The following is a 178,054-nucleotide window of genomic DNA, read 5'->3' on the forward strand; positions in this document are numbered from 1 at the left end:
GAACTGGGCCGTTGCCTATGCAGGCGATGGACGCACTGGAAACCGGGTGCTCGGCTTGATCGAGATTGCCGGCGCCGGCTTCGTGTTCCTGCTCGGCCTTACGTTGCTGATGGCTGCGCTCTCAGTCTGAGAGCTCATCCTCGATGTGCGCGCGAATGATCTCGTCAAAGCTCGTTTCGGCCTTGAAACCGAGTTCGCCCGCACGGCGCGCCTCGAACCGCGTAGGCCAATTCTTGACCAGCGCCCACACGGTTTCGTCTGGCTCCTCCCGGATCAGGTCGACCGCATCCTGACCGGCCACGCGACGCAGCGCCTCGATCTGCTCGCCGACGGAAACGCCGACGCCCGGCAAGGTGATATTGCGGCGCGGCCCGACCCGGTCGCCATCGAGACCAGCCGCATGAATGAGGAAACCCACTGCCGAACGCGGGCTTGCGTGGGTATGAACCACGTCGCGCGGCACGGGCAGAACCGTCGGCAATCCCACCAACGGCTCGCGGATGATGTTGGAGAAGAAGCCGGAAGCCGCCTTGTTCGGCTTACCCGGTCGCACGCAGATCGTCGGGAACCGGAGACCGATCCCGTCGAAAAAGCCACGCCGGCTGTAATCGTTGAGCAGCGCTTCAGACATCAGCTTCTGCGTGCCGTATGAAGTCAGCGGAACCGTGTGGAAATCGTCGGAAATCACCTCCGGATAGGGACCGCCATAGACGGCAATCGACGAGGTGAAGACGACGCGCGGCGCGTTGCCGGCCTGTCGGATCGCATCAAACAACGCGCGGGTGCCGTCGAGGTTGACACGGTAGCCGAGTTCGAGATTGGCCTCCGCCTCGCCCGAAACCACACCGGCCAGGTGGAACACCAGATCGGGCCTGGGCGCCACGAGCGCGGCCGCCGCACCTTCAGCGGCGAGATCCCCGACATGAACTGTGACATGCATCGCCGGCGAGGACGTCGCATCGAAAGGCGTCACGTCGTGCAGGTCGAGCGCGGCGATTGTCCAGCCGGCCACGGTGCGGTCTTCCATCAGACGCTTGGTCAGCTTGCGGCCGACCATCCCGGCCGCACCCGTCACCAGCACGCGCATGGCTACTCCTCCCCGTTGCCCTTCCGTCGGCTGCGCCCACGCAGCCAGAACACGCCGAAGAAGGCAAGCACGAATGCCACCGCGAGTATGCCGCCAACGAAGGGGGAGGCTTCACCGGCGGCCAGCATCAGCGTCGGCATGTAGAACGCGACGATGCCGAACCCGACCAGTATGACCGCGGCAGCGATCGCCGCATTACGCGTGTCCCGATCCATCAGTTTGTCAAACCGCCGTCGACCGGAATCGCGGTTCCGGTGGTGAACGCAGATTCATCGCCTGCGAGATAGACGGCGAGCGCGGCGATCTCCGATGCTTCGCCAACGCGGCCCATCGGCTGACGGGCCACGAACATCTCGAGCGCCTTGTCCTTGCCGCCCACCGACTGGCCGAGTTCCTCGACGCGCTCCTCCCAGGACGGAGACCGCACGGTGCCGGGGCAGATCGCGTTGCAGCGCACGCCCTTCGTGACGAAGTCCATCGCGACAGCCTTGGTGAGACCGATCACGGCCGCCTTGGAAGCCCCGTAGGCGTAGCGGTTAGGCACCGCCTTCAGCGAAGACGCGCAGGACGACAGGTTGATGATCGAACCCGACGCGCCGGTTTCCCTGGCCCGCTCCAGCATGCCGGGCAGGAACGCGCGGATCGTGCGGTGCATGGCCTTGACGTTGAGGTCGAAGGAAAAATCCCAATCCTTTTCCTCGCAATCGAGCACGGTCCCGTGATGCACGTAACCGGCGACGTTCACCAGAATGTCGATCGAACCAACCTTGGCGGCGTAGGCGTCGACGGCGCGGGTGGACAGCACGTTGAGCTTGCCCTTCTTCGCCCGCGCCAAGCCTTCGAGCTTCGCGCGGTCAACGTCGGTCGCATAAACGGTTGCGCCTTCCTTCACGAAGGCTTCGGCGATCGCGCGTCCGATTCCCTGCCCCGCTGCGGTCACCACCGCGATCTTGCCCTTGAGCCTTCCAGCCATTCCACTTCTCTCCCTAATGCAGATGGACGCCCGCCGGCCGGTCGGCGCAATGCCCGAATTCCGGCTCGACGGTCACATGATCGATTTGATGCACCTTCGCCATGCGCAGCTTGATGTCGCAGATCGCCGCATGCGCGTCGATCCCTTCGCGCAGACAGGCGTGAAGCGTGGCCATGTTGCGTGTCCCGTCCAGCGACCAGACATGCATGTGGTGAATGCCGAGCACACCTCTGACATTCGCTTCGATGTCGCGCGCGATTTCGTCGCGGTCGAGGCCGCTGGGCGTGCCCTCAAGCAGCATGTGGCCGGACTCCCGCACCAGCGACCAGGCGCTTCGAAACAGCAGCAATGCGACCAGCGCCGAAAGGATCGGATCGATGGGATACCAGCCTGTCAACAGGATGATGCCGGCAGCCGCGATTGCCGCGACGGAGCCAAGCAGATCGCCGAGCACGTGCAGGAGCGCCCCGCGCATGTTGAGGTTTTCCCTGTCACCGCCATGCAGAACGAAGAACGCCGCAACATTGACCAGCAGGCCGAGCACGCCGATCACCAGCATTGGCCCGCCCAGGATCGGCGAAGGCTCCGCCATGCGGTGCCAAGCCTCATAGACGATCCAGATACCGATAGCGAAGATCGTCAGCCCGTTTGTGTAGGCAACCAGCGTCTTCACTCGGTCGAAGCCGTAGGTCAGGCGCGCCGTGGCCGCCCTCCCCGCCAAGTGAAACGCATACCAGGCCAGCACCAGCGCAACCGTGTCGGAAAGCATGTGGCCGGCGTCGGCCAGAAGCGCCAGCGACCCGGTGACCAAGCCGCCGATCGCCTCGGCCACCATGAACCCACCCGTCAGACAGGCGGCGACCAGCACCCGCGTCTTGTCGCCCGCGCCGTGGGAATGGCCGTGGCCGGAATGATCGTGCGCGTGGCCATGGGCCATGCCGGCGCTCCTCAGGCTGTCACGGCAGCCCTGATCTCGCCGAGCCGCCTTTTCTGCTGCCCTTCACTATCGAAGTTTTCCGGATCAAGCCACTCCTCAAGGGCGCGGCCTATCGTCGGCCATTCCTTGTCGATCATCGCAAACCATGCGGTGTCGCGATTGCAGCCCTTGACGATGAGATGCTGGCGAAAAACGCCCTCGAAGGAAAACCCGAAACGCAGCGCGGCACTTCGCGACGGCTCGTTCTCGGCATTGCATTTCCACTCGAAGCGGCGATAGCCGAGATCGTCGAAGGCATGCCGTGCGAACAGGTAAAGAGCCTCCGTCGCCGCCGGCTTTCGGGCGACGAGCCCGTTCCAGAGAATGTTGCCGATCTCGATGACGCCGTTGGCCGTATCGATGCGCATAAAGCTCTGGCGACCGGCAACCCGCCCGCTGGCCTTGTCGATCACCGCGAAATAAAGCGGATCGTCGCTCACCGCGGCCTTGTCGAGCCATGGCTGGAAATCTGCCCGGTCCTGTGGCGCGTGGTCATAGAGCCAGCGGAAGCGCGAATCCTTATCCGGTGTCGAAGATGCTTCGAAAAGCGCGTCTCCGTGGCGTGCGGCATTTAGCGGTTCAAGGCGCACATAGCGCCCCTCCATCGGCTCGCGCTCAGGCCGCTGCCGCGGCGTCCATTGGCTCAGATCTTCCATGTGCCCACCAACATTGACAAACAGACGCCAAGCCTCACAAGAACATCGTGCCGGGACAAGAACCAGGGAGGAACGCCCGCATGCTCCAAACGATCGAGGCCTTCGACAGGATCGGCGAGGAGAATGCCTTTGCGGTGCTCGCGCGCGCGACCGCACTGGCACAATCGGGCAAGGACATCATCAATCTGGGCATCGGCCAGCCCGATTTCAGCACGCCGGCGCACATCGTCGACGCAGCCGTTAAGGCCCTGCGCGATGGCCACCATGGCTACACCCCGGCGACCGGTTTGCTGGCGACGCGCGAAGCAGTCGTGCGCCGCACGCTGACCACGACAGGCGTCGAGGTTTCGCCCGAGAATGTGATGATCATGCCAGGCGGCAAGCCGACCATGTTCGCCGCGATCCTGATGTTCGGCGCACCGGGCGTCGACATTCTCTACCCCGATCCGGGCTTTCCGATCTATCGATCGATGATCGAGTTCACCGGTGCGCGCCCGGTGCCTGTGCCGATCCGCGAGGAAAACGGTTTCGCCTTTTCGGCCGATGAGACCCTGTCCCTGATCACGCCGGCAACACGACTGCTGATCGTCAACTCCCCTGCCAATCCCACAGGCGGCGTGACGCCGAGGGCGGAAATCGAGAAGCTGGTGCGCGGCCTCGAGGCGCATCCCCACTTCGCAATCCTCTCCGACGAAATCTACGACGTGATGACCTATGACGGCGAGACGCATACCTCGCTGCTCCAGTTCCCGGAAATCCGCGATCGGCTGATCGTGCTCAACGGCTGGTCGAAGACCTGGGCGATGACCGGCTGGCGCATGGGCTGGTCGATCTGGCCGAACGTCCCGGAGAGCGGCCACCTCTACGACAAGGTGCGCAAGCTTGCGGTCAATTGCTGGTCCTGCGTCAACGCGCCCAGCCAGTTCGCCGGCATCGCCGCCATCGACGGCCCGCAGGAGGAGGTCGAGAAGATGCTCGCGGCCTTCGACCGGCGACGCAGGATCGTCGTGGAAGGCCTGAATGCGCTGCCGGGCTTTTCCTGTATCACCCCCAAGGGCGCGTTCTACGCGTTTCCCAACGTACGGGACACCGGCCGCCCGGCCAAGGCGTTCGCATCGGCCTTGCTGGAAGATGCCGGCGTCGCGCTGATCGGCGGCCCGGATTTCGGCGTCCTCGGAGAAGGCTATCTGCGCCTTTCATACGCCAATTCCGAAGAGAATATTCTGCGGGCCCTGGAAAGAATAGAAAACTTCCTTACCCGCTAGCCGATACAGCACCACCCGACAAAGCCTGGAGGAACCGCATGCTTTACGCGATACTCGCCTATCACGAGGAAGGCGTCGTCGCCGCGATGACGCCGGAAGACGGTGAGGCGTTGATGGGCAACCTGATGAAGGTCCATGACAAGATCAACGAGACCGGCAAGCTGGGACCGGCGGCGCGGCTTGACTTCACCGGCCAGGCGGTAACATTGCGCAGTCCCGAGGCGATGGTCATCGATGGTCCGTTCGCCGAGACGAAGGAGCAGTTGCTCGGCATTTACATGCTGGAGTGCGACTCGCTGGATGCCGCAATCGACGCAGCACGCGAGTTGCGTCGCGTGAACAAGTCCGCCGTCTACGAAATCCGCCCGATCACGCGCTACCTGCCCGGTGTCTCAGTGGCGGAGGTCTAGAGGTCATAGATCAGCCAGATTGCCACGCAGCTTGCGACGGCAACGGCGATGTTCATGGGAATGCCCACTTTCAGGAAGTCGGTGAAACGGTAGTTGCCGGCGCCGTATACCAGCGTGTTCGTCTGGTAGCCGATCGGCGTGGCGAAGCTGGCGCTAGCGCCGATCATCACGGCGATGAGAAATGGCCGTGGGTCGATCCCCATCTGCGTTGCGAGACCGATGGCGATCGGCGCCACGAGAACCGCGACCGCATTGTTGGTAACCAGCTCGGTCAAGGTTGATGAGATCGCGAAGATCGCGACCAGTGTGACCACCGGCGGCATCGTCGCCAGATACGGCGCTAGCGCGTTGACGATGAGCTGGACCCCGCCCGATCGTTCGAGCCCCGCTCCGATAATGAGCATCGAAAAGATCAGCACGAGGATGGAGCCGTCGATGGAACCCCACGCCTCGTCGCTGTCCAGGCAGCGCAGCAGCAGGATCGCCGCCACCGCGAGTAGCGCGAGAATTGCGATGTCCATGACGTTGAAGGCTGCAAGGCCGACGACCGCGGCCAGCGCGCCAAGTGCCACCGGAGCCTTGCTGCGCCGATAAGGCCGCGCGCTGGGTCGCGATACCGAGACGAGACTTGCATCCTCGGTCAATGCGTCGAAATTGTCCGGCGGGCCTTCGAGCAACAGCTTGTCGGCAGGCCTGAGCTTGACGCTTTCAAGGTCGGAGCCGGGGATGTGCCGGTGGCGATGCGCGCCCAGGATGCGCACGCCATAGCGGCGACCCAGCATCAGGTCGCCGATCCGCTCGCCGGTGGTTGCGCGATGCGGGGCAACGACAGCCTCCACCACCACTTTGTCGCCGGCACGCTCCTGGCTGCGGCGCAGGCCAACATGCAGTTCGCTCTTTTCGTTGAGCGTGAGAATCTCCGAAGCAGTGCCCAGGAGGATCAGCGAATCGCCCCGCTTCATCGTGCGCGCGCCGACATTGTCGCGGATGACCTCGCCGCCGCTGCGCAGGCCCAGGACCTTGAGCCCTGCACGATTGAAGTCGCTGATGGCGCCGATCTTCGCCTGGGTATAACGGCCCTCGGCGCGAACGGTCACCTCGGAGAGGAACTCCGTTTCTCCGGCCTGCGCCGTCTCGCCTGCACCGCGCCTGTCAGGCAGCAGGAAACGCCCGAGGAGCAGCATGACCAGTGTTCCAGTAAGCGCTGCAACGATGCCGATCGGGGTTATCTCGAAGATCGAGAACGCCGGCTCGCCGGCATTGCGCGCCACACCGTCGACGAGAATGTTGGTGGACGTGCCGATCAGCGTGCAGGTGCCGCCGAGGATCGCAGCGTAGGAAATTGGGATCAGCAGCCTCGTGGCTGCGATGTCCAGCGTGCGGGCGAGCCGAAAAACGATCGGGATCAGGATCAGCACGACCGGCGTATTGTTCATGAAGGCCGACGCGGCCACCGTGCCGATGAGAAGAGCCGCGACCACCAGGGCCGGATGGTTCGTGGCGCTGGTCGTCAGCCTGCTTGCGAGGTTTTCGAGCACGCCGGTGCGCACCAGCGCGCCCGACAACACGAACATCGCCGCAATGGTTATGGGCGCGGAATTCGAGAAGACGCGCATCGCATCTTCCGGGGTGGTCAAACCCAGCAGAAGGAACGCCGCAGCGCCTCCCGCGGCAGTAACCTCCGGCGGATAGCGTTCGATCACGAAGGCGGCCAGCAGAAGCACCAGCAGCACGAGCGCGATATAGGGTTGAGCCCCGCCAAGAAGCGCTTCCATGTCGAGGTCAGCCTCCGCAATCAATGGCCGTAGATTGTTCTAGCACGGCGGCAGCCACGACCGGCAAGCCCCGACGTCCTGGAGGAAATAGAAATCCCGTCAGCGACGTAAAGTCCAACAACGCCCTATCGAAGTGGCCCGGAAAGCGGGAGGGTTCTTCCTATCCGCGCCCGACAAAGGGCATTTTTGTCGCCATCACGTTCATGAACAGGATATTGGCGTCAAGCGGCAGGCTGGCCATGTGCACGACCGCATTGGCGACGTGCGCGACATCCATGACCGCTTCGGCCCTGACCGAGCCGTCCGCCTGGGGCACGCCCTGCGCCATCGGGGCTGCCATTTCGGTGAGCGCATTGCCGATGTCGACCTGGCCGCAGGCGATGTCGAACGGCCGGCCATCGAGCGCCAGCGTCTTGGTCAGGCCGGTGATGGCGTGTTTGGTGGCCGTATAGGGCACGGAACCCGGACGTGGGGCATAGGCCGAGATCGACCCGTTGTTGATGATGCGACCGCCCTGCGGGGTCTGCCGGCGCATCATGCCGAAGGCCGCCCGCGCACACAGAAACGAACCGGTCAGGTTCACGTCCACGACATCGTGCCAGGTTTCGACCGGAATTTCGTCGATCGGCATGGCCTTGGCACTCATGCCGGCATTGTTGAAGAGAAGGTCGAGCCGGCCGAACTCGTCACCAATGCGCTCGAACAGCCGCTCCACCTGCTCAGGCCGTGAAACGTCGCAAGCAACCGCCAGCGCGCGGCCGCCACCCAACCCATTGGCCGCCTCTGCCGCCTCTTCGAGCCGCCCCAGCGTTCGGCCCGTAAAAATCGTGTCCCAGCCGTTGCGAACCAGCGCGGTGGCAACGCTCTTTCCAACACCGGTGCCGGCACCGGTCACGAGAGCGAATTTTGTTGCGGCCATGAGAACCTCCTCCACGTTTCACCAACGTTGATTTGCAGATGGGAGGCGGGAAGGCAAGTCAGGCAGGTGCTGCCAAAGAAAGGGCGGTCGTAGGGACCGCCCTTAATCTGAATCGTGCTTGGGAGGAGGAAAGCCGATTCGACTTGTTTCAGATTGTACCTGATTCGTTAACGATCGGTTAATGCAGTTTGCCGGCTCATCCCGCAGCCGGCATAAACGGCATGCCCATCAGCGCCTGAACGAAGGTGAAAGCCACAAAGGCCACAAACAGTGCCGCGAAAATCCGCACCGGCCTGCGGTCGGCACCGCCGAAAACGGCAACCGAGACGAGCGCGAACGCCGGGATGAAATGCATCGCGTGGGTGGCGAAGAAATGGGCCACGCGCAGGTCGCCGCCATCACGCGCCCACCCCATGAGCATCAGGCCGCCAGTGTCGCCCGCCTGCCGACCGATGCCGTGTCCACCCAGCCCGCTCATGGTTCCGGCAGTTATCAGTGTCAGCGGCAACACCAGCGCAAGCCCCAGCACGACGCTCTCGCGGAAGGCGGGCGGCATGCGCAGCGCACCGTTGCGCCAAATCTGCCAGGCGAAGACGGCGGACGCGGATGTAATCAACGTCGCTGCGACACCCATCGCCGGATAGATTGCGGCGCCGATTGGCGTTGTGTTGAAGTGGGACGCGGTGCCCATCGCCGCCGCCGCTCCGATCCAGACGATCTCGGCAACCGAAGCCACAACGACTGCTCCGGTAAACCAGCGATACCAGCGCCGGGCGCGGATATCGGTCGGCAGCCAGCGCGCAAAGAACGCCAGCGTGAGAAAATAGACCGTCAGCGAGAACTCGAACTTCAACGGCTTCAGCCAAACGTTCACGCCGTTGAACGTGCGCCCGTCAATGGCATAGGCAAACAATGTCGGCGCCATCGCCGCCATCATCAGAAGCCCCAGGGCGCCGAAGACGGGCTCATGCCTGACAAGCGCATCGAGTGGCCGGCGCCGGTCGATTGTCACGAAGCGGGCTTCCTCGGCAATGGACATGGTCATCGTCATGTTTCCTCACAAAACTCAAGCGGGCTCGAACAGTCGCCGACCGGGGAGTACCGTCCTCAGCGAAATGAATGCGAGATAGCCGGCCGGACCGAACAGGAAGGTCAACGGAAGGCAGGGCAATGCAAGCCAGAATGAAATGCCCTCGGCGCGCGCCGTGCGCACAATCCATGCCCCCACGAACAGGTCGAAGGCGAGGTAGTGTAGCCAACCTGCCAGCAGCAATTCTCGCGTCTGAAACAGCAACGCGACATTATCCAGCGTGTCGAACCCGCCTTCGGCCCCGCTCCAGAAGGCCAGCATCAGCCCGACATAGGCGACCGACGGCAGAGCCGGCACGATTGTGCTCGCGAAACGGTCGGCAAAGCTCGGAAGCCACGGACTTGCGAACAGCGACAGCCATCCGGCGATGGCCACCGGCCCGCTGAGCTGAAATATCGTATCGGCATCCATACCCGTCTCTCCATTCTTGACGCCGTCAAGATTGACTTACGATCTTTACGGCGTCAAGATAAATTTTACATTGGAAAGATTGAATTTCGCACGGTGCTGGTGCATTGCGGACGTGGGAGCTGGTGAAGGACAGGCGGGACATGAAGACGAACGGCGAGCCCGAACGGCAGGGCTATCACCACGGCGATCTGCGGCGTGCACTGCTGGAGGCGGCAGAAATCGAACTTGCCGAAAAGGGACCGGAAGGCTTCACGCTGCGCGGCTGCGCAAAGCGAGCCGGCGTTTCGCACGCCGCCCCCGCCCATCACTTCGGTGACGTGGCCGGGCTGCTTTCAGCCCTTGCCGCCGAAGGTTTCGAACGTTTCCTGAAAACGACCTCCGCGCGCATGGATACGGCGGACCCGGGCGATGCCAGAGCAAGGCTGGTGGCGATGGGGCTGGGCTACATCGAATTCGCTCGCGCCAACCCTGCTCTCTTCACCCTGATGTTCTCATCACGGAAAGTCGACTTTCAGGAAGACAGGCTGCAACGGGCCGCGACCGCGTCGTTCGAGCAACTCGTTGCAGGCGTTGGCGCGGGCGCGGGCGTCGTTCCATTGACGACACGCGAAGGAAGGCGGCAACTCGCCGCCACCTGGGCGATCGTCCACGGCCTCTCGCACCTGCTGCTTTCGCAGCGTATGAAGTTCCTCCAAGATCAGAGCTCGGAGGAACTGGAGGAAGATCTCGCGGCGATCGTTTCGCGCGTGATGGACTGACGCCGCTTACCAGACCGACTGGTTGTCGGTCTTGACCTCGGAGACCGTCGCCTCGACGTGATCGATCAGCGCGTCGGGCAGCTTGAGCCTGCCCGCGAGCATGTCGAGATAGCCGCGCTCTGCCCGCGTTTGCGGTTCGATCGCGAGCCGCGAAGCCGTATAGAGCTCGACCTTCTGCGCGTCGGTCTTCGCAGCGTCGATGAGGGTGTCAAGGTCGACGGGCTTCGACAGCTCGGCAAGCAGGAATTCTTCCGCCTCTTCACCGATGCCCGACAGGCGCAACCGGTCCGCTATCCGGCCTCGTTCGGCCTCGTCGATATGCCCGTCGGCGCGGGCCGCAGCAATCATTGCACGCACGATGACCAGCGCAAACTCTGCCTCGCCCTGCGGTGCCTGCGCGGGATCGAAAGGCGTGTCGGCCGGCGGCGGCAGCAATTCCGGATCGGCTGATTTCTGCGCCTGGCCCGGCTGGTCGCCGTTGCGGTAGTTCTGGTAGGCCTTGTAAGCGAGGCCGGCGACGGCAGCCATGCCACCGATCTTGAGCGCCGAGCCGGTGACCTTGCGGCCGGTGCCAGTGCCGAGCAGGACCGCTGCCAGGGCGCCTGCAGCCAGCGGATTGTCCCGCGCCATCTGGGCGGCCTGACCAGCCTTGTCGCGAACGGTCGATTCGGTTCCGGGAACCTTCGAACCGAGCAGGTCATCCAGCAGCTTCCTGGGATCGAGCATCGGGGCACTCCTTGCAACTTCGTTTCGCTCTACGCCGCTGTCGCGACAACCTGCCAGAAGTAGGCAGCCGACAGCGACATTGCAATGACAGGAGCTACCGCGCCTTAGCGGCCGATATGAGGCTTCGCCCCTCGCCTGCTGGCAAGTTCCACCTGTCGATGGCGTTCGGCGTAGCGGGCACGATCGGCTTCGCTGCGGCTCTCGTGGCAGCGATGGCACGACACGCCTTCGACAAAGAAGGTCGATTGCTTATCCGCTGCGGTCAGAGGATGCCGGCATGCCCGGCAAAGTTCCGCCTCGCCTTCACGCAGACCGTGGGTCACGGACACGCGCTCGTCGAAGACAAAGCACTCGCCATCCCACAGGCTTTGCTCCTGCGGCATGTCCTCAAGGTATTTCAGGATCCCGCCCTTGAGATGGTAGACGTCTTCGATGCCGATCGAGCGCATATAGGCCGTCGCCTTTTCGCAGCGGATGCCGCCGGTACAGAACATCGCCACCTTGCGCCCGGCAAGGTCCTCGCGCCGCGCCGCGGCCCAGCCTGGAAACTCGCGGAAACTCGCCGTACCCGGATCGACGGCGCCACGAAAAGTACCGATGGCCGTCTCGTAGTCGTTGCGCGTGTCGATCACCACCGTTTCGGGATCGGCGATGAGCGCGTTCCAGTCCTGCGGCTCGATATAGGTGCCGGCATCCCGCGCGGGGTCCAGATCCTCGACCCCCATGGTGACGATCTCGCGCTTGAGCCGCACCTTCATGCGATGGAACGGCATATCGGACGCCGTGCTGTACTTCACCTCAAGCCCGGCCAGCGCCGGGATCGCTTCGAGATGGGCGACCAGTTCGGCAATCGCATCGTGGCTGCCGGCGACCGTGCCGTTGATGCCCTCATGGGCGAGCAGCAGCGTGCCCCTTATGCCGCGCGCGCAGCAGAATTCGGCGAGTGGCATGCGCAGCTCGCGCCACTGCGGCAGCGCTGCGAAGCGGTAGAGCGCGGCAACAAGAAAGACGGAACCTGTGGGGTCAGAACGATCCATGGCGCGCTCCTATCGCTCTGGTGTGCCGGTTTCAAGGCGTTTGTCCACCTCCCCCAAACCCGGTCGACAATGCGTCTCGGCCAAGGAGATGCGACATGCTGGGTGAAGCGGTGCTGACTGAAATCGAAAAGATCGCGGAGCGGCTGGGTATCGAGCCGGCGGCACTCGCTGCGGTCGCGCATATAGAAAGCGGCTTGAGAACCCACGCCATGGTCGGCGGCAGGGCGGAGCCGCTGATCCGTTTCGAGGGGCATTATTTCGACAGGCGCCTATCGGGCGCGAAGCGCGAGGAAGCGCGCCTTAGCGGCCTGGCCTCTCCCGATGCAGGCGCGATCGCCAACCCTGCATCCCAGTCGGCACGCTGGTCGCTACTAGCGCGCGCTGCCCGGATCGACCGGCGGGCAGCATACGAGTCCGTTTCCTGGGGCATCGGCCAGGTCATGGGCGCGCACTGGGCCTGGCTCGGCTACGCCAGCGTCGATGCGCTTGTCGATGAGGCACGGTCCGGCACCGCCGGTCAGCTCAATCTCATGGCGCGCTATATCGACAAGGCCGGTCTGGCCGAGGCGCTGCGCCGGCGCGACTGGGCTGGCTTTGCACGCGGATATAACGGCCCCGGCTTTCGCAAGAACGGCTACGACCGGAAGCTTGCCAAGGCTTACACCCGATACAGCCGGGGCAATGCCGGGCCGCCCTCCGCTCTCCTGCGGCGCGGCATGCGTGGTGACGGGGTACGAAACCTGCAAATCCGCCTGAATGGACACGGCTTTTCGCTGCGCATCGATGGCGTATTCGGCCCGCAAACCGAGGACGCCGTCCGCCGCTTTCAGGATCGGCGGGGACTGCTGGTCGACGGCATCGTAGGCCCGGCCACCATGGCGGCGCTGGAGAAGCGCGAAAGCGGCGGCTTCTCACTCTCCGGATGGTTCGAGAATCTCCTGAAGAGGCTCTTCGGCCGGGCAACCTTTTGACGGCGGCGCGCACGACTCGTATTGGCGTGGACAGTCCGGCGGCGCTCTGCTAGAGCCGGCACAGACCTAAATCGATTGAATTTCAGATGGAGCGGCCCATGCCATCCGGCACGCAGAAAACTGACGAGCTTCTCAAGATCATGCAGGGCCAGCCGGTGATACCGGTCCTCAAGATCGATCGTCTCGCGGACGCCGTCCCGCTGGCGCGCGCGCTGGCTCGCGGCGGCCTGCCGGCGGTGGAAATCACGCTGCGCACGCCGGTCGCGCTGGACGCGATCCGCGCGGTCGCGGCGGAGGTGCCCGAGGCGATAGTGGGCGCCGGCACGATCCTCAATCCCGACCAGTTCGAAGAAGCGGTTTCCGCCGGCGCGCGGTTCATCGTCAGCCCCGGAACGACAACGTCTCTCATCGACGCCGCCGCCTCGAGCCCCGTGCCGCTGCTGCCGGGCGCGATCACTCCCGGTGAGCTCATGGCCGCAGCCGAACGCGGCTACTCGCTGCTGAAATTCTTCCCCGCCGAACAGGCCGGTGGCGCCGAATTCCTGAAATCGCTCGCCTCACCTTTCGCCGGCATCCGCTTCTGCCCGACCGGGGGCATCGGCGCCGGCAACGCAGCAGATTATCTCTCGCTGCCTAATGTCATCTGCGTCGGCGGCTCGTGGGTGGCGCCGGACGGTCTCGTGGCCGGAGGCAAGTGGGATGAGATCGAGGCCCTGGCAAAGGCTGCAGCCAACCTCCAGCGCTGACAACAGGCCTCACATAACAAAGCGCGTGGCGATCTTTCGGATCGATCCACGCGCTTCGATTTTCGCTTCTCGCTCGCCTCAGTTCGTGGCGAACTTGGCAGCAGGCAGGAATGTTACGGCCTTGCCGGTGAAACGATTGACGTCATCACGCGGCGTGTCGCGCTGGAAGCCGGTCGTGTAGACCATCTGCGGCGCGCTCCAGACTGTATCGTAAGCCTTGTCGGGTCGCTTCGTGCCACCGGCGGTCGCCACGGTCACGTCACGGCGGAAAGCCCAGCGCGTCAACTCGTGCTCGACCGGTACGGCAACCGACTTGCGTCCGGGCCGCGCATCGTTGGCACGGGGCTTGCCAGACTTTTCGGTGGTACGCACGCCGGACTCCAGCGCCGAGGTGGCATCGGTTCCAGCCTCGCGGCCGATCACCGCAACGCGCGGCGATGCGGAAAGCGATGCAAGCCGTTCATCCTTGCGTGGCGTCGACGTGAGCGCGACCGGCAGCTCGGCAGGGCGCCCAGCCTCCTCGTTCACGCTCGGCAGCGACGCCAGCACGAAGACATCTCCGCGGTCCGCAGTCGGGCTGGTGAGGGCAGCGACTTGTTTTTCATCCAGCGAAGTGTCCGATTGCGTTGGACGCAAGTGTGGAACCGGAGGATTGATGACCACGTCGGCACGCGCTTCGGCTGCCGTCATCGCCAGCATTTCCGTGATCGCAGTCGTTCCGCCGCCCCGTGGCTGCGGCGCTGCGATAGCAGAAACAGGGAGATTCGGCGCGGGCACTTCGGCTGCAGCAAGCTGCACGGCGGGCTCAGGCGCGTAATCCGGCCGCCGCGTGGGCACTGGCATGTTGAGCGCTGCAACCTCGACCGCGGGGGCCTCGGCCAGCGCAGGCGCCGCGGGCTGCTCCGGCAGTCCGGGGATCAGTGGAGCGGCAGCCGGCGCGCCTACGTCCACGATCGGACGCGGGGCGGCTCCCGGTACAGGCACGCTGCGGGCCGGAAGCGCCGCAATGATCGTCTCCGGTGTTTCCGCAACCGGCGCGGGCTGTGCCGCAGGACGCGAAGGTGCGGCGGAAGCCACAGCCGCCGACGGCGTAGGTGCTGATTCCGCCTGGCCGCGATTGCCGTTGCCGAACAGCGCGCTCAGCAATCCGCCGCCGGAACCGCCGCCACGCTCGGAACCGGCATCGGCGCTGGCGATCTGGACAGTTGCGCCTGAAGCGCGGCGCGACTTGTAAGCGGCCATGGCCTGCTGATAGCCGGGCAGCGGCTTGCCATCGCTGGGCAGATGAATGGTCTTGCCATCGGGGAACAGCGCGACAAGCTCCTTACGGCTCATGCGCGGCCACGAACGGACATTGCCGACGTCCAGGTGAACGAAGGGCGACCCGGACTTGGGATAATAGCCCACACCGCCGCCCTCGGCCTTGAAAGCGGCTGCCCGCAGCTTGGAAAGCGAAACGCCCGGAATATAAAAGTCCATCGCCTTGCCCAGCATGTGCTGGCTTTTCTCGGCGACACCGGACGAGCGGCTGCGCAGCATCGAGTTGGTTGCCGGCGAGCGATATGCGGACACGACATGGATGTAGTCGCGCGCGCCGACCGAACGATAGACCGACCACACGAGATCGAGCAGCTTCGGATCCATCTTGGCCGGCTCATTGCGGCGCCAGTCGCGTAGGAAACGATTGATCTCGTTGAGACCGCGCTGGTCGTAGCGACCGTTGCGCATATACGTGATCTCTGCGCGTTCCTTGGTGTGGATGAAGTACAGCTTGAGGCTGCGCGTCTGCGCATTGGCCGGTGCTGCTGCGGAGAGGAAAACAATCGCTGCGAGCGCGAGGCAGCCCAGCCATCCAAGCCGGGACATACCCTCAAACCGCCGCACGATGTCAGTTCGGTTCAGAATGCTCAAAACGCGTCGCCTATCGGCTATTGATTGGTCCCCGAAACAAAAGCCGGGGCGATTCCGCCCAACTATCGCTTCTAATGGTTAATCCCCGCTTATTAAAGCAGGAATGCGCAAAGACCATGGCGACATCGTGGCGTTTCTCCACAATAGATCGCATGGTAAACCGATCAATAACAAGGGCTTCTTGCGTGTGGCTGTCAGGAGGCCATCCTGTCGGAGCGCCCCTCCTCAGGTTCGATGCCCATTTCCTTGAGCTTGCGATAGAGCGTCGACCTGCCGATGCCCAGTCGCCGCGCGACTTCGCTCATCTGGCCCTTGTAGTGCTCGATGGCCAATCGGATCATCTCATTCTCGACATCGGCCAGCGGCCGCACGTTACCCCGTTCGTCAAGCGCCCGCATCAGTCCGAAGCGTGGCTCCGAGGGCTTCGCAGATGGCATGGCCGAATCTGCTGACGCCACGCGCTGGGCCTCGCTCCTTTCACCGATCTCGGGAATACCCCCCGCCGCTGCGGTATCCAGCACGGACTCGTCTATGCCTTCAACCTGCGCCTTGATCTGCGGAAACTCGTCTGCCGTGAGCACATTGCCTTCGGCAAGCACGACGGCCCGGAAGATCGCATTCTCGAGCTGCCTGATGTTGCCCGGCCAGTCATAGGCCTTCAGCATGGCAAGCGCACCGGACGAGATTCCGTGGATCTTGTCGCGCGCTTCTGCCGGGCCGACGCGTGAAATGAAGTGCTGCACCAGCATCGGAATGTCCTCGCGCCGGTCGCGAAGCGGCGGCACGTGGATCGGAAAGACGTTGAGCCGGTAGAAAAGGTCCTCGCGGAACTCGCCGTCCTTCACTCGCTGCAGAAGGTCGCGGTGGGTCGCCGATATCAGCCTGATATCGACCTTAACCGTAGAGCGCGCGCCTACCGGATCGACCTCACCCTCCTGCACGGCGCGCAACAGCTTGACCTGCACGTCGAGCGGCAGATCGCCGATCTCGTCGAGGAACAGCGTGCCCCCATTGGCTTCCACGAACTTGCCGGTGTGCTTTTCCGTAGCGCCTGTGAAAGACCCCTTTTCGTGGCCGAACAGGATGCTTTCCACAAGATTGTCGGGGATGGCGCCGCAGTTGACCGTGACGAAAGGTTTGCCCTTGCGATCGGACGATCCCTGGATGGCACGGGCGACAAGTTCCTTGCCGACGCCGGACTCTCCCTCAATCAGGATCGGAATATTGGAGGATGCAGCCTTGCGCGCCAGACCGATGACCCGCTCCATGGTCGGGCTGCCAGTGACGAGGTCCTTGAAGGTCAGTGCCCCGGCCGCCCCCTTGCGCGCCCGCTTGGCCTCCCCTTCGAAGGCTTCCACCTTCACCGCATTGGCGAGCGCGACCTGCAGTCGCTCGGGCGACGCCGGCTTGACGACGAAATCGAACGCACCGGCCCGCATCGCCGACACCGCGGTGTCGATGCTGCCCTTTGCGGTCTGCACGATCACCGGGACATAGATTTCCCGCTCGCGCATCCGTTTCAGCACTTCAAGCCCGTCCACGCCAGGCATGACGAGGTCAAGGATCACGACGGCGATGTCGCGGCCGCGCGGGCCGTCCATCGCCGCAAGCGCGGCTTCGCCGCCGTCGGCAACAAGCGTTTCATAACCGAACTTGCTGACCGCGGCTTCGACAATGCGGCGTTGGACCGGATCGTCATCGACAATGAGTACTGGGCGTGCCATGGAACTTTCTTGAGATCTCGCTAGGCTGGACCGATGTGAGTTGGATCAACATGGCACAGCCGTCTAAACACGGCCTCAAGAAACCCGGTGAACGGTTGCTTGCCATTTTCTCTAAAAAACGAATGAAGCATGCGAGCGAGTTTTATGTCGTCTCTGGATAACCGCGCCAACGCCCCTGCCACCGGCTCCAAGGAAAGCGCTTCCGTGCGCGAAAGATTGCCGGAATGGAACCTGGCGGACCTCTATCCCGCCATGGATGCGCCCGAGTTCAAGCGCGATCTCACGCAGGTTGCGGCCGATGCCGATGCCTTCGAGAAGCGCTGGAAAGGCAAGCTCGCCGAGGAAGCCGGCAAGGGCGGCGGGCTCGGTGCTGCCGTGCGTGAATACGAGGCGCTTGAGGACCTGATGGGACGCATCGGCTCCTATGCAGGCCTGCTCTATGCCGGCGACACCTCGGATCCGGCGCGCGCCAAGCTTTACGGCGACGTGCAGGAGAAACTGACGGACGCCAGCGCGCACATGCTGTTCTTCACACTGGAGCTCAACCTTGTCGATGACGCGCTGATCGAGGCCGCGCTGGATGCCGACCCGGTGCTCGGCCACTACCGGCCCTGGGTGCTCGACCTGCGCAAGGACAAGCCTTTCCAGCTCGAAGACCGCATCGAGCAGCTATTCCATGAAAAGTCGATCACGGGCCGAGGCGCCTGGAACCGCCTGTTCGACGAGACGATGACCGCGCTGCGCTTCGACGTCGACGGCGAAAAGCTGGCGCTGGAACCGACGCTGAACAGGCTGCAGGATCCGGACGGCAAGGTGAGGCAGAAAGCCTCGGAAGCGCTCGCCTCGACCTTCCGCGAGAATCTGCGAACCTTCACGCTCATCACCAACACGCTTGCTAAGGACAAGGAAATTTCGGATCGCTGGCGCGGCTTCGAGGACATCGCGGATTCGCGCCACCTCGCCAATCGCGTCGAGCGCGACGTGGTCGACGCGCTGGCAGCCGCTGTGAGGGAAGCCTATCCGCGCCTGTCGCACCGCTATTACGCCATGAAGGCGAAGTGGCTCGGCATGGACCAGATGAACCACTGGGACCGCAACGCGCCGCTTCCCGAAACCCCGCAGGCGGAGATCGGCTGGGCGGAAGCGAAGAACACGGTCCTGTCAGCCTATGGCCACTTCGACCCGAGAATGGCCGAGATCGCCGGCCAGTTCTTCGACAAGAACTGGATCGACGCGCCGGTTCGCCCGGGCAAGTCGCCGGGCGCCTTCGCGCACCCGACGGTGCCTTCCGCGCACCCCTACGTGCTTCTCAACTACATGGGCAAGCCGCGCGACGTGATGACGCTGGCGCACGAGCTGGGCCACGGCGTTCACCAGGTGCTCGCCGCACGCCAGGGCGCGCTGATGGCCTCGACCCCGCTGACGCTCGCGGAGACGGCATCCGTCTTCGGCGAGATGCTGACCTTCCGCTCGCTGCTCGACCGCACCAGGGACCGGCGCGAGCGCAAGGCGATGCTCGCCCAGAAGGTCGAGGACATGATCAACACGGTCGTGCGCCAGATCGCCTTCTACGAGTTCGAGCGCAAGCTTCACACCGAGCGCCGCAATGGCGAGCTGACCTCGGACCAGATCGGCGAGCTGTGGCTGCAGGTTCAGACCGAGAGCCTCGGGCCGGCGATCCGGCTGCGAGAAGGATACGAAACCTTCTGGGCCTATATCCCGCACTTCATCCACTCGCCGTTCTATGTATACGCCTACGCTTTCGGCGACTGCCTCGTGAACTCGCTCTACGCCGTTTACCAGAACGCCGAGAGCGGCTTCCAGGAGAAGTATTTCGAGATGCTCAAGGCCGGCGGCACCAAGCACCATTCCGAGCTGCTGGCGCCCTTCGGCCTCGATGCGTCCGACCCGGCCTTCTGGGGCAAGGGGCTGTCGGTGATCGAGGCGCTGATCGACGAACTCGAGGCCATGGACGCCTGACGCGGCGAGCGGCAGGCGCGGCGCGCGACGATGCATCCGCGACGAGGACTGGCTTACTTCCGGAACGACCTGGAAGGCCACGAGACATTGTTTGCCGAGCCGCGCGATACGATCGTCGCGTGGGACCCCGGCGGATTCCTGTCGGCGCTCGATCTCGTCGAGCAAGCGCAGCGGGCGGGTCGGTGGCTCGCCGGATACATGTCTTACGAAGCAGGCTATCTGCTCGACCCGGCGCTGCGCGATTTCCTGCCGCCGGACCGCCAGTCGCCTCTCCTGTGCTTCGGCGTTTTTGACGGCCCCGCAGACCCGGCATCGCTCGAAAGCGGCACAGCCAGCGACGAGTCCCCGCCGTTCATCGCCGAACCGCGCGCCACATGGACGGCGGCGCAATACCATCGACGCTTCGGCAGGCTGCACCGGCACCTGCGCGAAGGCGATTGCTATCAGGCGAACCTCACCTTTCCCGTCGAGGCGCGCTGGGGCGGCGAGCCGTTCGCCCTCTTCCATTCGCTGATGGAACGGCAGCCGGTGCGCTACGGCGCTTTCATCGATCTCGACGGTCCCGTTGTGCTGTCACGCTCGCCCGAACTTTTCTTCGAGGTTTCCGACGATCGCTGGATCGACGCACTACCGATGAAGGGAACCGCGCCGCGCGGGCAAACACCCGAGGAAGACGACGCGCAGCGGACATTCCTGCGCAACGATCCGAAGAACCAGGCGGAAAACCGCATGATCGTCGACCTGCTGCGCAACGACATCTCGCGCATCAGCGAGGTGGGCACGCTGGACGTCCCCGAACTCTTCAGCGTCGAAACCTACCCGACCGTGCACCAGATGGTCAGCCGCGTTCGCGCGCGCCTGCTGGAAGGCACCGGCTTTCGCGACATGCTGGGCGCGCTGTTTCCCTGCGGTTCCATCACAGGAGCGCCCAAGATCAGCGCGATGAAGATCCTGCACGCGCTGGAAGACACGCCGCGCGACGTCTATTGCGGGGCAATCGGCTGGATCGCGCCGGCTGGCCGGATGCGCTTCAGCGTCGCCATCCGCACGATTTCGCTGTTTCCCGAAGGCCGCGCCGTGTTCAATGTCGGCGGCGGCGTCGTGTTCGATTCCACCGCCGAGGGAGAATATGCCGAATGTCTGCTGAAAGGCCGTTTCGCCACGGGGGAGAAACCGGCTTCCATCTGATCGAGACCATGCGCCGCGAAGTGGATGGCACGGTCCCGCGGCTGGACCTCCATCTTGCGCGGCTGAGCGCTTCCGCCTCAGCGGTGGGCTTTGCCTGCGACATCGGAAAAATTGCCGCGCAACTCGAAACCATCGAAGCCGCGGACCACCCGCTAAGGGTTCGCCTAGCACTGTGGAAGGACGGTTCCAGCGATGTCGAAATCACACCTTTCGTTGCAGTAGATACGGACACCGTGTGGACGCTCCGACTTGCAGCTGAACGGCTGAATTCAGCCGATCCTCTGCTGCGCCACAAGACATCGCGCCGCGCCGTCTATGACAGTGCACGGTCCGAGTTCTCACGCGCCGAGGCTGACGAGGTCCTGCTCCTGAATGAAAAGGGAGAGCTCTGCGAGGGCACCATCACCACTTTGTTTGCCAGAATCGATGACGGCCTGCTGGTCACGCCGCCGCTCGAATGCGGCCTGCTGGCCGGTGTCCTGCGCGCCGACCTGATCGCGCTGGGGCTGGCGCGGGAGCACGTGTTGACGCCAGAAGACGCTTTCTCCGCCCGGGAATTGTTCGTCGGCAATTCACTGAGGGGGCTTGTTCCGGCGCGTCTGGACGCGAAAATGCGGGCATGACTTTTGCCCACACTCCATATGATGGCTCCTCGCAACCCTTCACGATCGGCCTGAAGCCCCTCGATCCTGCCGCATGGCTCGAGGTCGACGAACTCTACGGGCCGTATCTGACGGAAAAGCAGCGCCTCTACGCCGAACGGCCGGGCGACGTATTCGCGGCTCAGGCTGATACGCGCGAGGCTCAGCAGGAGGTTGCCGAGCTAGTCGCGGCACACATGGACGCGCATTTTCCGCAGCTCGGGCTTCCTGCACTCGACCCCGCCGACCCGCCCCTTAAAGCCGCCTCGCTCATGGTGCAGGAAGATCTGGTGCTGATGCGCAAGGGCGAGGATGGCTGGCGGCTCGCAGCAGCATCGCTCTGTTTTCCATCGTCGTGGTCGCTTGCGGAGAAATTCGGACGGCCGCTGGCCGACATCCACGAACCGGTGCCAGGTTTCAGGCGCGACACCCGCAACGCGGAACTGATCGAACGCATGTTCGACAAGCTGCAAGGTCAGGTCGTGCTGCGCTGGAACTGGTCGCTGCAGAACAATCCGGCGCTCTACCACCCGCTATCGAATGCCGAGCGCGAAGTACGGGCAAGCGACAGCCCGACGCGTTTCAGCGAGCTGGACCCCGCCGCCAGCGCCTTCATACGTGTCGAGCGCCAGACGCTCCGCAAGCTACCCCGGTCCGGTGACATCCTGTTTACGATCCGCATCTTTCTCGACCCGATGAAGCGATTGAGCGAACATCCAGACAGAAAACGCCTCGCCGGCTCGTTTGCCGATCAACTGGTAGGTCTTGACCCGGAACAGCTTGAATACAAGGGGCTCAGCGCCGAGCGGGACCGGCTGGCAGCGGCGCTGCGGGCCATTGCGGAGCGCGAAGCGGGAACGCATGCAACGCAGCCGTGTTGATTGTGTCATGGTTCCGTGATTAAGGCCGAACCATCGCATTCAGTCTGGAGTTCCCCGCAATGGCAGATGCCACCCCGCCTATCTACGGTGAAATCACCGGCCCGATCGTCATCATCGGATTTGGTTCGATCGGTCAGGGCACGCTGCCGCTGATCGAACGGCACTTCCGCTACGATCCTTCGCGGCTGGTGGTCGTGGAGCCGCGGGAAAGTGCCGCCGACGCAAAGATCATGGCGCAGTACGGCGCAAGTCATGTCGCCGCACATGTCACGCAGGAAAACTACCGGGAATTGCTCACCCCACTGCTGACGGCCGGAGAAGGTCAGGGTTTCTGCGTGAACCTGTCGGTCGATACCGGGTCGCTCGACCTCGTGCGGCTCTGCCGGGAACTGGGTGTCCTCTATATCGACACGGTGGTGGAGCCGTGGCTCGGCTTCTACTTCGACCGTGACGCCGACAACGCCTCGCGCACCAACTATGCGTTGCGCGAAACGATGCGGGCGGAGAAGCGCGCTTCGCCCGGCGGCACCACGGCGATCTCATGCTGCGGCGCCAATCCCGGCATGGTCTCATGGTTCGTCAAGCAGGCACTGCTCAATCTCGCCAAGGACCTGGGTCTCGATTTCCAGGAGCCCGCCACCGGCGACCGGGAAGGCTGGGCGCAGCTTATGCACTCGGCTGGCGTCAAGGGCGTGCACATCGCCGAGCGTGATACCCAGCGCGCGAAGGACCCCAAGCCCTTGAACGCATTCTGGAACACCTGGTCGGTCGAGGGCTTCATCGCCGAAGGTCTGCAGCCGGCCGAACTGGGCTGGGGCACGCACGAGAAGTGGATGCCCGCGAACGCGAAGCAGCACGCGGACGGCAGCGCCGCTGCGATCTATCTGGAGCAGCCGGGCGCCAACACGCGCGTGCGCAGCTGGTGCCCCACACCCGGCCCGCAATACGGCTTCCTGGTCACCCACAACGAGGCGATTTCCATCGCCGACTATTTCACGGTGCGTGGTGAGGACGGCGTGCCCGTCTTCCGCCCCACCTGTCACTACGCCTACCACCCCTGCAACGACGCGGTTCTGTCGCTGCATGAGATGTTCGGCGCCGAGGGCAAGGCCCAACCGGTGCAGCATGTCCTCGACGAGTTCGAGCTGGTCGACGGCGTCGACGAGCTGGGCGTGCTGCTCTACGGCCATGACCGCAATGCCTACTGGTATGGCTCGCAGCTTTCGCTCGACGACGCGCGGCAACTGGCGCCCTACCAGAATGCGACCGGACTTCAGGTTTCCTCGGCGGTGCTCGCGGGCATGGTCTGGGCGCTGGAAAATCCGGAGGCGGGTATCGTCGAGACCGACGAGATAGACTATCGGCGCTGCCTTGAGGTTCAGATACCCTATCTCGGGCCCGTTAAAGGCTATTACACGGACTGGACGCCCCTCGACGGCCGGCCCGGTCTCTTCCCCGAAGACATCGATACGACCGACCCCTGGCAATTCCGCAACATTCTTGTTCGTTAAGCGTTGTGCGGACGGCGCGACAGCGCGCCAACCTTGCTTTCGCCCACAAAAACGGCGATGGAGAATCCAGTCGTACCGAAAAAAGGACAGTCGGCATGATGAATGCGGTCAAATTTCGCGCAGTCGCCGCGGTGGTAACTGTGATCGCTCTGGCAGGCTGCCAGAGCATGGGTGAGCCGCAAAGGCGCGACCGGCCCGTTGGCCCGTCTGCCATGCAGACCGGCTTCGAGGGCGAATGGGTCAGCACCGACGGCGTGGCAATGTCACGCTTCACTGCCGGCAGGTTCGAAACGCTTGCAACCGACACTGGCAACAAGCTTGCCGAAGGCAACTATTCGCAGATCGACGCATCGACCGTTTCGATCTCGGTGACGTCGCTCATCAGGCAGACGACGACCCAGGTCAATTGCGCAATGGTTAGCCAGACGCAGCTCAACTGCACCGGCTCGACCGGCCAGCAGTTCTCGCTTATACGCCGCGGCGCAGCCGCCTGAGGCACACGCCTCACCTAACAGCACGACTTTCCACGGGAAGGGCGGATGCATCGCATCCGCCCACCTTGCGCGTATGGCGATCCCCCTGCGATAAGGCATCTGAAAAGGATGCCGGAGGCTGAGGGAGGAACGATGGCCGCCTATTTCGACGCTCGCGAACAGCGAAGCCCGCAGGAACGCGAGAAGGAGCTTTTCGCGCGACTGCCGGAATTTATCGCTTCCTCGATACGCGATGTCCCGGGTCTCGCAAGGTGGCTCGAAGGGATCGATCCCGCGACGCTGACCTCCCGTTCCGCCCTCGCCTCTCTGCCTGTGCTGCGCAAGGCCGAGCTGATGGCGATGCAGGCGCAGAACCCTCCGTTCGGCGGCTTCGTCAATCCGGCTCATCTGCAAGGCAGCAGGGTCTTCATGTCGCCCGGTCCCATCTGGGAGCCGCAGGGCCTAGAGAAGGATTCCGGCCGCTCGGCGCGCGCCATGTTCGCCGTCGGCATCCGGCCGGGCGACATCATGCACAACGCCTTTTCCTATCACATGACCCCCGGCGGGTTCATAATAGATGAAGGTGCGCGGGCACTGGGCTGCACGGTCTTCGCGGCCGGAACCGGCAACACCGACATGCAGGTCGAGGCCGCTGCGGCGCTCAAGCCGGGCGTCTATGGCGGCACGCCGGATTTCCTCAAGGTGATGCTCGACCGCGCCGCTGAGACCGGCAAGGACATTTCGTCGTTCCGGCTCGGCCTCGTTTCGGGAGGCGCACTGTTTCCGTCCCTGCGCCAGGAATACCTTTCGCGCGGAATCCGCGTCTATCAATGCTACGCCACAGCCGAGTTCGGCGTGATCGCCTATGAGAGTGCCGCCGAGGACGGTTCGCCCAATCCAGGCATGATCGTCAACGAGGACCTGATCGTGGAGATCGTACGGCCAGGAACCGGCGACCCGGTGCCGGAGGGCGAAGTTGGCGAGCTGGTGGTGACCAGCCTCAACCCCGCCTATCCGCTGGTGCGGCTTGGCACAGGCGATCTCTCCGCTATCATGCCCGGCCAGTCGCCCTGCGGACGTACGGGACAGCGCCTCAAGGGCTGGATGGGCCGCGCGGACCAGCGCACCAAGGTGAAGGGCATGTTCGTGGACCCGAAGCAGATCGCCGAGGTGGTGGCCCGCCACCGCGAGGTCGCGCGGGCACGGCTGGTGGTGATACGCGACGGCGCGCGCGATGCGATGACGCTGCATGTCGAGGCCACGCCAGGCGCCTCGCCCGACGCATCCGCCATCGAGACGTCGCTGCGCGAGATCACCAAGCTCGGCGGCGCGGTGCATCTGGCAGAACCAGGTTCGCTTCCCAACGATGGCAAAGTGATAGCCGACGAGCGGGACTACGCGAACTGACGCCGGCAAGGTGCGTCAAGCGGGCATATTGCAATGCCCCGCGTAATGCCTAGCTTCCGGCCACCTGCAAGGAGTGACTGAAATGGGCGTCGGCGCAACTGCACCGGGTAACGCAAAGGCGACGGTATCGCTGCCGGAAGGACATCCGCCGGTGAGGACGGGACGCATCGGCGTCCTGCTGACCAATCTCGGCACACCGGACGGCACCGACTACTGGTCGATGTGGAGATACCTGCGCGAGTTCCTGTCCGATACACGCGTCATCGAACTGAATAAGGCGATCTGGTATCCGATCCTATACGGCGCGGTGCTCACCACGAGGCCGCAGAAGGCGGGCGCGAACTACGAGAAGATCTGGAACCGCGACAAGGACGAATCGCCCCTGCGCACCATCACCCGCGGTCAGGCGGAACGCCTTGCAGAAGCCTTCGCCGACGAGCCTCGCATAACCGTCGAATGGGGCATGCGCTACGGCAATCCGTCGATCGCGAGCGCGGTCGAGCGCCTGACCGCGCAAGGCTGCGACAGGATCGTGATGTTCCCGCTCTACCCGCAGTTTTCGGCGACGACGACGGCGACTGCCAATGACCAGCTCTACCGGGCGCTGATGAAGATCAGGCACATGCCGACCGTGCGCTCCGTGCCGCCCTATTACGACGATCCCGCCTATATCGAAGCGCTCGCGCAATCGATCGAGACGCACCTTGCCGGGCTCGATTTCGAACCCGAGGTCGTGCTTGCGTCGTACCACGGCATCCCGAAGGCCTATTTCGAGAAGGGCGATCCGTATCACTGCCACTGCCAGAAAACCACGCGCCTGCTGCGCGAGCGGCTGGGCTGGGACGACAAGCGGCTGCGGACGACCTTTCAGTCGCTGTTCGGCAAGGCCGAATGGCTGAAACCGTACACCGACAAGACGGTCGAGGCCCTTGCGAAAGAGGGCGTAAAGTCGATCGCCATCATCAATCCGGGCTTTTCGGCCGATTGTATCGAGACGCTGGAGGAGATCGACGGCGAGGTGCGCGAGGTCTTCATGCACGCCGGCGGCCAGAACTTCTCCCACATACCCTGCCTCAACGACAGCGACGCCGGCATGGCCATGCTGGAAACGCTCGTCAGGCGGGAGCTGGCGGGCTGGCTCTGACATTGTAACGGTGCGCAAACGGCCTTAAGTCTGTTTGGCGACATTCTGCGGCGCGTAGCGTCGGCGCGGGCAACACGATGGAGGGCTTGATGCCGTTTTCTGGGTTCGACATTCTCATTCCGGTTCTTGTCGTCCTCGTCCTGTTCCTCATCTTTGCGGGGATCAAGACGGTGCCGCAGGGTCACAACTACACGGTCGAACGCTTCGGCCGCTACACAAAGACCCTGTCCCCCGGCCTCAACATCATCGTGCCGTTCATCGATCGCGTCGGCGCGAAGATGAACATGATGGAACAGGTGCTCGATGTGCCGACACAGGAGGTCATCACCCGCGACAACGCGATCGTTGCGGTGGACGGCGTCGCCTTCTACCAGGTGCTGAGCGCCGCCCAGGCCGCCTACCAGGTTTCCGGTCTCGAAAACGCCATCCTCAACCTCACCATGACCAACATCCGATCCGTCATGGGCTCGATGGACCTCGACGAATTGCTGTCCAATCGCGACGCCATCAACGACAGGCTGCTGAAGATCGTCGACGAGGCGGCCCAGCCCTGGGGCATCAAGATGACCCGCGTGGAGATCAAGGACATCAACCCGCCCGCCAACCTGGTCGAATCGATGGCCCGCCAGATGATGGCGGAACGCAACAAGCGCGCCCAGATTCTCGAGGCAGAGGGCCTGAAGCAGGCGCAGGTGCTTGAGGCCGAAGGCCGCCGGGAAGCCGCCTTCCGCGACGCCGAGGCGCGCGAGCGCGCGGCTGAGGCAGAGGCCCGTGCGACGCAGGTCGTTTCCGAAGCCATCGCCAAGGGCGACGTGCAGGCGATCAACTACTTCGTGGCCCAGAAATATACCGAGGCAATGGCGAAGATTGGCTCTGCCACCAACAGCAAGGTGGTGCTGATGCCGCTTGAGGCGTCGTCGCTGATCGGCTCCCTGGGCGGCATCGGTGCGATCGCGAAGGAAGTATTCGGCGAAGACGGTCAGCCGGCCCGACCGCGCCACTCCACCGCCCGCACGCCGAGCGTCACGCCCGATCAGCCGGTCTGACGTCTGCGAAAGGTCCGCCTATGATCATGCAATGGTTGACCGACCTCGGCCCCTGGAACTGGATGGTGCTGGGCGCCGTGCTGCTGACACTCGAGATTGTTGCGCCCGGCGCCTATCTCCTGTGGCTGGGCATCGCCGCGATCCTGACCGGCACGCTTTCCCTGCAGCTATGGGACGCACCGATCTGGGTCTGGCAGGTGCAGGTGCTCGTGTTCCTCGGCCTGTCTATCGCTTCGGTGCTCGTCGGCCGGCGTTTTTTCTCGAACAGGAACCAGGACGACACCGATCAGCCGCTGCTCAACCAGCGTGAACGCCAGCTCGTCGGGCGTACCGCTACGCTTGAAGAAGCGATCACCAACGGATACGGCCGCGTGCGGCTGGGCGACACGCTGTGGCGGGTTGCCGGACCCGACCTGCCGGTTGGCACCCGCGTGCGGGTGGTCTCCGCCGAAAACGGCGAGTTAAGGGTAGAGGAAACCTAGGCCGCGCCGATCCGCAGCAGATCGTGCATGTGAACCAGCCCGACAGGTTTGCGATCCTCGACGACGATCACCGACGTGATCGAGGACGCGTTCACCAGTTGCAGCACCGCGCCCGCCAGAGCATCCGCCTCCACGCACCGGGGCTGGCGGGTCATGATGTCGTCCACCGTCATCGCCATCATGTTCGTGTCGATGTTGCGCCGCAGATCGCCGTCTGTGACGATCCCTTCGAGCGCACCGTCGGCGCCCACCACCGCTACGCAGCCAAAGCCCTTGCGCGAGATTTCAAGCACTGCATCACGCACGCTCGTTCCGGTCGCGACGACCGGCAGCTCCTCGCCGCGATGCATGATCTCGCCCACCTTGACCAGGCTGGCTCCCAGCTTGCCGCCGGGATGGAAGGTACGGAAATGATCGGGTGTAAACCCCCTCGCCTCCAGCAAGGCCACCGCAAGCGCATCGCCAATGACCAGTTGCATGACGGTCGAGGTCGTCGGTGCCAGACCGTGCGGGCATGCTTCGGCAACCTTCGGCAATGCGATCACCACGTTTGACTGTCGCGCCAGCGCCGAATCGGCTCCCGCCGTGATCGCGATCAGGGGGATTGCGAAGCGGCTCGCATAGGCCACGATGCCCTTGAGTTCCGATGTGTCGCCCGACCAGGACATCGCAATAATGGCGTCGTCTGGGGCGATCATGCCGAGATCACCATGATTGGCTTCGGCCGAGTGGACGAAGAAGGCCGGCGTGCCGGTCGAAGCAAGCGTTGCCGCAATCTTCGAGCCTATATGGCCGCTCTTGCCAACGCCGGTGACGATGACGCGACCGGTGATGCTGCCGATCAATTCGACCGCCGCGGCGAATGGCTCGCCGAGCCCGTTTTCCAGCGAGGCGACAAGCGCCTCCAGCCCGTTCATCTCGGTGCGCAGGGTGCGCAGGGCCGAGGCGATCGCCAACGCCCTGTCGACCGGTGCGGTAATGGCTTTTCTCTGCATGGCAAGCGCTTAGCGCTTCCGCCGCGCCGTGTCCATCGGCAGTGCCGTCGCGGACCCCGTTCCCCTCCGAAATCAATCATCCGTTAACCAACGCTGTTTACGGTTCGGTAAACCTCCGGCGCGCTCCGCGCCGCACCGATCGGGCGACGATGGCACCACTTCAGCCGCATCACAGAAGGACGCCGCGCAGCTTTGGCGCGCTCACGCTGGCAGCAGCCGGCGCGGTCCTTGTTTGCGGCGAGGCTTCGGCGCAGATGGAACCCGGCCTGCGCGGGCCGGTGCTCGAGCGCAGCATTACCGACGATCTGATCGACGGGCAGGCGCGCCGCGACGAGCAGTCCCTGCTCGGTTCTCGGACAGCGCTCGATACGGACATATTGGACGCCCGGCCCTATACGCCGAGCAGCGCCGGCGCGCTGGCAGACGAAGAAGACAGTGCATCAGCCACCACGCCAGCCCAGGTGCGACAAGGCCCCCTAACGGACAATGAACTCGCAGACCCGGCACCCTCCGTGGAACCGGTCGGCCGCGCTCAGACGGCAGCAACCCTCAATCAACAGAGGACCGCAGCCGTCGATGCCGACGAGGCCGATCTCGTCACCGGGACGGTGCGAACGCCGCGGGCCGGCGCGCTCGACGACGTCGACACGGGTCGAGCCGCCGCCGACAGCACCCGCACCGGCGCCATCGAAGGCCTCACGCGTACGCCTGACGAAAACCCCTACGCTCCGCTGGGTCTGCGGCTCGGCACCTTCATTGTCACGCCAACCCTGGAACAGGGCATCGGCTGGACGTCGAATGCCAATCTGAGCCCCGACGGAGAAGGCTCGACCTTTTCCGAGACGGCCCTGCGCCTCAACGCCATATCAGACTGGTCCCGCCACGGCGCGACGATCGACGCCGACGTCTCTTATCGCAAATCACTCTCCGGTCAGGAAATCTCGGAGGTCGAGGGCGGCATCGCCGGCCAGTTGCGATTGGACCTTGCTGACCGATGGAGTGCTTTTGTAGGCGGCGGCTACCGGGTGCGGCCGGAATCGGCTTCATCGCCGGAGACGATCGAGGACGCCGTCTCGCGACCGACACGGCACACCTTCACCGGTAATGCGGGCGTAGAACGGGATCTCGGCCCGCTTCGCCTGCGGCTGGCCGGTGACGTTGTCCGGGAAACCTACGGAGACGCCGAGCTATCGGGCGGCGGCGCACTGCCGCAGGACGACCGCGACACGACGCTGGCGCTGGTGCGGATGCGCGCCGGCTATGAACTATCGCCGGCGCTGCGGCCCTTCGTGGAAGCTGAGATCGGACGGCGCTCCTATGACGAGGAATTCGACCGCAATGGCTACCAGCGCTCGGCCGACCGCTACGGCGTACGCGCCGGCGTGGAAGTCGACATTCAGGAGAAGCTGCGCGGCGAGATTTCGGCCGGATGGGTGAGTGAGAACCCGGAGGACGAGCGCCTTCAGACGATGTCCGGTCTTTCGCTTGCCGCAAACCTTGCCTGGTCGCCGGTGCGCGGAACGACGGTGGCGCTCGACGCCTCGACCGAAGTCGAGGGTTCGACAATCGCCGGCAAGACCGGCTCGCTCTACCACTCGGCCAGCCTTTCGGTGAGCCGCGAATTGCGGCAGAACCTAACCGGCAGCGTTCTTGCCGGCATCGGCTGGCGCGACTATTTCGGCCATGACGAAAGCGATCTCGTGCTGCGCGGCGAAGCAAGCCTGACCTGGTGGCTGAACCGATATGCCGGCATCACCGGCCGTGCCAGCCACGAGGTCCAGCGTGGAACGCTACCCGACCGCGACTATGACGAGACGCGGGTCTATCTCGGCATGACGTTCCAGCGCTGAGTTTTTTCAGCCGCCCTGCTTGCTGCGCAGGCGCTCCACCACGTCGACCACCACGTCGCGCAAATTGCCCTGCTGAAACGCAAAGGCGATGTTTGCCTCCACGAAGCCTTCTGGCGAGCCGCAATCGTAGGTCTCGCCCTGATAGTGGTAGCCGAACAGCTTCTGCTGCTCGCCCAGTTTCTTCATGGCGTCGGTAAGCTGGATCTCGCCGCCGGCACCGCGCTCCTGGTGTTCAAGAATGTCGAAGATTTCCGGCTGCAGGATATAGCGGCCGTTAATGTAAAAGTTTGACGGCGCGGTGCCCTTAGCGGGCTTCTCGACCATTTCCGTGATCTCGAAACCGGTATGCGCTTCGGCACCTTTGCCGACGATGCCGTATTTATGCGCTTCTTCCGGGTCGCACTCCTGCACGGCGATGATGTTGTCCCCGGTGTGTCCGTAAAGCTCGACCATGCCTTTCAGGCAGCTCGTTTCCGATTGCATGATCATGTCTGGCAGCAAGAGCGCGAACGGCTCATTGCCGACGAGGTCACGAGCACACCAGACAGCGTGGCCGAGCCCCATCGGCACCTGCTGACGGGTGTAGCTGGTCTGCCCCGGCTTGGGCTGGAGGGCTCGCAGCTTTTCGAGCTGGTCCAGCTTCCCTCTCTGCTCGAGCGTGTCGTAGAGCTCGAACTGGATATCGAAGTGATCCTCGATCACGGTCTTGTTACGACCGGTGACGAAGATGAAATGCTCGATGCCCGCCTCGCGCGCCTCATCAACCACGTATTGGATAACCGGGCGGTCGACGACAGTCAGCATCTCCTTTGGCACCGCCTTGGTAGCGGGCAGGAAACGGGTCCCCAGTCCGGCTACGGGAAACACGGCTTTTCTTACTTCTCTCATCTGCGCTCTGTTCCGTTGTTGGGGCGGCGACACTTTCCGCCGCGACACTTTCATGCCGAGATTGAAGTTTATTGAATCGATTGTGCTGCGGGGAGTGTCACGCCTGTCGCTGTAGGCCTTCAAAAATGCCTATGGTAAACTTTTTCCTAACCCGAATGGTCGATGAATGGTTCCCTGAATGCAACATGCAATTGGAGACATGCAGATGGCCAAGACGACGGCAGGGCGTTTCTCGTCATTCCTCAGGGCTACTGGCGTAGCGATTGCGCTCGCGGCAGCCGCGCAGGCAACCCCGGCCTTTGCCGACGCCCAGTTCCAGCGCTGGGTCGGCCAGTTCCGTGCGACGGCAACCAGCAACGGCGTTTCCGGTGCGATCTTCGACCGGGCTTTCGCCGGCGTGACGTCACCCGACCCGGAGGTTCTGGAGCTCGCGCGCAACCAGCCCGAATTCAACGCGCCTGTCTGGCAGTATTTCGACAACCAGATCACCGACGAATCCGTCGGCAACGGCCGCCGGATGGCCCAGCAGCATCGCCGCACGCTCGATGCCGTGGAGCAGCGCTTCGGCGTTGACCGGAACATCGTGCTGGCAATATGGTCGATCGAGTCGCGCTACGGCGAGGCGCTGAACAACCCGCGCATTGTACGCAACATCGTGCGCTCGCTCTCGACACTTGCCTATGCGGACCGCAGGCGCCAGAAATTCGCGCGCTCGCAATTGATCGCAGCGTTGAAGATCCTCCAAAACGGCGACGTGGACGTCAGCCATCTCACCGGCTCCTGGGCCGGGGCAATGGGCCACACCCAGTTCATTCCGACCAGCTACCAGACATGGGCCGTGGATATGGACGGTAACGGCAAGCGCGACATCTGGGGCTCTGTTCCCGATGCGCTGGGCTCGGCCGCAAACCTGCTGCGCCAGAACGGCTGGCGCCCAGGCCATGCATGGGGTTACGAAGTTGTGCTGCCGCAGGGACGCAAATTCCCCGCGGGCAGGATGACGCTCGCCCAGTGGCAGGCGATCGGCGTCGTCCGCGCCAATGGCCAGGCCTATCCCCGCGCAAACGACCAGGCGGAGTTGAAGGTGCTTGAGGGGCGCGATGGCCCGGCCTTCCTCGTGCTTCACAACTTCAACATGCTGAAACGCTACAATAGCTCGGACCGCTATGCGCTCGCCGTCGGCCTGCTTGCCGACCAGATCGCAGGCCACGGCCAGCTTTCGCGCGACTGGAACCGGCCCTTCACTCGCCTCAGCTTCAACGAGACGCAGGAGCTGCAGAAGCGTCTTTCGGCACATGGCTATTATGATGGCGAGATCGATGGCAGGATCGGCCCCGCCTCGCGCGAAGCGATCAAGGCCTTGCAGGGCCGCATGGGCATGTCGCCCGACGGTCATCCGAGCAAGGAACTGCTGACGCGGCTGCGCGGTCAATAACCGGAGTATCGATGCGCATACCCCCTCTCACCCTTGGTCATGCGCTTCGCCTCCTGTGCGTTGCATTGACGCTGACGCTGCTGGCGCCCGTCGGCGGTGGTATTGTCTTAAGCGCTGCGCATGCGCAGGAGGCCGGCGAGCGGCAATCAGGGGGCGGGATATTGCGGTTCCTGTTCTCGCGCCGCGACCGGGAGCCTCAGCGTCGCGATCGGGTGATCGCACCGCCGCCGGAGACCCAGCGCCGGACGGCACCCGCGGTGCGGCGCAGCCAGCCGGTGGCGCCCGCAGCGCCCGTGGTTCCAGCGATTGAGAAGGCGGAAGATGCAAGCCGGGTTCTGGTTGTCGGCGACTTCCTGGCCGGCGGACTGGCCGACGGTCTCGACGCTGCCTACGAACAGAATGCCGATGTGGTGATCGTCAATCGCACCAACGGTTCCTCGGGTCTGGTCCGCGACGACTACTACGATTGGCCCGGCAATATCGGCACGTTGATCGACGAGGAAAAACCCGACACCGTCGTCGTCATGATCGGCTCCAATGACCGCCAGCAGATGCGCGTAGACGGAAACCGCGAGCCCCCGCGCTCGGACGCATGGCTCAAGGAATATGAGCGCCGCGTGACCGCGCTTATCAAGACGGTCAGGGACAGGGACCTGCCACTGATATGGGTGGGTAACCTGCCCTTCCGTCCAGGCGCGATGTCATCGGACATGCTGGCATTCAACGACATCTACCGGCGCCTCGTGACAGACGCGGGTGGCGAATATGTCGATGTCTGGGACGGTTTCGTCGACGAAAGCGGCGCGTTCGCAACCAACGGCCCCGACATGAACGGCCAGCCGGCCCAGCTTCGCTCCAGCGATGGGATCAACGTGACCCGCGACGGGCGCCGCAAGATCGCCTTCTATGCCGAAAAGCCGCTCAACCGCCTGTTCGAGACAGGCTCGGCAACACCGGGAACGCCCGGGCTCGATGGCGACGGCTTGCTCGGCGGGCCCACTCCCGACGGCTCCACACCGGCGGTCATCGACCGCACCGCGCCCATGGCGCTGGACGATCTGGGATCCGACAGCGGCGGACAATTGCTCGGCGCATCCTTCGCGCGCCCCAGCGGCGAAGCGCGAACGCCTGCTGAGCAGCTTTCCCGCGAGGGACTGGCTCCTGCCCCCACTCCGGGACGCGCAGACGATTTCGAGATAAGGCGACCAGGCCCCGCCTCAGCCGGGCCCGACCGTCAAAGCACCACGGCGATAACGCCGTAGTCGCTAGCGCGGCAGAACGGTCTCACCCATCAGGAACTTGTCGATGGCATGCGCGGCCTGGCGACCCTCGCGGATTGCCCAGACGACCAGGGACTGACCGCGACGCACGTCGCCGGCTGCAAACAGCCGGTCGACGCTGGTGCGATAATCACTATCGTTGGCGACCACATTGGTCGAGCGCCGCGCATCCACATTCAGCGTCATCTGGCCGTCCAGTTCCTTCGTCACACCGCCGGAGATGGGGCCGGCAAAGCCGATAGCGATGAAGGCGAGATCGGCGCGAATGACGAACTCGGTGCCGGCGACCGGCTTGCGCTTCTCGTCCACCTCGCAGCACTTGACGCCGGTCAGTACGCCGTCCTCGTCGCCGATGAACTCCAGCGTCGCGACCTGGAATTCGCGCTGGGCGCCCTCCGCCTGCGATGAGGAGGTCCGCATCTTGGTCGCCCAGTAGGGCCAGACGGTGAGCTTGTCTTCCTTCTCCGGCGGCTGTGGGCGAATGTCGAGCTGGGTGACGCGCACCGCGCCCTGGCGGAAGGCGGTGCCGACGCAGTCCGAGGCGGTATCGCCGCCGCCGACGACGACGACATGCTTGCCCCCGGCGACGATCGGCTCGGAGGCCCATGCGACCGACTGGATGTCCTCGCCACCCACGCGCCGGTTCTGCTGAACCAGATAGGGCATGGCGTCATGCACGCCGATGAACTCGGTACCGGGAATGCCCGCGGGGCGCGGAGTCTCGGAACCGCCGCAATAGAGCACCGCGTCGTGTTCGGCCAGCAGCTCGGACACCTTCTTGTCGGCGCCGACATTGACGCCGCAGTGGAAGGTGACGCCCTCGCCTTCCATCTGCTTCACACGCGCATCGACATAATGCTTCTCGATCTTGAAATCGGGGATGCCGTAGCGCATCAGCCCGCCCGGCTTCGACTCGCGCTCGAAGACATGGACCTCGTGACCGACGCGGCCAAGCTGCTGCGCGGCAGCCATGCCCGCCGGGCCTGAACCGATGATCGCGATCTTCTTGCCGGTCTGGCTTGCGGCCGGCATCGGGCGGATGTGGCCCTGCTCGTACGCCTTGTCGGCGATCGCCTGCTCCACGGTCTTGATCGCGACCGGTATGTCCTCGAGGTTGAGCGTACAGGCCTCCTCGCACGGTGCGGGGCAGATGCGGCCGGTCCATTCCGGGAAGTTGTTGGTCGAATGCAGGTTGCGGATCGCACCGTCCCAGTCGCCATTGTAGACGAGGTCGTTCCAGTCCGGGATCTGGTTGTGAACCGGGCAGCCGGTCGGCCCATGGCAGAACGGAATGCCGCAATCCATGCATCGGGCGGCCTGTTTCTCGACTTCCTGATCCGACATCGGCAGGGTGAATTCCCTGAAATGCCTGATACGGTCGGAAGCCGGCTGGTACTTGTGCACCTGCCGGTCGATCTCGAGAAATCCTGTTACCTTGCCCATTCTTACCTCCAGCCTCGGGAAGCGGCCAGTCGGGCCGCCTCCGGGCGCAGCAATGTCGTTCTTCCTGCCTATTCGGCCGCGATGCCCATGCGCATGCGCTCCATTTCGATCAGCGCACGACGGTACTCGACCGGCATCACTTTCCTGAATTTCGGACGATAATCCGCCCAGTTGTCCAGGATTTCGCGGGCGCGTGTCGAGCCGGTATAATGCATGTGGTTCGAGATGAGCTGCACCAGCCGCTCTTCGTCATGGCGCGTCATGTCGCCCGACACGTCGACACGGCCCTTGTGGTCGATGTCGCCACCATGGTGATGCAGCTTCTCAAGCATGTCGTCTTCCTCGGGCACGGGCTCGAGCTCGACCATCGCCATGTTGCAGCGCTCGGCGAAATCGCCGGCCTCGTCGAGCACATAGGCCACGCCGCCCGACATGCCGGCCGCGAAGTTGCGGCCCGTCTGGCCGATCACGACGACCACACCGCCGGTCATGTATTCGCAGCCATGGTCGCCCACGCCTTCCACGACCGCCACCGCGCCGGAATTGCGCACAGCGAAGCGCTCGCCCGCAACGCCGCGGAAGTAGCACTCGCCCTCGATGGCACCGTAAAGCACAGTGTTGCCGACGATGATCGAGTCTTCCGGCACGATCTTCGAATCGTCCGAAGGCCTTATGACGATGCGGCCGCCCGAAAGGCCCTTGCCGACATAGTCGTTGCCGTCGCCGATCAGATCGAACGAAACACCGCGCGAAAGGAAGGCGCCGAAGGACTGTCCGGCGGTCCCCGTCAGGGTCACGGCGATCGTGTCGTCCTTCAGTCCCTTGTGGCCGAAGCGCTTGGCGACCGCGCCCGACAGCATCGCACCCGCCGAGCGGTCGACATTGCGGATCGGCACTTCGATCTTCACCGGCTGCTTAGACTCGAGCGCAGGGGCTGCAAGCTCGATGAGCTTGCGGTCGAGCACGTCCTCGATCGGGTGCTCCTGTCGCGTCGTCCAGTAGGTCTCTTCCTTGGGCGCTTCGGGCTTGTGGAAGACGCGGCTGAAGTCGAGCCCCCTCGCCTTCCAGTGCTCGATCATCTCCTGCTTGGCGACGAGATCGGTATCGCCGATGATCTCGTCCAGCTTGCGAAAGCCCATGGCAGCCAGCAGTTCACGCACTTCTTCGGCAACGTAGAAGAAGTAGTTGATGACGTGCTCCGGCGCGCCCTTGAAGCGCTTGCGCAGCACCGGGTCCTGCGTGGCGACGCCCACCGGGCAGGTGTTGAGATGGCACTTGCGCATCATGATGCAGCCGGCGGCGATCAACGGCGCCGTTGAGAAGCCGAACTCGTCGGCGCCCAGCAGCGCGCCGACGATCACGTCGCGGCCGGTGCGCAGTCCGCCGTCGACCTGCAACGCGATGCGGCTGCGCAGGCCATTGAGCACCAGCGTCTGGTGGGTCTCGGCAAGCCCCATCTCCCATGGGCTTCCGGCATGCTTGAGCGAGGTCAGCGGCGAAGCGCCGGTGCCACCGTCATAGCCGGAGATGGTAATGTGGTCGGCCCGCGCCTTGGCAACGCCGGCAGCAACCGTACCGACGCCCACTTCGGACACAAGCTTCACCGACACGTCGGCCGTGGGGTTCACGTTCTTCAGGTCGAAGATGAGCTGTGCCAGATCCTCGATCGAATAAATGTCGTGGTGCGGCGGCGGCGAGATCAGGCCAACGCCAGGTGTCGAGTGCCGGGTCTTGGCGATGGTCGCGTCCACCTTATGGCCCGGCAACTGGCCGCCCTCACCGGGCTTTGCGCCCTGCGCGACCTTGATCTGGATCATGTCGGAATTGACGAGATATTCGGTCGTGACGCCGAACCGGCCGGACGCGACCTGCTTGATCGCCGAGCGCTCGGGGTTCATCGAACCGTCCGGCAGTGGCAGGTAGCGGTCGGGCTCCTCGCCACCCTCGCCGGTGTTCGACTTGCCGCCGATCCGGTTCATGGCGATGGCGAGCGTGGTATGCGCCTCACGGCTGATCGAGCCGAACGACATCGCGCCGGTCGAGAACCGCTTGACGATCTCGGCCGCAGGCTCGACCTCGTCGAGAGGCACCGGCGCGCGGCCAGTCTCCTCGGCCAGCTTGAGACGGAAGAGGCCGCGAATGCTTCTGGCCCGCGACGCATCGGAATCGATCTGTTGAGAGAACTCCTTGTAGGTCTCCCACGAACCTTTGCGCACGGCATGCTGCAGCGTGGCCACCGCGTCGGGAGACCACATATGCGCCTCGCCCCGCATGCGGAACATGTATTCGCCGCCCACATCGAGCGCGTTGCGCAGCACCGGGTCGTCGCCGAAAGCCAGCGCGTGCCGTTGCACGGTCTCCTCGGCAACCTCGGCCAGCCCGACGCCTTCGATCGTGGTCGCCGTTCCGGTAAAGAAGTGCTCGACGAACTCCGATGAGAGCCCGACCGCGTCGAAGATCTGCGCGCCGCAATAGGACTGATAGGTCGAGATGCCCATCTTGGACATGACCTTGAGGATGCCCTTGCCGATCGACTTGATGTAGCGCGAGACCACCTCATACTGGTCGACTTCCGGCGGGAAATCCCCGCGCGCATGCATGTCGAGCAGGGTGTCGAAGGCGAGATAGGGGTTGATCGCCTCCGCGCCATAGCCGGCGAGGCAGCAGAAATGATGCACTTCGCGCGGTTCGCCTGACTCGACCACGAGGCCGACCGAGGTGCGCAGCCCTTTGCGAATCAGATGGTGGTGGACCGCCGCAGTCGCCCACAACGCGGGGATCGCGATGCGGTCCGGCCCCACCTGGCGGTCGGACAGGATGATGATGTTGTAGCCGCCGGCAACCGCCGCCTCTGCGCGCTCGCAAAGCCGCTCCACGGCGCCCTGCATGCCCGCCGTTCCCTCCATCACCGAATAGGTGACGTCGAGCGTCTTGGTGTCGAACCGATCCTCGGTGTGGCCGATCGAACGAATCTTCTCCAGGTCGCCATTGGTCAGGATCGGCTGCCGAACCTCCAGCCGCTTGCGGCGCGAGGACCCGACGAGGTCGAAGATGTTGGGGCGCGGTCCGATGAAGGAGACGAGGCTCATCACCAGTTCCTCGCGGATCGGATCGATCGGCGGATTGGTGACCTGCGCGAAATTCTGCTTGAAATAGGTGTAGAGCAGCTTCGACTTGTCGGACATCGCCGAGATCGGCGTGTCGGTGCCCATCGAGCCCACAGCTTCCTGTCCGGTCGTCGCCATCGGCGACATCAGAAGCTTGGTGTCTTCCTGCGTGTAGCCGAAGGCCTGCTGACGGTCGAGCAGCGACACGTCCTTGCGCAGCGCGCGGGGCTCCACCGGCTTCAGATCTTCGAGGATGAGCTGGGTGTTGGCGAGCCACTGCCGATAAGGGTGCTTGGTCGCGATCTCCGACTTGATCTCCTCGTCGGAAACGATGCGCCCCTTTTCGAGGTCAATAAGCAGCATGCGGCCGGGCTGCAGCCGCCACTTCTTCACGACCTTCTCCTCGGCCACCGGCAATGCGCCGGCCTCTGAAGCCATGATGATGCGGTCGTCGTCGGTGACGACATAGCGCGCCGGACGAAGCCCATTGCGGTCGAGCGTCGCGCCGATCTGGCGCCCATCGGTGAAGGCTACGGCAGCCGGACCGTCCCACGGCTCCATCAGGGCAGCGTGGTACTCGTAGAAGGCCTTGCGCTCCTCATCCATGAGCTTGTTGCCGGCCCAGGCCTCCGGGATCAGCATCATCATGGCGTGGGCGAGCGAGTAGCCACCCTGCGTCAGGAATTCGAGCGCATTGTCGAAGCAGGCGGTATCCGACTGCCCCTCGTAGGAGATCGGCCACAGCTTGGCGATGTCGTTGCCGAACAGTTCGGAATCGACCGAGGCCTGCCGTGCCGCCATCCAGTTGACGTTGCCGCGCAGCGTGTTGATTTCGCCGTTGTGCGCGACCATGCGGTAGGGATGGGCAAGCTGCCACGACGGGAACGTGTTGGTCGAGAACCGCTGGTGAACAAGGACCAGCGCGGATTCGAAACGCGGATCGGCGAGATCCTTGTAGTAGGCCCCCACCTGATAGGCCAGGAACATGCCCTTGTAGACGATGGTCCGCGACGACAGCGACACGGTGTAGGGGCTGTTGTCGCGGCCGCCCGTCTCCGCATATATCCGCGCGGAAACCACCTTGCGCAGAATAAAGAGCCGGCGCTCGAACTCGTCCTGGCTTTCAATCGCCGGATTGCGGGCGATGAACACCTGACGATGGACAGGCTCGGAAGCCGCAATGTCGGGAGCCTTGGACAGAGACGAATTGTCGACCGGCACTTCCCGGAAGCCCAGCAGCGTCTGGCCTTCCTGGTGGACGACCTCGGCGATGATCTCCTCGGTGCGCGCAACGATAGCCGGATCACGCGGCATGAAGATGTGGCCGACGGCGTAGTGCCCCGACTCCGGCAGTTCAACGCCCTGAGCGGCCATTTCCTCGCGGAAGAACCGGTCGGGAATTTGCACCAGCAGCCCGGCGCCATCGCCCATCAGCGGGTCGGCGCCCACCGCGCCACGGTGGGTGAGATTTTCGAGCATGGCGAGACCGTCGCGCACGATGTCGTGCGACTTCTCGCCTTTCATGTGCGCGATGAAGCCCACACCACAGGCGTCGTGCTCGTTGCGCGGATCGTAAAGCCCGCGCGCAGCCGACAGGCCGAACGTGGAGGCGGTGGTTTTGGTGACGGCCGTTTTGCTCTGCGCGGCCGGCATAGGCACGGTCGTTTCAGATGGCGTCAGGTCCGTCATCGCCTCTTCCTCCAGAGTAGCCCTTTTGGGGCGGTCGGTTCGATCCGGCAGGCACAGCGTTTGCGCACTTCCGGCATTCTGTCGGCATATCTTGCGAAAGGCCGTCAGGGAGACTATGCCGCTTGCGGCTTTGCCTCCCTTGGCGAACGAAGCCGGAGCTGCTCGCGCGGGCTCCAACCCATCCGAAACCGCCCGCATCGAAAACCGGATTTGCGGTCATCATACCCCAAACCCGGCCATTCAAGCGCGCGTTAAATAAGACAGTAATACTGTCCTAAATTCCGTATGCCACAAAGCTTAAGCACAGACAAGACGGATGTGCAAAAAATTGCGGCTAAACGCGAAATTTTGTTGCGCGCAACGCGACGTTTCCGAACGTTCCGGTCGGTGGCCTGTGAAAAACCACCTTGGTCGCCGTCTATCGCGCCCACCGGCAGCGTAACCACACGGCTTGCGGAACCCGCACGATCTCGTCCACACTGCCAGCCTCACCCTTCACTGTCACCCCGGATCATCTCATGTTTTTTGCCTCCGATAACTGGGCCGGCGTCCATCCGCGAATTGCTGGAAACCTGACGCGGCATTCCGCCGGCTTCGCCTCGGCCTATGGATCGAGCGACCTCGATCGTCAGGTCGAGCAGACCTTCAGCGAAATCTTCGAACGCCAGGTGGCGGTGTTCTTCGTCGCGACCGGCACGGCTGCGAATTCGCTGTCGATGGCAGCCGTCGCAAGGCCCGGCGGCGTCGCATTCTGCCACCGCGAGGCGCATATGATCGCCGACGAGGGCGGCGCGCCGGAATACCTGACCGGCGGCGGTCGGCTGTGCCCGGTGGATGGGCCGCTGGGTCGGATGGATCCGGCAGCGCTGGAGCACGAGATCGGTCGCTATCCCCCGGAATTCGTTCATTCGGGACAGCCGGCTGCGATCTCGATCACGCAGACAACGGAAATTGGCACCGTCTACCAGCTTGCCGACATCGCGGCGGTTTCACAGGTCGCACGAAAGCACGGCCTGCCGCTGCACATGGACGGTGCACGCTTCGCCAACGGCCTGGTAGCGCTCGACACCTCGCCGGCGGAAATGACCTGGAAACAGGGCGTCGACATCGTCTCCTTCGGCGGCACCAAGAATGGCTGCTGGTGCGCGGAAGCGGTCGTCTTTATGGATCCGAAGAAGGCACAGGCATTTCCATTCATACGCAAACGTGCCGCCCAGCTCTTCTCCAAATCGCGTTTCATCGCCGCGCAGTTCGAAGCCTATTTCGAGGATGGCCTGTGGCTGGAAACCGCGCGCCACGCGAACGCGATGGCCGCACGGCTGGCCGATCATATCAGGGCTTCATCGAAGACGCGGCTCGGATGGGACCCTCAGGCCAACGAGGTGTTTCCAATCATGCCGCTTTCAGTGGTCGAAGTGTTGAAGACACAGGGCGCGGCCTTCTATCCATGGCATCCCCCGCATGGCTTTGCCGGCGAAATCGGTGAGGACGAGACGCTCTGCCGCTTTGTCACAAGCTTCGCAACCAGTGCGGACGAAGTGGACCGTCTGGGCGACCTGATCGCGTAGCGCGGCATCGGTCGCGGTTTTGAAGGTGAGGAGATGTCGATGGAATTGACCGGCAGATGCTATTGCGGCGCGATGCGCTACGAGGCGGAGGGCAAACCGAAGCTGAGAGCTCAGTGTCATTGCCGCGAATGCCAGTATTTTTCCGGCGGCGGACCCAATTTTTTCCTGCTCATTCCGCCGGAAAATTTTCGTTACACCGAAGGGACACCGCAAAGCTTCACGCGCAGCGACCTGGAAAATGCCGTTACGCGCGAGTTCTGCCCGCAATGCGGTACGCATCTGGCGACACGCAGGCAGGACATGCCCGAGGTGATCCTGAAGGCTGGCACACTCGACCGGCCCGAACTTTTCGGCCAACCGCAGATCGCGATCTTCACCGTGGACCGCCAGCCCTTCCATTTCATCGCGGAAGAAATGCCTGCCTACGAGCGCATGCCGCGACGCTGAGCCGAAAGACACGCAAAACAAAAGCGGCGCCCGAAGGCGCCGCCTCCATGTCCAATCTGGACGGACTTATTTCGAAGCCTGGGCCTCGATCTGCTTTGCCTTCGCCGGAGCGGCGGCAATCGCGATTCGGCGCGGCTTCATCTCCTCGGGGATGTTGCGCTTCAGCTCGATGTGCAGAAGGCCGTTCTTGAGCGCGGCGCCCTGGACCTCGACGTGGTCGGCAAGCTGGAAGCGGCGCTCGAAGGCGCGCGCGGCTATGCCGCGATGCAGGAACTCCGAGCTCTCGGTCTGCTCCTCGGTCTTCTCGCCCTTCACGGTCAGAACGTTGCGGTGGGCTTCGATCGAAATCTCGTCTTCCGAGAAGCCCGCGACGGCCATCGAGATGCGATAGGCGTCTTCGCCAGTTCGCTCGATGTTGTAGGGCGGGTAGGTCTGGCCGTTATCGGGTTGCGCAAGTGAATCGAGCATCGTGAAGAGGCGGTCGAAGCCGACGGTGGAACGATAGAGCGGCGAAAAATCAACATGACGCATGGGTCTGTTCTCCTTTGAGCAACATGTTTGCGTATGGTCATGCAGCGAAGATCCGTTTCGGCATCTCCCACGACCAGTGGCCCCTTTGATTGGCGGCCACGCTCAGGATTTGGGTTTGACGCAGTCCGGTTTCAAGTCCCCGACATGCCGCCTTTGATGAACGCCAGATGAACCGCTCCTTCGGATCGGGTTCAGGCGGCGGCTGCTAGATTTCACTCGAGACTACGGATTGGCGGATGAGAAATTCTCCGTCACCGATGCCGACCCGGGTGTATCGTCCCTTCCTCCCGGTTCGTCAGGAGGCCGGAAGCAGTCCATAATGGGCTCTTCCGGCCTTTCCACGTCCGGCGTCTGCGAACCGGCCGGAATCCCTTTGCATTTCACCGAGCCGCTTTCTATCACGGCAGCTATGAACCCGCCTGAGGACGACCAATCCATGCAGGAGCTTCTCCACGAGACGCCGGCCAACCCGGTGCCCGCCAACGCGCATGCCGGGTTCATCACCACGCGCGACGGCAAGCGCCTGCGTTATGCGCGTTTTGCGGCCGAGGGTCGCCCGCTCAAAGGCACGGTGGTCATTCAGACCGGGCGCAACGAGTGCATCGAGAAATATTTCGAGACGATCCGCGACCTGTCGAAACGAGGGCTTGGCGTCGCGATCTTCGACCTGCGTGGCCAGGGCGGCTCGGAGCGCCTGATCCGCAACCCGCAGCGCGGCTATGTCGACAGCTTCATGGATTATGTGGGCGACATCGGCATCTTCTTCGAGGAGATCGTTCTGCCCGATTGCCGCGGGCCCTACTTCATGCTGGCTCACTCCACCGGCGCGCTGGTGGCACTACTGGCTGCGCCCACCCTTGCCAACCGCGTTCAGCGCATGGTTCTGAGCGCACCGTTGCTGGCATTTGCCGGCCAGCCGCTTTCGATGCGCGGCACGCTGCGTCTTTCGTCGTTCCTCTACGGACTGGGCCTCGGCACGATGTATCTGGGGCACGGCAAGCGCGACGAGAACCCGCCTTTTGAAGGCAACGTGCTGACCAGCGATCCGGTGCGCCACGCACGCAACGTCGACATCTACCGGCACTATCCCAAACTGGGCATCGGCGGCCCGACCGTCGCCTGGATCCGCGCGGCGTGCCTGGCCAGCGAGCGCGTGCAGGACCCCGACTACATCGCCTCAATCAAGGTCCCGACCCTTATCGTTGCCGCCGGTGCGGATCAGGTGGTCGAGACGCTTGCCATCGAGCGGTTCACACAGCTTCTGCGCACCGGGTCGCTGGTAACGATCGACGGCGCGCGCCACGAACTGCTCCAGGAAGCGGATGTCTATCGCGAGCAGTTCTTTGCCGCCTTCGATGCGTTCATTCCCGGCAGCGAGCCGGCCTGATGGACGGCCTAGGCGTTGAGCATCTCGAGCGCGGCAGCGTGTAACTCTGGTGTTGCGGCAGCGACGATGTCGCCGGCCTTTTCGGCCGGACCGCCGTCCCAGCGGGTGATGACGCCGCCTGCCCGCTCGATGATCGGCACCAGAGCCACGATGTCGTAAGGCTGCAGCCCCGTTTCCACGACAAGATCGACATTGCCCGCCGCCAGCATCGCATAGGCATAGCAATCGGTGCCGTATCGCGCGAGCCGCACCGCACCTTCAAGCCGGTCGTACGACGCGCGCATTTCGCCGGCGAACAGCGCCGGCGTGGTGGTGCACATAGTGGCCTCGGCAATCACACGGGTGCCACGCGTCGCGAGCTGCCGCGCGCCCCCCGGCCCGTCATAATGCGACGCCTCGCCATCCGCCCAGAACAGTTCCCTGGTGAAGGGTTGGGACATCATGCCCGCCACCGCGTCACCACCATCGGTCAGGCCAACCAGCGTGCCCCACAGCGGCAGACCCGAGATGAATGCGCGCGTTCCGTCGATCGGATCGATCACCCAGACATGGCGGCTATCGGTGTTTTCCGCGCCGAACTCCTCGCCGAGGATGCCGTGATCCGGGAAGGTGCTGCGGATCAGCGAGCGTATCGCCTTTTCAGCTTCACGGTCGGCTTCCGTCACCGGATCGAAGCCGGAAGCGAGCTTGTTGGAAACGAGCCCGGCCTGGCGAAAACGCGGCAATGTCTGCGCTGCTGCGGCCGCTGCGATGCGCCGCATGAACTCCGCCTCTATCATAAAATCCGTCTCCTCTGGGGCCGCCGGCCGCGCCGTCGCCTAGTTTTTGCACAGCCCTTACCGGCCGCTTGACATTTGTGCAACGCAGCATAAACTCGATTTTGGACAGGGCGACCTGTCTATGCCCTCCTTGGGCGTTTCCTCCCTAGACTTCGACCGCGTCGTGCAAACGGTGCGGTCTTTTTTTAGGTTGGATCGTGTCGGCTATTCCGCCGCGAGCGGCAGGCTGCTGAAGCTATGGTCCGGCAGCGCCATAATGTCGGCGGCGAAACGGGTCAAGTCATTGGCCAGCGCCGCGAACCCTCTCGTCTTTTGCAGCGTCCGCTCATCCATATAGAGGCCGCGATTGACCTCGATCTGCAGCGCATGCAGACCGCGCGGCGGCCGGCCGTAATGCTCGGTAATGAAGCCGCCCGCATAAGGCTTGTTGTGGGCAACGCTGTAACCCATGCCGGCAAGGATGGCGATCGCAGCTTCCGACACGGCCGGCGCGCACGCGACGCCGAAGCGGTCTCCAACGATGAAATCCGGCTTCATGCCGGTATCGCCGAGGCGGATGCTTGCCGGCATCGAGTGGCAGTCGATCAGCACGGCGTAACCGAACTTCGCATGGGTGCGCGTCAGGAGCCGCTTCAGCTCCTCATGGTAGGGGCGGTAGACGGTTTCGATCCGCATGAGGGCTTCGGAAAGCGGCAGCTTTCCAGCGTAGATCTCCTGCCCCTCGCCTACCAGCCGCGGCACCGTGCCGAGCCCGCCGGCCACCCGCGCCGAGCGCGCATTGACATGCGCGGGCAGCGGGTCGGCGAACATGCGTGGATCCAGCTCCCATGGCTCGCGGTTGGCGTCGAGATAGGCACGGGGGAAATTGGCCGCCAGCATGGGCGCACCGAGCGTTACGGAACCTGCGAAAAGCTCGTCGACATAGCAGTCCTCCGAGCGCCGTATACCGACGGCATCGAGCTTGCTCATCGCAAGGAAGCGGGCCGGATACGTGCTGCCGCTATGCGGCGAATTGAACACGAAAGGCACACGCTGCTGCGCGGCGCGTCTGACCACGAAAGGCGGCGTTCCGGCGAAATCTCCTGCTGGCGTCATGGAACTCCCGAAAAGCTGCCTCAGGTCGACCCTTTGCTCAAAGGTGCCACTTGCCGCACGGCCTGTCCAGCCTGACCCAACGTCGCCAACGTCTTGAAAACGACCGATTTGCGGACATGCATGCACCCTCCCATTCACTTGATCTTTACTCCCGCGCGGGCATATACGCGAAATGGTTAATGCGTCCGCGAGCCGGCGGGCGTGCTGCGACTGATTCGGACGGGAACCCATGACAAGAATTCTCCTGGCGGAAGATGACGACGATATGCGCCGCTTTCTCGTGAAGGCTCTGGAACGGGCCGGCTACGACGTGAGCGATTTCGACAACGGCGCAAGTGCCTATGAGCGCCTGCGCGAGGAGCCGTTCTCGCTACTGCTGACCGACATCGTCATGCCGGAGATGGACGGCATCGAGCTCGCCCGGCGCGCCACGGAGATCGATCCCGACCTCAAGGTGATGTTCATCACCGGTTTCGCCGCCGTCGCACTCAACCCCGATTCCAAGGCGCCCCGCGACGCCAAGGTGCTGTCGAAACCGTTCCACCTGCGCGACCTCGTCAACGAGGTCGAAAAGATGCTCCAGGCCGCCTGAGACCCTGCCAGGCCCTTGTCGCAACCGGGTGCGGCGGGGTGGACAATATTGCGCATTCTCGAGGGCTGAAACTTCGTGTTTCGGCTATTGACGCAGGCTCCGGCCTGTGGTGTATGCGCGGCTCGGATGGGCGTGTAGCTCAGCGGGAGAGCACTACGTTGACATCGTAGGGGTCACAGGTTCAATCCCTGTCACGCCCACCATCCTCAAAGCCTTGATGTCCTGATTTGCGCAACCGTCAAGCCCGGTTCGCTGGCACGATCGAACAAGCCTTCTGTCCGCCCCAAGAAAAGAGAACTCTGCCTGCGGTTATCGGAGTGATTGTCAGCATACAACCGCTTCGCCGTTGACATTTTCCTATCAAATACGTTGATATCAACTCACAAAACTGGAGGCCGATCACGACGCGATCAGCGGAACAGCGCGGAAGGTGGAAATCTCCTCAAAACCGCCCGCGCGATTTGGGAGTAGGCCTTTAAGCGGATGCCTGATCGGGTGATCGCCTTCCACCTGCCCGTTGTACAGCCACAAAGTCCTCAAGCCGACCTAAGAAGGGAACCATCCATGAAGATCGTAACGAGCCTGAGCTTTCAGGGCCAGTGTCGCGAGGCGTTCGAGTTCTACGCCAAGGTACTGGGCGGAAAGATCACGGCGGCCATGCCCTATGGCGATGGGCCGCCTGACATGCCGATCAGCGATGAGAAGTACAGGACATGGCTGATGCACTGCTGGCTGGAGATCGGCGATCAGGCGCTGATGGGCGCTGACATGGACACCGACTGGGCACCCAACGTCGCCAAGCCGAAGAACGGCTTCGATGTCACGCTGCACACAGAGGACAGTGCCGAAGGCCAACGCTGGTTCGACCAGTTGTCGGAGGGCGGCAAGGCCATCATGCCGTTCGGCGAAACCTTCTGGTCTCCCGGTTTCGGTTCGCTGGTCGACAAGTTCGGCGTCCCCTGGATGGTCAACGTCATCCCTTCGCCAGGCTGGAAACCCCAGCAGGGCTGAACGAGAAGCGAAACGTTTCGGATGCTTGTAGCAGCCCCGCTCAGTCGTGTGAGCGGGGTTGTATAAACTATGACGCTGGCACCTGCGCGGCGTCCGCGGCCGACTTTAGAGTTTGCCTTCGATCGCGTCGTTCAGAAGCGACAGCGCACCGTCCCTGGTCAGCTCGATCGGATTGCCGCCTGCCGTAGGATCAACGATCGCCATGTCGGCTATCAGTTCCTTGCGCGCCTGATCCGGTGCAAAGCCGTCAATGAACGCCGGAAGCGTGTGCGGCACGCCCAGCTCTGCGCGCAGCTTCAGAACGGCATCGGCGAACCCGTTGAAACCGCCTGCAATGCCGCAATAGGCGGCCAGTCTTTCGATGCGAGGCTCGATGGCGGAACGGTTGAAGGCCAACACATAGGGCATGAAGACCGCGTTGGTCATGCCATGATGGGTGTCGTAAAGCGCGCCGACCGGGTGCGAGAGCGAGTGAATCGCGCCGAGCCCCTTCTGGAAGGCCGTGGCGCCCATGGCCGCGGCCGACATCATATGCGCCCGCGCTGTCAGGTCGGAGCCGTCGGCGAAGGCTTTGGGCAGGTTCTCGAAGACAAGACGCACGCCCTCGAGCGCGATGCCGTCGGCCATCGGATGATAGCCCGGCGCGCAATAGGCTTCCAGGCAGTGCGCGAGCGCGTCCATGCCGGTGCCGGCGGTGATGAAGGGCGGCATGCCCGCCGTCAGCTCCGGGTCGGCAATCACGATGGCCGGCATCATCTTGGGGTGGAAGATGACCTTCTTGGTGTGGCTCGCCTCGTGGGTCAGAACGCCCGCGCGTCCGACTTCGGAACCGGTGCCGGCGGTCGTGGGCACGGCCACTATGGGCGCGATCTTCGACGCATCGGCGCGGGTCCACCAGTCGCCGATGTCCTCGAAATCCCAGACCGGGCGGGACTGGTGCGCCTGGAAGGCGATCAGCTTGCCGAGGTCGAGCGCCGAGCCGCCGCCGAAAGCGATAACGCCGTCATGCCCGCCGACCTTGAAGACCTCGACGCCGGCATAAAGGTTCGATTCCACCGGGTTGGGCTTCACGTCGGAGAACACTCCGTGTGCTACGCCGGCGTCAGCAAACAGCTTCAGCGTTGAGGCAACCACCGGCAACTTCGCAAGTCCGGGATCCGTGACGAACAGCGGATTGGCGATGCCCGTTTCCCTGAGCACCTCCGGCAGCTCCGCAATACGGCCGACGCCGAAGCGCATCGTGGTGGGGTAGTTCCATTTGGAGACGAGATTGGTCATGGGTTTATCTTTCACAATGCAAATTCTTCATCCCGGCCGATCCAGGCAAGCGGGGGAGAGCCGGGACCCATCGAGCAGCGCGGACGATTTGCGGTTTCGCGCTGACGCGAGGACCGGGCCCCGCTCGACGATGCACCGACCAATAGGTCCCGGATAACCTCCGCTTCGCTCCGGTTTCCGGGATGACGCGGTGGGGATTCATGGCTGTCCTAAATCGCTTCCCGCAAATGATAGCTCTTCGGGCGCGTCAGATTCTCGTAACCTACAAGTCCCATGGCACCGCCCTTGCCGGTGTCCTTGACGCCGGTCCAGACGAGACCGGGATCGACGTAGTCGCAGCGGTTCATGAATACTGTGCCGGTCTCAATCCGGTCGCCCAGACGCGCGGCGTGGTCTGTGTCGGTGGTCCATAGCGATGCGGTGAGCCCGTAGGGACTGTCGTTCATCAGCGCGATGGCTTCCTCGTCGTCGCGCACCTTCATGATGCCGACGATCGGGCCGAAGCTTTCCTCGCGCATCACGCTCATCTGGTGGTTGACGCCGGTCAGCACTTCCGGCGCGATATAAGGCGAGCCTTCACGGTCGCCTTCGACCTTCATGCCGATATGCGCGACCGCCCCCTTGCGCAGCGCTTCCGCCTTCTGCTCGCGGATGAAGTCGGCAAAGCGTGCCTGCGCCATCGGGCCCATGGTCGTGGACTGATCGAGCGGGCTACCGACGACGTAATTCTTCGTCTCGGCGATGAAGCCCTCGACGAAATCGTCGTAGACCTTCTCGTGCACATAGACGCGCTCGATGCCGCAGCAGCACTGGCCCGAATTGTAGAAGGCGCCGTCGACGAGATTGGCGATGGCGTGATCGAGCTTCACGTCGGGCAGAACATAGGCCGGATCCTTGCCGCCCAGCTCCAGCCCCAGCGTCATGAAGGTGCCGGCCGCCGCCTTCTCGATCGCACGACCACCCGCCACCGAGCCGGTGAAGTTGCAATGATCGACCTTGCCGGAGCCGAGCAGCTTCTCGGTCTGGGAATGGCTCAAGACGATGTTCTGGAACAGGCCCTTGGGCAGGCCAGCCTTGTCGAAAGCCGCCTGGAAACGCTCGCCGACCAGCAGCGTCTGCGCTGCATGTTTGAGGATAACAGCATTGCCGGCCATCAGCGCCGGCACGATCGAGTTCACCGCGGTCAGATAGGGATAGTTCCACGGCGCGATCACGAAGACGACGCCCAGCGGCTCGCGCTTGAGATAGCGGCGAAAACCGGGACGCTCCTCGGGAATGAACGGGGCCAGCGCTTTCTCGGCAAGCGCCACCATGTAGCGGGTGCGCTCTTCCACGCCGCCCTTCTCACCGCCATACCGCACGGGCCGGCCCATCTGCCAGGCGAGTTCGGGCACGATGTCGTCGTTCATCACAACCAGCGCTTCGAGGAAGGCCAGGAGATGTTTAGCCTTCTCGTCGATGGGTGTGCCGGCCCATGCAAGTTGAGCCGATCTGGCGCGTTCGACCGCAGCGCCGATTTCGGCTTCGGCCGCCACTGGCCGCTCGGCATAGACCGAGCCATCGATGGGTGACTTGAGTTTTATGGTTTCCACTTGGAAATCTCCGGAGGCGTTTTAAGTCTGGTGCGCCCTAATATCTCTCGAAGCCGCGATGCAACTCCCAGTCGGTCACGCGGCGATCATACTCCATCTGCTCCCAGCGGGCGGTGTGGAGATAATGGTCGATCACCTCGTCGCCGAAGGCTTGCTTCAGCATCTTCGACTTCGCCATCGTGTCGATGGCCTCGCGTAGCGTCTTGGGTATCTCCGGCAGGCGGTTGGCCCGATATGCATCGCCGACGAACGGCTCCTGCAGTTCGAGCTTTTCGTCGATGCCAGCAATGCCGGCAGCGATCAGCGCCGCAAAGGCGAGATAGGGGTTGAGGTCGGCGCCGCCGATGCGGCACTCCATACGGATGCCCTTGGTGCCCATCCCGCACAGGCGGAAGCCGGCAGTGCGGTTGTCTTCGCTCCACATGATCTTGGTCGGTGCGAAGGTGCCCGCCTGGAAACGCTTGTAGGAGTTGATGTAAGGCGCGAGGAACCAGGTGAATTCCTTGGCATAGCGAAGCTGGCCTGCCGCCCATTGCTGGCCGAGCTCGCTCAGCGTCCACTTCGCCGACTTGTCGAAGAACAGCGGCGTCTTCCCATCGGCGCTCCACAGAGAGTTGTGGATGTGGCTCGAATTGCCGGCGAGCTCGTAGTTGTACTTGGCCATGAAGGTGATGGCCTTGCCTTCCGAATGGGCGATCTCCTTGGCGCCGTTCTTGAGAATGACATGGCGGTCGGCCATCTCCAGCACTTCCGCATAGCGGACGTTGATCTCCTCCTGCCCCGGCCCCCACTCGCCCTTGGAGTTCTCGATCGGGATGCCTGCCGCCTCCATCTCGTTACGCAGGCGGCGCATCACGCCTTCTTCCTTCGAGGTAAGCTGGATCAGATAGTCCTCGATATACGGAGATGCCGTATCGAGCCCGCTCCAGTGCTTCATCCGCGCGGTATCGTAGGTCTCGTCGAACAGGTAGAATTCCAGCTCCGAGGCGAAATAGGCGAGATAGCCCCGCTCCTTCAGCCGCGCCACCTGCCGCTTGAGGATACCGCGCGGTGAATGCGGAAGGTCCTCATGCGTGTGATGGTCCTGGAGGTCGCACAGCACCATTGCCGTCTTTTCAAGCCAGGGCAGCGTACGCAGCGTCGAAAGATCGGGCTTCATGACGAAGTCGCCATAGCCCTTCGTCCAACTCGCCGCCTTGTAGCCCGGCACCGGTTCCATATCGATGTCGTTTGCCAGCAGGTAGTTGCAACCATGCGTCTCGTCATAGGCGGATTCGACGAAATACTTCGCCAGGAAACGCTTGCCGATCAGCCTGCCCTGCATGTCGACTGCGCAGGCGAGCACCGTATCGACATCGCCGTCGGCGACGAGCTTCTTCAACTGATCGAATGAAATCGTGCCTGCCATCGTCCGCTCCGTCGCTGGGCGTCGTTACGCATGTAACGAATGATACGAGATTGATTGCATTGAGGTATCTTGGATGATTTCATACACTTCGTGACAGTTTGTCAAACCCGTTCCAGCGGCCGCCATATGAGCACAAGTATCGCCGAACTCATTGCCGACCGGATGGACCAGATGCCGGCCGGCGAACGGCGCGCAGCGCAGATTTTGATCGCAAATTACCCGCTGACCGGACTGCGCACGGTGGCCGAATTTTCGGCCCAGGCCGGCGTATCGTCACCGACAATCCTGCGCTTCGTTGCACGGCTCGGGTTTCAGAACTACGCGGACTTCCAGGCACGGCTGCAAGATGAACTGGCCGCGCAGCTTCAGTCTCCGCTCTCTCGGGCAACCGGCCCGGATTCCGATCGACACACCACGCCCTTTGTCGCGGCGGCGATCGAGAACCTGCGAGAAACCTTCCGCCATCTCTCCCAGCGCCAGATGGACGACATCGTCGGCGTCCTGTCCAACCGGCGCGGCAAGGTCTATCTCGTCGGTGGCCGGTTCACCGATCCTGTCGCCGCATACATGGCCGCTCACCTGGCCATCGTGCGTCCGGGTGTGCAGCACTTGGCCGGGCAGGAAAGCAACTGGCGTGACCGGCTCATCGACCTGGGCCGCAACGACGTTGTCGTGATTTTCGACATCCGGCGCTACCAGGAGAGCCTTCTGCGCTTCGCCGAGGCCGCCGACGGGCGCGGCGCCCAGATAATTCTCCTGACCGATCAATGGCTGTCGCCGATCGCGCGCTACGCCCGGCACGTGATCGCCGGCCGCACGGCGGTTCCCTCGGCATGGGACTCCTCCGTTGCACTGTTCCTCGTTGCCGAAGCGCTGACTGGCGATCTCACCCGCAAGCTAGGTGACGCCGGTGCGAAACGCATAAGGGAAATGGAGCGTTTGCGCGGCGGTTGAGACGGACGAGGGAAGCCGGTCAAATTACCGATATTTAATGATATACTGGATGCATTAGGACAGCATACTTGGCATAAAGACCCCGATGGGATGCGCCGCACCATCGGTGGAAGCGGCGTTTTCGTCGTTAATTGCATTCCCGGTGGTTGCCAGGCCCTTTCGGGTACCCCGCCAGAACCCGGAGTGACGTATGTCGTTTTGGAAGCAACTGATCGCGTCGCTGATCGTGATCGCCGTGGCCGTCGGCCTCTGGGTCCGCTTCTTTCCGGGCGCGCCGGAGATGCTGGAAAGCTGGGGCATGGAATGGGCCACGGCTGCCGTGCCGGACCGTCCCGCACCGCAAGCCGAAGCAAGGCAGGGCCGCGGCGGTTTTGGCCAGCAGCCGGCACTTGTTGTCGCCTCCCGTATCGAGACCGCGACGATCAATGACAGGCTGTCGGCAATCGGCACCGGCCGGGCGACCAGTTCTGTGTCCGTAACGCCTTTCGCATCCGGCAGGCTGACGGAGCTTTCGGTGGAGTCCGGATCGCGCGTCGAGGCTGGCGACCCAATAGCCCGTCTTGATGCCGAAGCCGAAGAAATCGCACTCGACCGCGCCCGCGCCGCTCTCGACGACGCGGAGGCTCGGCTGGAACGCATCCGCGCATTGCGCAATACCAATACGGCGACTGCCGTCCAGCTCAACGAAGCCGAACTCGCGGTTACCAACGCTCGGCTCGCGGTGCGGGATGCCGATCTGACCTTGCAGCGACGCACTGTCATTGCGCCCATCTCCGGCATCGTGGGCATCCTGCCGGTGTCGGCCGGCAACTACGTCACCTCGCAAACGGAAATCGCGACTATCGACGACCGCTCGCGCATTGTCATCGACTTCTGGGTGCCGGAGCGGTTCGCGGGCATGATCGCGGTCGGCGACAGCGTATCGGCCGCCTCCGTTGCCCGCCCCGACGATAATTTCGACGGCATCGTCAGCGCAATCGACAACCGCATCGATGCGCAGAGCCGCACGCTGCGGATCCAGGCCAGCATCACCAATGACGACGACACGTTGCGTGCGGGCATGTCGTTCCAGGTCACCATGACGTTCCCCGGCGACAGCTATCCCGCGGTCGACCCGCTGGCGATCCAGTGGGGCACCGACGGCGCGTTCGTGTGGCTGGTCGAAGACGGAAAGGCGCGCCGCGCGCCGGTCACCATCATCCAGCGAAACACCGACAGCGTCCTTGTCGCGGGTGATTTCGGTGAAGCAGGCGCGGTCGTCACCGAAGGCATCCATTCGGTGCGCGAAGGCGAAGAGGTCCGGCTCGTCCGCGCGCAGGATGATCAGGCACAGCCCGTCATCACCACGACCGGATCTTAAGGCGCGGCACAACCCACACGAGGAAACAGCGCGTGAGCCAGGAAACCAACGCCGCCGTCGAGAATGGCATCACCGCGCTTTTCGTGCGGCGGCCGGTACTGGCATTCGTCATCAACACGCTGATTGCGGTGGCGGGACTGGCAGCGCTGTTCGGTGTCGAAATCCGCGAGTTACCGGACGTCGACCGCCCGGTCATTACCGTCAACACCAACTTCACCGGCGCCTCGGCTGAATCCATCGATCGCGAGATCACCGCCGTCATCGAAGGCGCGATCGCGCGCGTGGCCGGCGTCAAGTCCATCTCCTCGTCGTCATCCTTCGGCCGCAGCCGTATCACGGTGGAATTCAATGACGGAGTCGACCTCGACACCGCCGCGTCTGACATGCGCGACGCTGTCGGCCGCGTCCAGAATAACCTGCCCGACGACGCCGATGTGCCGCGCATCGTCAAGGCGGATGCCGATGCCCAGGCTGTCCTTCGACTCGCCATCACATCGGACACGATGAGCGTGCACGACATGACGCTTCTGGTCGAAGACCAGATCGTCGACGCACTATCATCGATCGACGGCGTCGCCGAAGTCCAGGTCTTCGGCGACCGCGACAAGATCTTCCGCGTCGACATAAACCAGTCGCGGCTGGCAAGCCTGGGCCTCACGGTCGCCGATATACGCAATGCCCTCGCCTCCATAGCCTTCGACACACCTGCCGGTTCCCTGACCAGCAACACCCAGGACCTGATCGTGCGGGCAACAGCCCCGGTCACGACGCCCGAGGACTTCGAAAGCATCATCATCAACGGCACCACCCGGCTGTCCGACGTGGCGACGGTGACCCTGGGCGGCGACGTTGGCGAATCCCAGCTTCGCGCCAACGGCCAGACGGGCATCGGCATGGGCATCATCCGGCAGGCGCAGTCCAATACGCTGACGATTTCTCAGGGCGTGCGGGAGGCCGTGGAGCGCATCCGGCCGACCTTGCCCGAAGGCGTCGACATGTTCGTCACCAGCGATGAGGCGGTCTTCATCAATGGCGCGATCCACGAGGTGGAGATTGCGCTCGGCATCTCGGTCACCGTTGTGCTGCTGATCATCTTCGTATTCCTGCTCGATTGGCGAGCCACCATCATTCCCGGCCTCGCTCTGCCGGTTGCCTTGATCGGCTCGGTAGCAGCGATCTATCTTGCCGGTTTCTCGATCAACATCCTGACGCTTCTGGCCTTCGTGCTTGCCACCGGCCTCGTGGTCGACGATGCGATCGTCGTGCTGGAAAACATCGTGCGCCGGCGCAATGAGGGTATGGGCCCACGCGCAGCGGCGGTGCTCGGCACGCAGGAGGTTTTCTTTGCCGTGCTCGCGACGACCGCCACGCTGGTCGCCGTCTTCGTGCCGCTTTCCTTCCTGCCTGGCCAGACCGGCGGACTCTTCCGCGAATTCGGGTTCGTCCTGGCCATCGCCGTCTTCCTGTCCTCGATCGTCGCGCTTTCGCTTTGCCCCATGCTTGCATCGCGCATGCTCTCAGGCAAAAGCGACGAGCACAGCCATCACGGCCTGCTCGGGCGCATCGGCGCGGCGCTGGCAAGCGTCTACCGGACGACACTGCGCGCGGCGCTCAACGCACCGATGCTCGTAATCGTCGTCGCTGTTCTGTTTTCTGCGCTGGCGGCGGCGCTCTTCCCCACGATCCGCTCGGAACTCACGCCTTCGGAGGATCGTTCCGCTGCCTTCGTGCGCATCTCCGCCCCGCAGGGTGTCAGCCTCGATTACCTCGCCCAGCAGATGCGGCGCATCGAAAGCCTGATCCAGCCATTGCGCGATTCCGGTGAGATCATCTCCACATTTGCCATAGCCGGCTCGGGTGGATCACAGAACTCCGGCTTCATGGTCATGTCGCTTGCCCCCTGGGAAGATCGGGAACGATCGCAGCAGGAAATTCTGCGCGACGTAACCGCCCTCGTACAGGACGTCCCGGGTGTCCGCGCCTTCGCCTTCCAACCGAACAGTCTCGGCATTCGCGGCGCCGGTAGCGGCCTGCAATTCGCCATCGTCGGCAACAACTATGCCGACCTCAACGCCGCGGCAGAGGCCGTTGTCGCCGACTTCGAACAGGACGACCGCTTCCGCCAGCCACGCCTGTCGCAGGAGACGACGCAACCTCAGCTTTCGGTGCGCATCGACCGCGAGCGCGCCTCCGATCTTGGCATCAACATCACCGGATTATCGGAAGCGATCCAGGCAATGGTCGACAGCCGTGAAATAGGCTCGGTGTTTATCGACGACCGTTCCTATGACGTGAAGCTGCTGTCGACGACCAACCCGATCAACGATCCCACCGACCTGGAGAACATCTTCCTGAAGGCCCAGGACGGCCGCTTCGTGCCGATGTCGACGATCGCGACCCTGACGGAACAGGCTGTCGCGCCGTCGCTGGCACGCGAACAGCAGATGCGCTCCGTGGCTGTCACCACCGCGCTGGCGCCTGATTTCGCCCTGGGGGATGCCTATGCTCTTGCACAGGAAATCGCGGCGAAACACATGCCGCCCGGCAGCCGGGTTGTGCCTCTTGCCGAGGCCGCAACGCTCGACGAGACGTCCGGCGGCATGATGACGATCTTCGGCTTCGCCATCGTCATCATCCTGCTCGTCCTCGCCGCGCAGTTCGAGAGCTTCGTCAGCGCCGCTATCATCATGGCCACGGTTCCCCTTGGCCTCGCCTGCGCCGTCTTCGCCCTGCTGCTGACCGGCACCAGCCTCAACGTCTACAGCCAGATCGGCCTTGTCCTTCTGGTCGGCATCATGGCCAAGAACGGCATCCTGATAGTCGAATTCGCCAATCAGCTACGCGACAGGGGACTTGGTGTTCGCGAAGCCGTCGAACAGGCGTCCAATATCCGCTTGCGTCCCGTCGTGATGACCATGCTGTGCACGATCGTCGGCGGTTTGCCGCTCATTCTTGCCAGCGGCGCCGGCGCGGAAGCACGTGTATCGCTCGGCTGGGTGATCGTTGGCGGGCTGGGACTGTCGACGTTGTCGACGCTCTATCTCACCCCCGTCGCCTACCTGCTGCTCGGCCGCTTCGTCACGCCGAAAGTGGAAGAGGAAAAGCGCCTGCATCGCGAACTGGAAGACGCCAGCCGCCCGAAGATCAAGGCGCAGCCCGCAGAATAGGCATTTAATGGAAGCGCCGCGCGGTTGCCCGCGCGGCGCATTATTTTTGCGTTGTGGCGCCTTACTGCGATTCAGCGGGGTCGACGCGGCCGACCTCGACCCACTTGCCGCCCTCGATCTTCGAGATGACGATCAGATCGCCACCCTGGTGATCGTCGGGCCCGTAATTGACCGTGATGTCGAGAATCTGGTCGTCGAATTCGAGGCTTTCCATGCCCTTCTGGAAGCTCTCGGCAGTCAGGTCAGGTCCGGCCGCCTCGAGCGCCATGAGCAGCGTCTTAGCCGCACCGTAGCCGAGCTGTGCCGCGGTTCCAGCCGGCTCGCCGGCCTTGGCCTGGAAGTCCTCGGCCCAGGCCTTGACTTCCGGATTGTCCATCCGGTTCTCGAAGTCCGACCAGCCGGCAGCCGCGTAGTAGCCCTCGGTCACGCCTTCCGGCACCTTTGCGACTGCGGTGTTGAAGCCAGCGGACGAGCCGATGAAAGCAACGTCCGTCCAGCCCAGCTTCTTCGCGGTGCCGAAGGCGACGATGGTCTGGCGCACGCCGATGCCGGTTGCAACGATGTCGCAGCCCGCTTCCCGCAGCTTCTGGATCGAACCGACGAAGTCCTGCTCATCCGGCTTGTGCGTGGTCTCGGCTGCAAATGTCAGGCCCATCCCTTCGGCCTGGTCCCGCGCCGCCTCGAACACTTCGAGACCGAAGTCCGATGGGATATACATCGCGCAGACTTCCTTGGCGTCGTTCTGCTCGGCGAGATACTTAACGCCTGCACGCAACCCGTCATAATACGAAGCGGTGCCAGCGTATTTGTAGGTTATGTCGCCTTCGATCATCTGGCGCGCCGAGGTCAGCGGCGAGACGTTTGCCACCTGCTTGGCCTCCATGAGCGGGAAACCGGCGATGTTGTGCGGCGTGCCGAGGTTCAGAATCATCGCGAAGACCTGATCGGAGTTGATCAGCTTGTTGAAGTTCTGGACCGCCTTCGGCACCTGGTAGCCGTGGTCCTCCACCACAAACCGGATCTTGCGGCCGTGAATGCCGCCCTTGGCGTTCACGTCGTCGAACATCTGCTGCGCAGCCTTGATGGCGCCGACGTTGAACGCGGCGAAGATGCCCGAAAGGTCGCCGTTCGATCCGATGACGATCTCGGTGTCGGTGACGCCCTGCGTTGCGTAGGCAGCGGATGCCATGCCAGCGGCAAGCCCCATCGCCAGAATAGATTTCGTGAGCATGCTTTTCATTTTTTCACTCCTCCTGGTTGTCTTTCAGCACGTCGGGTCGGAAATCATTCCCGCCCGTACATCTCGTCAATCAGCTCTTTGTGCTTCTTCTCGACAAAGCTGCGCTTCAGCTTCATCGTCGCTGTAAGTTCCTCATCTTCAGCGGTCAGAAGCACACCGATCAAGCGGAAATCCTTGATTTGCTCGACGCGGGCGAACTCCTTGTTTGTCTCATCGACGATGCCGGCGATCAGGTCGCGCACTTCCTGAGCCGCACAAAGCGATTTGAAGTTGTTGAATGGCACCTTGTGGTCCTGCGCAAATTTCTCGACGTTCTCCTGGTCGATCATCACCAGACAGGTCAGGAACTTGCGTTTGTCTCCGATCACCACGGCGTCGGATATGAAGGGCGAGAATTTCAGCCGGTTCTCGATCTCGGCCGGGGTGATGTTCTTGCCGCCCGCCGTGATGATGATGTCCTTGGCGCGGCCGGTGATGAACAGGAAACCCTGGTTGTCCAGCCGGCCGACATCGCCCGTGCTCAGCCAGCCATCGGCCGAGATCGTCTCCGCCGTCTTGTCCGGCTTGTTCCAGTAGCCCTTGAAGACGTTGGGGCCCTTGTACTGGATCTCGCCGTCCGGTGCGATGCGGATTTCGCCGCCCGGCACCACCGGCCCGACACTGGCCGTTTTCTCATTCTCGATCAGGTTCACGGAAATCACGCCGGAACTCTCCGTCATGCCGTAACCTTCGAGGATCGTGATGCCGATCGAGCGATACCACCGGATGAGGTCGGGGGAGATCGGCGCCGCACCGGTCGTGCCGCGCCGCAACCGGTCGAAGCCCAGCATACGGCGCACGTTCGACAGAAGCATGAAATCCCAGAAGGAATAGGCAAGCCTGTTTCCGAAAGGTACCGGCCGCCCCTCCTCCAGTGCCTCGGCGCGCGCCCGCCCGGCCTTCATGGCCTGCGCGAACGCCCATTTGCCGATCATGCTAGCCTCGCTCGCCATGATCATGACGCGGCTGTAGATTTTCTCCCAGACACGGGGAACAGCCGTGAAGACATGTGGCGAGACCTCGCGCACATTGTCGAAAACCGTTTCGGGGCTCTCTGCAAAGTTCACCGTGGACTTCAATCCGATCGGCGTGAAGACGGAGATCAGGCGCTCCAGAATGTGGCACAGCGGCAGGAAGCAGACCTGCTCGTCGGTGGGTGTCACCGGCAGGGTCAACACCGAACCGATGATCGACACGATGATGTTCTGATGGCTGATCATCGCGCCCTTCGGCGGGCCGGTCGTACCGGAGGTATAGACCAGGATCGCCGTCTCCTCGGGCTTGGATCTGGCGATTTCCTCGTCGAAGCGGTTGGGGTTTTCCTTCAGGAAGGCGCGCCCCAGCGCGTAGAGGTCATCGAGGAAGATCACCTTCTCGTCGGAGAAGTCGTGCAGGCCATCGCGGTCGTAGACGATCACCCGCGTCAGCCCCGGCATCTCGCCCTTGATCGACAGATATTTGTCGAGCTGCTCGTCATTCTCGACGAACAGGAAGCGGCTGTCGGAATCGTTGACGAGATATTTGAGCTGTGCCGCCGAGTCCGTCGTGTAGACGCCGGACGATATTCCCCCGACCGACTGGACGCCAAGATCGGTGTAGATCCACTCCTTGTTGTCCTCGGACAGGATCGACACCACCTCACCGCGCTTGAGGCCGAGCGACATAAGTCCCAGGCCGATCAGGCGCGCGTGTTCGTAGAAGTCGCTCCACGTATAGGACAGCCAGATGCCGTAATCCTTCTCGCGGTGCGCCACCTTGTCCTGCAGCTCCAGGCATCGCTGCCGGAAGAGCTTTACCAGCGTGTCGCAACCGTCGAGGTAATACGGTCCCCTGGTCAGGTCGGCGTTGAAAGAATGCCCGTGCACTGTCTGCTGGGCGGGCAGTTTCTCGGCGATGGTCATGTCACTTTCCTCCCGAAAGCGCGCATCAGCGCCACGTCTTTTTCTGCTTCCAGCGCTTCTGGCCGCGCTGGCTCTCCTCCGTCTGCATGCCGAGGTAGAATTCCTGTACGTCCTTCGACTGCAGCAACCGCTCGGCCGCGTCGGCCATCACGATGCGCCCAAGTTCCATCACATAGCCATAGTCGGCCACCTCGAGCGCCACCTTGGCGTTCTGCTCGACCAGCATCATCGTCACGCCCTGTTCACGGTTGAGCCGCCGGATGATCTGGAAGATTTCCTTCACCAGCAATGGCGACAGCCCCAGCGACGGCTCGTCGAGAAGCATCAGCTTCGGCTTCGCCATCAGCCCACGGCCAATCGCCAGCATCTGCTGCTGACCGCCCGAGAGCGTACCGGCCGCCTGGTTGCGGCGTTCGGCAAGGATCGGGAAGTACGAGAAGACCATATCGTGGTCGCGCCGGATGCCGTCCGTGTCCGAACGGGTGAAGGCGCCCATCTTCAGGTTTTCCTCGACCGTCAGCAGCGGGAAGACTTCGCGCCCTTCCGGCACGTGCACGACGCCGGCGCGAACCACCTTGTCGGGATTGGCGCCTGCGATGTTCTCGCCCCGATAGACGATCTGCCCCTTCTCGGGATCCATCACACCGGAGATGGTCTTCATCAGCGTCGTCTTGCCCGCGCCGTTGGCGCCAAGCACGGTGACGATCTGCCCTTCGCGCACCTCCAGACTGACGCCCCGGATCGCCATGATCGGCCCGTAGAAGCTCTCGATGTTGCGGATCGAAAGCACAACCTGTGTGTCCTTGGCGGCAGAAGGAGCCGCTGCTTTTGCCGCGACATTCATGCCGGCACCTCCTGCTTCTCGTCAGAAACGCCGATATAGGCCTCGATCACCTTGGGGTCGTTCTGCACCTCGTGCGGCTTGCCGATCGAAAGCATCTTGCCGTCTGCCAGCGCCAGCACCCGGTCCGACACCGCCGACACAAGATGCATGTCGTGTTCGACCATCAGCACCGTGATGCCCATCTGCTTCTTGATGTCCTCGACCCAGAACGCGACGTCCTGCGTCTCCTCCACCGACAGGCCCGACGCCGGCTCGTCGAGGAGGAGGAGCCGCGGCTCGATAGCCAGCGCGCGGCCCATCTCGACCACCTTGCGCACGCCGTAGGGCAGTCCGGCGATATACTTGTCGCGATAGGCCTGCAGGTCGAGGAAATCGATCACCTTCTCGATCGCCTCGCGGTGCCGGCGTTCCTCGGCACGAACGAAAGGCGTGAAGGCGAGCTCCGTCCACATGTTGCTCTTGCGGTGTCGGTGCCGGCCGACCAGCAGGTTCTGCATCACCGTCGCCTGCTCGAACAGCTCGATGTTCTGGAAGGTTCGCGCGATGCCGAGCCTGGCGATATCGTGCGGCGCCTTGCCGAGGATGCTCTTGCCGTCGAAACGGATATCGCCCTCGGCCGGATCGTAGATGCGCGAGATCAGGTTGAAGAGCGTGGACTTGCCCGCGCCGTTGGGTCCGACGAGCGCGAACACCTCGCCCTCCTCGACGTTGAACGACACCTGATTGACCGCCACCACGCCGCCGAAGCGCAACGTGACGTTGTCGATTTCCAGCAGCGCGCTCATCGCATCCGCTCCGTCTTCAGGTAGGATTTCTGGCGGCGGAACATGTCGCGGCGATAGAACGGGAACAGCTCGAAATAGGTTCTTATCTTGAACCAGCGCCCGTAGATTCCGCTCGGCTCGAACAGGATGAAGGCGATCAGGATCGCGCCGAAAATGGCCGATTCCAGACCGGGAATGGCGATCGACCCGCCGCCGAGCACCTGGTTGAGAAGATCGCGCGTCATCGAGATCGCCTGCGGTAGCAGCGCCACGACGGCAGCGCCGAAAAACGCACCGTGGATCGTGCCGAGCCCACCGATCACGATCGCCAGCAGAAGCTGGATCGAGATGATGATGTTGAAGGTCTCGTTGTTAAAGATGCCGGCGAAGTGTCCCATCAGCGCGCCGGCCAGCCCGGTGATGCCGGCCGAGATGCCGAAGGAAACGGCCTTGGTCCGCGCCACGTTTACGCCCATCGCCTGCGCCGAAATTTCGGAGTCACGGATCGCCGCGAACGAGCGGCCGAGCGGCGAGCGCTGCAGGTTGCGGTAGAGGAGGACGATCAGCAGCGTGATACCGAGGATCAGGTAGTAAAGCCGCTCGGGATTGGCATAGCGGTTGAAGCTGAGCCCGAAGATGTCGATGTCGGGCGCGAACAGGCCGATCACGCCATTGGTCAGCGGCGCCGCGATGACGATGAAGTCGTCGACGAGGATCGCAATCGCCAGCGTACCGATCGCCAGATAGATGCCGTGCAGCTTGGTCATAGGCCGGGCGATGAGCGCGCCGGCGATGCCCGCGATCAGTCCGGCCAACGGGAAGGAAAGGATGAACGGCAGGCCCAGCCGTTCCTGAAGCAGCACATTCGCATAGCAGCCGATTGCCAGGAAGGCTGCGTGGCCGAGGCTCGCCTGCCCGGTCTGGCCGACGAGGATCATCAGCCCCATGCACGCGATCGACCAGATGAGCAGGTTGGTCATCTCGCCAATGGCGAAGCTGCTGACACCCAGAGGCAGCACAAGCATGACCACCAGCAGCAATATGTACCAGCCGCGTTGCGCGCCATGCCGGAAGAGGTTGATGTCGGCGTCGTAGGAAGTCTTGAAAACCGTCCGCATGTCAGCCTCACACCTTCTTCTGGTGGACCTGGGCGAGGATGCCGTGCGGTCGGAAGACGAGGATCAGGAAGAGCAGCAGGTAAGGCATGATCTGCGAATAGCCCGCCGCGATGTAGCGTGACGCGAAGGGTTCAAGCAGCCCGACGATCAGCCCGCCCAGCAACGCGCCGGGCAGCGAGCCGAAACCGCCGATCACGGCCGCCGCGAACGCCTTGATGCCCAGCAGGCCGATCGACGGGTCAATCGAGCCCTTGGAGGCAAAGAGGATGCCCGCGACCGCTGCCACCATGCCGGCAAGCGCCCAGATCAGCGAGTGGATCCGCTTGACGGGGATGCCCATGTAGTAGGCCGCGAGCTGGTTCTGCGACGAGGCCTGCATCGCCACGCCGAGCTTGGTACGGTTGAAGTAAAAATAGAGGATGACCGTCAGCGCGACCGTCACGAGTATTATGATCAGCTCGTTGAGACCGAGCACGAGCCCGCCGAACCGGACATATTGTCCGGCCATCGGGGTCTGCAGCGAGATCGGTTCATGCCCCCAGATCAGGCCGGCGGCGAAGCGCAGCACGAAGCCGAGCGCAATCGTCAGGATGATGACGGCTACCTGGCTCTGGCCGAACATGCGCCGCAGCACGACTAGGTCGAGCGCATAGCCGAAGGCCCCCATGGCGGCGATGGCAATAGGCACCGAAATCCAGAAGGGCAGCCCCATGAATTGCGGGTTGGTGAGGCCCAGACAGATAAAGGCTCCGAGCATCATGAAATCGCCCTGGGCGAAATTCACCGCTTCGGTTGCCTTGTAGATCAGCACGAAGCCCATCGCGACGAGGCCGTAGACACAGCCATTGGCGAGACCGCTGACGATCAGCTGCAAGACGTCCAAATGTGTTCCTCCTCCTCACGGGTCAGTGCTCTGTGTCACCGCACCCGAAATCTTCTCCCTTTTCGCGGCAGCCTCCCCGCCGCCGCGCCTCCCGTTCGCGCTCAGGGCGCGATGAAAACCTTGCCGTTCGGTTTGGCCAATTCCTGAGGCACGCGCTCGATCGCTTCCGAGAGCGGAACCACGGCCGTCACATCCGTCGCCCACCGCCCGTCGGAGAACCGCTTCTGCGCCTCCACCACCGCGCTCATGCGACGCTCCGCGCCGGCAGTCCGCATCCATTCGACCAGCCAGAAACCCTCGATCTTCTTGTGCATGAAGATCAATTGGCCAGGCTCGGGGATGGGCGTTGCGGCAGGGTCGAGCCTGCCATAGACGATCCACCGCGCATGCCTGCCCAACGCGTTGAAGATCGCGCCCGCCAGCGGCCCTGTCACTGCGTCGAGGAAGATGCGCGGCTTTTCCTCGCGCAATACGGCGGCAAGCTCATCGCGGAATCCCGGCGCATCGGCGTTGAGCACATGGGCGGCGCCCAGTTCCTTCAGCATGGCAATCTGCTCGTCGCGGCGCACGATCGCGATGGGGCGATAGCCTTCATCCCTGGCTACGCTGATTATCAGCTTGCAAAGCTGGCTGGCGCCTGCGGTCAGCACAAATGCCTTCTCGCCCGCCTCCTTGACGATACCGAACATGGCAAGCGCGGTGAGCGGATTGACGATCATCGCCGCCGCATCCTCGTTCCGCACCGTATCGAGAAGCGGGATGCACCCCGGCGCATCGGCAACGGCGTAGTCGGCCCAGCTACCCCAGTTGGAAAGCCCGGTCGCGAATGCGATGCGCCGTCCCATCAGGGCTTGTGCTTCCGGCTCCGGCCCGGCGGCAACGACATGGCCGACACCCTCGAACCCCGCCGGCCGACCCTGAACGCGCGGCTGGCCGTACATGCCTTTCACGAACATCACGTCCGACGGGTTGATAGAGGCGAGGTCCACCTTGATCAGCACCTGACGCCCCTCCGGCTCGGGCACGGCAATCGTGCCGTCCTCGACATAGGGTTCCATTGCCTCCAGCACGGTGCCGGACGGCTGCCTGGCATAGCCGTCGTTCTTCAGAAGAAGCGCGTTCATCGTGGCTGGAATGGACACTGGCGGCATCTCCTCAGGGCTTGAGCACGATCTTGCCGGCCGCGCCCCGGCCAAGCACGCGTTGCAGCACGGCTGGCGCATCGGCGAGCGCATAGACGCCCTCGATCACCGGCTTCACCTTGCCGGCAAGATGCCAGCCGACCAGTTCCTTCATATTCTCGGCATAGACGGCAGGTTCCTTCTGGGTGAAAGCACCCCAGAACACGCCGACAACGCTGTAGCCTTTCACCAGTGTCAGGTTCACCGGCAGTTTCGGGATCGTGCCCGAGGCAAAACCGACCACCAGCAGACGGCCGTTCCAGGCCATCGACCGCGACAGCGCGTCGAATGCGTCTCCGCCGACCGGGTCGAAGGCGACGTCCACGCCCTTGCCATCCGTCGCATCCTTCAAGGCATCCTTGAGGTTGTCATAGCCGAGCACGATGTCGGCGCCGGATTGCCGGGCGATCTCGCGCTTCGCCTCGCTGGAAGCGACACCGATGACCCGCGCCCCCATTGCCTTGCCGATCTGCACGGCGGCCACACCGGTTGCCCCCGACGCGCCGAGCACGCACAGCGTCTCGCCGGGCTGGAGCTGGCCGCGCTGCTTGAGCGCATGGTGCGAAGTGCCAAAACCGCAGAGCAATGCGCAGGCATCCTGCCCGGAAATCGCATCCGGCAGTTTCATCACTGACGCTTCGTGTGCGGCAACCCGCTCGGCATAGGCACCCAGCGAGGACACGGAAGCGACACGGTCGCCGGTCTTGAAGCGGGTGACTTCGTCGCCCACCGCCACGACCCGCCCCGCCACTTCCATGCCGGGCACGAATGGCGTCTGCGGCTTCATCTGATAGAGGCCCTGCACGAGGAGTCCGTCGGGAAAATTGACGCCGATCACCTCGGCTTCGATCACGACCGTGCGGCCTGCCGCGACAGGCTCGGGCCAGTCCGCATACTGCAACTGGCTGATCGGCCCGAATTCCTTTGCAACGATGGCTTTCATGTCAAACCTTCTGTTGCGTGTATTTGCGCAGCTCTTCGCGCGCCACCTGACGACGATGGACTGCATCCGGCCCGTCCGCAAGGCGCAGCGTGCGCAAATGGGTCCATGAGCGCGCCAGCGGCGTGTCCTGGCTGATGCCCTGCCCGCCGTACATCTGCACGGCTTCGTCAGTGACCTTGAGCGCCACGCGCGGTGCAACCACCTTGACCTGGCTGATCCAGGGGGCCGCGGCCTTCTTGTCGCCCTGGTCGATCATCCAGGCGGCCTTGAGGCACAGAAGCCGGGCCATCTCGATCTCCATGCGGCATTCCGCAATGATGTCATAGTTGGCGCCGAGCTGCGCGAGCGGCTTGCCGAACGCCTCGCGACGCATCGAGCGCTGGCACATCAGTTCCAGCGCCATCTCCGCCTGCCCGATGGCACGCATGCAGTGGTGGATACGCCCCGGCCCGAGCCGCCCTTGCGCGATCTCGAACCCGCGCCCCTCGCCAAGGATTAGATTGTCGGCGGGCACCCGCACATTCTCGAAGCGCAGATGCAGATGGCCGTGCGGCGCATCGTCATCGCCATAGACCTTCATCGCCCTGAGCTTGGTGACGCCGGGCGTGTCGGCCGGCACGAGGATCATCGAGTGCTGCTGGTGCTTCGGCCGGCTCTCGTCGGGCGAACTCACCATGGTGATGTAGATCGCACAGCGCGGATCGCCCGCGCCGGAGGACCACCATTTCTCGCCGTTGAGCACATAATGGTCGCCGTCGCGTTCGCAGCGCATGGCGATATTGGTGGCATCCGACGATGCGACGTCCGGCTCGGTCATCAGATAGGCGGAGCGGATCTTGCCTTCCAGCAGCGGCGCCAGCCAGCGGTCCTTGTGCGCCTGCGTGCCGTAGCGCTCCAGCACCTCCATGTTGCCGGTGTCGGGCGCGGAGCAGTTGAAGGTCTCGGCGCCCAGGTGTGCCTTGCCCATTTCCTCTGCCAGATAGGCATACTCCACGGTCGACAGGCCGTAGCCCCGGTCGGAATGAGTGAGCCAGAAGTTCCAAAGTCCGCGCTCGCGCGCCTTTGCCTTCAGCCCTTCGAGAATCTCGGTCTGCCGTGGCGTGTAGCTCCAGCGATCGCCATCCTTGCCGACTTCCGCCAGGAACTCTTCGTCAAGCGGGATGATCTCCTCGCGCACCATCTGCGCGACCTTGTCGTGGATCGGCTTGAGCCGCTCGGTCATGCCGAGGTTCATCTCGGGGTTCTTCGTCATGGCGTCGATTGTTCCTCCTTGCCGCCCAGGCCGCGATAGGCGGCGGTAACGACCTTTCGTGCGAGATCCTCGATGTCGGCGCGGGTTTCCCCGACGCGCGGCGAGTACCAGAAGATTGGCGAATTGAGCACGACGAACATCAACTGATTGGCGATGCTCAGATCGTCGAAACGGAAGTCACCGCTCTCGCGCCCTTCAACGAGCGTCTTGCGAAAGACGTTGCCGTAATTGCTGCGATATTCGATCAGCTCGGCAAAGACGCTACGCTGCTCGGGCGTCGTCGCGCCGCGCAGATGCATCTTCACGCCGACCCATACCGTGCGCTGGAACGGCTTGGTCGTGATCATCTGGATCGCATGCGCAAACGCCATGTGCCGCCATCGCGCCACCGGATCGGACATGGCGCGGTAAGGCTCGATCGCCGCGTAGTTCATCTCCATGCCGACACGGAAAACCTCCGCGAAGATGTCCGCCTTGGAGCGGAAATGATGGTAGATGCGCCCCTTGGTGGCGCCGAGGCTGCGCGCGACATCGTCGATGGACGTCTCGGTGTAGCCGCGCTCCATGAAACAGCTTGCGGCCGCCTCGAGAATATCGGCTCGCGAGCTTTCCTGGACATGTTCGCGCACGCCGAGCGTCATTGCGCAGCAACCTCCCGACCCGCCGGCATCCTCGTTGTGCGAACAGCGGAGCAAATTCGCGTCGGGCCTTTACGGGTATCGAAATGATGAACATACTACCGGGTATGTTGTCAACGCGGCCGGTACGAATTTCCCCCTGCCCGCCGCGCCAAGGGAGGAAATGATGGCGTATCTGGACGAACTCTTTTCGGTGGCCGGCAAGACCGCGCTGGTGACAGGCGCTGCAACCGGCATCGGGCGAATGGCTGCGACCGGTCTCGTGCAAGGCGGTGCGCGCGTCCTGATTGCCTCGCGCAAGGGTGCCGATTGCGCCCGTGTGGCCGAAGAGCTCAACGCTCTCGGCAAGGGCAGCGCAGAGGGGTTCTCCGGCGACGTGAGCACTGAAGAAGGCATTGCTGCATTGGTCGCGGAGGTGCGCAGCCGCACCGACAGCCTGAACATCCTCATCAACAATGCCGGCGTCTCCTGGGGCGCGGAATATGAGGATTTTCCCTACAGCGCCTGGGCAAAAGTGCTCGGCGTCAACGTCACCGGCCTGTTTCACCTCACCCGGGAGCTGACCCCCTTGCTGGAAGAGGCGGCGCGCGATGAAGACCCTGCCCGCATCATCAATCTCGGCTCCGTCATGGGCACACAACCGATGGCGGACGGTGCCTATTCCTACACGGCTTCGAAGGCTGCGGTTCACCACCTCACCCGCACCCTCGCCAACGAACTCGCGGCACGACGCATCACGGTCAACGCCTTCGCGCCCGGCCCCTTTCAGAGCCGGATGACGGCATTCGCCACCGGTACCGACGAACAGGCCGACAAGGTCGGCAAGCGCGTGCCGATCGGGCGCATCGGCGCACCGGATGACATCGCGGGCGCGACCCTGTATCTGTGCAGCAGGGCGGGGAGCTATGTGACCGGCGCGATCCTGCCACTGGACGGCGGCCAGTCGGCCCAGCATGGCATGACGCTTTTCAAGGAATGATGCGAGCTAGATGAGCAATAGCCAGAGAGAACCGCTTCCGCTTGAGGAAGCCCAGAAAGCGGTCGGCCAGGAGATCGGCGTGTCGCCCTGGCGCGTGGTGTCCCAGGAGATGATCGACAAGTTCGCCGACGCGACCGACGACCATCAGTTCATCCACGTGGACCCGGAACGCGCGGCAGCCGAAACGCCGTTCGGTGGAACCATTGCACACGGATTCCTGTCGCTTTCGCTGCTTTCGGCCATGGCTTACGAGACGATTCCCCCGATCCGCGAGGCCGGGATGGGCGTTAACTACGGCTTCGACCGGCTGCGCTTCGTTTCGCCGGTCAAGTCGGGCGCGCGCATCCGCGCGCGTTTCAAGCTGGCGGAAATGACTGCGCGTCCGTCCGGCTGGATTCACCTGAACTACGACGTCACGATCGAAATCGAAGGCTCGAAGAAGCCGGCCCTTACCGCGCGCTGGCTCACGCTCGCGGCGATAGAGCGCAAAAGGGAGGACGCATGAGCGATCCGAACGCGCTCGATGCGGCAGCGCTGGCTCCCTATCTCGAAAAGAACGTCCCCGGCTTCAGGGGTCTGAAGGATATCCGCAAGTTCGGCTCGGGCCAGTCGAACCCCACCTATGCGCTGGATGCTGAAAGCGGCCGCTACGTGTTGCGCGCCAAGCCGCCGGGCGAGTTGCTGAAATCGGCGCACCAGGTCGATCGCGAATTCCGGGTCATGAAGGCGCTGAAAGATACGGCCGTGCCCGTGCCCGAAGTACTCCACCTGTCGGAGGAGGCCTCGCCGATAGGCCGCATGTTCTACGTCATGGCGTTCGTCGACGGGCGTATCCTGTGGGACCCGGCACTGCCCGACCTTGCAACGAACGAGGAACGCAGCGCGACCAGCGACGCCATGAACGCGGTGCTTGCAGCCCTCCACGATGTCGACATCGAGGCCGCCGGGCTCAGCGATTTCGGCAAGCCGGGCAGCTATTTCGAGCGACAGTTCGGACGCTGGACCAGCCAGTACCGCGCTTCCGAGACCGACAAGGTCGAAGACATGGATGCGCTGATCGCCTGGCTTGAGAGCAATCAGGTCGCCGATGACGGCCAGGTCTCGCTCGTTCACGGCGATTACCGCCTGGACAACATGATATTCGCTCACGACCGGCCCGAAGTGATCGCCGTGCTCGACTGGGAGCTGTCGACGCTCGGCCACCCCTTCGCCGACATCGCATATCAGTGCATGCAATGGCGGCTGCCCCACGATTCCGGCTTTCGCGGGCTCGGAGGCATGGATCGCCAGGCGCTCGGCCTGCCGTCGGAGGCCGAATACGTCGCCCGCTACTGCGAGCGCCGCGGCATTTCCGGCATAGACAACTGGGTTTTCTATCTCGCCTTCTCCTTCTTCCGGCTCGCCGCCATCTGCCAGGGCGTCTACAAGCGCGCCCTCGACGGCAATGCCTCCAACCCGGAAAAGGCGAAGACCTACGGTCAGGCCGTGCGCCTGCTGGCCGCACTGGCGCGCCAGGCAATCGAAAAAGGGAAATGACGCATGGCGCGGTTTTCGGGTCTGACAGTGCTGGTGACGGGTGCCACCGGCGGTTTCGGCCGCCGTGCGGCGGAACGCTTCGCGGCTGAGGGCGCCCGCCTGGTCCTGTCCGACCTTGACCCCGCCCGCCTGGAGGAAGCCGCCTCGGAGATTGATGCCGAAACCGCCGTTCTGGCCGGCAACATTGCGGACGAAAATCTATCGAAAGAGCTCGTCGCCCTGGCGGAAAAGCGCTTTGGCGGGCTCGACATCGCGCTGAACAATGCCGGCATCGTCCACGACATGATGAAGCTGCCGAACATTGCTTCCGAGGACGCGCGCAAGGTCATCGAAGTCGACCTTCTCGGCGTGTTCTACGCTCTCAAGCACCAGCTTCCGTCGATGGAGCGCCGTTTTCGCGCAGAGGGAAAACGCAGCGCGATCGTCAACATCGCGTCCGTGGCCGGCATCGCCGGAGCACCAAGGCTTTCCGTCTATGCCGCTGCCAAGCATGGCGTGGTCGGCCTTACCCGGTCGGCCGCGGCCGAATACGCCACCAAGGGCGTGCGCGTAAACGCCGTCTGTCCCTCCTTCGCACGCACCGCGATGGTCGAGAAATCATTGCCGGCCGCCGAGGAGGATCGCAAGGCGAGCGAGGCCGAACTGGTTCGCGGCGTACCGATGCGGCGGCTGGGCGAAGTCGACGAAATCGTCGAGGTGATCCTGTTCGCGGCAAGTCCAGAGAACGGTTTCATGACCGGCCAGACGCTTGCCGCCGACGGCGGGATAACGTCGATCTAGAGCTTCGCAATCAGCTCGCGGAGCTGCCCGAGATGCTCGATCTGCCGGTAGCGAGGATGCTCCTCCGGTGCCTCGATCCGCTCCAGAACCCATGTCAGCTCGTGCGGAACATACACACCCCAGCTCCCCGCCTCGATCGCTGGCGCGACGTCAGACTTCAGCGAATTGCCGACCATCATCGCATGCTCGGCGCCGTCGCCATGGCGTGAGAACACGCGCTCATATGTGCCGGCACTCTTGTCACTGACGATCTCGACCGCATCGAAGAAGTCGCCCAGTCCCGACTGCGCAAGCTTTCGCTCCTGATCGAACAGGTCGCCCTTGGTGATCAGTACCAGCCGGTATGCGCCGGCCAGCTCTTCCAGCGTCTCCTGCACGTGCGGAAGCGTCTCGACAGGATGTCGGAGCATCTCCCGTCCAGCCGCCAGGATTTCACCGATCACGCTCGCCGGCACCCGTCCCTCGGTCACTTCGACTGCGGTTTCGATCATCGAGAGCGTAAACCCCTTGATGCCGAAGCCATAGTGCCCGAGATTGCGTTTCTCTGCCTCCAGCAGCCGGTCGAGCAGATGATCGGGCTCGGCGTGATCGGCCAGCAGTTCCGCGAAACGCGCCTCGGTCAAGCGGAAGAACTGCTCATTCTGCCAGAGCGTATCGTCGGCATCGAAGCCAATGGTGGACAGTTCTTTCATCTGCACGCGTTCCCTCGCGATAGACATTTGCTTAGTTCTCTAAAGCCTAATTTAAGCAGTTCATGCAACGGTCGGGGTCGAAACTCGGACCAGCTAACCGCCTCATAGGCAGGTGGGTATTGTGAAATTTCTAGCCATCGACACCTTGGGGCCTGTCAGGCCTGTTCTAAGGGCAACCAATATACCGGCCTTTCTGGCATTGGTCGTTATTGCGCTGGCATGGCTTTTCGCGGAGCAGCAGAACCGCGCTGTCTTCCGGCATGACCTGCACAGCGAAGTCCTCGGCGAGATCAGCCTCATCCGCGCGAAGCTCGAAGGCAACATCAGCGGCAATATCCAGCTTGTTCGAGGGCTTGTCGCTACGCTTTCCACCGAACCGGAGATGGATCAGACGCGCTTCGCTACCCTTGCGGCGGCGCTGCTGCAAGAGCGATCCCAGATCCGTCATATCGCCGCTGCGCGCGATCTGGTTGTAAACCTGATCTACCCTTCGCAGGGCAATGAAAGCGCTCTCGGTCTGGATTACAACCTGAACGAAGCGCAGCGCGCCGCAGCTTTGCGTGCTCGTGACACCGCAGACCTTGTGCTTGCCGGGCCGGTTGACCTGGTGCAAGGCGGCGAGAGCTTCATCGGGCGATTCCCTGTTTTCACTCCCGGCCCGAACGGCAGCGAAACGTTCTGGGGCATTGTGTCCGCCGTGGTCGATGCCAACAAGCTGTATACCCAAAGTGGCTTGCTCGATCCGGATCTGGCGATCGATATCGACCTCATCGGGCACGACGGCACCGGTGTGAACGGCGCGCGTTTCTACGGCTCGGGCGTAGCTTCCGCCAACGATCCGGTCACTGCGGACGTGGTATTGCCGTCCGGATCCTGGCGCATTGCTGCGATACCGAAAGGGGGATGGGCCGGAACGCCTACGAACACTTGGGCGCTTCGTCTGCTGATCCTGCTTGCCGGCGCGCTCATCATGGTACCCGCCCTGATCATGGGCCGTCTTATCGAAGAGCGTCTGAACCACATTCGTGAATTGAAGCGACGCGAACTTCAGCTTGCGCGCATGTCGCGTCGCCTCGGCCTCGCACTGGACACGTCCAAGGTCGCGGTCTGGGAGATGAATGTGGGCGAGAAGGAAGAGTACTGGGACGACCGGATGAACGAGCTCTATGGCTATCCGGCCGATGGCGCTCCGCGAAATACGAAGGACTGGGAAAAGCGCGTTCACCCGGACGACCTCGAGCGTGCAAACAGCGAATTCAATGCTGCCTTCACGGGTGACAGGGGTAGCTATGTCTCGCAGTTTCGGATCGTTCTCGATGACGGAGAGACACGTCATATCCGTGCGCTGGGCACGCTATACAAGGACGCGGGGACGCCGGCAAAAATGATCGGCGTAAATTGGGATGTGACAGCCGACGTCGCGCTCAACGAGGAATTGAAGCGCGCCAACGCATTGACCGAGGCGCGCAATGCCGAGCTCGAACGCGCGAAGGCCCGCATAGAACACAACGCGCTTCACGATTCGCTCACTGGCTTGCCGAACCGGCGCTATCTCGACGACGTAATGGCTGATCACGCGCGGCAATTTGCCGAGGGCAAGGAAACGGCGGCCCTGCTCCAGATCGATCTCGACCGTTTCAAGCAGATCAACGATACCCTGGGGCATTCCGCCGGCGACGCCATGCTGGTTCACGCGGCAAGCATCCTGCGCGCGACGGTCGAGCCCGGCGACTTCGTGGCCCGTGTCGGCGGCGACGAGTTCGTCGTCGTTCGCCGCTGGCAAACCGGTGCGGGCAACCCTTCCATCCGCGGTCTGGCCAAACTCTCCGAACGCATCATCGAGCGCATGCAGCAGCCGCTTAGTTACGGCGGGCACGATTGCCGCGTTGGTGTTTCGATCGGCATCGCAACCGACATGGATTCACTGGCCGATCCGACGCGTCTGCTCGTCAACGCCGACATCGCCCTCTACCGGGCCAAGGAGCGGGGCCGCAACCGTCACCAGTTCTTCAACGACGCGCTGCAGACCGAGATTATCACCACCAAGCGGGTCGCAGACAACATTCTCTCAGGCCTCGAGCAGCGACAGTTCGTGGCACATTACCAGCCGCAATTCGATGCAGAGACGCTTGAGGTTATCGGTGTCGAGGCACTGGCCCGCTGGAACCACCCACGCGAAGGTCTGCTTGCGCCCAACGCCTTCCTCAAGATTGCGGAAGAACTCAACGTCGTGGCCACGATCGACCGCATCGTCCTCGAACAGGCGCTTGCCGATTTCCATCGTTGGGAAGAGATCGGTCTCGGGATCCCAAAGACGTCCGTCAACGTTTCGGCACGTCGGCTGCATGATGACGAACTGATCAACAACCTGCGCCAGATGGACATCAAGCCTGGCACGGTCTCGTTCGAACTCGTGGAATCGATCTTCCTCGACGAGAACGACGAGGTCATCACCTGGAACGTCGACCAGATCAAGGAACTCGGCATCGACATCGAGATCGATGATTTCGGCACCGGATATGCGTCGATCGTCAGCCTGATGAAACTGAAGCCGCGCCGCCTCAAGATCGACCGGCAGCTTGTGATGCCGATCGTGCATTCGGCCGGACAACGACAGCTCGTGGGCTCGATCATCGACATCGGACGGTCCCTCGGCATCGAGGTTCTCGCCGAAGGCGTCGAGACCATGCAGCACGCGAAAGTGCTGCGGCAGCTCGGCTGCAACGCCCTTCAGGGTTATGCCTTCGCAAAGGCCATGAGCGCCGACGATCTCATCGAGTTCGTCCAATCGCGACGCTGGCGCAACACCGGCTAGCCGTTGGCGTCTCTCGCAGCCTCGGCAAGAAAGGTGAAGGCGTAGTCGGCGAACGACCGCCAGCACTCGACGCGGAACTGCGCCTCGCCCGTGCGCCACAGCACGATTTCGATCTTGCCCAACACGGTCCGCGAACATGCGCCTACCGGAAAGGCCTGAAGCGAGACGTCCTGCGGACAGCCCGCGGCGATCGTCGCCTCGGCCCCCTGACCTTCGACGAGAATCCCGACATTGCGATGCGACACATCGACAGCCGAATGAAACACCCTGACCCGATCAAGTGCCGCATCGAGGTTGCTCTCGGCACCGTCGATCAACAGCCATTCGTCAGGCCCGAGCCAGAGGGCTGCACGGGCACCTTTCAGTACGGACTGCTTTGGCCTCTCCGGCAACTTCAAGCCAAGGGTACGTGATAACGAGGCGACGCTCTCTGCAGGCGCGCGCAGCGAAAGCCTTTTAGCTGGTTCCGCCGGTGTGACACCGACCCACGCGTGATTTGCCATCCGGCCTTCGAGCACGGGGTTGCGGGCGGCTTCGGTTCTAGCCATCGATACGCTCTCCCTTCTCGTCGAAGAAAATGGTTCCGGTCACTTCAACCTCGATCGTGCGATCCGGCATCGGCACATGAAGTGTCTTGCCCGTGAGCGCGCGTCCGTCGGCAACGAGGGCCAGCGCGATAGAATGGCCGCAATTCTCCGACCAGTAGGACGAGGTGACGTGTCCGATCATTTTCATCGGAACCGGCTGGTTCGGATCGGCAACGATCTGCGCACCTTCCTCAAGCACAACTTTCGGGTCTTTCGTTCTTAGCCCGACGAGCTGCTTGCGCCCCGGAGCGACGAGGTCGGGGCGCATCAACCCGCGAATGCCGACGAAATCGGTCTTTTTCTTGCCGACCGCCCAGTCGAGGCCGGCATCGTTCGGCGTCACCGTGCCGTCGGTCTCCTGTCCGACGATGATGTAGCCTTTTTCGGCGCGCAGCACGTGCATCGCCTCGGTGCCGTAGGCGCAGGCGCCATGCTTTTCGCCCTCAGCCCAGACCGCCTCCCACACAGCCTGCCCGTAGTCCGCGGGTACGTTGATTTCGAAGCCCCGCTCGCCGGTGAACGACATACGGAAGAGACGAGTCGGCACACCGCAGATGCTTCCCTCCCGCACCGACATATGCGGCATCGCGGCGTCTGAGAGGTCGATGCCCTCAACCAGCGGCGCGATGATGTCGCGGGATTTCGGCCCCTGTACGGCAATGACGGCCCACTGCTCCGAAATCGAGGTGAGATAGACCTTCAGGTGCGGGAACTCGGTCTGGAGATAATCCTCCATGTGGTTCATGACGCGCGCCGCACCGCCTGTGGTCGTGGTGACGTGGAAGCGGTCATCCGCCAGCCGGCCCACCACACCGTCGTCGTAGATGAAGCCGTCCTCGCGCAGCATGATGCCATAGCGGCACCGGCCGGGCGCGAGCTTCTGCCACGGATTGGTGTAGAGCAGTTCCATGAAGGTCGCGGCGTCAGGCCCGACCACCTCGATCTTGCCCAGCGTCGACGCATCAAAGATACCGGCCGACTGTCGCACCGTACGGCATTCCCTGTCGACCGCAGCGTGCATGTCCTCGCCTGCACGCGGGAAATACCAGGCGCGTTTCCACTGGCCGACGTCCTCGAACACGGCGCCGTGCGCCTCGGCCCAGCCATGCATCGCGGTACGTCGGGTCGGATCGAACAGGCTGCCTCGTGCGTGGTTGACGATCGCCCCGAAGGTGACCGGCGTGTAGGGAGCGCGGAACGTCGTCAGGCCGACCTCGGGGATAGGCTTGCCGAGCGTCTCCGCGGCAATGGCAAGTCCGTGCAGGTTCGAGGTCTTGCCTTGGTCCGTCGCCATACCGTTGGTGGTGAAGCGCTTGACATGCTCGATCGAGCGCATGCCCTCCCGCACGGCCTGGCGAATGTCCTTGGCGGTGACGTCGTTCTGGAAGTCGACGAACGCTTTGGCCTTCGAGTCGGCGCCGGCCCCGGGTGCAGCACCCAGCATGCCACCGGCCCATCGCTCGCCGGTGGATGCCTTCGGCTTCGATGCGCGGCCGACCTTGATGCCTGCCGCTTTGGCGGCAGCATGGCCGGCGGTGGCAGCTTCGCCAAGAAGTGCGCCGAGTTCGTCGGTCCCATTGCACGCACCGACAGATACGCAATCCTGTGCGTAGGTGCCCGGCAGGAACCGCCTGCCCGCCTCGTCGAAGGCCACTTTGCCACGCGACTGGGAAAAGAGATGCACGGATGGCGTCCAGCCGGCGGAAGTCAGAAGCGCATCCACCGGGATCGTACGCGAGGCGCCGCCGTTCTTCGGCTGCACCGTCATTGCCGAGATGCGCTGGCGCCCTGAAACGCCGGTAACGGCACGGCCGGCACTGATCTCGATGCCGAGCCCCCTTGCCTCGTCGACAGCCGGGCCTTGCGGGTTGTCACGCAAATCCACGATTGCCGCGACATGCACACCGGACTTCTTGAGGTCGATCGCTGCGTGATAGGCCGAGTCGTTGGCCGTGTAGACACCGACCGCTTTGCCGACAGCAACGCCATAATGATTGAGATAGGTGCGCGCCGCCGATGCCAGCATGACGCCCGGTCGGTCGTTGTCGGGAAACACCATGTGCCGCTCGATCGCTCCCGTGGCGAGGACGACCCGCCTGGCCCGCACCTGCCAAAGCCGCTCTCGCGGCAGGTCCGGCAACGGGGCCGCCAGATGGTCGCTCAAGCGTTCGACAAGGCCGACGAAGTTCTGGGCATAGTAGCCGAAGGCAGTGGTACGGGTCAGCAGGCGCACATTGCCCATCGCCGCTAACCGCGCTGCCGACTCGCTCGCCCAGGCCCATCCGTCCTTGCCTTCTATGTTCGTCCCGGTCTCAAAGCGTAACGCGCCGCCAAGCTCTGCCTGTTCGTCGGTGATGATGACGCGTGCGCCCGCCTCGGCCGCGCTCAGCGCAGCCGCAAGGCCCGCCGCACCGCCGCCTACGACCAGCACGTCACAATGCGCGTAGCGTGCCGCGTAATGGTCGGGATCGGGCTGGTCGGGCGCGACGCCAAGACCGGCAGCGGAGCGGATCTGCGGCTCGTAGAGATGCTTCCATGCCGCCTTCGGCCACATGAACGTCTTGTAGTAGAAGCCGGCGGAGAAGAAGGGCGACGCGAGATCGTTGACGGCGCCCACATCCATCTTCAGCGAGGGCCAGCGGTTCTGCGAGACGGCAGTGAGCCCATCGTAGAGCTCCTGCACCGTTGCGCGCACATTGGGCGTCTTGCGCGCCGCGTCTCGATGGATACCCACCAGCGCGTTCGGCTCCTCGGCGCCCGCCGAAAGGAAGCCACGCGGCCGGTGATATTTGAACGACCGACCGACGAGATGGACGCCATTTGCGAGCAGAGCCGAGGCGAGCGTGTCGCCCTCCAGCCCTGCATAGCCGGCGCCATCGAACGTGAAGCGCGCTACTCTGGCGGGCGTCAGACGGCCCTTGCCTGCGATGCGGAACGGCGCGGTCATTCGGCTGCTCCCTTGATGACGGGCTTCTTCTCGCCGGCCTTGTAAGTCATTACGAACTTGTCGCTCACCGTGTCGCGCACGGCGTTGAAGAAGCGCGCGCAGCCGTGGACATGCCTCCAGCGTTCATAGACCAGCCCTTTGGGATTCTGCCGGATGAAGAAGTAGCCCTCGAAATCCTCGTCGCTCATCTCGGTGATGTTCGACGGCCTGACGAGATGCGCTTCGCCGGCATGCCGGAATTCGAGCTCCGGTCGTTCTTCTTCACAATAGGGGCAACGGATCAGCAGCATGGCTTTCCCTACTCGCCTGTTTTCGAAAGCGCGTCGAGGAAACGCGCGGTAACGGGTTCCGGGGCTTCGAGCTGTGGCAGATGGCCGACACCGGCCAGCGCCTCGAAGCTCGAATGTGGTATCTTCTCGTGCAGCAGTCGGCCCCGCGCGACCGGAATCCAGGGGTCGGCTTCTCCCCACAGGATCGCGACCGGGCAGCGTATGTCCGCAAGCCTGTCTTCGAAGTCACCGGTCAAACGCTCGTCGGCCTGCGCGAACTGGGCATAGAAGCTCGCCCGCCCCGCCTCGCTCAGCCACGGCGCGCGAAGCCGATCGAAATCGTCATCCGCGAGTTCATTGACCAGAGCACCCTGGATATACGCGCCCACGACCGCCTCATGGATATGCGGCGGCAGGCCGGTAAAGGCGTCGATATGGCGGCCGACATGGTCGAAGAACGCCGAGCCCCAAGGGCTGAGCGCAACGACATTCATGAGCACGAGCCTGTCATAGTCGACGCCGCCCAGCAGATGGGCTCGCAGGGTCACCGCACCGCCCATGTCGTGCGCAACGACATTCGGGTCCACAAGCTCCCACACGTCGAGCATTTCGGCGAACACCTGCCCCTGCACGTCCAACGCGGTCGATTGACCACGCCGCATCTCGGATTCGCCGTAGCCCGGCATGTCGAACCAGTGGACGGTAAAGTGCCTGGCAAGCAATGGGATCACCCGATGCCAGCTAAACGACGACCATGGCCAGCCATGCGCGAGCACCAGCCCCGGCCCGCTGCCGGCCCGGCCCCAGGCGACCTCTCCCGCCTGCGTCATCGTTCGCTGGTCGACCTTCCACATTGAACGAACTCAGTGCGCCACGGCGGCCGCTGCCGCCTCGTCGATCAGTCGTCCGGTGCGGAAACGCTCCAGCGTGAACGGTGCGTTGATCGCGTGCGGCTCGTCGCGCGCGATCGTGTGGGCGAAGACGTGGCCCGAGCCGGGCGTGGCCTTGAAACCACCCGTGCCCCAGCCGCAATTGACGTAGAGCCCCTTCACCGGCGTCTTCGCCATGATCGGCGAGCGGTCGGGCGTTACGTCGACGATGCCGCCCCACGAGCGCAGCATCTTCATGCGCGTGAACATCGGGAACATCTCGCAGATCGCGTCGAGCGTGTGGTTGAGGATGTGCAGCCCGCCGGTCTGCGAATAGGAGGTGTATTGATCGGTGCCGGCGCCGATCACCAGTTCGCCCTTGTCGGACTGGGATATGTAGGCGTGCACGGTGTTGGACATGACCACGCACGGGAAAACCGGCTTGACCGGCTCCGACACGAGTGCCTGCAGCGGATAGCTCTCAAGTGGCATGCGCACATCGGCCATCTGCATGATGACGGAGGAATGCCCGGCCGCCACGACACCGACCTTCTTTGCGCCGATGAACCCCTTGCTTGTCTCAACACCGAGCACATGACCCTGCGGCGCGCGGCGGATGCCCGTCACCTCACAGTTCTGGATGATGTCGACGCCGCGTGCAGAAGCGCCGCGCGCATAGCCCCACGCAACTGCATCGTGCCGCGCCGTGCCGCCACGGCGCTGCAGAGCCGCGCCCATCACGGGATAGCGCGCGCTCTTCGAGATGTTGAGCGGCGGGCAATATTCCTTCGCCTGCTCCGGCGTCAGCCATTCATTGTCGACGCCGTTGAGCCGGTTCGCGTGGATGTGCCGCTTGAACACCTGCACGTCGTGCACATTATGCGCCAGCATCATCACCCCACGGGGGGAATACATGACGTTGTAGTTGAGCTCCTGCGACAGCCCGTCCCACAGCTTTACCGCGTGGTCGTAGATGCCTGCGCTCTCGTCATAGAGATAGTTGGAGCGGATGATCGTGGTGTTGCGGCCGGTATTGCCGCCGCCCAGCCAGCCCTTCTCAACCACCGCGACATTGGTGATGCCGTGCACACTGGCGAGGTAGTAGGCCGTCGCCAGCCCATGACCGCCGGCGCCGACGATAACGACATCGTATTCGGCCTTCGGCTCTGGCGAGGTCCACTGTTCTTCCCATCCCTTGTGGCCGCGAAACGCTTCCCGGGCGATGGCGAAGGCGGAATATTTGCGCATGGCTGTCGGCTCGCAGTTCGAAGGCGCTCTGGCTGTCACCAGCCTCGGACCGTGTATCACTAGCGAAATGACACGGCCACTCTTGCGCTGTTTGCGACGGCGCGTGCCGTAATGCGTCGACCGCGACGACCCATCGCAACCCCTGTCCGATTTCGGGTGGCTGGCCCACACCCGCAGATGCGATCACCCCACCGTCCGGCCGGGCATGACTGCAACAACAACAAGGACAGGAATCATGTTTTCACTGAACGGAAAGGTGGCAATCGTCACCGGCGCAAGTTCGGGTATCGGCCGGGCGACCGCGCTGCTCTTCGCGCGCCAGGGCGCCCGGCTTGTGCTGGCGGCACGGCGCGAGCACGAGCTGGAGCGCGTACAATCGGAAATCGGGGCCGATGGCGGCGAAGCAGCGATCCTTGTCGGCGATGTCGCCGACGAAGCCTATGCCGCCGCATTGGTCGATCTGGCCATGTCGCGTTTCGGCAGCCTCGACATCGCTTTCAACAATGCCGGCGCTACAGGCGAAATGGGTGAATCGCACACGGTTTCACTAGACGGCTGGAACCGGACCATCGAGACGAACCTGACCGGGGCGTTTCTCGGTGCAAAGCACCAGATTCCGGCGATGCTGGAGAATGGCGCCGGCTCGATCATCTTCACCTCCACCTTCGTCGGTTACACGGTGGGCATGCCCGGCATGGCCGCCTATGCATCGGCAAAGGCTGGCGTGATCGGTCTGACGCAGGTTCTGGCCGCCGAATACGGACCGAGGGGCATCAGGATCAACGCCCTCCTTCCCGGCGGCACCGATACGCCTGCCGCAACGTTCAAGACGCCGGAAGAACGATCGTTCGTCGAGGGCCTTCACGCCCTGAAACGCGTCGCCGGGCCGGAGGAGATCGCGGCGACCGCGCTCTATCTGGCAGCCGACGAATCCAGCTTCACCACCGGAACGGCGCTTCTTGCGGACGGCGGCGTTTCGATCAACCGGGTGTGATTGAAAAGTGGTGTCCGGCCCGGTGAAGACAGAGAACCGCGCCGGGCATCGCTTTCCGCTCGACAAGCCTTTTGCGTTCTGCTAAGAGCCGCCGCAATTCGTGGTGTATCCGCCGCGGGGGCGCATGGGTATTGCGTCCGGAATTTTTTGACAACGCACATCAACCGGAAGACAGGAACGCACGTGCAGGTACTCGTCCGCGACAACAATGTTGACCAGGCGCTCCGCGCTCTCAAGAAGAAGATGCAGCGCGAAGGTATCTTCCGCGAAATGAAGATGCGCGGACATTACGAGAAGCCGTCCGAGAAGCGCGCCCGCGAAAAGGCCGAAGCCGTTCGCCGAGCCCGCAAGCTGGCTCGCAAGCGCGCACAGCGTGAAGGTCTCGTTGCTGGCGGCCGTTCGGCTCCTGCACGCTGATCACGCCAAGTTTTCGTCCTTTTCCGGCGATACCGACTAAGGTGGCGCGATGAGAATCGTCGCCACCTTTTTGATTCCAGGCCGCAGCCATTGCGCGGAACGTCTTCGTCCCCGGCACGTTCCGGTGGGGCGATGAAGCAGGGGGAGCCCAAGATGACAGAAGCTGCAACCTTTCGCGGTCCCGAGGTCAAGCTGACGGTCGCCGCTCTGGTTATGGCCGCCGCACTGTCTCTGGCCGGATGCCAGACCTCGACAGGCCCGCTCGTCGAGGTCTCCGAGGCCGAAGCAGCCCAGGCTTCGACCGAGAATATCTCTTCCCTCTCCGCCGTCATCCAGCGCAGCCCGAACGATCCGGAAGGTTACAATGTGCGCGGCTCGGCCTACGGGCGCGGCGGACGCTATCAGGACGCGCTGAAGGATTTCGAGACCGCCGTCCGTCTCAACCCGAATTTCTACCAGGCCTATTCCAACCGCGCGCTGATCTACCGGTACATGGGCGACCAGCAGGCAGCGCTGCAGGACTACAACCGCGCACTGCAGATCAACCCGAATTACGACGCCGCCTATATCGGACGGGGCAATCTCTACCGTCTCGCCGGGCGGGGCAACGAGGCTTTCCAGGACTTCGAGCGCGCCATCCAGCTCGATACCACCGATCCGCGCGCCTACCACAATCGCGGGCTTCTCTATCAGGCGCGCGGCCAGCACGACTTCGCGATCGAGGATTTCGCCAAGGCCATCTCGCTGGCGCCCAACGCCGCCGAACCTTACAACGGCCGTGGCCTGTCCTATCTGGCTCGCAACGACGAAGACAACGCGCTGGCGGATTTCAACACGGCGATCCGGCTCGACAAGACCAATGCCGAGGCCTGGGCCTATCAGGGACTGATCCTCGAACGGCGGGGCGACAACACGCGGGCCGCGCGATCCTATGGCGAGGCAGCGCGGCTGGATCCCAATCTCAAGGCGGCCAAGGACGGCCTCGCCCGCACCAAGGGCGCCTGAGCGACTTCTTCGTAACAAGCACGTACGCGCGCGGGGATGCGAATTGTCGGCCGCAAGGTAGACCGCGTCTGGATCGCTGGCGCATGGTGTGCTTCGTCAACGAGGCTTCCCAATGAACTGCCTGATCGTCCGCGCTCATCCGCTTGAGGAAAATCTCACCCGCCGGTTCTCCGATTTCGCGTCGAACAGGCTGGAAGCAGGCGGACACGAGGTCTCGCTTGTCGACCTTTACGCCGAGGATTTCGATCCGCGCCTGACGGCCGCCGAGCGTGCCTCATATTATGCCGACCGGTATGATCGGTCAGGCATGGAGCGCCACATCGCGGCGCTCGGCGCAGCCGAAATGCTGGTGCTCGCCTTTCCGACCTGGTGGTTCGGACCACCGGCGATCATGAAAGGCTGGCTCGACCGCGTCATGGCGCCCGGTGTGGCCTTTGACCATGGTCGCGATTTCGGGCCGATCGTACCGAAGCTTCCCGGCCTCGAACAGGTGATCGCCATCACCACGCTCGGCTCGCCATGGTGGGTCGACCGGTTGGTGTTGCGGCGACCGGTGCGCCGTGTCCTCAAGACTGCCGTTTTCGGCGGCTGCGCGCCCAATGCACGCTTCACCTACCTGCCTTTCTATCAGGCCGAGACAGCGACGGACGACAGGATCGCCCGTTTCGAGACGCGCATCGCGCGAGCAATTGACGGCTGAGCTCTGGATCAAGGTTTCACTCTAGGCTGACCTGCAAAATCAATATAGAAACCATATGGTTTTTATATTGGAGCGAGCATGCAGACGCCAGCTACCAGCGCGGATCGGATCCTGCGCTTCCTCAAGTTCCGGGGACCGCAGACCGCGGAAACGCTCGCGCGCCATCTCGGCATAACCGTTCCGGGCACCCGCAAACATCTCGGCGCTTTGCTTGATGAGGGCCTCGTGAAGCATTTCGACGAGGCGGGGTCGGTCGGCCGCCCACGACGTTACTGGCAACTGACCGAGAAGGCGCAGGCCCGCTTTCCAGACGCTCACGCAGCGCTGACCGTGGAAATGATCGCCTCGATCCGCGCTGTCTTCGGTAACGACGGTCTCGACCGCCTGATCGGCGAGCGTGAGCGCCAGACGCTCGCCCGCTACCGTGCCACGCTTGCCGGCATCGCCGATCTCCCCGCGCGGGTCGAATGCCTCGCCCGTCTTCGCAGCGAGGAAGGCTACATGGCCGAAACCGTCAGGCTCGACGACGGAACGCTGCTGCTCGTTGAGAACCACTGCCCGATCTGCGCGGCAGCGCGAACCTGCCAGAACTTCTGCCGGTCCGAACTCGATGTCTTCGCGGCAGTGCTAGGGCCCGACGTCAAGGTCGAACGCGGCGAGCACCTTCTGTCCGGCAGTCGCCGGTGCACCTACCGTATCGTACCGGCCAAGGAGTTCGCGGCATGAGCCACACGCAAGAGCTGCGGCCCGAGTGGCGTGACCTGTGGGCAAGCGGCGACCTCGGCCGCTTCTGCTTCATCTCGCTCGGCATCGTCCTGCATGCCTCCAACGAGACGATGATCGCCACCATCATGCCGAGCATGATCTCCGACATATCCGGCGTCGAACTCGTTGGCTGGTCGCTGTCCATCTATGAGATCGGCTCCATCACCGCAGGGGCCGCAGCCGGGCGGCTGATCAGCTACATGGCGCTGCGCACCAACATGGTCGCCGCCGCCCTGCTTTATGCAGCCGGCGCTGCGCTCTGCGCCACCGCGCCCGACATGCACTGGTTTCTCGCCGGCCGGCTGCTCGAAGGTTTTGGCGGCGGCGCGCTCGTGTCGCTGTCTTACGTGTCGATCGAGAGGCTGTTCCCGCGCCTGATATGGCCCCAGCTTTTCGCCATCGTCTCGGTTGTCTGGGGCGTGTCGGCCTTCGGCGGGCCGCTGGTCGGCGCGCTTTTTGCCGAAACCGCGTCCTGGCGATGGGCGTTCGGCGCGTTTGCCATCGCCGGAGCCGGCATGGCGCTGGTCAGCCTCGGAGTGTTGCGCGGGCCGCAGGCCACACAGCGCAAGGCCAGCCCCGAAGGCGTGCCGCCCTTCCCCTGGTTGCCGCTGCTGGTGATGGCGGCAGCGATCATGGCGATCGCCCTCGCGGGCATCCGCAACGACCTCGCCAGCGCCGTCATCCTGCTTGCGGTCGGCGCAGTCGGCCTTGCCGCGTTCTTCCTGCTCGACGCCAGAAAGCCGCGCTCGCGACTGTTCCCGACACGACCGCTCGACATGAAGACGCAGGTCGGCAACGGCATCGTCATGATGGCGGCATTGTCGGCCGGCACCATAACCTTCTCGATCTACGGCCCGCTGATCCTCACCAGCCTGCATGGCATACCGATCCTGACCACCGGGTACATCATTGCGGCGGAATCGATCGCCTGGTCAGTCATGTCCATCCTCGTCGCCAAGGCGCAGCCGCAGCACGAGCGCGCAATCATTCTTGCCGGCGCGCTGATGATTTTCGGCGGCATGGCAGGCTTCGTCTTCGCCGTTCCCAGTGGCTCGATACCGTTGATACTCGCCTGCGCGGTCCTGCAGGGCGGCGGCTTCGGCATTGCCTGGCCGTTCGTCACCCGTCTCATCGTCTCTTCCGCGCGTGAGGAGGAACGAACCGTCACGTCGTCGGCCGTGCCAACCATGCAGAGGATCGGCTACGCCACCGGCGCGGCACTGGCCGGCATCGTGGCCAATGCGGCTGGTTTCTCCGAAGGTCTTTCGGGTGAAACAGCGGCAAGCGTGGCCCAATGGCTGTTCCTTGCATTCCTGCCCTTCGGCGTGCTGGGTTCCGTCGCGGCGCTGCGGCTGATGAATGGCGAGCGCAAGCGCACCACGACGGAATAGCCATGCCCGAGACGACAAACCTGATCGCTTTCGCCCTCATCGCGCTCGGCATGGTGCTGACGCCCGGCCCCAACATGATCTACCTGATATCCCGGTCTATCAGCCAGGGTCCCGTCGCCGGCCTTATCTCGCTGGGCGGGGTGGCGCTCGGTTTCGTCTTCTACATGCTCGCCGCCGTCTTCGGCATAACCGCGCTCGTGATGGCGGTGCCGTTTGCCTACGATTTGCTTCGCTTCGCAGGTGCTGCCTATCTGCTGTGGCTTGCCTGGCAGGCCGTGAGGCCCGGCGGCCGCTCGCCGTTTCAGGTGCGCGAGTTGCCGAAGGACAGTCCGCGCAAGCTGTTCCTCATGGGGCTCTTCACCAATCTCCTCAACCCCAAGGCGGCCGTGCTTTACATGTCCCTGCTGCCGCAATTCATCGACCCCGCGGGCAACGTGCTCACGCAGGCGCTCACCCTCGGCTTCATGCAGATCGCGATCAGCTTCGTGGTCAACGCGATGATCGCCATCGCCGCCGGCGGCATCGCGCTCTTCCTGATGAGGCACCCGTTCTGGCTGGCGCTCCAGCGCTGGTTCATGGGAACCGTCCTGGCCGGCCTCGCCGTCAGCATAGCGGTCGAAGCGCGGCGCTAGAACACCTACGCCGCTTTGCCCGCCTTCGCCTGCCTACGCCGTGCGATCTCGTAGGCGACAGCGCCCAGAACGGTGATCGCGATCATGATAAGCGCTAGCGCGTTGACGGCCGGCGTCAGTCCGGTCCGCACCTTGGTGGCGATGAACACGGTCAGCGGCGTATCGAACCCACGCACGAACAGCGTCGTGTTGTAGTTCTCGACCGACTGGAGCACGGCGAGGAAGGCGGCCGCGATCAGCGCCGGCTTGAGGAACGGCAACAGGATGCGCCGGAACACCATGAATTTCGACGCTCCAAGGCCGAGTGCCGCTTCCTCCTGCGTTCGGTCGAAGCGCTGCAGGCGTGCGGCGACCATCAGCATGACGTAGCAGATGATGAAGCTCGCCTGCGCGACGACGATGAGGAACACGCCGCCCCCGACGCCCAGTTGCCGCCACAGGACCAGCGTGGCGATGCCAATCACGACGCCAGGCGTGAGCAGCGGCGAGACCATCACGGCGTAGAGGAAGCCCCGCGCCCGCGCATGCAGGCTTGTCAGCATTAGTGCCGCCGCGGTGCCGACGGGCAGCGCGATCAGCACCACAAAGAACGCGACGACGATCGACGTCCAGACGGACTGCCACATCGCGCTGTCGGACGAGAGTTCGGAGAACCATTGCAGCGTTGTGCCCTGCCAGGGTGTCACCGTCGGAAAGCGGCTCGAATTGAAGGTCGCAGCGCCCATGATCGCCAGCGGCGCGAACAGATAGACAAAGAACGCGACCAGGTAGAAGCCGAACAAGGCGCGCGCGATGCGGTCGGCGGCGCTCATTTCGCGACATCCGTCAGGTTGACGCGCGCCAGCTTCAGCGTCACCAGCACCACCGCCAGGCAAAGCACGAGCAGCACCAGCGCATAGGCGGCACCGCGGTTCCAGTCGCCGCCCTCGAAGAACCAGTTGTAGATGATTTCGGTGAACCAGCGGCTGCCCGGCGCACCGAGCAGCGCCGGCGCGACATAGGAGCCGGCTGCGAGCATGAAGGTGAAGACGCAGCCGGTCGCTATGCCGGCCTTGGCATGAGGCATCACCACGCGCCAGTGGATGCGCCAGGTCGATGCGCCGAGGTCACGCGCCGCCTCTATCTGCGCCTTCTCGAGGCTTTCGATCGCGTTGTAGATCGGAAACAGCATGAACAGGATGTAGGCGTAGATCATGCCGGCGAGCACGCCGCCATTGCCGTAATATCGCATCGGCTCGTCGATGACGCCGATACTGAGCAGCAGCGCATTGAGCGGCCCGCGGAAGGCGAGCAGGATGTACCACGCCAGCGTGCGCAGCACCTCGTTGATCCAGAACGGGATCGTCAGTGCCAACAGTGCGATGGCCGTCTGGCTCGGGGTCGCGTGCTGCGCCAGCCAGAAGGCGAGCGGATAGCAGACCACGAATGTCGCGAATGCCACAAAAGCGCTCGCCCAGATCGTCTTGAAGAAGATCGAGCGATGGACGGCTTCGTTGGCCAGATAAAGCACGTTGTCGAGCGAATAGACGTCGTTCGGTCCGCCGATCTGCGACGGCGGCAGGTTCGGCCGCAACGCGTAGTCGACCATCATGATGTTGGGCGCGAGCACCATGCCCGCAATCCACAACAGCACCACGGCCAGGAAGGTGGTGGCAAGCCCGCCGCCGAACCGTTTGTAGAGCTCACCCATCGGCAAGCACCACGGCATGACGCTGGTGGAACGCGAAGGAGGTGCGAGAGCCGATGGCAGGCGCGCTCGAAAGATCTGTGCTGGAGATCGAGGCGACGAGTTCCGACCCGTCGTCGAGGCGGCCGTGGGCGAGCGCGAACGCCCCCTCGAAATCGATGCGCTCCACGGTGGCGGCCAGCGCGTTGTCGCCGCCCTTGCCCGTGACGAGTGCTTCCGGCCGCACATAGAGCCGGGCGGCTTGTCCCTGCGCCACATCCGGCCCTGCTCGGCCGCGCATGACGCCGAGCTTGGTTTCGACGGTCGCGATTCCGGCGTCGATCGCGATGATCTTTCCAGAAAAGGCGTTGGTTTCGCCGACGAAGCTTGCAACGAACGGCGTCGCCGGGTTGTCGTAGAGTTCGCGCGGCGCGCCCACCTGTTGCAGCACGCCGGCACTCATCACCGCGATGCGGTCGGACATCGCAAGCGCCTCGGACTGGTCGTGCGTGATGTAGATGAAGGTGACGCCGGTGCGCTTCTGCAGCGCGCGCAGCTCGGCGCGCATGTGCTGGCGCAGCTTCAGGTCGAGCGCCGACAGCGGCTCGTCGAGCAGAAGCACCTGTGGTTCGACCGCGAGCGCGCGGGCAATCGCCACGCGCTGGCGCTGGCCGCCGGAAAGCTCGCCCGGCATGCGGTCGCCGTAGCCTTCCAGCGCGATCAACTTGAGCAGCTCGTCGGCCCGCTTGCGGCGTTCGGCCTTTGATGCACCGCGCGCCTCCAGCCCGAAGGCGATATTTTCCCACACCGGCATCAGCGGGAAGAGCGCGAGCGACTGGAAGATCATTGCAGTCGGCCGCTGATCGGGACCCAGCCCCGCCATGTCGCGCCCGCCGATGACGATCCGGCCCTCGGTCGGGTTCAGGAAGCCGGCTATCATCCGCAGGATGGTGGTCTTGCCGCAGCCCGAGGGGCCGAGGATCGAGAAGAACTCGCCGCCCTCCACCGTAAACGAGACGTCGCCCACGGCCCGCGTCGTGCCAAAGGTCATGCCGATGTCGTGAAGTTCAACCGAATGCGACATGCCGCCCCTTCTTCAATCCGGTATTCCAGCCATGCCGCGCACGGGCGCCGGTGCATCGGGAGCCGCCAGTCGGCGGCTCCCGAATAATGGATCAGGCCGAGAGGAAGCGGTCCTGATATTCGTTGCGCTTGGTGACGTACCAGCTCTCCTGGATTGGCCACCACCACAGCTTGTCGAGCGCATCGCTCGGATAGGCGGCGGCGAAGAATGCCTTGGCTTCGTCGGAAAGAAGGTCGGCAGCCCCTACGGCCGTCGAGTTGATCGACGTGGCGTTGGAGTACATCGCGCCTGCTTCCGGCGTCAGGAACCAGTTGATGAAGGCATAGGCCTGGTCGATGTTTTCCGCGCCTGAAGGGATCGAGACGCCTTCCATCCACGCCAGTGCGCCTTCCTTCGGCGCGATGAAACCGACCGGCAGGCCTTCCTTTGCAAGCGCCGCACCGGTCGAATCCCAGGTCTGGCCGATCGCCGCGCCATTGACACGGAACGCGCCCTGCGCCTCGTTTTCGTTCGACCAGAACTGCACGATGTTGCCCTTGCGCGCGATCGCCTCGGCGAGGATCACGTCGAAGATTTCGACCTGAGCTTCCGGGCTGGCGAAGGCGTCGAGCAGCGGCCGCGGCAGCTTGCCTTCCGCTTCGAGCCAGAGACCGAGGCCGACGAGGCTGGAATGGCCGCGCACGGTGGCCTTGCCTGCCATCTCTTCCTTCCAGATGTCGCCGTAGGATGCGGTGCCGTATTCCAGCGGGGCCTGTTCCTTGTCGAAGGCAAGCGCCTCGGTGCCCCAGTCCGTCGGCACCTGATAACGCTTGCCGTCGATGACAGCGCCGAACTTGGCGGAATTCTCCCAGGCACTCGGCAGGCACTTCGCGACTTCGATCTTGGCTTCGTCGAGCGGCTGGATCAGCTCGAATTCGACGTAGTTCGGCACGCGGTCAACCGTCGGCCAGATGATGTCGAAACCGGCACCGTTGTTGGCGCGGAGCTGGTTCAGCAGTTCGTCATTGGTGCCGTAGGGGGTGTAGTTGGCCTTGATGCCGGTCGCCTCTTCGAAAGCGGCCAGCATTTCGTCGTTGAGGTAGCCTGCCCAGGCAAAGACGTTGACCGAGCCGGATGACCCTTGCGCGAAGCCCTTGCGGGAAACGAAGGGGGCTGCGAGCGAAAGTCCTGCCACGCTTGCCGCGCCCTTGAGTAGCGTGCGTCTTTGGAACATTGCCATGAAAGTTCTCCCTGTAAGGTTGCGTATTGCACGCGTTTATTTTCGCTATGATACAGTTCGATGACGATCCTGCAATTGACTCGATAGGCTGATGGCCGCACCGGCCAGCCGGCTAATGGGATGCCGCTGCATCTTCAGCGACGAGTTCCGGCCTAGCAAAGAGCCGACGCGGCAAATTAGCGTCGGCAAGTGACAAAAAACCCGGCGCTTCCGCCGGGTTTTTCATATTCACAAAGCAACGTGGGCCTAGTGGTCCATCGCCTTGACGATCTCTTCGGTCATCTTCTTGGCATCGCCCAGAAGCATCATCGTGCCGTCCTTGTAGAACAGGGTGTTGTCGATGCCGGCATAGCCGGAGCCCAGCGAGCGCTTGACGAACAGGCAGGTGCGCGCCTTGTCCACGTCGAGGATCGGCATGCCATAGATCGGGCTCGACTTGTCGTCGCGCGCCGACGGGTTGGTCACGTCGTTGGCGCCGATGACATAGGCGACATCGGCCTGGGCGAACTCCGAGTTGATGTCCTCCAGCTCGAACACCTCGTCATAGGGCACATTGGCTTCGGCCAGCAGCACGTTCATGTGGCCCGGCATGCGGCCGGCGACCGGATGGATAGCGTATTTCACCTCGACGCCGGCGGCCTTGAGCTTGTCGGCCATCTCACGCAGCGCGTGCTGGGCCTGCGCAACCGCCATGCCGTAACCCAGCACGATGATGACTTTCTGCGCGTTCATCATCAGATAGGCGGCGTCATCGGCCGAACCCTGCTTCACCGTGCGTTCGATGCCGTCGTCGGCCGCCGCGGCAGTCTCGCCGCCGAAACCGCCGAGGATGACGGAGATGAACGAGCGGTTCATGCCCTTGCACATGATGTAGCTGAGGATCGCGCCCGAGGAGCCGACGAGCGCGCCGGTGATGATGAGCGCGAGATTGCCGAGAGTGAAGCCGAGGGCTGCGGCCGCCCAGCCCGAATAGGAATTCAGCATCGACACGACGACCGGCATATCCGCGCCACCGATCGGGATGATGAGCAAGATGCCGAGTAGCAGCGACAGAAGCACGATCAGCCAGAACACCGTCGTCGACTGCGTGGTCACCATCATGATGACCAGCACCACCAGCGCGATGCCGATTCCGGCATTGATCACGTGGCGCATGGGCAGGAGGATCGGCTTGCCCGACATACGGCCGTCAAGCTTCAGGAAGGCAATGACCGAGCCAGTGAAGGTAACGGCGCCGATGGCAACGCCCAGGCTCATTTCGATGATGGCTTGCGTGTGGATGTCGCCCACGATCCCGATGCCAAAGCTTTCCGGCGCATAAACGGCGGCAGCCGCGACGAGAACCGCGGCGAGACCGACCAGCGAGTGAAAGGCAGCAACGAGCTGCGGCATCGAGGTCATGGGAATGCGGCGTGCGATCACCGCGCCGGCGCCGCCGCCGATTGCAAGACCGGCGAGGATCAGCGCGAAACCGGATGGCGACGGAATCGCAAGCGCCAGCGTCGTGAGCACGGCAATGGTCATGCCGATCATGCCATAGACATTGCCCTGGCGGCTCGTCGTCGGGTGCGACAGGCCGCGCAGCGCCATGATGAACAGCACGCCGGAGATAAGGTAGAGGAAGGAGGCGAGATTTTCGCTCATCTGTCAGGCCTCACTTCTCTTTTTTCTTGTACATCGCCAGCATGCGCTGGGTGACGAGGAAGCCGCCGAAGATGTTCACCGACGCAAGGATGACGGCGATGAAGCCGAAGCCCATCGCCGCGCCTGACACCGAAATGCCGACCGCCAGCAGCGCGCCCACGATGATGACGGAGGAGATCGCGTTGGTCACGGCCATCAGCGGCGTGTGCAGCGCCGGCGTCACCGACCAGACGACGTAGTAGCCGACGAAGATCGCCAGCACGAAGATCGCGAAGCGGAAGATGAAGGGGTCGACGCCGGTTGCCGCGTGGGCGCCGGCTGCGATCGCGTCGACTGCCTGCGCTGCCTTCTCGTCCTGAAAGGCCAAGCGCACGGCGGCGGCAGCCTGCTCAAGCTGCTCGATGGCGCGTTCCAGAGTACCATTCTGTTCCATCACGCACCTCCCTTGGTTTTGGGTGCCGCGGGCTTGCGGGCTGGAGCCTTGCGCGGCGCAGCAGCCTTCTTGGGCGCCGCAGACTTTTTCGCTGGCGCTGCTGCCTTGGCAGTCGCTTCCGCCTTGGCGAAGTTCGCGTGCACCACCTTGCCGCTATGCGTCAGCAGCGTGGCCTTGACCAGTTCGTCATCCGGGTTGACGACCACCGCCTTCTTTTCCTTGTCGATCATCGTCTCGAGGAAAGCGAAGAGGTTCTTGGCGTAGAGCAGCGACGACGATGCTGCGACACGGCCGGGCACGTTCAGATGACCGATGATCTTGACGCCGTTGGCGGTCGTGACGACCTTGCCCGGCACTGAGCCCTCGACGTTGCCGCCGCGCTCGACCGCGAGGTCGACGATCACGGAACCCGGCTTCATCGAGGCAACCATCGCCGCCGAGATCAGCTTCGGCGCGGGACGGCCCGGGATCAGCGCGGTGGTGATGACGATGTCCTGCTTGGAGATGTGGTCGGCGGTGAGCGCGGCCTGCTTGGCCTGATATTCCTTCGACATTTCCTTGGCGTAGCCGCCGGCGGTTTCCGCGGCCTTGAACTCCTCGTCCTCAACGGCAAGAAATTTTGCGCCAAGCGATGCGACCTGCTCCTTGGCGGCTGGCCGCACGTCGGTCGCCGTCACAACGCCGCCGAGACGCCTCGCCGTCGCGATCGCCTGCAAACCGGCCACACCAACGCCCATGACGAAGATCTTGGCAGCGGGCACCGTGCCGGCAGCGGTCATCATCATCGGCAGCGCGCGGTCATATTCCGCAGCCGCGTCGATGACGGCCTGATAGCCGGCGAGGTTCGCCTGCGAGGACAACACGTCCATCGATTGCGCACGCGTGATGCGTGGCATGAATTCCATGGCAAAAGCGGAGATGCCGGCTTTGGCCATCGCCGCGACAGCCGCATCGTTGCCATAGGGGTCCATCGAAGCGAGCACGACCGCGCCCGATTTGTAGCTCTTCAGCTCAGCCTCAGTCGGTCGGCGCACCTTGAGCACTACGTCGGCCTTGCCCGCATCCGACGACTTGCCGATGGAACCACCGGCAGCAACGAAATCGGCATCGGGTATGCGCGAGCCTGCCCCGGCGTCCTTTTCGACGACGACGCTAAAGCCCAGCCCGGACAGCCGTTTCACCGTATCCGGCGATGCCGCGACCCTCGCTTCCGTTGCGTCAACCTCTTTCGGCACGAATATCGTCTGTCCCACCGGCAAATCCTTTCGGTTGGAACCTCATCCCCGACACGCGACAGTCCCCCGCGGAACTGCCGAAAGCAACCCCCGACAGCTGTTGCGCGACTAGCGCAGCAGGAATGCGCCGACGGCGCTGATCAGGATAAAGAGGATCGTGGCTGAGAAGAAGCCGGCGCTCGTGAAGAAGCCGAACGCCATCGCGATGAGAAGCGCGACCGTGAGGAGCGACACGTATTTCGTGATGCCGAGGAACAGAGAATAAGTCTTCTCGTGCTCGGAATAGTCCATCTCGGCGCCCATTTCGACCGGACCGGTCGGTGTGTTGTCTGCCATCGCAGGAATCCCTCCGGAAATGCTATCGAGCGCTGATACCTAAATCAGCGCTCGAGGGCAATGGGAGGAATTTCGCGGCACCCTATGCGGACCGCCTCGCCACCGCGCTGGCGAAAGCGACAACAGCAACGAGGCAAAGCAGCAGCCCGCCCAGCAGAAAGGTCGGCGGATAGCCATAGGCGTCGACGAGGGGCTGACTTGCCACCGGCGACAGGAACTGACCGAGGAAGATGCTCGAAACGAGCCCGCCCGACAGCCGGCCTCTCAAATGCGCCGGTGCAGCCGCCAGCAATGTGGTGCTCAGGTTCGGCATCACCAGACCGAAGCCGACGCCGGAGAAGACCATCGCGGCCACGAGCAGCCCGAGGTTGGGCGCAATCCCCTGCAACAGCATACCGAGCCCCATGATCGCGAAGCCGGTGCCGAACAGCACCCAGGGCGACAGCCGCTGCCGCAGGCGTCCGAACGCGAGCGATCCCGGCAGTACGCCCAGCGTCGAGGCGCCGAAGGCCAGCGCGATCGTCGTCGGTGTGCCGTTGTAGGCTTCCGCGATCAGGAAGGGCGACTGGGTGGGTAGGATCATATAGAGGAGCGGGCAAAGCAGCGCGAGCGCGTAGACGGCCATCACGACGCTCATGCTGGCCGGCTCACTGCCCGGCATGGCGCCCGCCGCCTGCGTATCCAGGCGAGGACGGTTTGGAACGAACAGCCAGAAGGCCAGCACCAGCGGCGCGGCAGCAAGGTAGATCAGGAACGCACCACGCCAGTCCATCTCGGCAAACACCCCGGCCATAAGGATCATGCTGAGTGCGACCATCGAGTTTGCGCCGACCTGTCGGCTCATGATCGCGCCCCGCGCCTGCGGCTCGAACATGTCGCCGATCAGCGACGTGAATCCCGCCATGAGGAACGCCACCGACAAGCCGAGCCCGGCGCGGGTCGCGAGCAACACCTCGAGACTGTCGGCGATCGAGCCGGCAGCACCGAAGACGACGAAGGCGACAAGCGACCAGAACACGACAGGCCACCGTTCGAGCCTGTCGAGAACGTAGCCGGCCAGCGGCGCGGCGACCGCGATGACGAGAGCCGGCAGCGTGACGATGAGCCTCACGAGATAGGCCGCACCGGGCTGCCCGGCGAAATGCGCCTCGATTGCGGGCAGCGCGGGTGCGACGACCGCGGTCGCCATCACCACGAGCGAACCGACCAGTACCAGAGTGGCCTGGGCCGCCCGGCCGGGGGCGGGAGGTGCAGGAACCGCTGCCGCCGCCACGTTCTCAATCTTGGTGAGCGCGTTCATGCCGCCTCTCCGAACTGCATTGTGTTGCGAGCCCTGGACAGCGCCTCCGCCCACCAGTGAAGGCGCGAAAGCAGCGTTGCCATCGAGCGCTCGGCATCCGCCGGCTCCCGCAACATTCCGTCGGGGCCAAAGCGTTTCCATGCGCCCGCGAAACTGACGGTGTCGCGAATGCCCACGGTGTGAAGCTCAGCAAAGACGCCGCGCAGATGCTCCACAGCCCGCAGACCGCCGGAAATGCCGCCATACGAGACGAAGGCGACAGGCTTTGCGTGCCACTCCACGCCGTAGGAATCGACAAGCGCCTTCAGCGGCGCCGGAAAGGAATGGTTGTATTCCGGCGTCACCACCAGAAACGCATCGGCAGCGCTGAGCTGTATGCCGACCGCGTCATATGTCTCGCCCCTGGCCGGATCGACCGTGATGATGTCATAGCGCCCGTCAGCCTCGATCTGCTTCAAGGCCCAGGCAACCACCGCATCGCACAGCCTGCCCTCACGCGTGCTGCCGTAGACGATCGCCAGCTTTGTCCTCTCCGTCATTGGTCAGGCTCCTTCCGGGCTGAGAATCAGCGTGTTCTGGCCGGCGACGATCTTCCACCCGTCTGCCTCACGGGCGATGACGTAGATCGGCGTCGCGCCGGGCTCGGGCAGCTCGCGGCCGCTGGCATCCGTCGGCACCTGTAATAGATTGACCACGCCGACATCGGTGCGCACGGGCACCACGTCAATGATCTCATAGCGCGCAAAATTGCTCCGGTTGCGCGTCATCATGGCGCGCGCCAGCTTTTCGATTTCCTGCCGGCCTCGCACCCGCACCCCGAGCGCGTTTGTCCACGACGCGTCGTCGGCAAGATTGCGGCCCAGTGCCATCGGGTCCTTGGCGTTGAAGGCCTCCTGCATCGCATTCACCAGCGCATGTGCTGCGGCCTTCAGTTCCAGGCTGGGCTCGTGGACATATTTCTGGATTGCCGTCGCCATCGTCTCTCTCCTTGGTTTGCAATGGAACAGCCTCTCTGCTACAACCTCAACAATAGTTGAGGTCAACACCGAAAATGAAAAAAGACCAAACTCCGCCGAAACCCCGTCCCTTTCCGCGTGACCTGAGTGTCGGCGAGGTTGCCGCACGCAGCGGCGTGGCTGTTTCTGCGCTGCATTTCTACGAGAGGCAGGGCCTCATCCGCAGTTGGCGCAGTCAAGGCAACCAGCGACGCTACCCGCGCGAGGTGCTGCGCCGCGTCGCCGTCATCAAGATCGCCCAGCGCACCGGCATACCGCTGGCGTCCATCAAGCTGGCTCTGGCCGCCTTGCCCAATGAACGCACACCGACGGCCGACGATTGGAAACGGCTTTCGGAGGGATGGCGCGAGGAGCTCAACGAACGCATTCGCAAGCTCACGCAGTTGCGCGACCGCCTCACCGGCTGCATCGGCTGCGGTTGCCTTTCGGTGCGCGAGTGCCCTTTGCGCAATCCCTACGACGAACTCGGCCACGAGGGCCCGGGCGCCCGCCTGCTCGAAGACTGAGCGGGCAACCGTTGGCAAAATGCAACACGTGGAAAGGGAATTGCCGCGCTGCACAATCGTGATTGGAACGTCGGGCGCTGCGAGGTTACGTCTCCGCAACTGATCGAAACAATCCGTTACCATCGAAGCCGACAACCGCAATGACCATCCGCAAACATCTCCTGGCGGCAGCGCTCGCGTGCAGTGTGGGGCCGTTCCCTTTGCTTTCAGGCGCCAATGCAGGCGATCGCCCGCTGATCTGGGAGTTCTCGAAACAGTCCGACACCTCGTACTCGGCGCGGCTGGGCAGTTCCCTGCCACGCGTGCCTGAAGCCAGCATTGGTGCCGACATCAGGATGCGCGGCCCTGATCCGGCAGTCTTCGGCGATCCTGTATCGCTTTGGGCAGACCTTAGGCTCGCCGAACGAAACAAGCCTCGGGCGAAACGTTCAGCGCATCTGAACGCCCGCATCGACGGGCGTTCGGGCAGGCGCAGCGTTTCTCTGGACAACAGCGTTACCCGCCGACTGCAAAGGCTGGATGCCGAATTGAGCCAGCGCGTGACGGTTTTTCAAGAGCCTGCGGCTGACCATAAAACGCGGCTCCGCGCGAGCCAGAGCGTGCGGCTTTCCTCGCCGGGCACGCGAACCACCGTAACGGCGCGGGCATCGCGTTCGGACAGCGAAAGCTGGCAGACCAGCATTGCCGTCGAACAGTATCTCAGACAATCGATCCGGCTCAGCGCCAGCGTCGAGAACCCCGGCACCTCAAGCCGAGCCGGGCGGCTCGGCGCCCGCTACCGCTACGACTGGTAGTGCGCGGACGACCTAGGCCAGCCAGCGCTTGCGCCGCTTGTAGTGCTTGACGTCCTTGAACGAGCGACGGCCTTCGCCGCCGACGCCGAGGTAGAATTCCTTCACATCCTCATTCTCGCGAAGCGCCTGGGCCTCGCCGTCGAGCACGATGCGGCCAGACTCGAGAATGTAGCCGTATTTCGCATAGCGCAGGGCGATGTTCGTGTTCTGCTCGGCGAGCAGGAAAGAAACGCCCTGCTCCTCGTTGAGCTTTTTCACGATCTCGAAGATTTCCTCGACGAGCTGGGGTGCCAGCCCCATCGACGGTTCGTCGAGCAGGATCATCTTCGGGCGGCTCATGAGCGCGCGTCCGATGGCGGTCATTTGCTGCTCGCCGCCTGAGGTGTACCCCGCCTGGCTCTGACGCCGGACCTTTAGTCGCGGGAAATATTGGTAGACGAGGTCGAGATCCTCGCGGATCGCGGCATTGCCGTCTCGTCGCGTGAACGCGCCGGTCAGCAGATTGTCCTCGATCGACAGGTGACCGAAGCAATGCCGGCCTTCCATCACCTGAATGCAACCCCGGCGCACCAGTTCATTGGGCGACAACGCCTGCACCTGATCGCCTTCGAAGACGATGTTGCCCTTCGTCACCTCACCGCGCTCTGCGCGCAGCAGGTTGGAGATCGCTTTCAGCGTGGTGGTCTTGCCCGCGCCGTTGGCGCCCAGCAGGGCCGTGATGCCGCCGCGCGGAACGCTGAGCGACACACCCTTCAGCACCAGGATGACGTGATCGTAGATCACCTCGATATTGTTGACCGCAAGGATGGTATCGGCAGGTTGCGGTTCAGAAGCGTGAGACGCGGTCATGAAAGCTCCGGCGCGGATCGTTCGCTTGCCCGTCTGGGGCAGGCAATTCCGAAGAAACCGCGCGAGGGGCGGTTCCTTCGGGGTTCATAAAGGGGTGCCGGCGCAGCCCCTCGCCTGTCTGCCGGCACCCTCTCCCCGCGGACGGGGAGAGGAAGGCTGATGCTACATCGAGCACTCTTCGTTTGTCGGCCACGGCGCGTTGGCAGCCGCGTATTTCGCGGCTTCCTCCTCCACCAGCGGATCGATGAGGGCCCGGTCGGCTGACAGAAGTTCGGAAACCTTCTCGAACTTCTCGCCGTCCCACTGAACCATCCATGCGCCGGCGTTGCCGGTATGGTTGGCGCAAGTGGTCTTGAGCGGTCCCATCATGCCCTCGACGCCGAGTTCGGCGAGGCGGGCGTCGTCCATGTTCAGGTTTTCAAGCCCCCAGCGGAGCTGTTCCTGATTGATGTTGGGCGTGCCTGCATGGTCCTGCGCCACGCGGACCGCTTCCGCCAGAATGACCGACATCAGCACGCCGCGCTGATAGGCCATGCTGTCGAACTCGCCGCCGGCCTGGTCGATCTGCGATTTTCCGGCATCCACGACGTGCTTCTTGATGTCCTGCATGACCGGCGCCTCGGAATCGGTGAAATTCCAGCTCAGCGCCCGATAGCCCTTGCCGTCGGCTCCAACGAGCTTGAGGTCCGGGTTGTGCGCGCCCCACCAGACGCTGACGAACTGATCCATCGGATAGCGCGTCTTGACCGCTTCGGTAACGGCGCCGGCATTCATCGCGCCCCAGCCCCACATGATGACGTAGTCGGGACGTTCGCGGCGGATCTGCAGCCACTGCGCCGACTGGTTCTGCATCTCCGTCAGGCCGACCGGAATCGGCAGGAAGGTGAAGCCGTGCTCGGCGGCAAGCTTCTCGAACAGCGGAATCGGCTCCTTGCCGTAGGGATGGTCGAGGTGCAGGAACGCGATCTTCTTGCCGTTCAGATTGGCGACGTCACCATCGCCGAGCGCCGTCATGATCATCGAGGCGCCGTCCCAGTAGGACGTCGGCGCATTGAAGGCCCACTTGAAGGTCTTGCCGTCCTGCATGGCGGAGAAGCCGTAGCTCGGGCCGAACATCGGGATCTCGTCGACATTCGTGCGCGGCAGCACCTGCAGCGTGATACCCGTCGACCAGGGCTGGGTGACAAGGGCACCCTCGGACTTCAGGCGTTCGTAACACTCCACGCCCTTCTCGGTGTTGTAGCCCGTTTCGCATTCGTCGAACGCGATCTTGACGCCGTTGATGCCGCCATCGCGCTCGTTGAGCATGGTCATGTAGTCGAGCTGACCGTTCTGGTGCGGCGTGCCGGTCGCCGCGAACGGTCCCGTGCGGTAGGACATGTTCGGCAGTTTCAGCGTATCCTGAGCCACGGCCGACAAGGAAAGCCCTGCCAGTATCGTGGCCGAAAGCAGTACGTTTGCGATCAGTTTCTTCATTCTCTCCTCCTTCGAACCCGGTTGCCCGGACTTCCTCCACTTCGAACCCGCTCAGTGCGGGAACGGCCATATGATGAGTTTTTCCCGTGCCACCGCCCATAGCCGCGCGAGACCGTGCGGCTCCAGGATCAGGAACAGGATGATGAGAGCACCGATGATCATGATGTTAAGGTGATCGACCGTAGCCGGTGTGAGCGGCAGGCCCAAAGCAGCCGGCACGCCACTGATGATAACCGGCAATGCAACGATCAGAATCGCCCCGAGATAGTTGCCGAGGATAGAGCCAAGGCCGCCGATGATGGCGATGAACAGGACACGGAAAGACAGCGGTATGTCGAACAGGTTCGCCTCGGCCGCGCCACGCCAGAGAAAGACGAACAGCGCGCCCGCCACGCCGATGATGTAGGACGACACGAAGAATGCGAGCAGCTTCGCCTTCATCAGGTTGATGCCCACCAGTTCAGCCGCGATGTCCATGTCGCGCACGGCCTTCCATTGCCTGCCTATACGGCCGCGCGTGAGGTTGATCGCGACGAACGTTATCAGCGTCACCGTGCACAGGACGAAGAAATACTGGTTGACGGCCGGCGCGGTCGGTCCCGCAAAGGTGAAGCCCAATATGCTGATATTGGGCACCTGAATGGCGCCGGAGGCCGAATAGTTGTAGAGCCAGCCCCACTTCTGGAACAACCATACAAGGAAGAACTGCGCGGCGAGCGTCGCGATCGCCAGGTAGAACCCCTTGATCCGCAGTGACGGCAGGCCGAAGGCGACGCCGATCGCCGCCGAAACGAACCCCGACATCAGCACCGCGGCAAGAAGGTTGAGACCGGGGAAGATCGTCATCAGCTTGTAGCAGGCATAGGCGCCGACGCCCATGAAGGCGCCGGTCCCCAGCGAGAGCTGCCCTGCATAGCCCGTCAGGATGTTGAGCCCCAGCGCCGCCAGCGAATAGATCAGCACCGGGATCAGCAGCGTGCGGAAAACGAACTCGCTGGCCGTCATCGGGAAGACGACGAATGCCAGCACCAGAATGAATGCGAGTAGCCACGCATCCTGCCGCACGGGGAAGAGGGCGAAATCGGCCTTGTAGCTGGTCTTGTATTGTCCGGCGACGCGATAAAGCATGACGAAATTTCCTTACACGCGCTCGATGATCTTTTCGCCGAACAGGCCCTGCGGCCGGAAAAGCAGCACGAACAGCGCAAACACGTACGCGAACCAGGTCTCGGTGTTGCCACCCAGCAGCGGCTGTCCCCAATAGATCTCGAACAGCTTTTCGAGGATGCCGATGAGCAGTCCGCCGATAATGGCGCCCGAGACCGATTCCAGCCCGCCAAGCATCAGCACCGGAAGCGCCTTGTAGGCGATCACCTCCAGCGCGAACGACACGCCAGCGCGCGCACCCCAGGCAATGCCGGTCACCAGCGCCACGACGCCGGCGATGAACCAGACCAGCACCCAGATCGTCGACAGAGAGATGCCGACCGAGAGCGCGGCCTGGTGGTCGTCGCCGAGCGCGCGGATCGCGCGCCCCATCTTAGACTTGTTGAGGAACATCAGGAGCGCCAGCACGAGGATCACCGCGCCGGCCACCGCCGTGACATCCTTCTGCTCGATCAGCAGGAAGCCGCCAAACGGCTCAAACTCGAAACTGCCTGTCGGAATCATCAGTTCCTCGGTGATCATTCGCTTGTTTTCACCACCGAAGATGATTTCGCCGAAGCCGATCAGGAACAGCGTGATGCCGATCGTCGCCATGAACAGGATAATGTCGGGCTGGTTCACCAGCGGACGCAGCACGACGCGCTCGATGCTCATAGCCAGCACATACATGACCGCAAGCGTCATCGGCACCGCGAGCAGGGCCGGCACGCCGTTCTCGTGCAGGCCGACCAGGGTAAGCGCGGCGAACACCACCATGATGCCCTGCGCGAAGTTGAAGATGCGCGACGACTTGAAGATGAGCACGAACCCAAGCGCGATCAGCGCATAGAGGGTGCCGGAGACGGTTCCTTCCCAAAGCACCTGCAGCAGGAAATCGGGCGCGGTCGCCATATCCGCGAAGGGCTTGATCAGGATCGAGTGCAGAAATTCCATTCTCCGGCTTCCCCCTATGAGCCCGTCAGGGCGTCAGTTGCGGAAACAGGCCCACAAGGCCGATAACGATGAGGTAGATCGCAACGATGTAGTTGAGCAGTCGCGGCACGATCAGGATGATAACGCCCGCGATCAACGAGATCAGCGGTGTCAGCGGCAGGTTTTCCATCGGGTTTCCTTTCCATCAATGGGCTACGCCAAGATAGGCATCGATGACCGACTGGTCGTTCTTCACCTCGTCCGGCGCTCCGTCGGCAATCTTCTTGCCGTAGTCCAGAACGACGACACGGTCGGAAAGGTCCATGACCACGCCCATGTCGTGCTCGATCAGGGCGATCGTCGTGCCGCGCTGCTGGTTCACGTCGATGATGAACCGGCTCATGTCCTCTTTTTCCTCGAGGTTCATGCCCGCCATCGGCTCGTCGAGCAGCAGCAGGGAGGGCTCCATGGCCAGCGCGCGGCCAAGTTCCACGCGCTTCTGCAGTCCGTATGGCAGCTTGCCGACGGGGGTGCGACGTATGTGCTCGATCTCAAGGAAGTCGATGATCTCCTCGACCTTCTCGCGATGCTCGATCTCCTCGGTCAGCGCCGGACCGTGCCACAGCATCTGCCAGCCGATGTTGCGCTTCATGTGGACGGAGCGGCCGGCCATGATGTTGTCCAGCGTCGTCATGCCCTTGAACAGCGCGACGTTTTGGAAGGTGCGTGCAATGCCCTGACGCACCGCATGGTGCGGCTTCATAGCCCGGCGCTGTTGACCGCGGAAGGTGATGGTGCCTTCCTGAGGCGTGTAGAAGCCGTTGATGACGTTCAGCATCGACGTCTTGCCGGCGCCATTCGGGCCAATGATCGCCCGGATCTCGCCCTTCTTGACGTCGAAGGAGATGTTGGTGATCGCCTTCACGCCGCCGAACGACAAGGAAACGTTCTTGACCTCCAGCAGGGTATCGCCCTTGGCGACACCGTCATCGTCTGCAGCTATGAACTGGGTTCCGGCAGCGTGGGCGTTCATTCTGCTGCCTCCCTCACCGCCTGCGGCTGGGGCGAACCATGCATCGTGGCATCGGCGATCTTCACAGTCGCCCTGATCTTGCCCTTGCGGCCGTCCTCATAGGTGACTTCCGTCTCCACATACTTCTCCGTCGAGCCGTCATAGAAGGCGGCGATAAGTTCGCGGTAGCGTTCGTCGACGAAGGCACGCCTCACCTTCTGCGTTCGCGTCAGTTCGCCGTCGTCGGCGTCGAGTTCCTTGTGCAGAATGAGGAAGCGCTTGATCTGCGCACCGGCCATCATCGGCTCTTTGGAAAGGCGCCGATTGGTCTCGTCGACGTTGCGCGCGATCATCTCGTAGACCTGTGGGTGCCCCGCGAGTTCCTGATAGGACGCGTAGGCGATATTGTTGCGCTCTGCCCAGTCGCCGACGGCCTGAAGATCGATGTTGATGAAAGCGGTCGCAAAATCGCGGTCGTTGCCGAACGCTACCGCTTCCTTGATGTTCGGGAAGAACTTCAACATGTTCTCGATATATTTCGGCGCGAACAGCGAACCGTCGTTCAGCCGGCCTACATCCTTGGCGCGGTCGATGATCTTGAGCTGACCGTCCTTGTCGAAGAAGCCGGCATCACCGGTCTTGATGAAGCCGTCCGGTGTCAGCACCTCCGCGGTCTTCTCATCCTCCTTGTAATAGCCGGAGAACTGGCCGGGCGAGCGGAACAGCACTTCGCCGCTTTCCGAAATGCGGATGTCGACGTTTGGCGTGGCAGGCCCCACCGTGTCGGCTCGTACCTGACCGTCCTGCTGGGCCGTCACGTAGAGGAAGGCCTCGGTCTGGCCGTAGAGCTGCTTGAGGTTGATGCCGAGGGAGCGGAAGAACGAAAACAGGTCGCCGCCGATCGCCTCGCCAGCCGTATAGGCAACCCTGATGTTAGACATGCCGAGCACGTTGCGCAGCGGCGCGTAGAGCAGCACGTTGCCGAGTGCGTAGGCCAACCGGCCGGAAAGCGGCACCGGGCGCTTTTCCAGGATAGCCTCGCCGTGCTTGCGGGCAACCTCAATGAAGTGCCGGAACATCCACTTCTTGAACCGCCCTGCATCCTCCATGCGGATCGTCACGCTGGTCAGGAGACCTTCGAAGACGCGCGGCGGCGCGAAATAGAACGACGGCGCGATTTCCCGCAGGTCCTGCGGAACGGTCTGCGGGCTTTCCGGGCAGTTCATGCAGAAGCCGGCCACGTAACCTTGCGCGTAATTCAGATAGTGGTCGCCCACCCATGCCAGCGGGAGATAAGCCAGCACGCTGTCGTGCTCGGTGATCCGGTCGAAGGCGACTGTGTCGGATGCGGCCTGCACGGCGCCCGCCGCCTTGATCATCACCCCCTTGGAGCGCCCGGTTGTGCCAGACGTATAGAGCATGACGGAAACATCGTCGCCGCTGCCGTTGCGGATGCCTTCCTCCCAGCGCCGGGCCCGCTCGGGCTCGGCCGCCAACACCGCGAGGCCTTTCGCCTGCACCGCGGCGAAGCTGTGCAACCCTTCCGAAGGATAATCCAGCAAGCCTCGAGGCTCGTCGTAAATCACTTCGGACAGCGCGGGAATCTTGTCCTTGAAGGATTGGATCTTGTCGACCTGCTCCTGGTCCTGGACGACCGCGAAGCGGACGCCCGCATGGTCGAGAACATAGGCCATCTCCTCGGCCACCGCGTCGGCATAGACCGGTACCGGCACCCCGCCCAGAGATTGAACCGCGACAAATGTCCAGTAGAGCCGGGGACGGTTCGCCCCCACCACCGCGACTTTGTCGCCGCGGGAAAAACCGATCGCTTCGAGGCCGACGGCAAATGCCCGCACCTCGTCGAGCTGCTGTGCCCACGTCCAGCTCTGCCATATGCCGTGATCCTTGTGGCGCATGGCAGGGCGATTGCGGAAACGGTCCGCATTGAGCAGCAGATACTTCGGAAACGTATCAAGCGAGGTCGCAGCTTGCGCCAAAACCCAATTCCTCCCGTCGGAAGCGTTCAACCGCCCCTTATGCCCGACAGGCACCTCCCGCCTGTCGGAAATCCTCTTCTTCGTCGGAAGTTTTCACGAATCGCCCCGTCAGGCAACAATGCCCTTGACAGACAGACCGGCACATTGTCTTTTTAGCTGGGCGCTCGTGTGAGCTCGCCCTTCCAGAAATCGCTGAAACATTGTGTGGGACGTGGCCGTGCCCGCGTTTACGCGTCGTATATCGTGAGCGCCTGAATGTTGATCGGCGTGATCCGGCCGTGCTCGACCCTAAGGAGCCCCTCGTCCTGAAGCTCCTGCAGGCAGCGGTTGACCACCTGGCGTGAGACGCCTACCAGCAGGCCGAGTTCCTCCTGGCTGATCTCCACCGCAGGTCCTGCCTTGGGGTAAAGCACCCGGTTGAAGAACCACGACAGGTTGCGCGCCACGCGCGCCTTGGGGCCGAGAATGCGGTCGTATTCGATCGTCGCAAGAAACTGTCCCATGCGCTCGTTTAGCGCGCGGACCAGATAGCGGTTGAAGCCCTTGCTGTTCTCGTAAAGCCACATGAAGGTGGCGCGCTGCACCATCAGCATGCGCGTATCGCGGATTGCCACGACATCGTATTTGCGTGGTTCGTCCTTGAGAACCGACCCCTCGCCAAACCAGCTTCCGTCCGTCGCGCCGGCAAAGGTCATGGCCTTTCCGTCCCGGGAGATGGCGCTGATCTTCACCAGCCCGCTGACGACCCCAGTCCAGTGATCGAGCCGGTCGCCGCGATGGCAGACATAGCTGCCCTTTGCGAACTGCCGTTCGACGACCCCGCGCCGGACGCGCTCTATCTCGTCTTCCGTCAGTTCGCCGGACCATATCGCCGCGCGAACGATGTCTTCCCTTGCGTTCATATGTCCTCGAATGCGGGCAGTTCGCCTATCGCCCGTATCTGCGACGGCTTATGAACGCCCCTTCCCCGAAAGACAAGAAAAACGGACCGGAACCGGTCAGGCGGCGCGCTTCATGTATTTCGCCGTCGGCAGGATGGTCAGCGGGGCGAGTTCGCCCTTAGGCGGCCGGGCAAACAGCATCCTCTGTTCGAAAGGGGTCGACTTGAAGAACGGAAAGCGCTCGATGGTCTTCGCCATGTTCTCCGAGCATTTCGACTGGAACAGGTAAACGGGGCAGACGAGACCCGGATACGTCCGCGAAGGCATCGTCTGCTCGGAACCGAATATGCGGCGATAGAAACCCGTATGCTCTTCCTTGATTGCAGTCAGGCAATAGTCGACATCGAAGTAGGAGCAGGCCGCCACCGCCAGACGCAAGGTCACGTAGGGTAGCGCCTTGAACGCGCGGGAAAATTCGCTGTCCGCGGCAAAGCGACTTGGATCGATGAACGTCTCGCCCGCGGCAAGTCGCGGTTTAAGTTCATCGCCAAAGACCTGCACGCTCGGCGAAACCGGCATCTGTGGGTGGACGTGGTGGACACGGATCGTGCTCGCCAGTTCGCCGTCGATGAAGATGCCGAAGCGATAGGAGTTAGGCAGGTCGTCGAACTCGTCCTCGACGATACGCGTCGATGAGCCCGTTATCATCCCGCTTGCGAGATAGGCATCGTAACGCAGGCGATAGATCGCCTCGATGTCTTCGCCGCTTTCACAGCGCCGGTATTCGATGTGCTCAAGCAGTGCGGATACGCTTCTGGAAAAGCTGGACTCTTCCGCCGACGCAACAGAGGCCGCACCCTCCACTGCATTCGAAAGCGGTACTACTCGTGACTCCATCATATCCCCGCAACTGGTCACGTCACTCGACCAAATTAACGGTACATTAACCTAGAGGTGAGTAAAGGCGAAAATCCGAGCCTCGCCGTTTACCGAAAGTTAACCTTAAGAAAAGGTTAACTTTCAGCTCTGTTTGAAAAGACGAAAACGGGAATTTTCAGCCGTTGGATGCAGCGAGGGAGTCGTCGATCTGGCTGACGAAAGGCCAGGTTGTGGTCGACATCGTGTCGATACCTGAGGCCGTGAGGGCCGAGCCGAAGAGGAAACCCTGCACGAGATCCGGCTTCACGCTCAGGGCCAGAACCTTCAACTGTTCGAAGGTCTCGACCCCTTCGATCGTGACGGCAAGACCCAGCGGACGCGACAGGTTCACCACGCCCTTAAGCAGCTCGAGCGAGCGCTGATTGCGGGTCACGTCGACAAGGAAGGAGCGATCGATCTTCACCTTGTCGAGTGGAAGCGTGTGCAGATAGCTGAGGCTGGAATAGCCCGTGCCGAAATCGTCAAGCGCGATACGCACACCTAACGCTTTCAGTTGCTCGATGTAGGTTCGGGTCTGTGACTTGTCGTCCAGCAACGCGGTTTCCGTGACCTCGATCTCGAGGCGGTGCGGTGCCAGGCCGGATTTCTCCAGCGCATGGCGCACTTTGGCAATCACACTGTCATTGCGGAAATCCTTTGCCGAGAGGTTCACCGACACGCTGATCGGGTCGGGCCACCTGGAGCACTCAAGGGTAGCCGCTTCGAGCATGAAGGTGCTGATATCGGAGACGATGCCCATCTCCTCCGCCAATGGGATGAAAACCGCGGGCGAGATCGGACCGATCTCGGGGTGGTCCCACCGGCACAAGGCTTCGCAGCTCGCGATCCGCATCGTTTCCATCGAAACGATTGGCTGATAGACGACCCGCAGCCCACTGGTTTCCACGGCATGGCGCAGATCCGCCTTCATCACCTGCCGGTTGCGGAACGCCTGATCCATGGCTGCCTCGAACAGCCGCCATCCGTTCTTGCCGTTTTCCTTGGCCTTGTAGAGCGCCAGATCCGCCTTCACGATCATTGCATCCACATCGGCGTCCCTGGCCGCGGCCAGAACCGCGCCGGCACTTGTCTGGATCCGCAAGGCATGACCTGCGACATCCACGTCGCCGTTCAGGCTGGAAAATATCTCGTCGAGCAGTGCCGGGAACGCCTCTGGCTCCTGAACGTCGTTGAAGAAGATCATGAATTCGTCGCCACCGAAGCGGCTGACCCGGACATCGTCGCCCGCGAAGCGGTTCAGCCGCTCGGCAACGGCATAGATGAGCCCGTCGCCGACTGGATGTCCCAGCGTATCGTTGACGCTCTTGAAGTCATCGAGGTCGAATACTGCAAGCGCGACCTTGCGATTCTGATCCCCGGCAGCAACCGCCTCCGATACAACTTCATGGAAATAGGCGCGGTTGGGCAACCCCGTCAGGCTGTCGTAACGCGCCATGAAGCGTATCCGCTCCTCCGCCTCTATACGGGCAGTGACTTCGTCGAATGTGATGACTCCCAGTTCATCGTGGCCTTCACGCGCCGAAAACTCGAAGTAGCGTCCATCGGTCAGCCTCAGAAGAACCTTCCGATCCTTGCCGTCCCGCAACGCACGGGTGAGCTGGGTTTCTGCGTAGCGCGAATCCTTCAGGCTCAACATCCCCGCCGCCACGCCGCGCATCAGAAGCCCGCGCAACGTACGCCCCAGCAGCATGTCGGGTTTGCGCACCCCCATGAGGCCGGCGGCTTCCGCATTTGCCACCACGACCTTGCCTTCCGGGCTGAGCATGATCAGCCCCGACGACATCGTGTTGAGCGCCCGATCGAAACGCTGGGCAATCTGGTCCGCACGCTTGTGGCCTATAACAGCCGAGAACAACACTTCTCGAACGCCCTTGGCGGTGCCGGAAATGATGAAGAAGAACGGAATGATGAGCAGACCGAGAACTACGTTGAACGGGTCTGCACGCATCAGCAGACCGACCGCGATCGGCGTAACGAAGGTCAGGGAAAAGATCGCCACCATGCGGGGCGAGCCGTAGTTGCGGCCGGCCACCGTAACCATCGAGGCCATCGTAACGGCGATTGCCGACACCTCGGCATAAGGATCCGGATAGAGAAAAATGGCGATGAAGCAGAAGCTGCCGAGAGCAAGCCCCTGAATGCTGCCTTGCAGAATATATTCGCTTTCGCAGCGTTTGGCGCTTCCATAGTCACGGATGACGGCATCCTTGACCACGCGGCGCATGCTGAAATAGCGCCACACACCGACTGACGCGAGCAGCACAGCCATCCACAAGAATATGTCGTGGCCGGTCTTGATGTAGGACATGCCCGAGACGACCGCGTGACAGAACGCACCGATCAGCAGCATGTGCACGTTGTCATACAACGAGCGCACGAACTGGACGTACACGTCTCCGGGTACCTGGTCGGGCTTCACTCGGTTCATCTCGCGCGTCATGCAGTGTTTCTTCATGACACGCTTGCATTAAGAAAGACTTATGCGTGTACTTGTTTACATGCGACCTGCCGGCGAAGGCATTTCTCCATAGGCTTCCAAGGTTGGTTACTCCGCAGCCTTTAGTGTCTCATCTGACGATGGAGCATTCAGACGCGCGATCAGACGCTGCCTTTCCCCTGCCGCTCTGTCGACACTGGCTTGCTTGACATGACCATAGCCACGGATCATCGCCGGCACTGAGGCAAGTGCAGTCGCCGCCTCTATCCTGCCGGGCGCCAGTGCCTGTTTGATTGTCTCGAGATCGCCCTCATATTCGCTCAGCAGACGGCGTTCCATGCGGCGCTCGCCACTGTAGCCGAATACATCCAGGGCGGTTCCCCGCAGCCCCTTGAGGCGGGCGAGGACGGAGAACCCCTTCATCATCCACGGTCCGAAGCTGGATTTCCTCGGTTTTCCGTCAGCGTCCTTGCGACCGAGAATGGGCGGGGCGAGATGAAATTCCAGCCGGTCCCAGATTTGGAACTGGCCAGCGAGCTGTTTTTGGAAGGACCCGTCGGTGTAGAGGCGCGCGACCTCATACTCGTCCTTGATCGCCATCAGTTTGAAAAGATTGCGCGCAGCGGCCTCACTGACAGTGGTCGAGCCCGGCACCGCGCGCTCCTCCGCTTCGCGCACGGCCTGCACGGCCGAGAGGTAGCGTGCGGCATACGACCTGTTCTGATATTCCCTCAGGAATGCGGCACGGCGTTGAATGACCTCATCCAGCGTCTCGGACAATTGCCGACCAGTTGCCGCATTGCGCGACGATTCGACCAGATCGCGAACGAATTCTGGATCGTGCGCGGCGCGGCGTCCCCACCGGAACGCATCAATGTTCATCGCCACCGCCTGGCCGTTGAGCTCGATCGCTTTTTCAACTGCTTCCGCCGACAGCGGCAAACCGCCATGCTGATATGCAAAGCCGAGCATGAACATGTTGGCGCCGAGCGAATTGCCGAAAAGCACGGACGCGGTGTTGGTAGCGTCGAAGAAATGCGCCTTGTCTTCACCGGCAGCGGTACGGATCGCCTTCTTGACGCGTTCGGTCGGCAGGGAAAAGTCGGCGGATCGGGCAAAGTCGCCCGGCATCACTTCGGCCGTGTTGGCCACGAAGATCGTCTCGCCTTCGCGCACGGACGCCAGAACCTTTTTGGAGCCGGAAACGACCAGATCGCAGCCCAGCACGAGATCGGCCTTGCCGGCAGAAACGCGAATGGCCTGGATGTCTTCCGGCGCATTGGCGATGCGCACATGTGAAAAAACGGCACCGCCCTTCTGCGCCAGTCCTGCCATGTCGATCATGCCGCAGCCCTTGCCCTCCAGATGCGCGGCCATGCCCAGCACCGCCCCTACGGTCACGACGCCGGTACCGCCGATACCGTCGATGATCGAAGACCACCCCTGTTTTCCGAGCGTGAACAGTGCCGGCTCGGGGACACCGTCTAGCGGGTTTGCCCTTCCAGCAACGCCTTCCGCCCTACGGATCTTCGCGCCATGCACAGTCACGAAAGAGGGGCAGAACCCGTTGACGCAGGAAAAATCCTTGTTGCACGACGACTGATCGATCCGCCGCTTGCGGCCGAACTCCGTTTCCACCGGCTGCACCGAAACGCAGTTGGAAGCGACACCGCAGTCGCCACAACCTTCACAGACAAGCTCGTTGATGATGACGCGCTTGTCCGGGTCCGGAAACGTGCCCCGCTTGCGCCGGCGCCGCTTTTCCGCCGCGCAGGTCTGGTCGTAAAGCAGCACCGAAACGCCCTTCACATCGCGCAGCTCGCGCTGCACGGAGTCGAGATCATCGCGATGATGAATCGTTGCGCCGGTCGGAAACTGCGCGCGGCCGGCATATTTTTCCGGCTCGTCGGTGACGACAGCGATGCGTTCGACGCCTTCGGCACGCACCTGATTGGCGATCATGTCCGCCGAAAGATTGCCCTCATGCGGTTGCCCGCCCGTCATCGCGACGGCATCGTTGTAGAGGATCTTGTAGGTGACGTTTGCGTTGCTGGCGACCGCGAAGCGCAGGGCGAGCGACCCCGAGTGATTGTAGGTGCCATCGCCAAGGTTCTGGAACATGTGTCCGCGCTTCGAGAACGGCGCCTGGCCAACCCATTGCGCTCCCTCGCCGCCCATCGCCGTGAAACCCACGGTCGAGCGGTCCATCCAGAGCGCCATGAAATGGCAACCGATGCCGGCTGCGGCCATTGATCCCTCAGGCACCTTGGTCGACGAGTTATGCGGGCAGCCGGAGCAGAAATAGGGCGTACGGCTGGCGACGTCGGTCGTATCCGCCAGCATCGCCTGGAACTGGCGCAACCGGCTGACCTTCGCAGCGATCTCCTCCGAATGGCCGACCGTTTTGAGGATGCGTTCGCCGAGCGCAATGGCAATGTCGTTCAGGTCGAGCGCGCCAGCTGCCTGGAACAGGGTTGCGCCGCGTTCGTCCTTCTTGCCGACGACGGTCGGGCGGTTAGACGTATCGTAGAGATTCTCGCGAACCTGCGTCTCCAGAAGCGAGCGCTTCTCCTCAACGACGACGATCGTTTCAAGGCCCCGGGCGAATTCCGCGATATGTGCGTAATCCAGCGGCCAGGGACAGGCCACTTTGAATAGGCGCACGCCAAGGCGGTTCGCCTCGGCTTCGCCGATGCCAATGTCATCGAGCGCCTGCCTGACGTCCAGATAGCTCTTGCCGATGGTGAGGATGCCGATCTTCGGGTTCTTGCCGCCCGAATAGACGATACGGTTGAGCCCGTTTGCTTGAATGAAAGCGCTTGCCGCCGCGCGCTTGTAGTCGTGCAGCCGGCTCTCCTGCGCGAACTGGTCGAGCTCGTGGCGAATATTGAGCCCGCCCGCCGGCATGTCGATCTCCGGCAGGATGATGTTCAGCCGGTCGAGCGATACGTCTACGGAAGCAGTCGATTCGATGTTGTCCTTGACGCATTTGATCGCCGACCAGGTGCCGGCGAAACGCGACAGCGCATAGCCGTAGAGGCCGTAGTCGATCAGCTCCTGCACACCCGCCGGATTGAAGATTGGCACCATGGCATCGACGAACGCGAATTCGGTCGCGTGGGCATTGGTCGACGATTCCGCCGTATGGTCGTCGCCCATCAGCGCCAGCACACCGCCATGCTTCGAGGAACCAGCCAGATTGGCATGCCGGAACACGTCGCCCGTCCGGTCGACGCCGGGTCCCTTGCCGTACCAGAGGGCGAACACGCCGTCATGTTTGCCTTCGCCAAGAAGCTCGGTCTGCTGCGTGCCCCAGCACGCAGTCGCCGCCAGTTCCTCATTCAGGCCGGGCTGGAAGACGATGTCTGATTCCTGGAGCTGCTGCTTTGCGCGCCAGAGCTGCTGATCGAGCCCGCCCAATGGAGAGCCGCGATAACCTGAGATGAAGCCGGCCGTCGAAAGACCGGCGCGCCGGTCCCGTTCGCGCTGCATCATCAGCATGCGGATGACCGCCTGGGCGCCTGATATGAAGATGCGCTCTTTGGAAAGGTCGAATTTGTCGTCGAGCGCGACTTCGTGCAGCGTCATCAACGTCCTCCTCGTGGGTAGCCGCCCGTGCGTCGGAGCGCGGAGCGTGGCGTGCCGTCACTTCAGTGTTTCTGCCCGAACCGCCTCCGTCAAACGAAATCGCCTGAGCCAGCCAAAGTGCGCTTGCCGACCCTGCTCTTCGCAGAAAAGCCCAGCCCATTGCTTTCCAAGCCTCCGTCAACCTGCTAATGCGCCGGGACAAAATGGCCAGCCCGCGTGTCCTGACGGGAGTCGCAGGCTTGTCAAAAAGAACGAAAAACGTCTAGGGGAACGCATTTCCGGCATCGCCGCCGGACGTGCCACAAGGGAGCCTGCGATGGCACGCCGCGTGCTGCGCCACCACCATGTTCTTCATCACGGGATCGAGGTTCGGAGACGGAACCCATGAAAGTCCTTGCTGCCATCGTCCAGATCATCAACGCGATAAATCGAGTGGTCGGCAACGTCTTCTCGTGGCTGTCGCTTGCCATCGTGCTGGTCTGCTTCACCGTCGTCGTTCAGCGCTATGCGCTCGCCACAACACATCTGTGGATGCAGGACCTCTATGTCTGGCTCAACGGCGCCATGTTCACGGCCGTCGCCGGCTTTGCTTTGCTGCGCAACGACCATGTTCGCGTGGACATCTTCTACCGCCCGGCCGATCCCGAACGAAAAGCGCTGATCGATCTCATCGGCGTGGTGTTCTTCCTGATGCCGTTCGCCTGGATCGTCTATGCCTATGGCTGGAACTTCATCACCCGTTCCTGGCGGCTTTATGAAGGTTCGGCAAATGTCGGCGGCATGCCGGGCCTCTTCATCCTCAAGAGCTTCATCCTGGTCTTCGCCTTCGTGATCGCCATACAGGGCATCTCCATGGCCTTGCGCTCTATTCTGGTTCTGACGCGCAACGACCATCTCCTTCCCGCCGACTATCGCTACGAAACCCAGCAGGAGAACCATTGATGGATCTCGTCCTTCTCGGCGAGATCTTCGCCGGCCTGATGTTCTTTGGAATCATCGGCTTCCTGATGCTCGGCTTCCCGGTGGCGTTCACGCTCGCCGGCGTGTCGCTGATGTTCGGCCTTGTCGGCATGTGGTTCGGCGTGTTCGACCCTTCGAACTTCGGCGCACTGGCCAATCGTTATATCGGCTTCATGACCAACGAGGTGCTGGTCGCCGTTCCGCTGTTCATCTTCATGGGTGTCATGCTCGAGCGCTCGAAGATTGCGGAGCAGCTTCTACTCACCATGGGCAAGCTGTTCGGCAACATGCGCGGCGGCCTGGGGATGTCCGTCATCATCGTCGGCGCGCTTCTGGCGGCATCGACCGGCGTGGTTGGCGCGACCGTCGTTACCATGGGCCTCATCTCTCTGCCGGCCATGCTGCGCGCCGGCTACGACCCCAAACTCGCCTGCGGCGTCATCTGTGCTTCGGGCACACTGGGTCAGATCATCCCGCCGTCCACCGTGCTCATCTTCATGGGCGACATGCTCGCCGGCATCAATGCCCAGGTGCAGATGGCAAAGGGCAATTTCGCGCCCACCCCGGTATCGGTGGGGGACCTGTTCGCAGGCGCGATTCTGCCAGGCCTCCTTCTGGTTGGCCTCTATCTGGGGTGGATGGTCTTCAAGGCGATCTTCTCGCCCGAATCCTGCCCAGCCACGCCAGTTCCGACTGAAGAAAAACAGCACCTTGCGCGGGAAGTCGTTGTCGCGCTTGTTCCACCGCTGGCGCTCATCGCAGCGGTGCTTGGCTCGATCCTCGGCGGCATCGCGACGCCGACCGAAGCGGCCTCCGTGGGCGCCGTGGGTTCTATGGTCCTGGCCGCCCTGCGCTGGCGGCTATCGTTCCGCGTGCTTCGCGAAGCCGCGATCGCAACGGCGACCATCACCTCGATGGTTTTCATCATCCTCTTCGGCGCGTCGGTGTTCTCGATCGTCTTCCGCCTGATGGGCGGCGACAATCTGGTTCACGAGTTTCTGGCCAACCTGCCGGGCGGCGTTGTCGGCGCCGTCATCGTCGTAATGGCGATCATGTTCCTGCTCGGCTTCATCCTCGACACGTTCGAGATCATCTTCATCGTGATCCCGATTACCGCCCCTATCCTCCTCGACCTCGGTGTCGATCCGGTCTGGCTCGGCGTTCTTGTGGGCATGAACCTGCAGACGAGCTTCCTGACACCGCCTTTCGGCTTCGCCCTGTTCTACCTGCGTGGGGTTGCACCCGACAACGTGACCACGGGCATGATCTACCGCGGCGCCATTCCGTTCGTGCTGCTTCAGGTCGTGGCGCTGGCGCTGATGTTCCTGGTGCCCGGTCTCGCGACGTGGCTGCCGCGCCTGCTTTACAGCTAGGACGGCATTCGCACAGGCCAGCAAAAAGGCCCGGGATCGCTCCCGGGCCTTTCTTTTGCGATACGTTGACGGCTTAGATCTTGAAGTACTTCTCGCGAGCCTGGATAAAGAGCGAGTCTGTACCCTGCGTCTTCTCGCGAACGATGTTGAGCGAAGAGACGAAGCTCTCGGCGGTCTTCTTCGTCAGCGCATCGCTGGAATCCAGCAGGCCCTGCATGATCTCCTTGGCCGCATTGGCGCCGGCCTCGAGGATCTCTTCGGGGAACTGACGCACCTGCACGCCGTGGTCGTTGACCAACGTCTGCAGCGCGCGCGGATCGTTGGCCGCGAAGTCAGCGGCAACCGCGTCGTATTCCGCCTGGGAGCAGTCGCGGACGATCGCCTGCAGGTCGGCCGGCAGTGCCTGGTATTTCGCCTTGTCGACGACCAGCTCGGTTGCAAGGCCCGGCTCGACGAAGCTCGGGAAGTAGTAGTTTTTGGCAACCTGGTAGAAACCGAGCGCGAGGTCATTGTAGGGGCCGACAAACTCGGCCGCATCGAGCGTACCGGTCTGCAGCGCCTGGAAGATTTCGCCGGCTGCCATGTTGGTCACGGATGCGCCAAGCTTCTCCCACACCTGGCCACCGAGGCCCGGCGTGCGGAAGCGCAGGCCCTTGACCGAGTCGACGCCGGTAAGCTCGTTGCGGAACCAGCCGCCGGCCTGCGTACCCGTATCGCCAGACAGGAAGCCCTGAACGCCGAACTGGTCGTAAATCTCGTCCCAGATCTCCTGGCCGCCCATGTAGCGAACCCAGGCGGTAAGCTCGCGCGAGGTCATGCCGTAGGGGACGCCGGTGAAGAACGACAGGGCCGTGCTCTTGTTCTGCCAGTAATAGGCAGCACCATGGCTCATCTCGGCCGAGCCTTCGATCACCGCGTCAAGTGCCTGCAGCGGCGGCACCATCTCGCCGGCGGCAAAGACCTGGATGGTCAGCCGACCACCGGACGCTGCGGTGATGCGGTCGGCCAGACGCTGCGCGCCCACGCCGAGGCCAGGAAAATTCTTCGGCCAGGTAGTAACCATGCGCCACGTCTGGTTGCCCTGCGCAATGGCCGGCGCGGCAAGCGTGGAAGCGGCGACAGCGCCGGCTCCGGCAAAGCCGGCCTTCTTGATGAATGAACGACGATCCATGAAGTAACCTCCCAAATATGGAACGGATCTTTGAAGATACGGAACTCGGAACCGGATCGCACATGATGTACGCCCTCCCCCGAAGCCGGCGCGTATAAATACACGGGCAAACTGCCAAGTCCAGCAGCGCGAAACAACGGCGTTCGATTGCCTTGCGGTTGTGCAGCGGGCTCTACTGCACGTTTTCGGGCAGTATGCTCCAGCCGTCGGCGACGCTTGGAAATCCGCAAGAACGGAGCTAGATGTATGTGACAGTTTCCAGCTTGAGAAGCCGGCTTTCCGGCAACCGGAACCAACAATGCGCCAACCGCTAATTGCCGTATCGACCGACGTTCGCCAATTCGAAAACTACACCTGGCATGCAGCTCCCCAGCAATATCTGGACGCAGCGCTGTCTGCGGCGGGCGTTCTTCCGATGATGATTCCGTCCTTTGGCGACCGGCTCGATCTGGACGAGCTTCTATCGTCGGTGCACGGCGTCATGGTCACAGGCTCGAAATCGAATGTGCATCCGTCGCTCTATGGCGGTGACGCCAGCGAGGCGAACGGGCCGTATGACGAGGCACGCGACGCAACCACACTGCCGCTCATTCGGCTCGCGATCGAGCGCGGTGTGCCGCTACTCGCCATCTGCCGGGGCATCCAGGAGCTCAACGTCGCGCTCGGCGGCACGCTGGCCACGGAAATCCAGGATCAGGACGGCATGCTCGATCACCGCGCGCCCGCGAGCGACAATCAGGATGAGCGCTTCGCCATCCGCCAGCCGGTATCGATCAAGCCCGGCACCTGCCTTGCAGGTGTGTTTGGAGCCGGCGAGATCATGGTGAACTCAGTTCACCGTCAGGCAGTCGGGCGGCTGGGCGAGCGGCTTCAGGTCGAGGCCGTGGCCGAGGACGGAACGGTCGAGGCGGTCTCGGTCGTCGGAGCACGTGCCTTTGCGGTCGGTGTGCAGTGGCATCCGGAATACTGGGCAAAGAGCGACGACAACTCGGCGCGCATCTTCCGCGCCTTCGGCGACGCGGTGCGGCTGCATGCGGCCGACCCGTCGGGACGGCTGGCCGCGGAATAGAATTCTGCCGGCTTGTGGGTTCAGTCCACCGCGAGCAGCGTCATGATCGGCTGGCGCGGTGCGTAGGAAACGAAGGCCGCGCCGTCTGCTACGGCAAACTCGGCAACCACCCCGCCATCATCCTTCACGAATGCAATGGACCCATCATCGCGGTCCTGCCACCAGCGCGCAGCATTCAGGTTGCCGCCAAGGGCCGGGCATTGCGCACCAAAACGCAGCGGCCGCCTGTCTTCCAAACCAGGAACCTCGGTAGCGATAAGCACGCAGGCGTCGTCAACGCCGCCCGCATGAAGGCGGAAGCGAACCTCGCTCCTGGCGGAAATGCTGCCCGTAATGGCGTCCATGTCCGGCGCGACAGGCGCGGCCTTGGACCCTGGCGCCAGGATGCCCAGTGCCATCAACAGGATCGCGCCGGTTTTCGTCATGCTCATCGGACTCCCTCTGCCCTGCAAGGACAGAAGGATTGGCATTCATGGTTAACGAAGCTTTAAGATCAGCGTGTCGGCAACGGAACGTCGCGGGTTTCCGCGACCGGCGTCATCACCTCGCCGCGCTCGAACCAGGCGAACAGATTGTCGGCGACGAGATCCGCCATCGCCTGTCTCGTATGAACGGTCGCGGAGCCGACATGCGGCAGGAGTGAAGCGTTCTCGGCCTTGAGCAGACCTTCCGGAACGTTCGGTTCGTCAGCGAACACGTCGAGACCGGCGGCCAAGATGGTTCCATCTGCGAGCGCCTTGGCCAGCGCATCCTCGTCGACGGTCGAGCCACGCCCGATATTGACGAACACGCCATTGCTGCCAAGGGCAGCCAGAACTTCAGCGTTCACGACCTTTTCGGTCGACGCGCCGCCCGGCGCGATGGAAACGAGCGTATCGACGTTGCGCGCCAGGTCGACCAGCGTCGGATAGTAGGTGTAATCCACCCCGTCGACGGGGCGGCGATTGTGGTAGCTAATCGGAAGACCGAACGCCTCGATCCGCCGAGCTATCGCCTGCCCGATCCGGCCAAGGCCGAAAATGCCGACCGAGCGCCCACGCAGCGTACCGCGCGTCAGCGGATAATTCCCGTCCTTCACCCACTTGCCCGCGCGCAGCCACGCCTCGGCCTGCGGCAATTCGCGCACCGTGTTGAGAAGCAGCCCCAACGCGGTGTCGGCAACCTCCTCCGTAAGCACGTCGGGCGTATTGGTGACCATCACGCCGGCCGACCCGGCGTGCTTGGCATCGACATGGTCATAGCCGACGCCGAAGCTGGCGACGATCTCGAGATTGGGCAGGGCATCGATGAAGGCTGCATCGACGCGCGTCATCACCGCCGCGCCCCTGATCCTCGCGCGTACGTCATCGCTCAGCAATGCTGGGTCGGCACGGTCCGCCGTAACGACGTTGAACGCCTCCGATATGCGTCCGACCGCATGCGGATGGAGCTTGCCGGGGATGAGGATGGTTACGTCGTCGGTCGCTGCCAAGGTTGTGGCTCCCTCTTGCATCGTGATTGTGGATCGGTTGTCAGCGTAGGCAGTGGCCGGAGGTCAGGCAAGCCCTCCCGAACCGGCCAACCGGCAGCACTTTCTGGGGTCAGCGCTCCACCGGCTTGCCGGTCGACTGCCGCACATGCAGTTCCGGCCGGATGAGCTCCTGCCCGCCATGCACCTCGACACCGTTGAGCCGGTCGAGCAACGTACGCGCCGCCCGGCGGCCCACTTCGCGCTGCCCGTTCCAGACGGTGGTTAGGGCCGGCGTGGCGATGGCCGCTTCCTCCAGATCGTCGTAGCCGGTAACCGAGACGTCGACGCCCGGCACCAGCCCGGCGCGCGCAATGCCGTTCATCAGGCCGATCGCCACCAGGTCGTTCCAGCACACCGCCGCCGTGGGCTTGTCCTTGAGCGCGAGGAATTGCTGCGACGCCTCGAAGCCGGCCTGCTTGGTGCGGGGTCCGGAAATACGCCAGCGCGTCTCGACCGGGAGCCCGGCGGCCTCCATGGCCATGACATAACCGCGATAGCGGTCGCGACCGGTTGACGTCTGGTCGGTGCCGCCGATCATCGCGATGCGGCGATGCCCCAACGAGATCAGGTGGTTTGTCGCAAGACCGATGCCGTAGGCGTCGTCGCCGCGGAAGACGGGCACATCGGCGTCCTCGACCGACCGAGCGATCAGCACCGCCGGCAAACCGTTGGCCTCGGCAAGCTGGATATCGGCCGCGGGCGTGCCGATGGCCGGCGACATGATGACACCGTCGGCGCCCAATTGCAGCAGGGTGTCGATGAAGGTCCGCTGCTTCTCGAGCTGGTCATAGTGGTTCGAAAGCAGGAAGGTCTGCCGGCTGCGGTCGAGCTCGCTTTCGATCGATCGCAGGATCTCGGCGAAGAACGGATTCATGATGTCGTGCACGACGACGCCGACGATGCCCGAGCGCGACGTGCGCAGGCTGGCCGCCCGGCGATTGTAGATATAGCCGATCGTGCGCGCGTGCTCCTTGATGCGCTCCCGTGTGGCATCGGCCACCAGCGGACTGTCGCGCAGCGCCAGCGATACAGTGGCGGTCGACACGTTCAACGCTTCCGCGATCGTCGAAAGCTTGATCTTCTGAGCCAGGGACCCCTCCTCCCGACAGGCGCGGCGATACGTCTTTAAACGGTTTAAAGAACCCTATGCCATCCGCAGCCGGCATTTCAAAGCTTTTTTGCCAGCTCCTGGGTTTCGCTGTTCGGCGCGGTGCGGCTTGCAAGCCGCAGCCGGTGCTCGCGATGGACGATATAGAGGCCGCTGGACACGATGATCCCGGCGCCAGCGAGCGTCCACCAATCGGGCAGGTCCGAAAACACGAGGTATCCGAGCGCGATCATCCAGATCATCTGCGAATAGGGGTAAGGCGCAAGCGCCGTGGTAGTCGCCTGCTTGTAGGCCCGGATAAGCAAATAGTGCCCAAACGCGCCGATGGCGCCAAGCCCGAAGAGCAGCACCCAATGCAGCGGCTCCTGCGGGATCGACCCGTAGAGCGGCACAAAGGGAAACATCAGCACCGTTGGCGCAAGCGCGGAATAGAAGATCAGGCTCGCCGATGTCTCCGTCGCCCCCATGTGCCGGGTCATGATGACGTAGAAGCTGTAGCTTGCCATCGACATCAGCGCAAAAACGTGACCGGTGCCGAAGGTGCCCAGGCCCGGCCGGGTGATCACCAGCACGCCGAGGAGACCGACCAGCACGGCGAGCCAGCGCCGCCAGCCAGCCCATTCGCCAAGCAGAGGGCCGGCAAGCGCGGTGATCACCATCGGCGCGAAAAAGTAGATCGAGATCGTCTCGGCGAGTTGCAGCGTCTGCAGCGCTAGGAAATTGAAGACCGTCGAACCGAAAAGGAACACGCCGCGCACGATCTGCCTGGGCAGGCTCTGCGCGCGGAACATGGCCGGGTTCGACCATGCCCGGAACAGGATCATCACCAGCACGAGGTGGATGGCGAAACGCATCCAGGCGAGGAATGGGGCGGCCATGCCCTGCTGCACGAGATATTTCGCGCTTGCATCCAGGAAGGCGAACGAGAAACAGGCGGACAGCACGAGCAGAATGGCCGAGGTGGGCGTAGCCGCCTCCGGATTGCTTTGCTGCTGGGTCAATGCGTGTGGCCGAACATCATGGGAGCTTCATGCGCTTCTTCGACCAAGGGGGCCTGTGGCGCAAGAAAAAACTGCATGAACATACGACGATTGGCCAGGCCTACTATTCGTCGGCGTCGTCAGCTTCCTCGTGATCTTCCGCAACGATCGCGCCGTTGGACAGGTTGGCTTCGATGCGGCCGAGCAGCTTGACCAGAGCCTTCTGCTCTTTCTTGTCGAGACCCTTGAGTGCCTGCTTCTCCGTCTTGCGCACTGCCTTCTCGATCGCGCGGATCGCGCCGCGACCATCTTCTGTCAGGAAGACGTTGGCCTGGCGCGCATCGGTCTCCGAAGCGCGCTTTTCCACATAGCCCTGGGTCTGGAGGCGGTTGATCGTCTTGGTCACCGTGGGTGGTCGCACGCCGAGCTTTATAGCCAGTTGACCCGGCGTCTGGCCGTCCTCGCGATCCAGCGCAATCATGATCTGGTCCTGGCCGGCGTAAAAGCCGTGCGACAGGAGACGCGCCGCCAGCGCTGTGCGTGAAAGCCGCGCCGCCGAATGAAGCTGCGCCATCGCAGCCGCCTTGCCAGGTTTAGCCATCGACGTTTTCCCCTCGCTTTCGCATTGCCTGAGGGCCGCGGGACACGCTAGCCTGACCTCAACGCGACGAAGCCATGGCATAGCCACATAACAGAAACATGACAGCCAGCGAAACAAATCGTGCCGGCGTTCGATCCATAGCCGTGCTGCCGCTTGGCGCCACGGAACAACACGGCCCGCACCTGCCCTTCGAGACCGACACCATCATCGCCGAGGGCGTGGCCACGCGCGTCGCGAGCCTGCTGCCAGCGGGCGTGGAAGTGCACTTCCTGCCCGTCGAGCCAGTCGGCTATTCGATAGAACACCTGGATGTCGCCGGCACCCGGACGTTGACATTCGACGAAGCAGTAAGGCGATGGATCGGCATAGGCGAGGCGTGCCACCGGCAGGGCTGTCGCCGCTTCGTCATGCTCAACGCCCATGGCGGCAACTCCCCGCTGATGACGATCGTCGCAACCGAACTGCGCGTACGGTTCAACATGCTGGCGGTAGCGACGAGCTGGACGCGTTTCGGCTGTCCACCAGACCTGGTTTCGCCGGAAGAAAAAGCGCTCGGCATCCATGGCGGCTTCATCGAGACCAGCGTCATGCTGGCGTTGCGTCCCGACCTGGTCGACATGAGCAAGGCGCGCAATTTCACGTCCATGCAGGCAGTCTATGAGCGGGAGTTTTCGCATCTTCGCGCCTATGGCCCCCACGCCTTTGGCTGGAAGATGAGCGATCTGTCGCCGGATGGCGTCGTCGGCAACGCCGCCGCGGCTAATGCCGAGGCCGGCGAGATGATCCTCGATCATGCCGCGAAAGGCATTATCGAATTGCTGGAGGATGTCGCACGCTTCGACCTGCGGATCCTGGGTTCGAACCCCGCATAATCCCCGGTGCAATCCGGTCGCCGACGTCCTATATGGACGCCACGACCCTTCATTCCTTGCGCGAGAGGCATCCATGGCGCAGACACAGACCCAAATTCCGGTGACAGTTCTCACCGGCTATCTCGGCTCCGGCAAGACGACCCTGCTCAACCGCATCCTCACGGAAGATCACGGCAAGCGTTACGCCGTCATCGTCAACGAGTTCGGCGAGATCGGCATCGACAACGACCTGATCGTGGAATCCGACGAGGAAATCTACGAGATGAACAATGGCTGCATCTGCTGCACGGTGCGCGGCGACCTGATCCGCACCGTCGAGGGCCTGATGCGCCGTCCGGGCCGCTTCGATGCGATCCTGGTCGAGACGACCGGTCTCGCCGATCCCGCGCCGGTCGCGCAGACCTTCTTCATGGACGACGACGTGCGGTCCAAGACCAAGCTCGACGCCGTCGTCGCGCTTGTGGACGCCAAGCACTTGCCGCTGCGCCTGAAGGATTCAAAAGAGGCGGAAGACCAGATCGCGTTCGCCGATGTCGTGGTGCTCAACAAGACCGACCTCGTCACCGAGGACGAGTTGCGCGACGTCGAAGCCGCCGTGCGCGCCATCAACCCGTCGGCGAAGATCCACAAGACCGAGCGCTCGGGCGTTGCGCTGAACGAAGTGCTCGACCGCGGCGCGTTCGATCTGTCGCGGGCACTCGACAACGACCCGCATTTCCTGGACGCGCACGATCATGACCACGATCACGAATGCGGGCCTGATTGCGATCACGATCACGGCCATCATCACCATCACGGCGTTTCGCCGATCCACGATGTCGGCGTGACCTCGATCTCGCTGCGCGGCGGCGAAATGGACCCGAAGAAGTTCTTCCCGTGGCTGGAGAAGACCACCCAGATGGACGGACCGAACATCCTGCGGCTCAAGGGCATCATCGCGCTCAAGGACGACCCGGACCGTTATGTGGTGCAGGGCGTTCACATGATCCTCGAAGGCGACCATCAGCGCGCCTGGAAGGATGACGAACGGCATGAGAGCCGGCTGGTTTTCATCGGCCGCGAACTCGACGGCGAACGCCTCAAGCGCACCTTCGAGGCGTGCCAGGCCTGATGCCCACAGTCGCTCCTCTCGACCTCGACGGCCATTGCGTCGCCGCCTGCTGGCTCGCCGGCATTCCCCATTTCGCGCTCGCAGACGGTGTTGTCCACCGGCTCGACAACGGCCACAAATGGGTGGAAGCGCATGACGGTTTGCTGGCCGCGGCACCCGACGCCGATGGCAAGCGGCTTGTAACCGGCGGCGAGGACGGCAAGGTCCTCGACATCGGCGCCGACGGCTCGATCGAGCAGGTCGCCGAGATCGGTCGCAAGTGGATGACGAGCGTTGCGACCGGCCCACGCGGTGCCGTTGCCTTTGCCAGCGGCAAGACGGCAGGGGTGAAATTGCCTGACGGCAAGCTCAAGGAACTGGTCCATCCGCGCAGCGTCGAAGGGCTGGCCTTCGCCCCGAAGGGCATGCGCATCGCGGTCGCCCGCTACAATGGTGCCACGCTGCACTTTCCGGCGGCAGACGGCAAGCCGACGGAGCTCGAATGGGCCGGCGCCCATACCGGCGTCACCTTCTCGCCCGACGGCAATTTCCTCGTCACCACCATGCAGGAGAACGCGCTCCATGGCTGGAAGCTGGCCGACGGCAAGCACATGCGCATGGCAGGCTACCCTTCCAAGGTGAAGTCGCTGTCGTGGAGCGCCAAGGGCCGCTGGCTGGCGAGTTCGGGCGCGCCCGCAGCCGTGGTGTGGCCGTTCCTCACGAAGGACGGCCCTATCGGCAAGGCGCCGGTGGAATTGGGCACGCGCGGCGACGCCATGGTCACGGCAGTGTCGTTCCACCCGACCGACGAGATCGTGGCAATCGGCTATGCCGACGGCATGGTGCTTGCCGGCCGCGTCGCCGACCAGAAGGAAGTGCTGCTGCGCCGCGCTGGCAATGGCGCGGTGACATCCATGGCGTGGGATGCCGAAGGACGTCGGATCGCCTTCGGCACCGAAACGGGTGACTGCGGCGTCATCGACGTGGCGGGCTGATTATTCCACCGAGCAGGCGATTTGGCCGGTGAAACGCGCTGGCGATTGCGCAACTACGTCAAAGTGAATAGACGCGAGCCGTGCCGGAACATATCATGAACATATGCCCAAGCTCTCGACACGCGAAAAACTCGCCATTCTCGCCGATGCAGCCAAGTACGATGCGTCCTGCGCCTCTTCCGGTGCGGCGGGCCGCAATTCGCTCAAGACGAAGGGCATCGGCTCGACGGAAGGCAGCGGCATCTGCCATTCCTACGCGCCGGACGGGCGCTGCATCTCGCTGCTGAAGATACTTCTGACGAATTTCTGCATCTATGACTGCGCCTATTGCGTGAATCGCTCGTCGTCGAATGTGAAGCGGGCACGGTTCACGGTCGACGAGGTCGTCAATCTCACGCTGGATTTCTACAAGCGCAACTATATCGAAGGGCTTTTCCTGTCCTCCGGCGTGATCCGTTCACCCGACGAGACGATGGCCGAAATGGTGGAGATCGCACGCCGCCTGCGCATCGATCACGCTTACCAGGGATACATCCATCTCAAGACCATTCCCGAGGCGAGCGATGAGCTGGTCGAGCAGGCAGGCGTTTATGCCGACCGGCTGTCCATCAACGTAGAACTGCCGACCGACGCCGGTGTCCAGCAGCTCGCGCCGCAGAAGAAGCCGGAGACAATCCGCGTTTCGATGGCGCGTCTGCGCTCGAGGATCGACGAGCGGTCAGAGCCGACGATGCGCACGAAGAAGCGCGCCCGCTTCGTGCCCGGCGGTCAGTCCACGCAAATGATCGTCGGTGCGGATGCCACGACCGATGCCGACATCCTCTCCACCTCGGCGCGGCTCTATGCGGGCTACCGGCTTCGCCGCGTCTACTATTCGGCGTTCAGCCCGATACCGGATTCGTCGGCCGTCCTGCCGCTGGTGAAGCCGCCGCTGATGCGCGAGCACCGGCTTTATCAGGCCGATTGGTTGATGCGGTTCTATGGCTTCGAGCGTCAGGAGATAACCGCCGGTCGAGCCGATGGCATGCTCGACCTCGAAGTCGATCCCAAGCTGGCATGGGCCCTGGCCAACCGGCAAATGTTCCCACTCGACGTGAACCGGGCGCCGCGTGAACTGCTGCTGCGCGTACCAGGCCTGGGCGCGAAGGTGGTGGACAGGATGCTCGCCGTGCGCCGCCATCAACGGCTTCGCATCGAAGACCTGGGACGCCTGTGCGCATCCATCGCCAAGGTGCGCCCCTTCATCGTCGCCGACGGCTGGTCGCCGCGCTCGCTGCCCGACGAGGAAAACCTGCGTGCCCGGCTGACACCGCCCGCACGACAGCTCAGCCTGTTCTGACCATGCGCTTCACGGTCACTCTGTCAGGCGAAACCGATTTCAACGGCTGGCGCGATGCCGCCCGCGCACTGGCGTTGAACGATGTGAAGGCCGACGACATCGGCTGGCGAACCGGCGAGGACCAGGACCTTTTCGCCAACCCAACGCCCCTGCCCGCCACGCCGGAAGGCGCGACCATGAATGTGCCTCGCGCATTCATCGAGAAGGCGCAGGCCGTCATCTGCCATTCCGACCCGCGCCGCTTCGCGCTGCTCTATCGCCTGCTCTTGGCAATGCGAACGACCCCGCATCTGATGAAGATCGCATCCGAGCCCGACGTCATGGCGCTGCGCGATCTGGAAAAATCGGTACGCCGCGACATCCACAAGATGCGCGCTTTCGTGCGCTTCGTCCGCGTGAGCGACGGCGATGACGAACGGTTCGTCGCGTGGTTCGAGCCCGACCATTACATCGTCGAGCGCAACGCAGCGTTCTTCGTCCGGCGTTTTGCCGGAATGCATTGGACGATCCTCACGCCGCACAGCTCGGTAGAATGGGACGGTGAGCGGCTTTCTTTCGGCGCAGGCGCCACGAAAGCGGATGCGCCGGAGGAAGACGCATCCGACGCGCTCTGGAAAACCTACTTCGCCAACATCTTCAATCCTGCCCGACTGAAGGTGAAGGCGATGCAGGCCGAGATGCCCAAGAAATACTGGCGGAACCTTCCGGAGGCCTCGCTCATTCCGGATTTGATCAAGGGCGCCGAAAGTGCCGCCCGCGACATGCTGGAAAGGATGCCGACCATGCCGGCTCCGCATCATGCAAAGATTCAGGAGCGCCTTTGGAGCGCGTCGCCCGAAGCGCCGCCAGACGATGCAAAATCGCTCGGCGAGCTGCGTCACCAAGCCGAAGGGTGCCGCCGGTGTCCGCTCTGGCAGGACGCCACCCAGACGGTGTTCGGCGAGGGGCCGGAGAACGCCCGCATCGTCTTCGTCGGCGAACAGCCCGGTGACCAGGAGGACATAGCAGGCAAGCCCTTCGTGGGCCCGGCCGGCAAAGTGTTCGACGAGGTGATCGAGGAGGCCGGAATCGAAAGGCAGAAGCTTTACGTCACCAACGCCATCAAGCATTTCAAATTCGAGCCGCGCGGCAAGCGCCGGATCCACCAGAAACCCAATGCCGGCGAGGTGAAGGCCTGTCGCTGGTGGCTCGATCACGAACTGGGATTCATCAAGCCCGACCTCGCCGTCGCCATGGGCGCGACCGCGGCTCAATCGCTTCTGGGCAAGGCCGTTCCCGTCACGAAAATGCGTGGCACGATCGTCACGCGAGATGATGGCCTTCGCATTTTTCTGACCATTCACCCGTCCTTCATCCTGCGCATCCCCGAGGCAGCGGAAGCGCAGGCCGAGCGCGAGAGATTTCTGGCGGACATGCGGCAGGTGAAGCAATTGGCGGGTTGATCCCCCTTGGCGGGCGAAAGCCGCCCTCAGACGACCAGGATCGCCCGTAGGTCGTTGACGTTGGTGCCGGTCGGCCCAGGCGCGAACAGATCGCCAACAGCGTCGAACGCCGTCCATGCATCATTGCAACCTAGAGCTTGTTTGGGGTCGATTCCCGCAGCGCGGATTCGCGCCGCGCTCCTGAAATCCGCGAAAGCGCCCGCATTGTCTTCAGATCCGTCGATGCCGTCAGTATCGGCGGCAAAGGCATGGACACCCTCGTCACCTTCGATCGCCAGCGCCAGCGCCAGCAGGAATTCGGAGTTGCGCCCGCCCTTGCCGCCCTTGCCTCTGATGGTCACCGTGGTCTCGCCGCCAGACAGAAGCAGCACCGGTTTGCGGAATGGTCGGTCGCGCGCTGCGATCTCGCGTGCGATCGCGGCGTGCATGCCGGCAACCTCACGCGCTTCGCCTTCGATCGCATCGGAAAGGATGACCGCCTCGATGCCGCAACGCCTGGCCTCCTCTGCGGCCGCTTCCAGCGAACGCGCGGCTGAGGCGATCACATGCACCTCATTGCCGGCAAATGCCGGATCGTCGGGCGACGGCGCTTCGGCCGCCTCAGATTGCAGATGCCGCAGCGCCGCGTCGGGAAGCTTGAGGCCATAGTCGCGCACTACCGCAAGTGCTTCCTCGCGGGCGGCGCGGTCCGGCACCGTCGGGCCGGAGGCGACAAAGGCCGGATTGTCACCGGGAATGTCCGAAACGACAAGCGACACGACCCTCGCCGGATGTGCCGCGAGTGCCAGCCGCCCGCCCTTGATGGTCGACAGGTGCTTGCGCAGCGTGTTCATTGCCGAGATCGGCGCGCCGGACGCGAGCAGCAGCTCGTTGACCGCGATTTCATCGGCAAGGCTCATGCCATTCGGCGGCGAAGGCAGCAGCGCCGAGCCGCCGCCCGAGATCAATGCGACGACCAGATCGTCGGAAGTCAGTCCCTCGACTGACTCAAGCAGTCGCCGCGAAGCGACCAGCCCGGCCTCGTCGGGCACCGGATGCGCTGCCTCGATCACCTCGATCCGCTCGCACGGCGCCGCATAGCCGTATCGTGTCACAACCAGCCCTTCCAGCGGCGCATCCCAGGCCTTCTCGAACGCCGCGGCCATCTGCGCCGAAGCCTTTCCCGCACCGACCACGAGAGTGCGCCCCTTGGGCTTTTGAGGAAGAAAGTCGCGAATGACGCGTTCGGGGTCGGCAGCCGCAACGGCTGCTGTGAAAAGCCCGCCAAAAAGGGCGCGGGTATCGAACTCTTCCGCCATTTCGGATTCCCGTTCTATCTGCCGGCGATGGCGCTTTTTGCGGCCCGCCCAGCGACATACACCTCGCGTATCGCGCGATCGTCGCCCAATGTCTGCAGCAGGAACAGTTCTTCTGCCAGCGTTTCCACCGTTTCCATGCGCAGGGCCATGCCGGGCGTTGCCCGTGGGTCAAGCACGACGATGTCGGCGTCCGTACCGGGATCCAGTGTGCCCACCCGGTCCTCGATCGACAGCGCCTTCGCGTTGCCGAGCGTGATCTGCCAGAAGGCGGCGAGCGGGTTCATCTTCTCGCCCTGCAGCGCGATGACCTTGTAGCCTTCGTCCATGGTGCGCAGCATGGAGTAGTTCGTGCCGCCGCCGACATCCGTGGCCGCCGCGATCCGCAAGGGTTTGGCCCGCTTCGAATAGCGCTGCCAGTCGAACAGGCCCGAGCCCAGGAAGAGGTTCGAGGTCGGACAGAACACGGCCACCGAACCGGCATCGGACAGCAGGTCGGCCTCACGCTCGGAAAGATGGATGCAGTGGCCGAGAAGCGTTTTCGGCCCCAGCAGCCCGTATTGCGCATAGATGTCGGTGTAGTCCTTCGCCGCCGGATAGAGTTCCTGCGTGAAGGCGATCTCGGCATGGTTCTCCGAGAGATGCGTCTGAATGTGCAGGTCCGGATGCTCGCGCGCCAGTGCACCGGCCATTTCCATCTGCTCCGGCGACGAGGTGATAGCGAAGCGGGGCGTGATCGCGTAGTGCAGGCGCCCCTTGCCGTGCCACTCCGCAATCAGCGCCTTGGTATCGTCGTAACCTGCCTGCGGCGTGTCGCGCAGCCCCTCGGGCGCATTGCGGTCCATCATCACCTTGCCGCCGATCGCCAGCATGTCGCGAGACAGCGCCTCGGCGAAGAATGCTTCCGCGCTCTCCTTGTGCACGGAGCAGTAGGCCGCGACCGTCGTCGTGCCGTGCCGCACCATCTCATCGAGGAACAGGCGCGCGATGCGTCGTCCGTGCTGCGTGTCGGAGAACTTCGTTTCCTCCGGAAACGTGTAGGTGTTCAGCCAGTCGAGCAGTTCGGCGCCATAGCTGCCGATGATTTGCATCTGCGGGAAATGTGCGTGCGCGTCGATAAAGCCGGGCATCAGGAGATGCGGACGGTGGTCGATGATTTCGGCATCCCGCGCCTGGGCTGAAATCAACGAGAAATCGCCGACCGCCGCGATCCTGCCGTCACGGATGAGAATGCCGCCGTCCTCCTCGAAAACGTGGGAGGCGCGGTCGTCGACACTCTCCGGCTTCGCGCGGAAGGAGAGAACGCGCCCGCGAAGGAGCCGCGCCGTCACCGCCGAGCCTCCTCGAACCAGGCCACGAGCAACGCCCGCTCATCGGCTGTCATGGCGGAGACGTTGCCAGGCGGCATCGCGTGGCTGCGCCCGGCCTGAAGATAGATTTCGCGCGCATGCTCGGCGATCTGCGCATCGGCATCAAGCGTCACGCCCTTTGGTGCAAAGGTCAGACCTTCCCAGGCCGGTTCAGCCGTGTGGCACATCGCGCAGCGTCCCATCACCGTGTCGCGCACCGCAGGAAAGTGTGCCGAAGCCATCAGCGTCTCGGCGATGGACGACACGCGCGCCTCGCCGGTCAGCACCTTCGGCACGGTCGACAGCCACATGATGACGATGAACAGGATGCCCGCCGCCGCCCACGTCCAGTGCGGGTTTCCCTTCCGTGCGTGCACGGTGTTGAAATAGTGCCGGATGAGCACGCCGATGATGAAGATCAGCGATGCGATCACCCAGTTGAACTCCGTGGCGAAAGCCAGCGGATAGTGGTTCGACAGCATCAGGAACACGACCGGCAGAGTCAGGTAGTTATTGTGCAGCGACCGGGTCTTGGCGATCTTGCCATATTTCCGGTCAGGCTTGCGCCCGGCGATGAGGTCCGCGACCACGATCTTCTGGTTGGGAATGATGATGAGGAAGACGTTCGCCGACATGATCGTCGCGGTGAATGCGCCCAGATGCAGGAAGGCGGCACGGCCGGTGAAAAGCTGCGTGTAACCCCATGCCATCGCGACCAGGATGGGGAACAGCACCAGCATCAGGAGCGTATCGTTGTCGGAAAGGCGCGACCGGCAAAGCAGGTCGTAGATCACCCAGCCCAGCGCCAGAGAAGCGAGCGAGATCAGGATCGCGACAGGTTGCGACACGTCGAGCACGTTGCGATCGATCAGGTAGAGGTCGGCGCCGGCGTAATAGACGATCGCCAGCAGCGCGAAGCCTGACAGCCAAGTGGCGTAGGATTCCCATTTGAACCAGGTCAGGTGCTCGGGCATCCGGGCCGGCGCCACCAGATATTTCTGGATATGGTAGAAGCCGCCGCCGTGCACCTGCCATTCCTCGCCATAGGCGCCCTCGGGCATGCCGTCGCGGCGCACCAGACCCAGGTCGAGCGCGATGAAGTAGAAGGACGAGCCGATCCAGGCGATGGCGGTCACGACATGCAGCCAGCGCACGCCGAAGCTCAGCCAGTCCCAGAAGATCGCGAAGTCTTGCATGCCGTTGCCCTCGTATTCCAGCATGGGACTTTACGGCGTCTGGTTCAAACAGAAAGGGGAGAGTTGCACGATGACTTTCAAAAAAAAATGGAAAATAATGCTGCAATCGCAATCGTGAGGACGCCCTTTGGCCTATCTCGACAATGTAGCCGTCTTCGTCAGGGTGGTGGAACTGGGCAATCTGTCGGCGGCCGGCCGCGACATGCGGCTCTCGCCTGCCGTTGCCTCCAACCGTATCAAGGAGCTGGAAAAGCACCTGCGGGTGCGGCTATTCAACCGCACGACCCGTCAACTCACACCGACGGAGCACGGTCGCGTTTTCTACGACGGGGCGCGAAAAATCCTGGACGCCGTCGCTGAGGCCGAGGCCGCCGTCAGCGCGCTGTCCGGTCAGCCGCGTGGCACGATCCGCATAACCGCGCCGCTGGGTCTCGGGCGCAGACTGATCGCCTCGGGCATTCCCGAGTTTCACGACCGCTATCCCGACATCGAGGTGCGGCTGCGGCTGTCGGACCACAATGTCGACATCATGAAGGAGGGGATCGACGTTGCGTTCAGGCTCGGGCTCATCGAAGATTCGAGCCTGCGTATGCGCGGTGTTATGGATTGCGAAAGGGTTCTCGCTGCAGCCCCCTCCTATCTGGAGGCGCGTGGCGAACCCAAATCACCCCAGGAACTTGTCAACGGCAGGCATGATTGCCTGCTCCTGCGTTTTCCCGGCGCCAAGGAATATGTGTGGACGCTCAAGACGCCTGACGGACCGCGCAAGTTCGAAGTCCACGGTCCGTTTGATTCTGATGATGGCGACGTCATCACCGGCTGGGCGCTGGCCGGTCGGGGCATCATCAACAAGCCGCGCTTCGACATCGAGCCCTTTCTGCGCGATGGACGCCTCAAGGTCATTTTGCCGGATACGCCGCCGCCGCCCGTGCAGCTTGCGGCAGTCTATCCGCATCGCAAATTTCAGGACCCGAAGGTACGGCTCCTGCTCGATTTCATGGCCGAGCGCTGTCAGCGAATGATCCGCGACATGCTGGCTGGTCGCTGAATCTGAAGCCGCTGGGTTTAGCCCATGCCGAAGAACGACAGGATGGCGATGACGATAACCACGAGGCCAACGATATAGATGATGCTGTGCATGACGGTTCTCCCTTGTTTTCGTCCTGCAACAACAGCTTTGGGCACCTAACGGTTCCGTGATCGTCCGATTCTTCACCCATACGGCAACGCAACCGCGTAGCGGTTGACGCGTTGTGGAAGACGATTTCGATTTTCTGCCAGAACCGAAGGAGCGACGCCGTGGCGAACCACAAGACCCTCAACGACCTCAAATCCAACGCAAAGAAAGTTGCGATCGAGATACTCAACGCAAGGCTCGCCGACGCCATCGACCTCGCGCTTCTCACCAAGCAGGCGCACTGGAATCTCAAGGGTCCGCAGTTCATCGCCATTCACGAGATGCTGGACGGTTTTCGAGCGTCCATCGACGGCCACGTCGACACCATCGCCGAGCGCGCTGTGCAGCTCGGCGGCATGGCGCATGGCACCAGCCAGACGGTGGCGGAAAAGACCACTCTGAAGCCCTACCCGACCGACATTTCGAAAACCAAGGACCACCTTGCCGCGCTCATCGAGCGTTACGGCGCGGTCGCGAATTCGGTGCGCGCCGCCATCGACGAGACGGAAGAGGCCGGCGACGCGGATACCGCGGACATTTTCACAGCATTCTCCCGGGACCTCGACAAGAACCTTTGGTTCCTTGAGGCACACGTGCAGGAAAAGGAATAGCTATACGGCGAGGCCGCGCATGACCTCAGCCGCCGCCAGCGCGGCGATGACGGCCGGCCTCTTGTCCTTGACGTCCGCCCCGCCGATTGGGCAGACCAGTCGGGCGGCAGCTTCCTCGCTGCCGCCTGCGTCTTTGAGATACCAGCTTCTGAACGTCGCTCGCTTCGTCTTCGATCCGATCATGCCGACATAGGCCGTATCGCCGCGCGCCAGTGCTTCGGCAACGATGAGGAAGTCGAGCGCGTGGTCGTGGGTCAGCACGATGAAGGCCGAGCCCGCCGGCGCGGTGCGAACGGCTTCTTCAGGGACCGCAGTCAGTTCCACTTCCACGCTTTCCGGCAAGTCCCCGACCGCATCGGCGCGGGTTTCCACCACGGTCACCTTGAGCGGCAGAAGCGCCAGCGCTTCTGCAAGCGCGCGGCCGACATGGCCGCCGCCGAAGAGATAGACATGCGGGCGCAGCGCATCAGCGCTGGCGGCTCTACTGGCCACTTCCGCGCGCAGGGTTTCATCAGCCAGCGCCAGATCGATCGTCACACGTCCGCCGCAGCACTGGCCGATCTCCGGTCCCAGCGGCACGTCAAGGAGATCGATCGAGCCGGTGCCGGCGATCATCTGCCTGGCACGATCGATCGTCATGAACTCGAGCTGCCCGCCGCCGATCGTGCCGAAGATCGCATCGGTGGAAACGAGCATCCAGGCCCCGGCCTCGCGCGGGGTCGAGCCGGCGGCCTCGCGCACGTTGACCAACACGACTTCGCCCGCCGCGCCGAGGAATGCTTGCAGGCTTTTCGCCGAAGATACCATCGCGGCCGCCCGCTAGCGCTCCGCCCTGAGCCGCTCGACCGCCATCAGCACACGCTCAGGTGTGGCAGGCGCATCGAGCCTCGGGCAGATGCGGTGATCGGCCACGCTGGCGACCGCGTCCGAGAGCGCATGCAGCACGGACATGCCCAGCATGAATGGCGGCTCGCCGACCGCTTTGGATTTGTGGATTGTCGGCTCGGCGTTCTCCGACCAATCCGCCAGCGCGACGTTGAAAATCTTCGGGCGGTCGGAAGCGAGCGGTATCTTGTAGGTCGACGGTGCATGTGTGCGCAGCCGGCCCTTCTCGTCCCACACGAGCTCTTCCGTCGTCAGCCAGCCCATGCCCTGTATGAACGCGCCCTCGACCTGACCAAGGTCGATCGCTTGGTTCAGCGAGCGTCCCGTCTCGTGCAGGATGTCGGTACGCTCCACGACATATTCGCCGGTCAGCGTATCGACGGAGACTTCCGAACATGCCGCGCCATAGGCGAAATAATAGAACGGATGTCCCTCGCCCTTGTCACGGTCCCAATGGATTTTCGGCGTCTTGTAGAAGCCGGCGGCCGAAAGCTGCACCCGCGCCATATAGGCCTGCTTGACCAGCTCGCCGAACGGGATTTCCTGGTTGCCCACCCGTACCCGATTGGGCAGGAACACCACCTGCTCGACAGGTACCTCGTACTTCTCGGCGGCAAAGGCGATAAGCCGGTCCTTGATCTGCTGCGCGGCGTTCTGCGCCGCCATGCCATTGAGATCAGAGCCCGACGATGCAGCCGTCGCCGACGTGTTGGGCACCTTGCCGGTCGTCGTCGCAGTGATCTTCACCTGCTCGATGTCGATCTGGAAAGCTTCGGCCACTACCTGCGCAACCTTTACGTAGAGTCCCTGGCCCATCTCGGTGCCGCCATGGTTCAGGTGGACCGAGCCGTCGGTGTAGACATGCACCAGCGCGCCGGCCTGGTTGAAATGGGTGGCGGTGAACGAAATGCCGAACTTGACTGGCGTCAGCGCAATGCCGCGCCTGACGATGCCGCTGTTGGCGTTGAACGCAGCGATCTCGCGTCGGCGGCCGGCATAGTCACATGCTGTTTCCAGCTCCTCGACGATCCTTTGGACAACGTTGTCCTCGACCGTCTGGTGATAGGGTGTGACGTTGCGCTCCGACAAGCCGTAGAAGTTGCGCTTGCGGATTTCCAGCGGGTCCTTGCCCAGCGCAAAGGCAACCTCGTCGATGACGCGCTCCGCGCCAACCATGCCCTGCGGCCCACCGAACCCGCGAAACGCGGTATTGGAAACGGTGTTGGTATAGAGCGGCGCCGAAACAGCTTTCACCGCCGGGTAGAAATAGGCGTTGTCGCAGTGAAACAGAGCGCGGTCGGTCACCGGGCCTGACAGGTCGGACGAGAAACCGCAGCGCGCGGCGTAAACATAGTCGACGCCGAGTATGTTGCCCTCTTCGTCGAAGCCGACCTCGTAATCGATCAGGAAGTCGTGGCGCTTGCCCGTCGCGGTCATGTCGTCGTCGCGGTCGGGCCGGATCTTGACTGCCCGGCCCAGCTTCTTGGCCGCCACCGCGGCGATCGCCGCGAACTGGTTCGACTGCGTTTCCTTGCCGCCGAAGCCGCCGCCCATGCGCCGCACCTCGACGGTTACAGCATGGCTCGGCACGCCAAGAGCGTGGCCGACCATGTGCTGCACCTCGCTTGGATGCTGGGTCGAGGAATAGACGGTCACGTCCCGGTCCTCTCCCGGCACCGCAAGCGCGATATGCCCTTCGAGATAGAAATGGTCCTGCCCGCCGACACGCATCTTCCCGCTGATGCTGCGCGGCGCTTTTGAAATGGCTTCGGCAGCATTGCCGCGCTTGAGCGTGAGCCCCGGCGCCACAAGGCGGTCGGCAAGCGGGTCGAGCTCTTCGATGTCGAGCACGGCAGGCAGCTCGTCATAGTCGATCTTCGCAAGCTTGCAGGCGCGCCGGGCCTGTTCGCGCGTCTCGGCGATCACCGCAAAGACCGGCTGACCCAGAAACTGGACCTTGCCTTCAGCGAGCACCGGCTCGTCATGCCGACCGCTGGGAGAGATGTCGTTCACGCCAGGTATGTCGCCCGCAGTCAGAACGTCGACCACGCCGGGTGCGGCTCGCACCGCTGAAAGGTCCATGGCGACGATGGCCCCATGCGCCACTGTCGACAGGCCAAGGCAGCCATGCAGCGTCCCGGCGGGTTCCGGCATGTCGTCTATGTAGACCGCTTCGCCGGTGACATGCTTGTGCGCGGAATCGTGGCGGCGATCGGTGGCGACGCCGCCGGAGATCGCTTTCGCCGTGAGATCGGGGAGTGCATGGCGATTCATATCACGCCTCCTCGTACCGCTTAACGGTGAACGGCTTGCCGGTGCCGCTGGTCTCGACAAGGAACCGCCGAAGCAGGTTTTTGGCCGCAAGCATGCGATAGGTCGCCGAGGCGCGCATGTCGCTGATCGGCTGGAAATCGTCATCGAATGCCGGCAGCGCCGCTTCGACGGTTTCAGCGTTCCACGGCCTGCCGAGCAGCGCTGCCTCGACCGCGCGCGCACGTTTCGACGTCGCCGCCATGCCACCAAGGGCGATGCGCACGGACGAAACCTTCCCGTCCGCCACATGCAGATGGAATGCGCCAAGCACAGCGGTAATGTCCTCGTCGCGCCGCTTGGTGATCTTGTAGGCTGCGAAATGCGCATCTTGCTCGGGAACCGGCACATGGATAGCCTCGACGAACTCGCCGGGCTGCCGGTCCTGTTTTCCGTAGTCGATGAAGAAGTCCTCGAGCGGCAGCGTCCGCCGCTCCGCACCCCTGCGCAGCGTCAGCGTCGCGCCCAGCGCGATCAGCGGCGGCGGCGTATCGCCGATCGGCGAGCCGTTGGCGATATTGCCGCCGATCGTGCCCATATTGCGCACCTGGTCACCGCCGATGCGATCGATCAGCAATCCGAGCGCGGGAATCCGCCGCGCAATGAAATCGCGCGCAGCGGTGTAGCTGACGCCGGCACCGATGGTGATGCTGCCATCCGCCTCATCAATCCGCTGCAGCCCTTCCAGCCCACCGGTGAAGACGACAGGCGCGATGTCGCGCATGAATTTCGTGACCCAAAGCCCGACATCTGTTGAGCCGGCAACGATGGTCGCCTTCGGCTCGGCAACAAGCACCTCCGCCAGATCGTCGACCGAGGCCGGCACAACCAGCCTGTCCTCGCCTTCGCCGATCTCGACCCGCTGTCCGTCGCGCATCGCCGCCAGCCGCGCGCGGATGTTGTCGCGCTCGCAGGCAAGCGCATCCTCGGTCACCCGGCCGTATGAGGAAACGGCGCGCGCGGCGCGCATGATCGCCTCATAGCCCGTGCAGCGGCAAAGATTGCCTTGCAGGGCCGTCTCGATCTCCCGGTCGGACGGTTCCGGCGAGTGCATCCACAGCGCGTAGAGCGACATGACGAAGCCCGGTGTGCAGAACCCGCATTGCGAGCCGTGGAAGTCCACCATTGCCTGCTGCACGGGATGCAGCGAGCCGTCCGGCCGCTTCAGATGCTCGATCGTCACGACATGGCAACCGTCTAGCGAGCCGACAAAACGGATGCAGGCATTCACGCCTTCATAGATCAGTTCACCACCGGCGATCCGACCGACCAGCACGGTGCAGGCACCGCAATCGCCTTCCGCGCAGCCTTCCTTGCTACCCCGCAGCGAGCGCCGAAGCCGCAGGAAGTCCAGCAGCGTCTCATCAGGGCGGACGTCGGCCAGCGCGACCTCGTCGCCATTGAGCAGGAAGCGGATTTCGCGGCGAATATCCGTCATTAGCTGCCCCTGTAGGTCGAGTAGCCGTAGGGCGAGACGAGCAGCGGCACGTGGTAATGCGCCTCCTCGGCCATGCCGAAGCGGATCGGCACCTGGTCGAGGAATGCAGGATCGGGCAGCACCACACCGGCAGCGCGCAGATAGTCGCCCGCGAAGAAGATCAACTCGTACTGACCGGTCTTGAAGTCCGCACCCTGCAGCAGCGGCGCATCGCAGCGGCCGTCGGCGTTGGTCACGACCTCTTTCACCTTTCGGTGCGAATTCCCGTTCACGCGGTAGAGCGCGATCTTCAATCCCGCTGCCGGCCGGCCAGAAGCGGTATCCAGCACATGCGTGGTCAGCTTCCCGCCCGCGTTGTCAGCCATCATGCCTCCTCTTTGCCGTTGACCGGCCATCGTTTTCGCCCAACCCTCGACAGCCTATTGCATCATAGGGGATAGTCCGAGCCGGAGCGCTACAAAAAACTCTTTCAAAATTTCGAAGGGGATTGGCCTCCCTTTTTTCAACTATCCTCGGTGGAAACGGAAGGCAGGGACCGAATGCGTTATCCCAGAGACATGCGCGGCTACGGGCGCAACGCGCCCGATCCCAGATGGCCGGGAGGCGCAGGTGTCGCGGTGCAGTTCGTCGTCAACTACGAGGAAGGCGGCGAAAACTGCATCCTCCATGGCGACGCCGCATCCGAGGCGTTCCTGTCCGAGGTGGTCGGCGCGGCGCCATGGCCGGGCAAGCGCCACTGGAACATGGAATCGATCTACGAATACGGCGCGCGCGCCGGCTTCTGGCGGCTCCATCGCATGTTCACGCAGGCAGAGGTGCCGGTCACCGTCTATGGCGTGGCGACAGCGCTGGCGCGCTCGCCCGACCAGGTCGCCGCCATGCAGGAAGCCGGCTGGGAAATCGCCAGCCACGGACTGCGCTGGATCGACTACCGCGACCATGACGAGGCCGCCGAGCGCGCCGATCTCGAAGAGGCGATCCGCCTGCACACAGAGGTGGTCGGCGAGCGCCCACGAGGCCTGTATCTCGGCCGCACGTCGGTCAATTCGGTGCGTCTGGCCGCTGCCGAAGGCGGCTTCGACTGGATCTCCGACACCTATGACGACGACCTGCCCTACTGGCTCGACCATGATGGACACGGCAACGCCATCCAGCCGCAGCTCGTCATTCCCTACACGCTCGACGCCAACGATATGCGTTTCGCCACCGCACAAGGGTTCAACTCGGGCGACCAGTTCTACGCCTATTTGAAAGACGCCTTCGATACGCTCTATGAGGAAGGCGGCAGCGGGGGCGGCGGCATGATGAGTATCGGCCTGCATTGCCGGCTCGTGGGACGGCCAGGCCGCGCAGCAGCCCTCAAGCGCTTCATCGACTACGTCAAAAACCACGACAAGGTCTGGCTGCCGACACGCGGCGAGATCGCCGCGCACTGGCGCGCGCATCATCCATATGCGCCGCAGGCATTTCGGCCCAGCCGCATGGGCCGAGACGAGTTCGTGCAGCGCTTCGGCGGCATCTTCGAGCACTCGCCCTGGATCGCCGAACGAGCCTACGAGCTGGAGCTCGGGCCGGCGCACGATTCGGCCGGCGGCCTGCATAACGCGCTGGCGCGCGTGTTCCGCTCCGCAAGCGAGAACGAGCGGCTGGCCGTGCTGACCGCTCACCCGGACCTTGCCGGAAAGCTCGCCCAGGCCCGACGCCTGACGGCGGAATCCTCAGCCGAGCAGGCCTCTGCCGGGCTCGATGCGCTGACCGATGCGGAGCGCGAGACTTTCACGCAGCTCAACACGGCCTATACGCAGAAATTCGGCTTTCCCTTCATCATCGCCGTCAAGGACAACACCAAGGCGACGATCCTCGACGCCTTCCGCACCCGCATCGAAAACGACCGCGAGACAGAATTCGCGACAGCGTGCCGTCAGGTCGAGCGCATCGCTCGCCTGCGGCTCACCGATCTCCTGCCCGCCTGAGGACAACGCCAGATGACAGGCCGCACCTATTACGCGCCGCATGGGGGCTTGCCCCCGCAAACGCAACTGCACACCGGCCGCGCGGTCTTCACCGATGCCTATGCCGTCATCCCAAAAGACGTGATGAGCGACATCGTCACAAGCTGTCTGCCCTTCTGGGACGAGACGCGTGTCTGGATATTGTCCCGCCCGCTGTCTGGCTTCGCCGAGACGTTCTCGCAATACATCATGGAGGTCGCACCGGGCGGCGGCAGCGATCGCCCCGAACCGGAAGCAGACGCAGAAGGCGTCCTGTTTGTGGCTGAGGGAGAAATCACGGTGATGCTGGACGGTCAGACACACGTCCTCACGCCCGGTGGCTATGCTTATCTGCCGCCCGCCAGCGGCTGGACCCTGACGAATAAGGGCAGCGAGACCGCCCGCTTCCACTGGATCAGGAAGGCCTACGACTTCATCGACGGTCTCGACGTGCCCGATCCGCTGTTTCTCAACGAGAGCGACATCGCGCCCGTGCCGATGCCGGACACCAACGGAACCTGGGCGACGACCCGTTTCGTCGACCCGTCGGACCTGCGTCACGACATGCACGTCACCATCGTCACCTTCGAACCCGGCGGGCTCATCCCGTTCGAGGAAACGCATGTGATGGAGCATGGCCTGTACGTGCTGGAGGGCAAGGCCGTCTACAAGCTCAATCAGGACTGGGTCGAGGTCGAGGCGGGCGACTATATGTGGCTGCGCGCCTTCTGCCCGCAGGCATGTTATGCTGGCGGGCCGGGCAAGTTCCGCTACCTGCTCTACAAGGACGTCAACCGACACGCGAAACTGGCATTCCGATGAGCCGCATCGTCACCGCCCGCCCCCTCACGCGCGACGCCTTCGCCGAATTCGGCGACGTGCTCGACACCGACTGGGACAATCATTTCGCCATCAACAACGGCAAGTGCGAACGCTATCACGCGCTTGCCCGAGCCCAGGCAGAAGGCCCCAACGCCAGCGTCCAGCTCTCGATCTTTCGCGGCCAGCCCTACGAGTTTCCGCTGAAACTGACGATGGTAGAGCGCCACCCCTTCGGCAGCCAGGCCTTCATGCCACTGTCGCCTGCCCCGTTTCTGGTCGTCGTCTGTCATGACGGTCCCGAAGGACCGGCCGAACCGCATGCGTTCGTCACCCGTCCGGGTCAGGGGGTCAACTACCCTCGCAACCTGTGGCATGGGGTGCTGACACCCATCGGCGACAGCCAGGATTTCCTGGTAGTCGATCGAGGCGGCGACGGCACCAATCTCGAGGAACACTTTTTCGACGAGCCGTGGGAAATCCGGCTCGCGGAATGACGTGGACGACTTTGTCCTGGCGTGCTGAAGCATTGAACTTCTGCTCGTTTCCGTGCGTCATGCCTGCATGAAGACCGTCACCACCTTTCCACGTAAAGTCGTCGAGCACCCCCATCTCTGCATCGTCATGCCGGACGGCTGCCGCCTGTCGGCGCGCGTCTGGATGCCGGAGGATGCCGAGGCCGATCCCGTGCCGGTCATCCTCGAGCACCTGCCCTATCGCAAGCGTGACGGCACCGCTGCGCGCGACAGCCTGACCCATCCCTATTTCGCCGGCCACGGCTACGCCTGTATCCGCGTCGACATACGCGGCAACGGCGATTCCGACGGACTGATGGCGGACGAGTACACCGAGCAGGAGCTGCAGGATGCCTGCGACGTGATTGCATGGGCAGCAAGCCAGCCCTGGTGCAACGGCAATGTCGGCATGATGGGCATCTCTTGGGGCGGCTTCAACGCACTTCAGGTGGCGGCAAAACAGCCGCCCGCCCTGAAGGCGATAATCACACTGTGCTCGACCGACGACCGCTACGCCGACGACATCCACTACAAGGGCGGCCTGCTCCTCAACGAGAACATGGGCTGGGGCGCGACCATGCTCTCCTATTCATCACGACCGCCGGACCCTGCGCTTGTCGGCGACCGCTGGCGCGCGATGTGGCTCGACCGGCTGGAGAACGAGCCGCTGCTGCCTGCGATCTGGCTCGGGCATCAGACCCGCGACGCCTACTGGAAGCGCGGATCGGTCTGCGAGGATTTTTCGGCAATCCGGGCTGCCACACTGGCGGTCGGCGGCTGGGGTGACGCCTACAAGAATGCCGTCTCGCGACTGGTTTCCGGCATTCGCAATGCGCCCGCGAAAGGCATTGTCGGCCCTTGGATCCACAAATATCCCCATTTCGCGGTTCCGGCCCCGGCGATCGGCTTCCTGCAGGAAGCGCTGCGCTGGTGGGATCGCTGGCTGAAAGACATCGACACCGGTGTGGATACCGATCCTGCCATGCGGCTTTACATGATGGACTCCGTGCCGCCGCGCGATTGGTACGAGGAAAGGCCCGGCCGCTGGATTGCGGAACAGACCTGGCCGTCCGCGTCATTGGACAAACGGTCGTTCCGTGCCGGTGTCGAACTGCACCCAGAGGCCCAGCTACCGGCCGCGATCTCGTCGCCGCAGGACACCGGCCTTTCAGGCGGCGAATATTGCGCCATCTGGCTTGGCCCGGAATTGCCGGGCGATCAGCGCGACGACGATGCGAAATCCTTCTGCCTGGACGCAAAGATCACCGAAGATACGGAGATCGTCGGAACACCCGTCGTCACGCTGAGGCTTTCCGCAGACCGACCATCGGCGATGGTCGCGGTCAGGCTTTGCGACGTGCATCCCGACGGAGCCTCGACGCGCATCACCTATGGCGTGCTCAACCTCACCCACCGCAATGGGCACGAGTTTCCCGAGCCCGTCGTGCCCGGCGAGGATATGACTATCGCCCTGAAACTCGACGACATCGCCTACCGCGTTCCGGCCGGGCACACGCTCCGCGTGGCCGTGTCGTCGTCCTACTGGCCGCTCGTCTGGCCATCGCTGGAACCCGTCACGTTGACGCTGCACGATGCAACGCTCGCGCTTCCGATCCGTGAGCCGGGCAGCGAGCCGGAGTGGGCGTTCGAGGAACCGGAAGGTGCGACGCCCTGGCGTATCGAGACACTGCGAAAATCTTCAAACAGCCGAACCACCGAGCGCGATTCGGACACCAGCGCCGTCAGCCTCGTGATCCACGACGATTTCGGCGAAACCCGCGACCGCGACCACGGCTTGATGCACGGCGAGGTCGCTCGCGAACGTTGGACCATTCAACCGGACGATCCACTTTCGGCACATGGCGAAACCCACTGGACACAGACCTATGCGCGCGACGGCTGGTCGGTCCGAACCGAAACCTTCACCACCATGACGTCGACAGCCGAGACCTTCCGGCTGACAGCACGCATCGAGGCTTATGAGGGCGACAAGCTGGTTTTCGAACGTGATTTCGACGAAACCATTCCGCGAAATCTCGTCTGAAACTCAATAAGGCCACTCGCCTTTGCCGAGCGCCCGAACCGCCTCGACGATGCGGCTAAAGCTCTCCTTCGCACGCGTAACACTATGGCGCGCCCGCAGGTAGCCGTGAACGAGACCGGCCTCCTCCAGCCAGGCCGCCTTTCCACCCGCCGCAAGGATGCGGTCGCGATAGCTCTCGCCGTCGGAAGACAGCGGATCGCATTGCGCGGTGATGGACACCGTCGGCGGCAGATCGGAAAAATCGCTGTCGGCCAAAGGCGCGAAACTGGGATCGGTCGAGGCGTCCCGTCCCGCCGCCCTTTTCCTGGAATAGAAGGCGACGTCACGCGCGCTCAGCATCGGCGCGTCGGCGTGGCCGACATAGGACCCCCGCGTCGGGTCGCCGCCCAGCCCCGGATAGATCAGCACCTGACCGACAGGCCGGCTCGGGCCTGGCCTGCTTGCATGGGCCACGGCGGCTGCAAGATTGCCGCCGGCGGAATCACCAGCCAGCACTACGGGCCGGTCGAACCTTGCCGACACCCACCCGAACGCCGCCATTGCATCCTCGAATGCTGCCGGATGCACATATTCCGGCGATAGACGATAATCGACCGACACCACGGAATAGCCTGTTCGTTCGCACAACTCGGCGCAAACGTCGTCATGGCTCTCCAGTCCGCCGAGGATGAAGCCGCCGCCGTGGAAGTAGAGCACGACCGCCGCATCGTCCGGCTCGCTCCGATTGTAGATCCGTACCGGAATCGTGTGCCCTTCAGCCTCGATGCCCGTGGTCTCGGCGCTGACGCCGTCGGGATAGCCGGTGAAGAACGCCCTGCACATCCGGTCGTAGATAGCGCGCTGTTCTGCAATGCCGTAGTCGATCGTATCCGGCGGATAGAAGCTGTTCGTTCGTTCGATGAACGCGCGCGTTTCCGCATCTATCAGCTTGTCGTAGGCAGCCACTTACCTTCCCTTCCAGACGGGTTCGCGCTTTTCCGCGAAGGCGCGGAAACCTTCCATGCCGTCCTCCGAATCGTAGAGTTCGTCGACCGTGCGGAACTGGCGCTTGGTGATGCGGTTCATGGCATCCTGGAACGTCAGCGCCTCGGCGGCCCTCGCCACCTCCTTGATGGAGGCAAACACCAGCGGCGGACCGGAAGCAAGCAGCCGCGCCACATCCCAAACGCGTTCCTCAAGCTGGTCAGCAGGGTGCACCTCGTTGACCAGTCCCCACCGGTGCGCTTCCAGCACATCCATCCACCGCCCCGTCAGCAGCAGGTCCATGGCCACGTGATAGGGAATGCGCTTTGGCAGCTTCACGGTGGCCGCATCCGCAAGCGTGCCGGCGCGGATTTCGGGAAGGGCAAAGGACGACGTTTCCGACGCGTAGATCAGATCGCACGCCAAGGCCAGTTCGAAGCCGCCGCCGACAGCCATGCCGTGCACGCAGGCGATCACCGGCTTGTTGAGGTCGCGCAGTTCCTGCAGGCCGCCGAAGCCACCCACGCCGTAGTCGCCGTCCACCGCATCGCCCGAAGCCGCGGCTTTGAGGTCCCACCCCGCTGAGAAGAACTTGTCGCCAGCGGTCTTGACGATCGCGACGCGCAGCGCGGGATCATCGCGAAAAGCCTTGAAGGTCTCGCCCATCAACCGGCTGGTTGCGAGGTCAATCGCGTTCGCCTTGGGCCGATCCAGCGTAACCTCAAGGATCGCGCCGTCCCGGCGGGTCTTCAACACATCGCTCATTGATCTACTCCCTTGTCACCAGCAACGCGTCGGCGATCCACGCGCCTTCACCCTCGACGCATACGATCAGCGGGTTGATTTCCAGTTCCTCGATATTCGCAGCATTGTCGATCACGAATGCAGCGATCCCGACGATCGCATCCACGGCCGCGCCCAAATCCGCCTTCGGCCGCCCGCGATAGCCGTCGAGCAACGGGAAAAGTTTCAGGCCGCGCACCGTCTGCTCGATCTCCGAGCGCGAGGCCGGCAGCAGCAGCGTCACCGAATCCTTCAGCAACTCCACCCACACTCCGCCAGTACCCACGGTCATCACCGGACCGAAAAGCGGGTCACGCGTTACTCCGACGATCAGCTCGCCGACACCGCCGGCAATCATACGCTCGACATAGACTTGGCCTGAATGACGGAGCAGATCGGCTGCAACCGTCTGCACAGAGCCAGAGTCGTTCAGGTTGAGCCGCACCGCGCGATGTTCACTCTTGTGCGCAAGCCCCAGAGCCTTCACCGCAACCGGATAGCCTATTTCTTCGGCGGCTGCGGCGGCTTCATCAATCGTGGTAGCGACCCTCCCGGCCGGCACCGGTAGCCCACGCCCGGCGAGCACCGCCTTGGCCCCGGCTTCGTCGGGCTGTGACCTGTCGGGCTTCGCCAGCAAAGACAACACCGGTTGCTGCAGTTCGATACCCCCACCCCTTACCCCTCCCCACAAGGGGGAGGGGGATTCTGAGGCGCTGACGACCCCCTCCCCCTTGTGGGGAGGGGTAAGGGGTGGGGGTATGTACGGGTGCGACGGCCCTGCCCCAACAGGCAAAGGCGCAGGCCGCCGCCATGCCTGCCCGATGAACGCGGCAGCCTCCGCCGCATCCAGCGCTTCGGCAATCCCCGAAAGCGGAACGATGCCGCGCGCGAGCAGCCCTGCGCAGTAGTCTTCCGGCAGGTTTTCCGGCAACGAGGCAACGATGGCGCCCGTTGCGCCGTTGGCCTTCAGCGCCGCCTCGAATGCGTTGACCGTCGGCCACCAGTCGGCATCCGAACACCTGTCGCCGCGCGGGAAGTCGAGAACCAGCATATTGAGATCGAAACCACCGGCCACAAAAGCCGTGAATGCCGCCGACATCGCCGGTTCGTCGTTCCAGATGAAGGTGTGATAGTCGAGCGGATTGGCGATTGCCACCAGCGGCCCCAGCGTGGCGCCGACTGCATCTTTATGCGCAGCCGACAACGGCGGAAACGAGATGGCACGGCCATGTGCGGCATCTGCCATGACCGAGGCTTCGCCGCCCGAGCAGCTCATGGACGAGAGGCGGGGACCGGCAAGCGGTCCTGCCGCATGCAGCAGTTTCAGTGTTTCCAGAAAGGACGGGATCGTGTCGACCCGCGCGACCCCGAGCCGTTTCAGAAAGGCCTCGGACGCGGCATCCGACCCCGCAAGAGACGCCGTGTGCGACACCGTCGCCGCCCTTGCCTGTTCCGACCGGCCCACCTTCATCGCCACGATGGGCTTGCTGAGTTCGCGCGCTCGGGCCGCGAGCTCCTCGAAACCGGCAACTGAATCGAAGCCTTCGATGTGAAGGCCGAGCGCCGACACCCTGTCGTCTTCGATCAGGCCAAGCGCAATTTCGGACAGGCCGGTCTGCGCCTGGTTTCCCGCCGTCATCAGATAGGCGATGGGCAGCCCGCGCCGCTGCATGGTCATGTTGATGGCGATGTTGGAAGACTGGGTGATGATCGCAACGCCACGCTCGCCTTCTTCGAGCCGGTACCCGCCATGCTGGTCCGGCCACAATGGCGCGCCATCGACGTAGTTGATGAGCCCGTAGCAATTGGGCCCGATCACCGGCATGTCGCCCGCTGCATCCAGAAGCTCGACATGTAGCCGCGCGCCATCGGCGTCGTCCGCCGATTCCTTGAAGCCCGACGCGAAGCAGACCGCACCGCCAGCGCCGCGGCTGGCGAGTTCCCCCACCACCTCCACCGTCAGAAAGCGATTGACGCCAATAAAGGCCGAATCGGGGGCGTCCGGCAGATCGGCAATCGATCGATAGGCTGCGATGCCGCCAATCTCGTCCTTGGAAGGATGGACCGGCCATATCGCGCCGGCAAAGCCCATCTTCCGGCACTCGCGCACGACATTGGTGCCGAAGAAGCCGCCGCCGACCACCGCGATCGAACGCGGCCGCAGAAGACGCGACAGGTCTCGTCTTCCAGTCCCTGTCATGCCGCCCCTTTCGCCTCCGATTGTCCGGCTTCCGGCAATTTCAAGGAAAGGCGCTCGATCTCCACCGCATAGGCGTCCAGCGCGGTGGTTCCGTTCGGGCTCAGTGCGTAGATGCCCGTGCGGACGCGTTCGAACCATCCGTAGTGATTATCCGCCATCAGCCGTCGCGCATGGACGATGCCCGTCACCTGCGCGACTTCCGCCGCCTTCATCGGTCCCAACCGATTGAGCACTGCGAGGCAGACCAGCGCCTCCTGCCGGTAGGCGGTCACGAGATTGCGACGTGTCATTCCGCCGGTGTTGGGGTCGCCCACCAGCCGCGCGAACTCCCGCAGCAGGCGCGCCTTGCGTGGTTTCGACTGGCGCGGCCTGTAAGGCTCGGGATCGCAATGGACCTCGACGAATTCGTCTTGCAGACGCACGGTTATGAGGCCCAGCCCCAGCCGCCGGCACAGTTTCCGGTTATCCGCGAGCGCCTTCAGAAACGGGCGCCCGGAACCGCGCGGCACGGCGACATAGACCGCATCGGTGATCGCCTGCCGCTCAATCGCCTGATGGAACAGCGAAAGAGAGAATCCCGCCTTGAGCTCGACGACGACCGGTTCCTCACCATCGCGTACGGCGACGACATCGGCGGCGCCCACCTCACCCTTGACCGTATAGCCCTGCCCTTCGAGCAGGCGCTTGACCGGCAGATAAAGGTCGCTTTCCCTGATGCCGCCTCGGGCCATTCCGCCTTTATCCCCCCACTTCGCGCAGCAGCGCCCGCGAAATGATGTGCCGCTGGATTTCGCTCGTTCCCTCCCAGATACGTTCAACACGCGCATCGCGCCAGATGCGCTCCAGTGGCAGCTCGTCCATCAGACCCATGCCGCCATGGATCTGGATCGCCTCGTCGGCGACGAATGCCAGCATCTCCGTGGCCTTGAGCTTGGCCATGGCCATGTCCTGATCCGTCACGGTACCTGCATCGTATTTCCAGCCTGCCTCGAACGTCAGTAGGTTCGCCGCCTTCAGCTCCATCGCCATGTCGGCGAGCTTGAAGGAGACGCCCTGGAACTTGCCGATCTGCTGCCCGAATTGCTGGCGCTGCGCTGCATAATCGATGGCGTGGCCAAGGGCCCGCTCCGCGCGGCCGAGACAGGTTGCCGCCACCTGCAATCGCGTTGCGCCGAGCCAGGAGTTCGCGACCTCGAAACCCTTGTGAACCTCGCCGAGGACCTGGGTCGCGGGCAGCCGGCAATCGTCGAACTCAAGCACCGCATTGGTATAGCCGCGATGCGAGACGTTGCGGTAGCCGTCCCGCACGGTGAAGCCGGGCGTGCCCTTGTCCACGAAGAACGCCGTGATCTTCTTGCGCTTGCCGCGAGGCGTGTCTTCCTCGCCGGTCGCCATGAACACGATGGCAAAGCCGGCGATGTCGGCATGGGAGATGAAATGCTTGGTGCCGTTGAGCACCCAGTCGTCGCCATCCTGCCGGGCCGTCGCCTTCATGCCCCGCAGGTCCGAGCCCGCGCCGGGCTCCGTCATGGCGAGACAGTCCCAGGTCTCGCCGCGCATGCATGGATGGAGATACTTTTCCCGCTGTTCGGGCGTGCCGGCGAGCAGGATGTTCGATGGCCGCGCCACGCAGGTCCAGTGCAGCGCGTAGTTGGCGCGCCCCAGCTCCTTCTCGTAGAGCAGCCATGTCAGCGTATCGAGCCCGGCACCGCCGACCTCCTCAGGCATATTGGCGGCGTAAAGCCCGGCGCGAATAGCCTTTTCCTTGATCTCGTCGATCAGCTCTCGTCGCAGCACGCCGGTGCGTTCCACCTCCGCTTCATGCGGGTAGAGCTCGTTTTCCACGAAGGCGCGCGTCGTCTCGACGATCGCGCGTTGTTCCTCGGTGAGATCGAAATTCATGGCTTCACTTCTTCTTCGCCTTGTCGGCCTTTTTGGGCTTCGTGGCCTTGGCCTTCTCGGCCGCCTTCGAAGCCTTCGGCTTGCGCGCCAGCTTCGACAGCTTCTTCGTATAGTCGTTATGCAGTTCGCCGGCGCCCCAGCCCTTGCCCTTGTTCTGCTTGCCGAGCGCTTCCATGATCGCGACCAGATTGTCGTCACGAATCTTTTCGAGCTCGCGGATCGACCAGCGGTCGGACTGATCGTCCGACTGCGTGGCAATCAGGTCGACCAGCTCGTCGTTGAATTCCGGCACATCCATCAGCTTCGTCCAGGGCCAGGAGAGGCACGGTCCGAACTGTGCCATGAAGTGGCGCATGCCGGCCTCGCCACCGGCGATGCGATAGACCTGGAACATGCCCATCTGCGCCCAGCGGAGCCCGAACGAATAGCGCATGATGTCGTCCAGCTCCTCGACGGTGCAGATGCCGTCCTTGATGAGCCAGAGCGCCTCGCGCCACATCGCCTCCAGCAGCCGGTCGCCAACAAAGGCCTCGATCTCCTTGCGGATGACCACCGGCTTCATGCCGATCCCGGCATAGTGTTCGCGCGCGAGTTCGACGGCCTCCGGCCAGGTCTGCTCGCCACCGACGATCTCGACCAGCGGCAGCAGATAGACCGGATTGAACGGATGCGCGACGACCAGCCGCTCGGGGTGCTGCTTCATCGCAACCGCCATATCGGTCGGCTTGATGCCCGAGGTGGACGACCCGACAATCGCCGATGACGGCGCATGCGCGTCGATTTCGGCCAGCACCCTGTGTTTCAGCTCCAGCCGCTCCGGCACGCTTTCCTGCACCAGATCGGCATCGGCGACCGCCTCCGCGATCGTCTTGGCGTAGGTGATCCTGCCTTCCTTCGGAAGCCCGTCGGGCAGCATCTTCCTGTAGGCCCGGCGCGCGCCTTTCAGCACCTCGCCCACTTTGCGGTCGGCTTCCGGATCGGGGTCGTAGATCGCGACGTCGATGCCGTTGAGCACCAGCCGGGCCACCCAGCCCGCGCCGATCACACCACCGCCGATACATGCTGCCTTGTTGATGGTCATTTCATCGCTCCGAGCATCCAACGAACCATCAGGCGGCAACCGGCGCCCGCTTGGTGAGGTTCAGCTTCTCCCGCACTTCCTGCGGTCCAATCACGCGCGCGCCCATATTCTCGACCACGGTCACGGCACGTTCGACAAGCTGCGCATTGGTCGCAAGCACGCCCTTGTCCAGCCAGAGATTGTCCTCCAGCCCCACGCGCACATTGCCGCCGGCCAGCACGGCGGCGGCTACATAGGCCATCTGATGACGGCCAAGCGCAAATGCCGAGAAGGTCCATTCCTTCGGAACGTTGTTCACCATCGCCATGAAGGTGTTGAGGTCGTCCGGCGCGCCCCAAGGCACACCCATGCAAAGCTGCACCAGCGCATCGGGCTCGAGCACGCCTTCCTCGACGAGTTGCTTCGCGAACCAGAGGTGGCCCGTGTCGAACGCCTCGATCTCTGGCTTGACGCCCATCTCCGTCATCATGCCGCCCATGGCGCGCAGCATACCGGGCGTGTTCGTCATCACGTAGTCAGCCTCGGCGAAGTTCATCGTGCCGCAATCAAGCGTGCAGATTTCAGGCAGGCACTGGCGCACATGCTCTACACGTTCCGAAGCGCCGGCCATGTCCGTACCGCCCGGCTTTAGCGGCAGCGGCTGCTCTGTCGAGCCGAAAACCATGTCGCCACCCATGCCGGCGGTGAGGTTGAGAACAACATCGACCTCGGCGTCCCGGATGCGCTCCGTCACCTCGCGGTAGAGCGCGATGTCGCGCCGCGGCGCGCCGGTCTCGGGATCGCGGACGTGGCAGTGCACGATTGCGGCACCGGCCTTCGCGGCATCGATTGCAGCATCGGCAATCTGCTTCGGCGATCGCGGCACGTGTGGGCTACGATCCTGCGTGCCGCCCGAGCCGGTCACGGCGCAGGTAATGAAGACGTCGCGGTTCATCGCCAGCGGCATTTGAGCCTCCCTTTTCGTTTCGCGTCAGAATGCCCGACTTGCACTGAGCCGCTTCACGATTTACGAAGTAAGATTGATGAAAAACGAAATGCAGACGATCTTTCAACCGGACACACGTCCGCTGAAACTGACGTTCCTGATCTTTACGGGCTCGTCGATCATGTGCCTCGCCTCCGCAATCGACCCGTTGCGGGCAGCCAACCGCATTGCAGGCACGAAGCTTTTCGACTGGTCGATCGTCTCGGCTGATGGCGGAGCGCCGGTTACCACCGCCGGCTTGCCAGTCGCCGTTGAAGGGCGCTTTGACCCGGCTACCAATGCCGACGTCGTCGTGGTCATCGGGGGTTTCGGCGCCCGCTTTCAGGCCAGTTCCACGCTCGTGGCTGCCCTGCGTCGCGCTGCTGGCGCCGCGCGTGCAATCGGCGGCGTGGAAGCCGGCACATGGTTGCTCGGTCGCGCCGGCCTGCTGCAGGGTCGCGCCGCCACCACGCATTGGGAAGACCTGGAGGATTTCGCGGTCGCTTTTCCCGAATGCGATGTGCGGCCGGACCGCTATGTGATCGACGGTCCCGTCTTCACCGCCGGCGGAGCCTCGCCCGTTTTCGACCTGATGCTGCATCTCATCCGCACGCGCCTCGGCATGGCGGTGGCGCTCGATGTGGCAAGCGTCTTCATCTACGACCAGGCCCGCGCCGCGACCGATGCGCAGCCGCTGGTTTCTCTGGGCCGGCTAGACGGCTACGATCCGCGGCTCGCGCAGGCGATCCGGCTGATGGAGGCCCATGTCGAGCGTCCATTGACCGTGGCAGCCATAGCGAGGCGCGCGGGCGTCACAGCGCGAACGCTGGAGAAGGTCTTTGCGGCCGCCATCGGCGAGACGCCCGGCGCATACTATCTGCGGCTGCGTCTCAACGCCGCCCGGCGCCTCGTGCTCGATACATCCGAGCCCATGACCGACATTGCCGCGCGTACCGGCTTCTCGAGCGCGGCCGCATTCAGCCGCGCTTTCTCGACCGCCTTCGGCAAGGCACCGAGTCGCATGCGCGCAGGCTAGTTGCCCGCGCTCGCCATACGCCGGCCGCCGATCGCCTTCTCCAGCCAGCCGATTTCCATCTCGGGTACCGAGGAGAGCAGGAGGTCGGTATAATCGTCGAAGGGCGGCGCCAGCACCTCGCTCTTCGAGCCGTAGCGCACGACCTCACCGCGATACATCACCGCGATGGAATCGGCGATCGACTTTACCGTCGCCAGATCGTGGGTGATGAACAGGTAGGCGACGTCCTCCTCGGCCTGCAGGTCGAGCAGCAGCCGCAGGATGCCGTGCGCCACCAGCGGGTCGAGTGCGCTGGTCACCTCGTCACAGATAATCAGCTTCGGCTTGGCGGCGAGCGCGCGGGCAATGCAGACGCGCTGCTTCTGCCCGCCCGACAGTTCGGCTGGATAGCGGTCGGCGAACCCCTTGCCCATCTCGATCTTGTCGAGCAGTTCGGCCACCGCCGCGTCTCGCTCCCTGCCCCGCATGTTGAAGTAGAATTCCAGTGGCCTGCCGATAATCGTCGCCACGGTCTGGCGCGGGTTCATCGCCACGTCCGCCATCTGGTAGATCATCTGGAGTTCGCGCAGGTCGTCGCGGGTGCGCTCGCGCAGCGCGTTGGAAAGCGTGCGCCCGTTGAACGTGATCGACCCGTTCCTCGGCGGCAGCAGTCCGGTGATGGCACGCGCCAGCGTCGATTTGCCGGAGCCGGACTCGCCGACCACCGCCAGCGTCTGGCCGGGGTGGATGTCGACCGAAACGTTCTTGAGAACGTCCATCCCGCCGCCATAGCTCGCCGTCACGTTCTGCACCGAAAGTACCGGGCTGGCGCCCGGCGTCTTCTCCTGATGCTCGATCTCGTGCACCGACACCAGCTTGTTGGTGTATTCCTGCCGCGGCTCCTTGATGATCTGGCGCGTGTCGCCCCATTCGACCAGCTTGCCGTGGCGCAGCACCATGATCTGGTCGGCGACCTGCGCAACCACCGCAAGATCGTGCGTGATATAAAGCGCCGCCACGCCGGTATCGCGGATCGCGTCCTTGATCGCTGCCAGAACGTCGATCTGCGTCGTCACGTCGAGCGCGGTCGTCGGCTCGTCGAAGACGATGAGATCGGGTTCCGAACACAGCGCCATGGCGGTCATCACGCGCTGGAGCTGGCCGCCGGAAACCTGGTGCGGATAGCGATTTCCGATATTGTCCGGATCGGGCAAGCTGAGCTTGCGGAACAGTGCGCGGGCGCGCTTCTCGGCCTCCGCCCGCGTCGCCGTCCCATGTTCCACGGTCGCCTCGACTACCTGGTCCATCAGCTTGTGCGCCGGATTGAACGCGGCTGCGGCGGACTGCGCCACATAGCAGACCTCGCGCCCGCGTATCTTGCGGATGCCGCCTTTGCCGGCCTTGAGGATGTCGCGCCCATTGAGCACGACCTCGCCACCCGTGATCCGCACGCCGCCGCGGCCATAGGCCATGGATGACAGCCCGATGGTCGACTTGCCAGCACCGGACTCGCCGATCAGCCCCAGCACCTTGCCACGCTCCAGCGTCAACGAGACGCCGTGCACGATGGTCACGTCCTTGGGATCCTCGCCCGGCGGATAGACGGTTGCCTCGATCTTCAGATCGCGAATATCGAGAAGCTTGCCGTCGTGCTGTTTCTTCACCGCTGCCTTGGCCATTATCCACGGCCTCCCTTGAGGCTCGTCGTGCGGTTGAGCACCCAGTCGGCGACGAGGTTGACGGAGATGGCGAGCGCGGCGATCGCGGCCGCCGGGATCAGCGCGGCGGGAATGCCGAACACGATGCCCTCCTTGTTTTCCTTCACCATGCCGCCCCAGTCGGCTTCCGGCGGCTGAACGCCGAGACCGAGGAAGGACAGCGCCGACAGGAACAACACCGCGTAGATGAAGCGCAAGCCGAGTTCGGAGACCAGCGGCGACAGCGCATTCGGCAGGATCTCCCGGAAGATGATCCAGCCCATGCCCTCGCCGCGCAGCTTCGCTGCCTCGACGTAGTCCATCACGTTGATGTCGACGGCGACGGCGCGCGACAGGCGGTAGACGCGTGTTGAATCCAGTATGCCCATGACAAGGATCAGCGTCAGAACGGTCGACGGCAGCACCGAAAGCACGACGAGACCGAAAATCAGCGTGGGGATCGCCATCAGCAGGTCCACCAGACGCGACATGATCGTGTCGAACCAGCCGCCCGTCACCGCCGCGGCGAAGCCGAGGATGGCGCCCAGCGAAAACGACAGCGCGGTCGCCATGGCGGCGATGAACACGGTCGTGCGTGCACCGTAGATCATACGCGAAAGCAGGTCGCGGCCGAGATTGTCGGTGCCGAGCCAGTATTGCGACGACATCGGCTCCCACACGCCGCCGACGATCTGCGCCTTGCCGTAAGGCGCGATCCACGGCGCGAAGATCGCCGAGAACAGGAAGAGCCCGGTGACGATGAGGCCGATCCAGGCGCTCGGCGTGATATTCCTGAGATCAAACATGTCCGCCCCCGCTCACTTCGGATGCCGCAGGCGCGGATTGGCCACGATGGCTGCGATGTCGGCGATTATGTTGAGCCCTATATAGACGGCCGCGAAGATCAGCCCCACGGCCTGAACCACCGGCACGTCGCGCTTGGTGACGTGATCGACCAGATATTGACCCATGCCCGGATAGACGAAGATCACTTCGATCACGACGACGCCGACAACGAGAAACGCCAGATTGAGCATCACCACGTTGACGATGGGCGCGATGGCGTTCGGAAACGCGTGGCGGCGAATGATGTCGAGCTGCGACAGCCCCTTCAACTCCGCCGTCTCGATATAGGCGGACTGCATGACGTTGAGGATCGCGGCGCGCGTCATGCGCATCATGTGCGCGAGAACGACGAGGGTCAGAGCGGTTGCCGGCAGCGCGATCGCTTTCATCCTTTCCAGGAAGGGCATGCCGTCATAGACGGTCGAAATGCCCGGAAACCATTGCAGCTTCACTGCGAAGAAGAAAACCAGCAGGTAGCCGACGAAGAACTCCGGCAGCGAGGTCGAAGCCAGCGCAAAGCCGGAGATCGCCTTGTCGACCGGCCCATTGCGGTACCGCACCGCGAGCAGGCCGAGAATGATGGCCAGCGGCACCGAAACGGCCGCAGCCCAGAAGGCAAGGAACAGCGTGTTCCACAGCCGTCCACCGATCGCCGTGGCGATATCCTGGCGACTGGTCATGGCCGTACCGAAGTCGCCGGTCACCACACCACCCAGCCACTGGAAATAGCGCACGATTGCCGGCTGGTTGAGCCCGAGCTCCTCGCGCAGGTTGGCGAGCGCTTCCGGCGTGGCAGACTGGCCGAGAATGGCCTGCGCCACATCGCCCGGCAGAATCTGCGTTCCGGCAAAGATCAGGACGGAAACTGCCAAGAGGAGAAGGATGCCCAGCGCGATGCGCTGGGCAATGAGTTTGAGAATGGGTGACCCCATGTGCCTGCCCCCGGTCAGGCCATCAGCCAGCACTTGGAAAGTGCATAACCACCCATCATTTCCTGGTTGCCGTCATTGACCCAGCCGCCAACCTTTTCGGACGTCGCGTCAATGAAGTCGTTGAACATCGGCACGATCACGCCGCCCTCTGCATTGAGCATGACGTTCATGTCGCGGTAGATCGCCTTGCGCTTGGCTTCATCGAGTTCCGAGCGCGCCGTGAACAGCATCTTGTCGAAATCGTCGCGGAAGAAGCGGGTGTCGTTCCAGTCGGCGCTCGACAGATAGGCTGTCGTGAACATCTGGTCCTGCGTCGGCCGACCACCCCAGTAGGATGCCGAGAACGGCTGGACGTTCCAAACTTCGGACCAGTAGCCGTCGCCCGGCTCGCGGCGGATGTCGATGGTGATGCCGGCCGCCGCAGCGCTCTGCTGGTAGAGCTGTGCCGCGTCGACAGCGCCCGGGAAGGCGACGTCCGAGGTCCGCAGCAGGACGGGACCCTCGTGACCCGACTTCTCGAAGTGGAACTTCGCCTTGTCCGGATCGTAGGTGCGCTGCTCGATGTCGTCGGAGAACAGCGGATAGGACGAGTTGATCGGCGTGTCGTTGCCGATCGAGCCGTAGCCATGCAGGATCTTCTCGACCATCTCCTCGCGGTTGATGGCGTATTTCAGCGCCAGCCGCAGGTCGTTGTTGTCGAACGGCGCGGTGTTGCAGTGGGCGATGAACACGTAGTGCCCCTTGCCCGCCACGTTGCGGATTTCCACGCCGGGCACCCGGCTGATCATGCTGACGATGCGCGGCTCGACGCGGTTGATCATGTGCACCTGGCCGCCCTGAAGCGCCGAGGTGCGGGCTGTGGCGTCGTTGATGACGATGATCTCGATCTGGTCGGCAAAACCGCGATCCTCGCGCCAGTAGTTGGCGAATTTCTCGCCGACATGGCGCACGCCCGGCTCGTTCACGGCCACCTTGTACGGACCCGTTCCGACGCCTTCTGTCGGATTGTCCTTGCCGCCGTTCGGCTGGATCATCAGGTGGTAGTCGTCAAGCATGTACGGAAGGTCGGCATTGCCTTCCTTGAGCGTGATGATGACCTCGTTGCCGCTCGCGCGGACGTCCTCGATGCCGCGCATGATGCCGAGCGCACCGGACTGCGAGTCCTCGTTGGAATGCCGCTCGAGCGTAGCGACGACGTCTTCCGCGGTAACCGTCTTGCCGTTGTGGAACTCGACGCCCTGCCTGATCTTGAAGGTCCACTGCTTGGCGTCATCGGACGCGCCCCATTCCTCGGCGATGCAGGGCTCGACGGTGCCGTCGGGCGATAGCTGCACCATCTGCTCGCCCCACTGGCGGCCAAACTTGTAGGGCACCTGGCTCTGCCAGGACGCGGGATCGAGGCTGTTGGTGGATTCGCCACCCTGCATGCCCGCCTTGAGCACACCGCCGCGAACCGGCTCCTGCGCATGCGCGGCGCTGGAAAGCAGCGAGCCGGCGAAGGCGGAGCTCACGCCCAGTGCGGCAGCACGCCCGAGGAAGTCACGGCGGCTCAGCTTGCCGGCGGCAACCCTGCGGCTCAAATAGTCGAGTTCATTTGACATGTATTATGGTCCTCGCTCCTCTGGGGGTGTCGTTCTGATATCCGGGCATCACTGCACGTGCCCAGCTTTCGCCATAATGAGGGCAAGTCACGACATCCGACAAGACAATCTGCGACATTACTTGGCGCAATTGTTGCGCCATGACTGTCACAATGATGTGTGGGCATCAACCGAATCGATACCGGGCTGTTGGATCGCGCGGATTGGTTGCCGGGGTCAACCGCAAGGCACCAAAAGATATGAAAAGGGCCGCCGCTAAACGCGGCGGCCCCAACAGAATCAAGAGCTAAACTGCTTGTTTATCAGGCTTTTTCCAGAGCTACGGCAATGCCCTGTCCGACACCGATGCACATCGTTGCCAGCGCAAGTTTCCCGCCGCGCTCTACGAGCTCGAGCGCAGCCGTACCCGATATGCGCGCGCCCGACATGCCGAGCGGATGGCCCAGCGCAATCGCCCCGCCGTTCGGATTCACGTGCTGCGCGTCCTCGGAAATACCGAGGTCGCGCAGCACGGCTATGCCTTGGGAGGCGAAGGCTTCGTTGAGTTCGATCACGTCGAAACCGGACGGCTTGATGCCGAGGCGGGCGCACAGCTTCTTGGTCGCCGGCGCCGGGCCGATACCCATGATGCGAGGCTCCACACCGGCGGTCGCGCCCCCCAGCACGCGCGCAATCGGCGTAAGCCCATACTTACGAATGGCGGCCTCGGAGGCGACGATCAGCGCCGCTGCCCCGTCATTGACGCCCGATGCATTGCCGGCCGTCACCGTGCCGCCCTCTTTCTTGAAAGGCGTCCCAAGCTTGGCCAGCGCCTCCACCGTGGTGCCGGCACGCGGATGCTCGTCCTTATCCACCACCACCGGGTCACCTTTGCGCTGCGGGATCGTCACAGGCACGATCTCCTTCGCGAGCCGGCCGTTGGCCTGCGCGGCCACCGCCTTTTCCTGGCTGCGCACGGCGAATGCGTCCTGATCCGCCCGCGAGACACCAAACTGTTCGGCGACGTTTTCGCCCGTCTCGGGCATGGAATCGACGCCATACTGCTTTTTCATCAGCGGATTGACGAACCGCCAGCCGATAGTGGTGTCGTAGATTTCGGCGTTGCGCGAAAATGCCGTGTCCGCCTTGGGCATGACAAAGGGCGCGCGGCTCATCGATTCTACGCCACCGGCGATCATCAATTCGGCCTCACCCGCTTTGATGGCACGAGCGCAGATCGTCAGCGCATCCATGCCGGACCCGCAAAGCCGGTTGACCGTCGAGCCGGGCACAGCTTGAGGCAGGCCCGCTAGCAGCAGCGCCATCCTTGCAACGTTGCGATTGTCCTCGCCGGCCTGATTGGCGCAGCCGTAGATCACGTCGTCGACCGCTTCCCAGTCGATGGCGGCATTGCGTTCCATCAGCGCGCGGAGGGGCACCGCGCCGAGATCGTCGGTGCGCACCGAGGAAAGCGACCCGCCGAAACGGCCGATCGGAGTACGCACATAATCGCAGATATAGGCTTCGCTCATCTCACACCTCCGGAACGACAAGATCTTTGACAGTGCCTTCGACCGACAGCTCCGCCTCGGTCAAGGCCTGAAGTTCATCAAGGCTCATGCCCGGCAGCTTTTCGCGCAATACGAAGCGGCCATCCCTGATATCGACGACGGCAAGGCTGGTATAGACCGTCGTCACGCAGGCAACGCCGGTCAGCGGCAGGCGGCATTTCTTGAGCAGCTTGGGCGCGCCCTTCTTGGTCACATGGTCGGTGACGACCCACACTTGCTTGGCGCCGTGGACGAGGTCCATCGCGCCACCCACGGCTGGCACCGAACCGGGTCCCGTGCTCCAGTTGGCGAGGTCGCCGTTCTCGGAAATCTCGTAGGCGCCAAGCACGGCCACATCGAGATGGCCGCCGCGCACCATGGCAAACGAGTCGGCGTGATGGAAGAACGATGCGCCGTCGTTGAGCGTGACCGCCTTCTTGCCGGCATTGATGAGGTCCCAGTCTTCCTGACCGGCCGGAGGCGCCTCGCCGAAATCGAGCACGCCGTTTTCGGTGTGATAGATGACCTCGCGCCCCTTTGGCTTGAACTTGGCGATCATCTCCGGAAAGCCGATGCCGAGATTGACATAGGCGCCGTCGGGCAGGTCCTGCGCCGCCCTCCATGCGATCTGGGCGTTGGAAAGCTTTGTCGTCATCAGTTCGCTCCCTCGCGCAGCAGAGCCTCTTCCTGTTGGGGATCCGACACCTCGACAACGCGGTTAACGAAAATTCCCGGTGTGACGATGTGCTCGGGGTCAATTTCGCCCGGCTCGACGATGCGGCTTGCCTGCACGATCGTCGTCTTCGCCGCCATCGCCATCAGCGGCGAGAAATTGCGCGCGGCCTTGCGGTAGGTCAGGTTGCCCTTGCGATCGGCAAGTTCCGCCTTGATGAGGGCCACGTCGGCTTTCAGCCAGCGTTCCTGGACATAGCTGCGACCCTCGAATTCGGCCACCGGCTTGCCTTCGGCAACATCGGTCCCAAAGCTCGACGGCGTGTAGAAGGCGGGAATGCCGGCACCACCTGCGCGAATGCGCTCCGCCAGCGTGCCCTGCGGCACCAGTTCCAGCCCGATCTCTCCGGCTAGATATTTGTCCGTGAAGGCCTTCGGATCGGACGATCGCGGAAACGAACAGACCATCTTCGCCACCATGCCCGCATAGATCATCGCGGCGATGCCGACAGCGCCGTTACCCGCATTGTTGTTGATCACGGTGAGCGAGCCCGGTGAGCCGGTCTTCTTGTAGATATCCACCAGCGCGTGGATCAGCTCGATCGGCGCGCCGGCACCGCCGAAGCCGCCGATCATGACGGCCATGCCGTCTTCTATCCCGGCCAGAGCATCCTCGATGCTCGGACTAATCTTGTTCATACGTGATCCTGCCCTTCGTCGGGCGCCGCTCCCCTGGACACGGTCACCAAGGTTCCCGCCAGATTCCGCAAGCACCGCCTGCCTTCAACAAAGTTCGCATTGCGAACAAATGTTCTATATGCGATACATCGATAGATGAAGCACGATGGTGAGTCAATCGAACGGGAAGCGGGGCGCGACATCGTCGGGTCCTTCGCGCGCGGCTTGGTGGTGATGGAAATACTCGCTGCCCACCCTGCAGGCCTGACGTTGACCGAGATGGCGGAACGGGCCGAATTGACGCGTGCCGGCGCGCGCCGGTTCCTGCTGACCATGGTGGCTGCCGGATACGCCATCCAGGACGGCCGAAAATTCCTGCTTTCGCCCCGCCTGATCTCCGTGGCGCGGAGCTGGCTTTCCGGCTCGTCCCTGTGGACCTTCGCCGAACCATACATGCGCGCCGTTTCGCACGCGCTGAACGAATCCTGCTCGGCCGCCATTCTGGTGGATGAAGATGTCGTCTACGTCGCGCGTGTCGCCGGCAGGCGCATCGTTTCGGTCGGCCTTCATGTCGGCACGCGTCTGCCCGCTCATTGCACGTCGATGGGCCGCATCCTGCTTTCGGGCCTGTCGCCGACGGAACTAGATGCCTTCCTCGGCAAGGCGGCGATCCGCGCCAATACACCCAAGACCGTGACGGACCGCGCAGAACTTGCGCGGCTTATCCGGCAGGCGGGCGAAGACGGATACGCCGCGATCGATGAGGAACTGGAAATCGGCCTGCGCTCCATCGCCGTGCCGATCCGCGACCGGTCCGGCCGCGTCGTCGCTGCCATAAACGTCTCGACGCAGTCCGCCCGCACGCCCATGGAGGAGATGGAGCGCACCTTCCTGCCGCACCTGCGCGAAGCGGCCTCCCGCATTGAGGACTTCTTCGTCGTCGAATAAGGCACGACTGACCCTGTCAGGAGAAACCATCCCGGCAACGATTCGGGGTGGCGTCGAGGCCGCCCCCGTGCCAACCCTTCAGCGGTTTCCAGACGGCAAGGAATGACGATGACCCCCGATGAGGCAGAAACCTTCGTACTCAGTTTCGAGGCGGCCTGGGCCGCGCGCGACGGCTATGCGATGCGCCGGCTCTGGCACGCTGACGGCCTTCTGTTCACGCCAGTAGTCGACCGACCCGTATCACCCCACGAGCTGCCGAAGCTCGTCGCGGCACAAATCCGCATCGCGCCGGACCTTGCCTGGCACCTGCTCGATTGGGCAATGCGGGGATCGCTCATCTATGTCGAGTGGCGTGTAACCCAGACAATTGCCGGCACGCCGACCGAATGGCGCGGCATGGACCGTTTCCTGCTGGAAGACGCCAGGATCCGCGAGGAGCACGTCTTTGCCGACACGACGCCGATGCGTCTGATGTCGATGGCCGATGCCGATCGCGAACGCTTGGCCGCCGCGAGCAAGGCAAGCGTGTCGCCCACACCGATGATCCGCCTCTAGACCATGCGGGATTGTTCCGGTGGATTACGCTGCGTCGCGCGTGGCGTTGTCTCGCGCTGCGATCGTCACCCGCATCTTGTGTGCCAGCGCGGCCTGGAAGCCACCGCTCATCGCGCGCCGCGCCCTATCAGGCTCGTTGCCGTTAGCCGCCTCATCGGCAAGCGCGAGCAACGCATCGACGAACGAGCCGCCGGGTGCGACCAGCGCCTCGACAAGAGCGTCTTCGCGACTGTCTCCGGTGCTATGTACTTCGGTGCGTTCCATAGGCGCGAAAATACAGCGCCGCCCATGACGGAACGAAGACACGAAAAAGGCAATGTCGGGGCCGTTTGGAGACGTTTCTTCCCGGCCCCGACAATTTGGTAAACAGCGCTTCCAGCAGCCCGTCAGACGTAGCGGTTGACCACGTTTTCCAGCCACTCCTGCCGGCCGGAGCGCGGCTGCGGTTCGATGCCCTCGGACAGCACGCGCGCCGAGATATCCTCCAGCGTGCGCTTGCCCTCCAGCATCGCCTGGGCCTCAGTATTCTCCCATCCGGCGTAGCGATCGGCCAGCGGCCCGGACAGCGCCTTGTCCTCGATCATCCGCGCCGCCGCCTTGAGCCCGCGCGCGCAGCAGTCGATGCCACCGATATGGGCGACCAGCAGGTCGTCCGGGTCGAGCGACTGGCGCCGCAGCTTGGCATCGAAATTGGTGCCGCCCGTGGTGAACCCGCCGGCAAGCAGGATCTGATAATAAGCCAGCGCCATCTCCGGCACGTTGTTGGGAAACTGGTCGGTGTCCCAGCCGGACTGGTAGTCGTTGCGATTCATGTCGATCGAGCCGAAGATGCCGAGCGCATTGGCAAGCGCCAGCTCGTGCTCGAAGGAGTGGCCGGCGAGGATCGCATGGCCCTGCTCGATGTTGACCTTGACTTCGTTCTCCAGCCCATACCGCTTCAGGAAGCCGTAGACGGTGGCGACGTCGAAATCATACTGGTGCTTGGTCGGCTCCTGCGGCTTCGGTTCGATCAGGATCGCGCCCTTGAAACCGATACGGTGCTTGTAGTCGACCACCATCGACAGGAACCGCCCCATCTGGTCGAGCTCTCGGCTCAACTCGGTGTTCAGCAGCGTTTCGTAGCCCTCACGCCCGCCCCACAGGACATAGTTTTCGCCGCCGAGCCGCTTGGTGACGTCGATGCAGCTCTTCACCGTGGCAGCGGCGTAGGCGAAGACGTCGGGGTCGGGGTTGGTCGCAGCACCCGCCATATAGCGGCGGTTGGAGAAAAGGTTCGCGGTGCCCCACAGCAGCCGCGTGCCGGTCTGCTCCATCTTGCCGGCAAAGTAGTCGGCAATCTCGTCCAGCCGCGCGATGCTTTCCTTGAGCGTATCGCTTTCAGGCCGCACGTCGGCATCGTGGAAGCAGTAATAGGGGGTGCCGAGAGCGGAGAACATCTCGAAAGCCACGTCGGCCTTATGCTTCGCGAGTTCCATCGTGTCGCCGAACCAAGGGCGTTCGAAGGTCTGACCACCGAACGGATCACCACCCGGCCAGGTGAAAGAGTGCCAGTAGGCGACGGCGAAGCGCAGATGGTCCTCCAGCCGCTTGCCGAGCACCATTTCGTCGGGATCGTAATGGCGGTAGGCGAGAGGGTTGGTGGATTCCGGCCCCTCATATTTCACCCTGGCGATGTCGCCGAAAAATCCGGTGCTCACGATGAAACTCCTCTGATTGCAGGATAAAGCGCGCGGTAGCGCCGATACGCATCCTCGTAGGCCTGCGACAGCCCCGCATCCGGCTCAATGGTCTCGGCCGTCGCGGGCGGCACGGAGACCGAGAGCGGGTCCGCCTTCTCCGCCGCGATCAGCCCGAGCCGGGCAGCGCCGAATGCAGCGCCGAAATCGCCATCCGCCGGAATGTCGACAGGAATACCAAGCGCCGTAGCGATAGCCTTGAGCCAGTAACGCGAGCGCGAGCCGCCGCCGATCGCGGTCACCCGCGAGAGATCAGTTCCCGCAGCGTGGAGCGCTTCGAGGCTGTCGCGAAACGCGAAGGCCACACCTTCCACCACCGCCTGCGTGAGCGCCGAACGGCCAGACTGATGCGAGAGACCGGAAAAGGCGCCACGGATCGTGGCGTCGTTGTGCGGCGTGCGCTCCCCCGAAAGATAGGGCAGGAAGGTGACGCCGCTGGGCGCATGCAACTGCGCGCCGAGTTCGTCGGTCAGCTCCTTTGCGCTGCGGCCGGTGATGTCCTCCAGCCAGTTCAGCGAATCTGTCGCGGAAAGGATGACGCCCATCTGGTGCCAGGTTTCCGGCAGTGCGTGGCAGAACGCATGTACGGCGCTCTCCGGGTTCGGCAGATAGCGCGCATTGGCCGCAAACAGCACACCCGACGTGCCCAGCGACACGAACGCCTGGTCGCCGCGCACCGCGCCCATGCCGCAGGCCGAGGCCGCATTGTCCCCCGCTCCGCCTGCGACGACCACATTGCCGCCCATGCCCCAGCGCGCGGCAAGCGAGGCCTTCAGCGTTCCGGCCGGATCCGTGCCCTCCACGAGCGCCGGCATATGGCTTTCATCGAGATCGGTGGCGGCAAGCAGGTCGGCCGACCACGCGCGCGCCCCAACATCCAGCCACGAGGTTCCGGCCGAATCCGACATCTCGGAGATGAACTCGCCGGTCAGCCACAGTCTCAGATAGTCCTTGGGCAGAAGCACCTTGGCGACCCTGGCGAACACATCCGGTTCGTTGTCCTTCACCCAGGCGAGCTTGGGTGCCGTAAACCCCGGAAAGACGATGTTGCCGGTGATCGCACGAAAGCGCGTATCCGCATCGAGCCGCGCGGCCTGTTGATGGCTGCGCGTGTCGTTCCACAGGATGCAGGGCCGCAACACCGCACCTGCCGGATCCAGCAGCGTCGCCCCATGCATCTGTCCGGAAAGTCCGATGCCTCTGATCGCCGCAACGTCTGCCGGATGCGAGGCCTTCAGCCTGCCGACCGCCTCTTCCGTAGCGCTTATCCAGTCGGCGGGGTCCTGTTCCGACCAGCCGTCATGCGGGCGCGATACGTCGAGCGCCGCAGTCGCCGAAGCGATGACCGCCTGATCGCCGTCTATCAGAAGCGCCTTGACGCCGGACGTGCCGAGGTCGAGCCCGAGATACATTGGAATGGTCCTCCCCGGTGGACTTCTTCATGGTCCGCCGAGTGGCACCATAGCGCGGAACCGATTTATTTCGCAATCCGCAAAAAATCGGAAGCCGATGCAATCAGGCCGCGACCAGCCCCGCGCGGCGGGCAAAGAGCTGCGACAACGGGCTATCGGGCCGGGCGTCACGGCGCTCTGCCGCGAGCGCCGCCGAAAGCGCCTGGTTACCGGCGCGAAACGCCGCCTCGATCAGCGTCAGGTCGATCACGTCGCGCTGGGCATGGCTGCCGCCGAAGCGATGGGCGATACCGCGTAGGGGCTTGAGCAGGCGCACCGTCTCGCCATAGTCGCCCTCGCCGAAGGCAAGAATGGCGCGCGTGACCGGCTGGCCGACATCGCGGGTGAAGGCGGCATTGTCACCTTCCTCTCCGATCGCGGCATCCTGGGCAGCCAGCAGCCGCCGGGCGAGGTCGGACCGGTTTGCGCCGACAAAGGCCATCATCGCATGGGCGTCGTTGAAGGCGTAGTTGGCAGAACCTGCATGCGGCTCCCAGTTGGCAGCCAGTGCGGCCCAGCGATTGCCGACATCGACGCCGCCGAGATGCAGCCGCCACAAAAGCGCTGACGCGTCCACCATGTTCAGCGCGATGGTCGATTGCGCGCCGAAGATCGGGCCGTCATAGAGCGAAAGCACCTCATCGGCCTCGCCCAGCTCGAAATGGTAGAGTGCGAGGTGCCACCAGTTATGCACCTGGAGGAAGCTGTCCTTCGTCCAGTTGTCGGTGTTGGTTCGCATCCAGGCGATGCCGTCGCGCTGCCGGCACTGCATTTCCATCACATGGGCGACAGCGTGCTGCGCCCAGCCGTCGCGTGGTTCCAGCTCCACGGCACGGCGTCCCTGCGCTTCGGCCCTTGCATAGTCGGCTGTTTCCTCCAGCCCGAACGCATGCATGCCGAGCATGGCGTGATAGCCGGGCATCGCCTCATCCCAGGCCGGCAGAGCCCGCGCTATGCGGTCGCGCAGCATGCGCGCATTGCCGGTGAAGAAGTCGATCTGGTGTCCTGCCTGAAGCGCCAGCGCATCGCGCGGCTCGTCGATGGTCAGGTCCTCGAGCAGTTGCGAGGCGCTGTGCCAGCGCCCCGCGGCCAGCTCGCCGAGCGCGGCCACATGGCGCCGCTCCCGCCCGGTCGCCGGCAACGCACGCGCGGCCTCGAAACAGCCTTGCGTAACCGGCTGGGCGGCCCGCTCGGTCGACAGACCGTAGAGATAACCCTTCAGCACATACGCCATGACGAAATCCGGATCGCTCGCCAGCGCCCGGTCGAGCGCTGCGATCGGATCGCCGATGAAGCATTGAAGACCGCGCAGCGCCTCGTGATACGGCTCTAGGCTGGCGGCGCTCGCTCCGCTGAGAGAAAGGCCGAGATTATCCGTGATCGGCAAGGCATGCACTCCGGCTGATTGGCCAGGCACACTAGCCGAACATCCCGGTAGCGACCAAGTAGGTTCCGGAGCGTCGGCTACGGTCACGCCGCGGCTAGCGGCACTCGACCCTGACGCGACCGGTCCCGGTTGCCATCGGTCCGCAACTCACCGTGGAGGCCAATGGTTCAACCTGTGCCATCGACGACGTCGTCGTCCGCCGTGCGGCCCGATAAACGGGCGGCGGATTGAACGCTTCCGGCGGCGGTTCAGGCGAAGGCGCCGGCCTGTATCGCAGCGTATCGCTTGGCTGGTGCCGAACCGGCTCGAACATGACGACCGGCACCGGTCCGGCCCGGCCGATCGTCGGTGCGTAGCCCGGCTGGATACTACCGTCGGATGTCCGCACACAGCCGGTAGTCGCTGTCGCGAGCATCGCGGCACAAATGGGAGTCGTGAACCACAGCTTCATCTGCATTACCTGAACTGCAATCCCGCCCCACCGCCGTATCTGCGGCGGGAAAGTGGCGAGATTGTGCAAGCTGCAACGCTCGACTGCGGCTGCCATTTCGGATCATCAGGATAGTTGCAGAAGGCACACACTAGCGCAGAGCGAGGAGGCTACTGCTTGAATTTCGGAGATGGAAAATCTGGTACGCCCAAGGGGAATCGAACCCCTGTTTGCGCCGTGAGAGTGCGTAAAGGAATGAGATTTGCCTACGTATGTTTGCGCCCAGCAACGTAAGCCAGCGTTTGGCAATCAACATACTGATTTAGAAGGCTTTTTGTTCGCCCCTTTGCTTGGTTGCGTATGCTTGCGTTTGCCTTTTTATACCCCTATGTATGTGGGCGTATGCCGGTGTTTATGCACCGCAGTTTTTACCCCCGTTCGCAACGCAGGAGCGATCAAGCATGGGCAAGACACTTAAGCAGGCGGCTATCACCGGCGCTGCGGCACGGCGAAAGCTGGGGCTGGGAGACCACTGGCGGGAGTTGGTGGCCGACGCGCATATCGGCTACCGGAAAGCGCCTCGCGGCGCCGTGTGGGTAGTGCGGTGGCGCAATCGCAGCGGCGGCGGGAAGCCGTATCACAGCAAAACCATCGGACCGGCGAACGATGTGAACGACAAGGTTACGCCCGGCCTGCTGACGTATTTGCAAGCAGAAGCCAAGGCGCGGGACATGGTTGCCGAGGTGCGGGCTGAAATCGAGGCCAAGGCAGACGGGTCGCTTCTGACCGTTGCCGACGCGGTGGCCGACTACATGGTCATGCGCGATGCGCGCGACAGCCGCCGAGCCGGGCGGCCCGTGCGTAGCGACGGGAGAAACAGGCTTGAGCGCTACGTCGTGGGCCGGGCGGCGCGCGGAGGCAGGAAGGCAATTGAAGCCGCCCCGCTGGCAACGGTGGCGTTGTACGCCTTGAAAGAGTCCCACTTGCGCACATGGCGGGAAGCGCTGCCGCTTGCCGATGCCAGCAAGCGCCGACTGATGGGCGATTTGAAGTCCGCTCTGAATGCGGCGTGGGCAACTCTGCCCGACGGTGCCAAGGCGCAGAACCCGCTCTACCGGGAAACAATCAAAAGCGGGTTGAAGGCCGAGGCAGCGGACGATGACGCGGACAGCAGCGCACGTGACAACCAAATATTGACCGACGGCCAGATAGCGGCGGTGCTCCGCGCCGCGAAGCAGCTCGGCGACGACATCTACCGTATGGTAGTCACGCTCGACACCACCGGGTCGCGCTACAGCCAAGTCGCCCGCATCACCGTCGGCGATCTACAGGAGCGGGAATGCCGGCTGCTGGTGCCGGGTAGCCGCAAGGGGCGCGGCGGCAGGCCGGATATTGTGCCCGTCCCTATTTCGCAGGAGGTGCTAGAGGTGTTGCTCACGGCGGCGGCGGGGCGTCCGGCACACGAGCCGCTGCTGCTGCGCGATCATCACGAGCAGGGCGTAGTTGGGGAATGGACCGTTACCGGGCGGCGCGGCTGGCGGCCGAACGAGTTGACGCGGCCATGGCAGGCCATCCGCAAGCTGGCCGGACTCGCTAAGGATATTGATGCCTACAGCCTGCGCCACAGCAGTATTGTTCGCGGCCTTCGCGCCGGCCTGCCCATCGCATTGGTCGCCAAGCGCCATAACACCAGCGCTGCGATGATCGAACGTCACTACAGCAAATACATCGCCACCGCGCTTGAGGATATGGAGCGTGCGGCGCTGGCATCCCGTAGCGCGGTGCTTCCCACCGAGGGCGACAACGTGGTGAGGCTCGCATGAAGGTTACCGTTGGGCCGAGGGTGCTTAGCAGCAATTTTGAGGTCGAAGTTGACGCACAGGGGCGCATAAGCGGCTTCCCCGATTTCGAGGATCTCGATCCGCACTGGACGGATGTCCAGAAGGCTATCTGGATGGCTGCCAACAAGGGCGCGACGTTCCCGCTGGAACACCTCCTGCGTAGCGGCTGCGAGCTCACCCAGGACGACCGCAATATGCTCGCCGACTTGGTGGCCGGGCGGTACAAACGACCAGCAGGTAACAAGTCAAGCCACCTGATGCTGCCGCGCGAACACGGCGGCCAAGTTGGTGAGGCCGTTCGGTGGGTGCGGCAGTGCATGCAAAAAGCGGCGACGCAGGGCAAGCGACCTTACCGGCTGAAAGATAAGCTGATTGCCGAGTACTGCGCCGGGCATATAGCCGAAGCCGAGGCCGCCGTTATGGCCGAGCGCATCAGAGCAGCTTACGAAAAAGGGGAATACCCACTTTCTAACAAATAATTGGCGCGGGTGTTTGCTACTGCCCCCGTAGGTTAGCGTTTGCCCATGTTTGCAAAGACAAACGGAGCAACGTATGTCTACAGAAACAGCACTGAAGCCAATCACGGTAACAATAGCCGACGCTATTGCTGTGAGCAGCCTTAGCCGAGACAGCATTTATAAACTCATCAACGCTGGCAAGATTGTCACTCGTAAGCATGGCCGCCGCACGTTGGTCGACTATGCTTCGCTGGAAACTTATCTCAACAACCTGCCGGGCGAGTTGTCCGATCACACGCAGAAGGCAACGGAGGCACGCTGGTCATGAACATTTTGTTCTTGCGCCGTCCCGTCCCCGTTGGCGACGAGCCCTCGGCGCTGCAAATCCGCACCGCCCACATCACCGCCTATAGCTTCGACTGCAACGACAGCAACTATTACGAAACAGCGATTTCCGTGCAAGGGCGGCAAGAGCCGTTCACCGGCGTGGTTGATTTGGCCAACGCCGACAGGTTCATGGCTGGGGAGGCTGAAGAATGACCAGCCACGGAACCGAAATCTGGCTGGCAGATCGGCTATGGGATCTGCAGCGAGACTACGAAAAACACGCTAGCCGGGTGGAGGCGCACGCTTGGCGCGCCGCTATCACCGCCGTGCGGGTGCAGGGCGGTGCCGTGGTGGCCGTTGCCGCGCCCGCGCCCACCGCATGGCTTGCGGCCAGCTTAAACGCACAGGCGGGCGCCTGCGGCCTGCTGCTGGCCGACGGCTTGCATGACGTGCGCTGGCCATGGCCTGACATTAAGCCCAGCCGGGCCGTGAACTTCCTGCGCGACGCGGCTACGCTCTTGAGCGCCACCAGCGTGATCGGCACTACCCGACTGATACAGAAGGTGAAGGCGACGCCGGGAACGCCTGCCGGGTTCTATCCCAATCATGGCCAGTGCGCCCAGTTGCTCAACTGCATCTGCGACGGCGGCTGCGGCTTCATCGAATGGCCGGGGCGGTGCATTGAGCATTGGCACGGAGAAAACCGCGTCTACCGATTCTGGACCGCACTGCATGCCGCGAACCCAATGACGCCGCGCTGGCTTCAGGCGCAGGGCGATCAACTTGAACTGTCGCCGCTCTACTAAGGCGCAAACGGCAACGACATCAAGCATAGAAATACAAAGGGTTGCGCCGCCGCCAGCCCGCGCTGGGTCAATTAAAAGGTCAATATCTAAGGAGGAATAGGATGCCCGTCGTACTTGCCGGCACCCCGTTCGCCACCAAGTTTCACGCGCGGGCGGCCATCCGCGCCTATCTGAAAACCCTGCCGCTGCGCCGGCCCGTGCCTGCCGATGCCGGGGCCATGCTGCACGAGCTGTTGCAACGGCGGCCTGACAAGTTGGTCGAAATCGGGCAGCGAAAGGTGAAGCACTTCGAGGTGTGGGCCGCCGCCGACGTTGGGAAGAAGCTTTTAAAGAAGTCCGGGCAACACAAAGACGGAGATGTTGCTACCGTTCTGCTGTTGTCAGATGGCAGTTACCTTGATTTCTCTTGGCGCAAGAGCGTGTGAATACTATATCGCGACAATCTAAACGCTGACAAACACTAGCAAACGTAAGTAGATCACGCAAAATAAGCTTGCAAAAGGCCGGGCGTGGTGCTAGGGTGCCAGCGTCCCTTAACTAGGCAGGTTCACGGACATAGGGCGGGGCTCCCGCCAAATTAGGGCTCCGCCCGCCCCTCCGTGAAAGCCAGTCGCAGAGCACAGGCTGCTAGGACGTTTAACCGGATACCCTTGGCGGGGTGTCCACCCTGTGACACGCCTAGTTAAGAAGGCCAATCTCCCGATGACAATTGAAGAAACTGCTTCCCCGCACGCAACAGGTGCGCCCATTGGTTTCACAACCCTTCGATACAACATCGAAATCGGCAAGCACTACGCGCTTGGCCACGATGGCGCCGTTAAGTCGAAGACAGACGGGCACGGCTACTACGGGCAGTTCCGCACCACCTATGTCAGCACCATGGCGCAGCTTTCGCAGCACCTTGACGGGCTTACAAGCTATGAGTGCATCATCGCCGGCATGCCGTGTGACGACGCTGAATACGGCACACTAGGCGACGGCAAGCACACGCGCACGCAAGGATGGTTTCCTGACCCTTGGTGCCGCGCGGTGGCGCTGGGTGACATTGACTTGGCTGCGGCTCCGCTTGACCTGCCAACGGCGAGGTCGGTCGCAGAGCTGCTATTCGGCGTTATTCCCCAACTGCGCAATGCAGCGCTGTTAATACGCCCATCTAGCTCGAACGGCGTATCAGGCCGTAAGGGCGGTTGGCATATCTACTTTTCCACCAAGCCGGGCGAGCGGGTGCGGGTGCTTGAAGGACTGTGGCGCAAGATGGCGCATGCCGGGTATGCGTGGATTCAGGTGTCAGAAGCCGGCAGCAAGCTAGAGCGCACACCTATCGACCGCGCCATGCGCATTCCGAACCAGCCTATCTATGCAGGCTTGCCGCGAGTTGACCCGCCGCTGACGCTAAACCGCCCGGACAGCTACATTCAAGAAGGACGCGACGTTGACCTAACGTGGCTGCTGGCGCCCGAAACCGACGAGTTGTTTCGTGGGCTCAAAGCCGCACCGGAAGTTGAGGCCGAAGTTGAGCGGGTGCTGCGAGGGCGGGCCGAGGCGGCAGTGCCGCAAGGTCCACTGGACAGGCCCGAAGCGGTCGAACAGGTTTTCAAGCAGTTCCGCCAACAGGCCAAAGACCAAGACCGGCAAGTGCTGGGGCCGGACTTCGAGATCCAGCTTTACCGTGGGCCGCGCGTTACCGTGGCGCAGATACTTGAGCAGCCTGCCCGCTACCACAACGAACTGACGTTGACGCCGGGCGAGGAGAGCTACCACAACAGCGCGCAGACCGGCATCATCTACACCGATGGTATGCCGCGCTTGCACACGCAGGCGCACGGCGGCATCACCTACCGGCTGGTAGGGCGGTCGGTTCCCTTGGACATGGAAGGCGTGTTTCTGCGCGTGAATCAACGGCTCAAAGAAGACCTGGAGGTGGACTTTGAGCAGGGCACAGAGCGCCTGTCTTCCATTGTCCGCGACTTCGTGGAGAACCCCCGGCAGTCGGTAGCCGCTTGCATAACGCAAGGCACCGGGAAGACAACCGAAGCGGCCCGCGCCCTAGCGACGGTGAAGCGCGACGGCGTTCGCGTGCTGATGTTGGAGCCCGACAGCGCCAAGGTACAGGAGTGCTTTGAGGAGTACACCAAAGCAGGCGGCAAACGCGGTGGCAGCCGATACGGGCGCAGTGATGGCAATTGTACGCACTACGACAACGTCCGCACCTACGTCGCCAAGTACGGCGGGGAGGGTATTGCGAAGAACGTGTGCGCCAAGTGTCCCGCAAAAGCGAGCTGCGTCTACATGGCGCAATTCCCGCCCCTCGAACAATGCGAAGTTATATTTGCGGTGCACGAGTTCGCCTACCTGTCCATAGGCTGCGAGTGGGAGCCGGACGCGGTCATTGTTGACGAAACCCCGCGGCACATGGGCGCCGTAGTCAAGGCCAGCGCCTCGGCGAATACGTTGCCCGTACTTATGGACGACAAGGCGTCGTGGGAGCGCCGGCGCAAGGAGGCAGTTCACGCGGCGATGAGCCTGCACGGCAACCCGGAGGCTTACGGCAAGAACCGTGAATTGGTCGAAGTTATTAACGCGGTGCTAGCAGGTGAAAAGGTGTACCGGGCGGGTGCTGACCTGCTGCTGTTTGAGCGCAAAGATTATCGATACGAAGACCTGCCTTTGCTGCTTCTTGATGGAACGGCGGAGCCCATGTGTGCGCAACTGGCGCTGAAACCGCTAGACAACTTCCAGCGCATAGACGTTCGCCGCAACGCCAACGTGGTTCAGGTGACTGGCAACAGCTTCTACAAGTCCGCGTTCAGCGATCCGCGCTCTTTTGAGGCAATAAAGAGCTTTGTTAACGAGGTAGACCAGCCGGGCGTTGGCTTCGTGTGTGTCAAGCCGTTGCGCGAAAAGCTGGGCAAGATGGAGGCTACGAACTGGCTTCACTATGGGGCCATGCGGGGGCGGAACGAGCTTCAAGACTGCCATACCATCTATGTACTGGGCACAGAAAACCCGCCGCCGCACATGGTCAGGGCGCAGGCTACGTTTATCAGTGATTGCGAAGGGTGGCCGCCGCCCACCGGGCCGGCTGTGAAACGCAGGGTGCAGATACCGACTCGCGGCGGCGAGATGGTGGAGTTTGAATACTACGCCAGCGACCACCCGGTTGAGGCGGCACTATTGAAGCAGTGGCGAGACAGCAACGTGCCGCAGGCGGCCGACCGAGGCCGCAGCGTCAGGCACCGGGGCAACCATCCGAAAGGAATTGTCATTCTCGGAAACCTGCACCACGGCGTGCCCATAGACGAGGTGCGCGAGTGGAAGAATATAAAGGCCGGGCGCGACAAAGGGCGGGTGGAAACCGCCCTCGATACCGCGCCGTTCTACATTCCAAAAAGCCCTCAGTCAGCGGAAGCGGTTAGGCCCGATATTTGGAGCAGTAATAAGGCCGCCAGACTGGATTATGACAAGCTTCCGGCTGGCTTTTTGGAGGGTCTTTACGAGCAATTGGTGAAAATTGAGGGGCGCTCGAGGTCGTTTAAAGTGCTTAGCCGTAACCCATTGTAAACAATGCAAAAACACAAAAGGGCACGTTTATGCTAAACCAGCCCTTTTACTACTATGTGTAGCGGAAAGGCTAGTTTGCAAATGGTGATTTCAGAACAAAAGACGGCGCTTAGACTGCCCCCGGCAAAGTAGAACATAGAGAGATATTGAGATGGCTCGAAAGAAAGTAGTTCCACCACCTCCACCACCGCCCCGTAGGGTGCAGGACCCGGAAACGGGGCAGTGGCATCCAATGCCTGCGCCGCCCACGAAACCCTATCGGGGACCGGGCCCGCCAAAGAAGTATCACCATGGTGACGAGCTGGTAGCCAAGTTCGCCGAATACCGCGCGGACGTTGACGCTAACCCTTGGTTTGAGGTCAAGTCGCACGCCACGAAAGACGACGTGCACCTCGTGAACGTGCCCCGGCAGCGGCCCTACACCCTTCGCGGGTTCAAGCTGTTCGCCGGCATCAGCGAAGCCCCATGGCAGCGCTACAAAACCGATCCTGACTTCGCGGACGCAGTGGCGTACATCACCGACACCATCTACCAGCAGAAGTATGAGGGCGCGACACTGGGCTTCTTCCGCGAGCGCATAATCATGCGCGACCTTGGCATGTCCGACCGGGTGAACAACGACCTGTCCGACGCCATCAAAGGCAAGACCATTCCCGAGGCAATCGACGTAGTGCTAGAGGCAGTGGCACGCGGGCAGTTCAGCATTGAGGACGGCGAGCGTTTCATCGCCATGCTTAAGTCGCGCCACCAACTGGGGCAAGGCGGCGGCGGTGGCAACGATAGCGAAAACCTTAAGCTGGCCGCTGACGCTTTCGTGTTCAAGGTGCTTCAGGCGACCAAGAAGGACGAACAGCAATGACCGAGGAATTTGCAGAGCAGCTACGCGCCAAGCTGCACGCGGCAATTGATGCGCAGCCCGACACGCAAACCATTTTGGTGATGATGCCGGAGGCACCCAGCAGCCTATCAAGCAATTTCAAACTGCTGGGCAAGACGGTGGTGCTTATTTGCGGCAGGGACTCGGAGCTATAGCGCCGGCCAAATGATTGCCCCTATTTGCCAAATGCGGGGCCGCTGGCGCGTTTTGGGGGCCGGGCCGGTAGCCCACAGCGCCCCCGGTAGCGCCAGCAGCGCCTACAGGGGCGTTGAAGGCGTAGACTACTTGCTACCTCTCTTCCGCGCCCGGTCGCTCAGGAAACCTCTCGGCCGCGATCCACTGACTTCGGAATTTCGCTCAGTTACACCGCATCAGCAACTGCGCCCCCAAGCAATCATCCGTCGTACCCGCTTTTATGTTCGCGACCGGACATTCACGCTCGCAATTGCCCGTTCGAATCCGATAAACTGCTCGGCATGGAGTATTCATTAAGCGCGAAATTAGAGCGCATTCTTGACTGCGCACAAAATCCGGAACCGTACGGAATACAACGTAGCTTGCTCCACGCCTACGTTGCTTGCCTAAGTTTCGACGAACTTTGCGATGCGATTTGCAGCACGCTGGAAGCTGATGCGCGCGTGCGAATGGCCCTTCGCGGAAGGCTCTTAAGGCTTTTGCGCCTGTCTAATGGCGAACTTGCCGATCGGCTTTCGCTCTTTGCTGAGGAAGCGCAATCGCTCCAGGAGGGTAATCACGTCTTACGAAGACGCGTGGACGCGCTTCTCTCCGCAGTCTACTTGTGGTTGCCCCTTCCAACTCGCCACGCCGTGCTCGAACATTGGATTGATCGCGGGACGAGGGGAGCCGCAGGAAAATGGCTCAAAGCTATGGCTTCCGACAAGCCATTATTCGACCCCAGGGCAGTATCCGAATATTGGCGCGTGTCGCGCAACTGGCGCGCGGCGAAGATACTAGCCTATCAAGCAGAGCCCGCGTTCCTAGACGGCATGCTTGCTGAGCTTGCGGCTGGATGCGCGGAAGGGTGGATCGTCAGCAAAGCGGCATTAAGAGCGACTTCGATATCCGATGAGATTTGGCATCTTCTTCGACACAACCATCCGGCCAGCTACGCCTATGTCTGTGCGATGAAGGGTCGAAAGTTGGCCGACGAGGAAGCGCTCGCGCTGTTTGAAGACGCCCCCTCCGGACTCCTTGACGATGGGAAGGGGCTGGTGATCTGGTCAATTGGCCAAATGGGCCTCATATCCGTGTTAGATCAATTAGCCGAAAATCGAGAGCCCTATGCAGCGCAAAGGGTAGCGGACATTTTGGGATCGCGGAAGCCAACGCTGGGGGCGGGTTAGCTAGTGTCCGAAGACATTGAATATCTCGCCAACTACAAGACGAACCAGCTCTATACGCATCCCGGGAAGGCGGGAGCTTACGCTACGATCGTTGGTGAGAGTGAGCAGGTTCTAGGCGAAATCGATGTTACCGATAGATGCAAAGTAGCCGTCTCAACATTCTACGTTAGCGACAAAGCAGATTTTGGAACCTTTAAGATAACAAAGCTGCGCTATCACAAGACATACGGGTGGCAGCAAGATGGCCATATCCAAGTCAACCACTTCCAACTTGCGCAGATTAATGAGTTCTTGGCAATTATATCGAATCTCGATTTCAGCGATGCACAGAAAACCAGAATATCTCTGGACAATTTGAATTTGGGCGCTCTAAATGCTTTGTTGAGTAGCTCCAAGGGCGCGCAGCTAATTCACGAACTCGCTGAATCTCCCGATCTGCACCACGACATTTATGCCGTCGCCGCTAAGCGCGAAGCGTTGAGCGAATTCGAAGCCATGCTCGGATCGGGGCTATCGGAACCCGAATGGCAGAGCTTTTTTGAGAACAACCCGTGGATTTTTGGGCACGGCTTAAACTACGTGTTTTTGGATAAGGCCGCGGTCGCTCTTGAAAGCCGTACCACGGGAAACACGTTCGATAAGCCTGGCAAGACCGTTGACGCGCTGCTGCGAACCCGCGCGGAAATCAGCCAGTTTGTGCTTGTTGAAATCAAGAAGGATCACACGCCTCTGCTACGCGCGGGCAAGCCGTATCGCGCGGGGTGTTGGGGCATGTCCGACGAGGTATCAAACGCCGTCACACAGATTCAAAAAACAGCGTTCGATTTTGGCCGCGCCAGATTCAGGGAAGCGCTCAAGGATCGTGACGGCACCGACATTGGAGAGAGCACCTATTCGATCGAGCCAAGAAGCTATTTGGTGGTTGGCAATCTGACGGAGCTTGTTGGAAATGACGACAAGATTGCCTGCTTTGAGCTTTACCGTCGAAACATTCGCGCGCCGGAGATTCTGACCTTCGACGAGTTGTTTCATCGCGCGAAGTTCATCGTCGCCAATATCGCTCGTGAAGTAGCCGAAGATTCGAATATCCCATTTTAGCAGACGGACGGCGAACTGCGTCTGTAAGCTGAAGGGCGCCGGCACCCCCGCTGGACTTGCCAAATTCTTGCCGTCTGTTGCCGATTCGATGCGCGGAGGACGCATTGCAGCGCGCCTCGGCAGCCTAGTTATGACCATTGGTTTCATTTCCGCGTAAGCGAGCAGCCGAAGCCGTTCAGGGCTGGTAGTTCCAGGGCATGAGGTCGTCGATACGGCTGTCAGGCCAGCCGTTGGCGAGGCGCTCGAGG

At 63.1% G+C, this 178,054-nt stretch carries 162 protein-coding genes and 1 tRNA gene (1 of these 163 running past the window's edge); 71 read left to right on the forward strand and 92 right to left on the reverse strand.

What is annotated here, in order from left to right; genetic code table 11:
- Positions 1-130: the 3' end of a nickel/cobalt transporter gene (locus ACVJNE_RS03225; RefSeq protein ID WP_499562881.1), read on the forward strand. The gene continues 935 nt to the left of window position 1, outside the view; 130 of the gene's 1,065 nt are visible here — the last part of the coding sequence; the start codon falls outside the window, past its left edge; its stop codon occupies positions 128-130.
- Here ACVJNE_RS03225 and denD read toward each other — a convergent pair.
- From denD to ACVJNE_RS03250, 5 genes are read right to left on the reverse strand one after another with little or no spacing between them, the layout of a single operon-like run.
- Complete coding sequence (denD, locus tag ACVJNE_RS03230; RefSeq protein WP_499562883.1) at positions 122-1,087, reverse strand: D-erythronate dehydrogenase; 966 nt, start codon at positions 1,085-1,087, stop codon at positions 122-124. The genes ACVJNE_RS03225 and denD overlap by 9 nt on opposite strands.
- Positions 1,088-1,089: 2 nt before the next feature.
- Entirely contained in the window at positions 1,090-1,302 is a 213-nt protein-coding gene (locus tag ACVJNE_RS03235; protein ID WP_499562885.1) for a hypothetical protein, read from the reverse strand.
- Positions 1,302-2,060 (reverse strand): SDR family oxidoreductase, encoded by a 759-nt coding sequence (locus ACVJNE_RS03240; protein ID WP_499562887.1) that lies wholly within the window; start codon positions 2,058-2,060, stop codon positions 1,302-1,304. The genes ACVJNE_RS03235 and ACVJNE_RS03240 overlap by 1 nt, the downstream gene beginning before the upstream one ends.
- A 13-nt stretch (positions 2,061-2,073) precedes the next feature.
- Complete coding sequence (locus ACVJNE_RS03245; RefSeq protein WP_499562889.1) at positions 2,074-2,997, reverse strand: cation diffusion facilitator family transporter; 924 nt, start codon at positions 2,995-2,997, stop codon at positions 2,074-2,076.
- Positions 2,998-3,008: 11 nt separating this feature from the next.
- Positions 3,009-3,692 (reverse strand): GNAT family N-acetyltransferase, encoded by a 684-nt coding sequence (locus tag ACVJNE_RS03250; protein ID WP_499562891.1) that lies wholly within the window; start codon positions 3,690-3,692, stop codon positions 3,009-3,011.
- 80 nt (positions 3,693-3,772) lie between these two features.
- Here ACVJNE_RS03250 and ACVJNE_RS03255 point away from each other — a divergent pair, with 80 nt between their 5' ends.
- Entirely contained in the window at positions 3,773-4,957 is a 1,185-nt protein-coding gene (locus tag ACVJNE_RS03255; RefSeq protein WP_499562893.1) for a pyridoxal phosphate-dependent aminotransferase, read from the forward strand.
- A 38-nt stretch (positions 4,958-4,995) separates the two neighbouring features.
- Positions 4,996-5,367 carry a YciI family protein gene (locus tag ACVJNE_RS03260; RefSeq protein ID WP_499562895.1) on the forward strand — a complete coding sequence of 124 codons (372 nt, stop codon included), beginning with the start codon at positions 4,996-4,998 and terminating at the stop codon, positions 5,365-5,367.
- Here ACVJNE_RS03260 and ACVJNE_RS03265 read toward each other — a convergent pair.
- From ACVJNE_RS03265 to ACVJNE_RS03280, 4 genes are all read right to left on the reverse strand, one after another.
- Positions 5,364-7,142, reverse strand: a complete 1,779-nt coding sequence (locus ACVJNE_RS03265) for an SLC13 family permease (RefSeq protein WP_499562896.1) — start codon at positions 7,140-7,142, stop codon at positions 5,364-5,366. The genes ACVJNE_RS03260 and ACVJNE_RS03265 overlap by 4 nt on opposite strands.
- 160 nt (positions 7,143-7,302) lie before the next feature.
- Entirely contained in the window at positions 7,303-8,061 is a 759-nt protein-coding gene (locus ACVJNE_RS03270) for an SDR family oxidoreductase (protein WP_499562898.1), read from the reverse strand.
- A gap of 196 nt (positions 8,062-8,257) precedes the next feature.
- Complete coding sequence (locus ACVJNE_RS03275; protein WP_499562900.1) at positions 8,258-9,106, reverse strand: hypothetical protein; 849 nt, start codon at positions 9,104-9,106, stop codon at positions 8,258-8,260.
- Positions 9,107-9,127: 21 nt separating this feature from the next.
- Complete coding sequence (locus ACVJNE_RS03280; protein WP_499562902.1) at positions 9,128-9,562, reverse strand: ABA4-like family protein; 435 nt, start codon at positions 9,560-9,562, stop codon at positions 9,128-9,130.
- A gap of 140 nt (positions 9,563-9,702) precedes the next feature.
- On the opposite strand from ACVJNE_RS03280, the gene ACVJNE_RS03285 reads away from it, so the two are divergent.
- Positions 9,703-10,320 (forward strand): TetR/AcrR family transcriptional regulator, encoded by a 618-nt coding sequence (locus tag ACVJNE_RS03285; RefSeq protein WP_499562904.1) that lies wholly within the window; start codon positions 9,703-9,705, stop codon positions 10,318-10,320.
- Between the two features lie 6 nt (positions 10,321-10,326).
- On the opposite strand, the gene ACVJNE_RS03290 is transcribed toward ACVJNE_RS03285, so the two are convergent.
- Together ACVJNE_RS03290 and trhO are read right to left on the reverse strand one after the other, a co-directional pair.
- Positions 10,327-11,046: a tellurite resistance TerB family protein gene (locus ACVJNE_RS03290; protein WP_499562906.1), complete on the reverse strand. Its 720-nt coding sequence runs from the start codon at positions 11,044-11,046 to the stop codon at positions 10,327-10,329.
- 104 nt (positions 11,047-11,150) lie between these two features.
- Entirely contained in the window at positions 11,151-12,083 is a 933-nt protein-coding gene (trhO, locus tag ACVJNE_RS03295; RefSeq protein WP_499562908.1) for an oxygen-dependent tRNA uridine(34) hydroxylase TrhO, read from the reverse strand.
- A 95-nt stretch (positions 12,084-12,178) separates the two neighbouring features.
- On the opposite strand from trhO, the gene ACVJNE_RS03300 reads away from it, so the two are divergent.
- Together ACVJNE_RS03300 and ACVJNE_RS03305 are read left to right on the forward strand one after the other, a co-directional pair.
- Complete coding sequence (locus tag ACVJNE_RS03300; RefSeq protein ID WP_499562910.1) at positions 12,179-13,054, forward strand: N-acetylmuramidase domain-containing protein; 876 nt, start codon at positions 12,179-12,181, stop codon at positions 13,052-13,054.
- 98 nt (positions 13,055-13,152) lie between these two features.
- Entirely contained in the window at positions 13,153-13,800 is a 648-nt protein-coding gene (locus ACVJNE_RS03305) for a 2-dehydro-3-deoxy-phosphogluconate aldolase (protein ID WP_499562912.1), read from the forward strand.
- Positions 13,801-13,878: 78 nt separating this feature from the next.
- Here the strand turns inward: ACVJNE_RS03305 and mepK are convergent, their stop codons facing one another.
- Both mepK and ACVJNE_RS03315 read right to left on the reverse strand, forming a co-directional pair.
- Positions 13,879-15,666 carry a peptidoglycan L,D-endopeptidase MepK gene (mepK, locus tag ACVJNE_RS03310; RefSeq protein ID WP_499563208.1) on the reverse strand — a complete coding sequence of 596 codons (1,788 nt, stop codon included), beginning with the start codon at positions 15,664-15,666 and terminating at the stop codon, positions 13,879-13,881.
- 239 nt (positions 15,667-15,905) lie between these two features.
- A complete protein-coding gene (locus ACVJNE_RS03315) occupies positions 15,906-17,435 on the reverse strand; it encodes a sigma-54-dependent transcriptional regulator (protein WP_499562914.1) in 1,530 nt (509 codons plus the stop codon).
- A 144-nt stretch (positions 17,436-17,579) separates the two neighbouring features.
- On the opposite strand from ACVJNE_RS03315, the gene ACVJNE_RS03320 reads away from it, so the two are divergent.
- The 10 genes from ACVJNE_RS03320 (at position 17,580) to ACVJNE_RS03365 (ending at position 28,188) form a co-directional block, all read left to right on the forward strand.
- Positions 17,580-19,415, forward strand: a complete 1,836-nt coding sequence (locus ACVJNE_RS03320; RefSeq protein WP_499562916.1) for a M3 family oligoendopeptidase — start codon at positions 17,580-17,582, stop codon at positions 19,413-19,415.
- Between the two features lie 30 nt (positions 19,416-19,445).
- A complete protein-coding gene (locus ACVJNE_RS03325) occupies positions 19,446-20,603 on the forward strand; it encodes an aminodeoxychorismate synthase component I (protein WP_499562918.1) in 1,158 nt (385 codons plus the stop codon).
- Positions 20,552-21,226 (forward strand): aminotransferase class IV family protein, encoded by a 675-nt coding sequence (locus tag ACVJNE_RS03330; protein ID WP_499562919.1) that lies wholly within the window; start codon positions 20,552-20,554, stop codon positions 21,224-21,226. The genes ACVJNE_RS03325 and ACVJNE_RS03330 overlap by 52 nt, the downstream gene beginning before the upstream one ends.
- Entirely contained in the window at positions 21,223-22,125 is a 903-nt protein-coding gene (locus tag ACVJNE_RS03335; protein WP_499562921.1) for a heme-dependent oxidative N-demethylase family protein, read from the forward strand. The genes ACVJNE_RS03330 and ACVJNE_RS03335 overlap by 4 nt, the downstream gene beginning before the upstream one ends.
- Before the next feature lie 59 nt (positions 22,126-22,184).
- The gene (locus ACVJNE_RS03340; RefSeq protein ID WP_499562923.1) at positions 22,185-23,636 is read left to right on the forward strand and encodes a homospermidine synthase; all 1,452 of its coding nucleotides are present in this window, start codon (positions 22,185-22,187) and stop codon (positions 23,634-23,636) included.
- Between the two features lie 95 nt (positions 23,637-23,731).
- On the forward strand, positions 23,732-24,130 hold the full coding sequence (gene omp10, locus ACVJNE_RS03345; protein ID WP_368803634.1) for an outer membrane lipoprotein Omp10: 399 nt from the start codon (positions 23,732-23,734) through the stop codon (positions 24,128-24,130).
- Between the two features lie 132 nt (positions 24,131-24,262).
- The gene (locus tag ACVJNE_RS03350) at positions 24,263-25,516 is read left to right on the forward strand and encodes a phenylacetate--CoA ligase family protein (RefSeq protein ID WP_499562925.1); all 1,254 of its coding nucleotides are present in this window, start codon (positions 24,263-24,265) and stop codon (positions 25,514-25,516) included.
- Between the two features lie 82 nt (positions 25,517-25,598).
- Positions 25,599-26,660 (forward strand): ferrochelatase, encoded by a 1,062-nt coding sequence (hemH, locus tag ACVJNE_RS03355; protein ID WP_499562927.1) that lies wholly within the window; start codon positions 25,599-25,601, stop codon positions 26,658-26,660.
- Positions 26,661-26,749: 89 nt separating this feature from the next.
- Positions 26,750-27,706 (forward strand): SPFH domain-containing protein, encoded by a 957-nt coding sequence (locus ACVJNE_RS03360; RefSeq protein ID WP_499562929.1) that lies wholly within the window; start codon positions 26,750-26,752, stop codon positions 27,704-27,706.
- A gap of 20 nt (positions 27,707-27,726) precedes the next feature.
- Positions 27,727-28,188: an NfeD family protein gene (locus ACVJNE_RS03365; protein ID WP_499562931.1), complete on the forward strand. Its 462-nt coding sequence runs from the start codon at positions 27,727-27,729 to the stop codon at positions 28,186-28,188.
- Here ACVJNE_RS03365 and ACVJNE_RS03370 read toward each other — a convergent pair.
- The gene (locus ACVJNE_RS03370; protein WP_499562933.1) at positions 28,185-29,183 is read right to left on the reverse strand and encodes a KpsF/GutQ family sugar-phosphate isomerase; all 999 of its coding nucleotides are present in this window, start codon (positions 29,181-29,183) and stop codon (positions 28,185-28,187) included. The genes ACVJNE_RS03365 and ACVJNE_RS03370 overlap by 4 nt on opposite strands.
- A gap of 149 nt (positions 29,184-29,332) precedes the next feature.
- Here ACVJNE_RS03370 and ACVJNE_RS03375 point away from each other — a divergent pair, with 149 nt between their 5' ends.
- A complete protein-coding gene (locus ACVJNE_RS03375) occupies positions 29,333-31,033 on the forward strand; it encodes an outer membrane beta-barrel protein (RefSeq protein WP_499562935.1) in 1,701 nt (566 codons plus the stop codon).
- A 6-nt stretch (positions 31,034-31,039) separates the two neighbouring features.
- On the opposite strand, the gene galU is transcribed toward ACVJNE_RS03375, so the two are convergent.
- Positions 31,040-31,921, reverse strand: coding sequence for a UTP--glucose-1-phosphate uridylyltransferase GalU (galU, locus tag ACVJNE_RS03380; protein ID WP_173193250.1), 882 nt, complete (start codon positions 31,919-31,921; stop codon positions 31,040-31,042).
- 205 nt (positions 31,922-32,126) lie between these two features.
- Between galU and ACVJNE_RS03385 the strand changes: the two genes are divergently transcribed.
- Together ACVJNE_RS03385 and ACVJNE_RS03390 are read left to right on the forward strand one after the other, a co-directional pair.
- Positions 32,127-33,356, forward strand: coding sequence for a lytic murein transglycosylase (locus ACVJNE_RS03385; protein ID WP_444726245.1), 1,230 nt, complete (start codon positions 32,127-32,129; stop codon positions 33,354-33,356).
- Between the two features lie 11 nt (positions 33,357-33,367).
- Positions 33,368-34,618 carry an SGNH/GDSL hydrolase family protein gene (locus ACVJNE_RS03390; protein ID WP_499562938.1) on the forward strand — a complete coding sequence of 417 codons (1,251 nt, stop codon included), beginning with the start codon at positions 33,368-33,370 and terminating at the stop codon, positions 34,616-34,618.
- Positions 34,619-34,621: 3 nt separating this feature from the next.
- On the opposite strand, the gene ACVJNE_RS03395 is transcribed toward ACVJNE_RS03390, so the two are convergent.
- A complete protein-coding gene (locus tag ACVJNE_RS03395; protein WP_499562940.1) occupies positions 34,622-36,079 on the reverse strand; it encodes a glutamate synthase subunit beta in 1,458 nt (485 codons plus the stop codon).
- Between the two features lie 68 nt (positions 36,080-36,147).
- Entirely contained in the window at positions 36,148-40,875 is a 4,728-nt protein-coding gene (gene gltB / locus ACVJNE_RS03400) for a glutamate synthase large subunit (protein WP_499562942.1), read from the reverse strand.
- Between the two features lie 518 nt (positions 40,876-41,393).
- Here gltB and ACVJNE_RS03405 point away from each other — a divergent pair.
- A complete protein-coding gene (locus ACVJNE_RS03405; protein WP_499562944.1) occupies positions 41,394-42,443 on the forward strand; it encodes a threonine aldolase family protein in 1,050 nt (349 codons plus the stop codon).
- A 39-nt stretch (positions 42,444-42,482) separates the two neighbouring features.
- On the forward strand, positions 42,483-42,890 hold the full coding sequence (locus tag ACVJNE_RS03410; protein ID WP_499562946.1) for a GFA family protein: 408 nt from the start codon (positions 42,483-42,485) through the stop codon (positions 42,888-42,890).
- A gap of 66 nt (positions 42,891-42,956) precedes the next feature.
- Here ACVJNE_RS03410 and ACVJNE_RS03415 read toward each other — a convergent pair whose 3' ends face one another.
- A complete protein-coding gene (locus ACVJNE_RS03415) occupies positions 42,957-43,421 on the reverse strand; it encodes an Hsp20 family protein (RefSeq protein WP_173193256.1) in 465 nt (154 codons plus the stop codon).
- A 436-nt stretch (positions 43,422-43,857) separates the two neighbouring features.
- Between ACVJNE_RS03415 and ACVJNE_RS03420 the strand changes: the two genes are divergently transcribed.
- Positions 43,858-44,808: an alpha/beta fold hydrolase gene (locus ACVJNE_RS03420; protein ID WP_499562948.1), complete on the forward strand. Its 951-nt coding sequence runs from the start codon at positions 43,858-43,860 to the stop codon at positions 44,806-44,808.
- 8 nt (positions 44,809-44,816) lie between these two features.
- On the opposite strand, the gene hisN is transcribed toward ACVJNE_RS03420, so the two are convergent.
- Both hisN and ACVJNE_RS03430 read right to left on the reverse strand, forming a co-directional pair.
- Positions 44,817-45,587, reverse strand: coding sequence for a histidinol-phosphatase (gene hisN / locus ACVJNE_RS03425; protein ID WP_499562950.1), 771 nt, complete (start codon positions 45,585-45,587; stop codon positions 44,817-44,819).
- Between the two features lie 204 nt (positions 45,588-45,791).
- Positions 45,792-46,682, reverse strand: a complete 891-nt coding sequence (locus ACVJNE_RS03430) for an N-formylglutamate amidohydrolase (RefSeq protein ID WP_499562952.1) — start codon at positions 46,680-46,682, stop codon at positions 45,792-45,794.
- 229 nt (positions 46,683-46,911) lie between these two features.
- Between ACVJNE_RS03430 and cpdR the strand changes: the two genes are divergently transcribed.
- The 3 genes from cpdR (at position 46,912) to ACVJNE_RS03445 (ending at position 48,285) form a co-directional block, all read left to right on the forward strand.
- Positions 46,912-47,274 (forward strand): cell cycle two-component system response regulator CpdR, encoded by a 363-nt coding sequence (gene cpdR, locus ACVJNE_RS03435; RefSeq protein ID WP_173193260.1) that lies wholly within the window; start codon positions 46,912-46,914, stop codon positions 47,272-47,274.
- A 128-nt stretch (positions 47,275-47,402) separates the two neighbouring features.
- Positions 47,403-47,477: transfer RNA gene (locus tag ACVJNE_RS03440), tRNA-Val, on the forward strand.
- 361 nt (positions 47,478-47,838) lie between these two features.
- Complete coding sequence (locus ACVJNE_RS03445; protein WP_499562954.1) at positions 47,839-48,285, forward strand: VOC family protein; 447 nt, start codon at positions 47,839-47,841, stop codon at positions 48,283-48,285.
- Between the two features lie 105 nt (positions 48,286-48,390).
- Here the strand turns inward: ACVJNE_RS03445 and ACVJNE_RS03450 are convergent, their stop codons facing one another.
- The 3 genes from ACVJNE_RS03450 to ACVJNE_RS03460 form a co-directional block, all read right to left on the reverse strand.
- Positions 48,391-49,563: an iron-containing alcohol dehydrogenase gene (locus ACVJNE_RS03450; protein ID WP_499562956.1), complete on the reverse strand. Its 1,173-nt coding sequence runs from the start codon at positions 49,561-49,563 to the stop codon at positions 48,391-48,393.
- A 209-nt stretch (positions 49,564-49,772) separates the two neighbouring features.
- Complete coding sequence (locus ACVJNE_RS03455) at positions 49,773-51,155, reverse strand: aldehyde dehydrogenase family protein (protein WP_499562958.1); 1,383 nt, start codon at positions 51,153-51,155, stop codon at positions 49,773-49,775.
- A 37-nt stretch (positions 51,156-51,192) separates the two neighbouring features.
- Positions 51,193-52,563 carry a glutamine synthetase family protein gene (locus ACVJNE_RS03460; protein ID WP_499562959.1) on the reverse strand — a complete coding sequence of 457 codons (1,371 nt, stop codon included), beginning with the start codon at positions 52,561-52,563 and terminating at the stop codon, positions 51,193-51,195.
- 126 nt (positions 52,564-52,689) lie between these two features.
- On the opposite strand from ACVJNE_RS03460, the gene ACVJNE_RS03465 reads away from it, so the two are divergent.
- From ACVJNE_RS03465 to ACVJNE_RS03475, 3 genes are all read left to right on the forward strand, one after another.
- The gene (locus tag ACVJNE_RS03465; protein ID WP_499562961.1) at positions 52,690-53,517 is read left to right on the forward strand and encodes a MurR/RpiR family transcriptional regulator; all 828 of its coding nucleotides are present in this window, start codon (positions 52,690-52,692) and stop codon (positions 53,515-53,517) included.
- Positions 53,518-53,707: 190 nt separating this feature from the next.
- On the forward strand, positions 53,708-54,877 hold the full coding sequence (locus tag ACVJNE_RS03470) for an efflux RND transporter periplasmic adaptor subunit (RefSeq protein ID WP_499562963.1): 1,170 nt from the start codon (positions 53,708-53,710) through the stop codon (positions 54,875-54,877).
- Positions 54,878-54,909: 32 nt separating this feature from the next.
- A complete protein-coding gene (locus tag ACVJNE_RS03475) occupies positions 54,910-58,044 on the forward strand; it encodes an efflux RND transporter permease subunit (protein WP_499562965.1) in 3,135 nt (1,044 codons plus the stop codon).
- Between the two features lie 61 nt (positions 58,045-58,105).
- On the opposite strand, the gene ACVJNE_RS03480 is transcribed toward ACVJNE_RS03475, so the two are convergent.
- From ACVJNE_RS03480 to ACVJNE_RS03525, 10 genes are all read right to left on the reverse strand, one after another.
- On the reverse strand, positions 58,106-59,284 hold the full coding sequence (locus ACVJNE_RS03480; RefSeq protein WP_499562967.1) for an ABC transporter substrate-binding protein: 1,179 nt from the start codon (positions 59,282-59,284) through the stop codon (positions 58,106-58,108).
- Positions 59,285-59,328: 44 nt separating this feature from the next.
- The gene (locus ACVJNE_RS03485; protein WP_499562969.1) at positions 59,329-61,224 is read right to left on the reverse strand and encodes an AMP-dependent synthetase/ligase; all 1,896 of its coding nucleotides are present in this window, start codon (positions 61,222-61,224) and stop codon (positions 59,329-59,331) included.
- 25 nt (positions 61,225-61,249) lie between these two features.
- Positions 61,250-62,068 carry an ABC transporter ATP-binding protein gene (locus tag ACVJNE_RS03490; RefSeq protein ID WP_499562971.1) on the reverse strand — a complete coding sequence of 273 codons (819 nt, stop codon included), beginning with the start codon at positions 62,066-62,068 and terminating at the stop codon, positions 61,250-61,252.
- On the reverse strand, positions 62,065-62,853 hold the full coding sequence (locus tag ACVJNE_RS03495; RefSeq protein ID WP_499562973.1) for an ABC transporter ATP-binding protein: 789 nt from the start codon (positions 62,851-62,853) through the stop codon (positions 62,065-62,067). The genes ACVJNE_RS03490 and ACVJNE_RS03495 overlap by 4 nt, the downstream gene beginning before the upstream one ends.
- Entirely contained in the window at positions 62,850-63,950 is a 1,101-nt protein-coding gene (locus ACVJNE_RS03500) for a branched-chain amino acid ABC transporter permease (RefSeq protein WP_499562975.1), read from the reverse strand. The genes ACVJNE_RS03495 and ACVJNE_RS03500 overlap by 4 nt, the downstream gene beginning before the upstream one ends.
- 7 nt (positions 63,951-63,957) lie before the next feature.
- Entirely contained in the window at positions 63,958-64,833 is an 876-nt protein-coding gene (locus ACVJNE_RS03505) for a branched-chain amino acid ABC transporter permease (protein WP_173193281.1), read from the reverse strand.
- 101 nt (positions 64,834-64,934) lie between these two features.
- Positions 64,935-65,984 (reverse strand): zinc-binding dehydrogenase, encoded by a 1,050-nt coding sequence (locus ACVJNE_RS03510; protein WP_499562977.1) that lies wholly within the window; start codon positions 65,982-65,984, stop codon positions 64,935-64,937.
- Positions 65,985-65,988: 4 nt separating this feature from the next.
- Positions 65,989-66,957 (reverse strand): NADPH:quinone oxidoreductase family protein, encoded by a 969-nt coding sequence (locus ACVJNE_RS03515; RefSeq protein WP_499562979.1) that lies wholly within the window; start codon positions 66,955-66,957, stop codon positions 65,989-65,991.
- A gap of 1 nt (position 66,958) precedes the next feature.
- Positions 66,959-68,209: an acyl-CoA dehydrogenase family protein gene (locus tag ACVJNE_RS03520; protein ID WP_376769188.1), complete on the reverse strand. Its 1,251-nt coding sequence runs from the start codon at positions 68,207-68,209 to the stop codon at positions 66,959-66,961.
- Positions 68,206-68,850, reverse strand: a complete 645-nt coding sequence (locus ACVJNE_RS03525; protein ID WP_499562981.1) for a TetR/AcrR family transcriptional regulator — start codon at positions 68,848-68,850, stop codon at positions 68,206-68,208. The genes ACVJNE_RS03520 and ACVJNE_RS03525 overlap by 4 nt, the downstream gene beginning before the upstream one ends.
- 163 nt (positions 68,851-69,013) lie before the next feature.
- Here ACVJNE_RS03525 and ACVJNE_RS03530 point away from each other — a divergent pair, with 163 nt between their 5' ends.
- Genes ACVJNE_RS03530 through ACVJNE_RS03545 form a run of 4 tightly spaced genes read left to right on the forward strand, consistent with a single transcriptional unit; the run spans position 69,014 to position 72,142 of the window.
- Positions 69,014-69,826: an SDR family oxidoreductase gene (locus ACVJNE_RS03530; protein ID WP_499562983.1), complete on the forward strand. Its 813-nt coding sequence runs from the start codon at positions 69,014-69,016 to the stop codon at positions 69,824-69,826.
- 10 nt (positions 69,827-69,836) lie between these two features.
- Positions 69,837-70,331, forward strand: coding sequence for a MaoC family dehydratase (locus ACVJNE_RS03535; protein ID WP_173193289.1), 495 nt, complete (start codon positions 69,837-69,839; stop codon positions 70,329-70,331).
- A complete protein-coding gene (locus ACVJNE_RS03540; protein ID WP_499562985.1) occupies positions 70,328-71,362 on the forward strand; it encodes a phosphotransferase family protein in 1,035 nt (344 codons plus the stop codon). The genes ACVJNE_RS03535 and ACVJNE_RS03540 overlap by 4 nt, the downstream gene beginning before the upstream one ends.
- Positions 71,363-71,365: 3 nt before the next feature.
- The gene (locus ACVJNE_RS03545) at positions 71,366-72,142 is read left to right on the forward strand and encodes an SDR family NAD(P)-dependent oxidoreductase (RefSeq protein ID WP_499562987.1); all 777 of its coding nucleotides are present in this window, start codon (positions 71,366-71,368) and stop codon (positions 72,140-72,142) included.
- Here the strand turns inward: ACVJNE_RS03545 and ACVJNE_RS03550 are convergent.
- The gene (locus ACVJNE_RS03550; protein WP_499562989.1) at positions 72,139-72,834 is read right to left on the reverse strand and encodes an HAD family hydrolase; all 696 of its coding nucleotides are present in this window, start codon (positions 72,832-72,834) and stop codon (positions 72,139-72,141) included. The genes ACVJNE_RS03545 and ACVJNE_RS03550 overlap by 4 nt on opposite strands.
- A 193-nt stretch (positions 72,835-73,027) precedes the next feature.
- Here ACVJNE_RS03550 and ACVJNE_RS03555 point away from each other — a divergent pair, with 193 nt between their 5' ends.
- Entirely contained in the window at positions 73,028-75,649 is a 2,622-nt protein-coding gene (locus ACVJNE_RS03555; protein WP_499563210.1) for a bifunctional diguanylate cyclase/phosphodiesterase, read from the forward strand.
- On the opposite strand, the gene ACVJNE_RS03560 is transcribed toward ACVJNE_RS03555, so the two are convergent.
- Genes ACVJNE_RS03560 through ACVJNE_RS03580 form a run of 5 tightly spaced genes read right to left on the reverse strand, consistent with a single transcriptional unit; the run spans position 75,646 to position 81,569 of the window.
- Positions 75,646-76,197: a sarcosine oxidase subunit gamma gene (locus ACVJNE_RS03560; RefSeq protein ID WP_499562991.1), complete on the reverse strand. Its 552-nt coding sequence runs from the start codon at positions 76,195-76,197 to the stop codon at positions 75,646-75,648. The genes ACVJNE_RS03555 and ACVJNE_RS03560 overlap by 4 nt on opposite strands.
- On the reverse strand, positions 76,190-79,183 hold the full coding sequence (locus tag ACVJNE_RS03565) for a sarcosine oxidase subunit alpha (RefSeq protein WP_499562993.1): 2,994 nt from the start codon (positions 79,181-79,183) through the stop codon (positions 76,190-76,192). Before ACVJNE_RS03565 ends, ACVJNE_RS03560 begins: the two co-directional genes overlap by 8 nt.
- Positions 79,180-79,473 carry a sarcosine oxidase subunit delta gene (locus tag ACVJNE_RS03570; protein ID WP_173193301.1) on the reverse strand — a complete coding sequence of 98 codons (294 nt, stop codon included), beginning with the start codon at positions 79,471-79,473 and terminating at the stop codon, positions 79,180-79,182. Before ACVJNE_RS03570 ends, ACVJNE_RS03565 begins: the two co-directional genes overlap by 4 nt.
- A gap of 8 nt (positions 79,474-79,481) precedes the next feature.
- Positions 79,482-80,306, reverse strand: coding sequence for an alpha/beta fold hydrolase (locus ACVJNE_RS03575; protein ID WP_499562995.1), 825 nt, complete (start codon positions 80,304-80,306; stop codon positions 79,482-79,484).
- Between the two features lie 9 nt (positions 80,307-80,315).
- A complete protein-coding gene (locus ACVJNE_RS03580) occupies positions 80,316-81,569 on the reverse strand; it encodes a sarcosine oxidase subunit beta (RefSeq protein ID WP_499562997.1) in 1,254 nt (417 codons plus the stop codon).
- A 235-nt stretch (positions 81,570-81,804) separates the two neighbouring features.
- Between ACVJNE_RS03580 and ACVJNE_RS03585 the strand changes: the two genes are divergently transcribed.
- The 7 genes from ACVJNE_RS03585 to ACVJNE_RS03615 all read left to right on the forward strand — a co-directional run bounded on the left by ACVJNE_RS03585 (position 81,805) and on the right by ACVJNE_RS03615 (position 87,473).
- The gene (locus ACVJNE_RS03585) at positions 81,805-82,563 is read left to right on the forward strand and encodes an SDR family oxidoreductase (protein ID WP_499562999.1); all 759 of its coding nucleotides are present in this window, start codon (positions 81,805-81,807) and stop codon (positions 82,561-82,563) included.
- A 183-nt stretch (positions 82,564-82,746) separates the two neighbouring features.
- Positions 82,747-82,980, forward strand: a complete 234-nt coding sequence (gene rpsU / locus ACVJNE_RS03590; protein WP_173193307.1) for a 30S ribosomal protein S21 — start codon at positions 82,747-82,749, stop codon at positions 82,978-82,980.
- A 132-nt stretch (positions 82,981-83,112) separates the two neighbouring features.
- Positions 83,113-83,985 carry a tetratricopeptide repeat protein gene (locus tag ACVJNE_RS03595; RefSeq protein ID WP_376769189.1) on the forward strand — a complete coding sequence of 291 codons (873 nt, stop codon included), beginning with the start codon at positions 83,113-83,115 and terminating at the stop codon, positions 83,983-83,985.
- A 112-nt stretch (positions 83,986-84,097) separates the two neighbouring features.
- Positions 84,098-84,685 carry an NAD(P)H-dependent oxidoreductase gene (locus tag ACVJNE_RS03600; protein ID WP_499563001.1) on the forward strand — a complete coding sequence of 196 codons (588 nt, stop codon included), beginning with the start codon at positions 84,098-84,100 and terminating at the stop codon, positions 84,683-84,685.
- Between the two features lie 78 nt (positions 84,686-84,763).
- Positions 84,764-85,411 (forward strand): helix-turn-helix transcriptional regulator, encoded by a 648-nt coding sequence (locus ACVJNE_RS03605; protein WP_499563003.1) that lies wholly within the window; start codon positions 84,764-84,766, stop codon positions 85,409-85,411.
- Positions 85,408-86,841: an MFS transporter gene (locus ACVJNE_RS03610; RefSeq protein WP_499563005.1), complete on the forward strand. Its 1,434-nt coding sequence runs from the start codon at positions 85,408-85,410 to the stop codon at positions 86,839-86,841. Before ACVJNE_RS03605 ends, ACVJNE_RS03610 begins: the two co-directional genes overlap by 4 nt.
- 2 nt (positions 86,842-86,843) lie before the next feature.
- Positions 86,844-87,473, forward strand: a complete 630-nt coding sequence (locus tag ACVJNE_RS03615) for a LysE family translocator (RefSeq protein WP_499563007.1) — start codon at positions 86,844-86,846, stop codon at positions 87,471-87,473.
- Between the two features lie 5 nt (positions 87,474-87,478).
- On the opposite strand, the gene ACVJNE_RS03620 is transcribed toward ACVJNE_RS03615, so the two are convergent.
- The 11 genes from ACVJNE_RS03620 to ACVJNE_RS03670 form a co-directional block, all read right to left on the reverse strand.
- On the reverse strand, positions 87,479-88,285 hold the full coding sequence (locus ACVJNE_RS03620) for an ABC transporter permease (protein ID WP_499563009.1): 807 nt from the start codon (positions 88,283-88,285) through the stop codon (positions 87,479-87,481).
- The gene (locus ACVJNE_RS03625; RefSeq protein WP_499563011.1) at positions 88,282-89,163 is read right to left on the reverse strand and encodes an ABC transporter permease; all 882 of its coding nucleotides are present in this window, start codon (positions 89,161-89,163) and stop codon (positions 88,282-88,284) included. Before ACVJNE_RS03625 ends, ACVJNE_RS03620 begins: the two co-directional genes overlap by 4 nt.
- Positions 89,156-90,223: an ABC transporter ATP-binding protein gene (locus tag ACVJNE_RS03630; RefSeq protein ID WP_499563013.1), complete on the reverse strand. Its 1,068-nt coding sequence runs from the start codon at positions 90,221-90,223 to the stop codon at positions 89,156-89,158. Before ACVJNE_RS03630 ends, ACVJNE_RS03625 begins: the two co-directional genes overlap by 8 nt.
- 91 nt (positions 90,224-90,314) lie before the next feature.
- Complete coding sequence (locus tag ACVJNE_RS03635) at positions 90,315-91,442, reverse strand: extracellular solute-binding protein (RefSeq protein ID WP_499563015.1); 1,128 nt, start codon at positions 91,440-91,442, stop codon at positions 90,315-90,317.
- A 246-nt stretch (positions 91,443-91,688) separates the two neighbouring features.
- Positions 91,689-93,086, reverse strand: a complete 1,398-nt coding sequence (locus ACVJNE_RS03640) for an NAD(P)(+) transhydrogenase (Re/Si-specific) subunit beta (RefSeq protein WP_499563017.1) — start codon at positions 93,084-93,086, stop codon at positions 91,689-91,691.
- Between the two features lie 10 nt (positions 93,087-93,096).
- Positions 93,097-93,519 (reverse strand): NAD(P) transhydrogenase subunit alpha part 2, encoded by a 423-nt coding sequence (locus ACVJNE_RS03645; RefSeq protein ID WP_499563019.1) that lies wholly within the window; start codon positions 93,517-93,519, stop codon positions 93,097-93,099.
- Positions 93,519-94,772 carry a Re/Si-specific NAD(P)(+) transhydrogenase subunit alpha gene (locus ACVJNE_RS03650; protein WP_499563021.1) on the reverse strand — a complete coding sequence of 418 codons (1,254 nt, stop codon included), beginning with the start codon at positions 94,770-94,772 and terminating at the stop codon, positions 93,519-93,521. Before ACVJNE_RS03650 ends, ACVJNE_RS03645 begins: the two co-directional genes overlap by 1 nt.
- A gap of 90 nt (positions 94,773-94,862) precedes the next feature.
- Positions 94,863-95,090, reverse strand: coding sequence for an aa3-type cytochrome c oxidase subunit IV (locus ACVJNE_RS03655; RefSeq protein ID WP_173193331.1), 228 nt, complete (start codon positions 95,088-95,090; stop codon positions 94,863-94,865).
- 82 nt (positions 95,091-95,172) lie between these two features.
- Positions 95,173-96,390: an MFS transporter gene (locus ACVJNE_RS03660; protein ID WP_499563023.1), complete on the reverse strand. Its 1,218-nt coding sequence runs from the start codon at positions 96,388-96,390 to the stop codon at positions 95,173-95,175.
- The gene (locus tag ACVJNE_RS03665; RefSeq protein WP_499563025.1) at positions 96,387-96,929 is read right to left on the reverse strand and encodes an NADPH-dependent FMN reductase; all 543 of its coding nucleotides are present in this window, start codon (positions 96,927-96,929) and stop codon (positions 96,387-96,389) included. Before ACVJNE_RS03665 ends, ACVJNE_RS03660 begins: the two co-directional genes overlap by 4 nt.
- Positions 96,930-96,932: 3 nt before the next feature.
- Positions 96,933-97,367, reverse strand: a complete 435-nt coding sequence (locus ACVJNE_RS03670) for a YybH family protein (RefSeq protein WP_499563027.1) — start codon at positions 97,365-97,367, stop codon at positions 96,933-96,935.
- Positions 97,368-97,441: 74 nt separating this feature from the next.
- Here ACVJNE_RS03670 and soxR point away from each other — a divergent pair, with 74 nt between their 5' ends.
- Both soxR and ACVJNE_RS03680 read left to right on the forward strand, forming a co-directional pair.
- Positions 97,442-97,912 (forward strand): redox-sensitive transcriptional activator SoxR, encoded by a 471-nt coding sequence (gene soxR / locus ACVJNE_RS03675; RefSeq protein ID WP_499563029.1) that lies wholly within the window; start codon positions 97,442-97,444, stop codon positions 97,910-97,912.
- Positions 97,913-97,974: 62 nt separating this feature from the next.
- Positions 97,975-98,706: a hypothetical protein gene (locus ACVJNE_RS03680; RefSeq protein WP_499563031.1), complete on the forward strand. Its 732-nt coding sequence runs from the start codon at positions 97,975-97,977 to the stop codon at positions 98,704-98,706.
- Positions 98,707-98,718: 12 nt separating this feature from the next.
- Here ACVJNE_RS03680 and ACVJNE_RS03685 read toward each other — a convergent pair whose 3' ends face one another.
- The 11 genes from ACVJNE_RS03685 to ACVJNE_RS03735 all read right to left on the reverse strand — a co-directional run bounded on the left by ACVJNE_RS03685 (position 98,719) and on the right by ACVJNE_RS03735 (position 113,964).
- Positions 98,719-99,555, reverse strand: coding sequence for an ABC transporter ATP-binding protein (locus ACVJNE_RS03685; protein WP_499563033.1), 837 nt, complete (start codon positions 99,553-99,555; stop codon positions 98,719-98,721).
- A gap of 162 nt (positions 99,556-99,717) precedes the next feature.
- Entirely contained in the window at positions 99,718-101,031 is a 1,314-nt protein-coding gene (locus tag ACVJNE_RS03690; RefSeq protein WP_499563035.1) for an ABC transporter substrate-binding protein, read from the reverse strand.
- A 51-nt stretch (positions 101,032-101,082) separates the two neighbouring features.
- A complete protein-coding gene (locus tag ACVJNE_RS03695) occupies positions 101,083-102,159 on the reverse strand; it encodes a branched-chain amino acid ABC transporter permease (protein ID WP_499563037.1) in 1,077 nt (358 codons plus the stop codon).
- Between the two features lie 12 nt (positions 102,160-102,171).
- Entirely contained in the window at positions 102,172-103,131 is a 960-nt protein-coding gene (locus ACVJNE_RS03700; protein WP_499563039.1) for a branched-chain amino acid ABC transporter permease, read from the reverse strand.
- Between the two features lie 25 nt (positions 103,132-103,156).
- Positions 103,157-103,300, reverse strand: coding sequence for a DUF3096 domain-containing protein (locus tag ACVJNE_RS03705; RefSeq protein ID WP_499563041.1), 144 nt, complete (start codon positions 103,298-103,300; stop codon positions 103,157-103,159).
- Positions 103,301-103,315: 15 nt separating this feature from the next.
- On the reverse strand, positions 103,316-104,143 hold the full coding sequence (locus ACVJNE_RS03710; protein ID WP_499563043.1) for an ABC transporter ATP-binding protein: 828 nt from the start codon (positions 104,141-104,143) through the stop codon (positions 103,316-103,318).
- Complete coding sequence (locus ACVJNE_RS03715) at positions 104,140-106,119, reverse strand: AMP-dependent synthetase/ligase (RefSeq protein ID WP_499563045.1); 1,980 nt, start codon at positions 106,117-106,119, stop codon at positions 104,140-104,142. Before ACVJNE_RS03715 ends, ACVJNE_RS03710 begins: the two co-directional genes overlap by 4 nt.
- A 227-nt stretch (positions 106,120-106,346) precedes the next feature.
- On the reverse strand, positions 106,347-107,021 hold the full coding sequence (locus ACVJNE_RS03720; protein WP_444726193.1) for a Crp/Fnr family transcriptional regulator: 675 nt from the start codon (positions 107,019-107,021) through the stop codon (positions 106,347-106,349).
- 96 nt (positions 107,022-107,117) lie between these two features.
- Positions 107,118-107,897, reverse strand: coding sequence for an N-acyl amino acid synthase FeeM domain-containing protein (locus tag ACVJNE_RS03725; RefSeq protein WP_499563048.1), 780 nt, complete (start codon positions 107,895-107,897; stop codon positions 107,118-107,120).
- A 157-nt stretch (positions 107,898-108,054) separates the two neighbouring features.
- Positions 108,055-110,367, reverse strand: coding sequence for a putative bifunctional diguanylate cyclase/phosphodiesterase (locus tag ACVJNE_RS03730; protein WP_499563212.1), 2,313 nt, complete (start codon positions 110,365-110,367; stop codon positions 108,055-108,057).
- Positions 110,368-110,484: 117 nt separating this feature from the next.
- Entirely contained in the window at positions 110,485-113,964 is a 3,480-nt protein-coding gene (locus ACVJNE_RS03735) for an indolepyruvate ferredoxin oxidoreductase family protein (RefSeq protein WP_499563050.1), read from the reverse strand.
- A 384-nt stretch (positions 113,965-114,348) separates the two neighbouring features.
- Between ACVJNE_RS03735 and ACVJNE_RS03740 the strand changes: the two genes are divergently transcribed.
- Positions 114,349-114,906: a TRAP transporter small permease subunit gene (locus tag ACVJNE_RS03740; RefSeq protein WP_499563052.1), complete on the forward strand. Its 558-nt coding sequence runs from the start codon at positions 114,349-114,351 to the stop codon at positions 114,904-114,906.
- Positions 114,906-116,297, forward strand: coding sequence for a TRAP transporter large permease (locus tag ACVJNE_RS03745; RefSeq protein WP_499563054.1), 1,392 nt, complete (start codon positions 114,906-114,908; stop codon positions 116,295-116,297). The genes ACVJNE_RS03740 and ACVJNE_RS03745 overlap by 1 nt, the downstream gene beginning before the upstream one ends.
- Positions 116,298-116,370: 73 nt before the next feature.
- Here the strand turns inward: ACVJNE_RS03745 and ACVJNE_RS03750 are convergent, their stop codons facing one another.
- Positions 116,371-117,468: a TRAP transporter substrate-binding protein gene (locus tag ACVJNE_RS03750; protein ID WP_499563056.1), complete on the reverse strand. Its 1,098-nt coding sequence runs from the start codon at positions 117,466-117,468 to the stop codon at positions 116,371-116,373.
- 298 nt (positions 117,469-117,766) lie between these two features.
- Between ACVJNE_RS03750 and ACVJNE_RS03755 the strand changes: the two genes are divergently transcribed.
- Positions 117,767-118,537 carry a gamma-glutamyl-gamma-aminobutyrate hydrolase family protein gene (locus ACVJNE_RS03755; protein WP_499563058.1) on the forward strand — a complete coding sequence of 257 codons (771 nt, stop codon included), beginning with the start codon at positions 117,767-117,769 and terminating at the stop codon, positions 118,535-118,537.
- A 20-nt stretch (positions 118,538-118,557) separates the two neighbouring features.
- On the opposite strand, the gene ACVJNE_RS03760 is transcribed toward ACVJNE_RS03755, so the two are convergent.
- The 5 genes from ACVJNE_RS03760 to ACVJNE_RS03780 all read right to left on the reverse strand — a co-directional run bounded on the left by ACVJNE_RS03760 (position 118,558) and on the right by ACVJNE_RS03780 (position 122,736).
- Complete coding sequence (locus ACVJNE_RS03760; protein ID WP_499563060.1) at positions 118,558-118,968, reverse strand: hypothetical protein; 411 nt, start codon at positions 118,966-118,968, stop codon at positions 118,558-118,560.
- A 62-nt stretch (positions 118,969-119,030) separates the two neighbouring features.
- Positions 119,031-120,008, reverse strand: coding sequence for a 2-hydroxyacid dehydrogenase (locus tag ACVJNE_RS03765; RefSeq protein WP_499563062.1), 978 nt, complete (start codon positions 120,006-120,008; stop codon positions 119,031-119,033).
- 109 nt (positions 120,009-120,117) lie between these two features.
- Positions 120,118-121,137 (reverse strand): LacI family DNA-binding transcriptional regulator, encoded by a 1,020-nt coding sequence (locus tag ACVJNE_RS03770; protein ID WP_499563214.1) that lies wholly within the window; start codon positions 121,135-121,137, stop codon positions 120,118-120,120.
- A 77-nt stretch (positions 121,138-121,214) separates the two neighbouring features.
- Complete coding sequence (locus ACVJNE_RS03775; protein ID WP_499563064.1) at positions 121,215-122,156, reverse strand: DMT family transporter; 942 nt, start codon at positions 122,154-122,156, stop codon at positions 121,215-121,217.
- Between the two features lie 103 nt (positions 122,157-122,259).
- Entirely contained in the window at positions 122,260-122,736 is a 477-nt protein-coding gene (locus ACVJNE_RS03780) for a MarR family winged helix-turn-helix transcriptional regulator (protein WP_499563066.1), read from the reverse strand.
- A 98-nt stretch (positions 122,737-122,834) separates the two neighbouring features.
- Between ACVJNE_RS03780 and ACVJNE_RS03785 the strand changes: the two genes are divergently transcribed.
- From ACVJNE_RS03785 to ACVJNE_RS03805, 5 genes are all read left to right on the forward strand, one after another.
- Complete coding sequence (locus tag ACVJNE_RS03785; protein ID WP_499563068.1) at positions 122,835-123,608, forward strand: creatininase family protein; 774 nt, start codon at positions 122,835-122,837, stop codon at positions 123,606-123,608.
- A 73-nt stretch (positions 123,609-123,681) separates the two neighbouring features.
- Positions 123,682-124,719, forward strand: coding sequence for a CobW family GTP-binding protein (locus ACVJNE_RS03790; protein WP_499563070.1), 1,038 nt, complete (start codon positions 123,682-123,684; stop codon positions 124,717-124,719).
- Positions 124,719-125,693 carry a WD40 repeat domain-containing protein gene (locus ACVJNE_RS03795; protein WP_499563072.1) on the forward strand — a complete coding sequence of 325 codons (975 nt, stop codon included), beginning with the start codon at positions 124,719-124,721 and terminating at the stop codon, positions 125,691-125,693. The genes ACVJNE_RS03790 and ACVJNE_RS03795 overlap by 1 nt, the downstream gene beginning before the upstream one ends.
- A 103-nt stretch (positions 125,694-125,796) precedes the next feature.
- Positions 125,797-127,032 carry a putative DNA modification/repair radical SAM protein gene (locus ACVJNE_RS03800; protein ID WP_499563074.1) on the forward strand — a complete coding sequence of 412 codons (1,236 nt, stop codon included), beginning with the start codon at positions 125,797-125,799 and terminating at the stop codon, positions 127,030-127,032.
- A gap of 2 nt (positions 127,033-127,034) precedes the next feature.
- Positions 127,035-128,474, forward strand: coding sequence for a UdgX family uracil-DNA binding protein (locus tag ACVJNE_RS03805; protein WP_499563076.1), 1,440 nt, complete (start codon positions 127,035-127,037; stop codon positions 128,472-128,474).
- A gap of 26 nt (positions 128,475-128,500) precedes the next feature.
- On the opposite strand, the gene ACVJNE_RS03810 is transcribed toward ACVJNE_RS03805, so the two are convergent.
- From ACVJNE_RS03810 to ACVJNE_RS03820, 3 genes are read right to left on the reverse strand one after another with little or no spacing between them, the layout of a single operon-like run.
- Positions 128,501-129,772: a glycerate kinase type-2 family protein gene (locus ACVJNE_RS03810; RefSeq protein WP_499563078.1), complete on the reverse strand. Its 1,272-nt coding sequence runs from the start codon at positions 129,770-129,772 to the stop codon at positions 128,501-128,503.
- A gap of 14 nt (positions 129,773-129,786) precedes the next feature.
- Positions 129,787-131,100, reverse strand: coding sequence for a guanine deaminase (guaD, locus tag ACVJNE_RS03815; RefSeq protein ID WP_499563080.1), 1,314 nt, complete (start codon positions 131,098-131,100; stop codon positions 129,787-129,789).
- A complete protein-coding gene (locus ACVJNE_RS03820; protein ID WP_499563216.1) occupies positions 131,097-132,314 on the reverse strand; it encodes a urate hydroxylase PuuD in 1,218 nt (405 codons plus the stop codon). The genes guaD and ACVJNE_RS03820 overlap by 4 nt, the downstream gene beginning before the upstream one ends.
- 127 nt (positions 132,315-132,441) lie before the next feature.
- On the opposite strand from ACVJNE_RS03820, the gene ACVJNE_RS03825 reads away from it, so the two are divergent.
- Together ACVJNE_RS03825 and dps are read left to right on the forward strand one after the other, a co-directional pair.
- Complete coding sequence (locus tag ACVJNE_RS03825) at positions 132,442-133,362, forward strand: LysR family transcriptional regulator (protein WP_499563082.1); 921 nt, start codon at positions 132,442-132,444, stop codon at positions 133,360-133,362.
- Between the two features lie 251 nt (positions 133,363-133,613).
- Entirely contained in the window at positions 133,614-134,102 is a 489-nt protein-coding gene (dps, locus tag ACVJNE_RS03830) for a DNA starvation/stationary phase protection protein Dps (protein ID WP_421926889.1), read from the forward strand.
- Here dps and xdhC read toward each other — a convergent pair whose 3' ends face one another.
- Genes xdhC through uraH form a run of 4 tightly spaced genes read right to left on the reverse strand, consistent with a single transcriptional unit; the run spans position 134,103 to position 139,100 of the window.
- Entirely contained in the window at positions 134,103-134,909 is an 807-nt protein-coding gene (xdhC, locus tag ACVJNE_RS03835) for a xanthine dehydrogenase accessory protein XdhC (RefSeq protein ID WP_499563084.1), read from the reverse strand. It lies immediately after the preceding gene.
- 12 nt (positions 134,910-134,921) lie between these two features.
- The gene (gene xdhB, locus ACVJNE_RS03840; RefSeq protein WP_499563086.1) at positions 134,922-137,261 is read right to left on the reverse strand and encodes a xanthine dehydrogenase molybdopterin binding subunit; all 2,340 of its coding nucleotides are present in this window, start codon (positions 137,259-137,261) and stop codon (positions 134,922-134,924) included.
- A gap of 1 nt (position 137,262) precedes the next feature.
- Entirely contained in the window at positions 137,263-138,735 is a 1,473-nt protein-coding gene (gene xdhA / locus ACVJNE_RS03845; protein ID WP_499563088.1) for a xanthine dehydrogenase small subunit, read from the reverse strand.
- Positions 138,735-139,100, reverse strand: a complete 366-nt coding sequence (gene uraH / locus ACVJNE_RS03850; RefSeq protein WP_499563090.1) for a hydroxyisourate hydrolase — start codon at positions 139,098-139,100, stop codon at positions 138,735-138,737. Before uraH ends, xdhA begins: the two co-directional genes overlap by 1 nt.
- Positions 139,101-139,274: 174 nt before the next feature.
- On the opposite strand from uraH, the gene puuE reads away from it, so the two are divergent.
- The 4 genes from puuE to ACVJNE_RS03870 all read left to right on the forward strand — a co-directional run bounded on the left by puuE (position 139,275) and on the right by ACVJNE_RS03870 (position 144,104).
- Positions 139,275-140,708, forward strand: coding sequence for an allantoinase PuuE (gene puuE / locus ACVJNE_RS03855; protein ID WP_499563092.1), 1,434 nt, complete (start codon positions 139,275-139,277; stop codon positions 140,706-140,708).
- A 12-nt stretch (positions 140,709-140,720) separates the two neighbouring features.
- Positions 140,721-141,548 (forward strand): bifunctional allantoicase/(S)-ureidoglycine aminohydrolase, encoded by an 828-nt coding sequence (locus ACVJNE_RS03860; protein ID WP_499563094.1) that lies wholly within the window; start codon positions 140,721-140,723, stop codon positions 141,546-141,548.
- The gene (locus tag ACVJNE_RS03865; RefSeq protein ID WP_499563096.1) at positions 141,545-142,042 is read left to right on the forward strand and encodes an ureidoglycolate lyase; all 498 of its coding nucleotides are present in this window, start codon (positions 141,545-141,547) and stop codon (positions 142,040-142,042) included. The genes ACVJNE_RS03860 and ACVJNE_RS03865 overlap by 4 nt, the downstream gene beginning before the upstream one ends.
- A gap of 67 nt (positions 142,043-142,109) precedes the next feature.
- Positions 142,110-144,104, forward strand: coding sequence for a CocE/NonD family hydrolase (locus ACVJNE_RS03870; protein ID WP_499563097.1), 1,995 nt, complete (start codon positions 142,110-142,112; stop codon positions 144,102-144,104).
- 3 nt (positions 144,105-144,107) lie between these two features.
- Here ACVJNE_RS03870 and ACVJNE_RS03875 read toward each other — a convergent pair whose 3' ends face one another.
- From ACVJNE_RS03875 to bcoG, 7 genes are read right to left on the reverse strand one after another with little or no spacing between them, the layout of a single operon-like run.
- Entirely contained in the window at positions 144,108-145,049 is a 942-nt protein-coding gene (locus tag ACVJNE_RS03875; RefSeq protein ID WP_499563099.1) for an alpha/beta hydrolase, read from the reverse strand.
- Entirely contained in the window at positions 145,050-145,832 is a 783-nt protein-coding gene (locus ACVJNE_RS03880) for a carnitinyl-CoA dehydratase (protein ID WP_499563101.1), read from the reverse strand.
- A 4-nt stretch (positions 145,833-145,836) separates the two neighbouring features.
- Positions 145,837-148,050: an acetate--CoA ligase family protein gene (locus tag ACVJNE_RS03885; RefSeq protein WP_499563103.1), complete on the reverse strand. Its 2,214-nt coding sequence runs from the start codon at positions 148,048-148,050 to the stop codon at positions 145,837-145,839.
- Positions 148,047-148,781: a DUF2161 domain-containing phosphodiesterase gene (locus ACVJNE_RS03890; protein WP_499563105.1), complete on the reverse strand. Its 735-nt coding sequence runs from the start codon at positions 148,779-148,781 to the stop codon at positions 148,047-148,049. Before ACVJNE_RS03890 ends, ACVJNE_RS03885 begins: the two co-directional genes overlap by 4 nt.
- A 7-nt stretch (positions 148,782-148,788) precedes the next feature.
- Positions 148,789-149,952: an acyl-CoA dehydrogenase family protein gene (locus ACVJNE_RS03895; protein WP_499563107.1), complete on the reverse strand. Its 1,164-nt coding sequence runs from the start codon at positions 149,950-149,952 to the stop codon at positions 148,789-148,791.
- A 4-nt stretch (positions 149,953-149,956) separates the two neighbouring features.
- On the reverse strand, positions 149,957-151,033 hold the full coding sequence (locus ACVJNE_RS03900; RefSeq protein ID WP_499563109.1) for a 3-hydroxyacyl-CoA dehydrogenase NAD-binding domain-containing protein: 1,077 nt from the start codon (positions 151,031-151,033) through the stop codon (positions 149,957-149,959).
- 28 nt (positions 151,034-151,061) lie between these two features.
- Positions 151,062-151,979 (reverse strand): 3-dehydrocarnitine:acetyl-CoA trimethylamine transferase BcoG, encoded by a 918-nt coding sequence (gene bcoG / locus ACVJNE_RS03905; RefSeq protein WP_499563111.1) that lies wholly within the window; start codon positions 151,977-151,979, stop codon positions 151,062-151,064.
- A gap of 88 nt (positions 151,980-152,067) precedes the next feature.
- Between bcoG and ACVJNE_RS03910 the strand changes: the two genes are divergently transcribed.
- Positions 152,068-153,033, forward strand: coding sequence for a GlxA family transcriptional regulator (locus tag ACVJNE_RS03910; RefSeq protein WP_499563113.1), 966 nt, complete (start codon positions 152,068-152,070; stop codon positions 153,031-153,033).
- Here the strand turns inward: ACVJNE_RS03910 and ACVJNE_RS03915 are convergent.
- The 7 genes from ACVJNE_RS03915 to ACVJNE_RS03945 form a co-directional block, all read right to left on the reverse strand.
- A complete protein-coding gene (locus tag ACVJNE_RS03915; RefSeq protein ID WP_499563115.1) occupies positions 153,030-154,691 on the reverse strand; it encodes an ABC transporter ATP-binding protein in 1,662 nt (553 codons plus the stop codon). The genes ACVJNE_RS03910 and ACVJNE_RS03915 overlap by 4 nt on opposite strands.
- A complete protein-coding gene (locus tag ACVJNE_RS03920) occupies positions 154,691-155,515 on the reverse strand; it encodes an ABC transporter permease (protein WP_499563117.1) in 825 nt (274 codons plus the stop codon). Before ACVJNE_RS03920 ends, ACVJNE_RS03915 begins: the two co-directional genes overlap by 1 nt.
- 12 nt (positions 155,516-155,527) lie before the next feature.
- Positions 155,528-156,487 (reverse strand): ABC transporter permease, encoded by a 960-nt coding sequence (locus ACVJNE_RS03925; protein WP_173194583.1) that lies wholly within the window; start codon positions 156,485-156,487, stop codon positions 155,528-155,530.
- Between the two features lie 14 nt (positions 156,488-156,501).
- Positions 156,502-158,088, reverse strand: coding sequence for an ABC transporter substrate-binding protein (locus tag ACVJNE_RS03930; RefSeq protein WP_444726161.1), 1,587 nt, complete (start codon positions 158,086-158,088; stop codon positions 156,502-156,504).
- Between the two features lie 302 nt (positions 158,089-158,390).
- Complete coding sequence (pcaF, locus tag ACVJNE_RS03935; RefSeq protein ID WP_499563120.1) at positions 158,391-159,599, reverse strand: 3-oxoadipyl-CoA thiolase; 1,209 nt, start codon at positions 159,597-159,599, stop codon at positions 158,391-158,393.
- A gap of 1 nt (position 159,600) precedes the next feature.
- On the reverse strand, positions 159,601-160,272 hold the full coding sequence (locus ACVJNE_RS03940) for a 3-oxoacid CoA-transferase subunit B (protein ID WP_499563122.1): 672 nt from the start codon (positions 160,270-160,272) through the stop codon (positions 159,601-159,603).
- Positions 160,272-160,988, reverse strand: a complete 717-nt coding sequence (locus tag ACVJNE_RS03945; RefSeq protein WP_499563124.1) for a 3-oxoacid CoA-transferase subunit A — start codon at positions 160,986-160,988, stop codon at positions 160,272-160,274. Before ACVJNE_RS03945 ends, ACVJNE_RS03940 begins: the two co-directional genes overlap by 1 nt.
- A gap of 135 nt (positions 160,989-161,123) precedes the next feature.
- Between ACVJNE_RS03945 and ACVJNE_RS03950 the strand changes: the two genes are divergently transcribed.
- Positions 161,124-161,915: an IclR family transcriptional regulator domain-containing protein gene (locus tag ACVJNE_RS03950; protein WP_499563126.1), complete on the forward strand. Its 792-nt coding sequence runs from the start codon at positions 161,124-161,126 to the stop codon at positions 161,913-161,915.
- A gap of 108 nt (positions 161,916-162,023) precedes the next feature.
- Positions 162,024-162,470 (forward strand): nuclear transport factor 2 family protein, encoded by a 447-nt coding sequence (locus tag ACVJNE_RS03955; RefSeq protein WP_499563128.1) that lies wholly within the window; start codon positions 162,024-162,026, stop codon positions 162,468-162,470.
- Positions 162,471-162,494: 24 nt separating this feature from the next.
- Here ACVJNE_RS03955 and ACVJNE_RS03960 read toward each other — a convergent pair whose 3' ends face one another.
- From ACVJNE_RS03960 to ACVJNE_RS03975, 4 genes are all read right to left on the reverse strand, one after another.
- The gene (locus tag ACVJNE_RS03960) at positions 162,495-162,734 is read right to left on the reverse strand and encodes a hypothetical protein (protein ID WP_499563130.1); all 240 of its coding nucleotides are present in this window, start codon (positions 162,732-162,734) and stop codon (positions 162,495-162,497) included.
- Between the two features lie 122 nt (positions 162,735-162,856).
- Complete coding sequence (gene xylA, locus ACVJNE_RS03965; protein ID WP_499563131.1) at positions 162,857-164,167, reverse strand: xylose isomerase; 1,311 nt, start codon at positions 164,165-164,167, stop codon at positions 162,857-162,859.
- Entirely contained in the window at positions 164,164-165,618 is a 1,455-nt protein-coding gene (gene xylB, locus ACVJNE_RS03970; RefSeq protein ID WP_499563132.1) for a xylulokinase, read from the reverse strand. The genes xylA and xylB overlap by 4 nt, the downstream gene beginning before the upstream one ends.
- A gap of 103 nt (positions 165,619-165,721) precedes the next feature.
- Positions 165,722-167,038: a tetratricopeptide repeat protein gene (locus ACVJNE_RS03975; RefSeq protein WP_499563218.1), complete on the reverse strand. Its 1,317-nt coding sequence runs from the start codon at positions 167,036-167,038 to the stop codon at positions 165,722-165,724.
- Between the two features lie 233 nt (positions 167,039-167,271).
- Between ACVJNE_RS03975 and ACVJNE_RS03980 the strand changes: the two genes are divergently transcribed.
- The 12 genes from ACVJNE_RS03980 to ACVJNE_RS04035 all read left to right on the forward strand — a co-directional run bounded on the left by ACVJNE_RS03980 (position 167,272) and on the right by ACVJNE_RS04035 (position 177,806).
- Positions 167,272-167,400: a hypothetical protein gene (locus ACVJNE_RS03980; protein WP_368803526.1), complete on the forward strand. Its 129-nt coding sequence runs from the start codon at positions 167,272-167,274 to the stop codon at positions 167,398-167,400.
- A 535-nt stretch (positions 167,401-167,935) separates the two neighbouring features.
- Positions 167,936-169,297: a site-specific integrase gene (locus ACVJNE_RS03985; protein ID WP_499563134.1), complete on the forward strand. Its 1,362-nt coding sequence runs from the start codon at positions 167,936-167,938 to the stop codon at positions 169,295-169,297.
- Positions 169,294-169,794 carry a hypothetical protein gene (locus ACVJNE_RS03990; RefSeq protein ID WP_499563136.1) on the forward strand — a complete coding sequence of 167 codons (501 nt, stop codon included), beginning with the start codon at positions 169,294-169,296 and terminating at the stop codon, positions 169,792-169,794. The genes ACVJNE_RS03985 and ACVJNE_RS03990 overlap by 4 nt, the downstream gene beginning before the upstream one ends.
- Positions 169,795-169,867: 73 nt before the next feature.
- On the forward strand, positions 169,868-170,101 hold the full coding sequence (locus ACVJNE_RS03995) for a helix-turn-helix domain-containing protein (RefSeq protein ID WP_499563138.1): 234 nt from the start codon (positions 169,868-169,870) through the stop codon (positions 170,099-170,101).
- Positions 170,098-170,313, forward strand: coding sequence for a hypothetical protein (locus tag ACVJNE_RS04000; protein ID WP_499563140.1), 216 nt, complete (start codon positions 170,098-170,100; stop codon positions 170,311-170,313). Before ACVJNE_RS03995 ends, ACVJNE_RS04000 begins: the two co-directional genes overlap by 4 nt.
- Complete coding sequence (locus ACVJNE_RS04005; protein WP_499563142.1) at positions 170,310-170,906, forward strand: hypothetical protein; 597 nt, start codon at positions 170,310-170,312, stop codon at positions 170,904-170,906. Before ACVJNE_RS04000 ends, ACVJNE_RS04005 begins: the two co-directional genes overlap by 4 nt.
- A 101-nt stretch (positions 170,907-171,007) precedes the next feature.
- Positions 171,008-171,331: a hypothetical protein gene (locus ACVJNE_RS04010; RefSeq protein ID WP_499563144.1), complete on the forward strand. Its 324-nt coding sequence runs from the start codon at positions 171,008-171,010 to the stop codon at positions 171,329-171,331.
- 277 nt (positions 171,332-171,608) lie between these two features.
- Positions 171,609-174,467, forward strand: coding sequence for a hypothetical protein (locus ACVJNE_RS04015; protein ID WP_499563146.1), 2,859 nt, complete (start codon positions 171,609-171,611; stop codon positions 174,465-174,467).
- Between the two features lie 232 nt (positions 174,468-174,699).
- Positions 174,700-175,326, forward strand: a complete 627-nt coding sequence (locus tag ACVJNE_RS04020) for a terminase small subunit (protein ID WP_499563148.1) — start codon at positions 174,700-174,702, stop codon at positions 175,324-175,326.
- Positions 175,323-175,499 carry a hypothetical protein gene (locus ACVJNE_RS04025; protein ID WP_499563150.1) on the forward strand — a complete coding sequence of 59 codons (177 nt, stop codon included), beginning with the start codon at positions 175,323-175,325 and terminating at the stop codon, positions 175,497-175,499. The genes ACVJNE_RS04020 and ACVJNE_RS04025 overlap by 4 nt, the downstream gene beginning before the upstream one ends.
- Before the next feature lie 402 nt (positions 175,500-175,901).
- Entirely contained in the window at positions 175,902-176,708 is an 807-nt protein-coding gene (locus ACVJNE_RS04030) for a hypothetical protein (RefSeq protein WP_499563152.1), read from the forward strand.
- Between the two features lie 3 nt (positions 176,709-176,711).
- On the forward strand, positions 176,712-177,806 hold the full coding sequence (locus ACVJNE_RS04035; protein WP_499563154.1) for a Shedu immune nuclease family protein: 1,095 nt from the start codon (positions 176,712-176,714) through the stop codon (positions 177,804-177,806).
- The last annotated feature ends 248 nt before the right edge of the window (positions 177,807-178,054 follow it).

It is taken from the genome of Mesorhizobium sp. DxT, from assembly GCF_058448885.1.

Bases quoted from the DNA above. Each gene is read 5' to 3' on its own strand.
- denD (WP_499562883.1), bottom strand. From the start codon at position 1,087: ATGCGCGTGCTGGTGACGGGTGCGGCCGGGATGGTCGGCCGCAAGCTG.
- ACVJNE_RS03235 (WP_499562885.1), bottom strand. From the start codon at position 1,302: ATGGATCGGGACACGCGTAATGCGGCGATCGCTGCCGCGGTCATACTG.
- ACVJNE_RS03240 (WP_499562887.1), bottom strand. From the start codon at position 2,060: ATGGCTGGAAGGCTCAAGGGCAAGATCGCGGTGGTGACCGCAGCGGGG.
- ACVJNE_RS03245 (WP_499562889.1), bottom strand. From the start codon at position 2,997: ATGGCCCATGGCCACGCGCACGATCATTCCGGCCACGGCCATTCCCAC.
- ACVJNE_RS03250 (WP_499562891.1), bottom strand. From the start codon at position 3,692: ATGGAAGATCTGAGCCAATGGACGCCGCGGCAGCGGCCTGAGCGCGAG.
- ACVJNE_RS03255 (WP_499562893.1), top strand. From the start codon at position 3,773: ATGCTCCAAACGATCGAGGCCTTCGACAGGATCGGCGAGGAGAATGCC.
- ACVJNE_RS03260 (WP_499562895.1), top strand. From the start codon at position 4,996: ATGCTTTACGCGATACTCGCCTATCACGAGGAAGGCGTCGTCGCCGCG.
- ACVJNE_RS03265 (WP_499562896.1), bottom strand. From the start codon at position 7,142: ATGGAAGCGCTTCTTGGCGGGGCTCAACCCTATATCGCGCTCGTGCTG.
- ACVJNE_RS03270 (WP_499562898.1), bottom strand. From the start codon at position 8,061: ATGGCCGCAACAAAATTCGCTCTCGTGACCGGTGCCGGCACCGGTGTT.
- ACVJNE_RS03275 (WP_499562900.1), bottom strand. From the start codon at position 9,106: ATGACCATGTCCATTGCCGAGGAAGCCCGCTTCGTGACAATCGACCGG.
- ACVJNE_RS03280 (WP_499562902.1), bottom strand. From the start codon at position 9,562: ATGGATGCCGATACGATATTTCAGCTCAGCGGGCCGGTGGCCATCGCC.
- ACVJNE_RS03285 (WP_499562904.1), top strand. From the start codon at position 9,703: ATGAAGACGAACGGCGAGCCCGAACGGCAGGGCTATCACCACGGCGAT.
- ACVJNE_RS03290 (WP_499562906.1), bottom strand. From the start codon at position 11,046: ATGCTCGATCCCAGGAAGCTGCTGGATGACCTGCTCGGTTCGAAGGTT.
- trhO (WP_499562908.1), bottom strand. From the start codon at position 12,083: ATGGATCGTTCTGACCCCACAGGTTCCGTCTTTCTTGTTGCCGCGCTC.
- ACVJNE_RS03300 (WP_499562910.1), top strand. From the start codon at position 12,179: ATGCTGGGTGAAGCGGTGCTGACTGAAATCGAAAAGATCGCGGAGCGG.
- ACVJNE_RS03305 (WP_499562912.1), top strand. From the start codon at position 13,153: ATGCCATCCGGCACGCAGAAAACTGACGAGCTTCTCAAGATCATGCAG.
- mepK (WP_499563208.1), bottom strand. From the start codon at position 15,666: ATGTCCCGGCTTGGATGGCTGGGCTGCCTCGCGCTCGCAGCGATTGTT.
- ACVJNE_RS03315 (WP_499562914.1), bottom strand. From the start codon at position 17,435: ATGGCACGCCCAGTACTCATTGTCGATGACGATCCGGTCCAACGCCGC.
- ACVJNE_RS03320 (WP_499562916.1), top strand. From the start codon at position 17,580: ATGTCGTCTCTGGATAACCGCGCCAACGCCCCTGCCACCGGCTCCAAG.
- ACVJNE_RS03325 (WP_499562918.1), top strand. From the start codon at position 19,446: ATGCATCCGCGACGAGGACTGGCTTACTTCCGGAACGACCTGGAAGGC.
- ACVJNE_RS03330 (WP_499562919.1), top strand. From the start codon at position 20,552: ATGTCTGCTGAAAGGCCGTTTCGCCACGGGGGAGAAACCGGCTTCCAT.
- ACVJNE_RS03335 (WP_499562921.1), top strand. From the start codon at position 21,223: ATGACTTTTGCCCACACTCCATATGATGGCTCCTCGCAACCCTTCACG.
- ACVJNE_RS03340 (WP_499562923.1), top strand. From the start codon at position 22,185: ATGGCAGATGCCACCCCGCCTATCTACGGTGAAATCACCGGCCCGATC.
- omp10 (WP_368803634.1), top strand. From the start codon at position 23,732: ATGATGAATGCGGTCAAATTTCGCGCAGTCGCCGCGGTGGTAACTGTG.
- ACVJNE_RS03350 (WP_499562925.1), top strand. From the start codon at position 24,263: ATGGCCGCCTATTTCGACGCTCGCGAACAGCGAAGCCCGCAGGAACGC.
- hemH (WP_499562927.1), top strand. From the start codon at position 25,599: ATGGGCGTCGGCGCAACTGCACCGGGTAACGCAAAGGCGACGGTATCG.
- ACVJNE_RS03360 (WP_499562929.1), top strand. From the start codon at position 26,750: ATGCCGTTTTCTGGGTTCGACATTCTCATTCCGGTTCTTGTCGTCCTC.
- ACVJNE_RS03365 (WP_499562931.1), top strand. From the start codon at position 27,727: ATGATCATGCAATGGTTGACCGACCTCGGCCCCTGGAACTGGATGGTG.
- ACVJNE_RS03370 (WP_499562933.1), bottom strand. From the start codon at position 29,183: ATGCAGAGAAAAGCCATTACCGCACCGGTCGACAGGGCGTTGGCGATC.
- ACVJNE_RS03375 (WP_499562935.1), top strand. From the start codon at position 29,333: ATGGCACCACTTCAGCCGCATCACAGAAGGACGCCGCGCAGCTTTGGC.
- galU (WP_173193250.1), bottom strand. From the start codon at position 31,921: ATGAGAGAAGTAAGAAAAGCCGTGTTTCCCGTAGCCGGACTGGGGACC.
- ACVJNE_RS03385 (WP_444726245.1), top strand. From the start codon at position 32,127: ATGGCCAAGACGACGGCAGGGCGTTTCTCGTCATTCCTCAGGGCTACT.
- ACVJNE_RS03390 (WP_499562938.1), top strand. From the start codon at position 33,368: ATGCGCATACCCCCTCTCACCCTTGGTCATGCGCTTCGCCTCCTGTGC.
- ACVJNE_RS03395 (WP_499562940.1), bottom strand. From the start codon at position 36,079: ATGGGCAAGGTAACAGGATTTCTCGAGATCGACCGGCAGGTGCACAAG.
- gltB (WP_499562942.1), bottom strand. From the start codon at position 40,875: ATGACGGACCTGACGCCATCTGAAACGACCGTGCCTATGCCGGCCGCG.
- ACVJNE_RS03405 (WP_499562944.1), top strand. From the start codon at position 41,394: ATGTTTTTTGCCTCCGATAACTGGGCCGGCGTCCATCCGCGAATTGCT.
- ACVJNE_RS03410 (WP_499562946.1), top strand. From the start codon at position 42,483: ATGGAATTGACCGGCAGATGCTATTGCGGCGCGATGCGCTACGAGGCG.
- ACVJNE_RS03415 (WP_173193256.1), bottom strand. From the start codon at position 43,421: ATGCGTCATGTTGATTTTTCGCCGCTCTATCGTTCCACCGTCGGCTTC.
- ACVJNE_RS03420 (WP_499562948.1), top strand. From the start codon at position 43,858: ATGCAGGAGCTTCTCCACGAGACGCCGGCCAACCCGGTGCCCGCCAAC.
- hisN (WP_499562950.1), bottom strand. From the start codon at position 45,587: ATGATAGAGGCGGAGTTCATGCGGCGCATCGCAGCGGCCGCAGCAGCG.
- ACVJNE_RS03430 (WP_499562952.1), bottom strand. From the start codon at position 46,682: ATGACGCCAGCAGGAGATTTCGCCGGAACGCCGCCTTTCGTGGTCAGA.
- cpdR (WP_173193260.1), top strand. From the start codon at position 46,912: ATGACAAGAATTCTCCTGGCGGAAGATGACGACGATATGCGCCGCTTT.
- ACVJNE_RS03445 (WP_499562954.1), top strand. From the start codon at position 47,839: ATGAAGATCGTAACGAGCCTGAGCTTTCAGGGCCAGTGTCGCGAGGCG.
- ACVJNE_RS03450 (WP_499562956.1), bottom strand. From the start codon at position 49,563: ATGACCAATCTCGTCTCCAAATGGAACTACCCCACCACGATGCGCTTC.
- ACVJNE_RS03460 (WP_499562959.1), bottom strand. From the start codon at position 52,563: ATGGCAGGCACGATTTCATTCGATCAGTTGAAGAAGCTCGTCGCCGAC.
- ACVJNE_RS03465 (WP_499562961.1), top strand. From the start codon at position 52,690: ATGAGCACAAGTATCGCCGAACTCATTGCCGACCGGATGGACCAGATG.
- ACVJNE_RS03470 (WP_499562963.1), top strand. From the start codon at position 53,708: ATGTCGTTTTGGAAGCAACTGATCGCGTCGCTGATCGTGATCGCCGTG.
- ACVJNE_RS03480 (WP_499562967.1), bottom strand. From the start codon at position 59,284: ATGAAAAGCATGCTCACGAAATCTATTCTGGCGATGGGGCTTGCCGCT.
- ACVJNE_RS03485 (WP_499562969.1), bottom strand. From the start codon at position 61,224: ATGACCATCGCCGAGAAACTGCCCGCCCAGCAGACAGTGCACGGGCAT.
- ACVJNE_RS03490 (WP_499562971.1), bottom strand. From the start codon at position 62,068: ATGAATGTCGCGGCAAAAGCAGCGGCTCCTTCTGCCGCCAAGGACACA.
- ACVJNE_RS03495 (WP_499562973.1), bottom strand. From the start codon at position 62,853: ATGAGCGCGCTGCTGGAAATCGACAACGTCACGTTGCGCTTCGGCGGC.
- ACVJNE_RS03500 (WP_499562975.1), bottom strand. From the start codon at position 63,950: ATGCGGACGGTTTTCAAGACTTCCTACGACGCCGACATCAACCTCTTC.
- ACVJNE_RS03510 (WP_499562977.1), bottom strand. From the start codon at position 65,984: ATGCCGCCAGTGTCCATTCCAGCCACGATGAACGCGCTTCTTCTGAAG.
- ACVJNE_RS03515 (WP_499562979.1), bottom strand. From the start codon at position 66,957: ATGAAAGCCATCGTTGCAAAGGAATTCGGGCCGATCAGCCAGTTGCAG.
- ACVJNE_RS03520 (WP_376769188.1), bottom strand. From the start codon at position 68,209: ATGACGAAGAACCCCGAGATGAACCTCGGCATGACCGAGCGGCTCAAG.
- ACVJNE_RS03525 (WP_499562981.1), bottom strand. From the start codon at position 68,850: ATGACGCTCGGCGTGCGCGAACATGTCCAGGAAAGCTCGCGAGCCGAT.
- ACVJNE_RS03530 (WP_499562983.1), top strand. From the start codon at position 69,014: ATGGCGTATCTGGACGAACTCTTTTCGGTGGCCGGCAAGACCGCGCTG.
- ACVJNE_RS03535 (WP_173193289.1), top strand. From the start codon at position 69,837: ATGAGCAATAGCCAGAGAGAACCGCTTCCGCTTGAGGAAGCCCAGAAA.
- ACVJNE_RS03540 (WP_499562985.1), top strand. From the start codon at position 70,328: ATGAGCGATCCGAACGCGCTCGATGCGGCAGCGCTGGCTCCCTATCTC.
- ACVJNE_RS03545 (WP_499562987.1), top strand. From the start codon at position 71,366: ATGGCGCGGTTTTCGGGTCTGACAGTGCTGGTGACGGGTGCCACCGGC.
- ACVJNE_RS03550 (WP_499562989.1), bottom strand. From the start codon at position 72,834: ATGAAAGAACTGTCCACCATTGGCTTCGATGCCGACGATACGCTCTGG.
- ACVJNE_RS03560 (WP_499562991.1), bottom strand. From the start codon at position 76,197: ATGGCTAGAACCGAAGCCGCCCGCAACCCCGTGCTCGAAGGCCGGATG.
- ACVJNE_RS03565 (WP_499562993.1), bottom strand. From the start codon at position 79,183: ATGACCGCGCCGTTCCGCATCGCAGGCAAGGGCCGTCTGACGCCCGCC.
- ACVJNE_RS03570 (WP_173193301.1), bottom strand. From the start codon at position 79,473: ATGCTGCTGATCCGTTGCCCCTATTGTGAAGAAGAACGACCGGAGCTC.
- ACVJNE_RS03575 (WP_499562995.1), bottom strand. From the start codon at position 80,306: ATGTGGAAGGTCGACCAGCGAACGATGACGCAGGCGGGAGAGGTCGCC.
- ACVJNE_RS03580 (WP_499562997.1), bottom strand. From the start codon at position 81,569: ATGCGCAAATATTCCGCCTTCGCCATCGCCCGGGAAGCGTTTCGCGGC.
- ACVJNE_RS03585 (WP_499562999.1), top strand. From the start codon at position 81,805: ATGTTTTCACTGAACGGAAAGGTGGCAATCGTCACCGGCGCAAGTTCG.
- ACVJNE_RS03595 (WP_376769189.1), top strand. From the start codon at position 83,113: ATGAAGCAGGGGGAGCCCAAGATGACAGAAGCTGCAACCTTTCGCGGT.
- ACVJNE_RS03600 (WP_499563001.1), top strand. From the start codon at position 84,098: ATGAACTGCCTGATCGTCCGCGCTCATCCGCTTGAGGAAAATCTCACC.
- ACVJNE_RS03605 (WP_499563003.1), top strand. From the start codon at position 84,764: ATGCAGACGCCAGCTACCAGCGCGGATCGGATCCTGCGCTTCCTCAAG.
- ACVJNE_RS03610 (WP_499563005.1), top strand. From the start codon at position 85,408: ATGAGCCACACGCAAGAGCTGCGGCCCGAGTGGCGTGACCTGTGGGCA.
- ACVJNE_RS03615 (WP_499563007.1), top strand. From the start codon at position 86,844: ATGCCCGAGACGACAAACCTGATCGCTTTCGCCCTCATCGCGCTCGGC.
- ACVJNE_RS03620 (WP_499563009.1), bottom strand. From the start codon at position 88,285: ATGAGCGCCGCCGACCGCATCGCGCGCGCCTTGTTCGGCTTCTACCTG.
- ACVJNE_RS03625 (WP_499563011.1), bottom strand. From the start codon at position 89,163: ATGGGTGAGCTCTACAAACGGTTCGGCGGCGGGCTTGCCACCACCTTC.
- ACVJNE_RS03630 (WP_499563013.1), bottom strand. From the start codon at position 90,223: ATGTCGCATTCGGTTGAACTTCACGACATCGGCATGACCTTTGGCACG.
- ACVJNE_RS03635 (WP_499563015.1), bottom strand. From the start codon at position 91,442: ATGGCAATGTTCCAAAGACGCACGCTACTCAAGGGCGCGGCAAGCGTG.
- ACVJNE_RS03640 (WP_499563017.1), bottom strand. From the start codon at position 93,086: ATGAGCGAAAATCTCGCCTCCTTCCTCTACCTTATCTCCGGCGTGCTG.
- ACVJNE_RS03645 (WP_499563019.1), bottom strand. From the start codon at position 93,519: ATGGAACAGAATGGTACTCTGGAACGCGCCATCGAGCAGCTTGAGCAG.
- ACVJNE_RS03655 (WP_173193331.1), bottom strand. From the start codon at position 95,090: ATGGCAGACAACACACCGACCGGTCCGGTCGAAATGGGCGCCGAGATG.
- ACVJNE_RS03660 (WP_499563023.1), bottom strand. From the start codon at position 96,390: ATGAACGCGCTCACCAAGATTGAGAACGTGGCGGCGGCAGCGGTTCCT.
- ACVJNE_RS03665 (WP_499563025.1), bottom strand. From the start codon at position 96,929: ATGACGGAGAGGACAAAGCTGGCGATCGTCTACGGCAGCACGCGTGAG.
- ACVJNE_RS03670 (WP_499563027.1), bottom strand. From the start codon at position 97,367: ATGGCGACGGCAATCCAGAAATATGTCCACGAGCCCAGCCTGGAACTG.
- soxR (WP_499563029.1), top strand. From the start codon at position 97,442: ATGAAAAAAGACCAAACTCCGCCGAAACCCCGTCCCTTTCCGCGTGAC.
- ACVJNE_RS03685 (WP_499563033.1), bottom strand. From the start codon at position 99,555: ATGACCGCGTCTCACGCTTCTGAACCGCAACCTGCCGATACCATCCTT.
- ACVJNE_RS03690 (WP_499563035.1), bottom strand. From the start codon at position 101,031: ATGAAGAAACTGATCGCAAACGTACTGCTTTCGGCCACGATACTGGCA.
- ACVJNE_RS03695 (WP_499563037.1), bottom strand. From the start codon at position 102,159: ATGCTTTATCGCGTCGCCGGACAATACAAGACCAGCTACAAGGCCGAT.
- ACVJNE_RS03700 (WP_499563039.1), bottom strand. From the start codon at position 103,131: ATGGAATTTCTGCACTCGATCCTGATCAAGCCCTTCGCGGATATGGCG.
- ACVJNE_RS03705 (WP_499563041.1), bottom strand. From the start codon at position 103,300: ATGGAAAACCTGCCGCTGACACCGCTGATCTCGTTGATCGCGGGCGTT.
- ACVJNE_RS03710 (WP_499563043.1), bottom strand. From the start codon at position 104,143: ATGAACGCCCACGCTGCCGGAACCCAGTTCATAGCTGCAGACGATGAC.
- ACVJNE_RS03720 (WP_444726193.1), bottom strand. From the start codon at position 107,021: ATGAACGCAAGGGAAGACATCGTTCGCGCGGCGATATGGTCCGGCGAA.
- ACVJNE_RS03725 (WP_499563048.1), bottom strand. From the start codon at position 107,897: ATGGAGTCACGAGTAGTACCGCTTTCGAATGCAGTGGAGGGTGCGGCC.
- ACVJNE_RS03730 (WP_499563212.1), bottom strand. From the start codon at position 110,367: ATGAACCGAGTGAAGCCCGACCAGGTACCCGGAGACGTGTACGTCCAG.
- ACVJNE_RS03735 (WP_499563050.1), bottom strand. From the start codon at position 113,964: ATGACGCTGCACGAAGTCGCGCTCGACGACAAATTCGACCTTTCCAAA.
- ACVJNE_RS03740 (WP_499563052.1), top strand. From the start codon at position 114,349: ATGAAAGTCCTTGCTGCCATCGTCCAGATCATCAACGCGATAAATCGA.
- ACVJNE_RS03745 (WP_499563054.1), top strand. From the start codon at position 114,906: ATGGATCTCGTCCTTCTCGGCGAGATCTTCGCCGGCCTGATGTTCTTT.
- ACVJNE_RS03750 (WP_499563056.1), bottom strand. From the start codon at position 117,468: ATGGATCGTCGTTCATTCATCAAGAAGGCCGGCTTTGCCGGAGCCGGC.
- ACVJNE_RS03755 (WP_499563058.1), top strand. From the start codon at position 117,767: ATGCGCCAACCGCTAATTGCCGTATCGACCGACGTTCGCCAATTCGAA.
- ACVJNE_RS03760 (WP_499563060.1), bottom strand. From the start codon at position 118,968: ATGAGCATGACGAAAACCGGCGCGATCCTGTTGATGGCACTGGGCATC.
- ACVJNE_RS03780 (WP_499563066.1), bottom strand. From the start codon at position 122,736: ATGGCTAAACCTGGCAAGGCGGCTGCGATGGCGCAGCTTCATTCGGCG.
- ACVJNE_RS03785 (WP_499563068.1), top strand. From the start codon at position 122,835: ATGACAGCCAGCGAAACAAATCGTGCCGGCGTTCGATCCATAGCCGTG.
- ACVJNE_RS03790 (WP_499563070.1), top strand. From the start codon at position 123,682: ATGGCGCAGACACAGACCCAAATTCCGGTGACAGTTCTCACCGGCTAT.
- ACVJNE_RS03795 (WP_499563072.1), top strand. From the start codon at position 124,719: ATGCCCACAGTCGCTCCTCTCGACCTCGACGGCCATTGCGTCGCCGCC.
- ACVJNE_RS03800 (WP_499563074.1), top strand. From the start codon at position 125,797: ATGCCCAAGCTCTCGACACGCGAAAAACTCGCCATTCTCGCCGATGCA.
- ACVJNE_RS03805 (WP_499563076.1), top strand. From the start codon at position 127,035: ATGCGCTTCACGGTCACTCTGTCAGGCGAAACCGATTTCAACGGCTGG.
- ACVJNE_RS03810 (WP_499563078.1), bottom strand. From the start codon at position 129,772: ATGGCGGAAGAGTTCGATACCCGCGCCCTTTTTGGCGGGCTTTTCACA.
- ACVJNE_RS03820 (WP_499563216.1), bottom strand. From the start codon at position 132,314: ATGCAAGACTTCGCGATCTTCTGGGACTGGCTGAGCTTCGGCGTGCGC.
- xdhC (WP_499563084.1), bottom strand. From the start codon at position 134,909: ATGGTATCTTCGGCGAAAAGCCTGCAAGCATTCCTCGGCGCGGCGGGC.
- xdhB (WP_499563086.1), bottom strand. From the start codon at position 137,261: ATGAATCGCCATGCACTCCCCGATCTCACGGCGAAAGCGATCTCCGGC.
- xdhA (WP_499563088.1), bottom strand. From the start codon at position 138,735: ATGACGGATATTCGCCGCGAAATCCGCTTCCTGCTCAATGGCGACGAG.
- uraH (WP_499563090.1), bottom strand. From the start codon at position 139,100: ATGGCTGACAACGCGGGCGGGAAGCTGACCACGCATGTGCTGGATACC.
- puuE (WP_499563092.1), top strand. From the start codon at position 139,275: ATGCGTTATCCCAGAGACATGCGCGGCTACGGGCGCAACGCGCCCGAT.
- ACVJNE_RS03860 (WP_499563094.1), top strand. From the start codon at position 140,721: ATGACAGGCCGCACCTATTACGCGCCGCATGGGGGCTTGCCCCCGCAA.
- ACVJNE_RS03865 (WP_499563096.1), top strand. From the start codon at position 141,545: ATGAGCCGCATCGTCACCGCCCGCCCCCTCACGCGCGACGCCTTCGCC.
- ACVJNE_RS03870 (WP_499563097.1), top strand. From the start codon at position 142,110: ATGAAGACCGTCACCACCTTTCCACGTAAAGTCGTCGAGCACCCCCAT.
- ACVJNE_RS03880 (WP_499563101.1), bottom strand. From the start codon at position 145,832: ATGAGCGATGTGTTGAAGACCCGCCGGGACGGCGCGATCCTTGAGGTT.
- ACVJNE_RS03885 (WP_499563103.1), bottom strand. From the start codon at position 148,050: ATGACAGGGACTGGAAGACGAGACCTGTCGCGTCTTCTGCGGCCGCGT.
- ACVJNE_RS03890 (WP_499563105.1), bottom strand. From the start codon at position 148,781: ATGGCCCGAGGCGGCATCAGGGAAAGCGACCTTTATCTGCCGGTCAAG.
- ACVJNE_RS03895 (WP_499563107.1), bottom strand. From the start codon at position 149,952: ATGAATTTCGATCTCACCGAGGAACAACGCGCGATCGTCGAGACGACG.
- ACVJNE_RS03900 (WP_499563109.1), bottom strand. From the start codon at position 151,033: ATGACCATCAACAAGGCAGCATGTATCGGCGGTGGTGTGATCGGCGCG.
- bcoG (WP_499563111.1), bottom strand. From the start codon at position 151,979: ATGCCGCTGGCGATGAACCGCGACGTCTTCATTACCTGCGCCGTGACC.
- ACVJNE_RS03910 (WP_499563113.1), top strand. From the start codon at position 152,068: ATGCAGACGATCTTTCAACCGGACACACGTCCGCTGAAACTGACGTTC.
- ACVJNE_RS03915 (WP_499563115.1), bottom strand. From the start codon at position 154,691: ATGGCCAAGGCAGCGGTGAAGAAACAGCACGACGGCAAGCTTCTCGAT.
- ACVJNE_RS03920 (WP_499563117.1), bottom strand. From the start codon at position 155,515: ATGTTTGATCTCAGGAATATCACGCCGAGCGCCTGGATCGGCCTCATC.
- ACVJNE_RS03925 (WP_173194583.1), bottom strand. From the start codon at position 156,487: ATGGGGTCACCCATTCTCAAACTCATTGCCCAGCGCATCGCGCTGGGC.
- ACVJNE_RS03930 (WP_444726161.1), bottom strand. From the start codon at position 158,088: ATGTCAAATGAACTCGACTATTTGAGCCGCAGGGTTGCCGCCGGCAAG.
- pcaF (WP_499563120.1), bottom strand. From the start codon at position 159,599: ATGAGCGAAGCCTATATCTGCGATTATGTGCGTACTCCGATCGGCCGT.
- ACVJNE_RS03940 (WP_499563122.1), bottom strand. From the start codon at position 160,272: ATGACGACAAAGCTTTCCAACGCCCAGATCGCATGGAGGGCGGCGCAG.
- ACVJNE_RS03945 (WP_499563124.1), bottom strand. From the start codon at position 160,988: ATGAACAAGATTAGTCCGAGCATCGAGGATGCTCTGGCCGGGATAGAA.
- ACVJNE_RS03950 (WP_499563126.1), top strand. From the start codon at position 161,124: ATGAAGCACGATGGTGAGTCAATCGAACGGGAAGCGGGGCGCGACATC.
- ACVJNE_RS03955 (WP_499563128.1), top strand. From the start codon at position 162,024: ATGACCCCCGATGAGGCAGAAACCTTCGTACTCAGTTTCGAGGCGGCC.
- ACVJNE_RS03960 (WP_499563130.1), bottom strand. From the start codon at position 162,734: ATGGAACGCACCGAAGTACATAGCACCGGAGACAGTCGCGAAGACGCT.
- xylB (WP_499563132.1), bottom strand. From the start codon at position 165,618: ATGTATCTCGGGCTCGACCTCGGCACGTCCGGCGTCAAGGCGCTTCTG.
- ACVJNE_RS03985 (WP_499563134.1), top strand. From the start codon at position 167,936: ATGGGCAAGACACTTAAGCAGGCGGCTATCACCGGCGCTGCGGCACGG.
- ACVJNE_RS03990 (WP_499563136.1), top strand. From the start codon at position 169,294: ATGAAGGTTACCGTTGGGCCGAGGGTGCTTAGCAGCAATTTTGAGGTC.
- ACVJNE_RS03995 (WP_499563138.1), top strand. From the start codon at position 169,868: ATGTCTACAGAAACAGCACTGAAGCCAATCACGGTAACAATAGCCGAC.
- ACVJNE_RS04000 (WP_499563140.1), top strand. From the start codon at position 170,098: ATGAACATTTTGTTCTTGCGCCGTCCCGTCCCCGTTGGCGACGAGCCC.
- ACVJNE_RS04005 (WP_499563142.1), top strand. From the start codon at position 170,310: ATGACCAGCCACGGAACCGAAATCTGGCTGGCAGATCGGCTATGGGAT.
- ACVJNE_RS04010 (WP_499563144.1), top strand. From the start codon at position 171,008: ATGCCCGTCGTACTTGCCGGCACCCCGTTCGCCACCAAGTTTCACGCG.
- ACVJNE_RS04015 (WP_499563146.1), top strand. From the start codon at position 171,609: ATGACAATTGAAGAAACTGCTTCCCCGCACGCAACAGGTGCGCCCATT.
- ACVJNE_RS04020 (WP_499563148.1), top strand. From the start codon at position 174,700: ATGCCTGCGCCGCCCACGAAACCCTATCGGGGACCGGGCCCGCCAAAG.
- ACVJNE_RS04025 (WP_499563150.1), top strand. From the start codon at position 175,323: ATGACCGAGGAATTTGCAGAGCAGCTACGCGCCAAGCTGCACGCGGCA.